Origin of the sequence: Kitasatospora griseola, from assembly GCF_044999035.1 — a bacterium.
GTDB classification, from domain to species: Bacteria; Actinomycetota; Actinomycetes; order Streptomycetales; family Streptomycetaceae; genus Kitasatospora; species Kitasatospora griseola.
Window position 1 is genome coordinate 1 of the sequence record NZ_CP173360.1, and the last position, 223,655, is coordinate 223,655.

Annotated in this window: 207 protein-coding genes and 10 pseudogenes (1 of these 217 running past the window's edge); 96 read left to right on the forward strand and 121 right to left on the reverse strand. The window is 73.3% G+C overall.

All coding sequences use genetic code 11. The features are described from left to right. Window positions 1-705, reverse strand: a pseudogene (locus ACI1MP_RS00005) (hypothetical protein); the annotation flags it as partial. A 493-nt stretch (window positions 706-1,198) separates the two neighbouring features. Next, window positions 1,199-2,251 (reverse strand): hypothetical protein, encoded by a 1,053-nt coding sequence (locus ACI1MP_RS00010; RefSeq protein WP_404867251.1) that lies wholly within the window; start codon window positions 2,249-2,251, stop codon window positions 1,199-1,201. A gap of 631 nt (window positions 2,252-2,882) precedes the next feature. On the opposite strand from ACI1MP_RS00010, the gene ACI1MP_RS00015 reads away from it, so the two are divergent. The 4 genes from ACI1MP_RS00015 (at window position 2,883) to ACI1MP_RS00030 (ending at window position 4,188) form a co-directional block, all read left to right on the forward strand. Next, window positions 2,883-3,023: a hypothetical protein gene (locus ACI1MP_RS00015; RefSeq protein ID WP_404867252.1), complete on the forward strand. Its 141-nt coding sequence runs from the start codon at window positions 2,883-2,885 to the stop codon at window positions 3,021-3,023. Between the two features lie 108 nt (window positions 3,024-3,131). Then, complete coding sequence (locus ACI1MP_RS00020) at window positions 3,132-3,413, forward strand: hypothetical protein (RefSeq protein WP_404867253.1); 282 nt, start codon at window positions 3,132-3,134, stop codon at window positions 3,411-3,413. Between the two features lie 24 nt (window positions 3,414-3,437). After that, window positions 3,438-3,743: a hypothetical protein gene (locus ACI1MP_RS00025; RefSeq protein WP_404867254.1), complete on the forward strand. Its 306-nt coding sequence runs from the start codon at window positions 3,438-3,440 to the stop codon at window positions 3,741-3,743. Window positions 3,744-3,831: 88 nt separating this feature from the next. Then, entirely contained in the window at window positions 3,832-4,188 is a 357-nt protein-coding gene (locus tag ACI1MP_RS00030) for a hypothetical protein (protein WP_404867255.1), read from the forward strand. 672 nt (window positions 4,189-4,860) lie between these two features. On the opposite strand, the gene ACI1MP_RS00035 is transcribed toward ACI1MP_RS00030, so the two are convergent. Further along, a complete protein-coding gene (locus ACI1MP_RS00035) occupies window positions 4,861-5,391 on the reverse strand; it encodes a hypothetical protein (RefSeq protein ID WP_404867256.1) in 531 nt (176 codons plus the stop codon). A gap of 79 nt (window positions 5,392-5,470) precedes the next feature. Here ACI1MP_RS00035 and ACI1MP_RS00040 point away from each other — a divergent pair, with 79 nt between their 5' ends. Both ACI1MP_RS00040 and ACI1MP_RS00045 read left to right on the forward strand, forming a co-directional pair. Then, window positions 5,471-5,791 (forward strand): hypothetical protein, encoded by a 321-nt coding sequence (locus ACI1MP_RS00040; RefSeq protein WP_404867257.1) that lies wholly within the window; start codon window positions 5,471-5,473, stop codon window positions 5,789-5,791. 68 nt (window positions 5,792-5,859) lie between these two features. Further along, entirely contained in the window at window positions 5,860-6,294 is a 435-nt protein-coding gene (locus ACI1MP_RS00045) for a hypothetical protein (RefSeq protein WP_404867258.1), read from the forward strand. A 70-nt stretch (window positions 6,295-6,364) separates the two neighbouring features. Here ACI1MP_RS00045 and ACI1MP_RS00050 read toward each other — a convergent pair whose 3' ends face one another. Together ACI1MP_RS00050 and ACI1MP_RS00055 are read right to left on the reverse strand one after the other, a co-directional pair. Beyond that, window positions 6,365-6,889, reverse strand: coding sequence for a hypothetical protein (locus ACI1MP_RS00050; RefSeq protein WP_404867259.1), 525 nt, complete (start codon window positions 6,887-6,889; stop codon window positions 6,365-6,367). 112 nt (window positions 6,890-7,001) lie between these two features. Beyond that, window positions 7,002-7,421, reverse strand: a complete 420-nt coding sequence (locus ACI1MP_RS00055) for a hypothetical protein (RefSeq protein ID WP_404867260.1) — start codon at window positions 7,419-7,421, stop codon at window positions 7,002-7,004. 204 nt (window positions 7,422-7,625) lie between these two features. On the opposite strand from ACI1MP_RS00055, the gene ACI1MP_RS00060 reads away from it, so the two are divergent. Further along, complete coding sequence (locus ACI1MP_RS00060; protein WP_404867261.1) at window positions 7,626-8,375, forward strand: hypothetical protein; 750 nt, start codon at window positions 7,626-7,628, stop codon at window positions 8,373-8,375. 121 nt (window positions 8,376-8,496) lie between these two features. Here the strand turns inward: ACI1MP_RS00060 and ACI1MP_RS00065 are convergent, their stop codons facing one another. From ACI1MP_RS00065 to ACI1MP_RS00085, 5 genes and pseudogenes are all read right to left on the reverse strand, one after another. Continuing rightward, the gene (locus ACI1MP_RS00065; RefSeq protein WP_404870740.1) at window positions 8,497-8,985 is read right to left on the reverse strand and encodes a hypothetical protein; all 489 of its coding nucleotides are present in this window, start codon (window positions 8,983-8,985) and stop codon (window positions 8,497-8,499) included. A 189-nt stretch (window positions 8,986-9,174) separates the two neighbouring features. Then, a pseudogene (locus ACI1MP_RS00070) lies at window positions 9,175-9,801 on the reverse strand (transposase); the annotation flags it as partial. A 129-nt stretch (window positions 9,802-9,930) separates the two neighbouring features. Then, window positions 9,931-11,298: a hypothetical protein gene (locus ACI1MP_RS00075; RefSeq protein WP_404867262.1), complete on the reverse strand. Its 1,368-nt coding sequence runs from the start codon at window positions 11,296-11,298 to the stop codon at window positions 9,931-9,933. Between the two features lie 78 nt (window positions 11,299-11,376). Continuing rightward, the gene (locus ACI1MP_RS00080) at window positions 11,377-11,976 is read right to left on the reverse strand and encodes a transposase (protein ID WP_404867263.1); all 600 of its coding nucleotides are present in this window, start codon (window positions 11,974-11,976) and stop codon (window positions 11,377-11,379) included. Continuing rightward, window positions 11,901-12,440, reverse strand: coding sequence for a winged helix-turn-helix domain-containing protein (locus tag ACI1MP_RS00085; protein ID WP_404867264.1), 540 nt, complete (start codon window positions 12,438-12,440; stop codon window positions 11,901-11,903). The genes ACI1MP_RS00080 and ACI1MP_RS00085 overlap by 76 nt, the downstream gene beginning before the upstream one ends. 160 nt (window positions 12,441-12,600) lie before the next feature. On the opposite strand from ACI1MP_RS00085, the gene ACI1MP_RS00090 reads away from it, so the two are divergent. Then, on the forward strand, window positions 12,601-13,140 hold the full coding sequence (locus ACI1MP_RS00090) for a winged helix-turn-helix domain-containing protein (protein ID WP_404867265.1): 540 nt from the start codon (window positions 12,601-12,603) through the stop codon (window positions 13,138-13,140). Beyond that, a complete protein-coding gene (locus ACI1MP_RS00095; protein WP_404867266.1) occupies window positions 13,137-13,664 on the forward strand; it encodes a transposase in 528 nt (175 codons plus the stop codon). The genes ACI1MP_RS00090 and ACI1MP_RS00095 overlap by 4 nt, the downstream gene beginning before the upstream one ends. Window positions 13,665-13,978: 314 nt before the next feature. On the opposite strand, the gene ACI1MP_RS00100 is transcribed toward ACI1MP_RS00095, so the two are convergent. Beyond that, window positions 13,979-15,244 carry a hypothetical protein gene (locus ACI1MP_RS00100; protein WP_404867267.1) on the reverse strand — a complete coding sequence of 422 codons (1,266 nt, stop codon included), beginning with the start codon at window positions 15,242-15,244 and terminating at the stop codon, window positions 13,979-13,981. A 191-nt stretch (window positions 15,245-15,435) separates the two neighbouring features. Between ACI1MP_RS00100 and ACI1MP_RS00105 the strand changes: the two genes are divergently transcribed. From ACI1MP_RS00105 to ACI1MP_RS00130, 6 genes are all read left to right on the forward strand, one after another. Then, window positions 15,436-16,023 carry a Tat pathway signal protein gene (locus ACI1MP_RS00105; protein WP_404867268.1) on the forward strand — a complete coding sequence of 196 codons (588 nt, stop codon included), beginning with the start codon at window positions 15,436-15,438 and terminating at the stop codon, window positions 16,021-16,023. A gap of 24 nt (window positions 16,024-16,047) precedes the next feature. Beyond that, window positions 16,048-16,245: a hypothetical protein gene (locus ACI1MP_RS00110; protein ID WP_404867269.1), complete on the forward strand. Its 198-nt coding sequence runs from the start codon at window positions 16,048-16,050 to the stop codon at window positions 16,243-16,245. Window positions 16,246-16,267: 22 nt separating this feature from the next. Next, entirely contained in the window at window positions 16,268-17,389 is a 1,122-nt protein-coding gene (locus ACI1MP_RS00115) for a CHAP domain-containing protein (RefSeq protein WP_404867270.1), read from the forward strand. Beyond that, on the forward strand, window positions 17,386-17,574 hold the full coding sequence (locus tag ACI1MP_RS00120; protein ID WP_404867271.1) for a hypothetical protein: 189 nt from the start codon (window positions 17,386-17,388) through the stop codon (window positions 17,572-17,574). The genes ACI1MP_RS00115 and ACI1MP_RS00120 overlap by 4 nt, the downstream gene beginning before the upstream one ends. A gap of 300 nt (window positions 17,575-17,874) precedes the next feature. Continuing rightward, window positions 17,875-18,462, forward strand: coding sequence for a GNAT family N-acetyltransferase (locus ACI1MP_RS00125; protein ID WP_404867272.1), 588 nt, complete (start codon window positions 17,875-17,877; stop codon window positions 18,460-18,462). A gap of 432 nt (window positions 18,463-18,894) precedes the next feature. Next, on the forward strand, window positions 18,895-19,539 hold the full coding sequence (locus ACI1MP_RS00130; RefSeq protein WP_404867273.1) for a dihydrofolate reductase family protein: 645 nt from the start codon (window positions 18,895-18,897) through the stop codon (window positions 19,537-19,539). A 19-nt stretch (window positions 19,540-19,558) separates the two neighbouring features. On the opposite strand, the pseudogene ACI1MP_RS00135 reads toward ACI1MP_RS00130, so the two are convergent. From ACI1MP_RS00135 to ACI1MP_RS00150, 4 genes and pseudogenes are all read right to left on the reverse strand, one after another. After that, window positions 19,559-19,675 (reverse strand): annotated as a pseudogene (locus ACI1MP_RS00135) (IS630 family transposase); the annotation flags it as partial. Between the two features lie 254 nt (window positions 19,676-19,929). Then, entirely contained in the window at window positions 19,930-20,160 is a 231-nt protein-coding gene (locus ACI1MP_RS00140) for a hypothetical protein (RefSeq protein WP_404870882.1), read from the reverse strand. Between the two features lie 241 nt (window positions 20,161-20,401). Beyond that, a pseudogene (locus tag ACI1MP_RS00145) lies at window positions 20,402-20,680 on the reverse strand (transposase); the annotation flags it as partial. Window positions 20,681-21,221: 541 nt separating this feature from the next. Beyond that, window positions 21,222-22,247, reverse strand: coding sequence for a helix-turn-helix transcriptional regulator (locus ACI1MP_RS00150; RefSeq protein ID WP_404867274.1), 1,026 nt, complete (start codon window positions 22,245-22,247; stop codon window positions 21,222-21,224). Window positions 22,248-22,339: 92 nt separating this feature from the next. On the opposite strand from ACI1MP_RS00150, the gene ACI1MP_RS00155 reads away from it, so the two are divergent. Next, window positions 22,340-22,738, forward strand: coding sequence for a VOC family protein (locus ACI1MP_RS00155; protein WP_380330362.1), 399 nt, complete (start codon window positions 22,340-22,342; stop codon window positions 22,736-22,738). 455 nt (window positions 22,739-23,193) lie between these two features. Here ACI1MP_RS00155 and pcaD read toward each other — a convergent pair whose 3' ends face one another. Then, a complete protein-coding gene (gene pcaD / locus ACI1MP_RS00160; RefSeq protein ID WP_380330365.1) occupies window positions 23,194-24,000 on the reverse strand; it encodes a 3-oxoadipate enol-lactonase in 807 nt (268 codons plus the stop codon). A 99-nt stretch (window positions 24,001-24,099) separates the two neighbouring features. Here pcaD and ACI1MP_RS00165 point away from each other — a divergent pair, with 99 nt between their 5' ends. Next, window positions 24,100-25,050, forward strand: a complete 951-nt coding sequence (locus tag ACI1MP_RS00165) for a LysR family transcriptional regulator (RefSeq protein ID WP_380330368.1) — start codon at window positions 24,100-24,102, stop codon at window positions 25,048-25,050. Between the two features lie 670 nt (window positions 25,051-25,720). Here the strand turns inward: ACI1MP_RS00165 and ACI1MP_RS00170 are convergent. From ACI1MP_RS00170 to gndA, 4 genes are all read right to left on the reverse strand, one after another. Then, complete coding sequence (locus tag ACI1MP_RS00170; RefSeq protein WP_404867275.1) at window positions 25,721-26,776, reverse strand: CU044_5270 family protein; 1,056 nt, start codon at window positions 26,774-26,776, stop codon at window positions 25,721-25,723. Beyond that, window positions 26,773-27,465 (reverse strand): RNA polymerase sigma factor, encoded by a 693-nt coding sequence (locus tag ACI1MP_RS00175; protein ID WP_404867276.1) that lies wholly within the window; start codon window positions 27,463-27,465, stop codon window positions 26,773-26,775. The genes ACI1MP_RS00170 and ACI1MP_RS00175 overlap by 4 nt, the downstream gene beginning before the upstream one ends. A 440-nt stretch (window positions 27,466-27,905) precedes the next feature. Continuing rightward, window positions 27,906-28,193: a DNA-binding protein gene (locus ACI1MP_RS00180; RefSeq protein ID WP_404867277.1), complete on the reverse strand. Its 288-nt coding sequence runs from the start codon at window positions 28,191-28,193 to the stop codon at window positions 27,906-27,908. A gap of 303 nt (window positions 28,194-28,496) precedes the next feature. Then, entirely contained in the window at window positions 28,497-29,948 is a 1,452-nt protein-coding gene (gene gndA / locus ACI1MP_RS00185) for an NADP-dependent phosphogluconate dehydrogenase (RefSeq protein ID WP_404867278.1), read from the reverse strand. Between the two features lie 429 nt (window positions 29,949-30,377). On the opposite strand from gndA, the gene ACI1MP_RS00190 reads away from it, so the two are divergent. From ACI1MP_RS00190 to ACI1MP_RS00205, 4 genes are all read left to right on the forward strand, one after another. Further along, entirely contained in the window at window positions 30,378-30,836 is a 459-nt protein-coding gene (locus ACI1MP_RS00190; protein WP_404870741.1) for a low temperature requirement protein A, read from the forward strand. Between the two features lie 262 nt (window positions 30,837-31,098). Beyond that, the gene (locus ACI1MP_RS00195; protein ID WP_380330383.1) at window positions 31,099-31,746 is read left to right on the forward strand and encodes a hypothetical protein; all 648 of its coding nucleotides are present in this window, start codon (window positions 31,099-31,101) and stop codon (window positions 31,744-31,746) included. Window positions 31,747-31,775: 29 nt separating this feature from the next. Then, the gene (locus ACI1MP_RS00200; RefSeq protein ID WP_404867279.1) at window positions 31,776-31,982 is read left to right on the forward strand and encodes a hypothetical protein; all 207 of its coding nucleotides are present in this window, start codon (window positions 31,776-31,778) and stop codon (window positions 31,980-31,982) included. A 66-nt stretch (window positions 31,983-32,048) separates the two neighbouring features. Next, window positions 32,049-32,393, forward strand: a complete 345-nt coding sequence (locus tag ACI1MP_RS00205) for a hypothetical protein (RefSeq protein WP_404867280.1) — start codon at window positions 32,049-32,051, stop codon at window positions 32,391-32,393. Window positions 32,394-32,534: 141 nt separating this feature from the next. Here ACI1MP_RS00205 and ACI1MP_RS00210 read toward each other — a convergent pair whose 3' ends face one another. Further along, window positions 32,535-32,951: a hypothetical protein gene (locus ACI1MP_RS00210; RefSeq protein ID WP_404867281.1), complete on the reverse strand. Its 417-nt coding sequence runs from the start codon at window positions 32,949-32,951 to the stop codon at window positions 32,535-32,537. 224 nt (window positions 32,952-33,175) lie between these two features. Here ACI1MP_RS00210 and ACI1MP_RS00215 point away from each other — a divergent pair, with 224 nt between their 5' ends. Both ACI1MP_RS00215 and ACI1MP_RS00220 read left to right on the forward strand, forming a co-directional pair. Beyond that, window positions 33,176-33,343, forward strand: a complete 168-nt coding sequence (locus tag ACI1MP_RS00215; protein WP_404867282.1) for a hypothetical protein — start codon at window positions 33,176-33,178, stop codon at window positions 33,341-33,343. Between the two features lie 118 nt (window positions 33,344-33,461). Then, complete coding sequence (locus ACI1MP_RS00220) at window positions 33,462-33,854, forward strand: hypothetical protein (RefSeq protein ID WP_404867283.1); 393 nt, start codon at window positions 33,462-33,464, stop codon at window positions 33,852-33,854. 535 nt (window positions 33,855-34,389) lie between these two features. Here the strand turns inward: ACI1MP_RS00220 and ACI1MP_RS00225 are convergent. From ACI1MP_RS00225 to ACI1MP_RS00235, 3 genes are all read right to left on the reverse strand, one after another. Further along, window positions 34,390-34,713 carry a hypothetical protein gene (locus ACI1MP_RS00225; protein WP_380330391.1) on the reverse strand — a complete coding sequence of 108 codons (324 nt, stop codon included), beginning with the start codon at window positions 34,711-34,713 and terminating at the stop codon, window positions 34,390-34,392. Between the two features lie 1,714 nt (window positions 34,714-36,427). Beyond that, on the reverse strand, window positions 36,428-38,017 hold the full coding sequence (locus ACI1MP_RS00230) for a sensor histidine kinase (protein ID WP_404867284.1): 1,590 nt from the start codon (window positions 38,015-38,017) through the stop codon (window positions 36,428-36,430). Beyond that, entirely contained in the window at window positions 38,007-38,702 is a 696-nt protein-coding gene (locus ACI1MP_RS00235; protein WP_404867285.1) for a response regulator transcription factor, read from the reverse strand. Before ACI1MP_RS00235 ends, ACI1MP_RS00230 begins: the two co-directional genes overlap by 11 nt. Window positions 38,703-38,995: 293 nt before the next feature. Here ACI1MP_RS00235 and ACI1MP_RS00240 point away from each other — a divergent pair, with 293 nt between their 5' ends. Continuing rightward, a complete protein-coding gene (locus ACI1MP_RS00240) occupies window positions 38,996-40,378 on the forward strand; it encodes a DUF2079 domain-containing protein (RefSeq protein WP_404867286.1) in 1,383 nt (460 codons plus the stop codon). A gap of 349 nt (window positions 40,379-40,727) precedes the next feature. Here the strand turns inward: ACI1MP_RS00240 and ACI1MP_RS00245 are convergent, their stop codons facing one another. Next, a complete protein-coding gene (locus tag ACI1MP_RS00245) occupies window positions 40,728-41,486 on the reverse strand; it encodes a MerR family transcriptional regulator (RefSeq protein ID WP_380330406.1) in 759 nt (252 codons plus the stop codon). A 548-nt stretch (window positions 41,487-42,034) separates the two neighbouring features. After that, entirely contained in the window at window positions 42,035-42,205 is a 171-nt protein-coding gene (locus ACI1MP_RS00250) for a DnaJ C-terminal domain-containing protein (protein WP_380331699.1), read from the reverse strand. Between the two features lie 358 nt (window positions 42,206-42,563). On the opposite strand from ACI1MP_RS00250, the gene ACI1MP_RS00255 reads away from it, so the two are divergent. Next, window positions 42,564-43,007, forward strand: a complete 444-nt coding sequence (locus tag ACI1MP_RS00255; protein WP_380330409.1) for a hypothetical protein — start codon at window positions 42,564-42,566, stop codon at window positions 43,005-43,007. A 375-nt stretch (window positions 43,008-43,382) separates the two neighbouring features. On the opposite strand, the pseudogene ACI1MP_RS00260 reads toward ACI1MP_RS00255, so the two are convergent. Both ACI1MP_RS00260 and ACI1MP_RS00265 read right to left on the reverse strand, forming a co-directional pair. After that, a pseudogene (locus tag ACI1MP_RS00260) lies at window positions 43,383-43,880 on the reverse strand (M4 family metallopeptidase); the annotation flags it as partial. A gap of 64 nt (window positions 43,881-43,944) precedes the next feature. Beyond that, a pseudogene (locus ACI1MP_RS00265) lies at window positions 43,945-44,448 on the reverse strand (hypothetical protein); the annotation flags it as partial. A 640-nt stretch (window positions 44,449-45,088) separates the two neighbouring features. Between ACI1MP_RS00265 and ACI1MP_RS00270 the strand changes: the two are divergent. After that, entirely contained in the window at window positions 45,089-45,613 is a 525-nt protein-coding gene (locus ACI1MP_RS00270) for a hypothetical protein (RefSeq protein WP_380330415.1), read from the forward strand. 228 nt (window positions 45,614-45,841) lie between these two features. Here ACI1MP_RS00270 and ACI1MP_RS00275 read toward each other — a convergent pair whose 3' ends face one another. Next, window positions 45,842-46,084: a DUF427 domain-containing protein gene (locus tag ACI1MP_RS00275; protein ID WP_404867287.1), complete on the reverse strand. Its 243-nt coding sequence runs from the start codon at window positions 46,082-46,084 to the stop codon at window positions 45,842-45,844. 791 nt (window positions 46,085-46,875) lie between these two features. Here ACI1MP_RS00275 and ACI1MP_RS00280 point away from each other — a divergent pair. Both ACI1MP_RS00280 and ACI1MP_RS00285 read left to right on the forward strand, forming a co-directional pair. Then, window positions 46,876-47,676, forward strand: a complete 801-nt coding sequence (locus tag ACI1MP_RS00280) for a hypothetical protein (protein WP_380330421.1) — start codon at window positions 46,876-46,878, stop codon at window positions 47,674-47,676. A gap of 98 nt (window positions 47,677-47,774) precedes the next feature. Then, the gene (locus ACI1MP_RS00285) at window positions 47,775-48,281 is read left to right on the forward strand and encodes a SigE family RNA polymerase sigma factor (RefSeq protein ID WP_380330424.1); all 507 of its coding nucleotides are present in this window, start codon (window positions 47,775-47,777) and stop codon (window positions 48,279-48,281) included. Window positions 48,282-48,332: 51 nt separating this feature from the next. Here ACI1MP_RS00285 and ACI1MP_RS00290 read toward each other — a convergent pair whose 3' ends face one another. Together ACI1MP_RS00290 and ACI1MP_RS00295 are read right to left on the reverse strand one after the other, a co-directional pair. Continuing rightward, window positions 48,333-48,731: a hypothetical protein gene (locus ACI1MP_RS00290; protein WP_380330427.1), complete on the reverse strand. Its 399-nt coding sequence runs from the start codon at window positions 48,729-48,731 to the stop codon at window positions 48,333-48,335. 142 nt (window positions 48,732-48,873) lie between these two features. Further along, window positions 48,874-49,030 (reverse strand): annotated as a pseudogene (locus tag ACI1MP_RS00295) (M20 family peptidase); the annotation flags it as partial. A gap of 67 nt (window positions 49,031-49,097) precedes the next feature. Here ACI1MP_RS00295 and ACI1MP_RS00300 point away from each other — a divergent pair. Together ACI1MP_RS00300 and ACI1MP_RS00305 are read left to right on the forward strand one after the other, a co-directional pair. After that, window positions 49,098-49,868 carry a polysaccharide deacetylase family protein gene (locus ACI1MP_RS00300; protein WP_380330430.1) on the forward strand — a complete coding sequence of 257 codons (771 nt, stop codon included), beginning with the start codon at window positions 49,098-49,100 and terminating at the stop codon, window positions 49,866-49,868. Window positions 49,869-50,563: 695 nt separating this feature from the next. Further along, window positions 50,564-53,137, forward strand: coding sequence for an RICIN domain-containing protein (locus ACI1MP_RS00305; protein ID WP_404867288.1), 2,574 nt, complete (start codon window positions 50,564-50,566; stop codon window positions 53,135-53,137). A gap of 83 nt (window positions 53,138-53,220) precedes the next feature. On the opposite strand, the gene ACI1MP_RS00310 is transcribed toward ACI1MP_RS00305, so the two are convergent. After that, window positions 53,221-54,060: a LysR family transcriptional regulator gene (locus ACI1MP_RS00310; RefSeq protein WP_404867289.1), complete on the reverse strand. Its 840-nt coding sequence runs from the start codon at window positions 54,058-54,060 to the stop codon at window positions 53,221-53,223. Window positions 54,061-54,156: 96 nt separating this feature from the next. Between ACI1MP_RS00310 and ACI1MP_RS00315 the strand changes: the two genes are divergently transcribed. Further along, window positions 54,157-54,690 (forward strand): cupin domain-containing protein, encoded by a 534-nt coding sequence (locus ACI1MP_RS00315; RefSeq protein WP_404867290.1) that lies wholly within the window; start codon window positions 54,157-54,159, stop codon window positions 54,688-54,690. Window positions 54,691-54,738: 48 nt separating this feature from the next. Beyond that, window positions 54,739-55,098, forward strand: coding sequence for a DoxX family protein (locus tag ACI1MP_RS00320; protein ID WP_404867291.1), 360 nt, complete (start codon window positions 54,739-54,741; stop codon window positions 55,096-55,098). A gap of 64 nt (window positions 55,099-55,162) precedes the next feature. On the opposite strand, the gene ACI1MP_RS00325 is transcribed toward ACI1MP_RS00320, so the two are convergent. The 3 genes from ACI1MP_RS00325 to ACI1MP_RS00335 all read right to left on the reverse strand — a co-directional run bounded on the left by ACI1MP_RS00325 (window position 55,163) and on the right by ACI1MP_RS00335 (window position 56,801). Next, window positions 55,163-55,690 (reverse strand): flavodoxin family protein, encoded by a 528-nt coding sequence (locus tag ACI1MP_RS00325; protein ID WP_404867292.1) that lies wholly within the window; start codon window positions 55,688-55,690, stop codon window positions 55,163-55,165. Between the two features lie 113 nt (window positions 55,691-55,803). Next, a complete protein-coding gene (locus tag ACI1MP_RS00330; RefSeq protein WP_404867293.1) occupies window positions 55,804-56,115 on the reverse strand; it encodes a hypothetical protein in 312 nt (103 codons plus the stop codon). Window positions 56,116-56,294: 179 nt separating this feature from the next. Next, window positions 56,295-56,801: a cupin domain-containing protein gene (locus ACI1MP_RS00335; RefSeq protein ID WP_404867294.1), complete on the reverse strand. Its 507-nt coding sequence runs from the start codon at window positions 56,799-56,801 to the stop codon at window positions 56,295-56,297. A gap of 175 nt (window positions 56,802-56,976) precedes the next feature. On the opposite strand from ACI1MP_RS00335, the gene ACI1MP_RS00340 reads away from it, so the two are divergent. Then, the gene (locus tag ACI1MP_RS00340; RefSeq protein WP_404867295.1) at window positions 56,977-57,960 is read left to right on the forward strand and encodes a phosphotransferase family protein; all 984 of its coding nucleotides are present in this window, start codon (window positions 56,977-56,979) and stop codon (window positions 57,958-57,960) included. A 118-nt stretch (window positions 57,961-58,078) separates the two neighbouring features. Next, window positions 58,079-58,975: a hypothetical protein gene (locus tag ACI1MP_RS00345; RefSeq protein WP_404867296.1), complete on the forward strand. Its 897-nt coding sequence runs from the start codon at window positions 58,079-58,081 to the stop codon at window positions 58,973-58,975. A gap of 31 nt (window positions 58,976-59,006) precedes the next feature. Here ACI1MP_RS00345 and ACI1MP_RS00350 read toward each other — a convergent pair whose 3' ends face one another. Next, window positions 59,007-59,612 carry an AAA family ATPase gene (locus ACI1MP_RS00350; protein WP_404867297.1) on the reverse strand — a complete coding sequence of 202 codons (606 nt, stop codon included), beginning with the start codon at window positions 59,610-59,612 and terminating at the stop codon, window positions 59,007-59,009. 365 nt (window positions 59,613-59,977) lie between these two features. Between ACI1MP_RS00350 and ACI1MP_RS00355 the strand changes: the two genes are divergently transcribed. Beyond that, window positions 59,978-61,255, forward strand: a complete 1,278-nt coding sequence (locus ACI1MP_RS00355) for an MFS transporter (RefSeq protein ID WP_404867298.1) — start codon at window positions 59,978-59,980, stop codon at window positions 61,253-61,255. A 159-nt stretch (window positions 61,256-61,414) separates the two neighbouring features. Here the strand turns inward: ACI1MP_RS00355 and ACI1MP_RS00360 are convergent, their stop codons facing one another. The 4 genes from ACI1MP_RS00360 to ACI1MP_RS00375 all read right to left on the reverse strand — a co-directional run bounded on the left by ACI1MP_RS00360 (window position 61,415) and on the right by ACI1MP_RS00375 (window position 68,116). After that, on the reverse strand, window positions 61,415-62,305 hold the full coding sequence (locus tag ACI1MP_RS00360) for an alpha/beta hydrolase (RefSeq protein ID WP_404867299.1): 891 nt from the start codon (window positions 62,303-62,305) through the stop codon (window positions 61,415-61,417). A gap of 99 nt (window positions 62,306-62,404) precedes the next feature. Further along, complete coding sequence (locus tag ACI1MP_RS00365) at window positions 62,405-62,536, reverse strand: hypothetical protein (RefSeq protein ID WP_404867300.1); 132 nt, start codon at window positions 62,534-62,536, stop codon at window positions 62,405-62,407. Between the two features lie 425 nt (window positions 62,537-62,961). After that, window positions 62,962-63,783: an arylamine N-acetyltransferase gene (locus ACI1MP_RS00370; protein WP_404870742.1), complete on the reverse strand. Its 822-nt coding sequence runs from the start codon at window positions 63,781-63,783 to the stop codon at window positions 62,962-62,964. 337 nt (window positions 63,784-64,120) lie between these two features. Further along, complete coding sequence (locus tag ACI1MP_RS00375) at window positions 64,121-68,116, reverse strand: lectin-like domain-containing protein (protein ID WP_404867301.1); 3,996 nt, start codon at window positions 68,114-68,116, stop codon at window positions 64,121-64,123. 720 nt (window positions 68,117-68,836) lie between these two features. Here ACI1MP_RS00375 and ACI1MP_RS00380 point away from each other — a divergent pair. After that, window positions 68,837-69,109: a hypothetical protein gene (locus ACI1MP_RS00380; RefSeq protein WP_380330475.1), complete on the forward strand. Its 273-nt coding sequence runs from the start codon at window positions 68,837-68,839 to the stop codon at window positions 69,107-69,109. 137 nt (window positions 69,110-69,246) lie between these two features. Here ACI1MP_RS00380 and ACI1MP_RS00385 read toward each other — a convergent pair whose 3' ends face one another. The 3 genes from ACI1MP_RS00385 to ACI1MP_RS00395 all read right to left on the reverse strand — a co-directional run bounded on the left by ACI1MP_RS00385 (window position 69,247) and on the right by ACI1MP_RS00395 (window position 71,591). Beyond that, window positions 69,247-69,576, reverse strand: a complete 330-nt coding sequence (locus tag ACI1MP_RS00385; RefSeq protein WP_380330478.1) for a DUF1330 domain-containing protein — start codon at window positions 69,574-69,576, stop codon at window positions 69,247-69,249. Window positions 69,577-69,823: 247 nt separating this feature from the next. Next, on the reverse strand, window positions 69,824-70,399 hold the full coding sequence (locus ACI1MP_RS00390) for a GNAT family N-acetyltransferase (protein WP_404867302.1): 576 nt from the start codon (window positions 70,397-70,399) through the stop codon (window positions 69,824-69,826). Window positions 70,400-70,622: 223 nt separating this feature from the next. Beyond that, the gene (locus tag ACI1MP_RS00395; RefSeq protein WP_404867303.1) at window positions 70,623-71,591 is read right to left on the reverse strand and encodes an MBL fold metallo-hydrolase; all 969 of its coding nucleotides are present in this window, start codon (window positions 71,589-71,591) and stop codon (window positions 70,623-70,625) included. A 241-nt stretch (window positions 71,592-71,832) separates the two neighbouring features. On the opposite strand from ACI1MP_RS00395, the gene ACI1MP_RS00400 reads away from it, so the two are divergent. Further along, entirely contained in the window at window positions 71,833-72,114 is a 282-nt protein-coding gene (locus ACI1MP_RS00400) for a hypothetical protein (RefSeq protein WP_404867304.1), read from the forward strand. Between the two features lie 172 nt (window positions 72,115-72,286). Continuing rightward, on the forward strand, window positions 72,287-74,743 hold the full coding sequence (locus ACI1MP_RS00405) for a hypothetical protein (protein WP_404867305.1): 2,457 nt from the start codon (window positions 72,287-72,289) through the stop codon (window positions 74,741-74,743). 91 nt (window positions 74,744-74,834) lie between these two features. Here the strand turns inward: ACI1MP_RS00405 and ACI1MP_RS00410 are convergent, their stop codons facing one another. Continuing rightward, window positions 74,835-75,524, reverse strand: a complete 690-nt coding sequence (locus tag ACI1MP_RS00410) for an SDR family oxidoreductase (RefSeq protein WP_404867306.1) — start codon at window positions 75,522-75,524, stop codon at window positions 74,835-74,837. 648 nt (window positions 75,525-76,172) lie between these two features. Between ACI1MP_RS00410 and lanKC the strand changes: the two genes are divergently transcribed. From lanKC to ACI1MP_RS00445, 7 genes are all read left to right on the forward strand, one after another. Further along, window positions 76,173-78,680, forward strand: coding sequence for a class III lanthionine synthetase LanKC (gene lanKC / locus ACI1MP_RS00415; RefSeq protein WP_404867307.1), 2,508 nt, complete (start codon window positions 76,173-76,175; stop codon window positions 78,678-78,680). 127 nt (window positions 78,681-78,807) lie between these two features. After that, entirely contained in the window at window positions 78,808-78,933 is a 126-nt protein-coding gene (locus ACI1MP_RS00420; protein ID WP_100584098.1) for a SapB/AmfS family lanthipeptide, read from the forward strand. Window positions 78,934-79,016: 83 nt separating this feature from the next. Next, window positions 79,017-80,729, forward strand: a complete 1,713-nt coding sequence (locus tag ACI1MP_RS00425; protein ID WP_404867308.1) for an ATP-binding cassette domain-containing protein — start codon at window positions 79,017-79,019, stop codon at window positions 80,727-80,729. Next, a complete protein-coding gene (locus tag ACI1MP_RS00430; protein ID WP_404867309.1) occupies window positions 80,726-81,079 on the forward strand; it encodes a hypothetical protein in 354 nt (117 codons plus the stop codon). Before ACI1MP_RS00425 ends, ACI1MP_RS00430 begins: the two co-directional genes overlap by 4 nt. Further along, complete coding sequence (locus ACI1MP_RS00435) at window positions 81,076-81,351, forward strand: hypothetical protein (protein WP_404867310.1); 276 nt, start codon at window positions 81,076-81,078, stop codon at window positions 81,349-81,351. The genes ACI1MP_RS00430 and ACI1MP_RS00435 overlap by 4 nt, the downstream gene beginning before the upstream one ends. Then, a complete protein-coding gene (locus tag ACI1MP_RS00440; protein ID WP_404867311.1) occupies window positions 81,348-83,126 on the forward strand; it encodes an ATP-binding cassette domain-containing protein in 1,779 nt (592 codons plus the stop codon). Before ACI1MP_RS00435 ends, ACI1MP_RS00440 begins: the two co-directional genes overlap by 4 nt. 77 nt (window positions 83,127-83,203) lie before the next feature. Continuing rightward, window positions 83,204-83,866, forward strand: coding sequence for a LuxR C-terminal-related transcriptional regulator (locus tag ACI1MP_RS00445; RefSeq protein ID WP_404867312.1), 663 nt, complete (start codon window positions 83,204-83,206; stop codon window positions 83,864-83,866). A gap of 7 nt (window positions 83,867-83,873) precedes the next feature. Here ACI1MP_RS00445 and ACI1MP_RS00450 read toward each other — a convergent pair whose 3' ends face one another. The 5 genes from ACI1MP_RS00450 to ACI1MP_RS00470 form a co-directional block, all read right to left on the reverse strand. Beyond that, window positions 83,874-84,116 (reverse strand): hypothetical protein, encoded by a 243-nt coding sequence (locus ACI1MP_RS00450; RefSeq protein WP_404867313.1) that lies wholly within the window; start codon window positions 84,114-84,116, stop codon window positions 83,874-83,876. A 219-nt stretch (window positions 84,117-84,335) separates the two neighbouring features. After that, entirely contained in the window at window positions 84,336-85,169 is an 834-nt protein-coding gene (locus ACI1MP_RS00455; RefSeq protein WP_404867314.1) for a nucleotidyltransferase domain-containing protein, read from the reverse strand. 61 nt (window positions 85,170-85,230) lie between these two features. Next, window positions 85,231-86,445 (reverse strand): sensor domain-containing protein, encoded by a 1,215-nt coding sequence (locus tag ACI1MP_RS00460; RefSeq protein WP_404867315.1) that lies wholly within the window; start codon window positions 86,443-86,445, stop codon window positions 85,231-85,233. A gap of 46 nt (window positions 86,446-86,491) precedes the next feature. Then, window positions 86,492-87,850 (reverse strand): FtsX-like permease family protein, encoded by a 1,359-nt coding sequence (locus ACI1MP_RS00465; RefSeq protein WP_404867316.1) that lies wholly within the window; start codon window positions 87,848-87,850, stop codon window positions 86,492-86,494. After that, a complete protein-coding gene (locus ACI1MP_RS00470; protein ID WP_404867317.1) occupies window positions 87,847-88,608 on the reverse strand; it encodes an ABC transporter ATP-binding protein in 762 nt (253 codons plus the stop codon). Before ACI1MP_RS00470 ends, ACI1MP_RS00465 begins: the two co-directional genes overlap by 4 nt. On the opposite strand from ACI1MP_RS00470, the gene ACI1MP_RS00475 reads away from it, so the two are divergent. After that, entirely contained in the window at window positions 88,595-88,996 is a 402-nt protein-coding gene (locus tag ACI1MP_RS00475) for a hypothetical protein (protein WP_404867318.1), read from the forward strand. The two genes, ACI1MP_RS00470 and ACI1MP_RS00475, sit on opposite strands and share 14 nt — an antisense overlap. A 117-nt stretch (window positions 88,997-89,113) precedes the next feature. Here the strand turns inward: ACI1MP_RS00475 and ACI1MP_RS00480 are convergent, their stop codons facing one another. The 3 genes from ACI1MP_RS00480 to ACI1MP_RS00490 all read right to left on the reverse strand — a co-directional run bounded on the left by ACI1MP_RS00480 (window position 89,114) and on the right by ACI1MP_RS00490 (window position 91,621). Continuing rightward, window positions 89,114-90,157, reverse strand: a complete 1,044-nt coding sequence (locus tag ACI1MP_RS00480) for a polysaccharide deacetylase family protein (RefSeq protein WP_404867319.1) — start codon at window positions 90,155-90,157, stop codon at window positions 89,114-89,116. A gap of 151 nt (window positions 90,158-90,308) precedes the next feature. After that, window positions 90,309-90,977, reverse strand: coding sequence for a peptidylprolyl isomerase (locus ACI1MP_RS00485; protein WP_404867320.1), 669 nt, complete (start codon window positions 90,975-90,977; stop codon window positions 90,309-90,311). A 140-nt stretch (window positions 90,978-91,117) separates the two neighbouring features. Continuing rightward, window positions 91,118-91,621, reverse strand: a complete 504-nt coding sequence (locus ACI1MP_RS00490; RefSeq protein WP_404867321.1) for a hypothetical protein — start codon at window positions 91,619-91,621, stop codon at window positions 91,118-91,120. A gap of 278 nt (window positions 91,622-91,899) precedes the next feature. Between ACI1MP_RS00490 and ACI1MP_RS00495 the strand changes: the two genes are divergently transcribed. After that, window positions 91,900-92,457, forward strand: coding sequence for an EF-hand domain-containing protein (locus tag ACI1MP_RS00495; protein WP_380330533.1), 558 nt, complete (start codon window positions 91,900-91,902; stop codon window positions 92,455-92,457). A 112-nt stretch (window positions 92,458-92,569) separates the two neighbouring features. Next, window positions 92,570-93,262: a hypothetical protein gene (locus tag ACI1MP_RS00500; protein WP_100584112.1), complete on the forward strand. Its 693-nt coding sequence runs from the start codon at window positions 92,570-92,572 to the stop codon at window positions 93,260-93,262. Between the two features lie 34 nt (window positions 93,263-93,296). Here the strand turns inward: ACI1MP_RS00500 and ACI1MP_RS00505 are convergent, their stop codons facing one another. Together ACI1MP_RS00505 and ACI1MP_RS00510 are read right to left on the reverse strand one after the other, a co-directional pair. Further along, entirely contained in the window at window positions 93,297-93,845 is a 549-nt protein-coding gene (locus ACI1MP_RS00505) for a GNAT family N-acetyltransferase (protein ID WP_404867322.1), read from the reverse strand. Between the two features lie 61 nt (window positions 93,846-93,906). After that, complete coding sequence (locus ACI1MP_RS00510) at window positions 93,907-94,251, reverse strand: hypothetical protein (protein ID WP_380330542.1); 345 nt, start codon at window positions 94,249-94,251, stop codon at window positions 93,907-93,909. 92 nt (window positions 94,252-94,343) lie between these two features. Between ACI1MP_RS00510 and ligA the strand changes: the two genes are divergently transcribed. Continuing rightward, window positions 94,344-96,380 carry an NAD-dependent DNA ligase LigA gene (ligA, locus tag ACI1MP_RS00515; RefSeq protein WP_404867323.1) on the forward strand — a complete coding sequence of 679 codons (2,037 nt, stop codon included), beginning with the start codon at window positions 94,344-94,346 and terminating at the stop codon, window positions 96,378-96,380. A 33-nt stretch (window positions 96,381-96,413) separates the two neighbouring features. Here the strand turns inward: ligA and ACI1MP_RS00520 are convergent, their stop codons facing one another. Then, window positions 96,414-97,184 (reverse strand): MFS transporter, encoded by a 771-nt coding sequence (locus ACI1MP_RS00520; RefSeq protein ID WP_404867324.1) that lies wholly within the window; start codon window positions 97,182-97,184, stop codon window positions 96,414-96,416. Here ACI1MP_RS00520 and ACI1MP_RS00525 point away from each other — a divergent pair. After that, window positions 97,117-97,698, forward strand: coding sequence for a TetR/AcrR family transcriptional regulator (locus ACI1MP_RS00525; RefSeq protein ID WP_404870743.1), 582 nt, complete (start codon window positions 97,117-97,119; stop codon window positions 97,696-97,698). The two genes, ACI1MP_RS00520 and ACI1MP_RS00525, sit on opposite strands and share 68 nt — an antisense overlap. Window positions 97,699-97,705: 7 nt before the next feature. On the opposite strand, the gene ACI1MP_RS00530 is transcribed toward ACI1MP_RS00525, so the two are convergent. Continuing rightward, entirely contained in the window at window positions 97,706-98,116 is a 411-nt protein-coding gene (locus ACI1MP_RS00530; RefSeq protein WP_404867325.1) for a hypothetical protein, read from the reverse strand. Between the two features lie 62 nt (window positions 98,117-98,178). On the opposite strand from ACI1MP_RS00530, the gene ACI1MP_RS00535 reads away from it, so the two are divergent. The 3 genes from ACI1MP_RS00535 (at window position 98,179) to ACI1MP_RS00545 (ending at window position 101,290) form a co-directional block, all read left to right on the forward strand. Continuing rightward, entirely contained in the window at window positions 98,179-98,772 is a 594-nt protein-coding gene (locus ACI1MP_RS00535; RefSeq protein ID WP_387999259.1) for a TetR/AcrR family transcriptional regulator, read from the forward strand. A 114-nt stretch (window positions 98,773-98,886) separates the two neighbouring features. Further along, the gene (locus ACI1MP_RS00540) at window positions 98,887-100,305 is read left to right on the forward strand and encodes an MFS transporter (protein ID WP_404867326.1); all 1,419 of its coding nucleotides are present in this window, start codon (window positions 98,887-98,889) and stop codon (window positions 100,303-100,305) included. Between the two features lie 367 nt (window positions 100,306-100,672). After that, window positions 100,673-101,290, forward strand: coding sequence for a TetR/AcrR family transcriptional regulator (locus ACI1MP_RS00545; protein ID WP_404867327.1), 618 nt, complete (start codon window positions 100,673-100,675; stop codon window positions 101,288-101,290). 7 nt (window positions 101,291-101,297) lie between these two features. Here the strand turns inward: ACI1MP_RS00545 and ACI1MP_RS00550 are convergent, their stop codons facing one another. From ACI1MP_RS00550 to ACI1MP_RS00560, 3 genes are all read right to left on the reverse strand, one after another. After that, entirely contained in the window at window positions 101,298-101,684 is a 387-nt protein-coding gene (locus ACI1MP_RS00550; RefSeq protein ID WP_100584123.1) for a hypothetical protein, read from the reverse strand. An 82-nt stretch (window positions 101,685-101,766) separates the two neighbouring features. Next, window positions 101,767-102,630, reverse strand: a complete 864-nt coding sequence (locus ACI1MP_RS00555; RefSeq protein ID WP_404867328.1) for an immunity 49 family protein — start codon at window positions 102,628-102,630, stop codon at window positions 101,767-101,769. Next, window positions 102,627-106,733 carry a toxin glutamine deamidase domain-containing protein gene (locus ACI1MP_RS00560; RefSeq protein WP_404867329.1) on the reverse strand — a complete coding sequence of 1,369 codons (4,107 nt, stop codon included), beginning with the start codon at window positions 106,731-106,733 and terminating at the stop codon, window positions 102,627-102,629. The genes ACI1MP_RS00555 and ACI1MP_RS00560 overlap by 4 nt, the downstream gene beginning before the upstream one ends. Window positions 106,734-107,027: 294 nt before the next feature. Between ACI1MP_RS00560 and ACI1MP_RS00565 the strand changes: the two genes are divergently transcribed. After that, the gene (locus tag ACI1MP_RS00565; RefSeq protein WP_404867330.1) at window positions 107,028-108,269 is read left to right on the forward strand and encodes an SUKH-4 family immunity protein; all 1,242 of its coding nucleotides are present in this window, start codon (window positions 107,028-107,030) and stop codon (window positions 108,267-108,269) included. A gap of 40 nt (window positions 108,270-108,309) precedes the next feature. Here ACI1MP_RS00565 and ACI1MP_RS00570 read toward each other — a convergent pair whose 3' ends face one another. After that, window positions 108,310-109,734 carry a helix-turn-helix domain-containing protein gene (locus tag ACI1MP_RS00570; RefSeq protein WP_404867331.1) on the reverse strand — a complete coding sequence of 475 codons (1,425 nt, stop codon included), beginning with the start codon at window positions 109,732-109,734 and terminating at the stop codon, window positions 108,310-108,312. Window positions 109,735-109,991: 257 nt separating this feature from the next. On the opposite strand from ACI1MP_RS00570, the gene ACI1MP_RS00575 reads away from it, so the two are divergent. Further along, entirely contained in the window at window positions 109,992-113,183 is a 3,192-nt protein-coding gene (locus ACI1MP_RS00575; RefSeq protein WP_404867332.1) for a M28 family peptidase, read from the forward strand. An 83-nt stretch (window positions 113,184-113,266) separates the two neighbouring features. Here ACI1MP_RS00575 and ACI1MP_RS00580 read toward each other — a convergent pair whose 3' ends face one another. Then, window positions 113,267-114,109 (reverse strand): hypothetical protein, encoded by an 843-nt coding sequence (locus ACI1MP_RS00580; RefSeq protein ID WP_404867333.1) that lies wholly within the window; start codon window positions 114,107-114,109, stop codon window positions 113,267-113,269. Between the two features lie 156 nt (window positions 114,110-114,265). Here ACI1MP_RS00580 and lepB point away from each other — a divergent pair, with 156 nt between their 5' ends. Continuing rightward, window positions 114,266-115,000, forward strand: coding sequence for a signal peptidase I (lepB, locus tag ACI1MP_RS00585; protein WP_404867334.1), 735 nt, complete (start codon window positions 114,266-114,268; stop codon window positions 114,998-115,000). 7 nt (window positions 115,001-115,007) lie between these two features. Here the strand turns inward: lepB and ACI1MP_RS00590 are convergent, their stop codons facing one another. Next, the gene (locus ACI1MP_RS00590; protein ID WP_404867335.1) at window positions 115,008-115,646 is read right to left on the reverse strand and encodes a nucleotidyltransferase domain-containing protein; all 639 of its coding nucleotides are present in this window, start codon (window positions 115,644-115,646) and stop codon (window positions 115,008-115,010) included. A 21-nt stretch (window positions 115,647-115,667) separates the two neighbouring features. After that, the gene (locus ACI1MP_RS00595; protein WP_380330585.1) at window positions 115,668-116,216 is read right to left on the reverse strand and encodes an NIPSNAP family protein; all 549 of its coding nucleotides are present in this window, start codon (window positions 116,214-116,216) and stop codon (window positions 115,668-115,670) included. A gap of 105 nt (window positions 116,217-116,321) precedes the next feature. Between ACI1MP_RS00595 and ACI1MP_RS00600 the strand changes: the two genes are divergently transcribed. Both ACI1MP_RS00600 and ACI1MP_RS00605 read left to right on the forward strand, forming a co-directional pair. Next, window positions 116,322-117,242, forward strand: a complete 921-nt coding sequence (locus ACI1MP_RS00600) for a helix-turn-helix transcriptional regulator (protein ID WP_404867336.1) — start codon at window positions 116,322-116,324, stop codon at window positions 117,240-117,242. A gap of 84 nt (window positions 117,243-117,326) precedes the next feature. After that, window positions 117,327-118,259 (forward strand): DUF389 domain-containing protein, encoded by a 933-nt coding sequence (locus tag ACI1MP_RS00605; RefSeq protein ID WP_404867337.1) that lies wholly within the window; start codon window positions 117,327-117,329, stop codon window positions 118,257-118,259. A gap of 10 nt (window positions 118,260-118,269) precedes the next feature. On the opposite strand, the gene ACI1MP_RS00610 is transcribed toward ACI1MP_RS00605, so the two are convergent. From ACI1MP_RS00610 to ACI1MP_RS00625, 4 genes are all read right to left on the reverse strand, one after another. After that, entirely contained in the window at window positions 118,270-119,862 is a 1,593-nt protein-coding gene (locus tag ACI1MP_RS00610; RefSeq protein ID WP_380330594.1) for an MFS transporter, read from the reverse strand. A gap of 61 nt (window positions 119,863-119,923) precedes the next feature. Continuing rightward, window positions 119,924-120,211: an SHOCT domain-containing protein gene (locus tag ACI1MP_RS00615; protein ID WP_043912117.1), complete on the reverse strand. Its 288-nt coding sequence runs from the start codon at window positions 120,209-120,211 to the stop codon at window positions 119,924-119,926. 71 nt (window positions 120,212-120,282) lie between these two features. After that, window positions 120,283-120,744, reverse strand: a complete 462-nt coding sequence (locus ACI1MP_RS00620) for a DUF6325 family protein (protein ID WP_404867338.1) — start codon at window positions 120,742-120,744, stop codon at window positions 120,283-120,285. 162 nt (window positions 120,745-120,906) lie between these two features. Next, on the reverse strand, window positions 120,907-121,563 hold the full coding sequence (locus ACI1MP_RS00625) for a hypothetical protein (RefSeq protein ID WP_380330603.1): 657 nt from the start codon (window positions 121,561-121,563) through the stop codon (window positions 120,907-120,909). 112 nt (window positions 121,564-121,675) lie between these two features. Here ACI1MP_RS00625 and ACI1MP_RS00630 point away from each other — a divergent pair, with 112 nt between their 5' ends. Together ACI1MP_RS00630 and ACI1MP_RS00635 are read left to right on the forward strand one after the other, a co-directional pair. Beyond that, window positions 121,676-122,170 (forward strand): hypothetical protein, encoded by a 495-nt coding sequence (locus ACI1MP_RS00630; RefSeq protein WP_380330606.1) that lies wholly within the window; start codon window positions 121,676-121,678, stop codon window positions 122,168-122,170. Between the two features lie 279 nt (window positions 122,171-122,449). After that, window positions 122,450-122,740: a hypothetical protein gene (locus ACI1MP_RS00635; RefSeq protein WP_404867339.1), complete on the forward strand. Its 291-nt coding sequence runs from the start codon at window positions 122,450-122,452 to the stop codon at window positions 122,738-122,740. 61 nt (window positions 122,741-122,801) lie between these two features. Here ACI1MP_RS00635 and ACI1MP_RS00640 read toward each other — a convergent pair whose 3' ends face one another. Together ACI1MP_RS00640 and ACI1MP_RS00645 are read right to left on the reverse strand one after the other, a co-directional pair. After that, window positions 122,802-123,857 carry a hypothetical protein gene (locus tag ACI1MP_RS00640; RefSeq protein WP_404867340.1) on the reverse strand — a complete coding sequence of 352 codons (1,056 nt, stop codon included), beginning with the start codon at window positions 123,855-123,857 and terminating at the stop codon, window positions 122,802-122,804. A gap of 101 nt (window positions 123,858-123,958) precedes the next feature. Then, a complete protein-coding gene (locus ACI1MP_RS00645; protein ID WP_404867341.1) occupies window positions 123,959-124,183 on the reverse strand; it encodes a hypothetical protein in 225 nt (74 codons plus the stop codon). 138 nt (window positions 124,184-124,321) lie between these two features. Here ACI1MP_RS00645 and ACI1MP_RS00650 point away from each other — a divergent pair, with 138 nt between their 5' ends. The 5 genes from ACI1MP_RS00650 to ACI1MP_RS00670 all read left to right on the forward strand — a co-directional run bounded on the left by ACI1MP_RS00650 (window position 124,322) and on the right by ACI1MP_RS00670 (window position 129,352). Beyond that, window positions 124,322-125,665 (forward strand): hypothetical protein, encoded by a 1,344-nt coding sequence (locus tag ACI1MP_RS00650; protein ID WP_404867342.1) that lies wholly within the window; start codon window positions 124,322-124,324, stop codon window positions 125,663-125,665. A 304-nt stretch (window positions 125,666-125,969) separates the two neighbouring features. Further along, window positions 125,970-126,509 carry a toxin-antitoxin system HicB family antitoxin gene (locus tag ACI1MP_RS00655; protein ID WP_380330623.1) on the forward strand — a complete coding sequence of 180 codons (540 nt, stop codon included), beginning with the start codon at window positions 125,970-125,972 and terminating at the stop codon, window positions 126,507-126,509. A 71-nt stretch (window positions 126,510-126,580) separates the two neighbouring features. Next, window positions 126,581-127,426 carry a DUF4097 family beta strand repeat-containing protein gene (locus ACI1MP_RS00660; protein ID WP_404867343.1) on the forward strand — a complete coding sequence of 282 codons (846 nt, stop codon included), beginning with the start codon at window positions 126,581-126,583 and terminating at the stop codon, window positions 127,424-127,426. A 73-nt stretch (window positions 127,427-127,499) separates the two neighbouring features. Further along, a complete protein-coding gene (locus ACI1MP_RS00665) occupies window positions 127,500-128,555 on the forward strand; it encodes an ATP-binding cassette domain-containing protein (RefSeq protein WP_404867344.1) in 1,056 nt (351 codons plus the stop codon). Next, complete coding sequence (locus ACI1MP_RS00670) at window positions 128,552-129,352, forward strand: ABC transporter permease (RefSeq protein WP_404867345.1); 801 nt, start codon at window positions 128,552-128,554, stop codon at window positions 129,350-129,352. The genes ACI1MP_RS00665 and ACI1MP_RS00670 overlap by 4 nt, the downstream gene beginning before the upstream one ends. Window positions 129,353-129,453: 101 nt before the next feature. Here ACI1MP_RS00670 and ACI1MP_RS00675 read toward each other — a convergent pair whose 3' ends face one another. Beyond that, window positions 129,454-131,112, reverse strand: a complete 1,659-nt coding sequence (locus ACI1MP_RS00675) for an alkaline phosphatase D family protein (protein WP_380330636.1) — start codon at window positions 131,110-131,112, stop codon at window positions 129,454-129,456. Window positions 131,113-131,250: 138 nt separating this feature from the next. Between ACI1MP_RS00675 and ACI1MP_RS00680 the strand changes: the two genes are divergently transcribed. Continuing rightward, window positions 131,251-131,622: a hypothetical protein gene (locus tag ACI1MP_RS00680; protein ID WP_380330639.1), complete on the forward strand. Its 372-nt coding sequence runs from the start codon at window positions 131,251-131,253 to the stop codon at window positions 131,620-131,622. Window positions 131,623-132,685: 1,063 nt separating this feature from the next. Here the strand turns inward: ACI1MP_RS00680 and ACI1MP_RS00685 are convergent. Both ACI1MP_RS00685 and ACI1MP_RS00690 read right to left on the reverse strand, forming a co-directional pair. Further along, the gene (locus tag ACI1MP_RS00685) at window positions 132,686-133,327 is read right to left on the reverse strand and encodes an HNH endonuclease family protein (RefSeq protein WP_380330642.1); all 642 of its coding nucleotides are present in this window, start codon (window positions 133,325-133,327) and stop codon (window positions 132,686-132,688) included. 211 nt (window positions 133,328-133,538) lie between these two features. Next, window positions 133,539-134,033, reverse strand: coding sequence for an Lrp/AsnC family transcriptional regulator (locus tag ACI1MP_RS00690; protein ID WP_043912098.1), 495 nt, complete (start codon window positions 134,031-134,033; stop codon window positions 133,539-133,541). Window positions 134,034-134,138: 105 nt separating this feature from the next. Here ACI1MP_RS00690 and ACI1MP_RS00695 point away from each other — a divergent pair, with 105 nt between their 5' ends. Both ACI1MP_RS00695 and ACI1MP_RS00700 read left to right on the forward strand, forming a co-directional pair. Beyond that, window positions 134,139-135,431: an APC family permease gene (locus ACI1MP_RS00695; protein WP_380330645.1), complete on the forward strand. Its 1,293-nt coding sequence runs from the start codon at window positions 134,139-134,141 to the stop codon at window positions 135,429-135,431. A gap of 347 nt (window positions 135,432-135,778) precedes the next feature. Then, window positions 135,779-136,717, forward strand: coding sequence for an oxidoreductase (locus ACI1MP_RS00700; protein ID WP_380330648.1), 939 nt, complete (start codon window positions 135,779-135,781; stop codon window positions 136,715-136,717). A gap of 384 nt (window positions 136,718-137,101) precedes the next feature. Here ACI1MP_RS00700 and ACI1MP_RS00705 read toward each other — a convergent pair whose 3' ends face one another. Continuing rightward, on the reverse strand, window positions 137,102-137,281 hold the full coding sequence (locus tag ACI1MP_RS00705; RefSeq protein WP_380330651.1) for a hypothetical protein: 180 nt from the start codon (window positions 137,279-137,281) through the stop codon (window positions 137,102-137,104). A 66-nt stretch (window positions 137,282-137,347) separates the two neighbouring features. Between ACI1MP_RS00705 and ACI1MP_RS00710 the strand changes: the two genes are divergently transcribed. Then, window positions 137,348-137,734 carry a hypothetical protein gene (locus ACI1MP_RS00710; RefSeq protein ID WP_043912094.1) on the forward strand — a complete coding sequence of 129 codons (387 nt, stop codon included), beginning with the start codon at window positions 137,348-137,350 and terminating at the stop codon, window positions 137,732-137,734. Window positions 137,735-137,829: 95 nt separating this feature from the next. Here ACI1MP_RS00710 and ACI1MP_RS00715 read toward each other — a convergent pair whose 3' ends face one another. After that, window positions 137,830-139,278 carry a glycoside hydrolase family 6 protein gene (locus tag ACI1MP_RS00715; RefSeq protein ID WP_404867346.1) on the reverse strand — a complete coding sequence of 483 codons (1,449 nt, stop codon included), beginning with the start codon at window positions 139,276-139,278 and terminating at the stop codon, window positions 137,830-137,832. Between the two features lie 338 nt (window positions 139,279-139,616). Here ACI1MP_RS00715 and ACI1MP_RS00720 point away from each other — a divergent pair, with 338 nt between their 5' ends. The 4 genes from ACI1MP_RS00720 (at window position 139,617) to ACI1MP_RS00735 (ending at window position 143,435) form a co-directional block, all read left to right on the forward strand. Further along, on the forward strand, window positions 139,617-140,231 hold the full coding sequence (locus ACI1MP_RS00720; protein ID WP_380330658.1) for a hypothetical protein: 615 nt from the start codon (window positions 139,617-139,619) through the stop codon (window positions 140,229-140,231). Window positions 140,232-140,326: 95 nt separating this feature from the next. Then, window positions 140,327-140,998 carry a formylglycine-generating enzyme family protein gene (locus tag ACI1MP_RS00725; protein WP_404867347.1) on the forward strand — a complete coding sequence of 224 codons (672 nt, stop codon included), beginning with the start codon at window positions 140,327-140,329 and terminating at the stop codon, window positions 140,996-140,998. A gap of 296 nt (window positions 140,999-141,294) precedes the next feature. Further along, window positions 141,295-142,002 carry a DUF6193 family natural product biosynthesis protein gene (locus tag ACI1MP_RS00730; protein ID WP_380330664.1) on the forward strand — a complete coding sequence of 236 codons (708 nt, stop codon included), beginning with the start codon at window positions 141,295-141,297 and terminating at the stop codon, window positions 142,000-142,002. 89 nt (window positions 142,003-142,091) lie between these two features. Continuing rightward, window positions 142,092-143,435, forward strand: a complete 1,344-nt coding sequence (locus tag ACI1MP_RS00735) for a DUF6348 family protein (RefSeq protein ID WP_404867348.1) — start codon at window positions 142,092-142,094, stop codon at window positions 143,433-143,435. On the opposite strand, the gene ACI1MP_RS00740 is transcribed toward ACI1MP_RS00735, so the two are convergent. The 10 genes from ACI1MP_RS00740 to ACI1MP_RS00785 form a co-directional block, all read right to left on the reverse strand. Then, window positions 143,425-143,802, reverse strand: a complete 378-nt coding sequence (locus ACI1MP_RS00740) for a ribosomal protein L7/L12 (protein WP_404867349.1) — start codon at window positions 143,800-143,802, stop codon at window positions 143,425-143,427. The genes ACI1MP_RS00735 and ACI1MP_RS00740 overlap by 11 nt on opposite strands. A gap of 85 nt (window positions 143,803-143,887) precedes the next feature. Then, the gene (locus ACI1MP_RS00745; protein ID WP_404867350.1) at window positions 143,888-145,180 is read right to left on the reverse strand and encodes an SUKH-4 family immunity protein; all 1,293 of its coding nucleotides are present in this window, start codon (window positions 145,178-145,180) and stop codon (window positions 143,888-143,890) included. Between the two features lie 58 nt (window positions 145,181-145,238). Further along, window positions 145,239-147,086, reverse strand: coding sequence for an ATP-binding protein (locus ACI1MP_RS00750; RefSeq protein WP_404867351.1), 1,848 nt, complete (start codon window positions 147,084-147,086; stop codon window positions 145,239-145,241). Between the two features lie 39 nt (window positions 147,087-147,125). Beyond that, window positions 147,126-149,246 carry an SUKH-4 family immunity protein gene (locus ACI1MP_RS00755; protein ID WP_404867352.1) on the reverse strand — a complete coding sequence of 707 codons (2,121 nt, stop codon included), beginning with the start codon at window positions 149,244-149,246 and terminating at the stop codon, window positions 147,126-147,128. Between the two features lie 57 nt (window positions 149,247-149,303). Then, on the reverse strand, window positions 149,304-154,709 hold the full coding sequence (locus tag ACI1MP_RS00760) for a toxin glutamine deamidase domain-containing protein (protein WP_404870744.1): 5,406 nt from the start codon (window positions 154,707-154,709) through the stop codon (window positions 149,304-149,306). Between the two features lie 134 nt (window positions 154,710-154,843). Next, window positions 154,844-155,227, reverse strand: a complete 384-nt coding sequence (locus ACI1MP_RS00765) for a hypothetical protein (RefSeq protein WP_043912085.1) — start codon at window positions 155,225-155,227, stop codon at window positions 154,844-154,846. Window positions 155,228-155,594: 367 nt separating this feature from the next. Next, window positions 155,595-156,281, reverse strand: a complete 687-nt coding sequence (locus ACI1MP_RS00770; RefSeq protein WP_404867353.1) for an ArsR/SmtB family transcription factor — start codon at window positions 156,279-156,281, stop codon at window positions 155,595-155,597. Window positions 156,282-156,460: 179 nt separating this feature from the next. After that, window positions 156,461-158,161 (reverse strand): hypothetical protein, encoded by a 1,701-nt coding sequence (locus ACI1MP_RS00775; protein WP_404867354.1) that lies wholly within the window; start codon window positions 158,159-158,161, stop codon window positions 156,461-156,463. Beyond that, window positions 158,158-158,880: an ABC transporter ATP-binding protein gene (locus tag ACI1MP_RS00780; protein WP_387999012.1), complete on the reverse strand. Its 723-nt coding sequence runs from the start codon at window positions 158,878-158,880 to the stop codon at window positions 158,158-158,160. The genes ACI1MP_RS00775 and ACI1MP_RS00780 overlap by 4 nt, the downstream gene beginning before the upstream one ends. Before the next feature lie 161 nt (window positions 158,881-159,041). After that, a complete protein-coding gene (locus ACI1MP_RS00785) occupies window positions 159,042-159,872 on the reverse strand; it encodes an NAD(P)H-binding protein (RefSeq protein ID WP_404867355.1) in 831 nt (276 codons plus the stop codon). A gap of 93 nt (window positions 159,873-159,965) precedes the next feature. Here ACI1MP_RS00785 and ACI1MP_RS00790 point away from each other — a divergent pair, with 93 nt between their 5' ends. Then, complete coding sequence (locus ACI1MP_RS00790; protein ID WP_404867356.1) at window positions 159,966-160,340, forward strand: helix-turn-helix domain-containing protein; 375 nt, start codon at window positions 159,966-159,968, stop codon at window positions 160,338-160,340. A gap of 8 nt (window positions 160,341-160,348) precedes the next feature. Here the strand turns inward: ACI1MP_RS00790 and ACI1MP_RS00795 are convergent, their stop codons facing one another. Together ACI1MP_RS00795 and ACI1MP_RS00800 are read right to left on the reverse strand one after the other, a co-directional pair. Next, window positions 160,349-160,897, reverse strand: coding sequence for a GNAT family N-acetyltransferase (locus ACI1MP_RS00795; protein WP_380330701.1), 549 nt, complete (start codon window positions 160,895-160,897; stop codon window positions 160,349-160,351). A 62-nt stretch (window positions 160,898-160,959) separates the two neighbouring features. Beyond that, window positions 160,960-162,120, reverse strand: coding sequence for an FAD-dependent monooxygenase (locus ACI1MP_RS00800; RefSeq protein WP_404867357.1), 1,161 nt, complete (start codon window positions 162,118-162,120; stop codon window positions 160,960-160,962). Window positions 162,121-162,280: 160 nt separating this feature from the next. Here ACI1MP_RS00800 and ACI1MP_RS00805 point away from each other — a divergent pair, with 160 nt between their 5' ends. Then, window positions 162,281-163,024 (forward strand): TetR/AcrR family transcriptional regulator, encoded by a 744-nt coding sequence (locus tag ACI1MP_RS00805; protein ID WP_404867358.1) that lies wholly within the window; start codon window positions 162,281-162,283, stop codon window positions 163,022-163,024. Between the two features lie 306 nt (window positions 163,025-163,330). Here the strand turns inward: ACI1MP_RS00805 and ACI1MP_RS00810 are convergent, their stop codons facing one another. From ACI1MP_RS00810 to ACI1MP_RS00820, 3 genes are read right to left on the reverse strand one after another with little or no spacing between them, the layout of a single operon-like run. Beyond that, complete coding sequence (locus ACI1MP_RS00810) at window positions 163,331-164,116, reverse strand: heme ABC transporter ATP-binding protein (protein ID WP_404867359.1); 786 nt, start codon at window positions 164,114-164,116, stop codon at window positions 163,331-163,333. Next, window positions 164,113-165,189 carry a FecCD family ABC transporter permease gene (locus tag ACI1MP_RS00815; RefSeq protein ID WP_404867360.1) on the reverse strand — a complete coding sequence of 359 codons (1,077 nt, stop codon included), beginning with the start codon at window positions 165,187-165,189 and terminating at the stop codon, window positions 164,113-164,115. The genes ACI1MP_RS00810 and ACI1MP_RS00815 overlap by 4 nt, the downstream gene beginning before the upstream one ends. After that, complete coding sequence (locus ACI1MP_RS00820) at window positions 165,186-166,229, reverse strand: hemin ABC transporter substrate-binding protein (protein WP_404867361.1); 1,044 nt, start codon at window positions 166,227-166,229, stop codon at window positions 165,186-165,188. The genes ACI1MP_RS00815 and ACI1MP_RS00820 overlap by 4 nt, the downstream gene beginning before the upstream one ends. Before the next feature lie 195 nt (window positions 166,230-166,424). Between ACI1MP_RS00820 and ACI1MP_RS00825 the strand changes: the two genes are divergently transcribed. Beyond that, complete coding sequence (locus tag ACI1MP_RS00825; protein WP_404867362.1) at window positions 166,425-167,867, forward strand: HtaA domain-containing protein; 1,443 nt, start codon at window positions 166,425-166,427, stop codon at window positions 167,865-167,867. Window positions 167,868-167,907: 40 nt separating this feature from the next. After that, complete coding sequence (locus tag ACI1MP_RS00830) at window positions 167,908-169,488, forward strand: HtaA domain-containing protein (protein ID WP_404867363.1); 1,581 nt, start codon at window positions 167,908-167,910, stop codon at window positions 169,486-169,488. A 443-nt stretch (window positions 169,489-169,931) separates the two neighbouring features. Here ACI1MP_RS00830 and ACI1MP_RS00835 read toward each other — a convergent pair. From ACI1MP_RS00835 to ACI1MP_RS00845, 3 genes and pseudogenes are all read right to left on the reverse strand, one after another. Continuing rightward, window positions 169,932-170,877 (reverse strand): annotated as a pseudogene (locus tag ACI1MP_RS00835) (IS701 family transposase); the annotation flags it as partial. Between the two features lie 224 nt (window positions 170,878-171,101). Continuing rightward, window positions 171,102-171,764, reverse strand: a complete 663-nt coding sequence (locus ACI1MP_RS00840; protein ID WP_404867364.1) for a hypothetical protein — start codon at window positions 171,762-171,764, stop codon at window positions 171,102-171,104. 14 nt (window positions 171,765-171,778) lie between these two features. Further along, the gene (locus tag ACI1MP_RS00845) at window positions 171,779-173,011 is read right to left on the reverse strand and encodes a 2-isopropylmalate synthase (RefSeq protein ID WP_404870745.1); all 1,233 of its coding nucleotides are present in this window, start codon (window positions 173,009-173,011) and stop codon (window positions 171,779-171,781) included. A 383-nt stretch (window positions 173,012-173,394) separates the two neighbouring features. Here ACI1MP_RS00845 and ACI1MP_RS00850 point away from each other — a divergent pair, with 383 nt between their 5' ends. Then, complete coding sequence (locus tag ACI1MP_RS00850; RefSeq protein ID WP_404867365.1) at window positions 173,395-174,261, forward strand: hypothetical protein; 867 nt, start codon at window positions 173,395-173,397, stop codon at window positions 174,259-174,261. Here ACI1MP_RS00850 and ACI1MP_RS00855 read toward each other — a convergent pair. From ACI1MP_RS00855 to ACI1MP_RS00870, 4 genes are all read right to left on the reverse strand, one after another. Continuing rightward, window positions 174,219-174,521, reverse strand: a complete 303-nt coding sequence (locus tag ACI1MP_RS00855; protein WP_404867366.1) for a DUF2267 domain-containing protein — start codon at window positions 174,519-174,521, stop codon at window positions 174,219-174,221. The two genes, ACI1MP_RS00850 and ACI1MP_RS00855, sit on opposite strands and share 43 nt — an antisense overlap. Window positions 174,522-174,585: 64 nt before the next feature. Then, window positions 174,586-174,990, reverse strand: a complete 405-nt coding sequence (locus ACI1MP_RS00860; RefSeq protein WP_380330731.1) for a DUF2267 domain-containing protein — start codon at window positions 174,988-174,990, stop codon at window positions 174,586-174,588. Window positions 174,991-175,035: 45 nt separating this feature from the next. Then, a complete protein-coding gene (locus tag ACI1MP_RS00865; protein ID WP_404867367.1) occupies window positions 175,036-175,329 on the reverse strand; it encodes an STAS domain-containing protein in 294 nt (97 codons plus the stop codon). A gap of 135 nt (window positions 175,330-175,464) precedes the next feature. Next, the gene (locus ACI1MP_RS00870; RefSeq protein ID WP_404867368.1) at window positions 175,465-175,899 is read right to left on the reverse strand and encodes an Hsp20/alpha crystallin family protein; all 435 of its coding nucleotides are present in this window, start codon (window positions 175,897-175,899) and stop codon (window positions 175,465-175,467) included. Between the two features lie 109 nt (window positions 175,900-176,008). Between ACI1MP_RS00870 and ACI1MP_RS00875 the strand changes: the two genes are divergently transcribed. After that, complete coding sequence (locus ACI1MP_RS00875) at window positions 176,009-176,695, forward strand: type III effector protein (protein ID WP_189272942.1); 687 nt, start codon at window positions 176,009-176,011, stop codon at window positions 176,693-176,695. Continuing rightward, a complete protein-coding gene (locus tag ACI1MP_RS00880; protein ID WP_189272943.1) occupies window positions 176,670-176,918 on the forward strand; it encodes a hypothetical protein in 249 nt (82 codons plus the stop codon). Before ACI1MP_RS00875 ends, ACI1MP_RS00880 begins: the two co-directional genes overlap by 26 nt. A 312-nt stretch (window positions 176,919-177,230) precedes the next feature. Here the strand turns inward: ACI1MP_RS00880 and ACI1MP_RS00885 are convergent, their stop codons facing one another. Then, window positions 177,231-178,211 (reverse strand): SDR family NAD(P)-dependent oxidoreductase, encoded by a 981-nt coding sequence (locus tag ACI1MP_RS00885; RefSeq protein ID WP_380330742.1) that lies wholly within the window; start codon window positions 178,209-178,211, stop codon window positions 177,231-177,233. Between the two features lie 279 nt (window positions 178,212-178,490). Here ACI1MP_RS00885 and ACI1MP_RS00890 point away from each other — a divergent pair. Beyond that, a pseudogene (locus tag ACI1MP_RS00890) lies at window positions 178,491-178,625 on the forward strand (IS5/IS1182 family transposase); the annotation flags it as partial. Between the two features lie 393 nt (window positions 178,626-179,018). Here ACI1MP_RS00890 and ACI1MP_RS00895 read toward each other — a convergent pair. Together ACI1MP_RS00895 and ACI1MP_RS00900 are read right to left on the reverse strand one after the other, a co-directional pair. After that, window positions 179,019-180,008 (reverse strand): intradiol ring-cleavage dioxygenase, encoded by a 990-nt coding sequence (locus ACI1MP_RS00895; protein ID WP_404867369.1) that lies wholly within the window; start codon window positions 180,006-180,008, stop codon window positions 179,019-179,021. Window positions 180,009-180,392: 384 nt separating this feature from the next. Then, window positions 180,393-182,540, reverse strand: a complete 2,148-nt coding sequence (locus ACI1MP_RS00900; RefSeq protein ID WP_404867370.1) for a M4 family metallopeptidase — start codon at window positions 182,538-182,540, stop codon at window positions 180,393-180,395. A 240-nt stretch (window positions 182,541-182,780) separates the two neighbouring features. On the opposite strand from ACI1MP_RS00900, the gene ACI1MP_RS00905 reads away from it, so the two are divergent. After that, a complete protein-coding gene (locus tag ACI1MP_RS00905; protein WP_404867371.1) occupies window positions 182,781-185,438 on the forward strand; it encodes a LuxR C-terminal-related transcriptional regulator in 2,658 nt (885 codons plus the stop codon). Window positions 185,439-185,788: 350 nt separating this feature from the next. On the opposite strand, the gene pcaB is transcribed toward ACI1MP_RS00905, so the two are convergent. Together pcaB and ACI1MP_RS00915 are read right to left on the reverse strand one after the other, a co-directional pair. After that, complete coding sequence (gene pcaB / locus ACI1MP_RS00910; protein ID WP_404867372.1) at window positions 185,789-187,201, reverse strand: 3-carboxy-cis,cis-muconate cycloisomerase; 1,413 nt, start codon at window positions 187,199-187,201, stop codon at window positions 185,789-185,791. Then, complete coding sequence (locus tag ACI1MP_RS00915; protein WP_404867373.1) at window positions 187,198-189,102, reverse strand: FAD/NAD(P)-binding protein; 1,905 nt, start codon at window positions 189,100-189,102, stop codon at window positions 187,198-187,200. Before ACI1MP_RS00915 ends, pcaB begins: the two co-directional genes overlap by 4 nt. Window positions 189,103-189,740: 638 nt before the next feature. On the opposite strand from ACI1MP_RS00915, the gene ACI1MP_RS00920 reads away from it, so the two are divergent. Beyond that, window positions 189,741-190,412 (forward strand): hypothetical protein, encoded by a 672-nt coding sequence (locus ACI1MP_RS00920; RefSeq protein ID WP_404867374.1) that lies wholly within the window; start codon window positions 189,741-189,743, stop codon window positions 190,410-190,412. Window positions 190,413-190,728: 316 nt separating this feature from the next. Here the strand turns inward: ACI1MP_RS00920 and hypE are convergent, their stop codons facing one another. The 16 genes from hypE to ACI1MP_RS01000 form a co-directional block, all read right to left on the reverse strand. Beyond that, window positions 190,729-191,823, reverse strand: coding sequence for a hydrogenase expression/formation protein HypE (gene hypE / locus ACI1MP_RS00925; RefSeq protein WP_404870746.1), 1,095 nt, complete (start codon window positions 191,821-191,823; stop codon window positions 190,729-190,731). 7 nt (window positions 191,824-191,830) lie between these two features. Further along, a complete protein-coding gene (gene hypD / locus ACI1MP_RS00930; RefSeq protein WP_404867375.1) occupies window positions 191,831-192,955 on the reverse strand; it encodes a hydrogenase formation protein HypD in 1,125 nt (374 codons plus the stop codon). Then, a complete protein-coding gene (locus ACI1MP_RS00935; RefSeq protein ID WP_100584183.1) occupies window positions 192,952-193,242 on the reverse strand; it encodes a HypC/HybG/HupF family hydrogenase formation chaperone in 291 nt (96 codons plus the stop codon). The genes hypD and ACI1MP_RS00935 overlap by 4 nt, the downstream gene beginning before the upstream one ends. Window positions 193,243-193,255: 13 nt before the next feature. Continuing rightward, a complete protein-coding gene (gene hypF / locus ACI1MP_RS00940) occupies window positions 193,256-195,550 on the reverse strand; it encodes a carbamoyltransferase HypF (RefSeq protein ID WP_404867376.1) in 2,295 nt (764 codons plus the stop codon). A 47-nt stretch (window positions 195,551-195,597) separates the two neighbouring features. After that, the gene (hypB, locus tag ACI1MP_RS00945; RefSeq protein ID WP_404867377.1) at window positions 195,598-196,362 is read right to left on the reverse strand and encodes a hydrogenase nickel incorporation protein HypB; all 765 of its coding nucleotides are present in this window, start codon (window positions 196,360-196,362) and stop codon (window positions 195,598-195,600) included. 6 nt (window positions 196,363-196,368) lie between these two features. Beyond that, a complete protein-coding gene (gene hypA, locus ACI1MP_RS00950; protein ID WP_380330771.1) occupies window positions 196,369-196,749 on the reverse strand; it encodes a hydrogenase maturation nickel metallochaperone HypA in 381 nt (126 codons plus the stop codon). A 119-nt stretch (window positions 196,750-196,868) separates the two neighbouring features. Next, window positions 196,869-196,973, reverse strand: a complete 105-nt coding sequence (locus ACI1MP_RS00955) for a DUF6893 family small protein (protein ID WP_380330774.1) — start codon at window positions 196,971-196,973, stop codon at window positions 196,869-196,871. After that, window positions 196,967-197,497 (reverse strand): hydrogenase maturation protease, encoded by a 531-nt coding sequence (locus tag ACI1MP_RS00960; RefSeq protein WP_404867378.1) that lies wholly within the window; start codon window positions 197,495-197,497, stop codon window positions 196,967-196,969. The genes ACI1MP_RS00955 and ACI1MP_RS00960 overlap by 7 nt, the downstream gene beginning before the upstream one ends. Then, the gene (locus ACI1MP_RS00965; protein ID WP_404867379.1) at window positions 197,494-198,855 is read right to left on the reverse strand and encodes a hypothetical protein; all 1,362 of its coding nucleotides are present in this window, start codon (window positions 198,853-198,855) and stop codon (window positions 197,494-197,496) included. The genes ACI1MP_RS00960 and ACI1MP_RS00965 overlap by 4 nt, the downstream gene beginning before the upstream one ends. After that, window positions 198,852-199,493, reverse strand: a complete 642-nt coding sequence (locus ACI1MP_RS00970) for a DUF6084 family protein (protein WP_100584189.1) — start codon at window positions 199,491-199,493, stop codon at window positions 198,852-198,854. Before ACI1MP_RS00970 ends, ACI1MP_RS00965 begins: the two co-directional genes overlap by 4 nt. Continuing rightward, window positions 199,490-200,137 (reverse strand): DUF5947 family protein, encoded by a 648-nt coding sequence (locus tag ACI1MP_RS00975; protein ID WP_380330784.1) that lies wholly within the window; start codon window positions 200,135-200,137, stop codon window positions 199,490-199,492. The genes ACI1MP_RS00970 and ACI1MP_RS00975 overlap by 4 nt, the downstream gene beginning before the upstream one ends. Further along, entirely contained in the window at window positions 200,134-200,601 is a 468-nt protein-coding gene (locus ACI1MP_RS00980) for a thioredoxin (protein ID WP_380330787.1), read from the reverse strand. The genes ACI1MP_RS00975 and ACI1MP_RS00980 overlap by 4 nt, the downstream gene beginning before the upstream one ends. Beyond that, a complete protein-coding gene (locus tag ACI1MP_RS00985; RefSeq protein ID WP_404867380.1) occupies window positions 200,598-202,379 on the reverse strand; it encodes a nickel-dependent hydrogenase large subunit in 1,782 nt (593 codons plus the stop codon). The genes ACI1MP_RS00980 and ACI1MP_RS00985 overlap by 4 nt, the downstream gene beginning before the upstream one ends. A gap of 79 nt (window positions 202,380-202,458) precedes the next feature. Beyond that, window positions 202,459-203,514 carry a hydrogenase expression protein HypE gene (locus tag ACI1MP_RS00990; RefSeq protein WP_189272957.1) on the reverse strand — a complete coding sequence of 352 codons (1,056 nt, stop codon included), beginning with the start codon at window positions 203,512-203,514 and terminating at the stop codon, window positions 202,459-202,461. 889 nt (window positions 203,515-204,403) lie between these two features. Beyond that, window positions 204,404-204,895, reverse strand: a complete 492-nt coding sequence (locus ACI1MP_RS00995) for a flavodoxin family protein (RefSeq protein ID WP_404867381.1) — start codon at window positions 204,893-204,895, stop codon at window positions 204,404-204,406. Between the two features lie 7 nt (window positions 204,896-204,902). After that, window positions 204,903-205,793, reverse strand: a complete 891-nt coding sequence (locus tag ACI1MP_RS01000; protein WP_404867382.1) for a universal stress protein — start codon at window positions 205,791-205,793, stop codon at window positions 204,903-204,905. An 840-nt stretch (window positions 205,794-206,633) separates the two neighbouring features. Between ACI1MP_RS01000 and ACI1MP_RS01005 the strand changes: the two genes are divergently transcribed. The 3 genes from ACI1MP_RS01005 to ACI1MP_RS01015 all read left to right on the forward strand — a co-directional run bounded on the left by ACI1MP_RS01005 (window position 206,634) and on the right by ACI1MP_RS01015 (window position 208,705). Further along, the gene (locus ACI1MP_RS01005) at window positions 206,634-207,326 is read left to right on the forward strand and encodes a response regulator (protein WP_404870747.1); all 693 of its coding nucleotides are present in this window, start codon (window positions 206,634-206,636) and stop codon (window positions 207,324-207,326) included. A gap of 114 nt (window positions 207,327-207,440) precedes the next feature. After that, window positions 207,441-207,731 carry an SHOCT domain-containing protein gene (locus ACI1MP_RS01010; RefSeq protein WP_404867383.1) on the forward strand — a complete coding sequence of 97 codons (291 nt, stop codon included), beginning with the start codon at window positions 207,441-207,443 and terminating at the stop codon, window positions 207,729-207,731. Then, window positions 207,728-208,705, forward strand: coding sequence for an Acg family FMN-binding oxidoreductase (locus tag ACI1MP_RS01015; RefSeq protein ID WP_404867384.1), 978 nt, complete (start codon window positions 207,728-207,730; stop codon window positions 208,703-208,705). The genes ACI1MP_RS01010 and ACI1MP_RS01015 overlap by 4 nt, the downstream gene beginning before the upstream one ends. Window positions 208,706-208,707: 2 nt before the next feature. On the opposite strand, the gene ACI1MP_RS01020 is transcribed toward ACI1MP_RS01015, so the two are convergent. Continuing rightward, on the reverse strand, window positions 208,708-210,426 hold the full coding sequence (locus ACI1MP_RS01020) for a GAF domain-containing protein (protein ID WP_404867385.1): 1,719 nt from the start codon (window positions 210,424-210,426) through the stop codon (window positions 208,708-208,710). A gap of 210 nt (window positions 210,427-210,636) precedes the next feature. On the opposite strand from ACI1MP_RS01020, the gene ACI1MP_RS01025 reads away from it, so the two are divergent. Together ACI1MP_RS01025 and ACI1MP_RS01030 are read left to right on the forward strand one after the other, a co-directional pair. Further along, window positions 210,637-211,320, forward strand: coding sequence for a pyridoxamine 5'-phosphate oxidase family protein (locus ACI1MP_RS01025; protein WP_404867386.1), 684 nt, complete (start codon window positions 210,637-210,639; stop codon window positions 211,318-211,320). 46 nt (window positions 211,321-211,366) lie between these two features. Next, window positions 211,367-214,129: a GNAT family N-acetyltransferase gene (locus tag ACI1MP_RS01030; RefSeq protein WP_404867387.1), complete on the forward strand. Its 2,763-nt coding sequence runs from the start codon at window positions 211,367-211,369 to the stop codon at window positions 214,127-214,129. Window positions 214,130-214,148: 19 nt separating this feature from the next. Here the strand turns inward: ACI1MP_RS01030 and ACI1MP_RS01035 are convergent, their stop codons facing one another. Then, window positions 214,149-214,367: a DUF1918 domain-containing protein gene (locus ACI1MP_RS01035; RefSeq protein ID WP_043907526.1), complete on the reverse strand. Its 219-nt coding sequence runs from the start codon at window positions 214,365-214,367 to the stop codon at window positions 214,149-214,151. Between the two features lie 193 nt (window positions 214,368-214,560). Here ACI1MP_RS01035 and ACI1MP_RS01040 point away from each other — a divergent pair, with 193 nt between their 5' ends. Then, entirely contained in the window at window positions 214,561-215,259 is a 699-nt protein-coding gene (locus ACI1MP_RS01040) for a CBS domain-containing protein (RefSeq protein WP_404867388.1), read from the forward strand. A 29-nt stretch (window positions 215,260-215,288) separates the two neighbouring features. On the opposite strand, the gene ppsA is transcribed toward ACI1MP_RS01040, so the two are convergent. Both ppsA and ACI1MP_RS01050 read right to left on the reverse strand, forming a co-directional pair. Continuing rightward, window positions 215,289-217,655 (reverse strand): phosphoenolpyruvate synthase, encoded by a 2,367-nt coding sequence (ppsA, locus tag ACI1MP_RS01045; RefSeq protein ID WP_404867389.1) that lies wholly within the window; start codon window positions 217,653-217,655, stop codon window positions 215,289-215,291. A gap of 198 nt (window positions 217,656-217,853) precedes the next feature. Next, window positions 217,854-218,408, reverse strand: coding sequence for a hypothetical protein (locus ACI1MP_RS01050; protein ID WP_404867390.1), 555 nt, complete (start codon window positions 218,406-218,408; stop codon window positions 217,854-217,856). 339 nt (window positions 218,409-218,747) lie between these two features. Here ACI1MP_RS01050 and ACI1MP_RS01055 point away from each other — a divergent pair, with 339 nt between their 5' ends. The 7 genes and pseudogenes from ACI1MP_RS01055 to ACI1MP_RS01085 form a co-directional block, all read left to right on the forward strand. Then, a complete protein-coding gene (locus ACI1MP_RS01055) occupies window positions 218,748-219,887 on the forward strand; it encodes a 4Fe-4S dicluster domain-containing protein (protein WP_404867391.1) in 1,140 nt (379 codons plus the stop codon). After that, a complete protein-coding gene (locus ACI1MP_RS01060; RefSeq protein ID WP_404867392.1) occupies window positions 219,884-220,693 on the forward strand; it encodes an FAD/NAD(P)-binding protein in 810 nt (269 codons plus the stop codon). Before ACI1MP_RS01055 ends, ACI1MP_RS01060 begins: the two co-directional genes overlap by 4 nt. Window positions 220,694-220,707: 14 nt before the next feature. Next, window positions 220,708-221,505 (forward strand): oxidoreductase, encoded by a 798-nt coding sequence (locus tag ACI1MP_RS01065; RefSeq protein ID WP_404867393.1) that lies wholly within the window; start codon window positions 220,708-220,710, stop codon window positions 221,503-221,505. Beyond that, entirely contained in the window at window positions 221,502-222,809 is a 1,308-nt protein-coding gene (locus tag ACI1MP_RS01070; RefSeq protein ID WP_404867394.1) for a Ni/Fe hydrogenase subunit alpha, read from the forward strand. Before ACI1MP_RS01065 ends, ACI1MP_RS01070 begins: the two co-directional genes overlap by 4 nt. After that, window positions 222,799-223,284, forward strand: coding sequence for a hydrogenase maturation protease (locus ACI1MP_RS01075; RefSeq protein ID WP_404867395.1), 486 nt, complete (start codon window positions 222,799-222,801; stop codon window positions 223,282-223,284). Before ACI1MP_RS01070 ends, ACI1MP_RS01075 begins: the two co-directional genes overlap by 11 nt. A 1-nt stretch (window position 223,285) precedes the next feature. After that, window positions 223,286-223,399: pseudogene (locus tag ACI1MP_RS01080) on the forward strand (acylphosphatase); the annotation flags it as partial. Window positions 223,400-223,631: 232 nt separating this feature from the next. Continuing rightward, window positions 223,632-223,655, forward strand: the start of a protein-coding gene (locus ACI1MP_RS01085) for a universal stress protein (RefSeq protein ID WP_404867396.1). 1,095 nt of this gene lie beyond the right edge of the window; the window shows 24 of its 1,119 coding nt (coding positions 1-24); its start codon is at window positions 223,632-223,634; the stop codon falls past the right edge of the window.

Genomic DNA, 223,655 nt, shown 5'->3' on the forward strand with positions numbered 1-223,655 from the left:
CGGGGTCTCGTTGTGGAGGTCGACCTCGACCAGGAGCAGCGGGACGCCGTGGGCGGGGGCGGTGAGAACGGCGTCGGCGAACTGGGTGCGGTCGCCGGGCAGGGGGAAGGGGGCTTCGGTGGTCCAGTCGGCGATGGTGCCGATCGGGTCGCCGGGGGTGGCGGGGCTGGTGAAGGCGACGATGGTGTCGTTGACGGTCATGGCGTGGGGGGCGCCGGTGGCGCGGCCGACCGAGCGGGCGCGGCCGCCGGCCTTGCGGGAGGAAGGCAGGGTGGACTTCGCGGCGTCCAGGCCGAGGTCGGTCAGTCCCCAGATCTTGGCTCCCGAGCCGGGCGGGCGGACAGGCTTGCGCTTCGGCTTCGGCTTCGGCTTCGGCGCGGAAGGCGCGGTGGCGGCGTCGTCCGGGTCCGGGTCGGTGGTGAGGCCGGAGGTGCTGCCGCGCTTCTCGGTGAGCTTGTTCTTCTCCAGGTCCCGCAGGCCCGAGGCGACCGTGTTCGGCTGCTCGTGGTCGGGCTGGGCCAGGAGCCAGACCTGCTTGACGGTGGCGACCTTCAGCACGCCGAGCACCCGCAGGATGCTGTGGCGCAGCGGGCCGGTGGAGCCGTTGGGGTAGGCCTTCGCTCGGACGAACGCGGTGCGCTCCTTCGGCGGCTTGGTCGTGGTCGTGGTGGTTGGGCTGGTGCCGTCCGGCTGGTCGTCGGTCATCGTGGCCGCTCCCCCGCTGGTGGTGATCTATCTGGCCTTCTCGATACCTCACGGCACCGACAACCCGCCCCGGCCGCCGCCCTCCCGCCCTCCCCCCACCCCGCCCGATCGCCAGAGCGGGCAGGCCACTCGGCCAAGAGAGAAGGGCCCCAGCGGCCCGGGAGCGCGCAAACCCCGCACGCTCCCAGACCGCCAACTACCAAAGACAAGGACACAGAGGGGTTGTCGAGGTTTCTCTCGGCCTCGAATTCGGGCACTGACCTGCGGAAACAGCCCCTCTGGGCCGTTAGGTGGTGGTCGGGGAGTTGGTCGGGGAACATGTCGGGGAGTTGGAGGGGGAACCGTAGGCGCTCCGGGGAAACTCACCGGGGCCTGTGAGGCCGTCTGCGGGGCGTTCCCGGCCTTCTCCGGCAAGCTACCCGATTCGAGTGCCGCGCACGCCTCCCGGCAGTGCTCCAGGGCGCTGCCGGACCCGTTGGAGGGCGGCAGCCGGTCAGGTGCGGGCCGGGGCGGCGTCGGCGTCGATCAGCCCTTGCTCCAGGGCTTGGCGCACGACCAAGGCGGCGGCGCTGTCGGAGTCGAGGAGCAGCGGCTGGGTGCGGTCGGCGGGGTTCGCGACGAAGCCGTCGTCGACCACGACCACCCAGCCGTCCCGGCCGCCGACGCCGTACTCGATCCAGGCGAGTGCGCGGCCGAGCCGGCGGACGTAGTAGACGCTGGGCGCGCGGGTCCAGCCGGCGAGGTCCCAGCCGTGCTGGTCCATCAGGCGGCTGGCGTCGCGGATCCGGTCGAACTTGCCCAGGTTCCGCAGGTACGGCTCCTGGGGCACCGCCAGCGGGCCCGCGGGCCGCTGGCGGAGCGTGGCGGGTGTGCCCGGCCGGGCCTGGGCGGTGCTGGCCAGCGAGGCTTGGACGGGCTGCTGCTCGTCGGCCTGGTCGTCGGGGTCGAGGACGTCGTCGTACTGGTCGAACTGCTCGTCCTGGTCGTCCGGATCGGCGTCGCCCCACCGGTCGATGCGCTCCATCATGCGGCGGCGGACGCGCTCGTCCTGGTCGGCGTCGGGCCAGCGGGCCTTGTCCCGGATCTCCTCGGCGGTCCGATAGAGGCGGGTGCTGTAGGAGGGCAGCAGGTCGGCCAGCGCCTTGAACGCGGCGGCCGGGTCGGCGCCGGCCTCGATGTCCAGCAGGTAGTTGGTGAGCTTGCGGCGCAGCGCGTCGGCGGTGCCCAGGAGGCGCTGGCCGTCCTCGCCCCAGCGCTCGCCGTCGGCGGCCCCGGTGCTGACCACCGGCGCGGCGGGCGCGGCGGGCTGCCCGGCGGCGGGCACCGGGGCGGGGGCGGGCGGCGGCACCGCGGCTTCCGCCGCTGCCTTCTTGGCCTTGGCCTTGGCGTGGTCGACCTTGCTGCGGCAGGCACGGGAGCAGTAGGTCCGCGGCCGGGTGCGGGACGGCGGGAGGGGCGTCTCGCAGCCGGTCCGGGCGCACTTCCGGGCCGCGGGCGCGCCGTCGGTCGGCTGGTCGGTCGAGGTGGGCTGCGGGGCGCTGTCCATGCCGGGGATGGTAGCTGCCCAGGTCAGCGGCCGTCCGGAGTTTCGCCCCACATACCTTGATGGGGCGTAACCCGAACCTTGGTGCCGGGGCGCGGGGGCGAATCCCGAGCCTTGGTGGGGCGAATCCCGGACCTTGGTGGCTGGGGCGCGGCGGGCAGAGTGCAGCGCCGACCGGGGTGTGTGCAGCATGTGAAGACGGCGGTCCGGGCGGGCATGCTGCACAGTGCAGCGGCGACCGGCGGCGCAGCCCTGCGCAGAGCGTTGCGCAGCACCAGGTCCGCTGCGCAACGCTCTGCGCAGGGCTGCGCAATCCGGCTCTGCGCATGCGCGGGGCGGGGATTGCGCATGCGCGGGGCAGGGTGGGCCGAGGTGCGACTGCGGAGCGGAACGGCGGCCGGTACGGGTGCGGAGTGCGGGCGGCGGACCGGGTGCTGCGCAAGGCCGGCTGACGACTGCGCATGCCATCGCAGTGCCCTGACCTGCGATGGCAAGGTTGGTGCGGGGCGAATCTCCAACCTTGGTGAGGCGTCTCGGCGATTCGCAGTGAAACTCACCGGGTGCGGAGGTGGGGCGATGCGCAGGAGTACGTTGCGCGCCCGTACACGCTGACCTGCGACGGGGAGTTCGGGCGGTGCGAAACTCGCCGGCGCTCGGGGCGGAACTCACCGGCCGCCCGTGCCCTTCCCTGCCTCCGTCGAGTTGGCCGGGCATGACGAACACGACCTTCCTGCCGACCGAGCAGGCCGCCGACGGCGAGGACCAGGAACAGTAGAAGCAGCACGCGCTGAACGTGTTGCTCGCCGAGGCGGCGGAGGCGGGCCGGCGGGGTGCCGGGTGAGTACGCAAGCTCGCCGGACGGCAGGCGGAGCACGGGCACCGGGTGGTGCTGGAGCGGGCCGCCGACGCGGTGGAGCGGGCGTGCGGCCCAGAGGCGGTACCGGGCGGCAGAGGGGTGCTGACGGGGGAGCTGGCGTACGACCTGGCGGCCGACGTCGTCACCGGCAGCTGCTGCGCCGAGGGCCTCCCGGTGCTGTCGGCCGGCGAGCGGGTCGCGCTGGCGGCGGCGATGCCGACGGCGGTGGGCGGTGACGGCACCCCGGAGCGTGAGGTGCCCGCGCTGGCCGCCGCAGTGGCCTCCGGCCGGGCCGCCCGTGATCTTTGACAGGCGACCCTGACGGATTGACAGGTGAGTTTGACCGCCCGTTCAGGCTCCGATGTCGAGGGGACGGATCGCCTGGTCGGTGAGCTCTCACAATTGGGCGCGCTGGCGTTCCTCTTCGGCGATCCGGGCGACAAGTACAGCGCTGTCGATGTGCGGTTCGACGGCGGCAAGCACCAGGCGCCGGAGCTCGGCGGGGTCGATCGCCTCGACCTCCCACTGAACGGGCCGGGCGGGGTCGAGGTGGTGCTGGTGGCCGAACGCGGGCCGGCGGGGATCGTCGGCCTGTTCGCTCCCGGGCGACAGCCGACGCTGAAAACCCGTTCGGAGTAACCGGCTTGAACGCCGCGTGACGGTGCGGCTCGCTGGATAGGTTGCCCAGGCAGCAGTAATCAACGTCTCAAAGCCCTTGGGAGAGACCATGCCTGACAACACGACAGCACAGCAGACCACCGAAAACAGCAAGGGCCCGGCGCCGATCACCGTGCCGCCGGGGGCGTTCGCCACCGCCGACCTGCCGCCGGAGGCACCCGCTGCGGCCGAGGCCCGCGATCGGCTGCTGAACGCCATCGGCCAGCAGGCGCAGTCCGTCGCCGGCCTGGACCCGGAGCAGGCGGCCAAGGTGCTCGGGGAACTCGCCCGCAGCTACGCGCTGGTGACGCGGACCCGGTTCTACCAGCCGGTCGACTTCCTGTGGCAGCCCACCCTGTTCCAGCCGGTCGGGGGCATGGATCAGGTACAGCAGGGATTCATTGCTGGAGCCGACCAGCTCGGGTGAGCCCCGGAGTGCTCAGGCAGCCGCTCGTACGAGCGTCGGACCGGTGCGTCTGCGGCCCCGACACCCGCACCGGTCCACGACGCTGCAGCCGGTCCAGCTCCGAGACCCGCTGACAGGCCCCTGATCACGGTTGCCCGGTCCGCCGGTGCCCACCCGGGCGGTGCGGGCGCGCAGTCGGCCCGGCGGTTGAGCTGGGCCATGAGCTCGCGGTTGGCGGCGAGGTCGTCGCCGCGTTCCTGAAGCTTCAGCTCCAGGTCGACCGCCTGCTGTTCGAGCCTGGTGATCCGAGCCTTGAGCTGCTCGGTGTCGTCCGGGCCGCCGATGCCCACCTCGCGCCAGACCTGCTCGCCGAACGCTTCGCTGAGGCGCTGTTCGAGGTGCTCACACCGGTACATGTACCCACCCGCCGGTCAGGATCGAGTGGCAGGAACCTGGCGGTGGTCAAGGTCGGGTGGCAAACGGTCAGGGCCGCCTGTCAAAGGTCAGCCGCAGCTAGACACAGGTGGAGACAGGTCGGGCCTGTAGACGCCCCCATCAGGCAGAACGGGGGGTCGATGACACAGACAAAACAGATGTTCCGGGGCAAATAGGACGTCCGGAAGACAGGTTGCTGATGATCTATCTCCACCTGTCTCCGCCCCTCGGTGATCTGTCTCCCGAAGGCGGAGGGGGTCAGGCGTGGCGGGCGGTGAGCTCGGCAAGGATCTGCGGCCAGGGCGCGGTACCCCGGCGGTGCAGGGCCTCGCGCTTGGCCGCGATGGGCAGCGCCATGAACACCGCGCGCTCCGCCTGCCCGGCCTCGGTGGTGTCGCGGTCGTAGAACCAGACCCGCTCGGCGATGGCCATCTCCCCTCGTTCGGCCCAGCCCTCGGCCGTATCCGGTCCGGTCGCCGGGCGGCGGGAGCGGGCCCGGCCGCCGCGGTCGGCGCCGGATCCAGTCGCGGCGGGGCGGTCGAGGTCGGCTTCGGCGAGCAGCAGCCGGCGCACTTCGGCGAGGGCGCCGTGGGTCGGGGCGAGCAGGGCCAGGGCGCGGGGGCCGCACTGCTGGAGCGTGGCGGTGAGGGTGGCGAGCACCTCCAGGACGGCGACGGCGTCGGCGGCCGGGAGCTCGTCGGCGTCGAGGACGGCGTTCAGCAGCTCGCCCGCCGCCGTGGCGGCCGCGGTGGTCGCCCGCTCGATCCGGGCACGCTGTCCGGTGCTCACCCCCGGTCAACGACCGCACCGCCGGCCGGGTCACCCGGGCGGGCAGTGACCTCGGCGGCCCGGGGTCGGTTGAACGAGGGTGAGCTCCTCCTCCCCCGCCCGGGTGCTCGGCACCGGGCTGGCCTCCCTGATCCCCACCGACGGCGCCGCGGACGTCGACCCGGTCGCCGCCGCGACCGGCCGGCGCGTGGTCGCGCGGCTGCTGCAGCTGGAGGCGGTCGAGGTGCCGGTGGCGGTGGTGAACGCGGCCGTGGAGCTGCTCGGTCTGCTGGCCGGCCATCCGGACCCGCAGGCCCGCGAGGCGGTCGACGCGGTGGTGGAGCGGCTGCGTGCCGCCGCCGGGAGCTCTGGGGCGGGTGTCCCGTCTCATCGAACTTTGACGAGTCTCACCGGAGTTTGACCGGGGTCTGCGGGGCTGGGCCGAAATACCCTGGAGCCCTGACCGGGCCGTCTGCGATCCTCGTGCGCGTGCCAGCTCGTAACCGCCGCCTGCCGCGGCACCTGTCGTGGCCGCTCACCTCGACGGACATCTCCTCCGCCCTCGGTGAGACGCCCTCCCAGGCCCTCCAGCTCAGCTTCTTCGACCACCGCTGGACGGACGGGACTCTCCTCAAGGCCGACTGGACGCCGCCGATCGGCTCGAACTACGGCGCCGGCCTCCCTCCCGACTGGTGGTCGAGTGTCTGGATCACCGTCGGCCCCGTCCCGGGCGGTGAGCGGGCCGCCGCCCGTCAGATCCTGCGCGAGCAGGCACTGCCCGAGCTCCGGAGCTGGGTGGAGAAGGCCCGGAACGGGTCCGAAGCATGGGCGCTGAGCAGGCACAGCATCGCCTGGCAGTACGCCGACCATCTCCTGTGCATCAGCCATGACGAGCAGCTGTACCAACCGGTCAAACTTCCCTGAGACTTGTCAAAGCTCGATGAGACGGGTCAGCTGTCCTTTGCCAGATGACCCTGACTCTGACTGACTGACGCTATTCGCTGGGCGGGAACACCCGAGTCACGGCAACGCCATCAATGAGGCTGGCAAGGCGCTCAAGGATGTTCTTGTTCAGCGCCTCCCTCGTACGCCGCATCTCGTCGAGCTTCGAGCGGGGACTCGTTGAGGTGCGGCCAGCAACCAGACGCTGAACCGCCAATGATGCGAGCTCAAAGGGCATATGGTGCGATCCGATCCACCATCCGTCTCGCATTGCCGCGTCGGTGGCGCTCTGGGCGGCTGCACGAAGCTCGGAGATGCGTTCGCGGACCGTTTCCTCGGTCTCATGCAGGGCCCGATACGAGGAGGCTGTCTGCTCCAGGTAGTCCTCCCAAGCCCGGTATGCGGAACGAATCGCGATGAGCCGCTCAAGTTCCCCGGTCTTTTGCTCACGCTGTCGTTCGTCGGCTTGTCGCCTCCGCTCAGCGTGGCCTGCCCGTGCTGGCCCCAAGTAACCCGCGGCAGCCGTGAGGGCAGCACCCCCCAAAGCACCAATCGTTCCCCAGATCGCACCGTCCATGGCTCCCCCTCCGGCCGTTGACCGCTGATGGACACCTGGCCCAGGCACCCAACGGCCAAACTTCGCTGAGATCCGCCAAAGGTCGCTGAGACGGGTCAGCCCGTGACCCGTCTCAGCGAAGATTGACGAGTCTCAGCGAACTTTGACTCCGCGCGGAGGCTGCTGCCTCCAGCAGGGACCAGCCGTCGATCTCCACCGCCAGTGGCTCCTGGGGCTGCCACCCGCGGGCGATCGCCGCGTCGAGCAGAGCCCGGACTGTGCCGGGTTCGTGCAGGTTGAGGGAGCTGCCCCGGACGTGGCCGACGTCCCCCGATCCCGTGGGGAAGCCGCCTGGGACATACCGGCCGGGGCCTTCGGCGAAGACGATGCGCAGCGGACCGCCGCTGCCGAGCGGCTGCGGGTGCAGGGTGAGGGTCTCGCGGCAGTCCGAGGACCGGCCATCCGGCAGGGGGCGGTGGTTGTGTCGACGGGTCCACAGGTACACGCGCCCGTCGGCAACCAGTTGGCGGGGCTTCTTCGGATGGCGGGGCACGGAGCTGAGAATGCGCAGCCTGCTTCCTGCCACTGGCAGCACCGGTCAAACTTCGATGAGACGCCGTCAAAGTTCGTTGAGACGGGTCAGCCCGCTTGCCGGGAGACAGACTTCCCAATGGCGCTTGTCAAGAAGCTGAGCTTCCTGTCTCGCCGAAGTCTGACTGTTCGGAACTCGTCTCACTTGGGTGCTTGAATTCGCTGCATGACGGACTGGTCCCAGCTCAGGCACGCGTACGGCACCGCCCAGGACATCCCCGCGCTCCTCGACGCCATGAGCCCGGACCCGGACAACTCCTGCTGGAACAGGCTTTGGTCGGCGCTGTGCCACCAAGGCGCGGTCTTCTCGGCCAGCTACGCGGCGCTCCCGGCCCTGGCCGACGCGGCCCGGCGCTGGTCGCCGGCAGAGCGGCGGCAGCCGCTCTACCTGGCCGGTGCCATCGTCGCCAGTACCGACCGGCCCGACGGCGGGGAGGACCCCTACGTGTCCTGCTCCGCGGAGATCGCCGCGATGCGGGAACTCACCGAGGAAGCCCTGCGGGATCCCGGGCTGGCCGAAGACCCACGCGACTACGTCTCGCTCCTGGGGACGCTGCTCAGCTTCGAGGGCGTCGAGGTCTGGGGCGAACAGATCGACGGCCTCAACGGTGAGGAGTACGAACTGCCCTGCCCCGCGTGCGAGACCGAGAACTCGATCGTCTTCGGCGAGCACGGCTACTTCTCGACCACCGACTACCTGTACATGGTTCAAACCACTGCCAAGCAGCTCCCCCTCCGACCGCGGGACCCATCAGCGCTCCAGGGCTTGGCCGGTCGACTGCACAAGCGCATTCTCGCCGACGGCCACCCCGACCTCGCGCACAAACTGACCTACGTCTTCGGCACGGCCCAATGCGCGGACTGCCGCACTCCCTTCGACATTGCGGAAGCCGTCGTCACCCGCTGGGGAGCCTGACAAACCGGGAGAACGGCGCCCAGTCAAACTTCACTGAGACTAGTCAAACTTCGATGAGACGGGTCACCTGGACACAGACATCTCAGGGTGCCAAGGGGGCAAGCGGAACCGGGGAGCAGGTCTACAGGCCGCCGGCGACGTGCCGGATCGCTACCACGCGGTCGGCCGCGGGATCGAACCCGAGAACCGGGTGCCCGTAGTCGCCTTCGGCCGTCATGACCACCTGCTTGCCCAGCCGACGACCGACCGCGGCCAGGAACCCGCACAGGATGTCCACCCCTGCCTGGTCCTGAAGTTCGCGGAGGTCAACGTCGAAGTCAATCTCGTCGGCAGACCACGGGCGGAAGACCGCCAGCACGTCCGGGGCCGGCCAGACCCGCAGATCGACCGTCACCGCATCAGCGGGCCGCGCCAGCACCTCCACCGCAGAAGGCAGCGGACCTGCGACGCCACCCTCCAGATACTCCCACGCCCATCCGCTCGACCGGACCAGGTCGAACACCGCCTGCCAGTCCTCGACCGTGGCCCCTTCCACGCACACGTCGGGCAGAGCACCCATCAGGTCAGGATCGAAGAAATTCCTGACGTCGTCCCACATCAGATCCGGCATCCCGCCATGCTGCCCGGCCAGCCCACCCGCACGCAGCCCGATTTCCTTGACGAACCCCATAGAGGCACCCCCGCGATCACGGCGGACCGCGCCCCAAGGCGGTCCGCGGCCCGGCCGGGTAGCCCCCGGTTCCGCCGACCCCAGGCCACCCCGTCCCTCCACGGCAGGCAGGGCTCCGGGCCGGGGCCGTCAGGCGGCGGCCGGGATCGCGGGCATGACAGCGGAGGCGAAGGCGTCGTGTTCGAAGGCCAGGCGGCCCTGGAGGCAGTGGTAGAGCTGTCCGAGGAGGCGGTTCAGGAGGTTGCGCTGGGCAGCGGCGTGCCAGTCCCCTTTCTCGCGTCGGCGGCGGTAGTGGGCGTCGGCGCCGGGCGAGGTGCGGAGCGCGGAGAAGGCCCAGAGGAAGCCGGCGTGTAGAAGCCGGTTGTTCTTGACCATGCGCCGACCAACGTAGCTCTTCTTGCCGGAGGCCCGGGTGATCGGGGCCGATCCGGCGTATGCCTTGAGGCCGCGTGCGTCGGCGAAGCGCGTCGGGTCGTCGCCGATCTCCGCAAGGAGTCGAGCGGCGAGCTGGACGCCGAGGCCGGGGAAGCTGAGGTAGATCCCGGCGTCCGGGTGCTCGCGGAAGGCTTCTTCGACGGCGTCGGCGAGGTCGTCGGCGGCCCGGCAGGCGGCGCCGAGCTGCCCCAGCAGGGCGAGGAGCTGTTGGCCGAGGGCGGCTTCGACGAGTCCGGGGTGGCGGGCCCGCTCGGCACGGAGGACGTCGCGCAGGCGTTCAGCCTCGGCGTCGATGCCGCGCGTGCGACCAGCAAGATGGAGACAGGTCGTGTCGCGCGATGCTCCTACCTGGGGAAACACCTGTGTCATGACACAGATGACACAGGTGGAGACAGATGGAGACAGGTAGCCGGCCCCGGCCGTGCCGCGGTGCGGCCGGGGCCGGGCGGGTCAGATCAGGCCCTGCCGCAGGGCCAGGACGAGCAGGTCGGCCGCGGGTTGCGCGTCGGTGGCGAGCAGGGGTTCGCGGTCGATGGCATCGAGGACGAGGCGGCCGTCGACCAGGGCGGCCCAGCCGGGCAGGTCGGGCAGTCCCTGCTGGACCCAGCCGATCCGCTGCCCGCCGCGGTGGAGGGCGACCAGGCCGGTCCGGCCGCGCCAGGCGTGGGCGGTCAGGGCGCCGAAGGACTGGCTCAGGTCCGGCTCGCCGAGGTCGGCGGGGAAGGGGACGGTGCGCTGCGCAGCGAGGGCGAGGCGCGGCTGGCCGTCGGCGGGGGCGTCGCGCTGCGGTTGCGGTGCAGCGCTCTGTGCGGGGGCGGGTGCGGCCGGTGCAGCGGCCTCTGAATCTCCGCGCGGGGGTATCGGGGCCGGGCCGCGGCCGTCCTGAATACCTCCGCGCGGAGGAGTGAGGTCGGCTCCGCCGGACGGGGCGGGCACCGGGCCGGGAAGGGGCTGCGGCCGGTCGGCGGGAGGCCGCGGAGGGGTGGGCGCACTATCTCCGCGCGGGCCTGTTCGACCATCGGAACCGCCCCCGCCGCCGTCACTACCTCCGCGAGAAGGAACAAGGGCCGCTTCGGCCGGGGCGGCGGGCGCCTGCTGCCGGGCGGGCATCCCCGCCGCCGGAGACCAGTCGCCGTCCCCGTACAGGGTCTCGTAGCAGATGGTGCGGCCCAGGCGCAGCATGCGGCCGCTCAGGGCGGTGAGGCCGGTCTCCAGCAGGCGCAGCGCCTCCACCCCGTTCGCATCGTCGCCGGTCCGGGCGGCGGCGGCGTCGATCCGCTCCAGGTAGCCGGCGGCGAGGCGCTGCACCCGGGCGGCCAGCTCCAGCAGCTCCCGGCGCTGGGCGCTGCCCCGCTCCGGGCCGTCCTGGGGCGCACCGTCATTACCTCCGCGAGGAGGAACAAGGGCGGCGGCCAGGGCGTCATGCCGGCGCTCGGCGGCGGTGCGCCGGTACGCCTTCGACTCGCAGGCCCGGTTGCACGACTTCTTCGGCCGGCCCCGGCCGGTGTGCGGGGGCAGCGGCTTGCCGCAGCCCCGGCAGGTACGCCCCGGGCTGTCCTCACTCCTCCGCGCGGAGGTATCCGTCTCCATGATCGGCATCGTAGGCGGGGCCGCCGACGCGGCCTCGGCCGGGCGGGCGACGGGCACCGGCCGCTGCACCGCCCAGGGATGGCGCTGCGCGAGGACGGCCAGGGCTCCGTCGGCCTCCGCCCGGCCGCCGTCCGCTGCGGCGGCGGCGAGCAGCTCCTCCACTACGGCCCGCTCCGTCGCGGTGGCGGCGGCCCACGGGTCGGCGGCGTCGGCGAGGGCGGCGCGCACCGGACCCACCGTGGATTCATCGTCGCGACCGTGCCGTGAGTACTGAACTTGAATTTGTGATGTCGGCCTGGAGGGTGGTCAGCCGTCCATGATCAGGCCGGTGGCGGCGAGGCATCCGTCGATAAGGTGCGGGCGGTACTGGATCTTCTTCATGCTGCGCTTGACGGTGCGGGCGAGTTGGTCGAGGTCGGCGGCGGCGAGGTTGGCGATGGTGCGCTTGACCAGCGACCAGATTCCCTCCTGCGGGTTGAGGTCCGGTGCGTACGACGGGAGTTGGAAGACGGTCAGCCAGTCCTTGCTCGCCCGGACGAACTCCTGCATCGGCGGCATCAGGTGGGCACGGAGGTTGTCCCACACGAGCACGATCGGGCCGCCGAGCTGGATGTGCGCGCGGATCAGCAGGTCCCGGTAGTCCTGCCAGGTCAGGCCCTTCTTCTCGCCCTTGCGACCCCGGTAGACGTGGAAACTGTAGAACATCCGGGACCGCTGACCGGGCTTGTAGCAGCTCAGCCCCGCCATGGAGACCCGGCCGGCTCCCCGGCTACGCACCCGCACGACGGGGGTGCAGCCGAGTCTGCCCCAGGTCCTGGCGCGCGGCGGCCTCATCGACTGCCCGGCTTCGTCCTCGAAGACGAGCCAGGCGTCGCGGGCCGCCGCGGTGCTTTTACCCGCGGCCACGTGTCCTTCTTCCACAACTCCACCGCCGCGTCGTCGCGTTCGATCGCCCGGCGGGCCGGCTGCTGCCAGGACCAGCCGTGCTGCTTCAGCAGGACCCAGGTGCCCTCCACGGTGTAGGAGACGTGGAACAGCCAGCCGATCAACGTCTTCACCCGTGCCAGCGTCCACCGCTGGTCAGCCCAGCCGTGAGCCAGCGGCCCACGCTCCAACTCCCGCTCCAACCGCGCGATCTGGGCATCGGACAGCTTCGGACGACCGGGCGAGCCCTTCGAAGCGACACCCGCCGAACCGCCCTCGCGCCACTGCCGGCGCCAGCGCTCCACCGACCGCACACTCACCCGCAGCGCGGCCGCGATCTCCCGACTCTTCTCACCACTCTCGAAGCGCGACACGGCCTGCTGCCGGATCCGCTCCCGTGCGGCCCTCTCCGCGTCGGTCAAACCGCCGCCCTGTGCATACCTCACAGCACACGACTACCGGGCTCGGCCCTCCACCGGCAGACGAACGCTACTGCTTCACCCGTCCGAGCGACATCACACATTCAACTTCAGTACTGAACTTGATTGGGTGATGTCGGAGCCGTTCGCCTGACAGTGGTGGGTGGGCTCCGGTAGCTCTGGGTTCGTGAGGTACGCGCAGGGCGGCGGGCTGACCGACGCCGAGAGGGCCGCGCGGGAGCGGATCCGGCTGCAGGCCGTGGAACGCTTCGAGGGCGGGCAGAAGAACCGGGAGATCGCTGTCGCGCTGCGGGTGAGCGAGCGGTCGGTCGAGCGGTGGCGCCGGTCCTGGCGCGAGCGGGGCGAGGCCGGCCTCCAGTCGAAGGGCTCACCAGGCCGCCCGAGACTCGGCCCGGACCAGATTGCCAGGCTGGAGAGGGAGTTGGAGCGTGGCCCGCTCGCCCACGGCTGGGCGGATCAGCGGTGGACGCTCGCGCGGATCAAGACGCTGATCGGCCGACTGTTCCACGTTTCCTACACGGTCGAGGGCACGTGGCAGTTACTCAAGCGGCACGGCTGGTCGTGGCAGCAGCCCGCCCGCCGGGCGATCGAGCGCGACGACGCGGCGGTCGAGGTGTGGAAGAAGGAGACCTGGCCGCGGGTAAAAGCTGTGCGGCGGCCCTCGGAGCCTGGATCGTCTTCGAGGACGAAGCAGGGCAGTCGATGACGCCGCCGCGCGCCAGGACATGGGGCCGGATCGGCCGGACCCCCGTCGTTCGAGTCCGGGGGCGGGGTTCCGGCCGGGTGTCGATGGCGGGCATGACCTGCTACAAACCCGGCGAACGGTCCCGGCTGATCTACCGCATTCGCGAGTACCGGGGCCGCAAGGACGAGCCGAAGGGCTTCGGCTGGCGCGACTTCCGGGACCTGATCGTCCGCGCCCGGATCCAGCTCGGCGGCCCGATCGTACTGGTCTGGGACAACGTCCGCCTCCACCTGACCAAGCCGCTGCGGGAGTTCATCGCCGCGAACTCCGACTGGCTCACCGTGTTCCAGCTGCCCACCTACGCGCCGGACCTCAACCCACAGGAGGGCATCTGGTCGCTGGTCAAACGCGACATCGGCAACCTCGCCGCCGCCGACCTCGGCCAGATCACCCGAGCCGTGAAGCACCGGCTCAAACAGATCCAGCACCACCCCGACCTCGTCGACGGCTGCCTCGTCGGCACCGGCCTGATCATGGACGGCTGACCGACATCACCCAATCAAGTTCAGTAGCGACGGAGAATTCCTGTGGAAACGAGTCCGAGCGGATGGGTGGTTCACGGGCGGGCGGGTGGTGTGGGCATATTTCCGTGCGGTGATTCAAATTGGAACGCGAGGAAATCCCGCATGGGAATGCACTTCACTTCCGCGCAGGGGTTTCGGGAGGGAATTGGTCCGGGCCGCCGGGGCCGTCCTGGTCGGGACCGTCCCGGCCCCGGAGGGCCGGTGGGAGGCGGGTGCGGCGGACCCCGGCGGGCTGGGCGGCGAGCGGGGGCCCGCCGGCCCGGCCCGGCGGGCGGTCAATAGTTGAGCGCGACCTGGAGGCCGTCGACCTTGGGGTTTTTGATGTTCGGGGCGGGGCTCCCGGCCGGGTAGGCCTGGATGCAGATGCTGTACTTCGTGCCGGGGGTCAGGCGCATGGCGATCCGGGCCTCCTTGCGGATCTGGGCCGGACCGGCGGTGAGGGCGGTCCAGGCGACGGCCTTGTCAGCCGGGTAGAGGGCGGTGGTGCCGGTGCCGTCCTTGAGCCACAGGTAGAGGTCGACGGGCGTGGACCGGTCCGCCTGGACATAGCCGACCATGTAGATGTCGTCGCCGGACCTGCGGTAGCAGACGTCCAGCACGGTGTGGGGCGTGAAGCCCAGCGCCGGTCCCCGGCACGTCTCGTCGAACCCGGCCTCGGACGGCCCGGTCGGCGGTGCGGCCTGCCCGGCGCCGCCGGGCGCCGACGACGCGGCCGGGCCGCCCGCGGAGGCCGGAGGGGTCTCGGCGGACTCGGCGTCCGGGGCGACGACGTACCAGACCGAGGCCACCGCCACGGCCACGGCCACGGCGACCGCCGCAGCGACGCCGAACCGTTTCCCGGACCGCCTGCCCGCCGGCCGCTGCTCCTGCCGCGGCCGGGAGGCCGTCGCGGCCGGGACGGGATCGAGCGGCGGGGCCGGCGCGGGAGCAGCCGGGAACCGTGCGTGAACCGGCTCCACCGGGCTGGGCACTGGCGAATGGCCTGCCGGTACGTCAGGAACGGGGCTCGCGGCGTCCGCTGCGGGAGCGGGCTCCGCCACGGACTCGGGGGACGGGGACGGCGACGGGGGCTGTGCATCGGTCGGTTCGGCCCGGGCAGTCTCCGCGGGCCCTTGGCGAGGAGCGGGAGCGAGGTCCGCGGCCGCCGGCCGGGCCGGGGCGGGCCGGGGGGCCGCGCCGCCGGACAGGACCTCCGCCGCCTTCTGCTTCCAGTCGGTGATCTTGATCAGCTCGCTGTAGGCGTGGCCGATGCGGTTGCCGAGCCGGAGGAACTGCTCCGCGTCCCGCCCGGTCAGCTGCAGCAGGGCGGCGATCGTCCGGGTCTGCTCGGCCGTGGGCAGCGCCCGGGTCGTCCGGAGGGCCCCGCGGCCCTTCATCCAGGCGTTGACCCTCGCGGGGCTTCCCCCCAGCTCGCGGACGAGCCACGCGGCGTTGCGATTCTTCGCCGTGAAGCCGGCCCTGACGCACTCCACCCAGTCGTCCATGTCCTGAGCGAGGGCCAGCACGGCGTCGGCGAAAGCCCTGCTGTCATCGGTTCCCACGGTGTTCGTGACCCCTCCTGATTTTCCACTGGAACGGTGAAAGCACTGGTCGCGGCGGTGGAAATTCCAGTGGAATTCTCCACCCTCCGAAGGCCCTTCACCGCCCTCCCCGCCTCTGACGAAGCTCGGCCTTGACGGTGCGACAGACGCACCGCAAGGCGGGGTTTCACCCCACGGAGGAGAAGGACACTATGATCCGATCTATCGCCTACAAGTACCGCACCGCGCTCGCTGCGCTGGCCGCAGTGCTGGGCGCTGCGGCCCCCGCCGTTCTGCCGGCGGAGGCCCACGCTGCGACCACCGGTCGGGCGTGTCTCTTCCTCGACAAGGACGGCGTCGACCTTGGATTCGCCAAGGCGGGGCACGTCGCATGGACCGTCAAGGACCCCATGCGGGCCGACCACTGGATCTGGGGTTCCTTCGACGGACCCAGGCTGACGGCACCGTTCTCGATGGGGGCCGGCATCGGTGGCGGCACCTGGAAGCAGATGCGAGCCAGCAAGGTCCTCTCCGCGACCAAATACGAGTACTCCAGGTGCCAGAACACGGCCACCGGTGACATCGCTGCCGCCCAGCGCATGTACAAGGCTCTGGCCCCCACCCCTTACGACGTGCTCGACAACAACTGCCTCACCGGTGCCGTCGACATCCTCCGGACGTACAGCCGCTCCTTCACGTACAGCAACCTGCCTCCGAGCAGTAACCAGGCGCCGACGTTCTACTTCACGACCGGACTGACGAAGTTCGGCCGAGGCTGGGAAGCGCCCAAGCCGTACTGAGCCGCCGCGGACCGCCGAAGGCCGATGGCCGTCAGACATCGAAGTCCCCGGCTCGGTGAACTCGACGTCCAGGCCGTCGGCACGGCGGCCGCGGTCGCGGGTAGCGCTCTTGGGGCCGACGGCCAGGATCTGCTGCTGCTCGACCGGGCGGTGCACCTGGGCCCGCACCCGCTGCTGGCCTTCCGACCTTCTCCTTCTCCTTCTCCCACCCGAACACCCTGACCGAGACAAGGAATCCATGACCATGAGCTTGACCAGCCACGATGCGGGCCCTGCCCGCCACGCCCGCAGGATCCTCCCCCTGCTCGCCGCAGCGCTGATGCTCACCGGCTTCGCCGCCTTCGGCCCCGCCCCCGCCGCGTCCGCCGCCACCAGGCCCGGCATCGTGGCCGTCGCGCAGGCGGAAGTCGGCGTCTCCGAGCCGTCCGGCTGCGACAAGTACAACATCGACTGCAGCAGCACTGCCTGGTGCGCCGCGTTCGCCGAGTGGGTGTGGAACAAGGCCGGCGTCTCCCCCGTTCCCACCACCCTGGTCGCCCGCGGGGTGGGCCAGTGGGGCGTGGACCACGGCCTGTTCAAGTACCGCTCCAACGGCGGCGGCAGCCCACAGCCCGGTGACATCGTCGTCTACGGCACGCCCGCCAACGTCTCGGGCGGCCACATGGGCATCGTCGAGTCGGTGAACTCCGACAGCACGATCACCACCATCGAGGGCAACTACAGCAACAAGGTGACCCGCCGCTCCCACATCGACCCCGCCACCGCCACCAACACCTCCAGCGGCCTGAACATCTCCGGCTACGTCACGCCCCCCAACGCCGGCAGCGGCACCGTCAGCGGCACCGCGTCCGTCTACGGGATCCTCGCGGACGGCCGCCTGACCTACTCCGCGATCGACGCCGCCACCGGCGACCGCATCAAGACCGTGGTGTCCACCACGCCGCTCGGCTTCACCCCGAAGGCGATGGCGACCCTCGACTTCAACACCCTGCTGGTCACCTCCACCAGCGGGCAGCTCTACCGCGTCGACATCGTCACCAACAACACCTCCCTCGGCTTCGAGACCCCCGTCGCCCTGGGCTCCGGCTGGACCCACGACCTGCTCGCCTACGACGGATCCACCTACCTGTACGGCATCGCCGGCGGCGTCCTGCACCGCTACACCCTCACCGCCACCAAGCCCACCGCCGCCGCGATCACCGCCAACACGGTCATCGGGTCCGGCTTCACCCTCAACACCCTGACGTCGACCGCGCCCGGCTGGATCGCCAGCACCACCAGCGACGGCGAACTCCTCAGCTACCGCATCCGCGGCGCCGACGACTGGACCCATACCAGCTGCGCGCCACCACCTGGGGCGCGATGACCCACCTGCTCTCCCCCGGCGGCGGAATCCTGTACGGCCACAACGGCGGCGCCCTGCACCGCTACCTCGACGCCGACCCGACCGACGGCAGCGGCACCGACCTCGACGGCTACGCCGACGACCCCGTCGACACCACCGGCTGGACCCAGGTCCTGCTCTCCGCCCAGCCCGACAGCATCCGCTGACCCACCCATGCACCCGGGGCCGCCACCAGAACGCCGGTGGCGGCCCCGCCGCCGTCACCCCACGCCTCGCCCGAATCAGTACCTGATGTCTTAACGTCCTGATGCCATTTACACAGGTCACGGCATCGAACAGTCATGGTCGAGAGTTGGAGGAGACCGGGGACCGTGTGGTGAGGAGGAGCCCGGGTGTCTCTGGCGGCCGTCCGCTGCCGATCAAGCGCAGGGGGCATCACCTGACGGCCGGCGGTCTCCTGTTACCGTCGGCCCGGCCGCGACGACGGGTTGCGAATGGAGACGGGCATGTCGGGCATCTTCCCCGAGACGGTGATGCAAACGAGCCGGCTGACGCTTCGTCCATTCACCAGCGGCGACATCGACGACACCCGGGCTGCTTGCTCGGACGAGCTCACCCAGCGGTGGCTCCCTCTGCCCCGGCCCTACACGCGTGAGGACGCGACGGCCTGGTGCACCGAGGTCGCACATGCCCTGCGCGAGTCCGGTGACGGCCTCCACTTCGCGATCGCCGACGCCTCCACAGACCGGTTGATGGGCACCGTCGGGCTGAAGAAGACCGACTGGCGGGCGCGCGTGAGCGAGGTCGGCTACTGGGTGGCGCCCTGGGCGAGGGGGCGCGGGATCGCCGCCGAGGCCACCCGGGTGCTGGGAGAGTGGCTGCTGACGGACCAGGCGTTCCAGCGCATGGAACTGCTGGCCGCCACCGAGAACACCGCTTCCCGGAAAGTCGCGCTCCGGGCCGGCCTGCACCGCGAAGGCGTCCTGCGCAACGCCGGCTTCGTACATGCCGGCCGAGTCGACCTCGTCCTGTTCTCCCTCGTACCGCAAGACCTCCAGAGCAGGTCCCCCGCACCGACCGGCCCCAGCTCCTGACGGACGCACAAACCGCAGGGGTCCACCTCGTAAGCAGGCGCACGCGAGAGGGACCAAGGGCATCCAGGCCCCGTGGCGGGCCGGGAAGCCGGGGAGTCGGCCAGGGTTCTGATCGGTCGTCAGCAGGCCGTACAGCGGCATGGGCAGGGGGCAGGCGGCCGGGGTGGGCTCAGGCGTCGGTTCGCCGGGTGGCGATTGTGACGGTTGGTTGGGCGGTGACGTCCGTTGCGACGCATGCGAGTGGTCGCGGTGGCCACCGCGGCCGCTTCGATGCTGTCCGCGTCCGCCATGGCGACACCGCCGGCGGGCCGCTTCCTGACGCGCCTTGGAAAAAAGTTGCCGGCCGATGTCGATCCGGCCACATCAGGTTCGACGCCATGATGTGCGGCGCCTCGCCCCACGATGACGCGACAGGACCTGACGAGGAAACACGTGGACCAACTGCTGAGAGTCATGAACTTCAACGTCGCGAGTGACGGAATCGGTGCCGGTGAGCACCAGAGTCTCGAGCGGCCGTTCGGCCATGACCGTCCCGAGAGGCTGTTCGCCTGGGCCGGAGCCACGGCGAGCTGGCCCATGCGCACGGATCCCGGGGGGAGCCGAGGCCTCGACGACTACTTCACGCGGGACTTCGCGCGCAACATCGGTGCCGAGATCATGGGCCGCAACAAGTTCGGGCCCCAGCGAGGGCCCTGGCAGGACCATGAGTGGCGCGGCTGGTGGGGTGACGAGCCGCCATTCCGCACTCCGGTGTTCGTCATGACTCACCACGAGCGTCCGCCGCTCACGCTCTCCGACACCACGTTCCACTTCGTCGGCGGCGACCCGGCCACGGTCCTCGAACGGGCACGGGAAGCCGCGCAGGGCAAGGACGTTCGACTCGGCGGCGGGGTCACCACCATCCGGCAGTTCCTTGATGCCGACCTGGTCGACACCATGCATGTGGCGGTCTCACCGGTAGAGCTCGGGTCCGGACTACGGCTCTGGGAGTCCCCCGATGAGCTGCTCGACCGGTTCCACCAGGAGGTCGTGCCCAGCCCGAGCGGCGTGACGCACCACCTGTTCTGGCGAAGGTGACGCAAGGGCCCACTCAAGTTCAGGCTGCGACTGCGAGAGGGCGTCCGCCCCACCGGATGCCCTTCTCGCTGCGGATGCGGGCCCGCTCCTTGCGCTGGGCCGCCAGGGCATCGAGGCGGCGGGCGTTGGTGTTACGCCGCGGGGGCCGAGGTGGGCATAGGCGGTCGGGCCGGGCCAGTCGCCGGCGTCGACGAGTTGGCGGCAGGTCGGGCAGGCGTAGAAGCGGTCGCCGGACTCCCGGTCGAAGTCGTCGAACCGCAGCACGACCTCGGCGGTGGAGAAGTAGACGATCGCCCCGGGGCGTGAGCAGAAGTCGCAGGCGGGCGGCGCCCGCGGGCCGGTGCCGTACGCGGGGCCGGGGGGTCGTCGCTGTCCGGCGCGCCCGGCGCGCTACGCGTCCCGGACCGCTCGGAGGTCATGGACGTGGGCGTGGTGGATGATGCGGGCGGCCAGTTCCGGGGTGGTGTGCAGGGCGGCGTGCTCGGTGACCGGGTCGCCGAGGAAGAACCCGTCGTGGACGGCGACCCAGCCGTCGCCGCCGGGCAGGCCGTGCTCGACCCGGTCGACCAGTACTTCGGCCGCCGGCCCGTGCCCTTGCGCGGCGGCAGCTCGCCCCCGCACACCGAACGCATGGGAGCACCGGACAGCATCGGCTCCGACACGCCGTTAACCCCTGCGGAGTGCCGCTGCCGTCGCAGATCGGGTGGTGCTTGCTGCCCGGCTTACCGCGGTCGACCGACGACGGGCCAACCCCGACACCCCCCCTTTTCGTGCGGACGTGGGACGCGTCCGCACGGGCGCGCGTCCAGTCGATCCGCCCGGCCGCATTCAGCTCGGCGAGCAGTATGCGGTGGACCTGGCCGAAGACACCGGCCTCCGTCCACCGGCACGGCCGGCGCCAGCAGGTCTGCCCGGATCCGAAGCCCGGCTCCGGCGGCAGCTGCTGCCAGGTGATGCCCGTGAAGAGCACGAACAGGATGCCCTGCGGACACAGCCGGTCATCCACCGGCCGAGGCCCCGGCGACCGCTCCGGCCAGGGTGGCAGCACTGGCTCGATCAGGGACCACAGCTCGTCGTCGACCGTCCACGGCGCACTCACACCGTCACCAATGGGCGAATCGTCACGCCGGACACGGCCCACCAGCCCACAACCGCAAGATCCTGTTACGAGCTCATGAGGCGGGCAATGGGCGAACCCGGGATCAGCCGATCCGAGGGACGACCGGCGGGATCGGCGGCTTGGCGGGGGGTGAGCGACTGGTCTTCGGTGCGCGTGATCCGGCCGGGTCGGAACGCGGGCAGTGAGCAGTTCGTCGGCCTGGCCGCCGGCCGTCCCGTACCGAACACTGCGGCAGCCGTCGGGCGGGCGTGGAGGAGGGGCCGGTGACGGTAGGCGATCTGCTCGGGCCGAGCGCCCGACCTTCCTCGGCGGCGGGCTCGTGCCGGGGCCGGCCGGCCGAGCAGCGATCTGGCGGGTACGGTGTCAGGCGCCGAGGCCGACGTGGGAGACGTACTGGTAGGCGCCGTAGTCGGAGTCGAGTTCGCTGATGACGTCGTCCCAGATCTCTGAATGTGGTCACTCGATCTGGTAGCGGGGTGCATGTCTCACTGATGGCGCGCGGGGTCCGCCGTGTGTCCGCGCGGCCGGCACCGGAGCCGGGGCCGTCTGTCGGCCGGCCGCTTCAGTGGGCTGCGTGGTGCTGCGCGGCGGGCGCGTGGTCGGGTTGGCGGGCGCGGGACGCGAGGCGGTCGGCGAGCGCGGTGACGAGGTCGCGCAGTTCGTCGGGGCGCTCGATGACGAAGGGCCGGTCGAGCAGGGCCAGTGTCCGCGCCACCCAGTCGAGTCGCTGGGCCCGGATCCCGACGCGCAGCCAGCGCTCGGCAGCCGGGTCCTGGCCGGCCGCGGGCTCGTGGTCCTCCAGGCTCGCGACGCCGGCGGGGAGGTGCGCGCGGATCTGCTCGGCTGTGCCGTGGATCCGCAGGGTCACCTCGTGCCGGTACGCGGCCGTGGCGAATCCCGACAGCACGCGCTGTGCCGGATCCGGACCGGCCGGTGCTTCGAACGAGCCGGGCAGGGTCCTCGCGGCCGCGATGCGGTCCAGGCGCAGGGTCCGGTCCTCGCCGATCCGGGCGTCCTGGCCGGTCACGTACCACCGGCCGGCGTGGGCGACGATCCCGTACGGGTGCAGCGTGCGTTCGCTGTGCCGTCCGTCGCGGTCGGTGTAGCGGACGGAGACGGGTCGGCGGTGGCGCACCGCGTCGGCGACGGTGAGGAGGATCCCGGCGTCCGGGTGGTCCGGCTCGCCGGGCCGGTCCGTGAAGGCGAGGGCTTCCAGCAGCATGTCGAGGCGGTGGGCGGTGCGCCGGGGAAGCACCCGCCGGATCTTCGCCGACGCCGTCTCGCTCGCCGTGCGCTCCGCCGCGGCGAGTCCCGCCCGACGGCCGGCGGCCAGGCCGAGCAGCACGGCCAGCGCCTCGTCGTCGCTGAGCATGAGCGGAGGAAGGCGGTAGCCGGGCGCCAGCCGGTACCCGCCGTAGCGGCCGCGCACCGATTCCACGGGCACGTCCAGGTCGATCAGCTGGTCCACGTACCGCCGTACGGTGCGGCCTTCGACGCCGAGGCGGTCGGCGAGCTCGGCCGTCGTGCGGGTGCCGCCCGACTGCAGCAGTTCCAGGAGCGTCAGCACGCGGCCGGCGGGTCGGGGCATGTCCGCAGCCTAACGCGAATACCGGACCGGTTCTGTCCACTATTTCTCCTAGCCTGCGACGTGCACGCCTCAGCACGGCCAAGGAGATTTCCATGAACTTCGTCTCGATCCGCGTCATCACCGGCGACGTCGCGCGACTCGTCGACTTCTACGAGCGGGCCACGGGGGTGCGGGCCGTGTGGGCCACCGAGGACTTCGCCGAGCTCACGACCGCGGGCGCGACTCTCGCGATCGCCGGCGCCCGCACCGTCGCGCTGTTCGCCCCGGGCTCCGCCCGCCCGGCGGACAACCACAGCGTGATCACCGAGTTCCTCGTCGACGACGTGGACCGTGTCCACCGGGACCTGACCGGTTTCGTCACCGATTTCGTCAACGGGCCCACCACGATGCCCTGGGGCAACCGGTCGCTGCTGCTGCGCGACCCGGACGGCAATCTCGTCAACTTCTTCACCCCTGTCACCCCGGAAGCCGTCGAGAAGTTCGCGCGCTGACGCCGCGCGCAGCCCTCACGCGGGAGCCCCGGGGATCCGGGGATCCGGGGCTCCGGGGATCCGGGGCTCCGGGGCTCCCGGTGGGCGCGACCGCCGGGTCCGGCAACGCCGCCGCGGGGCCCCGGCCGGGCCGGGCAGGACGGCCGGGCCGGCCGGACGGTGCGTCAGCTGCGCCGGCTCCTTCGGCCAGGAGGGGTGGCGAGGGGTGCGCCGGGCTTCGTCGCGGCGATCGCATCGGCGGGCCGCGAGTGAGGGCAGGGCCGGTCCGTGGCACGCGCCGGGCCGGGCCGGTCCGGGCGGATCTGCCGGCCGGGGCGGGGCCCACTCCGCGGCGGCTCCGTCCCGGCCGCCGACGGCGGCCCGACCGGTGCGGCGGCGTCCCCGTGCGGGCGGACCTGCATCTGCACGGGGGCCGTCGCCGGCGGCGCCGGCCGGAGGCGGCGTTGCAGGGGTCGTCAGGGCCGTTCGCGGAGGAAGGTCACCACGGCGTCCAGGAATTCCGCCGGCCGTTCGACGTTCGCCAGGTGCACCGTGGGCAGGACGGTGAACCGCGCGCCCGGGACGGTGGCGGCGAGCTCTTCTCCGTGGGCGGCGGAGGTGACGGTGTCGTGCTCGCCCGCGATGACCAGTGTCGGGCTGGCGATGAGCGCAGCTGTGCGGCGGAGATCGGAGTCGCGTACCGCGGCCCAGCTCCCGGCCACGCCCTCGCGCCGCGTGGCGAGCAGTGTGCGGCGGAAGCCCTCGACGGTCTCGTCGCCCTCTTCCAGCATGGCGGCCGGGAACCAGTTGCGGAGGAACATCTCCGCGGTGGCCCGCATGTCGGGGGCCTCCAGCAGTTCGGCGATGGGACGGTCCCACCGGCTCGCCGGGCCGAGGTGCGCGGCGGTGTTGGAGAGCACGAGGCGGTCGACGCGCTCCGGAACGTGGATCGCCAGCCACTGCGCCACGATTCCGCCGAGGGACAGGCCCAGCACGTGCACCCGCTGCAGGCCCAGTGCGTCCAGCAGTTCCACCGCGTCGCGCCCCAGCCGGTCCAGTGAGTACGGGCCGCTCGGGACGTCCGAGGCGCCGTGGCCGCGTGCGTCGTAGCGCAGCACCCGGAAGTGCTCGGTGAGGGCCGGCACCTGGCCGTCCCACATGTGGAGGTCGGTTCCGATGGAGTTCGAGAGCAGCAGCACCGGCTTGCTCTCGTCGCCGTCGAAGCGGTGGGCGAGGCGGACTCCGTCACCGGTGGTGACGGCGGTACGGGTCTGGGAGGTCATGTCGGCTCCAGTGGTCCAGCGGCTGTGTGCCCAGCCTAGGAACGCCACCCGCAGATTTCCATGACAAAGATCGACAGAGGACTGTAGGTTGCCTGGACAATGTCGAACTTCACGCTCCATGAGTTGCAGTGCTTCGACGCCGTCGTGAGCGAGGGCGGCTTCCAGGCCGCCGCCGAACGGCTGCACCGCTCGCATCCGTCGGTCTTCGCAGCAGTGGGCAAGCTGGAGCGCCAGTTGGGCCTGACCCTGCTGGATCGCTCGGGCTACCGGGTGCGGCTCACCGGGACGGGGCAGGCCTTTCACCGCAAGGTGCGCCTCCTGTTGCACGAGGGCGAGGAACTCCGCCTCTACGCCGCGCAGTTGGCGATGGGCGAAGAGGCCGAGCTACGCGTGGTGCTCGGGGACCTCTGCCCGCTGCCGCCGGTACTGGCACTGCTCGGCCGCTTCTTCGCGCAGCACCCGCAGACGCGACTGCACCTGCAGTTCGAAACGGTGACCGGCCCCTGGGAGCGGCTGCTGGAGAACGAGGCCGATCTCATCGTGCACCGCGTTCCCAGGAGCGACGTGCGGATGGAGTGGGTCGACCTCGGCCGCGTCGCGCTGGTGCCCGTGGTCGCGCCCGGTTTCCTGCCCTTCCCCCCGGACACCGACATCACGCCGCAGCGGATGCAGGCCCTCACCCAGTGCATCGTCCGGGATTCGGCGCGGCACCCGTCCGAGCAGGGCCACTTCCTGGTCGAGGGCGCGCCCCGGTGTTCCGTGCCGGACCACCTCATGAAGAAGGAGCTGATCCTGCACGGCATGGCATGGGGGCACCTGCCGCGATTCATGATCGAGCCGGAGTTGCGCGACGGAAGCCTGCTCCCCATCACCGGACGGCACTTCCCCGGCGTGGTCGAAGAACTCTCGGCAGCGCGCCTGCGCGACCGGCCGCACGGCCCGGTCGCCGATCAGCTGTGGGACTTCCTGGCCCGCCACGCACCGGTACTGCGGCCGGCGCTGGGCCGCATGCCCAGGACGAAAGCGGCGCCGGCACGTTCCTCGGGTTGAACCCGCGCCGCCGGCGACCATCGATGTCGTACCACCGGGACCGAGGCCCGTCGACACCTGCGACACGGCACCTGCGACACGGCGGGTCCGACCCGGGTGGTGACGGCAGGAGCCGCCGCCTCCCCCGGCCGGGATTCCCGCGGCAGGACCGGCGGCCGCCCGGACGGCAGCCCCGGGGCGGCGGGTCCGCGTGCCGCGGAGGCCGTGCCGACGTCTCCCGGTCGGTGGAGGTGCGTCGGCCGTGGACCTCCACCGACCGGTGGTGGGCGACGGCCAGTGGCGTCCTTCGCCGTCCGGGGTCCCCGCCGTGTTCCGACGTCATCGCCGTGTTCCGACGTCATCGCGGCGTTCCCGACTCGCCGGGCGATACCGCCGGAATCCGATCGACCGTCCCTGAGCCCGACGACCGCGGGCACGAAGGCCCGAGGCCGGCGGCTCGTCCGCCGGGCCCGGTGCCGGCGGTGCGTGCGGCGCCGTGCGCCGTCATGGGCCGGCGCGGCGGCCCGCCCGAGGGCGGGTGTCCGGGGGCCGTCCCACGACGTGCGTGCGGCCGGCCGGGCCCGGTCCGCCCCGACCGGCGGGGAAGGCCCGCCGTGTCTGCCGGCCTTGGCCGCACCGGATCGCCGACCGGCACCGGCCGGGGCTGCGGCCCCGGCCGGCGCGAGGGGAGTCAGGCATTGGCCCGGCCGGCCCCGGGGTGCTGCTTGTCGGCGTCGACGACCGCGCGGGTGACGATGGCCGTGCGTTCCACGACGGTACCGGGCTTGACGCCGTTGACCTCCCGGACCTGCACCCCGCGGCTGCCGAGGTACTGGCGGCTCTCCCGGTCGAAGATCCACTCCGACCGCTCGCCGGTCTGCGGGTCCAGGCGCGCCAGCGCGATCCCGTCGCGGTCGGAGGCGTCCTGCGCGTGCTCGACCACCACGACGCCCGGGATCCTTCCGGCCGCCTCGTAGAGCGCGCCGGCGAGGCCGGAGGGCACGAGCTGCTCGCGGATGATGGAGCCGATCTCGTTGAACGCCTGCTGGTCGCGGTCCCGGGTGCCGCCCGCCGTCGAGTAGGCGAACTTCAGCAGCGCGTCGGGGTCGGCGGGCTGGGCCGCGAGCCACGTGTAGGTCTGCTGCTTCAGGGGATCGCCGCTGCCCAGCGCGATGCCGCCCTTGGCCTGGTAGCCCGGCTCGTCCAGCCAGCCCCTGGTGCCGTCGGGGGACCTCCACACCTCGCGGTCGTGCAGCGGCTGGACCCAGGTGGCGGACTCCCCCGTGTCCCCGTTGAAGCTGGAGGCCATGAAGGAGACCCGGCTCTTGATGTAGATGTACTGGCCCGGTCCCGGCCGGGGCGTGGTGCTCGCCGTCGCGGCGGCGGCGAGCTCGCGCACCGTCGAGGTGACCTTGACGGCGCTCCCCTCCTCGATCTGCACCACGGGCGCCTTGACCAGCCGCGGGGCCGCCACCGTCGCGGTGTCGGGCGAGGCGCCCGGCGAGACGACCACGGCGAGGGCCGCGGCCGCGGCGACCGGCGCCGCGATCAGGGCGGCACGGCGCAGCGGGCGCCGCACCGGGGCGGGGGCGGGGGTGGGGTCGGACCGGTGGATCTCGTTCATCAGGTGCTCCTCGAGCAGGCGCCGGCGGTCGGCCGCCAGGCGGGGGTCGGCCGGCGCGGGCGGGAGGCGGGCCAGTTCCGCGTGGTCGAGCGGTTCGTTGCGCCGCCGCGGGTTGCGGATCATCGGTGCGTCTCCTTGTGCGGCCGGGCCGCGGTGTCGCGGCTGCCCTGTGTTTGTCCGGGGGGCGGGTGGGGTTCCGTGTTCTTCTTCGCGGCGCGCAGTTCCTCGTCCGCGAGTCTGCGCAGTCGGGTGCGTACGCGGGACAGGCGCGAGCGCACGGTGCCGACGGGCACGCCGAGGGTGGCTGCCGCTTCGGCGTAGCCGAGCCCGGACCAGACGCACAGCGCGAAGACTTCGCGTTCCGGGCGCCGCAGGCGCGCCAGGGCCTTGCGGGCGGCCGCGAGCTCCTCGGAGCCGGCCATGCGGCCGACGAGTTCGTCCGCGAAGTCGGGGACCGCGTCGGCGGCAGGCAGGCGGGACATGGCCGCGCCGTGGCGGCGGGCGGGACATGGCCGCGCCGTGGCGGCGGGCGGGACATGGCCGCGCCGTGGCGGCGAGCTCGCGCGGGTCGTGTTGCGCAGCACGTTCACGGCGATGCCCATCAGCCAGGGGCGCGGGCTGTCGCCCTCGTCGCGGAGCTTCCCGCGCAGGCGCCAGGCTTCCAGGAGGGTCAGCGAGACGACGTCCTCGGCCAGGGCCCAGTTCCCGGTCACGCGCACGGCGTGGCGGTACACCAGGGAGGAGTGGTCCCGGAACAGGTCGCGGAACGCTCCGGGGTTCCCGGCGCGCAGCCGGGAGTGCGGATGGTTCACGCCTTGCCTCGTCCGAGCAGGAACACCGGTTCCCGTGACTCAGATCACCGGTCGAAACCGGTGGGGGTGGGTGCGGGGCTCGACCCGAGGGCCCGGATCCCGCAGGCCGCCACTGCGCCACTGCGTCACGCGGGGGGCACTCGCCGACGGGGCCGGCGAGGTCCGGCTCGCGGGTCGGCGGACCGGCGTCGCGACCGGCCGGTGCGGCAGCCGGGGACGGTTCCTCCGCCGCCGGTCGAGCGGTTCCTCCGCCGCCGGGCAGGGCCGCCTGACGCACGGTCAGAACTGTCTGGTGCACGGCCAGGGCTGTCTGGCACATGGTCAGGGCCGTCTGTCGGGGACGGGCGGCCGGTGACCTCCGACGGGAGGTCCTGGGCGTGCGGCAGACGGGTTCGGCCGCCCGGCCGCCCCCGGAGACGTGTGCCGGTCGAGAGGGGGCGTCAGAACGAAAGAGCGGTGTCCTTGAGCAGGCGCAGGACTCTGCGCCGGCGGGGAGCGGTGGCGCGCCAGCGCTTCTCCGCTTCCACGCTGACGCGATTGACGGCCAGTTTCTTGTCGGCGGTACGGACCATGTCAATCCGGTGGGTGTTGTGCGTCAGCGCGTTGAGACGGAACTCCCCGACCCCCAGGCAGGAGGCCGCGTCCTCCCGGGTCATCCACTCGCCGCCCTCCGGGAGAGCACGGTAGGCGAAGGGTATCTGCGGGAGGCCGTCCATCCAGGTCTTCACGCAGGCATTGTCCTCGACGGCCCACGGGGTTCGCACCGAAGCCCGCACAGAAGGCGGGAGTGGCGCGGTCCGCGCTGCGGCCGTTGACCACGACGTCGGCCCCGGCGGCCGCCAAGGGCCCGGGCCGCCGCCGCGCCGATTCCCACCGTCGATCCGGTGACCGGCGCGGGTCCGTCCGGCGCGCTCCGTCCGGTGAGGTCCGTCCGGTGAGGTCGATCCGCATCCCAGGGCGCCTGTCCTCGGCGGGTGGTGACGGCCCGCCGGCGGCGGGGCGGGCCGTTTCCGGCCGGCCGTCGTGTCCGGCTACGCGGCCCCGGTGTCGGTGCGGACCTCGGGCCGGCCCGGCTCCGCCCAGCGCGTGTGATAGCTGCCGTCGCGGTCGGTGCGGTGGTAGGTGTGGGCGCCGAAGAAGTCGCGCTGGCCCTGGATCAGCGCGGCGGGCAGGCGCTCGCTGCGCAGGGTGTCGTAGTGGGCGAGCGCGGCGGAGAACGCGGGCACCGGGACGCCGCGGAGGGTGGCGGTGGCGACGACCGAGCGCCAGGACGGCAGGGCGTCGGCGATCTCGGCAGCGAACCGCTCCTCGGCGAGGAGGCTGACCAGGCCGGGCTCGGCGGCGTGGGCGGCGCGGATGCGGTCGAGGAACGCGGCGCGGATGATGCAGCCGCCGCGCCAGATCTTCGCCACCGCCCCCAGGTCGATGTCCCAGCCGTACTCGGCAGCCGCGTCGCGGATCATGGTCCAGCCCTGGTCGTAGGCGATGACCTTGGACGCGTAGAGGGCCTTCTCGATGTCGAGGACGCCGTGTCCGAGCTCGTGCGGCACCACGTCCGCGCTCCGCGCGGCGAGCGGCCGGTAGGCGTCGCGCAGTCCGGTCCGGGCGGAGGCGACCCGGGCGAAGGTGGCCTGGGCGATGGCGGTGACCGGGGAGCCGAGGTCGAGGGCGCTCTGCACGGTCCAGCGTCCGGTGCCCTTCTGCTCGGCGGCGTCCCGGACGATGTCGACGAAGGGCCTGCCGGTGGCGGCGTCGGTGTGGGCGAGCACCTCGGCGGTGATCCCGATCAGGTAGGACTCCAGGCGGCCCCCGTTCCAGCGCCGGAAGATCCCGGCGATCTCGGCCGGACTGTGGCCGCCGACCTCCCGCAGCAGGTGGTAGGCCTCGGAGATGAGCTGCATGTCGGCGTACTCGATGCCGTTGTGCACCATCTTCACGAAATGGCCGGCCCCGTCGGTGCCGATGTGGGTGCAGCACGGCTCACCGTCCACGTGGGCGCTGATCCTCTCCAGCATCGGCCCGAGGACCCGGTAGGACTCGGCGGAGCCGCCCGGCATGATCGACGGCCCGTTCAGCGCGCCCTCCTCCCCGCCCGAGACGCCGCTGCCGACGAAGTGGATGCCGCGCTCGCGCAGGGCCCGCTCGCGGCGGCGGGTGTCGGCGAAGTGGGCGTTGCCGCCGTCGACGATCATGTCGCCGGGCTCCAGCAGCGCGGCGAACTCCTCGATCACCTCATCCGTGGCCGCGCCGGCCTTCACCATCACCAGCAGCCTGCGGGGCCGCTCCAGCGCCGCCACGAACTCCTGCGGCGTCCCCGCCGGGACGAACGCGCCCTCGTGGCCGAACTCCTCGACCAACGCCTTCGTCCGCGCCGGGGTGCGGTTGTGCACCGCGACCGTGTAGCCGTTGCGGGCGAGGTTCCGGGCCAGGTTGCGGCCCATCACCGCCAGCCCCGTCACGCCGATCTGTGCGGATGCCTCCATGACGGCTGCTTCCTCTCTCGGGATTGCGACGCCCGGACCCGACGCTTCCGCGGTCCCGCCGCACGCGCCCGGAGCTCCCTGCGAGCGTTCCGGGCGGCCGGAACCAGGGTGTGCCACCCGGGGCGGGCGCGCGCGGGGAACTGGCCCGCCCGAACGACTCCGCACCGGAGCGCGGACACTGCAGTGCAGCGGTGGGATGCGGTGCAGTGCGGACGCTGCGGTGCGATGCGGTGCGGCGGTGGGGTGCAGTGCGGTGCGAGCGGGTTCACGTCGGCGGCGGCCCCGCCGCAGCGGCTCCCGGCGGGGACCGCGCACAGCAAGGACCGTGATTGCACCCCACCCGATGCCGTCGGACCGTGAAGCCATGCCGAGCCGCCCCCGCGTCCCGGGAGCGCGGGACGACACGCCCCGCGAGCCGTTCAAGCCGTCCTGCGCCGCAGTGTCTCCCCGCCGGAGCTCTTCTTCGACCTCGTCTTCGTCTTCGCCGTCGGCCGGCTCGCCGAGCACCTGCTCGCGAAGCTCTCCCGGCGCGGGGCGGCCGAGACGGCCGTGACGCTCGTGGCCGTGCTCAGCCGCTGGGCCCTCACCAGCTTCGACGCCACGTTCCTGAACGTGGGACTCCCCCGGACACGATGGCTGGTACTGACGGTGACGGGCCCGGGGCTGTACACCGACGCCCGGATCCCCCACGCGTTCGCCGACCGGCCCTGGGCCTTCGCCGTCCCGCCGGCCACCGTCCCGCTCCTGACCGACGTCACGGCCGCCGCGACCGCACTGACGGCCGTCCTGCGCCGCCACTACCGCCGGGTGACCGCGCGAACCGCCGTCTCCGGGCCGCGGCCGGCCTGGTGGGCCGCCGCCGCGACCCTCGACATGCTCGGCGCGTAGCTCGCCCACCCGCTGCCGGGAAGCCTCCTCGCCCCCCGGATACCCGCCTTCGACGCCGAGCACAGGACGGAGCGGACCCGGCTGTTCGTCACCCTGCAACTGGGCGAGACCGTCCTTACCCTCGGCGCGACGATCTCCGCCGCCCCGATCGACGTCCCCACCGTGTGCCGAACCAACCGATCGGTCACGGTCCGGACACACGGCCCACACCACTCCCCCACCACCGCTACGGTCCAGCAGACAACCAGCCACCCTCCGAGGGATGTTGAACGTGCGCCGAACCACCACCGCAGCAGTGCTCCTCGCGGCCGCCGCCCTGGCCGCCTGCAACCCCACGCCCACCACCACTGCAGGAAGCTCCTCGGTCCCGCCCACCGCAGCGCCCCCGCCCGCGGCGCAGACCGGCGCGCCGACATCCGCGGCCGGCGCGAAGACCGCCGAGTTGCCGAACTTCGTCGGCATGGGCCTGCAAGCCGCCCAGGACAAGGCCCAATCCGCCGGGTTCTACGCCCTCAAGTCCCACGACGCCCTCGGCCGTTCGCGCTCCCAGATCCTCGACCGCGACTGGAAGGTGTGCGGGCAGAACCCGGCGGCCGGGCGACTGCCGACGAGCACGACCGTCGACATGGCGGCGGTGAAGCTCGACGAGCAGTGCCCCGCTGCGGACCAGGGCGCAGCGACGCCGCAAGCAGGGTCGTCGATGCCTGACGTGAAGGGAAAGTCGGTGGCTGCGGTGCGGGACATGCTGCCGAGGAACGTCTCGCTGTCGTCGAAGGACGCGCTGCAGTCCCGGATGGTGGTGGTGGAGTCGAACTGGCAGGTGTGCGTACAGGACCCGGCGGCGGGTGCGGCGTTGAACGGGCAGCCGGTGATGTTGAAGGTCGTCAAGTTCGGCGAGGCCTGCCCGTAGGCCTCCCATCGAATCCGAAGGCCCTGTCGGTGAGTGACCTCACCTGGCACGTCGTCACCGACCTGTGTCTCACCGCAGCCGTCGCGCCGGACTCGAACAACGCGTCCTCGTCGCTGAAGGATCCGAACAACGTGCGTGTCACCGTCGCGGACGCAATGGTGCACATCGCGCCCGAGCCGGCTGCGGGTGCTTCGGGGACCGAAGTGACGGTGGTGCCGAGGTCGACGGTGGGGTAGGTCCGGTATCGGGTGGCGTCGGTGTCGGACGAGGGTTTGCTCTTCCGATCACGGGTGTGCCCCGCCGTGAGAAGCGCGACGGGACGCAATCGTTGCAGCGCCTCACAGGCCCGCGGCTACCAGGTCGGCACCGACGCGGACGGGAACGCCATCGCGTTCCCCGGCACAGTCGCCCACACCATCCCGGCCCGCTGGCTGCGCCCCCAGGACGAGCGCCTGGAACTCCACCCCGACACCGGCCACTTCCACCGCGCGCTGGTGTGCCGGAACGCCGACGGCATGACGCCGACCGAGATCGACCAAGCAGCGGCCAAGGCGCTGGAACAGCTCCACCATGTCCGGGGCCTGGCCCTGGAGGACCCGACCTTCGACCGGTCGGTCCTCACCGCCGAGGCGGACCACCGGGAATAGCAGCGGATCGCCGAACGGGTCCGCGCAGCCCGCCTGGCCGCCTACGACCCCAGGACCGACCCGGACGCGGTGGAACACCCACCACTGATCCGCTTCCACCGGGCCTGACCGGCGCCGACCGGTCATCTGCTCCGAGGGCGGTCAGTCCGCAGTGCATCCCCAGTAGCCGATCTCGACTGCATCCCCATCGCGGTACAGCACTGTGCACCGGCCCTCCCCCGGTCCGAGCGGGTCGAGCAGCCGGCGCAGCGCCGTGTTCCACTGCTCGCGGGTCGGACGGCCGTCGGGGGCCCAGGCGCGGACCTCCTCCTCGGCCAGGGGGCGCATCACGAAAGGGCAGTCGTCCTCGGTGGCGGCCAGCTCGTAGAAGTCGAGCACCGTACCGGTGCCCCCGGTCGCGATGTACTCCTGCCACGCCTCGTCCCGCCACAACTCGACGATGCCGCGGCCCGGAAAACCGCGGTCGTCCCTCGCCAGTTCCTGGCTCTGGGCCTGCCGGAACGCCGCTTCGAAATCCTCCCGGTACGGCCCGGTCATCGTCCACTCGTCGCTACCCACCACAGGCCCCCTCGACCGCTGTCTTTCGGCTTCGCCGCAGGCTAGCCACCACCACCGACAGGACCGGCCGTGACCCGTGTCGAACCAGTACGGGCCGGTCGAACTTCGCCGAGACGGATCGTCGGCCGACTCGTCTCGGCGGAGTCTGACTGCCTCTTCTGTCCGGCAGGTGGTTTCGTGGCGAACTCCGGCGCGTGTTCCGGGCGTTGTTCTACTCTGCGGCCATGGACATCGAGCTGACCGACGATGAGCATCTGCGGGCACTGGCCGCGTTGGAGGCCGTTGTCAAGAACAATGACGATGCCCCGGAAATCCTGGCGGCGGTGCCGGCGAGCGCCCGCTGCCGGCGCTGCTGGCCGCCTACGGGCAGCACATGCTCCACCGCATCCTGATCGCTGCGTTCGGCATCAACGCCACCACGGGCCACCACCGACGCGCCGGCGCCCGGTTCCTGCCGCTCGGCCGGGCGCAGCGCACGCATCCCTTGGACCGCACCACCAGGAGGAACCGATGTCCTCTCCGCGACCGCTCACCCCCGAGGAGAGGCTCGCCGACGCGAAGAAGCTGTTGGGCCTCCCGCGTGTCGTCGTGATCTGCGGCTCCACCCGCTTCATGACCGAGATGGCCGAGGCCGATCTGCGGGAGACCGTGGCCGGGAGGATTGTCGTCAAACCGGGCTGCGACCTGAAATCGCCGCACGGAGGACTCCGGTCCGACCCTGCCGGGGCCGAGGCGCTCAAGGCTCGACTCGACGACCTGCACCGGGCGAAGATCCGGCTCGCCGACGAAGTGCTCGTGGTCGGCGACTACATCGGAGACAGCACCCGGGCCGAGATCGCCTACGCCCGGTCACTGGGCAGACCCGTACGGTTCACGTGCCCCGAAGTCGACCCCGACGCCTGACCGGCCGCTGCCGCCTCGACGGCCACGGCCGGAAGCCTGTCTCGCGGTGGCTCCGGCCGTCGCCTGCCCCACACCCTCCGCGGGCATCCCTCGGAATCGATCGTCCGGCTCATGGCTGCGACCTGCCCGAGGCAGTGATGTGCAGACGGTATTGCGAATGATGCGAAAGGCGCTCACCGCAGGCACCTGACCAGAGGCCCCTTCGGCGGTCGGGCGCACGCCCACCCGTACGGGTTCCCGGCCGCGGCCTGCGACCGAACCCGGATCTGTCGGTCACCCGGCCGCCCCCGGCACCAGGTGAAGGCGGGTCTGCGCACCGGCCACCGATTGATGTCGCCCGTTGGCAGTCGAGAGTGAGACCCGCTCCTCCGGGTGCGCAGTGACGGATCCGGACTGCTGGCGCGGCCGGGCGGCGGGACGTCGTGGAACGCGGCGGCGTCCGCGCCCTGTCGCTCGCGGACGCCGCCGCGTTTCAGGCCGGGCTCCGGTGTTCGGTCCGCGCGCCAGGGGCTGCGGCCGTCGAAGGGCCCGCGCGTCAGCGGTTCTCGATCCAGAAGTCGACAAGGGTCGCGCCGTAGTCGGCGCAGTTCCAGCCGAAGGCCCAGTACCCCTGTCCGACCCAGCCGCCGTAGTAGATCCTGTTGTTGGAGCACTGCGTCACCGCCCGGGACTGGCCGTAGTCAACCAGCACGTTCGCGCTCCACTTGTAGCTGTCCCAGCTGTACGTCGGGTAGTTGCCGACGTGGGCGGAAGCCGGTCCTGCGGACAGTGCGAGGCTCGCGGCGATCGCGGTCGCCCCGATGGCGAGGGCGCGAAGGCCCGTGATGCCCGTGGTGGTCCCCCGTGTGAGCAGAGGCATCGAGTTCCCCTCCCGTTGCGCGGGGCGAGCCGCCCCGCTGTCCGACGCAAACGCTACGAGCGCCCGGACCGGTGTGGCTACGAAGGAGAGGAAAGTGCACGGACCGGTTCCGGACAGCTTGCGGACCCGGCGGGGCCCGCTGACGGGACACGTGCCCCGCGCGGGAGGCCTCCGGCCGTGGACCGCGCGGCCGCGGCGGCGCTCGCGGCCGACGGCCCTCGGTCGGCGCCCTCGGCCGAGGCGCAGCCGCTCGACCCGGGCGCGGGCCAGGTCGAGGACCAGCCGGCTGTCGCAGGCTCTTGCCGTGACGGTCCTGCATCCCCGGGGCCGTCGAGCATCCTCGCGGGGGTGTTCGCCGCGAACATGTCGTCGATGCAGCCGCGCAGCCCGAAACCGGTGGAGTCGGTCCGGGTCAGCCGGGGCACCGGCCGGAACAGGTCGTCGCACCGGCGGGTGCCGGGTTCGGCAAGGAGGACGCGGAGCTCGCCGGGGGGGCGGGGCCGGCGACCGGGCACAGCCGGGCCGGCGCCGATGCGGGCCTCGGGCGGCCGTCCGGGATCCGACCGGAGGTCCCGGGCCCACTCGGGGGCGCGGTCGTCCCGGTGTTCGCGGGCGAGTCGGGCGACCGCCAGGGCCGGACTCGTCCGGACTGCCGCATCGTCTTCCGTTGTCGGCCTGGGCTGCAGGGCCGAGAAGACGCGTGAGAGCTCGCCGGTCGCCGCCGCCAGGACGCGGGCGGTCGCGGAGCGGACCTCGGAGTCGGGGTCGGCGAGGAGCGGGAGCAGGAGGTGCGGGTCGTCCGTGACGGCCCGGCGGGCGGCCTGGATCGTCCGGTCCACCGGGCACATCGTGCCGCCCTCGACCACCGGCAGCTCCTCGGCGACCCGGAGCAGGCCCTCCCGCGATCCGTCCCCCGTGTGCCGGCACCGGCCGACCTCGGCGACCGGGCGAAGGGTCCGGGCACGGAGTTCGGGGCGCCCGGCCGTCGCGATCCGGAGCAGGAACGGCACTGCCAGTGCCCCCACCGCGATCGTGCCGCCCCGGTGGTGAGGATTCGTCCGGAGCTGCCGCAAGGCCCCGTCCGCGGGTTCGGCGCTTCCGGGGCCGGGTGTCGCGAGGAGGCCGGGGACGTCCTCGCCCGGGCCCCAGGAGTGCCCGAACCCCTGCCAGGGGACGTCGTCGTGCCTGAACCCGTCCGTGACCTCCCGCGGGATCGCGCCCGCGGCCGCCCGCACGTCGCAGCCCGCACCGGCCCACCGCTCCGGCCAGCCAGCCGGCCCAACCGTCGTCGTCCATGGCTCGGCCTTCCGGTCCACCGGCAGCACCGGGCCCGGGAAGGCCGACGACCGGCGGTCAACAGGCGGACCGCTTCTGCCGCACGCCGGTGGCGGCGTACCGCGGCGGCGTCATGTCCCGTAGGCGTCCGCAGCACTCAAAACCGCCGACGCCGGAGTTGCGGGGCACTCGCCGCCGGCGGCACCTCCACCGACGGCAGAGGCGGCGGGACCGGGCCGCCGGACCGGAGCGGGCGCAGCCGGGGTGAAGGCGGCCGGGACCGCGGTGAAGGCGGGCGGGGTCGGGGTGGACGCGGGCGGGGCCGGGGTGGACGCGGGCGGGGTCGGGGTGGACGCGGCCGGGGTTCCGGATGGGGTGTGCGGGCCGGGGCCGGGGCGGCGGCCCGGCCGGCTTCCGTGCAGTCGGGGGCCGTTCGCGGTCAGGAGCTGTTCGCGGTCGGCAGTCGGACCACCAGCCGCGCGCCGGGCAGGCGACCGGGCGGCTCGGCGGCGGCCGTGCCGCCGAGGCTGTGGGCGATGGTGCGCACCAGGGCCAGGCCGAGGCCCGCGCCGCCGGTGTGCCGGTCGCGGGCGTCGTCCAGGCGGACGAACCGTTCGAAGACCCGTTCCCGGTCGGCGGCGGGGATGCCCGGGCCGTCGTCCTCGACGGTCAGCCGCGCCCAGCCGTCCGCGACGGCGAGCGTGACGGCGACCCGGCCGTCCGCGTGCCGGGCGGCGTTGTCCAGCAGGTTGCGCACCAGGCGGGCCGGCAGCATCTCACGGCCCGTCAGCATCGCCTCGTCGAGCTCGCTCTCGTACGTCAACTGCCGTCCGCCGTACTGCCGTTCGGCGAGCTGTTCGGCGATCAGGTCGTGCAGGTCGACAGTGTCGACGGCACCGGCACCGGCACCGGCGCCGGCGCCGGCGGTGTCGCCGGGGCGGTCGGTGTCGCGTTCGGCGCGGGCCAGCAGCAGCAGGTCGTCGGCGAGGTCCTGGAGCCGCTCGGCGTCGGTGAGCGCGCCGCGGACCACCGTCGGCCAGTCGGCGGCCGCCGGGTGCGCGAGCGGCACCTCCAGCGAACTGCGCAGCGCGGCGAGCGGGCTGCGCAGCTCGTGCGAGGCGTCGGCGACCAGGCGGCGCTGCTCGTCGAGGGCGTGCTGGAGCCGGTCCAGGGTGTCGTTGGTGGTGCGGGCCAGCCGGTGGATGCCGTCCCGGGCGCGGGGGACGGGGACGCGCTCGTGGAACGCGCCGCCGCGCACCGCGTCCATCTGGCGGCGGATCGACTCGACCGGGCGCAGTGCGAGGCCGGTGGCGAGCCAGGCGATCAGCGCGACGAACAGCGACGTGGCGGGGGCCACGTCGTACGCGAGCACGCGGGTGAGGGTGGCGGCGGTCTCGTCGCCGGTGAGCGGGTCGATCAGCACGTAGAGGAGGAGCTGCTGGTCGGGCAGGTTCGCGGGGTCGGCGCGGGGGCCGTTCGGGGGGAGCTGGGCGAGGCGGGCGGCGGACACCGGTTCGGTGAGCTTGCGCAGGAAGCGGTAGGTGCGGGGCCCCGCGGTGGGCAGCCGGTAGTGGGGCGCGCGGCCGTTCGGGTAGCGGACGGTGACGAGGTCGGTGCCGAGCATGTGCGGCGAGTCGGTGCCGTACTGGTCCGGGGACAGGGTCGGCAGGCCGAGCGCGGGGTCGGTGTCGCGGGGGTCCTCCAGGTTGGCGGAGCGCAGCCACCGCCCGTCCTGGGCGAGCACCGCGTACGAGTAATTCTGGAACTCGCCGCCGCCGGCGCCGGCCCGGACCCTCGCCTCGAGGTCCGCGATCGCCGCCCAGCCCTGTTCGAGGGCGGCGTGCTCGAGGCGGACCCGCACGATGTGGCCGACCAGCGGCGTGGCGACGGCGAATGCCAGCGCGGAGGCGATCAGTGCGGCCCCCGCGGCCCGGGCCCGGACGCCGAGCGCGGGCCACCGGCGCGGGACGGGGGCAGGCTGCCGGCCCGCGCCGGGGGCGGGCTGCCGGCGCGGGCGGTCAGCTGGCATCGGCGGGCGGCGGCGTGTGGGGGGTGAGCCGGTAGCCGATGCCGCGGACGGTGTCGATCCGGGCGTGCGCGCCGGCCCGGTGGAGTTTGCGGCGCAGCGCGGCGATGTACACCTCGACGATGTTCAGGTCGCCGCGGAACGCCGAGTCCCAGACGGCGTCCAGGATGTCGGTCTTCGGCACGGCCTGGTCGGGGCGGCGCAGCAGGCTCTCCAGGACGCCGAACTCCTTTGCGGTGAGCCGCAGTTCACCGTCGGCGACGGTGCAGCGGCGGGCCGCCGGGTCGATCCGCAGGTCGGCGACGGCCAGCGCGGCGGGCCGGCCCGCCGCGCCGCGGCGCAGCAGGGCGCGCAGCCGGGCGGTGAGCACCACGAAGGAGAACGGTTTGGCGAGGAAGTCGTCTGCCCCGCAGTCGAGGGCCTCGGCCTCGTCGTACTCGCCGTTCTTCGCGGTCAGCATCAGGATCGGCACAGGGTTCTCCTCGGCCCGCAGCCGGCGGCAGATCCGGAAGCCGTTCAGGCCGGGCAGCATCACGTCGAGCACCACCAGGTCGTACCTGGCGGAACGGGCCAGCTCCAGGCCTGTCGGGCCGTCGGCGGCCACGTCCACCGCGTAGCCCTCGGCCCGCAGGCCCTGGCTGAGCGACCGGGCCAGCCTTTCCTCGTCCTCGACCATGAGTAGGCGCACCGGGCCAGCGTAGGTCAATTCCGCGGCGCGAAAAGGACCGCTGACCGATGTGCCGGTTTTCTCCGGGCTGAAGAAATCCTCAGGTTCTTTCAGAATCGGCTCAGCGGGGCTTTCCTAGCGTCGGTCGGGTGCGAATACCTTTCCGGATCCGTCCCTGTGTGCCGCCGGCGTTCGCGGCGGCTCGACTGTCTACCTTTGCGGTGGTTCGGCTGCGGGCGTTCGCGGCAGCTCGGCTGCCGACGTTCAAGGCGGCTCGACTGCCGGCCTTTGCGATGGTTCGACCGCCAGCGTTCGTGACGGCTCGGCTGCCGGCCTTTGCGGTGGTGTGGCTGCCGGCGTTCGTGGTGGCGCTGTTCCAGTCGGCGCTGTCGCTGCCGAGGCACTGGCGGATGCAGACCAGCGGCTTCGACCTCGGGATCTTCGAGGAGGCGGTGCGCGGCTACGCGTACCTCGAACCGCCCGTGGTGACGCTGAAGGGCGCCGGGTTCGTGCAGCTGGGCGACCATTTCAGCCCTGCGCTGGCCGTGCTGGCCCCGTTCTACCGGCTCTGGCCGGGCCCCGAGACGCTGCTGGCGGCGCAGTCGCTGCTGTTCGCGCTGTCGACGGTGCCCGTCACCGCGCTGGCCGTACGGTGGCTGGGGCGGACCCGGGGCATGGCGGCCGGGCTGGCGTACGGGCTGTCCTGGGGCCTGTGGCAGGCCTCGCTGTTCGACTTCCACGAGATCGCGCTGGCCGTCCCGCTGGTGGCGTGCGCGACGGCCGCGCTGGCCCGCGGGCGGTGGCGGGCCGCGGTGTGGTGGGCACTGCCGCTGCTGCTGGTGAAGGAGGACATGGGCCTGCTGCTGGCCGGCGTCGGCGGCCACGTCCTGCTGGCCGGGCACCGGCGGGGACTCGGCGCCGCGGCCCTCGCCGCAGCCGCGCTCGGCACCCTGCTCACCGTCCTGGTGCTGATCCCCGCGGCGAACCCGACGGGCGGCTACGCGTACGGCGCGACGGCCGCCCTCGGGGGCGGCGACCCGGTGACCCGGCTGCTGCTCTCCGCCGCCAAGTGGTGGACGCTCGCCGCGCTCTTCGCCCCGGTCCTGCTGCTGGCGCTGCGCTCGCCGCTCGCCCTGCTGACCGTCCTGCCGCTGGCGGCGCGCTTCTGGTCGACCAACCCCGCGTACTGGAGCACCGGCTGGCACTACAGCGCGGTGCTGATGCCCGTCGTCTTCGTCGCCGCGCTCGACGGCCTGCGCCGCCTGCCCGGGCGCGGGGCGCTGCGCCTCGCGCCCGCCGCGATGCTCGTCGTCGCGGTGCTGGCCGCCCCGCGACCGGACCTGTCCGGTCCAGGCCCCGACGCGCTGACGGCCCGTCGGGTCCTCGCCGCCGTCCCCGACGGCGCGAGGGTCGCCGCCGCGAACCGGCTCGCCCCGCACCTCACGTCCCGCTGCACCGTCTCCCTCTTCCCCTACCTCACCTTCCCCGACGGCGCCGGCTCCACCGGCCTGTCCCCCGACGACCGCGACCCCCTCTTCCGCCCCACCGCCGAATGGGCCGCCACCCTCGACACCCCCGACGACTTCCCCGCCCCCGCCGACGACCTCACCGCCCAGCAATCCCTCCCCACCGCCGGCTACCACCCCGTCGCCCACGGCGCAGGCATCACCATCTGGCACTGGGAACCCGAACATTGACCACACGAAGAGCCGAGGCCGCGGGCGGGCGCGGGTGCGCACTGCGCAGTGCGCGGTGCGCAGTGGGTGCTGGGCGGTGCGCGGTGAGCGGTGCCCAGTGGGCGGTAGGCAGTGGGCAAGTGCCTGTTCGGGCATGACCCTCCACCCGGCCGCCAGAGCCCTCCAACAGCTCCTGACGACCTGGAACGGCACATGCCCGACCCGCCACCACCCGATACCCAGGCCAAGACCATCCCCGACCCAACAAAGCACTACTAGGCAGTGCCCCGGCGATCACGGGCGGAGCCGGACGACGAGTGCGGCCGCGGTCACGGTGCCGATGGGAAGTGGAGGCCCGGCCCGGGCCGGGTCAGGCCAGGCGGGTGGTGGCGTAGTACTCGATCGCGGTGTGCTGGTACTCGGCCAGGCCGGGAGTGACGGCCTCGTAGGCGGCGCGCCAGGACGGGTTCTGGACGCAGCCGAGGCCCATGGCGCGGAACTCGTCGGGCGTGACGGGGTGCAGTTCGGCGAGCGAGCGGTACTGGGCGTCGATCTCGCCCTGGACGGAGTCGGCGGAGGCCGGGATACCGGCCGCCAGCAGCTCCGCGAGGCGGATCATCCCGGCCGTCCGCTCGCGCTGGCCCGCCCCGAGCTCGGCGGCGTCCATCGTTGCGCTGCGGCGGTCGGTCGCCTCGGCGAGCTCGGGGAAGTTCCGGAGGCCGTCCTCGTACTGGTCGGGCTGGACGCCCTCGAAGAGGTTCTCCGGGCGGTTGATGGTCATGGGCTGGCCGTCCTTTCGGGATCGTTCCAGGTCGGCGAGGGTGCGGGCGACGGTGGCGGCCAGGGTGTCCAGCCGGTCCCGTTCGGCAAGGAGACGGCGGTGGTGGCCGCGCAGGGCCTCCACCTCGTCCACCTGCTCGGAGAGGATCCGGCCGATCTCCGGGAGGCCGACGCCGAGAGCACGCAGCACCAGGATCTGTTGCAGCGTCAGGAGCTGCGTCTCCCCGTAGTGCCGGTGCCCGTTGGCGGCGATCCGGGCCGGCGGCAGCAGGCCGATCTCGTCGTAGTGCCGCAGCGTCCGGGCGGTCACGCCCGACAGCCGGGCCACCTCCGCGATCGACAGGTCCATCGTCCTCGTTCCGTGCCCTCGTCTCGCCGGGCCGGTCGTTCCGGCCCTGCTCACGACCGTAGAAGCTGCCGCAGCGTCAACCACAAGCCCGGCCAGCCGTCCACACCAGGGTCGCAGCAGGCATTCGCCCCGCGCCCACACGCCCACACGCCCACACGCCCACCACCAACGAGTACCGGGTGCGCATCGCTCCAGACCTGGGCCTCGACGGCCGAGCCGATCTCAAATGTCACAGCCCGAGCACTCGATCAAGCTCCAGGAGCCCTCGCACCCCGCTCGCCTGTTGAAAACGAATTAGGCGGCAGCGCATGTCCAGCCCGCGCAGGGCTGGTGGAGTGCGGGGAGGAGCCCCCGCAGAACGGCGGGTCCAGCATCGCCGGGCGCCGGCCACGGGTGCGGGGGGCGGAGCACGCCGCGCTCACCCGTCCGGTCGGCTGTCAACCGCGACGTCGTTGTGGTTGCCGTCCCGTCCCGGCGAGGGGAACAGGGCATCCAGGTCACCGACGACGTGGCGAGATCGAGGGGCTGAGGGCCAGTTGGCCGGATGGTCAGAGCTCGATGCGCACCGTGACGTAGAGGCCGCCGGGCGGGTCTCCGCTGCAGCCCCGGCCGCCCGCGCCGGGCAGCCGCAAGCGCCGTCCTTCGCGGACGCCGGCAGGGATACGGACGTTGTGCTCGTTTCGCCGCGTCTCGACGCCGCCGGTGTCGGGGAAGGCCAGGCCGGTGCCCGCATCGACCTCCCGGCACCGGCGGCGGCCGCCCCGGCGTCGGCTGTCGCCGCCGCCAGCGCCCGCTCCGGCTGCGGAACGGGTCCGGGACGGTCACGTACCCCGCACCCATCAGCACCGAACCCTGCTTTCCCGGTAGGGGGTTCGGCGCCCCGGCGGGCCGGGCCAAGGGCTTGTGCGATCACCGACAGGCCATTTCGGTCATTCGGTGGCCGATACCCGCGGAAGACCGCCTTCTTCCCGGATGCCGCACCCCGGGGTGCGAGGGACTGCCATGCTGACGTCAGCGGAGTGTGACATTTCACATTCCGCCGCCGTCCTATCCCTGCCCCCGAGGAGAGACACACCCATGAAGACCACCGTCATCGCCGTCGCCACCGCCGCGGCCCTGACCACCCTGGCCACCGTCCAGGGAGCCGCCGCCGCGCCGACCGGACCTGCCGGTCCGGTCGGCGCAGTCGTGACCTGCGGCACCCCTGGCGCACCTGGCCCGCTGCTGACCCGGGCCTGCGTCGAGGTGACCGGCAACCAGGTCCGCTTCTACGGGGTGGCCACGCCCGGCGACCCGTCCTGGCAGCCCCGGCCCCTCGGCTTCACCGTCTCCGGCACGGTCGTCGGCAGCGCCCCCCTCGCCCCCGTCCACCCGGCCATCATCGTCCAGGCCGGCTCGAACCAGGTCGGCAGCGTCTTCTCCAGCGCCCCGTGCGGCGCCACCGTCAGCACCACCTTCTCGGTGGCCCAGCCCGGCTGGCCCACCTCGACCGCCACCGTCTCCACCGTGGTGGCCTGCTGACGCCGGACTCCCGCAGGTGTGCCCCGGCCTCCGGGGCACACCCCGCCACCGCCCCTCCGCGGGGGTCTTCCAGCGGCAGCAGGTCCACCGGTACCCGCATCCCGCCAGGGCGAACCGGCCGATGTCGCGCAGCCCGAGCACGGGAGCCGGCCGCCGCAGCAGCGCCCTGACCCGACGGATCCCGACCGGGCGGCCGAGCAACGCACGGCCCGGTCGTAGCCGGGTCCGAGCCGGCGGCGGGCGGTCATGCCCCCAGTCCGACCGTCGGTCAGCAGCCCGACGACCACGCACTCGGGCTCCGGCCCGCAGTGTCTGCGATGGGCGGCGAGGCCATCGGTAGGTCCTGCCAGACGATCTGTTGGTGGGGGGAAGGGATCAGCGCACGCCGACGGCCTTCCAGGCGTTGTTGACGGCGTCCAGTTCCTTCCCGGTGCCGTAGAGGTCTTCGGCGACGGTCGCGGTCAGTTCGGCGAAGTCGGCGAAGGAGGCATCGGCGGCGAGCTTGCCGCCGGTGGCGGCGTCGTACCAGATCCGGCCGGCCTTCTCCCGGGCGTTGCCGCCGGTGGCGGTGGCCGCGAGGTGGAAGGCGCGGTTGGGGATACCCGAGTTGATGTGCACTCCGCCGTTGTCCAGGTGGAGCGGCAGCTCGATGTAGTCGTCCATGTGTGCCTTCTGGCGGTCCTTGCCGCTGAGCTGGGGGTCGTCGTAGGCGGTGCCGGGTGCGGCCGGCGAGCGCAGCGCCTTGGCCTTGAGGTTCGGGGCGAGCATCCCGGCGCCGAGGAGCCAGTCGGCCTGTTCGGCGCTCTGGCCGAGCGAGTACTGCTTGACGAGGGAGGCGAAGACGTCGCAGATGGACTCGGAGAGCGCCCCGGACTGGTTGAAGTAACCCGAGCTGCGGGTTCTGGACCTGCCTGCTCACGCCCGCCGCGACGACGTCGAGGAGGTCGCGCGGGCGCGGTTGGAAGATCTTGCCGTCACCGTCGCCGAGAACCAGCCGCCCCTTCTCCCGGAACACGTTCATGAAGTTCTCGCGGTAGTGGACGGTCGCCCGCAGCGAGCCGCCCTGGCCGTCCAGGGAGTTGCGACCGTACGCGGTGCGGAAGAAGTCGAAGGTGGTGCCGAGCGCGTCGTAGGCGCAGTTGACCAGCTCGTCCGTACTCGGGTCGTCTCCCTCGGAGCGCCCCAGACTTCCCGGGAGGCTGTCCTTGTTCCCGGCGTTGTAGATCTCACGGCGGGGCACGGGGGTGTCTTCTGCATCCATACGGTCCAGTGCGGGCACCGAATATCCCGATTGTCGGGCTTTCAGCAGTTTTGAACCGTGTCCTGAGTGTTCGTGATAGACGCCAGCAGTTGATTGCCCGAATCGAGCAGCACATCCGCGGCCCTGCCGTCGGCCCTGGTCGTGAGGCGAGCATGTGAGCAGCGGGGCGGTGGTCACCATGGCGACGCCGCCCGAGCACGCCGCGCAGGTCGTGGCCGGCCCGCCGGTGTCTGTCAGGTGCCGTCGGGAACGGGTCGAGGCGGCAGCGCGTGGACCCGTCCAGGGGGCTGGGCGAGGGCTTTCCACTACGAGCACTCGACGATCCGGCCGCTCCCGACCGGGCGGGCGACGCGACCGATGCGTCGACCCCGCAGGGCGTTCGCACACTTCGGCGGGGTGCACGAGAGACGCCCGAACTGGTCCGACAACCAGGGACGTTCACGTTCGCGTGGGTGGGGAGTTGAAGCCGTACGCCGACACAGGCGCAAGGCACCGCGGGGGACGTCACGGACCGGAGGAACATCGCACCGACGAGCCCACTCACGCGACACGCCCTCGACCACGGCCCCGTCCTCGTCCTCGTCCACGTGGAAGGCATCCTCGCCGTCGACCGCCACGACGCGACACCGGCCGATCCGGCGGTACAGGCGACGGCGACCGAGTCAGATCGCTCGCCCTACGCCCCCCCGGGGGCCGGCATCCGGGCATTCTCGATGCCGCACCCGCGCACGGCACGGCGCCCCAACTCCCGTTTATCACGCATGTATCCGCGCATGCCACGGTGTCCCCGGCCTCGACCCCACCCGCGGACGGAGTACACGTGACCACGGCAGTGCCTTCCGACAACCAGGCAACCCTGGACTACCAGATCTCCTTCACCACCGGACCCGACCTCAAGGGACAACTCAAGCGTCTGTCCGGCACCACCATGGACGACAGTTCCTACTACCACGGACAGCCCGAACCCAAAGGCAGCACCTTCGCCGGCCAGTACCGGCACGCCAACGACCCGGAGAAGCAGACCGTCAACCTCCTCGCCAACGCCATCTTCGAACGGCTCGGCTGCGACGAAGACCAGTACCTGACCGAAATCCTGGCCCAGGTCACCGGAGGCACCATCACACTCCACTCCGACAAAGGCCCCTGCCACTCCTGCCGGGCCCTCCTCAGGCAGTTCCTCCAGAACTATCCGATGATCACCTCCTTCGTCGTGACCTACCGCAAGACAGACGGACGAGGCCGCCCGATCCGAGCCCTCGAACCCGCCGGAGGCAACCTCTACGGCTCCTACGGCTACGAGGACGCCACAGAAGTCAACGGCCTCTGGTGCAAAGTCCTGCGCTGACCCCGCCACGCCCCCACCGGCAGGACCACACGGGCCCTCGCCCACGGCCGAATGAGGACTCGACCACCACGGCACCACGCCCCCGGCCCCTCCCCCCGGCCCGCCACAGCCCCCGCAGCGCTGTGGCCCCGCCGGGCGGGCATGCCGGAGCAGCAGCACGTCCCCCCGGCCCATCGCACCCGGGCGCCCGGAGGCGCCGAGCCATCGGCCGCCCGGTCCGCAGCGCCGCTATTCGGATGCGACGACGTCCACCCCGCGCCAGAACGCGACCCGGTCACGCACCTGCTCGGCCTCCGGCTTCGGCTCCGGACAGAACCAAGCCGCATCCCGGTTCTCCACACCGCACGCACCACTCCGCGCGCCGCCTTCCCCACACCACGAACCACCGACACCGCCGCACACCACCGGGACAACCCACCCGCCAGCACACCCACCGGCAGGCCATCCCGCGCAGCCTCCAACGCCGACCACCCCGCCTCACACCCCCCCACGCACCGGGCAGGACGTCGGACACCGGGCAGGCGGTGCGCGGACGTGATCGCCACCCCCCGAACCCACAGCCGACACCTGCCCGGCCCCGCGAGCGCACCACGCAAGAGGACCGCACGCCCCGACCCGGATCACCGACGGCCGGACGATGTCGGGCGCGTCGACAAGGGGGCGCCGCCCCGTGGGCGGAGGTCCGGTGCCGCACCTGCCAGAGAGCGCCGAGAGCCTCCCGGACCTCAGGCACTGTCAGATCCTCGTCGAACAACCGCACCAGAACCCGCGGCAGCTTCACTCCGCGCCCGCACGCGGTCTACAGCCGCCGGCCACTTCGTCCCGCGCAACACCCCCACACGCCGGGCAGTCAGTGCGTGGGTCGATGCCCACCACCGTCCGAACCCACGCCCCACGACCACCGACACACGACGCCCGCCCGACCCCGGAAGCACCACGGCAGCGGACCTCGCGCCCCGACCCGGATCACCGACGGCCGGGCGCTGTCGGACACGTCGGTGACGGGCGCCGCCCCGCCGACCGTGCGAGAGCCCGCCCGGGGCGCATCGGTGAGAGGCGGTCGAAGCCGGGACGCCGGGCGCCCAGGGTGCGCCGACGGCCGGGCCGGGGCGTCGTCACCGACAGCGATGAGGTCACGGTCGGATAACAGCGGCTTCTTCCTGTGACCCGGCACGCCCCTGCACCCGTGTAGAGGTCAGAGCCGCGTTCGAGCGGGTCCGCATGGCCGGCGTGCGCAGAGAACGACAGAAGGAGAGTCAGGGATGAAGGACTTCCGCTTGGACCTGAGCGACGAACTGTCCGCACTGACACCGCCGCCCATGGGCGACATCGTGGCGGAAGCCACCAGGAAGGGCCGCCGCGCGCGCCGGGCACGGACCATCGGACAGGTCAGCGGGTCGGCACTGGCCCTGGCGGCCGCCGTCGTCCTGGCCGCCGGCCACCTGCCCGGCACCGCCGGCGGCACCACCGCCGTCGGCCCGGCGGCCGGCGGCACACCCGCCCTCGCCGCCCCCGCCGGCGCGACCCCGTCGCCCACGGCGTCCGGCGCCCTGGTCCGGGTGAGCGGCGCGGCCGTCCTCGCGACGGTCCTCGACGCACTCCCCGCCGGTCTGCAGACCAGCGGATACGCCGCCAACGGCGCGACCGACGCACACGGCAAGTACGCCGCCGACGTCCCCGTCGCCCAGGTCAACGTCCAAACCCCTCAGGGCCTCGGCATGATGCGGGTCTTCGTCGGCACCGCGTCCCCCGACGCCAAGTGCTCCACCGACGACGGCTGCCACCGCGACAAGTACGGACAGCAGGTCCGCACCACTCACGTGAACGACAACTGCATCCAGAACACCGTGATCACCGTCCGCCACGCCGACAGCACCGCCGTCACCGTGCAGATGGCCACCTGCCTGGCCTGGAACGGCACGGCCAACCTGCCCGGAGTCCTCCCCCTCACCGAGGAGGCCGCCGCCGAACTCGCCGCCAACCCCGCCTTCCACACCATGATGACCCCTGCCCAGGGCGCCGCGGCCGCCGCGCGCTTCCCCGCACTCCCCCCGATCGACTGACCCTGTTCGACTGATCCCACCCCATCGCGGCCCCGGGACCCCCGGGGCCGCACACCCCACCCGGCACCCACCCCACACACCACCAGGGGGCACCACCCGTGCGCAAAGAAGCAGAATTCACCGCGTTCGCGCAGGCCGCAGCCCCCAGGCTCCGCCAGATCGCCTACCTGATGTGCCGCGACTGGCACCTCGCGCAAGACCTCACCCAGACCACCCTCACCAAGCTGTACCTCGCCTGGCCCCGCATCACCCGCCGCGACCACGACCCGTTCGCCTACGCACGCAAGACCCTCCTCAACACCCTCCTCGACCACAAACGCCTACGCAGCACCACCGAGGTGACGACCGACCACATCCCCGACCACACCCCCGACACCCCCCACCACACCACCACCACCGACACCCGACTCACCCTCATCGACGCCCTCGCCCAACTCACCCCCAGAGACCGCGCCATCGTCCTCCTCCGCTACTGGGAGGACCACACCATCGAAGCCACCGCCGACATACTCGGCGTCACCAACTCCGTCGTCAAAACCCAAAGCATGCGCGCCCTCGCCACCCTCCGAACCCACCTCCACCACATCGATCAACCCGCCCACTGACACCAACCCACCCCACGAGAACCGCCCCCACCAGGGCTCTCCCGCGGCGGCTCAACCGAGGAAGGGAAACGTCGGCATGGTCCAGCACGCGGCCTCCTCGGGATCCCCGGGCCGCAACGGCGCCGGGGACCCCATCCCGGTCACGTACAACCACACCAACACCACAGCCACGACGAACATCACCGGCAGCAGGTACCACCGGCTGCGTGGCAGACGGGACAGCACCGCGCCGCACACCAGCAGTACGGCGAACATGACGACCCAGGCGGAACGGGTCGCCGCCGCCAGTGTCGGATCCGGTTCGTGATCCTGGGTCAGGCACCAGTGCCACGCCTCGTCCACCCAGGCATTGCCGCAGACGACACCCGCCGTCGCGAGGACCAACGCCGCCAGAACCCACACCGAAACCCAACCACAGCCACGAGCCCGACGGCCCTCCACCGACCCCACGCCGCCTCCTCAAAATGATGATCGTCCCGCGTCACGCGACGCACCCCACCCGCCCGCAGTTCCCGAACCCCCGACCCCAGGCACGTGGACGCGCGCTGCTCCTCGACGAGCAGAAGCGTCAGGACGGTCTCGCCGACGACGTCTCGTCGGTGCCGCGCAGCCCCTCGTAGGGCACCCCGAAGCCGGCCGTCGCCGGAATCCCGTGGCCGGCAAGCAGGTTCCCGATATTGGAGGGGCCGGCGACCTTCGCGCGCACCTGCAGGGCCCTGGGCTGCAGCAGCGCTGAACAGAGCGGCGGCAGCACCCCGAGCACCGGCCCGTAGTCGTCGATGTCGGCCCTGTAAACGTGAATGTAGGGTTCGCCCCATGAGGCTGGCGAAGAGGGGACCGAGGTTCTACGTCCTGCTGTGCGTGGCGGTGTTGGCCGTCGCGGCGCTGGTCACGGTGGTGGTCATCCGCAGTTTCGCCATGGTCACGGTCGATCCGGGGCAGGCCCGGAAGCGGGCGAAGGCGGGGCCGGCGGCGGGGCGGGTGGACTGCTCCCAGCGCAAGTGCATCGCGTTGACGTTCGACGGCAGTCCGGGCGAGCCGACCGAGCGGGTGATGGACCTGCTGGCGCAGCACCGGGCCCCGGCGACGTTCTTCCTGGAGGGGCGGAACATCCACGCGTACCCCGACGTGGTGCGGCGCATCGCTCGGGAGGGGCACGAGATCGGCGACCACACCTGGAACCACCCCCGGCTGACCGAGGTGCCCGACGCGGAGGTGCGGGAGGAACTCGTCCGGACCGCGGACGCCATCGCGGAGGTCACCGGGCAGCGGCCCACCCTGATGCGTCCGCCGGAGGGCCGCACCGATGACCGGGTCTCGAGGATTTCACGGGAACTCGGCATGGCCCAGGTGCTGTGGACGGTGACCGCGCAGGACTACGCGACCGAGGACACCGCGCTGATCACCAAGCGGGTCCTGGACGGCGCCGCGCGCGACGGCATCGTCCTGCTGCACCCGCTGCACAAGGGCACCGTTCCCGCGCTGCCCGCCATCCTCGACGCGCTCGCCGGCCGGGGCTACACCTTCGTCACTGTCGGGCAGCTCCTCGCCCCGGGCACCCCGGAGCCGGGCACCATATACAAATGACGGCCCGCCAGGTGGACGGAGGCTGTCCGCCAGGCGGCCGTCACGGCCGCGTCGGCCTGGACGGCGGCGATCGCCACGTCGGGTCGAGCCGCACCGGGATCCCGGGCCGGAGCTGATCCAGCAGACGTCGACCCGGCCGAGCGGGACGACGGCGCGCCCCCGCAGCGGCGGGACACGGCCCCGCGAGTCGGTACTTGCAGCCGCGGAGCCGGCCACGTCGGGTAGCAGGTCGCCTGCGAGCAGGCGCAGCAGGGTGGTGGTCCTGCCGGCGCCGTTGTCGCCGGCGGTGCTGGCGCGTTCGCGCACGGGTGGCTTGTCCTCGGGTGCACGACGATCCACGGGCAGCGAAGGCGAAGGCGGCGTCCGCGCCCGGACTCGGCGAGGTAAAGGAAAGCCATGTCGTCGCCGTAGCAGGGCGACTCGCCCCGTCCGGTCCGCCGGTGACGCGAAGGTGCTGGTCGTACGCGGCGGCGGAGGGCGGGTGCGAGTGTGCCCGGAAGGTCCGGCAGGTGTGCCCGAAAGGTCCGGCAGGTGTGCCCGAAAGGTCCGGGAAATGTGCCCGCAGGGTGATGACTGGGAGGGGGTGGAGGTGGATACAAATGGAGGGAAAGTGGAGATCGTCGATCTTGGGGGTTCAGGTGGGGCAGTCGGGGTCACTGCGGCGCGGACGCAGCCGCGGGCGTGGTCGAGTGCGGGTGGCGGGGTGTCTGCTGGCGCTCGCGGGGGTGCTGGGGGGCGTGGCCGGGCCGGGTGGGGTTGCAGGGGCGGTGGAGGGGCCGCCGGGCAAGTACGGGCCGTTGCAGCTGCAGAACGTGCGCAGCGGGCTGTCCGTCGCCGTCGAGAACGGTGACATGGCGGTGGGCAAGGCGATCCGGCAGGAGCCCTACGAACGCGACAGCGAGCAGGAGTGGTGGTTGGAGCCCGGCGGGGAGGGCTACCGCATCAAGAGCAACGTCAACGGCGCGTACTGCCTGGGGCGCAGCGCCGACGGCGTTTCGACGGAGCTGCTGGGGTGTGAAGGAGAGCGCACGGACTGGGTGTTCGACGAGGTCGGCGCGGAGATGTACCGGGTGAAGGTCCCCGGCCAGAACGCCTATCTCGCCTCCCCCGGCACCGATCACAAGGCGCGCCTGGTGGTCGGCGGGAGCGCGGACGACAGCACGGCCTGGTACTTCACCTCGACGAGCCTGGTGAAGGCCGCGCCGCCCGCCGATCCGCGGCTCGATCAGGCGACGTTCCTCACCACGCACAACGCGTGGAACAACTACGAGGACATGTTCCTGTTCGCCACCAATCAGAGCCGCTCGATCAACCGTCAACTCTCCGAGGGCGTCCGCGGGTTGATGCTCGACGTCACCACGGTCGACAACGAGGTGGTGCTCTGTCACGGGGGCAACTGCCTGACCGGCAGCACCGGGCCCGACGACCCCACCGGTCCGCTGCCGTGGAAGTTCCGGGACTTGATGACCCGGGTCGTCGGCTTCCTGAACGAGCCCGTCGCCGTGGGGACGGAGCCGGTCGTCACGGTCTTCCTGGAGGACTACGTCTCCGACCGTGCGCTGCTCGACCACGCCATCGACCAGGTCGCCGGCCTGCGCGAGCTGATCTTCGACCCGGAGCAGCAGGGCGTGCGGGCGAACGGCTGGCCCACGCTCAGTGCGATGCGCGCCGCGAACAAGCGGCTGCTGCTGTTCTCCGACAAGGACGTGACTCCGGCCGGCGGGGTCGCGTACGGGCGGACGTGGACGGTGGAGAACTACTGGAGCATCGGCGACCTGGGCAACAAGTGGGAGTGCTACTCCCGTTGGGGCGAGCGGCCGTTGACGACGACGGCGTCGCCCGGCGCCAACTTCGTGCCGCTGTTCGTGATGAACCAGTTCCGCAACGTGCCGACGATCCTGACCGCCGCGATCGACAACGGCGGCAAGCTGTTGGAGCGGGCCAGGGACTACTGCGGGCCCGCGGCGCGCAAGACGCCCAACTATGTCGCCGTCGACTTCTACGAGCTGCCGCTGGGCGGCTCCACCCACCGCGCCGTGGAGGAGATCAACAGCTACCGGTACGTCCCGGGCCCGCCGGCGCCCCGTGAGCCCGCGCCCGCGGTGCCGGTCGGGTGGCAGGTGATCGGCACGACCGCGACGAACAAGGCGTACTCGTTCCTGCGCAGCCGGATGAACGAGTACCCCGCCCCCGTCTCGCACGGCCTGCCGCGCAGCTACCGGGGCGGCTACTTCTCCCCCGGCACGCAGTTCGGCGAGAACGGCTTCGAGTCGAGCTTCGTCTACGACGACGCCCTGATGGCGATCGCCCTGGTCAAGAGCGGGTACGCGCCGGACATCGGCCGCGCCCGCACGCTGGGCGACGCGCTGCTGGAGGCGCAGGACCGGGACCCGTTGGCCGACGGCCGCCTGCGCTCCTCGTACCTGCCCAACCCGTTCATCACCGCGAGCGGCACCCCGTACATCGGCGGGTTCTCCACCTACACCGGCAACATGGCGTGGGTGGGCATGGCCTGGTCGCAGCTGTACCGGGCGACCGGCGACCAGCGGTACCTGGACGGTGCGCTGCGGGCCGCGAACTGGATCCAGGCGAACACTGCGGACGACCGCGGGGCCGGCGGCTACACGGGCGGCTACCTGTGGAACGACTCCGGCGCGTTGATCCGGCAGCTGACGTGGAAGGCCACCGAGCACAACATCGACGTCGGCGCGTTCTTCGCGATGCTCGCGCAGCTCACCGGGAACGCCGACTGGTCGGAGCGGTCGGGGCGCGCCTTCGACTTCGTGGCCAGCATGCAGGCCGACGACGGTCGGCTGTGGACGGGCACCACGGAGGACGGGGTGCACCGCGCCGACGAGGTGGTGCCCGCCGACATCCAGGCGTGGAGCTACCTCGCCACCCTGAGCCCCGACCACTCCCGGGCGCTGGACTGGGCCCTGGCCAACCACACCGCCCAGGACGGCCCCTACCAGGGCATGGCGTTCAGCAGCGCGGACCGCACCAAGGTGTGGTTCGAAGGCACCGCCCAGGTGCTGACCGCCCTCAACCTGCGCGGCCGTGCCTCGGACGCGCCGACCGTCGCCACCTTCGTCGACAGCCTGGAGCGGGCGCAGCGCGAGGCGCCCAACCATGACGGCTACGGCCTGGTCGCCGCGTCCCGCGACGGCCTGGACACCGGGATGGGCGACCTGTACTACGCGTCGCTGCACACGGGGGCCACGGCCTGGTTCCTGCTGGCGGCCCGCAACGCGAACCCGTTCCGGCTCTGACCCTGCGCGGTGCGCACTGCGGTCTGCGGCCCGCTTCCCGTCGTACGTGGCACGGCGGGGGCGGGCCGCAGGTGTTGGGGTGGTCAGCGGCGGCGGTAGGCGGCGATCGCGGTGTCGACGAGGGACCGGATCAGCGGGTTGCTGTCGCCCTCGTTCCACGCCGCCACCACCCGGCTGGGCGGCAGGTCGACCAGCGGGACCGCGGTCAGCTCGGGCGGCAGCCGGTGCCCGAGCGGGACCAGGCCCACCGTGGCGTTCCACAGGACGCTCTGCAGGCACTCGTGGACGGCGCGCACGACCGGGCCTTCGCGCGGCTCGCCGCCGCCCCAGTAGGACTGCCAGGCGGGATCGGTGCCTTCGGGGAACCGGAACCAGCGGCGGCCGCCCAGCTCGGCGAGCCGCAACCCGCCCCGGCGGGCGAGGGGATCGTCGGTGCGCAGGAGCACGCCGACCGGGTCGGTGCGCAGCGTACGCACCGTCAGGGCGGTCTCGTCGAAGGGCGCGCGGGTCAGCGCGACGTCGACCAGGCCGGCGCGCAGGCCGCACGTCGGATCGGCGAGGTCGGTGTCACGGACGCGGATGTCGAGACCGGGATGGCTCCGGCGGAAGGCGACCGCCAGCGCGGCCGCGGCCGGGTCCGCGCCGTCGTCCAGAATCCCCACGGTGAGCCTCGCGGCCCCCGCCGCCGCGTCCACCCGCGCCCGGACGCGGTCGGCGCGCCCGAGCAGTGCCCGGGCTTCGTCGAGGAGTACCGCACCGGCCGGGGTGAGGGCGACGCCGGCCGGTGAGCGGATCAGCAGCGGCGCGCCGACCTCCCCCTCCAACTGCCTGATCGCCCAGCTCAGCGGCGGCTGGCTGATGTGCAGTCGGGTGGCGGCCCGGCCGAAGTGGAGTTCCTCGGCGACCGCCACAAAGTACCGCAAGGTCCGTAGCTCCACGCTGCCACGATATCCGCGGGGTATCGGCCCGACGGAACAGGTCTTGGACAGCCGCGGGCTCCCGGCGGTGGACTCGTGGACATGACCGACGAAACGAAGAACCGCGAACCGCAGCCCGACCGTCCCGCCGTATCGGTGGTGCGCCCCGGCGACGGCGAGACCATCGCCCTGGGGACCACGCGCATGCGCATCCTGGAGGACGGCAGCCACACCGAACACCGCCTCGCCATCGCCGAATCCGTCCTGGCCCCCCACACCCAAGGACCGCCGCAACACCGCCACGCCCGACACGACGAGGGCTTCTACGTCCTGTCCGGCACTGCGCGGTTCACCGTCGGGGCCGAGAGCCACGACGCCACCGCGGGCACCCTGGTGATGGTCCCGCCCGGCACCCCGCACACCTTCGCCAACACGACCGACCAACCGGCCGTCCTCCTCAGCACGTTCACACCCGACCTGTACGTGCAGTACTTCCGCGACCTGCAGCAGACGCTCGCCGACGGACGGCCGCTGACACCGCAGGTCAACGCCGACGCGATGAGCCGGTACGCGACCGAGCCGGCCGCCGAAGGAGAGTGGCCGGCCGCGAACGGCAGCCGTGCGGAGGGGCCGTGAGCGGACGTCATGAAAGGGAGTTGTGCTGGCGGGTTGTGAAGGGAAGTCATGAACATTGCCTACGGGGTCGTTGCGGGGTTGCTCGCGGCCTTCTACGTCTGTGCCGGCACGTTGAAGGCGGTCCGCAGCCGTGATCGGCTCCGGCCGATGATGGCCTGGGTCGACCGGGTGCCACTGCCGGCCCTGCGGGCGCTGGGCGTGGTCGAGGTGCTCGGCGCGGCCGGCCTGGTCCTTCCCCCGTCGACCGGCATCGCCCCCGCGCTGGCGCCGGCCGCGGCCGTCGGGTTCGCGCTCCTGCAGGGCGGTGCGATCGCCGTCCACCTGACAGGCGGGGACCGCCGGATCGCGCTCAACGCCGTGCTCCTCGTGGCCGCGGGCGTGACCGCCGGGTTGGCCTTCGGGCTGTGAGGCCGGGCCCGGACGGCACTGACGCACCGTCGGCGGTCGGGAAGGACGGGTGGGTGGCGACGGGTCAGGAGGCCCAGGGAAAGCGCGCCGGGGGCGGGGACCGGGTGAAGAAGGTCTTGGCGCGCAGGACGGCGTCCTCGTCGGCGAGGACCTGGCCGGGGCGGGTGCCGTGGCCCAGCAGGACGCCGCCGAAACCCATGCCCATGTAGGCCGCGGTGTGGTGGAGGGTCAGGACCAGCGGCTCGGCCGCCCCCTCCTCGGCGTGCGCCATGGCGGTGACGCCCCAGAGGGTGCGGCCGGCCATCTTCGCCCGGAAGCCGGGGTCCGGGGTGCGCAGCCACTTGCTCCAGTGGTCGAGGTAGCGCTTGGTGTGGGCGGAGGCGGAGTACCAGTACAGCGGGGAGGCGATCACGATGTCGGTCGCCGCGACCGTCGCCTCGCGCAGCAGCTCCTCGTCGCTCTCCCCCACCGCCCCGGCATCGCCCGTGCCATGGCGCTCGTCACGGAAGTCGGGCAGCCGGAGAGCGGCGAGGTTCAACCAGCGCTGCTCCGTACCGGCCGGAAGCCGATCCGCGGCCGCCCGGGCGAGCAACTCGGTGCCGGTGTCCGCCTGCCCGACTCGTCGTCAAATCACCTGCCGAGGACGGTCGTTGGCCAACGGATTTCGGAAGACCGACGCGACGGGGCAAGCAGTCCGGTCGCCGGTCAGTCGCTGTCGCGCTTCTCGATGACCAGGATGCGGGCCTCCGGGGCGGGGTGGGCCACGTGTTCGTCGCCCCGCTCGACGCAGCACACCCGGCCCGGGGTGAGGCGTTCGACCCGTTCGACGTCGCCTACGCGGTAGTGCATGTCGACGGCGCCGTCGAGGACGACGAACACCTCCGGCCCGTCGTTGACGTGCCACCGGTAGGGCTGGTCCGTCCAGTGCAGCCGGACGGTCGCGTCGTCCAGCTCGGCCAGGTCGAGCGCGCCCCACGGGCGTTCGGCGGTGAAGGAGGCGGAGTCGAGGAAGCGCACAGGGAATCTCTCCGTTCGGGAGCCGCACGGCCGGCTCTGCTGTGCATTCTGCGCGGGGAGACCGGCCGGCGGAGCCGGCGGAAATGCCCAATTGCATCGACATCCTGCCAATCGGCCCGCGCCCACAGGCCGCCACCGAACCCGCCCGCACCCCGACCGGCGACGCGGTCCGCGACCGCTCAGGCAGAGGCCTCCAGGGCAGCGCGCCAGACGGGGCTGTCCACGTAGTGGTTGTCGAAGCGTTCCGCGGACTCGGCGATCTCCTTCGGATCGGCCTCGCCGCGCATGACCCGGCCGAGCAGCCGCAGGTAGTCGAACCGTCCCAGGCCCGGGGTGAAGACGAACAGGACGTCGGCCTCCACGCCCGGCGCGGCCGCGAAGGCGTGCGGGGTGTGCGGCGGCACCGCCAGGAAGTCGCCCGCGTTCAGAACGGTGACCTGATCGTCCACCAGCACCCGCAGCGAACCGCCGAGCACGAAGAACAGCTCCGTCGCTTTCGTGTGGAAGTGCGCCGGCGCCCCCGGCGCACCGGCGGCGAAACTGGAGCGGTAGCTGGTGAACCCGCCGAGCGCGGCATCCGACTCGCCGAGCAGCGTCATCACGCTGCTCGGATCGGCGCAGGTCTCGGCGTCGGCACGGCGGGTCAGCATCGCGGGCATGGTCACGGGCAGGTTCTCGTTCGTCATGACCATGAGCCTAGAGCCCCAAATGGCCCCTCTGACAAGTCAATTCCGGCCTGGAACCCAGGGTCGATTCTGCCGCCGGAACACCGGGAACCCACGGGGACGAGTGCCTGTGCCCGTGCGGGTGGATCACCGGGCCCGGAGGACGCGTCGTCCGTGGCTCCGATAGCCTTCCGTCGTGACCGAAGGCGGGGGCGGAGAGCAGCTCGACGGCGATCCCGAGGTGCTGGGCCGGGGCGCCACGCGGGCGTGGGTGGAGCGTCAACTCCCCGATGGGGAACGGATAGCGGGCGACGAGCGGCTGCGCGGTGGTTGGACCTCGGATATGCGCAGGCTCCGCGTCGAAGGGCCTGGTGGCCGACGGGACCTGGTGCTGCGGTCCTTCGTGAAGCCCTTCTTCGTCCAGCACGCGGACGGTCTGCTGTCCCGCGAAGCCGCGATCCTGCGTCTGCTCGGGGCCACGGACGTGCCTGCGGCCACGCTCCTGGACGTGGACGCGACCGCGACGTACTGCGACCACCCGTCCCTGCTGATGTCACTGCTGTCCGGGGCCGTCCGCCTGGACGACCGGGACGCCGAACGCCGGGCCGATCTGCTGGCCGGGCAGTTGGTGCGCATCCATCGGGTCGAGGTCCCGCGCGACGCGAGGCCGCGGGCCTGGCAGGCCTGGACGTCGCCGGAGCGGGTGACGCTCCCTCAGGACACGCTGCGGCCCGAGCTCTGGCAGCGCGCCGTCGACGTCATCCGGCAGGACCCGCCCGCTCACGACTCCTGCTTCCTGCACCGGGACTTCCATCCGGGCAACGTCCTCTTCGACGGTCAGGGCGACGACCTCCGCATCAGCGGTGTGGTCGACTGGGTGGAGACCTCGTGGGGACCGGCCGACCTCGATGTGGCCCACTGCTCGACGGCCCTGGCCCTGCTCCACGGCGTCTCCCTCGGGATGGCCTTCGCGGACCGCTACCTCGCCGCAGGCGGGAACCTCGCCGCGCAGCGCGCGGCGCACCTGTACTGGCGGGTCGTCGACGCCCTGGCCTTCGCGCCGGACGCGGAGAAGGTCGCCGTCCCCTGGCGCGAGCTCGGCCGCACGGACCTGAGCCCCGCCCTTCTGGGCAGCAGACTCGAGGAGTACCTCCACGCTCTGTTCGAGCGCTACGCGTAGGTCGCTGATGCCTGAGTGCCCGGACGTGCGATCCGTCCGCAGCACAGTCCTCCAGGTCCGGCAGCTCGCTGAAGAGGGCAGCCGACCGGCGTGACCAGGCACCGGCGTCGGGGCCGTGATGGCCTCGCCCCGTAGAGTGGCCGCTCGCCCACCGGGAGAGGACTGCGTCGTGCGCGAGCGTTCCGGCATTCTGTTCGTCACCGATCTCGCATATCCGGCGCAGGGACGCCGGTACTGCGACGAGGACATCTTCCTGTCCTCGCGCCTGCGCGAGGACTTCGATCTGGCCCTGTGCCATCCGCGGGACGCGGTCGCGTTGATGGACCGCTTCGATGCGGTCGTCGTGCGCAACAGCGGGCCGGTGCTGTACTACCGGGAGGCGTTCGAGGAGTTCCGCCGGCAGGCCGGTGCGCGCGCCACCCGCGTCTACAACCCGTTGACGGGCCGCGGCGACATGGCCGGCAAGGGCTACCTGGTGGAGCTGACCCGGGCCGGATTCCCGGTCATACCGACCGTCGACCGGCCGGCCGACGCCCACCTGCTGCCGCGCGCCGAGCGGTACGTGGTGAAGCCGGCCGCCGGCGCCGACTCGATCGGACTCTCCGTCGTGGACCGCGCGGAGCTGGCCGACCTGGAGCGAGCGGGCACGCAGGAGCTGCTCGTCCAGCCGCTGGTCGACTTCCGCTACGAGGTGTCGTTCTATTTCGTCGACGACGCCTTCCAGTACGCCCTCCATGCACCGGATCCGGCCCGCCGCTGGGAGTTGACGCCCTACCCGGCAACGCAGGCCGACCTGGCCTTCGCCCGCCGGTTCATCGACTGGAACACCCTCGACCACGGCATCCAGCGGGTGGACGCCTGCCGCACCACCGACGGGGAACTGCTGCTCGTGGAGCTGGAGGACCTCAACCCGTACCTGTCGCTGGACGTCGTCCCCCAGGAGCAGCGGGACGCGTTCGTGGTCGCGATGGCGGACTCGATCCGCCGCCTGCTGCAGGCCGGGAAGGACGCCTGACGGCCCGGCCACGAAGCGGGGGCCGTCACGGTCAGGTCAGAGCGGCGGCCAGGCGCTGCGGGAGGGTGTCGTAGGGGTGGCAGTCGACCACGGGCAGGCGGTGGACGCGGGCCTGGTCGGCGAGCCAGTGGGAGTAGCGGGCGCTGACCTGGGCCCGAGCGGGCTGGGGGCCCAGATCGGGCTCGCGGTGGGCGTAGTTGGCGCCGATGCGCGCGGGGTCGCCCTCGTGGAGGAAGACCGTGTGCAGGCGGCGGCGGTGGGCGGCGGCCTCGGCCGCGGCCCGTGCGGCGGCGCGAGGGGTGAGGTAGTCGCCCTCCACGATGGCGGGCACGTCCACGCTCAAACGGTTGCGCACCACACCGAGCAGGGCCTCGTCCAGGGTGTGTGCGGTGGCGATCTGCAGATCCAGAACACGGTCGGGGCCCAGCTCCGCCTCCGGGTCCCGGTAGGCCGCGAAATGGTGCAGCGCGGGATGGGTCGCCGGCGTCGTGGCCGCCTGGAGCGCGGCCACCACGTCGTCGAATTCGACGGTGAACGCACCATGGGCGGCAGCCAGGCCGGCAGCGGCGCGGCTCTTGCCGACGCCCGAGGCGCCGCCGATCAACAGAACGTCCCAGGAGCGAAGGTCGGTGCGCATACCGCCACGGTAGAGGCCCCGGGAACCCGGCTGAGAGGCGGGTCCGACCATGCCTCCGCCACCGCCACCGCCATCGCCACCGCTATCGCCCGGCCCGGGCCGGCCCGGACGGTGGAAGCAGCTCGACAGCGGATCAGGCCCGTTGTTGACGGATCGCCGGATGCGGGAGCAGCGAGCATGCTCTCCTGAGATGATCTTGAAGCCTTGATTCGCAGACCGGTGTCGCCGTGAGCGGATCAATGGAGGCGACTCCGGCTGAGTCCCTCGCCGGGGTTCGCCGAGGCGTTCGACGCGCGGCTCGCTCCCGGGCACCGCGCCGCGCCGTCCGTCCCCGCCCAGCCGTGATCGACGTTCAGGAGTAGCACGTGAGTCGGACCAGCACGCTGTCCCCCGATGAGTGCCAGGAGGACACCGCCCCGGACCGTCGGCCCTGGCTGGTGCGCCGAGGGTTACTCCTAGAGTCCGGACCCCAGCGCAGACTGGCCCTCGGAGGCTTCATCAACCAGCTCGGCACCGCGGCCTTCCTGGCCACGGCGCCGCTGTACGCCCTGCGGGTGATCGGCCTGCCGATCGAGCAGGTCGGCCTGGGTCTCGGGGTCGCCGGAGTGGTCGGTCTGCTCGCCGGCCCGCCCGTCGGGCACCTCGCCGACCGCCGCGGCCCGCACGGCGTCTTCCTGGTCACCCTGCTGATCCAGGCCGTGGCCATGGTGTCGCTGCTGTTCGCCCACTCGTTCGTGGCGTTCATGGTGGCGGTGGCGGTGACCGACCTGGCCGGTGCCTCGGGGGGCGCGGCGCGCGGGCCGATGATCCGCCGGTTCGGCGGTGACGAGGTGCCGAGGTTCCGCTCCTACCTGCGCTCGGCCGCCTTCCTGGCCAGTACCTTCGGCGCGCTGGCCGCCGGTGTGGTGATCCAGCTCGACTCCGGCTCCGCCTACCGCGCGCTCGTCCTGGCCAACGCCCTGACCTTCGTCGGCTGCGCGGCCGTCATGCTCCGGCTGCCCGGGCTGGAGCCGTTGCCGGCCTCGACCGGGTCGGACCGGTGGCTCGCGCTGAAGGACAAGCCGTACCTGGCGTTCGTCGTGCTGGACGGCATCCTGTGGATCCAGGGCGAGGTGGTGACCTACGCCCTGCCGCTGTGGGTGGTCCTGCACACCCATGCACCTCGCTGGTTCGCCGGCATCGCGCTCGCCGTCAACACCGTGATGGTGGTCGTCCTTCAGATCCGGACCAGCCGCGGGATCAAGGGCGGCCAGGTCGCCGGCCGGGCCACCCGGCGTGCCGGGCTGGCGTTCCTGGTCGGCATGGCGGTCATCGCGATGGCCTCGGACCTGCCGGGCTGGGCCGCCGCAGCGATCATGACGGCCGGAGTCGCCGTCCACACCGTGGGTTCGCTGTGGCACGCGGCCGGGTCGATGGAGTTGCGGTTCCGGCTGGCCCCCGCCCATGCGCAGGGCCAGTACTCCGGCGTGTTCGGCATCGGCATGGGCCTCTGCTACACCGTCGCTCCGGGCCTGCTCGGCCTGCTCTGCCTGAGCTGGGGCGTCCCCGGCTGGCTGGTGATGGGCGGCGTCTTCGTCGCGGCCGGTCTGGCCATGCCGGTCGTGGTCCGGTGGGCCGGACAGTCCCGGGAGCTCGGCGTCTGAGCGGGCGGACCGAGGCCCGGGCCGGTCCGGGACGGTCCGGGCTCCGTTCGAGCGGACCCCGAGCTGCACCGGAGGCCCTGTCCTCACGGCTTCTCGGGCTGGCCGGGCCCAGGACGACCCCCGTCAGCGGGCGTCGCCGGTGAGGAAGTCGAGGAGGATCTACCGGCTGGTCCGGGAGGTCAGGCTGCCGTACGCGTCGTCGAAAGCGTGCTCGGCGAAGGGCAGTTGCCTGACCTCGGTGGGGACGCCCTGCTTCTTGAGCGCGTCGCCGAAGGCGGTGACGGTCTCGGGGCGGGCGCTGCGGTTGCGGTCTCCGACGACGAGGAGGGTGCGGGGCAGGCCGGGTCGGACGTCGGAGGTCGGGGAGACCTCGCGGTAGCGGTCGGGGTACTGCTGCGGGGTGCCGCCGGTGAACATCTCTGCGGCCTCGCGGGTGCCGGCGATGTCCTCCTCCCACATGCGGGTGACGTCCGTGCCGGAGTAGAAGCCGATCACGGAAGCGGGGGGCCGGGGGGTGCCGCCGCCGGGGGCGGTGAGGGTGCCGGCCTGGAGGCGGTAGGCGGTGTTCATCGCCAGGGTGCCGCCCGCCGACATGCCGCCGAGCGAGATCCGCGCGGGGTCGACGCCGTACTTGTCGGCGTTCTTCTGCACCCACTCCATGGCGGCGACGAGGTCCTGCGGGGCCTTGTCCCAGGTGGGACGGTCCGGGCGGGCCAGCCGGTAGTCGACGGCGAAGACGGCCACCCCGTGGTCGGCGAGCCAGCGGCCGGTGCCGCGCAGATCGCTCTTGTCGAAGGTGTGGAAGCCCCCGGCATGGGCGAGCACGACCGCCGGGGCCTTGCCGCCCGACGCCCGCGCCGGCAGGTAGGCGTCCACCTGCAGCGCCTCGCCCTCGGGACTCGCGTACGTCTCGGTCGCGTCGGGCTTCACCGCCGGGTAGGCGAGCCCGGTGAGCACCTCCCCCACGGACACCTGGACGCCCGCTGCCTGCGCGGCCCGGAACTGGACGGCGCCGATCGCCGGCGCGCCCACCGCGCACAGCGCCGTCACGACCGTGACCGCCCGCCCCCACCGCACCAGCCCGAAACGCCACGCCGACGCGGCGAGGGCGGCCGCGACCAGCGCCAGCAGCGCGATGTGGAAGGGGTACTACGCGCCCAGGACCGGCCCGATCACACCCGTCTTGGGAATGGCCGGGAAGTATGCGCCGAGGACGATCGCGGCGGCGAGGAAGGTGAGGAACGAGGCCAGGGCCGCGCAGACGCCCCGCAGGACCCGCACCGGCAGACCCGTACGGCAGGGCCTGCGGATGCGGAGTCCGTGGCTGCGGAACTCGTGGGTGTGGTCATGTCTGCACTCCTGCGAGGTGCGGGGGCGGCGCGATGCCGCCCGCGGAACGTGTCGGGACGCGCACGGTCCTCGACCCCCCACTCGCAGAAGAACAGGTGCCGAACACCGGTTGTCGGACGTCGCCGGGCGCAGCCGAGTGCTGGCGGACCAGGACCCGGCAGCTGCCGTCTGCTCCCCCGGCCGTCACTGCAGCTGCGAACCTACGACGCAGACCTGCCGGTCGGCCTCACCCTGCAGAGCTGTCCTCCCGTCTGGCTCTCAGGTATGAGTCCACACCGCGCAGGAGGCGCTCACGCTCCGGGCGATGCGGCGCGCGCCCCGACCGTCAGCGTGCCGCCCCGTCCGCGCGGGCTGGTTCAGGCCACGTCGGCCGGCAGACGGAGGGCGGCCGGTGGGGTGATGCCGAAGTCGGACTCCAGCAGGCGGAGCAGCTCGTCGGAGTCTTCGATCTCCTCGTGGTGGACGGCTCCGTCGGGTCCGGTCCGGGTGACAGTCTTCGTGTCGAGCAGCAGGTGGTGCCCCGTGGCGAAGGTCCGCTGGACGAAGAGTCGGTGGAAGGGCGAGCGCGGGTGGGTGGCCGTGAACCAGTTGCCCAGCTTGAGGTCCGGGACCGGCACCCGGTCGAGGGTGAAGGCGGTCTGGTCCTCCCACCCGCCGCCCCGGAAGGCCTGCATCACCCACACCGGCGCCCAGCCCTCCGGCTCCTCCACCACCAGGCGGTGGCGGCGCCCGCCGGCCTCGTTCACCTGGCCCGGGACCATCGGCAGCGGTTCCAGCAGTGCGCCGAGGCCGCCGAAGCCGACGTCCGCGAGGTACCGGCCCGGGACGCCCGGTATCTCGACGGCCAGCACCATGTGCGTCCGGGGACGCTCCTCCCCCGGCCGCGCGCCGTACCGCACCCGGCCCGAAAGGCGGGTCACCTGGAAGCCCAACTGCTCCAGGACAGCGCCGAACAGGCTGTTGTGCTCGAAGCAGTAACCGCCCCGCGACGACTCGACCAGCTTGGCCTGGAGATCGTCGAGGTCCAACGACGGCACTCCGCCCGCGACGACGTCCAGATTCTCGAACGGGATGCCTATGACGTGCGCGCGGTGCAGGGAGCGGAAGGTTTCGAGCGTCGGCGCCCGACCACCGTCCCATCCAATGCGCGCGAAGTACTTCTCAAGGTCGACAACCACAAGGACCACTGCCTTTCCACGGAAACATCTGCACCAGAAACCCGCCCCACGACAGCGGAGGCACTCCCCCGCCCACCGGCCCCGCCCCGAGCAGCGGGCGACGAAGCCCGACGACAGGACCGGGTGCCGGCGAAACCACCCACCACACCCCCCACTTGACACCGAGAAACAGCACACGACGGGCCGCAGACCGACACCGACAAGCCGAGGCAACAACCAGCGCCCGCACACACATTCCCCAGGCCGGACCACCCGCACGAGAACGGCAGGGGACCGCCCCCGAAGCCCGAAGGCCCCGGGGGCGGTCCGCACTGAACGAGCAGCGAATCCGCGGGCGTTACCCCACGAACCGGTCCGCGTTCGCGCGGCGCCGTGCCCGGTACAGCAGCACTCCGCCCAGCGTCAGCAGCCCGCCACCGGCCAGGCCCACCGCGGCGAGACCCGCGGGCGAACCCGTGTCCGGCAGGTGACCGCCCCCACCGCCGTGCTTCGGCGGCTCCGTCGGACGAGGAACCTTCACGCAGCCCTCGCCCTTCTCCTTCTCCGGGCACTCCGAGACGGTCACGCACAGCGACACCGGCCGGCTCTCCACCAGCTGGCCCTGCGGGTCACGGGCCGAAGCCTTCGCCGTGTTGATCACGTGACCGGCCTTCGCGTCCTCCGCCGTGACGACGTACGTGCCGCGGCAGGTCGTGCTCCCGCCCGGGTTCAACGTCCTCGCGTCGCAGGTGACCTGCGCGACCCGGTCATCGGCGACAGCGACGTCCGTCAGCACCGTCGTCCCGGTGTTCGTCACCGTGTACGTGTACGTCACGGTGTCGCCCACACGCGCGGAGCCCGACACATCGGCCTGCTTGACGATCGACAGCGACGACGCACCCGACGTGGTCTCCACCGTCGCCTCGCCCGGCGGGCTCTCCACCGGATCGCCTTCCGGGTCCACACCGCTCGCGCGGGCCTTGTTGGTCACGTGCCCGGCCTCGACGTCGTCCTCGGTGATCACGTACGAGCCGTGGCACACCGTGCGGGCGCCCGGGTTCAGGGTCGTCGCGTCGCAGGTCACCGACGTCACGTGGTCGTCCGAGACCGCGATGCCGTGGACGGCGACGGTGCCGGTGTTGGTGACGGTGTACGTGTACTGCACCGTGTCACCCACCCGGAACGGGCCCGCGGCGTCGGCCTTCTTCACGATGGACAGCTTGGCCTCGCCCACCACCGGGATGTCCGCCTCGCCCGGCGGGCTCTCCACCGCACGACCCTCGGGGTCCTTGCCCGACGCATGAGCCTTGTTCAGCACGTGGCCCGCCGCCACGTCCGCGGCAGTGATCACGTAGGAGCCGTGGCACAGCGTGCTCTGACCCGGGTTCAGCGTCGTCGCGTCGCAGGTCACACCGGCCACGTGGTCGTCCGTGACGGCGATGTCGTGGACGGCGACGGTGCCGGTGTTCTTGACGGTGTACGTGTAGTGGACCGTGTCACCGACGTGGAACGGGCCGGCGCTGTCCGCGGTCTTCTCGATCGACAGCACCGCCTCGCCCACGACGGTGACCGTGGCGTCGTCGGGCGGGCTCTGCACCGGCCGCCCCTCGGGGTCGGTGCCGTTCGCGTGCGCCGTGTTGGTCACGTGACCCACTGCCGCGTCCGCCGCCGTGATGACGTAGGAGCCGTGGCAGAGGGTGCTCGCACCCGGGTTCAGCGTCGTCGCGTCACACGTCACACCGGCCACGTGGTCGTCCGTGACCGTGATGCCGTGGATCACCCTGGTACCGGTGTTGGTGACGGTGTACGTGTAGTGCACGGTGTCGCCCACGTGGAACGGGCCGGCGCTGTCCGCGGTCTTCTCGATCGACAGCACCGCCTCGCCCACGACGGTGACCGTGGCGTCGTCGGGCGGGCTCGCCACCGGCTCGCCGTCCGGGCCGGTGCCGTTCGCGTGCGCGGTGTTCGTCACGTGACCGGCCTGCACGTCCGCCGCCGTAATGACGTAGGAGCCGTGGCAGAGCGTGCTCGCACCCGGGTTCAGCGTCGTCGCGTCACACGTCACACCGGCCACGTGGTCGTCCGCGACCGTGACGTTGTGGATGGCCGGCGTGCCCGTGTTGGTGACGGTGTACGTGTAGTGGACGGTCTCGCCCAGCCGGAACGGACCCGCGGAGTCCGCCGTCTTCTCGATGCCGAGCCGCGCCTCGCCCGCCACGGGCAGCCTCACCTCGGCCGGCGGACTCAGAACCGTGTCCCCGTCCGGGTTCGTGGCGGCTGCCTCGGCCCTGTTGGTGAGGTGCCCGAGCGCCAGGTCGGCGGCGGTCACCACGTACGTGGCGTGGCAGGTGGTGCTCGCGCCGAGGTTCAGGGTCGTCGCGTTGCAGGTGACCGGCGTCGCGTGGTCGTCCGTGACCAGGAGCTGGTCGAGCACCGTCTGCCCGGTGTTGGTCACCGTGTACGTGTAGTTGACGGTCTGGCCGACGTGGACGGGGCCTGCCGTGTCCGCCGCCTTGGCGAGGGACAGGGACGACGGGCCGACGACCTCGACGGTGGCCTGCGTCTCCGGGGAGGTGACCGGCTGGTCGTCGGCGATGCCGTGCGCGACCGCGTGGTTGGTGACCTGGCCCGCGTCCGCGTCGGCGGCGGTGATCACGTAGGTGCCGTGGCACTGTGTGCGGTCCCCGGGGGATCCTCGGGGGGCGAGGGTCGAGGAGTCGCAGGTGATGCCGGTGACCTTGTCGTCCGTGACGGAGACGTTGTTCAGCTGCGTGCCGCCGGTGTTGCTCACGGTGTACGTGTAGTGGACGGTGTCGCCCACGTGGAACGGGCCGGGCTCGTCCACGTGCTTGAGGACGTCGATGCTCGGCGGGGCCACCAGCGGGACGTCCTCGGACGCGGGCGGTGAGGTCACCGGGTCGTCGTCGGCCGTACCGGTGGCCTGGGCCGTGTTGGCGACGTGGCCCGCGGCCACGTCCGCCGCGGTGACGGTGTAGGTCGAGGTGCAGGTGACCGTCCCACCGGGTTGCAGCACGCTCACCGGGCAGCTGACCGGGCCCACCTTCGGGTCGTTGACCGCGAGGTTGTCGATCGGGACGTTGCCGGAGTTGGTGACGACGAAGTCGTACGGGATCTTGCTGCCGACCGTCAGGTTCGCGGGCAGGGGCTGGTGGGCCTGCTTGACCAGGTTGAGTTCGGGCAGCGGCTCGTCGGTGTTGATCACCACGTTGCGGATCAGGTGCACGTCGGTGAACAGGCCCGTCGAACCGGCGAAGCCGAACTTGTAGGTCGAGGGGACGGGTTGGGGCGCCGGGGTCTGGAGGACCTGGTGCGGGCCGGTGCCGTCGTTGAAGTCGACGGTGACGGTCAGCACCGGGGTCGGGGCCGGGGTCAGGTGGACGTTGACCCGGCGGCGGGACGGCTCCAGCAGCGCCTGGGCCTGGGCCGGCGTCACGTCGGGCGGGAGGAAGGTCAGCGGGCCCTGCAGTTGGCCCGGAAGCGTCGACGGCCAGGGGCCGGTGGTCGAGAAGTTGCTGGTCGTCGCGGTGAGGAAGCAGTAGCCGTCCTCGTCGTGGCCGGGGCCGCGGACGGTGACCATGTTGGGGCCGGGAGCCGGGACGTGGAAGGCCGTTCCGGCGGGGGAACGGGTGGTGCAGCCGTTGCCGCGGTGCTCCCAGTCGCCGAAGTAGTTGCCGAGGACGTCGAGGCCGACGCCGAGGTAGCCCCGGTCGACGCCGGGCAGGATGGCCAGGTTGGGGTCGTCGTCGGGCAGCTTCTGCGCGTAGCCGAGGCTGCCGCCGAACGCCCCCGGGTGTGCGAGCGAGACATCACCGTTGACCAGGAAGAACGAAATGCCGTCGGCCGGGGTGGCGGGCGTGGTGCTGCCGTACTGCCACTGGTCGAAGGTCACGTCCAGGCCGTTGCCGGCCGGCAGCGCCTGGTCGAACAGCACCGCGCCGTTCTGGTCGTTGGCGGCGTCGGTGATCCGGAGGTAGCCGAACGGCGCGCTGTCCAGCGGCGGCACCGGACCGATCTCCGGGATCGGACAGCCCGTCAGCGGGTGCCCGTCCGGCGGGAGGGGCGTCGTGACGGGTCCGCCGGTGAGACAGGCCGAGCCCACGGCGACGAATCTCGGGTCCGCGGTCGCACCGGTGAAGTCCTCCTGGAGCAGCGGGGAACCGGTGGCCAGGACACGCTCCGGCGCGGCGGCAGCACGGCGCGGGGCGGGGCCGACGGCCTGGGCGCCGAGGGTGGCGGCCAGACCCGTACCGACCAGACCGAGGGTGGCTGCGGCGCTGATGAAGCGGGCCGTGCGGGATCTGAGCCGCCCCGGTCCGCGGAAATGTCTCGTCATGCCCTTGACTATGTGCAGCCACTACCAAGAGTTATCAGTTTGTACTATCTGTGGTCCTAGGGAATCCCTCGGATGCGCCAGCCCGGGATGCCGACCGGGCATCAGTCCCGCCGGGATCATGAGGTCCTGATGGGGAAATCAGGAGTGTCGCCACCGACCCTCGCTCGCCGCATCGCGACCTCGGGGACGTGGCGGGCCGACGGCGGCCGCAGCATCGGCCGACCATGTGTTCGACGGGGCGGCCACCTGCGCGGCGCCGACCGGCCCAGCGGACCGGCCGTCGCTCCACCCACCACCGCACCGAGTCGCGGTGCCCGCGAGCGACGCCGCGCGACCGGAGCCGCCCGGCCGGACCTGCCAGGACGAGGCGCGGCGACCGACAGATCCGAACTCTCACCCACCGTACATCAAGGCACTTCTGACGCTCCGTCAGACTCGCTCGCCGCCAACGCGCGTGCAGCCGAACCGGACCCACCGCCCGATCGACCCGGCAGGCGACGCCGGCAGCCGGGGTCCACCTCCGCTGCACCGCTGGAGCAGCCACCCAAGGGTGAACATACGATCTGATCCTTCTCCGGCGGGACAAGGGTTCATGACGCTTCGTCAGCTCCAGACGGACGCACAGCCCCGTTGCAGGCTTCCGGCTCCCATGTCGTCCTGGAGTCGTCGGGGTCACCACAGGCCCCGCCGCAAAACCGAACTACTCGGAGGAGAATTTCCATGCGTGCTGTCAAGCGTGTCCTGGCCGTCACTGCCCTCGCCGCCCCCCTCGTGATCGGCTGCGCCGGACTCGCCTCCGCTCACGAAGGCTTCCACGAGGGCCCCGAGGCCCACTTCGCCCAGGCCCAGTTCATCGCGAACGAGGAGGGCGCCGGCGAGGCGGCCGTCGCCTCCGTCGTCTCCCCGCACGGCGTCGACCACATCGCCGGCTGGGTGTTCGCGGGCGACGAGGGTGTCTCCGGCTCGTTCACCGACTCCGGCGCAAGCTTCTGAGCGCTCTGACCTCGGCTGAGGGGCCCAGGTCCAAGGGCTGACTCCGAACCGGGCGCCCGGCGGGTATTCCACCCGCCGGGCGCCTTCGCGTTCCGGCGGACCCGACGAGCACCGCGCTCGACGCCGCCGGGAGGCGGTCAGTGCTCGGCGAGGGAGCGCTCGGCCCGGTAGCCGGCGGGGACGCCCTCGACGAGGATCGCGTCGGCCGTCATGTGACGGGTGCGCAGGTGCAGGATGTCCTGATAGGCGGGCGAGTCGTACCAGGCGCGGGCCTGCCGGTAGTCGGGGAACTCGATCAGGATCAGCCCCATCTTTCCCCAACTCCCCTCCACCGTCTCGAACTTGCCACGATGGACCAGGAAGCGGCCGCCGAACGCATCGAGGGTGGCGTCGATCCGCCGGAGGTATTCGACGGTGTCGGCGCAGGGCTCGACGGCGTGGACCTGGGCCAGGGCGTAGGCGGGCATCGTGGCGCTCCCAGAGGATCGGGGTCGGGCTGACGTCCACGACGCTACGCAGCTGCCGAACGGAGGGAATCGGTCACGAATAGGTAGGCCGCTTGGGTGGAGCACCCCAGGTGCACGACCGCATGCAGCGCCGGATCGCAGACGTCCCGCCCGGTTCCGCCCGGTTCCGCACCTCTGCCCGCCCGACGGCCGGGCCGACGCGACGTCGATCGCGTCGGCCGCCGGGGGCCGGTTCGTGGCGGTGGGGTCAGGCCTTCCACTCCCGGGCGAGCATCGCGTAGACGCACTCGCTGCCCCAGCGGTCGCCGTCGAGGTCGCTCTCGATCAGGTGGGCCTCCAGGCGCATGCCGAGGCGCTCGCAGACCCGGGCGGAGGCGGTGTTGAGGGCGTCGAGCCGAGCGAAGACGCGGTGAACTCCCAGGGATTCGAAGGCGGTTGCGGCGAGGGCGCGGGCGGCTTCGGTGGCGTAGCCCTGACCGGCGTACTCCGGGTTGAAGACCCAGCCGATCTCGGCCTGACGGGCGCGGGCGTTGGTGAGGATGACGACGACCTCGCCGAGGACGCCGGGCTGATCGGCACGGCAGACGGCCCACAGGAGGCTGTCCCCGTCGGCGCTCCAGCCGGCGTGGGCGCGGGCGCGGATGGACTCCTCGCAGCCCTCGCGGGTGAGCGCCGGGCGGTAGAGGTAGCGGACGACCTCGGGCAGCGCCTGGTAGGCGTACCGGTCGTCGGTGTCGTCCACGGTGAACGGGCGCAGGATCAGCCGCTCGGTGGCGATGTCGGCCGGGATGGTCGCCGGGGCGTGGAGTGCGGCATCGGTCATGGGTCCCCCTGGTGGTGTCGTCGGGCGGTGGGTGGTTCCACCGTGGCTTCTGCACACCATAGTTGACGTCGGGACAGGGGCGTCGGGCCTGTCGACGGACCTCGGCGCCGGCCCCGTCCCGTCGAGTCGCGACGGTTCAGCAGGGCCGGGGCGAAGGAGGTCACGGCCCCACCCGGAGCGGTGGCTCCCCGCCGCGCCGGGTGGGTGCGGCGGGGAGGGCCGGTCAGGCCCGCAGGTGGAGCGGGGTCAGGTGCTCGGGGCGGATCAGGCGGGTCTCGGGGGACAGTTCACGGGTCCGGGCGATCAGGCCGTCCAGGTCCATGGCGGTGTCCTGGACGGCGGGGTCGGTGAGCGGGCTCTCGAAGGTGTCCCAGTGCACGGGGATCACCGTGCGAGGGTTGTCGAGGGCCTTGAGGATCCGCGGCACGTAGCGGTGGACGCTGTGGGCGGTGCTCTCCGTCGAGATCATGGCGATGTCGGGCTTCAGCCCGGCGTAGTGCTGCTCGACGAAGTCGCCGGCGCCGGTCAGCAGCGCGGACGGGCCGTCGCCGAGGCGGACCTGGAAGGCGAGGGTGTCGCCCTCCGGGAGGTCGCCGATGGTGCGCGGCGCGGTGGCGGTCGGACCGGTGAGCGTGCCGGGCACCCAGTACTGGTGCTTGGCGTTGCGACTGTGCAGGCTGGCCGCCACCTGGACGGTGAACCCGTCGAAGGCGAGGTACTCGCCGCCCTTCACCACGATCAGCTGGTCCGGGTCGACCCCCATCGCCCGGAGCAGGAAGCAGGTGGTGGCCGTTCCGACCACCTGCACGCCCCGGCTCTTTGCGATGTACGGGACGTCGTTGAAGTGGTCCCAGTGGCAGTGGCTGACCAGCACCAGGTCCGGGGTGCCGATGTGGCGGTCGATCAGCTGGGGGGCCACGGTCAGCCGCGTCTTCGGGTTGAAGCCGTCGGTCGGGAACCGCGTGATGTACGGGTCGAACAGCACGGTCTTCCCGTTGCCCTCGATCCGCCAACCGGTGGTGCCGAGCCAGGTGTAGACCGTCTCGCCGCCTCCGCCCGGCGCCGGCCCGGGCTCGGTCGCGGCCGCCGTCCCGGCCCCGGCGGCGACACCCGCACCGGCCATCGGCAGCAGGGCCGCGCCCGCGACCGCCGTACGGAGCAGACCTCGTCGTCCTAACGTGTTGTCGTTCATGCGTGGACGGACGATCCCACCGGTCCGGCCGGTTCCGCGGTCCTGACGGAACATCAGCTTTCCCATGGGCCACGGCTCTGCCCGGGAAAGGCATGTTCTTGCGGAGCTTCTCCCGAACGGGCCGGGACTGGAGGACCGCATCGGAAGGGAGGGGGTCCGTGCCGCGGGGTCGACCGGTGGTGGAAGGATCCGGCTGCTCGGTGAAGTGCCGTGGCGTTTTCGGGGCAGGGAGTGTGCGGGCATGGCGATGTTCCGCTGGGTGTGCACGGCGCTGATCTGGGCGATGTCCGTGCCGCACCTGGTCCGGGTCCTGATGCTGGGCCGCAGGCCGCCGCTCCGCCCCGAGCGCCCGACCTCCCTCGGGCGGTGGACCGTCGGCGCGCTGCTGACGCCGATCGGCTGCACGGTGGGCCTGTTCAGCCAGGCCGGGGGCGCTCCGCTGTGGGCGATCGGCACTGCGATCACGCTGGTCGGCCTCCTGCTGACCGGCTTGGCCTTCCGGAAGCCCCGGGCCCGCGCCTGACGGGGCGTCGGGCGTCTGCGTCGGGCGTCGACGGCGGGCGTCTGCGGCGGGGCCGGACCCCGGGCGGGAGGCGGGGTCGACGGTGACAAGTGACGGGCCGCTGCCGCGATGCCCGGGGCGATGGCAAGGTGTACCTCGACACCGAACAGAAGTCGCGACGGGGGAGGACTGTATGGGTGCGGACTGGACCAGCGAGCTGATCGTCCCAGCCGAGCAGGGCGCAGCGCCGACGGCGGAGGAGCACCCGCCGACGGTCGCACCGCCCGGGTACCGGCCGTTTCCGCGGATGACGCGGGAGCAGTGCGCGGAGGCGGTGCGGCGCGGGGGCTGGTTGTTCAAGGCCGACGAGGGCCACGACCCGGACGGGTCGGTGCCGGTGGAGGCGGTGGAGGGGGCCTGGCAGGTCGACGCCCACGGTCGTCCGCTGCGGTTCCGGCCCAACCCGCGCTACGGCGCCCCGCTGCCGGAGCAGCCGGTCGGGGACGGCGCGGCGCCGCTGCCGCCGCTGCACGCCGGGCGGCGCCCGGCCGGGCGGGCGCTGCTGGGGTGGTTGGAGGATCCGCACGCGCCCCGGCTGTGCCGGATCGCCGGGTCGAGCGGCAGTGGCCGCAGCCACCTGCTGCACTGGCTGGCCGCCGCGTGCCCGGCGGACAGTCCGCACCCGCGTCGGCGAACCGATGTGCTGCTGTCCGCCGCCGAGTTGACGGTGGACGCCTTCGTGTGGCGGCTCGCCGCGCTGCTGGGCGTGTCGGCGGCCGACCCGGAGGAGTTGGTCGCGGCGCTGGTCGACGGGGTGCCGCGCGTCCTGGTGGTGACCGATCTCGACCGGGCGGGCGCCCGCCGGCTGTCGGACGCCGCGCAGCGCATCGCCGCGGAGGTGCTGCGGCCGCTGCTGCGGGTGCCGTGGCTGCGACTGGTGGTGGAGTGCGCCTCCGACACTCCGGCCGTGGCGGCACTCGACGTGCCCGCCGCCGTGCTCGACCTGGACCAGCCGCAGTGGACCGACCTGGACGCCTTCACCCGGTGGGCGACCGCCCTGGCGGAGCGTCAACTCCCGGCGGAGGTCTATCCGTCGCCCGCGCTGGCGCTGTTGGCCGCCCGCACCGGGGACGGGGTGCTGCTGGACCCGGCGGCCACGCCCGCGCGGAAGGCGGAGACGCTCGCCGAGACCTGGTGGGAGTCGCTGCCCGAACTCGTCCGGGCCCCCGTGGCGGTGCTGGCCTCGGTCCGGGGCGGTCTCGACACCGACCTGTGGGGCGAACTGCCCGGCAGCCTCGGCCCGTTCGCGGTGCACGAGGCGGTCGACCTGCTGCTGCCGGCCGATCCGGACGGGCGGTACCGGGTCTGGCCGGACGCCTTCGCCGAGCGGCTCGCCCGGTCGGGCCTCGACCACCTGTCGATCCGGCAGAACCTCCTCCCTGAGCAGCCCGGCCCGCAGGACGCCGCCCGGCTCGACCTGGTGCTGCGGCACGCCGTCCGGACTTCGGCCCCGGTGGACGACCTGCTGGCCGACCCGGCCGTCCTGGTGCACGCCGATCCGTCGGCGGTCGGCCTCGCCCTGGAGCACGTGGCCGCCGTCCGGGTCGCGGACGCCGGGCAGCGGGCGGAACTCGCGCAGGCGGAGGCCCGCCGGGAGGCGCTCGCGGACGGCAAGGAGTTCGACGAGGAGCGGGCACGCCAGTTCTCGGACGCCGACCGCACGGCGGCCGAGCGCACGCCCGTGCACCGGGCGTGGCGGCTGGCCGGGCCGCGGGTCACCGCCACCGACGACCCCGCCGAGCGGGCGTCCGCTCTGCACCGCTGGACGGTCGGGCCGGACGGCGACCTCGCGGAACGATTCGCCGAGCTCGCCGGGCACGACTGGCGGGCCCGCTGGGCGTTCGTCGGCGAGAGCGACCCGGTGAGCCTGCTCGCCCGGCACGAGGACCGTCTCGCGGTCGCCGTCGGCTGGGACGTCGTGGTGCTCGACCCGGCCACCGGCCGGTCCGCCGGCGAATCGTCTGCGCAGTTGACGGACCGTTCCACGGTGGCGCTGGCCGTCGGCCACGAGGGCGGCGCCTGGGCGCTGCGGCGCAGCGGCGCCGTCGAGGAGCTCCGTCCGTCCTCCGACGCCGTGCGGCGGCTGCTGGCCGCCATGGACGACGCGGCGACGGCGATCGCGGCGCGCGGTGGCGAGCAGCGGGCGGTGGCGACGGGCGACGCGGCGGGCCGCGTCCACCTGCTGGACGACCGGGACGGCACGGACCCGGTGCACAGCGACGGCCCGCTCCACGCCTCACCGGTGACGGCGGTCGACCTCGCCCACCACGGCGGCCACCACCTGCTGATCAGCGGCGGCACGGACGGCGCCGTCCAGGCCTGGATGCCCGGCCGGGGCCCGCTCTCGCCGCCCGTGCCGGCCCGGGACGTCCCGGTCACCGCGGTCGCCGTCGCCACCACGCCGGGCGGCCTGGTCTGCGCGGCCGCGTGGACGGACGGCCTGGTCCGCGTCGTCCTGGCCGGCGCCGAGCGGGTCACCCACGACCTGCACCTCGGCGCCCCGGCCGTCGGCCTGGCCCTCACCGACGAGGGCCGCCTCTGCGTCGCCACTGCCACCGGCGTCCTGGGCGTCGACCTCACCACCGCGTAACGGCGCCACCCGCACCCCGGCCGACCGCCGAACGCCGGCCGGGGTGCACCGCCAACGCCGAGCCACCCCCGCCTCCTCCGTCCCGGCTCCCTCAGCTGCCCGGGCGCAGCGTCAGGTCGCTGACCGTTCCGTCGTGGGGGTGGTCGAGGACGGTGGCGAGGGCGGCGGCAACGGATTGGGGGGTGAGGCAGGCGGCGGGGTCGTAGGCCATGCGGAAGCGGGCGTGGAGGCGGCGTTGCATGGGGGTGTCGACTTCGCCGGGGTAGACGGTGGTTACTCGGACGCGGTGGGGGTGTTCTTCGGCACGCAGGGACTCGGCGAGCGCTTTGAGGGCGAATTTGGACGCCGCGAAGGCGCCGAGGCCGGGTGGGGCGTGCAGGCCGGCGCCGGAGTTCATGAAGACGACGTGGCCCTGGGCGGTGCGGAGGGCGGGGAGCAGGAGCCGGGTGAGCTCGGCGGGGGCGAGCAGGTTGACGGTGAGGGTGCGGCGCCACAGCTCGTGATCGCTGTCGCCGACCGGCCCCCAGTCGGCCGTGCCGGCGATGTGCAGCAGGGAGTCGAGCCGGGGCGGGGCGGCGGGTCCGCCGAGTACGTGGGCGAGGCCGGCGGGGTGGGCGAGGTCGGCGACGACGGTGCGGCTGGTGGGGAATCGCTCGCGCAGCCGGGCGGCGGTGGGTCTGTCGCGGGCGAGCAGCCAGAGCCGGTCGCCGCGGGCGGCGAGCAGCTCGGCGGTGGCGGCGCCGATGCCGGAGCCGGCGCCGGTGAGGAAGTGCGTTGCCATGCCGGGGTGCTACCCGGGTGGGGTGGCCCGGAAGACCGACAACCGGCCATCCGCGGCCCGGCCGGGGCGTGTCGTCCCAGGTGGGGCGCGCGGTAACGGCCGCACGCCGGGGGCGTGTTGGAGGGGGCGACTGCCGGGACGGTGGGCGCGTGCGGCGGCAGAGATACGCCTCGCACGCCCTTGGCGCGCCGGTCGGGTACCGGCCAGTGGGTGCCGGATCGGGGCCCGGCCGGCGGGCTCGTGCGCTCCGACGTTGTGCCGAGGTGCGACCCGGGCGCGGCCGTACCGGCGCGTGCGACGGCGGGGCGGTGACGCGGTCCGCTTCCGGGTGTCTGCGCTGGCGGGACGCCCGGGAGGGGCGGGCGCGGGCCTGCGGACTCGGCTGCGCCCGGCACGGGAAAGCGCAGGTAAAGGGAGGGTCGGGGACCGGAGGGAGGGCCTCCGGCATGCGCCTGCGGAATCCGGCCAACCCTTTCCGAAGCTCTTTCGACGGTCGCGCCGTCCCTTGCAGACTCTCGGTGGCGGTCAGCCGATCGCACAATCGGCTCGACCGACGATCCCCCTGCTGCCGTGCTGTGCCGGCTTCACGCCGTCCGGCATCCGGGGGTCTCCCCCTCCCCCTGCGACGCGCCATGGAGAGCTCTTCCGATGGACATGCGCTACGAGGCGTACTCCTACGCCGATCCGGTCTTCTACGACTCCCCGGTCCAATGGGCGGCCCGCGACGAGTTCCCGGCGGCCACCGAAGCCGCGCCGAGCGGCTGGGTGCGCAGCCTGCGTGAGGTGTGGGTGGGCTACCAGCCGGCCACGCCGCCGCTGCCGGAGCAGGGGTGGAAGATCCACGTCTCGGCCTGCCTGGACAACGCGCCGTGGATCCTGGACGTGGTGCGGGCGCACTGCTTCGAGCACGGGGTGGCGTTCAAGTTCCTGCGCAGCCCGGCGCTGGTGCAGACGCAGAACGCCAAGTACGCCTCGCGCGGCTCCAGCGGGAAGTTCATGACGCTGTACCCGGCCGACGAGGCGCAGTTGGAGCGATGTCTCACCGAGCTGGACGACGCCCTGGCGGGGGCGCCCGGCCCGTACGTCCTGAGCGATCTGCGCTGGCGGCGCGGTCCGCTGTACCTGCGCTACGGGGCGTTCACGGAGCAGTGGTGCCGCAACGAGGAGGGCGAGTTGGTGCTGGCGCTGCGCGAGCCGTCGGGCGTGCTGCGTCCCGATGTGCGGCGGGCGGCGTTCGACCTGCCGTCCTGGGCGCCGGTGCCGGCGGTGCTGGCGGAGGCGGTGGCGGGTGCGGGCCGCAGCAGTGTCGACGACTTCCCGTTTGCGGTGGAGCGGGCGCTGCACTTCTCCAACGGCGGCGGCATCTACCTGGCGCGGCGGGCCGGCAGCGACGAGCAGGTCGTGCTCAAGGAGGGCCGCCCGTTCGCGGGTCTCGACCAGCGCGGCGAGGACGCCGTGCAGCGGCTGGTCCGCGAGCAGCGGATCCTGGAGCGACTGGCGGGTCTGGACGCGGTGCCCGCGGTGCTGGGCGATCTGACGGCGTGGGAGCACCGCTTCCTGGTGCAGGAGTACGTGGCGGGCGAGGGGCTGCACCACTGGTTCGGCCGCCGCTTTCCGCTGGTGCACCCGGAGGCGGACGAGGCGGCGGTCGCCGCGTACCGCGAGGAGGCGACGGCGGTGCTGGACGCGGTGGAGCGGGCGCTGCACGCCATCCACGGCCGCGGCATCGTCTTCGGTGACCTCCATCCGCGCAATCTGATCGTCCGCGACGACGGCTCGGTGGTCTTCATCGACTTCGAACTCGCCTCTCCTGTCGACGAGTTCGTCCGCCCCGCGCTGGGCGCGGCCGGGTTCGCCGCACCGGCCGGGCTGACCGGCTTCGAGGTGGACGAGCACGCGCTGCGGGCGCTGCGGCTGTGGGCGTTCCTGCCGCTGCTGCCGCTGACCGTGCTGCACCCGGCGAAGGGCGCGGCGCTGGCCCGCTCGGCCCGCAAGCGCTTCGAGCTGCCGGACGGGTACCTGCCCGAGGCCGATGCGCCCGGGGGGGAGCAACTCGCCGCTGTGGAGGGCCTGTTCGGCGAGGGACAAGGCGGCTGGCCCCGGCTGCGGGACGGGCTGGTGGCGGCGATCGCCGCGAGCGCCACGCCCGAGCGCGCCGACCGGCTGTTCCCGGGCGACCCCGCCCAGTTCACCCACGACGGCCTCGGCCTGTCGTACGGCGCGGCCGGCGTCCTGTGGGCGCTGCACACGGTGGGCGCGGACGTCGATCCGCGGCACGTGCGGTGGCTGCTCGACGCGGTGGAGCGGCAGCCGTGCCGGCCGGGCCTGTTCGTCGGCGCGCACGGCACCGCCTGGGTGCTGGACCGCCTGGGTCATCGCGACAGTGCGCTCGACCTGCTGCGTCGCCTCGACAAGGACGAGGCGCCCGGCGCGGGCGCCGACCTGTCCGCGGGTCTGGCGGGCATCGGTCTGGCCCAGCTGCACTTCGCCCGCACCAGCTGCGACCGCGGCCTGCTGGCCGCGGCCGCCGCCAGCGCCGACCGGGCCGTCGCCGCGCTCCGCCTGGGCGAGCCCGCGCCGGCCACGGCCCGGCCCGGCCTGCTGCACGGCGCGAGCGGCACCGCCCTGCTGCTGGTCCGCCTGTTCGAGGAGTGCGACAACCCCGTCCTGCTGGACCTCGCCCGGGCCGCCCTCGACCAGGACCTCGCCCGCTGTGTCACGGCCGAGGACGGCACCCTGCAGGTGGACGACGGCAGCCGGGTGCTGCCCTACCTGGAGTCCGGCAGCGCGGGCATCGCCGCCGTCGCGCACGCCCTGCTGCGGCACCGCCCCGATCCCGCGCTCGCCGAGCAGGTGGCGCTGATCCGGGCCGCCGCCGAACCGGAGTTCATCGTGCAGCCGGGCCTGTTCAACGGCCGCGCCGGGCTGATCGCCCTGCTCGGCCTGGACACCGGGCCGGACGACGACCTGATCGACCGCCATGTCCGCCGCCTGGCCTGGCACGTGCTGCCCCGGAACGGCCGACCGGCCTTCCCGGGCGAGCAGTTGCTGCGCCTGTCGATGGACCTGGCGACCGGCACCGCCGGCGTGCTGACGGCCCTGGCCTCGGTGTACGACGGCAGCCCGCCGATGCCGTTCTGGCCGGCCGAGAGCTGAACCACCCCGGACGCGGGTCCTGACGCCCGCTCCCCCGCCCCGTCGCGGCCGGGTCATGCCGCCCCACGATTTTCCGGCGACCGCCGGAGAAACCGCAGCACCACCTGTGTCCCGTTAGGAGACTGTCATGGCGATCCTCGACCTGCAGGCGCTGGAGACCCCCGAGGAGACCACCGAGTACCGCTCGGTGCTCAGCTCCCTGAGTGTCGTCAACTGCACCAACAGCACCGTCAGCACCCTGCTCTGTCTCTGAGCAACCCCGGCCGGCCGTGCGCCTCGCGCACGGCCGGCTCCGCATGTCCGGCGCCCTTTCGGCCACGCACACCGGGAGCCCCCGTGCCCACCGCCTCGCCCGCCCCCGTCCCCGTGCTGCGGTCCGTGCTGGCGCTGAAGCGGCGGTGGACCGTCGCACTGGCGCTGTCCGTCGCCGCCGGCACCGTCTGCACCCTGCTGCTGCCCCGCGCGCTCGCCGGGGCGATCGACCGGATCCTGGCCGGCGCGGGCCCGGCGTCCGCAACTCCGCTGCTGGTCCTGGTCGTTGTGGCCGCGGTCGCCGAGGCCACTTCGCAGTACGCCGCGCCCGGCGGCGCGGCCGCGGTGGGCGGCGCGCTGCGTTCGGCGGTGATCCGGCGGGTCGGCGCGGACACGGTGCCGTCGGGCGCGGCCGGTGGCCCGACGGCCGGCGACATCGCGGCCCGGCTGACCGGCAGTGCCCCGCAGGCCGCGCTGGCCGGCGCGGCCGTGGTGCACACCGTCGCCCAACTGGTCACCGCGGCGGGCGCGGTGACGGGCCTGTTCCTGCTCTCGCCCGGCCCTGCCGTCGCGTTCCTGCTCGCCGCGCCGGCCGGCTGGCTGCTGATCCGCCGTCAGGTGCGCCGCACCGCCGGGCATGGCGAGTCCTACCAGGCCGCGCAGTCCGAGATCGCCTCCCGGCTGGTGGAGGCGCTGCGCGGCAGTGCGTCGATCGCCGCCGCCGGCGCCCGTTCCACCGAGCTCACCCGGGTGCTGCGCCCACTGCCCGAGCTCGCCCGGCACGGCCACGCGCTGTGGCGCAGCCAGCGTGAAACCGCCTGGAAGGTCGGCCTGTTGGCCCCCGCCACCCAGGTCGCCGTGCTGGCCGTGGCCGGCGCGGACCTCGCCGCCGGGCGCCTGACCCCCGGAGGTCTGGCCGCGGCGATGGCCTACGCCACGGTCGGCCTGGGCGGTTTCGGCGCAGCCCAGAGCCTGCTGGACCTGGCCCGGGCGCGGTCCGCCGCCGTCCGGCTGGCCGAGCTCGAAGCGGTCCCGCTTCCAGCCCCGGGCACCACCGAACTTCCGCCCGGCGAGGGCAGGTTGGAGTTCCGGCGGGTGGTGGTCCGGACCGGCTCCGGCCTCCTGCTCGACCACCTGGACCTGACCGTCCCGGCCGGCGCCTGGGTCGCGGTGGTCGGCGCGGACGACGCCGCGACCTCCGCCGTCGCCGCCCTGGCCGCCGGTCTGCTCCGCCCCGGACGGGGCGCGGTGCGACTCGACGACGCCGACCTCGCCGCCGTCCGCCCGGAGCAGCTGCGGGCGGCCGTCGCTGTGGCGTTCGCCGATCCGGTGCTGTACGGCGGGACGATCGCGGAGGCCCTGGCGCTCGGCCAACTCGACGCCCCCGAGCTGCAGTTGGTTGCCGCGACGCGTGCCGTCGGGGCGGACGCGTTCCTGCGCCGGCTCCCCGCCGGCTACCGCACCCCGCCGTCCGACGCCCCGCTGTCCGGCGGCGAACGCCAGCGCGTCGGCCTGGCCCGCGCCCTGGGCCGGGACGCCCGCCTGCTGGTCCTCGACCACGCCACCGGCAGCCTCGACACGGCCGCCGAATCCACCGTCCTCACGGCACTCCGCACCCACGCCGCCCACCGCACCCGCCTGTGCGCCACCCGCAGCGCCGCCCTCGCCGCACACGCCGACCTGGTCGCCTGGCTCGACCACGGCCGCCTCCGCGCCCTCGCCCCGCACCAGACCCTGTGGACCTCCCCCGCCTACCGCACCCTCTTCACCACCGACCCCACCGGGCCCACACCATGACCTCACCCGACCGAACCCACCCACCCGACACCTCGCGACCCGACGGCGAACGCCAACACGTCGGCCTCGCCCGCACCCAGGGCCGAAACACCCACCTGCCGGTCCTCGACCACACCGCCAGCAGCCTCGACGCGACCGCCGAATCCACCGTCCTCACGGCACTCCGCACCCACGCCGCCCACCGCACCCGCCTGTGCGCCACCCGCAGCGCCGCCCTCGCCGCACACGCCGACCTGGTCGCCTGGCTCGACCACGGCCGCCTCCGCGCCCTCGCCCCGCACCAGACCCTGTGGACCTCCCCCGCCTACCGCACCCTCTTCACCACCGACCCCACCGGGCCCACACCATGACCTCACCCGACCGAACCCACCCACCCGACACCTCGCGACCCGACGGCGAACGCCAACACGTCGGCCTCGCCCGCACCCAGGGCCGAAACACCCGCCAGCTGCTCCTCGACCACACCACCAGCAGCCTCGACGCGACCGCCGAACACACCGCCCTCGCCGCACTCCGCAGCCGCCTCCGCATCCTCGCCCCGCACCGGACCCCGCGGCCCTCCCCTGCCCACCGCGCCCTCCTCACCACCGACCCCACCGACCCCACGGGGCCCACACCATGACCTCACCCGACCGAACCCACCCACTCGCCGCACCCCGCCCGCCGCATCCTCCGACACCGCGTCAGTCCGACGCCCCGCCTCCGTCGCGGCCGTCCGGCGCGCCCCCGTCCCGTCCGGGTCTCGCGCTGCTGCGTGTCGCGCTGGCCGGCAGTCTGCCGGAGCTCTGGAAGCTCGCCGGCTGGACGGTGCTGTCCGCCGCGCCCGCGGCGCTCTCGGGGAAGGCCCTCGCGCTGGCCGTCGACCGGGGGTTCCTCGCCCGCCAACCGGGCACCGGCTGGGGCTGGTTGGCGTTGTTCGCCGCCGCCGCGGCCGTCTCCGCGTGGGGGACCCGCAACGCCTACCGTCCGCTCGCCCGGATCGTCGAGCCGGCCCGGGACCGCCTGCTGCGGGCGACGGCCGACGGTGCGCTCCGGCAGACGGCCGCCACCCGTCCCGATCCGGACACGGCGGCCGTCGCGGTCGCCCGGATCACCCGTCAGGTCGAGGCGGTGCGCGACAGCCTGGCCGGGCAGTTGCTGCTGGTGTCCCATCTCGCCCTGACCCTGGTCGCCGTCGTGGCCGGCACCGCCACGCTCGCGCCCGGCGCACTCGTCCCGATCTGCGCGCCCCTGTTGCTCTCGATCGCCGCCTTCGCCGCCCTCACGCCCCGGATGGCCCGCCGCCAGCGCGAGCTCTTCACCACCGAGGAGGAACTCACCGCCTCCGCCCTGCGCACCATGACGGCGCTGCGCGACCTGACCGCCTGCGGGGCGGAGCAGCAGGCGGTCGACCGGGTGCTGTCCGACGTCGCAGCGAACGAGGCTGCCGGCCGGGCGCTGGCCCGACTGGCAGCCACCCGGCACCTGTTGGTCGCGCTGGGTGCCCGTGGCCCGCTCGCGGTCCTGGCCCTGACCGCCCCGACGCTGCTCCACCACGGCCTGAGCCCGGGTGCGCTGCTCGGCGCCCTCGCCTACCTGCTGGGCACCCTGGAGCCGGCCCTGCGGCTGCTGGTCCAGGGCCTCGGGCCGTCCTGGCTGCGACTGACCGTCGCCGCCGAACGGCTCGCCACCACCGCCGCGTCCGAGGAGGAGAAGCCCGCCGTCGCACCCCCGTCCCCCGTCCGACGGAGGCCCCGCCCGCCGGCCCTCGAACTGCGCGGCGTCGACTTCGCGTGGGGGCGCGACGCCCAACCGGTGCTGCGCGACCTCCGGTTGACGCTCCGGGACGGCGAGCACCTCGCCGTCGTCGGGCCGTCGGGTACCGGCAAGTCGACGCTCGGCGCGCTCGCCGCGGGGCTGCTCCACCCGGACCGCGGCCACGTCCTGCTGTCCGGGCTGCCCGCCGCGCAGCTCTCCCCCACCGCGCTCGCCGCCCTTCGGATGCTGCTCCCGCAGGAGCCGTACCTGTTCACCGGCACCCTCGCCGAGAACCTCCGCTGGCCGGACCCGTCCCTGTCGACCGCCCGCCTCCGCCAGGCCCTGCACGACCTCGGCGCCGCCGCCCTGACGGACCGTCACGGCGGCCTCGACGGCGCGGTCGGTCCTGCCGCCCTCTCCCCCGGCGAACGCCAACTCGTCGCCCTGGTCCGCGCCTACCTCAGCCCGGCCCCGCTCACCATCCTCGACGAGGCGACCAGCCACCTCGACGCCACCGCCGAACTCCGCATCGACCAGGCCTTCCGCACCCGCCCGGGCGCCCTCCTCACCATCACCCACCGCCCCTCCCAGGCTGCCCGTGCCGACCGGGTCCTCCACCTCGACACCACCGCCTGGTCGCTCACCCGTCGCCCGCGCTGACCTCGACCGGGCGCCGACCGGCTGACGGACGAGCAGCTCCGAGCAGGAAGCGGTCGGCCGTACCCCACAATGATCGAATGACGGATGATCGACTGCGGGTGGTACTGGCCGAGGACTCGGCGGTGCTGCGGGACGGCCTGACGGAGCTGCTGACGGTACGCGGTCTGGAGGTGGCGGCGGCCGTCGCCACCGGCGAGGAACTGCTCGCGGCGGTCGCGGAGCACCGCCCGCAGGTGGCGGTGGTGGACGTCCGGATGCCGCCCACCCACACCGACGAGGGGGTGCGGGCGGCGCTGCGGATCCGGCGGTCCTGGCCGGAGGTCGGCGTGCTGGTGTTCTCCCAGCACCTGGAGACCGGCTGGGTGACCCGCCTGCTCGCGGACGGCGCGGCCGGCCTCGGCTACCTGCTGAAGGAACGGGTGGCCCGCACCTCGGAGTTCGTCGACGCCCTGCACCGGGTCGCGGCGGGCGGCACGGCGCTCGACCCCGAGGTCGTCACCCACCTGATGCGCGCCCGCCGCCGCAGCGCGGTCGACGAACTGACGCCCCGTGAGCGCGAGGTGCTGGCCCTGATGGCCGAGGGCCGCTCCAACCGCGCAATCGCCGAACGGCTCTCGGTGACCGAGCGGGCGGTGGAGAAGCACGTCGCCGCGGTCTTCACCAAGTTCGACCTGCACGCCTCCCCGGCCGACAACCGCCGGGTCCTGGCCGTACTGGCCTACCTCGCCGAGATGTCCTGACAGGCCGTCATTTCACCTTCTCTGTCCGCGACTTGGCGGCATTGCGAATGCGCTTGGCGCGTCCGCCCTCGACCAGTGCCGCGAGGGCGGCGCCGGCCGCCGAGGTCTCGGCGGCGTGGAGCTGGCACCAGTTGGTCGCCGCGAGCAGCTCGTCGACCTCCCACGGCTCGCCCACCGCCGCCGCTCGCAGCAGGGTCCACTCGCGCAGCCGCCGGGCGATGAAGTCGTTCGCCGCCACGACCTCGGCCATCTCCGCACGTCAGGCGGGATACCCGGGGTCCGTGAACAGCTCGACGGCCCGCCGGTCGAGATACCCGCGGACCGCACTGCCGGCCACCGCCCCATCGGGATCGGTCAACACCCGCGCGACCAGCCCGGCCCCGTCCTCCGGCGCCACGTCGGCGGTACGCCCGCCGGTAGCGCGCGTACCGCACGTGCTCGTCCGGATCCCAGTCCGGATCGGACTCCGTCACTCCGGTCTGCTGCTCGTGCACTCCCACCGTTCCTCGGAGACTTCCTCGATGACGCCGTGAAGGTACTGCAAGGCGAGCTTCTCCGCGTGGTGACGGCGTTCGACGGTCGTTCCGCCGACCTCCGCGGACCACCGGCGGTAGAGCTCGGCGGCGGCGAGGATCGCCTGTCCGGCCTCCCGGCGGTCGTAGCCGCACAGGGTGGCCCGGAGGGCGTGCGCCGCTTCGGGGGCGACGGTCTCCAGGCGGCGTACACCGCGCGGGTCCGCACCCGCGCGGTGGGCGGCCAGCGGGCTGAGGACGGTGTCGCGCAGGTGGGAGAGGAAGCCGATGGTCTCGAACAGTTCTCCGCGGCCGAGCTTCGTCGCCCCGTAGTGCACCCAGACCCAGAACCGGTCCTCGATCCACTGGAGGTCGAACTCCGAGGCAGCCAACGGCCGTTCGGCGAGGGCTTCGACCAGCTGGCCGTCCCGGTCCCAGAGGATCTCCGGGTCCGCAGTCCGCTCGGCGAAGTCGGAGGCCCGGACGAACTTGAAGTCCACGTGCAGCAGCGGCGGCCCGACGAGCGTGACGATCAGCCGAGGTTCGCCGACGTGTTCCCCGGTGAAGCCGGCCACCAGCGAGGTCCAGGAGCCGATCAGCGCCAGCCGTTCCCGCATGACCGCGTCGTACGCCGTGTCGTCGACGGCCAGCACCAGGTCCACGTCCGAGTACTCGTCGCAGTCTCCTGCCGCGATCGATCCGGTGAGCGCCACGCCGGCGAACCGCCCGTCCTGCCGCATGCGCGGGAGGGCCTCGTCGAGGAAGTTGCCGTGCAAGGTGGGAATGTCCATCCGCTTTCCTTCCGACCGGAGCAAAGCAGACCAACGTAACACCGAACTTCCTTACCGACCCTCACAGTCGACAGGGCAGTTCCGCCGTGACGACGGTCGGGCCGCCCGGCGGGCTGCTGATCCGCAGCGTTCCGTCGACGGCGGCGAGGCGTTCGGCGAGGCCGTGCAGGCCGTGGCCGGGGGCCGCGCTCGCGCCGCCGCGGCCGTCGTCGTGGACGGTGAGGCGGATCCGGGCGGCGCCGGTGGTGACGGTGAGTCGGGCGGCGCTCGCGGCGCTGTGCTTGCTGATGTTGGTGAGCAGCTCGGCGGCGCAGTACCAGAGGGCCTGTTCGACCGCCTCGTCCGGCCGCTCGGGCAGGTCGACGCCGAGGGTGACCGGTACGGCGCAGCCCGCGGCGAGGGCGGGCAGGGCTTCGGCGAGACCGCCGTCCAGGCCGGTGGGGCGCAGGCCCTGGGTGAGGGTGCGCAGTTCGGCGATGGTGTCGTCGGTCTGGGTGCGGGCGCGGCCGAGGAGGGTGCGCAGTCGGGGGTCGGTGTGGTCGGTAAGGGTGTCGTCGGCGAGCGAGAGGGTGATGGCGAGGGCGACCAGTCGGGCCTGGGTGCCGTCGTGGAGGTCGCGTTCGAGGCGGCGCAGCCGCTCGGCGCCGGTGGTGAGCAGCGTGTGCCGAGCAGCCTCCAGGTCTTCGACGCGCTGCTGGGTGCGGGCCGGTCCGAGCAGGTGGCGGGCCAGGTACCGGTTGGCGTCGGCCGCCAGGCGGAGCAGCGGCGGGGTGAGGGCGAGCAGGACGAGCCCGAGCAGCGGTGCGGCGACGTCCAGCAGGGTCGCGGGGTGCGGGCCGTCCTCCAACAGGCGCAGCCACAGCGGGAATCCGAGCAGCCAGCCGCAGCCCAGCGGCAGCAGGACGACGGCGAGGCCGAGCACGCCGAGCGGCAGGCGCAGCAGCAGGTAGCCGAGGGTGCGCCAGGCGACGGTGTCGGCGAGCGCGGCCCCGATCCGGGCGACAGCGCCGTCCGGCCGGGCGGCCGGGCCCGGCGCGGGGACGTTCTCGCCGAGCATGCGCCCCGTCAACCACCGCTGTGGTGCGCCCAGTTGGCGGGCCCCGGCCAGCGCGAGCGCGGTGACCGGCAGCCCGACGACCGTCAGTGAGAGCAGCACTCCGGCGTACAGCGCGGCCAGCGCGTACGCCCCGCCGAGCACCGCCGCCGGCAGCCCGACCACCAGGAACCCCACCTCCCCGGGCCGCACCGCCCACCACCGCCGTACCCGCTCGCTCATCGCCGACCTCCGTCTCCCGTCCCGACGACGATCATGCTCCCCCGGCTCACTCCTGCGCACCGCCCATCACGGCCGCCGGGGCCTGCCGCATCGCCACGGTCGCGGCCGCCAGCACCGTGGGAACGGTGAGCAGCGCAGCCGCGGCCGCGATCCACAGACAGGTCGCAACGGGGACGGTCGGCACCGGGCTCCCGGTGGCGGCCAGGCTGAACGCGACGGTGGTGGCGGCGGTGACGGCGCCACCGAGGAGCAGGCCGAGCGCAGCTGTCAGAACGGCCTCCAGGGCGACAACCCGCAGTACGTCCGGGCGAGTTGCACCGAGCAGCCGCAGCAGGGCGAACTCGCGGCGACGTTCGCCGGTCAGTGCGGCGAGGGTGGTGACGGTGGCGATCGCGCCGAACGAGCCGAGCAGGCCGAGCTCGGCCTGGCGCAGCCAGCTGTCGGTGGCGGAGGTGGCCCCGCCGGGCGGTCCGGCGACGGCGTGCAGAGCGGTGCCGGTCATGACGGCCATGGTGGCGGACAGGCCGCCGAGCAGGGCGATCGGCACGACGGCGGAGGCCGCCCGGCGGGCGTGTCCGCGCAGATTCACCTCGGCCTGCCATCCGGCGACGGGCAGCAGGGCACGCACGACCCGACCGAGCGGGACGGTCACCAGCGGGACGAGCAGCGGTCCGGCCAGCGCGACGCCGACGAGCAGGACGAGGGCACTGAGCAGGGTGGCCTGCGCGGCCTTGTCGACCTCGGCGGGCGGACGCGTCGCGGCGAGACGCACCAGCAACGCCCCGCCGGTGAACGCGGTGCCCGCGGCGAGCAGGCGAACGACGCCGGGCCTCCGGTCGGGGCCGGAGCCGTCGGTGAGAGCGGCGGCCGGGGTGGGCGCGGTGACCTGGCGGGCAGCCAGGGTGGCGGCGGCGGTGGCCACCAGCAGCGTCACCGCGACGGCGACCGCCGCGGCAGGCAGGACTCCGCCGATCCGGGCGTCGGGGGCGGCCATCGCCCGGTGCTGCAGCGCGGCGAGGAGGACCCGCGCGGCGGCGGCGCCGAGCAGTGCGCCGGGGACGGCGACGAGCACCACCGTCAACGCGGCCTGTCGCCGCACCAGTCGGCGGATCTGCCGGGGCGTGGCGGCGACGGTGCGCAGCAGCGCGAGGTCCCGGTACTGGTGCCGCAGGGCGAACCCGAGCGTGTTCAGCGCGACGAAGAACGCCACCAGCACAGTGATCTCCCCGAACGCCCCGACAATCACCCCCACTCCGGGCCCCCGCACCTCGCCCCGCCCACCACCGGCCCCCAACAGCGCCCCGAGCGCGGTGACCGTGGCCACCGCAAGCAGCAACGCCACCGCAAGCCCGGCGAACCCACCGGGCCGCCGCCGCAGTTGCCCCCACGCGAGCACCCCGATCACCGCTTCCCTCCCTCCGCCCCCGCGAGCGCGTCGGCGACCTGACGAGCCGTCGGGTGGTGGAGTTCCGTGACGAGTCGGCCGTCGGTGAGGAGCAGGACGCGGTCGGCGTGGGCGGCGGCGGTGGGGTCGTGGGTGACCATGACGCAGGTGGCGCCGTCGCGGTCGACGGTCTCGCGGAGGAGGTGGAGGATCCGGGCGCCGGTGGTGCGGTCGAGGGCGCCGGTGGGTTCGTCGGCGAAGAGGATGCGGGGGCGGGAGACCAGGGCGCGGGCGATGGCGACGCGCTGTTGCTGGCCGCCGGAGAGTTGGGCGGGGCGGTGGCGTTCGCGGCCGGCCAGGCCGACCCGGGCGAGGGCCTGGTGGACGGTGGCGCGGGGCGGACGGTGGCCGGCCATTCGGCCGGGGAGTTCGACGTTCTGGGCGGCGGTCAGGCCGGGCATCAGGTTGAACGCCTGGAAGACGAAGCCGACCTGTTCGCGGCGCAGGCGGGCGAGTCGGCGTTCGGGCAGGGCGTCGATCGGGGTGGGGCCCCACCAGATCCGGCCGCGGTCGGGCCGGTCCAGGCCGGCCAGGCACTGCAGCAGAGTGGTTTTGCCGGAGCCGGACGGGCCCATCACGGCGGTGAACGTCCCGCGCCGGAACTCCACCGTCACTCCGCGCAGCACGGGGATGTCGCTGCCAGCGCGCCGGTAGCCGCGGTGCAGTTCCTCGCCCCGGGCGGCGATCTCCGTCTCGGTACTCGTGGTGAAACTGGTCATGTCTTCATCGTGCGCGGCGCCCACCTGCCGTTTCGCCCGTGCCAGCACCCGTCTTCGGGGTTCGGAAAACCGCACCCCCGCCGTCGGAGGCACGGGCGTCCGCCCGTCGGAGGTACGGGCGCCCGCCCGTCGGGGCGAGTCGGCTGCCACGCCCGAGGCCCGTGCCACCAGCCAGCAGTGCGTCACGGCGGCCGTCCAGTCGGGCGTTCCGGCGGAGCTCGCGAAGCAGGCGTGCTCGCTCGCCGCGGCAGGTGACATCGACGAGTGCGTCGACCTGCTGGGCGGCTTAATGCCTGCGCCGCTCGCGCACATGGCCTGTTCGATGGCGACCGGGCTCGGCGGCCAGCCCGACCAGCAGGGGGCCGGGCGTGTTCTGACCGGGAGCTGACCCGGCTGCTCCGCCCCGCGACCTCGACGTGGGGCGGAGCTCTGTGCGCCGGAAGCACTCCCGATCGCCCGGGGGCGTGCCCGGCAGCACGGACGCCGGCGTGCGCCCGACCCGCCGTCAGGCCGCCGGCAGCCCGTCCATCCGGGCGAAGGTGCAGCCGCGGTCGAGCAGGCCCTCGATCACGCCCGGCAGGGCGTCCACGGTCTGCGAGCGGTCGCCGCCGCCGTCGTGCAGCAGGATCACCGAGCCGGGGCGGGTCTGTTCCAGGACGGCCCGGGTGATGGCTTCGGCGCCGGGCCGCGCCCAGTCGGTCGGTTCGACGTCCCACAGCACCACGGTGGTGTCGCCCTCGGTGAGCCGGCGCAGCACGTCGGGCGTGCGGGAGCCGTACGGGGGCCGGAACATCCGCGGGCCGTCCTCGCCGACGGCTCGGGCGATCGCCTCGTCGGTGCGCTCCAGCTGGGCGAGCACCTCGCCCCTGCCGAGGTCGGGCAGGTAGGGGTGGGACCAGGAGTGGTTGGCGATCTGGTGGCCGGCGGCGGCCATCCGTTCGAGTTCGGCGCGGTGCGCGAGGACGTGCAGGCCGACGCAGAAGAAGGTGGCGGGGACGGCGTACCGGTCGAGGACGTCCAGGATCCGGCCGGTGCAGGGCGGGTTGGGGCCGTCGTCGAAGGTGAGGGCGACCACCGGGCGTTCGCGGTGGCCGGAGACCAGGCAGCGACCGGCGCGGCGCATCCGCTCCAGGGCGGGGACGCTGGCGTCGATCTCGGCGGCCGTCTGCGCGGCGCGGTCGCCGAACGTGCCGGTCTCGACGGTCAGCCGGACCACCGCGTCCGGGTCGCGGAGTGCGGCGGCGGCGAGGTCCTCGGCCGGGACGGAGCCGAACGCGGGACGCGGCGGCAGCACCCACGGGTCGGCCCGGTACAGGGTCAGGCCGGCGTTGATCAGGCCGCCGTCCAGTATGCCGTTGGTGGAGTCGATCACGGTCGGCAGGCACTCGCCGGTGGCGGCGAACTCCCGTTGCAGGCCGAGCAGATGGTCGGTGAGTGCGCGGATCCGCCCGGTCGCGAACCGGGCGGGCGGGGCGGCGGCGCGGCCGTTCTCGTCGAGCACGGCGACCTCGAAGCCGGAGCCGGTCCAGGCGATTCCCGAACAGCGCATCATGGCCCCCTCGCCGCCGGTCGCGGCCGGGCGGCCGCGAGAACCGTCGGGAGCTTCCCGGAGCTGCTGACGACGCGTCAACCCCTGTGCGGGGAAACGGTGACGTGGCGAGGCGGCCCGCCGCGCACGGCGACGGGCCGCGCCGGCCGGCTCAGCGGCCGGAGATGCTGACCTTGCGGAAGTTCACCGGCAGGTTCGGGAAGCCGTCGCCGGGCGCGTTCTGGTCGTCCTCGCCACCGGCGGCGATCTTCTGCAGCACGTCGAGTCCGCCGGTGATCTGGCCGAACGGGGTGTAGTTGGGCCGCAGCTTGGTGTCCTTCCAGACGATGAAGAACTGGCTGCCGTTGGTGTCCGGGCCCGCGTTGGCCATCGCGACGGTGCCGGCCGGGTAGGTCGCCCCTTCGAGGTTCTCGTCGGGGAAGGAGTAGCCCGGGCCGCCGCTGCCGGTGCCGGTCGGGTCGCCGCACTGCAGGACGTACAGGCGCTGGGTGGTGAGGCGGTGGCAGTGGCTGCGGTCGTAGTAGCCGCGCTCGGCGAGGAACCGGAACGAGAAGGTGGTGCACGGGGCCTTGTCGGTCAGCGCCTTGAAGGTGATCGCCCCCTGGGTGGTGCGCAGGGTGGCGCTGTACGGCTTGGCCGCCTTCTTCGCGTCGAACACCGGGATGCCCTTGAAGTTGTCCGCCGGCACCGCGGGCGAGTACACGCACCCGGCGCCGGCGGTGGCTGCGGCGGCCGCCGGTTCGGCGGCCACCGCGGTGGTGGACAGCGCGAGCGGCAGGGTGGACAGGGCGGTGAGCAGCGCCCAGGACTTGCGCTTCATCTGGCGGCCTCCCCAACGGAGTTGATCATCCATCGGAATTGATCAGGGACCTGCCATATCTGCCCACTCCGGCCCCACCCACACCCGGGACCGCGCCTGTCGCACCCTTGCCGTTGCCTGCCGTTCCCTTGCGGGAGCGGTCAGAGCCCCCAGGCGGAGAACTCGGCGGTGGCGTTGTTGCCGCCGCCGCCGGCCGGCTGCGGGACGTAGAACTTCACGTCGGTGCCGTTGGAGTCGTAGCTGTTGGAGCCCACGTACGGGTTGTTCCAGTGGACCTGGATGCTCCGGCTGTTCAGGACCGGGTTGGCGCAGTTCTCGGCGAAGAACCGGGCGTAGCCCTCGGTGCCGGTGGCGAAGCCGTTCGACTCGGAGGCCCAGCTGCCCTGCTGCCCGTTGTAGATGTGCACCGGCGGGTCGAAGGTCCAGATGCCGTGCGAGAGCCACCAGTTCTCGCGGGTGAGGGTGCAGCCGGTCCAGTTGTTCAGCTTGACGGCAGTGCTGCGGGCGGCAGTCGTGACGGCCGGCGCGGCGGACGCCTTCGCGGTCTCGGTGGTGGTGGTGGCGGCCGAGGCCGTGCCGGTCAGCGCGAGCGCGAGCGCGGCGGCGGCCGTGACGGCGCCGGCGATGCGGACGTAGGTCCCCATGATTGTTCTCTCCCCCCTGGAGACGGCCGCCGGTCTCTCCGTCGGCCGTGTCACCACTGTGCGGCCTGGCAGTAAACCTGCAATGAACGAGCAATGACAGCGGCATTCATCGATCCGCCCCACCGCCCGGGCCCGCCTCGAAAGGGTGCCCGCGCGCGGCCCCGCCCGCACGCCCCCGGAGCGCGGTAGGCCCGGGGCCGCACCGCGGTGCGCCGGCGCAGGAACCGGCCGACGGGAAAAGGATCACGGCAGTGCACCCCCGAGAGAGGCGGATTCCCTTGGCCGGCGAGTTCCGGCGCAGCAAGCTCACCGGCATGTTCCTGGCGTTCGACACCGACCGGAACGGCCACCTGGACCAGGCCGACTTCCAGGACCTCACCGCCCGCTGGCACCGGTTGCCCCGGGTGGCCGGCGATCCGGAACTGGCGGGCCGGGTCTCGGAGGTGATGCTCGGCTGGTGGGACCACCTGTCCGCAGCCGCCGACCGCGACGGCGACGGCGACGGCGACGGCGACGGCAAAGTCGGCCTGGACGAGGTCCTCGCCACGGTGGACCGGCTGCCCGCGATGCTCGACTACGTCAACGCCACCTCCGACGCGGTCTTCGACGCGGTCGACGAGAACGGCGACGGCCGGATCTCCCGCGCCGAGCACCGTCGGCTGGTCGACACCTGGCACGGGCAGGAGGTCGACACCGCCGACGTCTTCGAGCTGCTCGACCGGGACGGCGACGGCTACCTCGGCCGTTCCGAATTCGCCCTGCTGTGGGCCCAGTTCTGGATCAGCGACAATCCGGCCGACCCGGGCAACCTGCTCTGCGGCCCGCTCCCCGGGTGACCGCGCCGACCCGTCCGCGAACTGTCCCGGGACTCTGTTGAACTCTGCATGTCCATGGATACCCTCTCCGCGGGGCGGCGCGGACCGCCCGCGCCGCGGAGGAGGGGTCGGGGTGGACACGCTCACCACTGAGGTCACATCGGAACTGGATCCTGCGCTGGCGGACCGGGTGACGGAGGCCCTGCTGCTGGCCGGCCTGCCGGTCGCGCACGGCGGCCACGGGCCCGGCGTCCACCTGCGGCCGGACGGCGCGGCGATCGTGCTGCGCTGGCTGGCCTCGCCCCGGCTGGAGGACGCGGCGACGGCGGGCGACGGACAGCGCCCGGCGGCGACGGCCCGTCAACTGGTCGCCGACGCGGTCGAGAACGCGCTCGCCGAACTGCTGCCCGCCCTCGGCCTCGACGCGGACCGCACCACCGTGCGCGGCGCCGCCGACCGCCCGGCCGTCGCACCGCCGGACGCGGATGCCCCGCCGCCGGTGGCCCCGGGCGTCCGGGCGGACATCGTCACGGCCGTCCGCCGCAGCGCGACCCTGGCGGGCCTGCCCGTGGCGGCCCGCCCGGGCGGCGCGGGCATCGTCCTGCACGCCGGCGACCCGGCCGGCCTGGCCGCCCTCGACTGGAACCCGTCCCCCCGTCTCCCCCGTCGGGACGGCGAACAGCCCGACACCCGCACCGCCGTCCAGAACGCCATGCGCCACGCCCTCGGCATCGCCCTCCGTGCCGCGGGCCTCGACCTCGCCTGGCACCGCCCCGCGGGCCGCCCGGCCCAACTCCGTGCCCACGGCCCGGCCGACCGCCCCTGACGGACCGCCACCCCCTGGGGAGCGGGCAGTACCCTCAGCGGGCGCGTCGAGCGTGCAGGTGGCCCTCGTTGGGGAAGGCCGGCGGCCGGGCGGGAAGGACCGCTTCGAGGGCGAAGCCGCAGCGATCGGCCACCCGGCACGACGCGTGGTTGCCCACGGCGTGGAAGAGCTCCAGCCGCGCCAACGGCACGGCGGAACCCTCGGCCAGGGCCCACCCGACGACGGCCTCCAGCGCGCGCGAGGCCAACCCCCGCCCGCGACCCCGGGCCGCCGTCCAGTAGCCCACTTCCGCGACGCCCTCGGCCCTGACCTTCACGTTCACGTGGCCGACCGGCGGGCCGAAGCCCGCGCCTCCCTCCTCCTGAACGGCGAAGCCGAACGCCGTCCCGGCGGCCCAGCTCCGGCGCCGGCCGTCGATCCAGCGCCGGGCATCGGCCTCGTCGTCGATCACGGTCAGCAGCCAGCGGCGCATCGTCGGGTCCCGGTGCGCCGCCACCAGGGCGTCGACGTCGTCGACCTGCCAGGGGCGCAGCCGCAGGGCGGGCAGGCCCGCGGTCGGTTGCACCGACAGCAGGACGCCCACCCGGTGCTCCGATCGACTCCTCCGGTCAACTTCCCGACCGATGCCATCTGTTGACGGAACGTCAGTCACGGCTCACCCGGACCCCGCCGACCAGCCCCCAGGCCGCGACATGCACGGTCGGGCCGCCGGCGACGGTCGGGCCGTCGTCGCTGACGCCGCCGAGGCGGATGCCGGTGACCTTGACCCGGACGTCGGGGCGGACCCGGAGGTGGACGCCGCCGACCAGGCTGAGCTTGGTGATGCGCAGTTCGGCGCCGTCGGGGATGTCGACGTCGGTGAGGTCGATGTCGGCGCCGCCGACCAAGGAGGCGGTCAGGGTGCGGGTGTGGATCTCCGCGCCTTCGAGGCGGGTGCCGCCGATCAGGCTGATGTGCACGTCAGTTGTGTCGTTCCCCGGGTTTGTCATGGCCGTCACCCTAGGGAATGTCGGGTGATCTTGGAAGTGGTGCACGACGGGCACCAGGCCCGAATGTCAGTGCGACACGAGACCATACGTGCATGAACGACACCGCTCTGCTCTCCCCCGGCGCCTACGCCGATGCCGTCGCCACCGCCGTCGCGGCCGCGGCCGCCTACTACGGCGACGGGTCCACCCCGTTGGGCGACGACGAGTACGACGCCCTGCTGCGGGCGATCGCCGGCTACGAGGAGGAGCACCCGGACGAGGTGCTGCCGCAGTCGCCGAGCGGCAAGGTGGCGGGTGGCGCGGTGCAGGGCGATGTGCCGCACAGCGTGCCGATGCTGTCGTTGGACAACGTCTTCTCGGTGGAGGAACTCGCCGACTGGGCGGCATCCTTGGAGCGCCGGCTGGGCCGTCCGGTGGCGGCCTGGTGCGTGGAGCCGAAGCTGGACGGGCTGGCCGTCGCGGCCCGCTACCGGGCGGGTCGGATGCACCGGCTGATCACCCGCGGCGACGGCCTGACGGGCGAGGAGATCAGCCACGCGGCGGGCGACGTGCTGGGCCTGCCGGCCGTCCTGGCCGAGCCGGTGGACGTCGAGCTGCGCGGCGAAGTGCTGTTCACCCGTGAGCAGTTCGACCGCGCCAACGAGGTCCGCACCGCGCACGGCGCGCTCCCGTTCGCCAACCCGCGCAACGGCGCGGCGGGCACGCTGCGCGCCAAGGACCGCCCGTACCGGGTGGAGCTGACGTTCTTCGCGTACGGCGCCGTCGGCTTCGGCGAGGAGGAGCTGGCGCACAGCGCGCTGCTGGCCCGCCTGGCCGAGCTGGGGGCGAACACCGCAGCGACCACGGACGCGGCGCCGGTGCGCTGTGTGACGGTCGATCAGGTGCAGGAGCGGGTGGCGCAGATCGAGGCGATGCGGGCGGCGCTGCCGTTCGGCATCGACGGTGTGGTGATCAAGGCGGACGAGGCGGCGGACCAGCGCGAGGCGGGCAACGGTTCGCGGGCGCCGCGCTGGGCGGTGGCCCGCAAGCTGGCCGCCGAGCACAAGGTGACCACCCTGCTGGGCGTCGAGTGGAACGTGGGCCGCACCGGAATCATCGCGCCCCGGGCGGTGCTGGAGCCGGTGGTGATCGACGGCGTGACGGTGACGTACGCGACGTTGCACAACCCGGCCGACATCGAGCGGCGCGGTCTGATGCTGGGCGACCGGGTGTTCGTGCACCGCGCGGGGGACGTCATTCCGCGGGTGGAGGCGCCGTTGGTGGAGCAGCGCACCGGCGCGGAGCGGCCGATCGTCTTCCCGGCGGCGTGCCCGCGCTGCGGGGAGGCGATCGACACGAGCGAGCAGCGCTGGCGGTGCAGCCGGGGCCGCAACTGCCAGGCGGTGGCGTCGATCATCTACGCGGCGGGCCGCGACCAGTTGGACATCGAGGGTCTCGGCTCGACCCGCGCGGTGCAGCTGGTGGAGGCGGGCCTGGTGGCGGATCTGGCGGACGTGTTCACGCTGACGCGGGAGCAGTTGCTGGCGCTGGAGCGGATGGGCGACACCTCCACGGACAATCTGCTGGCGGCGATCGACGCGGCCCGCAGCCAGCCGCTGCACCGGGCGTTCTGCGCGCTCGGCATCCGCGGCACCGGCCGCAGCATGTCGCGCCGGATCGCCGCGCACTTCGGCTCGATGGCGGCGATCCGCGCGGCGGACGCCGAGACGCTGGCGGCGGTGGACGGCATCGGCCCGGAGAAGGCCCGCCTGCTGGTGACCGAACTCGCCGAGCTGGCCGACCTGTTGGACCGGCTGGCCGCGCAGGGCGTGGGCACCGCCGTCACCGAGCCGCAGGCCCCGCCGGCCGCCGACGAGCCCGCCGGGGCGGGCGGCCCGCTGGCAGGTCAGGCGGTGGTGGTGACGGGCAGCATGACGGGTCCGCTGGCGGAGCTGTCCCGCAACGAGATGAACGAGCTGATCGAGCGGGCCGGCGGCAAGTCCTCGTCCTCGGTGTCCAAGCGCACCACGCTGCTGGTGGCGGGCGAGAAGGCCGGCTCGAAGCGTGCGAAGGCCGAGGAGCTGGGCATCCGGATCGTCTCCCCGGACGAGTTCGCCGCCCTGGTCGCGGAGCACCTGCCGCAGACCTGATCAACGGCGTGCCGATCAGCGCGATCGCGCCGGTCACGGGGTGCGGTCCAGGGTGCAGCGGCGTTGGAACCACAGGGCGACGGCCATCAGCGCGGCGGGCAGGGCGGTGAAGCCGAGCAGCAGCGCGTCCAGGGCGGTGCCGCTCTGCGCGGCGGTGTGGCCGCCGGTGCTGGAGACGAAGCCGCCGAGGGCGAGGACGGCGGAGTACAGGTAGGGGCCGACGGCGGTGCCGGTGGCTTCGGTGGCGGTCCACACGCCGGTGTAGGCGCCGGCTTTGACGGAGCCCGCGCCGTTGACGGCGTCGGACAGCATCGAGAACGCGAACAGCTGCAGGCCGGAGAAGGCTATGCCCATGGCCATCACGACGACGGCGGTGAGCGCGGTGCCGGCGCCACCGCCGAGCCGGGCGCCGGGCAGCAGGGCGAGCGAGCCGGCGGCGAACACGGCCTGCGAGAGCAGCAGTCCGCGCTGTTTGCCGATCCGCCGCGACCAGGCGCTCCAGCCGGGGCCGGCGAACATCGCGGGGGCCAGGAACAGCCCCATGAACAGCGCCGTCAGCTTGGCGTTGTGGAACAGGTACTGGGTGACGTAGGGCAGCGCGGCCAGGAACAGGTGGGTGGTGGTGCCGGTGAACAGGTACGACAGCACCAGGGCGCGGAAGTCGCGGTCCCGGCCGGCGATCCGCAGGTCGGCGAGGGCGGAGTGGCGCGAGCGCATCCTGGCGACCGCCACCCGCCTGTTCGCCGAGCGCGGGTACGACGCCACCAGCACCCGCGCGATCGGCGACGCGGTCGGGCTGAACATCGCCACCGTGTCCTACCACGTGGGCGCCAAGCCGGAGTTGTACCGCGAGGTGATGCGCCGCGCGCACCTGGCCCAGCGCGAGGTGGTGACCGCGGCCGTCCGCCGGCTGCACGCCTGCGGGCCGTCGCCGGAGGAGACCCGGGCGGCGCTGCTCGCCTTCGTGGACGCCTACCTGTCGTTCTGCCTGGGCCACCCCGAGGTGCCGGCCCTGTGGATGCGCCGCTGGCTGGCCGAGGGCGCCGATCTGGCCGACATCGAGACCGAGTTCGCGGGCCCGCTGGTCGCCGAGGTCGCCGCCGCCGTCCGCGAGGTGCTCGACCGGGCCGGCCTGGGTTCGGGCGTGGACGTCGAGATGCTGGTCTTCACCATCGTCTGGACGTCCCACTCCTTCGGCCAGGCCGGCGTCATCGACCCGGCCGGCCGCCGCCTGGGCCCGCTCGACCTGCCGGTCCTCGACCGCTTCCGCCGTCACCTGCACACGGTCGTCAACGGCGTCCTGGACCAGCAGCCCTGACGGTCCGTCAGCTCTTCCGGGCCGGGTTCTCCGGGGCCGGACCCTCCGGGGCCCGGCTCTCGGGGCCCCGGCTCAGCACCGCCGCGAACACCAGCGGTGCGAGCACCTGGTAGCCGATCCACACCTCCCCGCCCGCGCTGCTGCCGCCGCGCGCCAGCAGCAGGCCGACGGCGGCGGTCAGCACCCATCCGGTGTCGTAACCGATCATCAGCCGGGTGAACGTGCGCGCCGGCCGCCGCCGCACGAACCGGATCTCGGCCTCGCCGCAGATCAACAGGGCCACCCCGCAGCAGATCATCAGCCATGGCGCGACGCCGAGTTGGCGGCCGACCTGCACCGCCCCGAGTCCGAACACCGCTGCCAGCAGCACCTTGAAGGCACCGTCCGCCACGATTCCCGCCGTCATGTTCCTCGCCATGCGAGCACCCCTCCCCGAGTGGTTTCTCGTAACCAGATTACGAGCATAATCAGCTTATGCGAATGACGAGGGCCGAGGCCAAGGAACGCAACCGCCGGGCACTGCTGGACGCCGCCCTCCAGCTGGTCTCCCGGGACGGCTACCGGGCGAAGCTGGACGAGATCGCCCGGCTCGCCGGAGTGACCACCGGAGCGGTGTACTCGCTGTTCGGCAGCAAGAACGGCCTGGTGGTGGCCGTGGTCGCCGACCATCTGGGCCCGCACTACGCGGAGCTCGAACAGGCCCTGCCGCCCGAACTCGACCTGCCGGCAGCGGTCGACGCCTTCGCCCGCCACTACCGTCGCGGCTGCGACGCCCCCGACGCGATGGCCGCGCTCTCGCTCCAGGTGACCCTGCTGGACATGGCGGTGCACGACGCCGACCTGCGCACCCGGCTGGCCGATTCGATCCGCGCCCAGGAGGCGCAGCTGGTCGAGCTGTTCACCGGACGTCGGCACGGCGACCGCACCGTGACGGCGAATCAGGCGCAGCGCCTGGTCAGCGCACTGCGGGCGCTGTTCGTCGGCCTCACCCAGGGCGTGGTGCTCGGCCTCGCCGACACCGCCGACGAGCAGTTCTTCGCGGACGCCGCCCGGGCACTGACCCAACTCGCCTGACCCGTCCGGGATTTCCCCACCGGTCCGACCAACCTGAACACCACTGTTCAACTTACCCGGTTCTCTGATATCCCTTAACCCGTACACCACTGTTCGAGTTACTGGGGGTCCTCCATGCACGGCGTCTCGCACCACCCACCGTCCACCCACCCGCCGACCGCCGCACACCCGCGCCGCCGACTGCTGCTCGGGGTGCTATGCCTGGCCCAGTTCATGCTGATCGTGGACATCACGGTGATCAACGTCGCGCTGCCCGCCATCGGCGCCCACCTGCACCTCGGCCGCTCCGCGCTCACCTGGGCGGTCACCGCGTACACGCTCTGCTTCGGCGGGCTGATGCTGCTGGGCGGGCGGCTCGCCGACGCGTTCGGGGCGCGCCGGATGCTGACGGTCGGCCTGCTCCTGTTCACCGCCGCCTCGTTGACGGCCGGACTCGCCGACGGTCCCGCCCCGCTGCTGGCCGGGCGGGCCGCGCAAGGGGTGGGGGCGGCGCTGGTCTCGCCGGCCGCGCTGGCCGCACTGACCCGGGCGTTCGACGGCCCCGAGCGCACCAGGGCGCTCGGCGTGTGGGCGATGCTCGGCGGGATCGGCTTCGCGGCGGGCGCGATGCTCGGCGGACTGCTCACCGCCGGACCGGGCTGGCACTGGGTGTTCTTCGTCAACCTGCCGGTCGGCCTCGCCGTCCTCGCCGCCCTGCCCGCACTCCTCCCGCCCGCCCCGGCCGCCGGCGACCGGCGGATCGACCTGCCCGGGGCGCTGCTGGTCACCGCCGCCACCGGCGCGCTGATCCTCGGCCTGGTCAACGCCGGTGACCACGACTGGAGTTCGGCCTCCGTGCTGCTGCCGTCCCTCGGTTCGGCGGTGCTCTACGGCCTGTTCGTCCTGCTGGAGCGCCGGACGGCCGCCCCGCTGCTGGACGTCCGCCTCCTGGCCCGCCGCCCGGTCGCCGCCGGGTCCCTGCTGATGCTGGTCGCCACCGCGCTGCTGCTCGGCCTGGTCTTCCTCGGCTCGCTCTACCTGCAGGAGGTCCGCCACCTGTCCGCGCTCGCCACCGGCGCGCTGGTCCTGCCGATGGCGGCGGGCACCGCCGTCGCCGCACACCTGACGGGCCATCTGCTGGCCCACGCGGGCGTCCGGACCGTCGCCGCGGGCGGCCTGCTGCTGGCCGCGGCCGGGAGCGGGCTGCTCGCGGTCACGGACGGGCCGCTCTGGACCGTCGCCGGGCTGACGCTCGCCGCGTTCGGCGTCGTCCCGGTGCTGGTCTGCGCGACCACCACCGCGCTCGGATTCGTCCCGCACGAGGAGGCGGGCGTCGCCTCCGGCGTGGTCAACACCTTCCACGAGGTCGGCGGCGCGATCGGCATCGCGGCCGCCTCCACCGCCGCCGCCCCGGGCATCGTCGCCCACACCTCCGCCGGTTTCCCCGCCGCCCACCTGACCCTCGCCGCCGCCGCCCTCCTCGCGGCCGCCCTCACCCCGGCCCTCGTCCCCCCGGGCCGAGCGGAGCGACCGGCGGGGATGCACGCGCACTGAGACACCCGCTCCCGCGCGGGTGCGGCGGACGGGCAGCGGGCCGGGTGCAGTGGGGCGGCCTGCTCTTCGAGGGGGCGGAAGGGTCGGTCGACGTCGCACGCCCCCAAGCCCCGTGGCACCCTTCGACTCTCCCGCCCGAAGCCGGTCGGACCGACGAACCGCTCGCGCACCGCGCGCGGCGGGACGGGCTCGCGCCGGATCACCGAGCCGGGCTCCGCCCGCTTCCACCCGGGCCCGATCGCACCGACGCACAACTCCCCCGACTCCCGCGCCATCCGGCCGGTCGGCCGCCCCCGTACTCCGCGCAGCGCGCCGGCCTCCCCCACGCCCCCGCAGGATCCGGAAGAGACGGGCCTAGACTCCCCTCATGGACTCCGATCAGCGCCGCTCCGCCACGCCCACCCGGCGGGGCGGCTCCGGGCAGCCGCGGCGGGCCGATGCCGAGCGCAACATCGCCGCGATCCTGGCCGCCGCCGCCGGCTGCTTCGCCCGTGACCCGCAGGCCAGCATGGCCGAGATCGCCGCCGCGGCGGGCGTCGGCCGGGTCACCCTGTACGCGCACTTCCCGTCGCGGGAGGCGCTGCTCGGCGAGTTGATGGACCGTGCGCTGCGCGAGGTCACGGCCACGGTCGCGGCCCGGAAACTGGCGGCCTCACCGGCCGATGAGGCCCTGCGCACCCTGCTGCGCTCGTCCTGGCACCTGCTCGACCGCAACCTGCGGATGCTGCACGCCGCACGCCGCGCCCTGCCCGCGGAGACCGTCGAGGACCGGCACGCCGACATCCTTGCCACCGTCGAGCAGTTGATCACCCGCGGGCAGGACGAGGGCGTCTTCCGTACCGACCTGCCCGCCCACTGGCTGGTCACCAGCGTCTACACGCTGATCCTCGCCGCGGGCGACCAGGTCGAGTCCGGCCGTTTCACCTCGGCCGAGGCGCTGGCCGCCCTCGAAGCGACCGTCGCCTCGGCCGTACGAGCGGACTGACGGAACGTCAGTTCCGGTCGCGCGGGCGCTCCCACTCCTCGGGCTCGTCCGGCCCGTACTCGGCCTCGGACTGCTCGCGCAGCTTCACCGCCCGCTTCTCGGACGCGGCGCGCTCCTCCGGCGACATGTTCTCCGCCGCGGTCCGCATCTCCCCGAGCCGCGCCCCGATCGCCGAGAGGTACCGGTCGGACTCCACCACGTCCCGCATCCCGATCCGCCCGCTCAGCACCTCCCGGGCCATCTGCTGGAGCTCCGGCCCGACGCCGTCCGTCTTCGCGATCGTCCGCAGCGCCCGGTGCAACTCCGCGGCCTGCGCCGGGTTGTCGGCGACGTCGAGCAGTTCCTCGTCCGAGATCTCCGGACCGTCCAGCTCGCGATCGTCTGCTGCGCCCATGGCTTTTTCCCCTCGGAATCGGTGATCAAGAGATCATAGTCCCCGCCCCGAGGACGCGTCATGTGCCGCGCCCCCGGACCGGTCAGGCCTCGAACTCGCCGACCCAGCTGCCCAGCAGGACGTGCTTCGGCAGGTAGTCCGACTCGATCTCCACGTTCAGGCCGGCGTCCCGGGCCAGGCAGGCGATGCCCATCAGCGGCAACGAGACCAGCGAGTCGGCGCCGTCGGCGCGCTCCTCGTCCGCCGTGAAGTACTCCCGGTGCAGCTCCAGCGCCCGCTGCATCGCCTCCGCGAACTTCTCCTCGTCGCGCTGCACCAGCCGGTAGAACGCCGCGATCGGCGGATACAGCACCTTCAGCAGGATCTCCCGATCCGCAACCGTCGCCACCTCCGGGTCCGTCCCGTCGATCGCCGCGAGCAGGTGCTCCATCAGATCCGCATCGGCCCGCCAGTACGCCTGCACCGCAGCGATCCACGCGTAGACGAACTCGTCGAACACCGCACCGTAGGCGCGCAGTTGATCCACCGTCACGGTGCACAGCTCGTCCATCCGACGCTTGTCCCGGCAGGCCGCGGCCAACCAGAACGCCGTGAGCCAGTTGCCTGCGTGGGTGTCACCGCACGGGCCCGAGGCCGGAATCGACCTGACCTTCCCCTCGAATCCGATCCGGCACTGCGTCGAGCCGTCTGCCTGCAACGCCGCGAACATCGCCGAGCTCGCCTGCATCGCCGCCACCCACGCGTGCCAGCTTTCGAGCTGCTGCGCGGTCGGGTCGGCCAGCGAGCGGTTCTTCAGCAGCGCGTCGGCCATGGTCAGCACGCCTTCGAGGCGGAACATGGTCAGCGGCTCCGCCTCCATCCCCTCGCCGAGAATCCTGGTGGCCGTCTCCAACCAGGCGTCCAGGTTCTGCTGATCGGCCTCGTGCCGGACCACTGCGACCCTCATTGCAGGCTCCCCTCCTGAGCGGAAACGTCAATGTTGAAATGCTTCATGCGATAGCCATCATACTGACCGCCGTCGACGCGGGCCTGCACCATGACGTAGTCGACCTTTCCGTCCTCCATCGCGGCCCTGAGCCGTGTCATCAGCTCCAATTCGACGATGTCCTTCTTCCCTCTTTTCGCCATCTCCCCGAGAATTGCCTTGAAATAGTCCGGATGACCCTGCATCACCTGTCGTCCGTCCAGCGCACGCCGGTCGCCGAGGCTCGCCGTCGGGGCCTTCGCCTCGACCACCACGAAGCTCCCGTCCGGGCGTTCCCAGATCTGGTCGAAGCGGTTGTTGCCGTCCTTCCGGTCGTCCACCCGGGTCGCGTCGGGGAAGTTCTCCGGGACGGCGTGGAACTCGGCCACCTGGTCGCCCAGTTCCTCGCCGGCCTTGCCCATTTTGTGGTGCGGGTCCTTGTGCGCCTCTTTCAGGCGCTCGTATTCCTTCTTGGCGTCGTCGTCGTTCTTGTCCGCCTCGTGTGCGTCCTTCGCCTCCTTGAGTTTCTCCTCCGCCACGCGGTCCGCGGCGAGGGCGGCCTCGCGCTTGGTGATCGCGTCCTCGATCTTCTGGGCACGCTCACGGTCGGCGGGGACGGCGGCTTCGCGCAGCACCTCCCGATCGTGGTGGTAGTCCTCGGCGGCCGGCGGCGGGGCGTCCTGGGCGGCCACCCAGCGGTCGTGGTTGTCGGGGTCGGCGGCCCAGTCGGGGTTCTGGCGGAGCTGCGGGATCTCGTTCCCGTTCTCGTCCTTCATGCCGATGAACTTGCGCGAACCGACCACGTTGTAGTGCTTCTTGAACCACTCGGGGTCGTTGTTGGCGTTCGCCACCTGGGCGCGGACGCGCTGCCGTTCCGCGTCGTCGTTGTAGCGGCCGTCCGGCGGCGGGTCGGTGGACGTGTCGTCGGCGCCGGCCGGCCGTTCCGGGGCGCGGCGTTCGTCCTCGTGGATCCGTGACGGATCGGTCTCGGGGCTCGCGGCGGGCGCGGCCGGACGGCGGTTCGGGTCGAGCGGGACGGCGAAGACGCCGTTGGAACCGTCGTGCAGGGGCTGGTCGCTGCGGCGGCCGGTCTGCGCGTCGATGTAGGTGATCCGGCCCTGGTGGTTGACGGCGTTCCAGGCGTGGGAGCGCCCGTCCCGGTCGGTGGTGATGATCACCGCCTGCGCGCCGTGACCGTTCTTGCGCAGGACGTCCTCGAGCCGGCGGTACGCGTCCGGGCCGTCGCCGAAGTCGGAGAAACGGGCGCCGAGAGCGTTCTCGATCCGGTCCCGGCCACCGCGCTCGCCCAGCGGCGAGGGGTTGCCGTCGCCGTCGTGGTCGGGTGTGCGGGCGGCCGCGGGGGTCGGGTGCCCGGAGTACGTGTCGACGGTGGCGAGGGCGACGTCCACGCAGTTGTTGGTACGCCCCGGCCCGTTCGGGTCATGACCGTTGATCGCACCGGGCCAGTCGCCGTCGTGCGGGTCGGGATGCCGCTGCGGAGTCCCGTCGGGATGCTGCGGGACGGCATCCCGCACCCGCTCGTGGTCCCGCGCATCGGGCTCGAGCAGACCACCGGGACCCCCGAGCGGCCGATCCGCAGCAACGGGCCGGTACGGCGGCTGATCGCCGACCGGTCCTCGCTCCGGTGCATTCTCGTGCTCCGGGCGGGAGTTGACGCCGGACGAGTCCCCCTTCGACCGATCGGCCACCGGATCCTTCGGGGCGTTCCCCTCGGAACGTGCGAGATCCGCCGGCCGGTGCGAGTCCGCCCGCGACGGATCCGAACCGGCGGCGGGACCGGGACGGGACGGGGACCCGTGCTCGGGGCGTGCCGAATCGGTCGGTCGGTGCGAGTCCGCCCGCGACGAACCCGGACCGGAGCCGACGTCCGGCCGGGACAGATCCGCTGGCCGCCGAACATCCGCCCGCGACGAACTTTCACCCGAGGCGGCATCCGGGCGAACCGGAGACCGGTCCTCGGGGCGTGCCGTATCCGTCGGTCGGTGCGAATCCGGCCGCGACGAACCCGGACCGGAAGCCACGTCCGGCCGGGACGGGGATCGGTGCACCGAGAAGGCCGCGCGCGGGTCGGGACGTGTGCCGGTGCCGCGGTCGGCGGCCGGGCGCGGGGGGACGGGCGCGCCGGAGGGAGTCTCTGGGGCGGTGCGGCGCTGTGCCGGAACGCCGGGCGCCGGACTTTCACCGGGTGGCCTGCCCGCGGCCGGTGTGCCGGTGTGGGTCACTCCGACGGGCCCGGTGACGCCGCCGGTGGGGGCCGGGTGTTCGGCGGTCGGCGGGGCAGTCGCGGTGCGATGTTCGCTGGCGGAGGGCGGAGTCACGGTCGCGGTCGCGCCGAGCCCTGCGGTGTTGAGGTGGGGAGCGGGCGCCGCCGGATCGGCGAACGCGCTGCGCGGATCGACCCGGGCCGGCTCGGTCGCCGCCGCAGGCACCCCGGCTCGACCGTCCTCCGACGGCACGACATCCGGACGCGAAGGGGCCGGAGCACTGCCTGCCCGGTCGGTGCCGACAACCGAAGCCGACGACACGTCAGAAACCGCGCCACGACCCTGCCCGACCTCCGAACCACCCGGGCCCGCGGCCACATCGCGCGACGACGCCACAGGCTCGCCCACCGGATGCGCGGCAGTCTCAGTACGGCCCGGAGCCGACTGCCCTTGAGCAGGGACACCCTCCGCACCACCACGCAAAGGCGCCTGACCGGGTATCTCCTCGGCCCGTGCCGCCCGAGTGCCGGACCGGTCCGCCGTTGACGATCCGTCAGTGATGGTGTCGTGCGCGGGCGCAGTCGGGCGGGCGTCCGTCGGGTTCGGCTGTGCGCTCGGTGTGGTCGCGGTGGTCGCGGTGCTCGCATCGGCCCGCGCCGGGGCATCCCCGCCGGAGTGCGAACCGGGTGCCGGGGTCCCGGCCACGGGAGTGCTCGGCCCGTCCGCAGCCCGAACACCCGACGGCCGGTCAACGCCCGCACCATCGCCGGCCGGGACTCCGTTCGTGTTCGGCGCGGCCTGCTGACCGCCGTCGGCTCCGGCGTGACCCGAGCCCTCCGCACTCGTCCGCGACGGACCGGCGTCGTGTGCCGACGGCTGGTGGTCGGTGCCGACGCGGGTGCCGAACGGGTCGAGCGCCGGACCGCTCTCCGCTCGCGGCGGACGCGGCGCCGCCGTCGACCGGCCCCCACCGTCCACCCCGTGGTCCGACCCACCGCCGGACGAACTGATCGTCGGACCGCTGCCACCCGCACCGTGCTGCGAGGGCCCGCCGCTCGACGAACTCCCGCCCGACGACGCCGAACCGCTGCCGCCGGAACCCGATCCCGAGCCCGAGCCCGAGCCCGTCCCGGAGGACCCCTCTCCCCCGCCCCCGGAGCGGTCGCTTCCACCACCGTCCGAGGACGACGACCCGTCCGAGCCGTGCCCGCCCGACGACGACGAATCCCCGCGTCCGGCGGCATGGTCGATGCCACTGCGCGCATGCCCACCGGCACGCGAGCCCGCTCCGTCCCGCAAGGCCTCCTTGAAGGTCTCGCCGGAGTTCTTCACCGCGTCGGTGAAGTCCTCGGCGCCGCGCTTCGCCGTCCGCCCCAGGTCATAACCACTCTGCGCACCGAAGTTCTGATTCACCGTCTGCGCGATCAGATCACTGATCATCCCCTGAATCGCCGACACCGCCGGCTCCTTCAAGGTCTCCATGATCGCTTCCATCAACGCCTGCCGAAGCTCCTTCAACAGACGCCGCACGATCATCCTCGTCGCCGCCGTCGCCCCCGCCGCACCCAACTCCGACAGACCCAACGTGAACGGCGCAGCAGCCTGAGCAGCGATCAACTCCACCGCCAACGCCACCAACTGCGCGATCACCGCCACCTTGCACGCGACCACGATCACCGCCGCAGCCTCGAACGCCCCGGCGATCAACCGCGCCGCCATCGCCGCATCCGCCAGATACCCGTCCGAACCCCCACCCGAGAACTTCCCCCAGGTCGCCCGGAACGCATCCACGCTGTCACCCGAGTTGCTCGACAGCACACCGTTCGCCGCACTCACACCCCGGTAGTGCAACTCGTCCACCTGGTCCGCGAAGTCCCGCCAGACCCGCGCCGACTCCCGCAACTTGTCCTCGTCCGCGGTCGGCCAGTCGAAGCCCAGCATCTCCAGGACCCACTCGACACTGTCCGGCAACATCAGCGACATGACGTCGTCCCCCCTGTGGTGCTTCAGCCCTGCCCCGAGTGGTTGGTCAACTCATTCGCACCCAATCCGAGTTGACCATGGGATCATAGTCTTCTCCCAAAGGGCTCGTAATATCGTCCCCCGGACTCCCTGGCCCGTCTGCCCGTACCGCCGCCTGTCGAGGAGCTATTCGTGATCACCGAGGAGCACGCCCTCCGTACCGCCGACGCCTGGTTGAACACCGCCGGCGCGAGCCGACGGGAGGTCAGGCACCGTGAGTTCGACCTCGGTTGGGTGGTGTGGGCGGCCCCGGCCGCGCCGGAGCGTGATCCGGTGACCGGGGAGCGGCGGCCGCCGGCGGATCTCGGCGAGGGGTGCGGGGTGGTGGACCGGGCCACCGGGAAGTTGTCGGCGTGGTCGTCCGTGCCGGTGGACGAGGTGATCGAGGCGTACCGCGAGCGTCTGCGGCCGGTGGTCGGGCCGGGGAACCGGTTGGTCGCCACGTACCTGGACGGGGCGGGCCAGGAGGGGCGGGTGGAGCTGGTGTCGGCGCCGGGGCTGGCACCGGTGGAGTTGCGGCTGCCGGCCGAGTTGTCCCGCCTGGGCGTGCCGGCCGGGGCGGTGCGCAGTGTGCACACCGCGCTGCGTCCGGCGACCCTGCCGGGCGGCTACCCGGCGGTGGTGTTGGAGCGCGAGTTCCCGGACGCGGTGCACTCCTGCGACCACCCGTACGGCATCTCGGCTGCCGAACGCGCCGAGGGCGTCGCGGCGTTGACGGCATCGCTGCGGCCGCAGCCGCGGCCCAACCGGCGGCCGGCGCCGGGGCCGGACGCGGTCGTCCCTGCGGAGCCGGTCCGCGATGTCGCGCTCGGGCGTCGACTGCCGGGCGTGCTGGGCGAGGTGCTCCGGTTCGACGCCGACGATCCGCTGCGGGCCGGTCTGCCGTCGGACACCTGCGCCACGCTGACCTGGGCGGGGCTGCCGGTGGAGGTGCCGCTGCTGTTCACGGCGGACCGGACGGATCCGCCACCGGCCGGTGGGCTGTTCGCGGATCTGCGGACCGCGCTCACGGCCGCCGGCTCGACACTGGACCCGCAGGTGCTGGAGGTGCTCGCGGGCTGGAACCGGATCGGTTCGGACGGGCTGTGCGTGATCGCGGTGCAGCGCGAGGGCCAGGAGGCGGGTTCGGTCTGGGCGGTGCACCCGCGCACGGGCAGCGGACGCTTCGTCAACTCCTCGCTCTCCGGGTATCTGCGGTCCCTGCTGCTGGTCGCCGAGGCCCGCGCGGCGATGGTCGGCCTGGACCCGATCGCGGCGGGGACGGCGGTGGCCGGGCTCCAGGAGGCGCTGGTGGCGGTCGACCCGGCGGTGTTCCGCGCCGAGTCCGCCTGGTGGTCGGTGCTGGTCGAGCAACTGTGGCACGGCCTGCTCTGAGCCCGCTGACCGCTGACCGGCCGCCCGCCCCTCTCCTCCGTCAGATCGCGGCGTCGAGCCGGGCCGCGGTCTCCGCGACGGCGTGGCCCCAGCGGGGGGCGCCGGCGGTCAGGCGGGCGCGCAGGCCGCGCAGTTCGTGGCGGACCAGGGCAGGGAGGGCGGCGGGCGGGGTGTCGAGGAGGGGGGTGAGGGTGGCGACGGCGGTGTGCGGGTCGTCCTGGCAGAGGTGGCAGTCGGCGATGCGGGCAGTCAGCATGGCGCGGGCGGCGGGGAGTTCGCCGGTGCCGAGCAGGTCGAGCGCGGTGTGCGCGGCGACGAGGGCGCGGCGGGCGAGGCGGGGGTCGTTGCTCGCGACCGCGAGGTCGCGCAGGGCGGCGGCGGACCCGGATTCGATCCGCATCCGCAGGGCGGCCGGGGTGAGCCAGGGGACCAGGTAGGAGGCGTCCTCGGGCTGGTCGAGGTGGAGCCGGGCCCGGCCGAGGTGGCGGACGGTGGCCCGGACGTCGCCGGCCAGGGCGGTGGCCCGGGCCTCGCCGATCTGGGAGAGCGCGCCGGACCAGTGGTGTCCCGGTGCGGCATGACGGATCTCCCGGGCGTAGGCGCGGGACGAGTACGGGTCATCGTCGAGCAGGCCGAGCACGGCCATGTCGCTGAGCGCGGCGACCTGGGTGGCGGGGTCGCCGGCCAGCACGGCCCAGCCGACGGCGCGGTCGAAGCAGGCCATCGCGGTGGCGGGGCGTCCGCCGTGCAGGCGCAGGCTGCCTGCGGCGTGGGCGTGTTCGGCGGCGAGACGGGCGAGCACGCGGCGGTGCCGGGTGGGGGCGTCGGCGAGCCGGGCGATCACGGCGCGCAGCGTGGCCTCGATCACCGCGCCGGGGCCCCGTTCGCCCATCGCCCGTTCCGCGCTGTGGAGTTGGGCGCCGAGGACGGCGGCGAGGGCGTGCACGGTGTCGGTGTCGAGCGGCGCGGCGGGGTTGTCGCAGAACGCCGCGTGCAGCGCCAGCGCCGTTTCGGGGGGCGGGAGTTGGCAACCGGCGGCACCGTGCAGCGGGCACTGCAGGTCGTGGTGGGGCAGCCTGGTCGGGCAGTGGTCGGCGGCGACGGGCCCCGTCGCACTGTCGCCGGGCGGCAGCGGGGGGCGCAGCAGGTGGGCGGGCACGACGGGGCGGTCCGCCTCGGCGGTCTCGGCGCGTCCGTAGCAGCGGGTCAGTTCGCCGCTGGTGGAGAGGAGTTCGTCGAGCCGGCGGACGAGTCGGGGGGTGGCACGGCGGGCGCCGTGTTCGAGGCGGCTGACGGCGGTGTGGTCGTAGCCGACGGCGGCGCCGAGTTGGGCCTGGGTCCAGCCGGCGTGGCGTCGCCAGTGGCGCAGGAGTGCGCCGAACTCCTGCCAGCCGCCGCTGCCCGTGGCGATGTCGAGGCCACTGCTGCTGTCCGGCGTCGCGACCGGGTCGATTGCGCCCAGCATTCGCCGCTACCTCCCCGAAGGCTCCGCTGCGCCCGCCCGTGCGGGGGGCGGTATCGAGACCGTACCAACCGACCCTGGCTGCGTACATGGCGTGGTCTGTACCAATTGTTTGCCAACTTGGTTCGAGGTCGGGGTATTTGACGGAACTTGCCAGCTCTTGACGGGCCCTGTCCGCCCCGTTGACCGGGGCATGGCGACGGTGTGAGGGTTCCGGGCACCCCCACACCCCGTGGTACCCCACACCATTGGAGCTCTGAATGAAACGCAGATTGCTGACCGCCGGCACCACCCTGGCCGTGCTGGGCGGCATGCTGGGTGGTTTCGCCGGGCAGGCGTCCGCCGCCCCGACCCCCGCCCCGCTTGCGCCGACGCCACTGGCCGCGGCGGTCTCGGCCGCGGATCTGGCCGCGTCGGCCGGTCTGGACGCGCTGGCCAAGGGTCCTGACGAGGCGTACGAACGGCAGTCCGTCACCCCCTTCCTCGGCGGCCTGTACTCGGTGTCGTACGAGCGCACCTACAAGGGCCTGCCGGTGGTCGGCGGCGACGCGGTGGTGCTCGCCGACGGCCAGGGCAAGGTCCGGGCGGTGCAGAACGCGGCGTCCGGCCCGGTCGGTGTGCCGACGAAGGCCAAGGTGAGCGCGGCGGCCGCCGAGCAGGCGGCGCGGGCGAGGCTGGCGAAGGTCGACTCCGCGGAGGCCCCGCGCCTGGTGGTCCGGGTCAAGGACGGCACCTCGCGCCTGGCCTGGGAGTCGGTGCTGTCGGGTTCGAACGAGAACCGGCCCAGCCACCTGCACGTGTTCGTCGACGCGATCACCGGCGAGGTCGCCGACAGCTACGACGACGTGAAGGCCGGCACCATCAACAGCAAGTGGAACGGCCCCGCGGGCCTGACCATCTCCACCACCGGATCGGGCAGCTCGTTCTCGCTGCGCGACCCGAACCGTCCGGGCCTGCAGTGTTCGGACTACTCGACCGGTTCGGTGTTCACCAAGTCCTCCGACTCCTGGGGCACGGGCGCCGCGACCTCGAAGGAGACCGGCTGCGCCGACGCGATGTTCGCGGCGCAGAAGGAATGGGACATGCTCCGCGACTGGCTGGGTCGCAACGGCCACAACGGCAACGGCGGCAGCTGGCCGGTGAAGGTCGGTCTGAACGACGTCAACGCGTACTGGGACGGCTCGACCATCTCGATCGGCCACAGCCAGGCCAACGAGTGGATCGCCGCGATCGACGTGGTGGGCCACGAGTTCGGCCACGGCCTCGACCAGTACACGCCGGGCGGCGCGTCCAGCAACGAGGCGGGCCTGGGCGAGGCGACCGGCGACATCATGGGTGCGCTGACCGAGGCGTACGCCAACGAGCCGGCCCCGTACGACTCCCCGGACTACACCGTCGGCGAGATGATCAACCTGGTCGGGCAGGGCCCGATCCGGGTGATGTACAACCCCTCGCAGATATCCGGCAACCCGAACTGCTACTCGGCGTCCATCCCGAACACCGAGGAGCACGCGGCGGCCGGCCCGCTGAACCACTGGTTCTACCTGCTGGCGGAGGGTTCGAACCCGGGCGGCGGCAAGCCGTCCAGCCCGACCTGCAACTCCTCCGGCGTGACCGGCATCGGCATCCGGGACGCGGGCCGGGTCTTCTACGGCGGCATGCTGCTGAAGACCAGCGGCATGACGTACAAGAAGTACCGCACCGCGACCCTGACGGCGGCCAAGAACCTCGACTCCACCTGCAACTTCTTCAACCGCACCAAGGCCGCCTGGGACGCCGTCAGCGTGCCGGCCCAGCCCGGCGACCCGACCTGCGTGGGCAACCCGACCAGTGACTACTCGCTGGCGCTGAGCCCGGCCGCGGGCACCGTGCAGGCGGGCAGCTCGACCACCGCGACGGTCTCCACCGCGATCGTCACCGCCCCGGCGGCGACCGTCTCGCTGTCCGTCAGCGGCGCGCCGAGCGGCACCACCGCCACCGTCTCCCCGTCCTCCGTGCAGTCCGGCGGCTCGGCGACGCTGAGCATCAGCGTCGGCGCGAACACCCCGGCGGGCACCTACCCGCTGACCGTCACCGGCTCCGGTCCGGCCACCCACACCGCGCAGTACCAGCTGACGGTGAACGGCGGCGGCAACCCCGGCGGCTCGGCCCCGGACATCGACGTGGCCAAGGTCCAGGCGCACCTGAGCCAGCTGTACACCGTCGCGCAGCAGAACGGCGGCAACCGCCGGGCGGGCAGCGCGGGCTACACGCAGTCGCTGGCGTACGTCAAGGGCAAGCTGCAGGCGGCGGGCTACACCGTCACCGAGCAGACCTGCACCTCGTGCAGCTACACCTCCAACAACCTGATCGCGGACTGGCCGGGCGGCCCGTCGGACCAGGTCACCATGTTCGGCGCGCACCTGGACTCGGTCTCGGCCGGCCCGGGCATCAACGACAACGGCTCCGGTTCCGCGGTGCTGCTGGAGAACGCGCTCGTCCTGGCGCAGCAGAACCCGACCATGACCAAGCACGTCCGGTTCGCCTGGTGGGCCGGTGAGGAGCAGGGCCTGCAGGGTTCGCAGTACTACGTGGGCCAGCTGTCCTCGACCCAGCGCTCGGCGATCAAGGGCTACTACAACTTCGACATGGTCGGCTCGACCAACGCCGGCTACTTCATCAACAACGTCAACTCGGCCACCGCAGCCCCGCTGAAGGCGTACTGGGACTCCCTCAACCTCCAGCCGGAGGAGAACGTCGAGGGCCAGGGCCGTTCCGACGACTACTCGTTCCAGCAGGGCGGCATCCCGACCTCGGGCTACGCGGCGGGCGCGGACGCCGTCAAGACGTCCGGTCAGGCCGCCAAGTGGGGCGGCATGGCGGGCCGTTCGTACGACTCCTGCTACCACCAGTCCTGCGACACCACCTCGAACGTCGACGCGACGGTGCTGAACCGCAACGCCGACGGCGTGGCGTACGCGATCTGGAAGACCTCGGTCGGCGGGACCACGCCGATGAACGACTTCAGCGTCTCGGTCAACCCGGCCACCGGCACCGTCCAGGCCGGCTCGTCCGCGACGGCGACGCTCTCCACCGCCACCACCTCGGGTGCGGCGCAGAGCGTGGCGCTGACCGCGAGCGGCGCGCCGTCGGGCGCCACCGTCTCGTTCAGCCCGTCCACCGTCTCCAGCGGCGGCAGCTCGGCCCTGACGGTCGCCACCTCGGCCTCCACCCCGGCCGGCACCTACACCATCACCCTGACCGGCACCGGCGCCTCCGCCACCCACGCCACCACCTTCACCCTCGTGGTGAACGGCGGCGGCAACGGCGGCGGCACCTGGGCCGCCGGGGTCAACTACAACGTGGGTGACGTGGTCACCTACAACGGCGTCAGCTACCGCTGCGTGCAGGCCCACCTGTCGCAGAGCACCTGGACGCCGGACGTGGTCCCCGCCCTCTGGCAGCGCGTCTGACCTCGGGGCACAGCGGCATCTGGCGGGTGGCGTCGCAGCCGGTTGGGGGACGGGCCGCGGCACCACCCGCCTCCGGCGTTCCGTCAGGCGGGCAGTCGCACCACGGCGACACCGGCCTGGGACTCGCCGAACCCCCAGCCCATGACGAGCGAGCAGCCGACCGCGTCCACGACGTCGCTCCACGGCCAGTGCTCGGAGCCGCTGCAGAACCCGCCCTCACTGCGCGCGTCGGCCTCGGAGCGGCACAGCGGCCGCAGGTGGTCGCGGAGCCCCGGGTGGGAGAGCGCGCCCAGCCGCTTCTCCCAGGGCTCGGCGGCGGCACGGTCGGTGCGCAGGTCGTGCCCGGTCACCAGGTGTCCGGGGCCACGCCCGGTGAAGGTGGCGGCCCGCATCGCCCCGTCCAGGGTGCCGTCGGTGGCGACCCGCAGCACGACGGTCAGCCAGTAGTTCAGCTTCCGGCAGCTCTCGTCGGTCAGGTCGACGCCGTGCCGGCGCAGCAGCGGCCCCAGCTCCGCGCCCCGCACCACCGCCGCGTCCGAGGCGTCCACGGCGGCGACGGCGCGCAGGTCGGCGACGAAGGCCTCGTCGAACGGCCGGGGGCCCTTGTGCCCGTCCTCGCCCCACGCGCCCGTCGCGGCCAGCAGGTCGGGGTCGAAGCGGAACAGCGACGCGCTCAGGTCGAACTGCCAGTTCCACGGCGAGAACGGGTGCGGGCCGTCCGGGTCCGGCAGGTACCGGGGCTCCGCAGCCGCCAGGGCGTCGGCGCCGGCCCAGGAGTTGGGGAACAGGAACTCGTCGAGGCTCTCCGAGGCGTAGTACGCCCCGTAGCGGGCGGCCGGGTCTGCCGCCGCGCCGTCGCCGAGCAGTGTCGCGAAGGCCTCGGCCAGCGCGGCGTCCCAGCCGCCGAGGTCCGTTTCGGTCGTCACGGGTGAACCTTTCTTGCCTGTCGTACCAGGGGAGTTGAGGCACGGTACCGGCTGCGGGTGACAGCCGTTTACGTTCCCCCGACGGGCCGGGTTCGTACGATGGCGCCCGGCCGGACCCGCCAGGGGCCGGCCGGCCTCCGGGGGAAGGGTCGTCCGTTGTCGCACCGCTCCGTGCTGCTCACCGCCACCTCCGCCCGGCTGCGGGCGCTGACCACGACCGACCGGCCCGCGGGCCGACGTTCGGCGCTGCGCGGGCTGGTGGTGCCGGCCGCGGTGGCGCTGGTGCTGGCGTTCGTGCTGAAGACCTTCGTGTTCCAGGTCTTCGTCATCCCGTCCGGCTCGATGATGGGCACCCTGCAGAAGGGCGACCGGGTCGCCGTCGACAAGTTCAGCCCCTGGCTCGGGGACACTCCGCAGCGGGGCGAGGTGGTGGTCTTCCGCGACCCGGGCGGCTGGCTCCCTCCGGAGCCGGGCGCCGGGGGCGTCCTCGGCGGCGTCCGCAGCGCGCTGAGCTGGGTCGGGCTGGCGCCGTCCGCCGACGAGAGGGACCTGATCAAGCGGGTCGTCGCGGTCGGCGGCGACACCGTGGACTGCCGCGCCGGCCGGCCCCTGACCGTCAACGGCACGGCCCTGGACGAGCCGTACGTCTACCCCGGCGCGACGCCCTGCGACGACTACCCCGTCGGCACCGTCACCGTCCCGCCCGGCCACCTGTGGGTGATGGGCGACCACCGCAACGACTCCGCCGACTCCCGCTTCCAGCAACTCCACAACCCGGGCGGCGGCTTCGTCCCCACCGACCACGTCGTCGGCCGCGCCCGCGTCCTGGTCTGGCCGCTCCCCCGCTGGGCCTCGCTGCCCGTCCCCGAGACCTTCCGGCACGTCGGCTGACGGCCGTTCAGCCGGCCGCCCGCTCCAGCCAGGGGTGGCCCGGGTGCACGCGGGCGAGCCATCCGACGAGGGCCCGGCGGCGGTCGGGCGGCAGGTGCGGCAGGACGCGGTCGAAGTCGGCCCGGTCCTTGGGGCGGGTCGCCTTCGCCTTGAACAGCAGCACCAGTTCGGGCCGCAGGTACGGGATGCCGGCGGCGGTCCGCTCGACGACCTCCGCGTAGGGCAGGCGCAGCGACCGGTCACGTCGGCAGATCCACGTCGTGCCGTCGTGCGGCTCGCGGAAGACGTCGAACCGCCACCGGCCGCTCGCCGGTTCGCGCGCCCAGGTCTGGTGGGTGGCGGCGAGCGCCGCGGGCCCGGCGGCGGGCCACACCGTGCCGGAGCCGACCGCGTCGAACTCCAACTCCGGGAAGCGGCCTCGCACTTCCTCGAACGCGGCCGCAGGCACCGCGATCTCCAGATCCCCGTGCGGTCGGCCCTCCCGCCCGAGGAACAGGTCCAGCGCCCACCCCGCCGCCACGCACCACGGCACTTCCAGCCCCGCCAACCGCGACGCGACCTGCCCGGGCCGCCACGGCTCCGCCCAGCCTTCGGCGATCTCCCCGTCATCGGGCCGGGCGCCGCCCGGCGGTTCGGTGTCCGTCATCCCTCGACCCTGGACCCTCTGCTACGACACCGGTGCCAGCCGCAGGCGGTGGAGGGGCGTCCACGGCGGCGGTTCGGCCGGGCCGAACCAGACGCGGACGTCGAGGCCGGTGCGGACGGGCAGCTGCGGGTAGTCGTTGACGGCGTGTTCGGTGCGGTGCAGGGCGTGTTCGGGTGTCAGGTGCCGGCCGGCGTAGGCGTCGAACTCGGCGGCGGACGGCGGCCGGCAGATCGTCACGCCCACCTCGCGGAGGCCGGGCGCGGGGGTGTAGCCGGGGCCGCGCAGCAGCAGGACGTCGTCGCTGTCGATCATCGTGGCGTTGGCCGCGTCGCGGTGCGCCCGCCACACCGGGCCGGTGTAGAACGCCTCCAGGGCGCGCCGACGCTGCGTCATGTCGGGGAAGGCGCGGATCCAGACGAAGCGGTCGGGATCGTCCAGGTCGCGGAAGCGGCCGCCGAGTGCGATGCCGACGGCCTGCTGGCCGGTGACGAACTCCCGCTCGAACAGGTCGATCAGGGTGTCCCGGGCGCCGGGGTGCAGGGTGTACTGGCGGAGTTCGACGATGTTCACGCGGCTGCCGCTCCGGTCCGGATGGGGGTCGTGGTGCTCATGCGTGGCAGGTTAGGGCCGCTCCCCTGACATCTGCTGTCAGTGGAGAGCGGGACACTTCCGCGCATGCGTGCGAGCCGACTGGTCACCCTCCTGTTGCTGCTCCAGGGCCGGGGGAGGTTGACGGCCCGTCAGCTGGCGCAGGAGCTGGAGGTCTCCGTCCGGACGGTCTACCGGGACGTCGAGGCGCTGGCCGCCGCCGGCATCCCGCTGTACGGCGAGGCCGGGCACGCGGGCGGCTACCGCCTGGTGGACGGCTACCGGACCCGCCTCACCGGGCTGACGGCCGACGAGGCGCAGGCCGCGTTCCTCGCCGCGCTGCCGGGCGCCGCCGCCGAACTCGGCCTCGGCGAGGCCCTCGCCACCGCCCGGCTCAAGCTGCGCGCGGCCCTCCCCGCTCAGGCGCGTGCGCACGCCGACCGGATCCAGGAGTGCTTCCTGCTCGACGCGCCCGGCTGGTACGGAGACGCCGACCCCACCCCGCACCTGACGGCGGTGGCCGGTGCGGTGTGGGCGCGGCGCGCGGTGCTGATGCGCTACCGCCGTTGGCGCGCCCCGGAGGAGATCACCCGGCGGGTCGAGCCGTACGGGCTGGTCCTGAAGGCCGGCCGCTGGTACCTGGTGGCGGACGGGCCGCGCACCTACCGGGTCGACCAGATCCTCGAACTCACCTGCCTCGAAAAGGAGTTCACCGTCCCGGCGGACTTCTCCCTGGCCGCCTGCTGGGCCGCCCGATTGGCCGACTTCCGGGCCCGCCTGCACACCGGCCACGCCCTGGTCCGCCTCACCCCGGAGGGCGCCCGCCGCCTCGGCGTCGCACCGGCCGACGACGGCTGGACGCAGGCCCGGGTCCCGATCGAGTCCGTCGACCACGCGCACGGCGAGTTCCTCCGGCTGGGCGCCGACATCGAGGTCCTCGAACCGCTCGCCCTTCGCGCCCGTCTCGCCGCCACCGCCCGCACCCTGGCGGCCCGCTACGCGCAGTGAGCCGCCCCGGCCCTGCTCCCGGCCGGGGCCCGGGGCCGACAGGGCCTAGGGTTTGGCGGACAGTACGACCGCCCGGAGGACTCCTTGCTTCAGCTTCGACTCATCGTTCCCGCCGACCTGCGTGCGCAGGTGCTCGACCGGCTGGACGCCTGCGTCGGCGTCGCCCACGTCGCGGTGCTGCCCGGCGGCGCGGTCCGGCCGGCCGGCGATCTGGTGCTGTGCGACGTGGCGCGCGAGTCTGTCGACGAACTGCTCGGTGAGCTGAGGGCGTTGGGCCTGGCCGAGCGCGGGGCGATCACCATGGACGAGGCCGGGCTGACCATCTCGCGGGCGGCCGAGGAGGCGGAGCAGCAGGCCCCGGGCGAGGGCGCGGACGCGCTGGTGTGGGAGGAGGTGTCGGGGATCGTCCACGAGGAGTCCACGCTGAGCTGGGTCTTCCTCGCCCTGCTGACGGTCGCCACCATGCTGGCCGCCTGCGGCGCCGTCCTGGACAGCGCGATCCTGGTGGTCGGCGCGATGGCCGTGGGCCCGGAGTTCGGTCCGCTGGCCGGGCTGTGCGTCGCCGTCGTGCAGCGCCGGGCCCGCCCCGCGCTCCGCTCGCTGCTGGCCCTGGTGGTCGGGTTCACCGTGGCGATGGTCCTCACCGTGGGGTTCGCGTTGCTGATGGACGCCCTCGGGCTGTTCAGCGACGCCGAGTTCGCCGCGGCCCGCCCCAACACCTCGTTCATCTGGCAGCCGGACGCCATGTCCTTCGTGGTGGCCTTCCTCGCCGGTGTCGCGGGCCTGTTGTCGCTGACCTCGGCCAAGGCGTCGGCGCTGGTCGGGGTGGCGATCTCGGTCACCACCGTGCCGGCCGCGGCCAACGCCGCCGTGGCGGTCGCCTACGGCGAGTACGCGCAGGGCTGGGGCTCCGCCGTGCAACTCGCCCTCAACCTGTCGGGGATCGTCCTGGCCGGGGTGCTGACCCTGCTCGTCCAGCAGGGCGCCTGGCGACTCGCGGCCCGCAGGCCGCGCTGAGGCGGGGCCGTCAGTCCGGTGGCCGGAGCGCCTCGCGGGTGGCGGGGAGGTGCCGGGTGAACAGCAGCGCGCCGGCGGTGATCACCGTGCAGGCGAGGACGGCGGACTTCAGGCCCTGGATCTGCGCGTCCCGGTAGTGGCCGACGATCGCCTCGGCCTCCTGCGGCGGCACGTCGGGCCGGGCGGCCAGGGCGGTGGCGACCTGGTCGGCGGGTACGAACGACACTCCCGCCGCGACGTGCGTCACGGTCTCCTGCGCGACGGCCGCGCTCACCCGCGGGTCGCTCTCGATCCGGGTGGTGACGGACGCCGCGAGGGCTCCGACCAGGAGCGCGCCGATCAGCGCCGTGCCCAGCGAGGAGCCGAGGTTCTGCGCGGTGTACTGGAGGCCGCCGGCCTCGCTGCGCTCCGCCGTCCGGACGCTGGACTGCACCGTGTTGCCCAGCTGGGAGGCGAGCATGCCCAGGCCGATGCCGAGCAGGGCCATCGCGCCCGCGAACGAGCCGCCCTTCAGCTCCGGCCCGATGGCGGTGATCAGCCACAGTGTGGCGGCGAGCAGCACCAGCAGGCCCAGCCGGACGATCGTCCGGGTCGAGGCGAACCGCAGCAGCAGCGAGCCGCACATCGAGGTGGCGAGCATCGCCACGGAGACCGGCAGCAGCCGCAGCCCGGTCTGGAAGGCGTCCAGTCCCTGCACCACCTGGAGGTAGAGCGGGATGACGAAGAACAGTCCGAGCAGCACGGTGTTCTGGTTGAACAGCGTCACCAGCCCCGCGCGCAGCGGCCGGTTGCCGAACAGGTCCAGCGAGACCAGCGGTGTCCCGCCGCTGCGCTCCCGGTGCCGTTCATGGACGCAGAACGCGTACAGCAGCGCGGCGCCGAGCCCGATGGCGAACAGCGTCGGCGCGAAGCCGAGGACGGTGAACGGCGGGTTGCGCGGCTGGACCCAGCCCCAGGTGCCGCTCTGCAGGACGGCCAGCACCACCAGGGCCAGGCCGGCGGCGGACAGCGCGGCTCCGAGCACGTCCAGCCCGGACCGCTCGGTGGGTGCGGGCTGCGGCGGGATCCAGCGCATCACCGCGAGGATCGCGACGACCAGGACCACCTCGCCTGCGAACACCAGCCGCCAGGTCAGGTACGTGGTGACCCAGCCGCCGAGCAGCGGCCCGACGGCGATGCCCGCGCCGGCCAGGCCGCCGACCACGCCGTAGGCGATCGCCCGCTCGCGCCCCTGGTAGGAGCCGGCCACCAGGGCGGCCAGCGCCGGCAGCACCAGCGCCGCGCCCAGTCCTTCGATCACCGACCAGCCGAGCGCGAGCACGCCGACGGTCGGGGCGAGCGCGGTCAGGCCGGAGCCGATCCCGTACACGAACAGGCCGATCACGAAGACCCGTCGGCGGCCGATCATGTCGCCGATCCTGCCGCCGGTCAGCATGAAGGCCGCCATCACCAGGGTGTAGAGGGTGATGACGGCCTGGATGGTGGTCACGTCGGTGTGGAAGTCCGCGACCAGCTGGCTGATCGACACGTTCATCACCGAGGCGTCCAGCACCATCAGGAACTGCGCCGTCCCGAGGACGACCAGCGGCTTCCACCTGTTCACTGCGCCTCCCGGGCTGCCCGGCTCATCCGTTCCCCGGTGGCGGACCGGCGGCCGTCCGGCGTCAGCCGCCGAGGATCCGCGCCTTCTGCGCGGCGAACTCCTGCTCGGTGAGCACGCCCTTGTCCTTGAGCGCGGCGAGCTGCTGGAGTTGTTCGAGCTTCTCCTCCATGCTCGGGGCGCCCGTCTGCGCCGGCGCCTGCGGCGGCGGGGCGGGTTCCGCGTAGACGACCTGCTGGGCGTCCTGCTGGGCCCACCGGCCGGCCTGCCGACGGGAGACCCGGTTGGAGACGGCGGTGGCGGTTCCGGCGACGACCGCGGTACGGGCGACGCCGCGGAGCAGTCCGGGCATGGTTGTCCCACCTTTCCTGTTCGATCACGTGCGCTTCGACCGCTCCCCGGCGGGCCGGGCGAGCGGCCCGGTCAGCTCGTGGTCCCGAGCTCGTCGATCGCGTCGAGCACCTCGACGAGGTCCTGCAGCGGGACGCGGCCGCCGGCGAGCATCCGGGCGTCGGCCCGGCGCAGCGCGGCGGCCAGCGGGGCGGCCCACCGGTTCTCGTAGAGCAGGACGACCGCGGAGTCGCCGGGGTCGAGCAGCGCGCCGGCCTCGGCGAGGTCGGCGTCGCCGAGCAGGCCGGAGGAGACGCCCTCGAACACGGCGAGGTCCAGCTGCCCGTCCCCGTCGAGGTCGCCGATCTCGACGCCCGCGATCGTGCCGTCGGCGCCCTTCCGGACGAACGTCAGGTCGAGGATCCGGATGATGCCCCGGTCGACCAGGTCGACCAGCAGGGGCATTCCCTCACCGGTCAGTCGGCTGCCCGGGAACGAGATCACCAGGTAGTCGATCGGGCCCAGTTCTTCCAGGCCTTGGGGTTGGTTGCTCACGGCGGCTCCCGGGGGGCGGCGGCCGGCTACGCATGCCGACCGGTGTCGGGCCGGAGGCACTCGCCGCCGACCGGCCCACCGTCCACGCTAGCCCCGACCGCGGGCTCCCGCCCCTCCCCCGCCACCGGCGTCGTCACTGTCCGTGAAGACCCGGCACGCCCGCTACGCAGGTCGAGCCGGGTCGGGTCGGTGCGGGCGCAGCAGGACTTCGCTGCCGATCGGGGTGAAGCCGCAGGCGAGGAAGGCACGCAGGGAGCGGGCGTTGCCGGGCGAGACGGCGGCGAACACCGGTTCGCCGTCCGGGACGAGGGTGAGCGCGTCGGCGATCAGCGAGCGCCCGCGGCCCGGCCCGGGGTCGTCCGGCCGGTGCAGCTCGATGCTCAACTCCCGCCGTCCGGCCAGACCTTGAGCGAGCGTCACCAGCCCGCGCCCGTCCCCGTACACGCCCACGTCCGTGCGCACCTCCCGGGCGTGCTGCACCCGCGGGTGGCCGTCCGCGCCGTCCAGCGGCCCCAGTTGGGCGGGGCCGCCCCGGCCGCGGGCGACCAGCGTCGCGTCGATGCAGCCGATCCAGCCGCCGGGCCCCGCCAGGTACCGCAGGAAGTCGGGCCCCATCGACTCCCCGAACCCGTCCGGCCCCTGCGCCTTCACCTCGGCCGCCGACCGCGCCGTGGCCACCACCGCGTGCCCGGTGAACGCCACCGACCCCTCCAGTCCGCCCCCGAGTGGCGGAACCACCGTCACCCCGCCGTCCACCGGCGGAAACCTGCCCTCGGCCGCGTCCAGGAAGTACCCCAGCAGCGGATGCGCCTCGCCCATCCTTCAACCACCACCCGTCAGTTGTGGATCACCGCCCCCGAACCTACGCCTCGCGGCGGCCCCTTTCCCACTCGCCCGGGTGACGGCCCGTCCGGCTCGATACGGTCGACACATGCACGAACAGCTCGACCCGGCCGCCGACACCGGACTGACCGTCTTCCGGTGCGCCGCCTGCGACGCCGCCCTGACCGGGGCGCTGCGGCAGTTGCCCGCCGTCCCCCCGCCGCCGTTCCATGCCTGGTGGGAGGCCGAGACATCGGGACCGTCGCCGGCGACGGTGCCGGCGGGCTGCTTCGCGGTCGAGACCGGGCCGTGCGGCCCGCTCTCGGCGACCGGTACGGGGGGCATGCCTCGCGAACGCGTGCCCGACGCCAACGGGCAGCCGCTGATCCCGCGAGGCCCGCAGGGCAGCATCGTCCTCAATCCCGACGACGCCTTCGGTCTGGAAGTGCGCCACGCCTCGGCGGCCTGCTGCGGGGCGACGCCGAACGGCGGAATGAACCAACTGTGCGCCTGCGGCACCCTGGTGGCCACGCTCTGCTCGGACTGCTGCCTGCCGTACGAACTGCACCTGGCGGCCGACCGGGTCCGCGCGGTCCGGGTCTGACCTCCGGCCGCAACGGGGACGCGCAGCCCCGGGCTCCGCACCCGCTCGCGGCGCGCACGGTGGCGCAGTTCGGGCGGGTGCGCGCCGGGACGCGGTAGTACGTACCACCCGATCGGCCGAGCCGCAGCACTCTCGCATCGATCGGGGCCGCGTCGGGCCGCCATCATCGTGCCGGTACCCGAACCACCGTGACTGCCGCCGCCATTGGCCGACCCAGGCGAGCGCTCGCGCGGTACGGGCTGCCCCTCCCGCAGTGCCGTTCGAAAGGTCCCACGCCCCATGAAGCTCCACCGCCTGACCCGCCTGACCCGCCTGACCCGCCTGACCCGCCTGACCCGCCTGACCCGCCGGATCGAGTCGTTCGCCGCCGCGCTCGTCCTCGCCGCCGGTGCCTTCACGGGCGCCTCCCCGGCGCACGCGGCCAACTCCTGCGAGGACGCGGTGCGTTGCCTCTCGCAGCCCTACGCCGGGACCGGACAGGTCGTCTCGAAGGAGATCTCCGCGGCCGGTCCGTCCAGTGGCCCGGCAGCCCGGGGGACTCGAACCGGATCCTTCACGCGCCTGGGTTGACGAACCTTCGGCCGGCCTCGCGGTCGTTGTCCGAAAGAACATCCGACCGTCACTCGCCCCGTCAGCACCACCAGAACTCATCGCCGACCCGGTGGGCGGCCTGCACGGCCGGACGGCGGACGGCGGGGTGACGGGCCAGCAGGTCGCTGATCAGCCATGAGTCGAACCACACTGCGCCGCGCCGGCGTGGTGAGGGCGGATCGTCGCGGTCGATCTCGGCGCGCAGCCGGCCCGGGACGCGGACGGCGGAGCGGGTGCGGGGGAAGGCGAGGCACCGCCAGACCTCGACGTCGAGCGGGACGCCGGTGACACCGGGCGGGGTGGGCCAGGGGCGGCCGGTCTGCGGATGCCGCGGGACGAGGGCCAACGCGGGGTACCGGGCCGCCGGCGGGCGGCCGGGGCCGTACAGCGCGCAGTGCTTCGGGAGCCCCTCGGCACCGATCACGTAGTGGCTCAGGGCTCGGCCGAACAGGGCGGCGGCCTCCTCGTCGTCGAACACGACGGGCGCGCCGTCGGCGGCGACTATCAGGTCGACGACGGTCACGCAGATCTCCTGCCTGCACCGGTGGTTCCAGCGGCCGTCCGCATCGACCGGGGGAACGGCGAAACGCTCGTGGACCACGTCCGTCCACTCCACGACGGGCGGCTCGGGGCCGGCGGGGACCGCGCGGACCGCATCGGGATCCAGCCAGACGGCCTGCCAGAACGAGCAGTCGTCCTCGCGTGCGCCGACGGGGCGCCCGCAACGGGCGCAGGCCACGTTGGGACCGCCATGGGCGGTGAGGCCGCAGCAGGCGCCGTCGGCGCGATCGAGTATCAGCGCGGTGCCGATGTCGTCGCCGGGCGCCAGCAGGATCCGCCCGGCCGTGCCGTCGGACACCCAGTGGTGAACGGGGGCGTAATAGCCGCGCGCCTCCGCCTCGTCGTCGGTCAACTCGTCCCACGGCCGCCAGGGCGGGCCGAACGGATCCGGGTCGACCGCGTAGTTCCCGAGGTCCAACAGGGCCGGCAACTGCACACCGTTGCCGATCTGGTGATGGGCGTACGGCGGAAACCGGACCCGGCTGACCGGCCGGGTGAGTGCGCTCGCACAGTGCGCGCACGCGAAGAGCTCCAATGGGCACCCTCCTTCGACGACGCGCACAAGATCGCACGCCAACCGGTTCGACCGCAAAGGATTTTCGGCGGCACCTCGACCCGGGAGCCCTGCAAGAACGTTCAGTCCAGCTCGCGGCGCAACGCCTCGTCGACCTGCCTGCGCTCATAGCCGAACCGAACGATGTCGAACGCGGCCGGCCGCGGCCGCTGCCCGGGCGGCAACGCGAGATGCGCGTCCACCTGCTGCCGGTCGTATCCGCGCCGCACCACATCGAACCCGGACTCCCCGACGGGCTCGGCGGCGGCCCGACGCTGCCACCAACGGGTGCGGCGTTCCTCGGTCATGACTGCGATCCTCCCCCGTCGGCGGTTGCTTGCCGCGATGCTACCTGCCGGTCCGATCGATGCCATGACGCACCATCAGCACCACGCCGGGGTCGCCGGACCGGTGCGGTGTCGGTGACCGGCACTACGGTGCGGGCCGTGGACGCCAATGATCTTGAGCACCGGGCCCGGACGGTCTCCCGCTGCATCCCGCCGGAACTGGTCTCCCGCCTGCTGGCACACGGTCATGCCACCGTGGTGGCGGACCGGGCGGGGCGCGGCGAGTGGCTCTGCGCGCAGGCCTGGGCCCGGCTGCTCGCCGAACGGGGCTGCCTGGCCGAGGCGATCGAGGTCCTCGCCCCGTACGCCGCGACGGGCCGGTGGACGGCGGTCGTGGCGCTGGCCGAACTGTTGGAGGACCGGGGACGGATCGACGCGGCGATCGAGACCGTCCGGGCCCGCACGGCCCTCGGACACCCGAACGCACTGGAGTACTACGCCCGTCTGCTGGCCCGCCACGGCCGAGCCGCAGAGGCGTTCGACCTGCTGCTGCCGCACGTCGGCAAGTCGTCCATCGCCGACGCCCTGGTCGACGTCGCCCACGTCGCCGACCGCGACGAGGAAGCCGCCGAACTGCTCACCGCCCGGGTCGACGCCCACCGGTGCTCGGACTTCCCGTGGTGCTGCAACGGTTTCGACACCGACACCGCGCTCGGCCTGCTCGCCACGATCCGCGAGCGGCAGGGCCGCGTGGACGAAGCGATCGCCCTGCTCGCGCGTCGGCGTTTCGCCTCGTCCAACGGCCACGACCAGTCGGCCGAGCTGTTGGCCCGGCACGACCGCGTCGACGAGCTGCGCGCCTACGCGGCGGGTGACGGACGGGACGCCGCCGCGGAACGGCTGGTGCAGCTACTGGAGGAGCGCGGGGACGTCCACGGCGCGATCGCGGTGTACCGACAGCACAGCGGGCGGGCGCACTCGGCATTCGGACTCGCCCGACTCCTGGCCCGCCACGGCCGGGGCGAGGAGGCGATCGACACACTCCGCGCCCGGGCCGACGCCCACCCCGGGGACGACTGGGCTCTCCACACCCTCGCCGACCAGTACCTCGCCCAGGGCCGCCCCGCCGACGGCCTGGCCCACCTCGACGACCTCGCCACGCTGCGCAACGGCGAGGAGGCGTGGGACCTGTACCGGCTCCGGCTGCCACTGCTCGCCGCCCACCTCGGAGTCGACGCGGCCATCGCGCAGGCCCGCTCCCACCCCGAAGGCGCCACCTCGTACGCGGCCTCCGATCTCGCACAACTCCTCGCCACGGCCGGCCGCACCGAGGAGGCCATCGCCGCCCTCCGCGTGCACGAGGGCGAAAACCTCGACACCCTGGCCGAGCAACTCGTCGTCCTGGGCCGCGTCGAGGAGGCTCTGGCGCTCCATCGGCACACCGAACCCCCGCCGCCACTCGTACCGACAATCCGCCTGTGGGCCGACGAGCCGCCGAGGTGACGACCTGGCCCGACAGCCGGACGGGGCCGTCGGCGCACGAACGCCACATCATGCGGGCGGCGGAGCTGTAACCGCAGAACCGGAGCCCGCACCACAGGTGTCCGCATCCGTCGACGGCGGCACCATCTGGCACCGCATGGCACCACATGGCGCCGTGTGGCACCGCATGGCACCGCCTCGAACCGCAGCCCCGCCCGCCGTTCGGAGAGCCATCTCCGCAGGTCATCCCGCACCTCGCGTCAAGCCACCAACCACTGCCACCAAAGGAGTTGATGTGGCATCAGATTGGTGCCACGATGGGGCCATGGACCTCACCCCGTATGTCGACAACCTCCGGCGCGAGTTGGCCGTGGCCGCCGAGGCCGGAGGGGCCGATGCCCGGGCGTTGGCCGATCGGTTGACGGCGCCGTTGGAGTCGGCGGTGCGGCTGGCCATGCTCAATGTGCTGTCGGATGCGATGGCCGAGGTCACGCGCGAGCTCGCCCCGGGGTCGGTCGATGTACGACTGCGGGGCCTGGACCCGGACTTCGTGGTCACTGCGCCGCTCGCCGAGAGCGCCCCGGCCGGGCCCGCCGGTCTCCCGTCGACCTCCCTCCCGCCGGCCCCCCTGCCACCGGCCGATCCGTCCGGCGTCGAGGACGACGGGGGGACGGCCCGGATCAATCTGCGGCTGCCGGCCCAGTTGAAGGCGCGGGCCGAGGCGGCGGCTGCCCGTGAGGGGCTGTCGGTCAATGCCTGGCTGGTGCGGGCGGTGGTGTCCGCCGTCGAGGACGGGGGCCGGGCGCGGGGGCCGGTGGAGCGCTCGCAGGCGTTCGGCCAGAGCTTCACGGGCTGGGTCCGCTGAGCCCCGCACCCCCCCACGATCAAGCCCCGAAGTCCCCGACTCCTCTGACGACCCGTGAGGACGGTATCGCCATGCCTTCTTTCGACACTCCCGAGCCGATCTCGCTGAACGCCCAGGTGTCCGCGGGCTCGGTGCACGTCATCGCGACCGACCGCGCCGACACCGTGGTGGTGGCCCGGCCGCGCGACCCCGATCGCGAGGCGGACGTGCGGGCCGCCGAGCAGACCGAGATCGGCTTCGCGGGCGGCGTGCTGACCGTCCGCACGCCCAGGCAGCGCCATCTGCTGGGGCGGACCGGCACGGTGGACGTCGCGGTCGAGCTTCCGGCCGGCTCGCGGCTGGAGGCCGGCGGCGCGTGGACGCAGGTGCTGGGCGAGGGCCGGCTGGGCGAAGTGCAGGTGAAGACCGCGTCCGGTGACGTCCGGCTGGACAGCACCGGGCCGCTGCGAGTGACCGCGGCACACGGGTCGATCGCCGTCGACCGGGTGCACGGCCTGGCGGAGATCACCACCAGTTCGGGCAGCGTCCGGGTGGGGCTGCTGGACGGCCCGGCGGTGGTGAAGAACTCGTACGGCAGCACCACCGTCGCGCTCGCCGCCGACGACCTGCAGGTGAGTGGCGCCAACGGCGACATCACCGTCGAACGGGCCGCGGCCTCGCTGCACGCCAGTACGGCCCGCGGCACCCTGCTGGTGGGGGAAGTCGCACGCGGCATCGTGCAGTTGGAGACCGGCTTCGGCGCGATCGAGGTCGGCGTCCGGGCCGGCACGGCGGCCTGGCTGGAGGTCGGCGCACAGCGCGGCCAGGTCCGCAACTCGCTCTCCGCCGCGGACGCCCCGGAGCAGCACGAGGAGACCGTCGAGATCCGGGCCCGCACCCGCTACGGCAACATCGACATTCGTCGCGCCCGCGACTGACGCTCATTCGGTTTCTGTTTCACGCACACCCCTTCACGCCACTCAACCGGGAGGGCACATGCCTCCATTTGTCATGCCCACACCCAGACGCGGGAGGACGCCGGGCACCCCCGCCGTCACCGCGATCGGCCTGCGCAAGTCGTACGGCGACCGGACCGTCCTCGACAGCATCGACCTCACCATCCCCGCCGGGACGGTGTTCGCGCTGCTCGGACCGAACGGCGCGGGCAAGACCACCACCGTGGAGATCCTCTCCACCCTGGTGGGCGCCGACGGCGGCCAGGCGCAGATCGCCGGCCACGACCTGCTGACCGACCCCGACGGGGTGCGGTCGGCGATCGGGGTCACCGGGCAGTTCGCCGCCCTGGACGACCTGCTCACGGCCGAGGAGAACCTCCTCCTGATGGCCGACCTGCTGCGCCTGCCGCGCCCCCAAGGGCGCGCTCGGGTAAGGGAGTTACTGGAGCGGTTCGACATCGCGGAGGCGGCCGGCCGGCGTGCCGCGACCTTCTCCGGCGGGATGCGCCGCCGGCTCGACCTGGCCATGACGCTGGTCGGCGACCCGCAGGTGATCTTCCTGGACGAACCGACCACGGGTCTCGACCCGCGCAGCCGCCGCACCATGTGGGACACCGTGCGCGGCCTGGTCGCGGGCGGCACCACGGTCTTCCTGACCACCCAGTACCTGGAGGAGGCCGACCAACTCGCCGACCGGATCGCCGTCCTGGACGGCGGCCGGATCGTCGCCGAGGGCACCGCCGACGAGCTGAAGGCGCGCATCCCCGGCAGCCACGTCCGCCTGCGCCTCGCCGACCCGGCCGGGTTCGCACGCGCCTGCGCCGCCTTCCCCGGCGCGAGCCGGGACGAGGAGAACCTCACCCTGCGCATCGCCGGCGACGCAGGTCTGGCCGCCCTGCGCAGCGTGATCGACCGACTGGACGCGGCCGGCGTCCCCGCCGCCGACTTCTCCGTGCACACCCCGGACCTCGACGACGTCTTCTTCGCCCTGACCGGTACCGGCACCGGCACCGACGCTGACACCAGCGCCGGCGCTAACACCGGCACCGGCACCGGCACCGGCACCCCGCACGGCTCCCGCCGACCTGCCGCCGAGGAGACCCCGCGATGAGCAGCACCCTCGCCCTGGCCGCGCACGACTCGATGACCATGCTGCGCCGCAACCTCAAGCACGCGGCCCGCTACCCGGCGCTGACGCTCAGTCAGGCGATGACGCCGATCCTGATGCTGCTGCTGTTCGTCTTCGCCTTCGGCGACTCGATCGGTGCGAGCCTCGGCTCCGGCCCCGGCGGCGGGCGCGACGCGTACCTGGCCTACCTGACGCCCGGCATCCTGGTGATGGGTGTGGCGGGCGGTTCGATGTCCACCTCGGTGGCGATCTGCTCCGACATGACCGGCGGCATCATCAACCGCTTCCGCACGATGAACATCGTCCGGTCCTCGTTCATGACCGGCCATGTGATCGGCAGTGTCGTCCAGACCCTGGTCGGGCTGGTGCTGGTGGTCGCGGTGGCCCTGGCGGTCGGCTTCCGGCCGCACGCGGGCGCGGCGGCGTGGTTGGCGGCGTTCGGGCTGCTGCTCGCGATCGCGGTGGCCGTGACCTGGCTGTCGGTGGCGCTCGGGCTGATCTCGAAGACCGTGGAGTCGGCCAGCAACAAGCCGTTGCTCATTCAGTTCCTGCCGTTCCTGGGTTCCGCGTTCGTGCCGGCCGGCTCGATGGCGCCGGGGCTGCGCCTGTTCGCCGAGTACCAGCCGTTCACCCCGATGATCGAGACCCTGCGCGGCCTGCTGTCCGGGACGCCGGTCGGCTCCGGCGGCTGGGTGTCGCTGGCCTGGTGCGCGGGGATCGGCACAGTCGGCTACGTCTGGTCGCGCCGACTGTTCAACCGCACCACCACCCGCCGCTGAGCGTCCGTCGGCAAACCCCGGCCCGGGCCGGACGCAATCCGTCGGCAACACGGCCGGGGCCCGGAAAGTGATCCGCCGGCCCCGGCCGTGCCGCGCGCCGGTCAGTTCACCGGGGCGTTGACGCGCTCGATCTGCTGGGTGCCGCTGCGGGTGCGGTACGAGCGGGCCCACTTGGTGGTGGCGTCGGGCTTGGTGCGGTCGGAGAGGACGTAGTAGTCCATCTGCGCCCGTTCGGCGGTGAGGTCGAGGACGCCGTAGCCGTGCGAGTCCAGGTCGGTCCACTTGACGTGCCGGTTGGCTGACTGGATCGCGGCGACGGCCACCAGGGAGAGCGTGTGCGGGGCGACCTTGAGGATGTCGTCGATGTTGTCGGAGCTGACGGAGGTGACGACGAACTCGGTGGCGGCGCTGCCGGACGCCGGGTAGGTGGCGGCCTCGAAGGGCACGTCGCAGGCCCAGGCGGAGTGGATGTCGCCGGTGAGGAACACCGTGTTGGTGATGCGGTGGTCCTTCAGGTGGCCGAGCAGTTCGCGCCGGTCGTGGGTGTAGCCGTCCCACTGGTCGGTGTTGACGGCCAGTCCCTCTCCGGGCAGGCCGAGCAGTTGGGCGAGCGGGCGCAGCAGGTAGTCCGGCAGTGACAGGAAGGCGACCGGCGAGATCATCACCTCGTTGCCGACCAGCCGCCAGGTGGTGTCGGAGGCGGCCAACCCGGCCTTCAGCCAGTCGAGTTGGGCCCGGCCGGTGATGCTGCGATCGGCGGAGTCGACATCGCCGTCGCCGATGCCGGCCTGCTGCGAGCGGAACGAGCGCAGGTCGAGCAGGTGCAGGTCGGCGAGCTTGCCGTAGCGCAGCCGCCGGTAGGTGGTGCCGGCGATGGACGGGCGGACCGGCATCCACTCGAAGTAGGCCTGCTTGGCGGCGGCGACCCGGGCGCTCCAGTCGCCCTCGGCACCGGGGGTGTGGTTCTCGGCGCCGCCCGACCAGGCGTCGTTGGCGAACTCGTGGTCGTCCCAGATGGCGATGGTGGGGACGGCGGCGTGCAGCGCCTGCAGGTCCTGGTCGGTCTTGTAACGGCCGTGCCGGGTGCGGTAGTCGGCGAGCGTGGTGATCTCGTTGGCAGGGGCGTGCGGGCGCACCACGGTGCCGCGGGTGCCGTATGCGCCGGAGGCGTACTCGTAGATGTAGTCGCCGAGGAACAGGAAGGCGTCCAGGTCGCCCCGGGCGGCCAGGTGGCGGTAGGCGGAAAAGTGGCCGGCCTCCCAGTTGGCGCAGGACGCGACGCCCAGGCGCAGTCGGTCGACGGCGGCGTCGGTGGCGGGGGCGGTGCGGGTGCGGCCGACGGGCGAGACGGCGTCGCCGGCCAGGAAGCGGTACCAGTAGGCGGTGTCGGGGCGCAGGCCGCGGACGTCGGCCTTGACGGTGTGGTCGGTGGCGGCGGTGGTGGTGACGGTGCCGCTCGCGACGACGGTGGTGAAGGCGCGGTCGGTGGCGAGCTGCCACTGGACGGCGGTGTCGGGCCCGAGTCCGGAGCCGGGCACGGCGGTGGCGCCGGGGGTGACCCGGGTCCACAGCAGGATGCCGTCGGGCAGCGGGTCGCCCGAGGCGACGCCGTGCAGGAACTGGGCCCCGCCGGCGGCGGCTGCGCTGCCGGCGGTGGCGGCGAGCGGCAGGGCGAGGGCGCCGGCGGTGAGGGCGGCCGCCTGGATGACCTGGCGGCGCGCGGGGCGGGCGGTGGGCGCGGTGGCGGTGGGTTCGGTCACATCAGACGAGATTTACTCACCGGTAATGGCTTGTCCAGAGCCCGGGTTGACTATTCGTCAAGCTTTCACCACGATATCGCCAAGACGATCAGGTCGCCTGCGAACCATCCAGGCGCCGTGCGCTTGGGGGCAGGGCCGATGGCCTGGAACGACGACGACATCTGGGCCGGGCCGGAGCCCGCCGCGGCTCCTGGGCACTCCCGCCCCGGCTGCTGGTGGCTGCTCGCCTGCCTTCCGCTCGCATGGTGGGCCGGTTGGGAGCTCGTCCTGCTCGCCCTCCGCTACCCGTCCCCCTGCATCCCGACCGACCAGCACACCCAGGGCGACGGATTCCTGTTCCTCTTCCGCCTGTTGATCACCGTCCCCACCTTCGCCCTGACGGTCCTCGCCGGCCGGCTGGCGGCGAGCCACGGCCGCTCCCGCTGGCGCTTCCTGCTCTGGGCGCTGATCGTCGTGATGGCCCACAAGCTCCTCCGGATCTGGCTCCAGGACCCGGCGGCCTTCTGCTGACGCCCCGGCCCGAGGCCGTACTGCGGCACCGTCAACTCGGCACGCTCCTTCGTTCGGGTGAGGTCCGCGCGCACCGCACCAGCAGGGCAGCGCACCGGCACGACGGCGAGCCCTCCGGAGGCTCCCCTAATCACCTGGTGATCACATCCTGTGACGAAGCGATCGACCGGTTGCGGGCGATCCCCGGGCTCTCGATCTGCCCCCGCCCCTGCTCGTGCTACCGCTGCTGCGCACCGGCTGCCTGTCCACCGTGCTCAGGGTAGAGTCCCCGGACGCCGGTTGGGCGGACGAGTTCGACGCCGAGTTCCACGCCTTGGAGGCGGCCACCGGCCTGCACGACCACACCGCCACGGGAATCGGGGTCGACCAGGTGCTGCGCGAGCTCGCCCGGACCGGCGGGCGGCCGCGGCTGCGGCGGGAGTTGGCGTCTCGTACCAGGCGCTGCAGCCGCCCTGGCGCACGCCCCTCGCAGAGCTCGGCGCGCCCAAATCCTAGGCGCGGCAGGGCGGTCGGCCGGGTCGATGCGCGCCGGCCCGGCCGATGGGGTCCCGCGGTACGGGTTGACGGGCGCCTCGACCGGGGCCGGGGTGTGCAGCGCGGCGAGGAACTCGCCGAGCACGGTCGCGTCCGCGCCCGGGTCGGCGAGCTCCGAGAGCGCCGCGACCCGGCCGGGAGGAACGGCACGACGCTCCACGGCCACGGACACCCCCCGTCGGCCGCCCGATCCGCACCGGCGCCGACACCGGCAGGGGCAGCCGGCCGACCGACTCCGGCAACCGGCGCTGCTCGTGCGCGACGAGCCCGGCGGCCACGGCACGTCGCGGCAGCCGGACGAAATGTTCCTCGCCGATTGGGCGCACCAGGCTGTCCCACTCGTTGGCCGGCACCTCGATCGGCAGGTCCGCCAGAACCGGGGTGCTGCGCGCCGAGCAGCCGACGCACCGGCCCGACCGGGACGGCGACCCCCGCGCCGGGCCTTCGACGACCCGTCACAACGGAGACTCCACGGTCGGCCGGGGGCCTCGGCAGGCAGCGCCGACTCCCCGGCCCCGCCCACGGTTGGTCAGCAGCCCGCCAGGACGTTGGTCAGGGCCGCCTTCTCGGCAGCGTCGACGGAGAGGCTGTAGTAGTACTTCACCTGCACCCAGGCGCGGACATAGGTGCAGCGGTAGCCGGTGACGGGCGGCAGCCACTCGGCCGGGTCCTTGTCGCCCTTGGAGCGGTTGGTGCTGGCGCTGACGGCGAGCAGCTGGGGCCGGGTGACGTCGTTGGCGAAGGCCTGGCGCTGGGCGGTGGTCCAGGCGGAGGCACCGGAGTCCCAGGCCTCGGCGAGCGGGACTATGTGGTCTATGTCCAGCCCGGAGGCGGAGGTGAGGGTGACGCCGTCGTACGCGGAGACCCAGCTGCCGGAGGTGGCGGCGCAGCTCGCGTCGGTGACGACGTTGGAGCCGTCGCGCTTGAGGACGGTCTCCCGGGTGTTGCAGGTGCCCGAGATGGTGATCCAGGTGGGGAAGAGGTCGCGGCTGTAGCCGGTGCGGTCCTCGGCCTTGACGGTGAGTTGGGCCAGGTAGCCGCGGGCGGTGGCGGCGGAGACCGGAGTGGGCAGCGCGGCTTCGGCGGTGCCGGTGCTCGCCGTGACGGCTCCGGCGGCGAGGGCCGCGGTGGCGGCAAGGGTGGCGAAGCGGCGGAGGAAACGATTCGTCACGACGGGAAGCTCCTGGACTGGGCGGCGGGGCAGGGAATTTGGACCCGGCACAGCGTGGCAGCCCAGGGGTCTATGCGGGTAGACAATCCGTCGTGAAGATTGCATTGCCGTCCGGTGACCATCCCGGCCCGCAATGTGAAGGTTCATCATCAAGCGGGCGGCGACCGCCCGGCCCGCGCCCTGCTCAGCGACCGCCCGGCCCGCGCCCCGTTCAGCGACCGCGTGCGGCCGGCCAGCGGTCGAGCGGGAGCGGGCCCCGGGAGCGGATGGTGCGGATCGCGAAGGTGGAGCGGGCGTCCCGGACCGGACCGATCGCCAGGATCTCGTCCAGCAGCACCAGTTCGTAGGTCGCGAGGTCCGGCACCGCGATCTCCACCAGGAAGTCGGCCTCGCCGGAGACCACATGACAGGCCACCACTGCGGGGATCTCGGTCAGCCGCTGCTCGATCTGCCGCGAGGTCTCCCGGGAGTGCTGCTCGACCCGCAGCGAGACGAACACCGTCAGGCCCAACCCGACGCGCTCCCGGTCGAGTTCGGCCCGGTACCCGGCGATCACCCCGTCCGCCTCCAACGCCTTGGTGCGGCGCAGCGCGGAGGACGGCGAGAGCCGGACGGCCTCGGCGAGATCGACGTTGGCGGTGCGGCCGTGCCGCTGCAGGTGCTCCAGGATGGCACGGTCGATGCGGTCGTACTGCTGGCTCGGCATGCCGTGCACCCTAGCGGCCGGCGGGCGATCGAATCTGCCGTTTCACGCGCCCCGCACGGCGAAATTCGCCATCGCGTGCCGCACGTTCGGGGCCACAATCGGCACATGCCCGAGAAGATCACCGCAGGCCGTCCCCCGCTGTCCACCGCCGGGGCGTCCGCACTGTACATCGGGGCCCTGCTGGGCCCCAGCCTGCTGCTGCTCCCGGGGCTGGCCGCCCGCGCCGCCGGACCCGCATCCCTGTTGGTGTGGCTGGCCCTGCTGGTGCTGTCGGGGCTGATAGCCGTCGTGTTCTGCGCGCTGGGCACCCGCGTCGGCTCGGCCGGCGGCGTCGCCGGCTACACCGCCGCCGGCCTCGGCGAACGGGCCGGACGGGCCGCCGCCTGGTGCTTCCTGGCGGGCGTGGTGGCGGGCGCTCCGGTGGTCTGCCTGATCGGCGGCAGCTACGCGGCGGCGGCGATCGGCGCGGGCCAGTCGACCGCGGTGCCGGCGGCCCTGGTGCTGCTGGGCCTGGTCCTGACGGTCCGACTGGTGGGCGTGCGCACCGGCGTGAAACTCCAAATGGTGCTGGTGGCCGTCCTGGTGGCCCTGGTGCTGTTCGCCATGCTCGGCTCCGCGCCGTCCTCCCGCGCCGCCAACTGGACGCCGTTCCTCCCGCACGGCTGGGCCGGCGTGGCGCGCGCCGCACCGCCGCTGATGTTCGCCTTCGTCGGCTGGGAGGCCGCCGCCTCGCTCACCACCCGCCTGCGCGACCCTCGCCGGCAGCTGCGCCTGGTGGTGCTGATCGCCTTCGTCGTGACGTCGCTGCTCTGCCTCGGCCTCGCTGCCGCCACCGTCGCCGTCCTCGGCCCGGATGCGGGCGGCGCCGTCCCGCTCGCGGACCTTATGCGCGCCGCGATCGGCGACAGCGGCCGCATCCTCGCCGTCGGCGCGGCCCTCGTCCTCACCCTCGCCGCCACCAACACCTACCTGACCGGTGCCGCCGAACTGACCGACGCCCTGCTTCCGCCCACCCCCACCCCCGGCCGCCGCGGCTCGTACGCGGTGGTGGCCACCACCGCACTGACCGGCGGCCCGCTGATCGCCCTCGTCGGGTCGGGCGTCCTGACGACGGATCAGCTGGTGGCGGTGCCGACCGCGCTCTTCCTCTCCGTCTACCTGGCCTGCACGGCCGCCGCGATCCGGATCCTCGACGGACTCCCCCGCCTGGCCGCCCTGGTCTGCTGCCCCGCCGTCCTCGCCCTGGTCCTCGGCACCGGCTGGCCGGTCCTCGCCGTCGCCGCCGTCGCCCTGACCGCGGCGGTCCTTCCCGGTAGGCGCTCGGGCTCTGCCGCTCCGGACGATGCCCTCGAACTCCGGGACGAGACCGCAGCCCTGACCGCCCACGAAGGCCACTGAGTCGACGGGACGACCACGCGCGCACACCGCACGGCCGTCCCGTCAGTGCCGCACCCCCGCTTTCGCGGAGCACGACGAGACCGCCAAACTCCTCTGAGGGACAGCCGCTTTGGCCTCCCGCGAAGGTCGCCGGGCCGACGGGACGGCCGTGCACACGCAACGCGCGGCCATCCCGCCGCTCCGTCTCCCCCGCCTGCTAGAATCCTGACCATCACCTGAGCCTTCTCGGTGCGGATCCCGATCCGCCGAGGAGGCTTTTTTCATGCCCGGGACCGGCCCGCACCGAGCACTCCGAACGCGCCGGCGCCCACCCCACCACTACCCGATTGCCAAGGGAGACCCCTGCCATGAACTCACCGACGAACACCGCACCTGCACCTGCTGCCGCCGCCGGCACCTGGCGTCTCGGCGACCGGACCGTCAACCGCCTCGGGTTCGGTGCGATGCGGCTGACGGGCACCGCGCCGTTCCACGGCGGGGCGCCGCGTGACCGCGACCGGTCGATCGGGGTGCTCCGGCGGGCGGTCGAGCTCGGGGTGAACCAGGTCGACACCGCTGCGTACTACTTCTCGGCGACCCGTTCCGCCAACGAGTTGATCAACCAGGCGTTGGCGCCCTACCCGGAGGAGCTGGTCATCAGCACCAAGGTCGGGCCGGGCCGGGACCCCTCGGGTGCCTGGTGGTGGGCCACGCCGGCGCAGCTTCGCGGCCAGGTCGAGGAGAACCTCCGTCAACTCGGCCGCGACCACTTGGACGTGGTGAACCTGCGGGTGCCGCCGAGCCGCCGGACCGGTTCGATCGGCGAGCACTTCGGCGCTCTGGCCGAACTGCGCGAGGCCGGGCTGATCCGCCATCTCGGCGTCTCCAACGTCACCGCCGAGCAGCTGTCCGAGGCCCGGAGCGTCGCGCCGGTCGTCTGCGTGCAGAACCCCTTCGGTCTCGGCGCGTCCGACGAGGACCGGGCGCTGCTGCGGCTCTGCGGTGAACTAGGCGTCGCCTTCGTCCCGTTCTTCACGATCGCCGGGGCCGGACGCGAGTCCGGTCCGACCGCCGAGGACCACGACGCGGTGCACGCCGTCGCCCGTGCGCACGGCGCCTCCGTCGCCCAGGTCCGCCTCGCCTGGACCTTGCAGCAGGGGCCGCATGTGCTGGTGATCCCGGGGACCGGCGATCCGGAGCACCTCGCGGAGAACGTGGCCGCGGGCGCGCTGCGGCTCTCGGCCGAGGAACTGGCCCGCCTCGACGCCCTCCGACCTGCCAACTCCGACGGGACCGGCTCGAACTGACGCATCGTCATCGATCGGGCATTCCGGCCGGGGCGGCGGAACGGTTGACGGCTTTCACCGCCCCGTGGGGTTTGATCGGGGAGCGGTGTCGGCGGGGCGGCGGCAGCCGGAGGATCGGGCAATGGACCCTGCCCCAGGCGTGTTCCCACCGCCGTTCCCGCACTTGCCGTCGCTGCCGCCGCCACCACACGTGCACCCGTACCCGCCGCCCTGGCACTGCCCGCACCCGAGCCCCACGCCCAGCCCCAGCCCCAGCTCGTCACCCACCCCGAGCCCGGCCGCCACTCCCACGCCCGCCCCCACTCCCTCGTCGCATCCCGCCCCGACGAAGCCGACCCCGACGCCGACGACGGCCGCCCCCGCACCGCACCCCACGACGTCCCGTCAGTCGCCGCTCGCCGCCCCCAGGACGACCGCGCCCGCCGCGGTCCCGCCCTCGCCGGCGGTCCGGTCGCACCCCACCCCCACCCCCTCGACGGCGGTCGCCGCGCCACCGCCACCGGCCGGGCCGTCCGCCCCGGCGGCGATCGAGCCGTCGGTGTGGGCGACCGTGCTGGTCCTCACCGTTCTGCTGCCGGCGGCGCTCGCCGCGCTGGCCGGGCAGCATCTCGCGTTCTCCAGGAGGAGCCGATGAATCCCTCTCCGCTGCTCGGCGCACTGGCCTCGATGACGCTGGCCGTCGGCGCGCTCGCGATGGCGCACCGGGTCCGTCCGCGGACGCCGGAGGGCGAGCCGCCGCCGGACCCGCATCCCGCGCTGGGCGCGATCGGCTCGGGACTGCTGTCCGGGTTCACCCTGTTGACGGGGTTCCTGATCGCCACCGGCTGGGCCGCGCACAGCACGGGCATCGTCCCGCCGGACGGCCTCTACCTGGCGGACCTGGCAGCGGGCGGCGCGGTGCTGCTGTATCCGTCGCTCGCCGGGCTGCCGTTCACGCCGCGCTATGTGACGGCGGTGTGCCTGTTCGGGTTGCTGGTCGGGTATGTGATGGTGACGGCCGTTCAACTCCGCCCGTAGGCCCGGGCCCCGCCGACCCGGGGCCGGGACGGCCGGGACGGCGGGGACGGCGGGGACGGCGAGGACGGCGGGGCGGGACGGCAGGGCGGGCGGGTTCAGGAGAGGGTGCAGGCGGTTCCGTTCAGGGTGAAGGCACTCGGGGCGGTGTTGCTGCTGCCGTAGGTCGCCTGCAGCCCGAACGCGGTGGACGCACCGGCCGCCAGGGTGCCGTTGTAGCCCAGGTCGGTGGCGGTGACGGCGGCCCCGCTCTGTACGACGGTGGCGTTCCAGGCGCTGGTGACCTTCTGGTCGCCCGGGAACGTCCAACCGAGCTTCCAGCCGGAGATGGTGGCGTTACCGGTGTTCTTCACCGTGATGTCCGCGGTGAAGCCCGCGCTCCAGGAGTTCACCCGGTACGCGACCGAGCACGACGCCCCACCGCTCGGCGGCTGACTCGTCGGAGGCTGCGAGGTCGGCGGCTGGCTGGACGCCGGCGGGGTGCTCGGCGGGCTGGTCGGGTCGGCCGCGTTCACCGCCAGTTGGTAGGCGATGTCGGGGACGAAGGTGCCGGCGGCGGCCGCGCAGCCGTCCGCCTCGCCCGGGGGCTTGATCCACAGGAAGGCATCGATCGCGCTGTCCCCGGTGTTCGCCGTCGGGTAGTTGCCGACGGCGCGCCCGGACGGGTCGCACCAGGTGCTGCCGGCCGGGCCGTTGCCGTTGCGGCTGGTGTCGATGACGGCGTGCAGGTTGCCGGGGTTGCCGAGCGCGGAGAGCACGTTGTGGGCGAAGGCGGTCTCGCCCGCCGTGGTGTTGAAGTTCGAGACGTTGCTGAAGAAGCCGTCCGCGTTCAGCACGCCGGCGCTGCGCAGCCGGTTGGCCTGCTCGCTCGCGGAGTTCCAGGTGGAGTGACCGCCGTCCAGGTACACCTTGGCGGCGGGGCTGGCGGCGTGGATGGTGGTGACGGCGCGCGCCAGCGAGGCGAAGCGGTCGCTCTGCTGCTGGGCGTCGAGGCAGGTGGTGAGCGCGATCGAGTCCGGTTCGAGGACCACGATGGAGCGTGAACTGCCGAGCCCGGCCGCGAACTTGCCGACCCAGGCGTCGTACGAGGCGAGGTCCGGCGCCCCGCCGGCGGATGCGCCGCCGCAGTCCCGGTTGGGGACGGCGTAGGCGACCAGCACCGGGGTCCGCCCGGCCTGTTCGGCGGCGGCCGTCACCGCACGGACGTCGGAAGTGACGGTGGTGGGGCGGTAGTTGCTGAACCAGACGGCCTGCGGCTGGCTGGCGATCCGCTTGGAGATCACCGGGGTGCGGGAGTCGCCGGGGTTGGCAGCCACCCACTTGACGACCTGGGACGCCGGGTCCCGGTAGAACTGGGTGCCCGCGGGCAGGCTGCCCTGCACGGCGGCATCGGCGCCGCCCTGCACGCTGGCCACCAGCCCGAGGGCGGTCGCCGTGGCGGCCAGCGCGAGCACGGCGGCTCGGCCGGAGGGGCGGCCGGGCCTGGCGGCCGGTTCGGCTGCGGTCGGTGGGACGGTGCTGCGCCGGTGGCGCTCGGGGGTGTGCACGGTGTCCTCCGGGGGTGCTCTCGGGTGGGAGAGGGGTGTCCGCCTGCCGGGTGCGGCGGGCTGACCGGGGCCTTTGCGGGGACCGAGGCGTGGGAGCGCTCCCGCAGCGGTTCGGCCGATGGTAGCCGCCGAAGGCCTCCGGCGGCAGACTCCGCGCGCCACCAACTCCCTGCGCACCGCGCCGCACTGACGCCCCGTCCCCCACTCCGACCTGTGCTCTTCACGAGCGTTCCGGGCCTCCGCGCTCCGGTCCGCCCGCCTGTAACTTTCGGGCCGCTGTCCGAGCGGGCGCGTACGGTGGTCCCGTCACCTGCGGCGACCCGGGGAGGGGCGAGACGATGCGCACTGTGGGGCGGGCGGTCGGCAATGCGGCCCTGGCGGCGCTGGTCTGGGCCGCCGTGGTTCTCGCCGGACGCGAACTGGCCGCCTTCTCCTACCGGTTCGGCGCCCAGGTCGCGACGCCGGCCGTGGTGATCGCCGGTCTGTTGATTCTCCTGGCCGTCTGGCCGGCGTCCCGGAAGGACCCGACGGGCTGGATGATCGTGGTCGCCTCCCTCGCCGTCGTCCTGCTGGTCGCCCACACCTACCTGCTCGACATCCGCGCCCTGCGGCACCACGGCATCGAGCAGCACGCCCGAATAGCCAAGGTCACCACGGAGTTCGACGCCAACAACAACTCCTACCCCCGTCTCACCCTGGAAGCCCTGGACGGCCCCCCGATCACCGCCACCGTCGACGGCAACCTCGGCTCCTCCTACCGCGTCGGCGCCACCGTCACCGTCACCACCGACCCGGCGGGCCACGTGGCCCCGGCGCTCGGCACCCTCCCGAGCGCCTCCCGGGAACGCTGGACCTCCCGCGTCGACACCTCGGCTGCCGCCCTGATGGTCGTCCCCCTCACCGGCTGGGCGATCGGCCGCACCCGCAAACGCCGCTCCCCCAGGCGCAGTTGACGTCCGGCAGCGCAGTGTCTCCGGCGGGCATGACGAAACGTCGGGTCGCAGTCTGCCGCATCCGGTCCGGGAGACTCCGGTAGCGTCCTCGATTCATGGATACGAGCGCAGAGCCCGAGATGATCGATGTCCCCGCCGGGCAGGTCGTCCTGTCGGATCGGCGGACGCAGCGCAGCTGGGCGGTCGAGCTTGCGTGCTACCGGCTCGCGGCGGCCCCGGTCACCCGGGCGCTGTACGGCCGGATCACCGGTCAGCGTCCGAGCGCCGCCCACGGGGACCGGACACCCGTCGAGAGTGCGTCCTGGTGGGACGCCGTCCGATTCTGCAACGCGCTGTCCGAGCGCGACGGCTTCTCGCCCGCCTACCGCGTTCAGGCCGACGGCGAGCCCGTCGAGTGGGATGCCTCCGCGGACGGGTACCGGTTGCCGACAGAGGCCGAGTGGGAGTACGCCTGCCGCGCCGGTACCACGGGACCGCGGTACGGCCCCCTTGAGGAGATCGCCTGGTATCGAGGCAACTCGAACGACCGGATCCACGAGGTGCGCCGCAAGCAGCCCAATCCGTGGGGCTTCCACGACATGCTCGGCAACGTGTGGGAGTGGTGCTGGGACCTCTACGACGCCGAGGTCTACGGCAGCTACCGGGTCCTGCGTGGCGGCGGCTGGTTCGACGAGCACTGGAGCTGCCGAGCCTCCGTGCGTCGCCGCAGCCACCCGACCTTCCGTGTCGACGACGTGGGATTCCGCGTCGCCCGCACAGTGCGCTGACCGCACGGCGACGCCGCTGCGGGACGCGGCAGCCGTACCCGCGTCCCGCGCGCCGGTGGAGAACCGGCTCCGAAGTCCTCTGGAAGGACGTCCGAGGCCGACCACCTATGCTGCGTGGCATGAGGATCGGGATCGGGCCCACTCCCGCCGGGCGACGGGCGGACAGTGCAGCGAGCGACGTGACGCGAGGCATGCGGGCCCGGGCCGCGAGCGCCGTCGGGCCGCTTCGGAAGGGATCCCGGGTCGGTTACCGCAGTTGACGCCCCGTCCGACCCGCCTGCCTCCTACACTGCGGTGTGACCAACGCATCCGACGATCCCGGAGCCGCCGAGCGGGAGGCCGCCGCTGCCGCCTTCGGTGCGCGCCTCGACCAGGTCGCGGCCGAACTCGGGCTGCGGCTGCCCGCACCGGAGCAACTCGGCCGCTCGTGGGCCGAGTTCCGGGACGTCGACACCGACGACCGGGCCTGGATCCGCACCTGGGTACCCGACGCGGGTCCCGCCGTCTCCGTGCGGCGCGCCGGGGTGACGCTCGCCAACGGCCACGCTCCGGACCTCGCGGAGGCGGTTCGCGCGGCGGCCGCCTGGCTGGCGGGAGCCGACCTCGCCGGCGTCCGGGACGTCGCGCCGTTCCTGGTCGTCCATGACTGGGCGTTCGCGCACGAGCGTGCCCCGCTCGACGAAGTGGAACTGATCTGGCGTCAGGATCTGGGCCGCTTCGACACCCGGGCGCTGCACCGCTACCCCCTCGGCTACCGGGCGATGTTCGAGGCCGCCTTCGCCGAGCCCCGGCTGCGCCGACTGACGCCCGTGACCAGCCACTACAGGCTGTGGTTCTCCGCCGTCCCGCGCTTCCCGTTCCAACCGGTCGGCGGGGCCATCGACCCGTTGTCGGACGGAGGCTTCCTGGTCCGGAGCAGCCGGTCGAGCCACGAGACCGTCGAGGTCGCCACCGCCGAACAGGCCGTCGCACTGGTGGCGGAGGGCCTGCCGGCGGAGTTCTGACAGCTCGTCCGAACCGGCCCTCGCAGCAGCCGCGCCGGCACTCCGGGCCCGGGCGCTGATCGGTCGGCCGGGCTCAGTACCATCCACGGATGTCCTGGATACCGCGGATGAAGCGCAAGGCGGAGCCCCCGGCGAACCGGCTGGCCGACCTGGAGTTCCTCGACCTGGTGAAGGCCGGGCTCGAAGAGTTGGTGCCCGGCGTGACGGAGGGCGCCCAGCTCAAGGGGAACTCGATGATCAGCCCGCAGGGTTGGGCCGTGGCCGTGACCCCGCCGCACCACGGGGGCGGCCACCACTACGACCTCGTCGCGCTGCCGGACGTCGGTCTCCAACCGGACGTGCCGTGCTTCATGGACTGCGTGGTGTCGATGTCCGCCGATCCACAGGACGCGGCGAACACCTGGGTGCAGACCGCAGGCGCCTGCCTGCTCGAACTCCTCGACCGCCGCGGGCACTTCGCCGACCACGCGGGCCCCGAGGGCGAGCACGGCGTACCCGGCTGGCACCTGATCACCTCGGGCGCGGTCGGTCTCGGGCACGACGCCGAGGAAAACCGGCGGCTTCAGAGTGCGCTGCAGGACGCGAACGTGCTGCACCGGATCGCGGACTCGTTCACCGCCGACCTGGAATCGCCCTTCTTCAACGGCGTCAAGGTCTTCTACGGCGGCACCCCCGGCGCCATGCAGGCCGAGGTCCGCGTCAACGGGGAGCGCCACGAGGCCGCATCGGCGGCGATGACGGCGCTCGGACTGCCCGAGCCGACGGCGTTCACGACGGTTCGGTTCTACGCGCTGCTGCTTCCGGTGCCTGCGGGCGAGCGCGAGCCGAGCTTCCCGACGGCCCGGCTCGATCTCGCTCCTGCTTCCGCATCCGTATCCGCGTCCGGGCAGAGCGACGCGCACAGCCACGGCACCGACTGCAACTGCGACTGCGGGCGCCGCCTCGACCCGGAGCACCCCGCCTTCGCGCTCGCCCTGCCGCACCCGGTCGCCGAACTCTCGGAGGAGGAGCGCCGGCGCCGCGTGACGACGAACACCGGCCCGATCATCGTCGCGGAGGGCCTCGGCAACTTCCTCAAGGTCCGCCTCCCGGTCCGCCTGGACGACGGACGCACCGTGGTCCACTTCGTCTGGGTCTCCCTCCCGGCAGCCGTGATCGAGGACTTCGTACAGCGCGTCCACCGCGACGACCTGGCCGGCCACCGCTTCGAGGGCCTGCTGTGCAACGCCGTCGGCCCCTGGGGCGAGGACGTCCTGCACGCCCCCGTCGTCCTCGGCGGCCAGCGGATCAACGACGACGGCTCGGTCCTGCTCAGCGAGGTGCTGGAGTCCAGCGACCCCCTGCTCGGCAAGATCCTGAGCGAGACCTGGCCCACGGCGTTCGTCCTGGGCGACCGCTTCCCCCGCGAGTCGTCGGGCGACGTCAGCGGGTGAAGTAGACGGGCCCACAGGCGCGGCAGAACTCACAATCGCAGCTGGTCAGGGAGTTCGCCCGACAGTGGGCGGTGGGCCAGTGGCGGGATGCGCACGGACCGGGGTCGAGCAGTGTCCCGTCGCGTGGCACCGCCCTGTCGCACCAGGTGCAGCGGACAGTTGCGGGCACGCCGACCTCCTGGAGTCGCCGGGCCGCGGCGACGGCCTCGGCGAACGGGCCCTTCTCCAGCACCGTCGCCGGGGCGCTGTCCAGCAGGAGCTTGCTGTGCCACAAGCTCAGCCCGGTCACCGACACGACCGCGCACAGGACTTCGCGCCCCCTGGCCTCGGACTCGGCCACCTGCACGATGAACTCCGGATCCTCCACGGGCGCATCTCCTTGAGCGACAGGACAGATCTGCCGGCCGCGCCGTCCCCGGCGGTGGAGGGCGGCGCCGGGGACTGACGGGGTGTCAGAGCAGGCCGTCCCAGAGCTGTTCGACGATGACGGCCCACCAGTTCTCCGGGTCGCTGAAGACGGTGGGGTCGAGGGCGGCCAGGTCGTGCTGGAAGGCGTCGACGGCGAGGCCGGCGGCCCGGGGGTCGAGGCCGTGCAGGGCGGGGTGGCGGGTGGCGAGTAGGGAGAGGGAGCGCAGGTAGGCGGGGAGGTCGGTGTTGAGGTAGCGGCCGGTGCCGGTGTCGGGGTCGACGGCCCAGATCCGGCCGGTGCCCGCTCCGCTGCCGGTGCCGCCGTCGCCGCACTGGACGGCGATCAGCGCGTGGCCGTCGTCGCCGAGCAGCAGGTAGTCGGCGAGCAGGGCGCGGGTCCGGTCGGGGACGCGGGCGCCGCGGCCGGTCGCGGTCAGGTGGTCGACGACGGTGGGCAGGCCGGGCAGGTGGTGGAAGAACGCGGGGACGTCGGCGGGCAGTCCGGCCTCGGCGAGGGTGGCCGCGGTGGCGGCGGGCAGCGCGGCGGGGGCGGGGCCCTGGTGGCGGTGGATCCGGTCGGCGCCGAACTGCGCGTCGAGCCGGGCGCCGAGGTCGTGGTCGCTCTCGGGGGCCGCCGCGGGCACGGCGCGCGGGAACGGGATCCGGTTGGGCCTGGGCGGGACGGGGCGGCCGGCCCGGCGGAAGGTGTCCTCGGTGGCGTCGGTGAGCGCGCGGACGGCGGCGGCCCGGCGGTCGTAGCGCGGGCCGTAGGCGTGGCCGTAGTCGAAGGTGGCGGTGGGGAGTTCGGCGAGCAGCACGGACGCGCAGTAGCCGCCGGGCAGTTCGCAGGGCCGCAGGTCGGTGTAGACGGACAGCACGTCCTCGGGGCGGACGCCCTGCTGCTGGAGGGTGCGCCAGGCACGGACCTCGGGGTGGCCGGCGCCGGGGGCGGAGAGCTGGAACAGGCTCTGCTGTTCGCCGGCGGCGTCCCGGTAGGTGAGGACCACGGAGGCGCCGGGGCCGACCACCGGCGGGCGGGACGGGTCGTGGCTGCCCGCGCCGAGCTTGTCGCGGTAGAGCTGGACGACCTCGTCGACGGGCACCGAGGGCCAGTGGGTGAGTTCGCCGGTCTCCCGGTCGACGACGGCGCAGGCGGTGCCGATCTCGGCGGGGGCCCGGCGTTCGCCGACGGGCCGGTCGGGTTCGGCGTCGGGGATCGGCCACAGCACCCAGCCGAGGTCGAACTCGTGCACGCCGATCCGGTGCCACTGGTCCTCGGGCCGGGCGCCGTTGATCCACTGGTGGGCCGCCTCGATGGCCTGCTCACGGGTCGTCACGCGGTCGTTCTCCTTCGGAGCCGGTTGGTCGGTGTTCACATTAATGGACGGTCGACGGTCACGGTCCGACCGGATGCGCCGCCACCTCGGCGGAGAGCACCGCAGGTCGCAGCACGGAGACGCCGTGCGCGTCGGCGATCAGCAGCAGCCCGTCGGGGGTGAGGTCGGCGCCGGCCAGCGGTGCGGCGGACAGGAACGCGGCGCTCGGCCCGGTGACGGCGCCGTCGGCGTCGCGCTGCCAGAGCCGGACGTAGTCGCTGCCGATGCTGAGCGCGAGGGCGCCGGCGGCGCGCTGCTCGCCGTCGGGGCGGGCGAGTTGTCCGGGGTCGGTGTGGTCGGCCTCGCCGGTGCGGGCGTCGTAGGCCGTCAACTCCGGTTCCCGGCCCGGGTGGTGGGCGACCAGCAGGTGGCTGCCGTCGGGGCGGACGGCGGCGGTGACGGCGTCGACGCCGGTGAGCGGTCGGGCCCACAGGGTGTGCCACGGCACGTCCAGGCCGGTGGTGTCGAGGCTCGGCAGGCCGTCCTGGCAGGCGGCGTGGTCGAGCAGGGCGGCGCGCAGTTCGACGTCGAGTTCCTGGCGGGTGAACAGCGGGGCGAGGCGCAGCCAGGTCCGGCCGAGCGGCGGCAGGTCGGCGGTCGGGTCGGCGGCGAGCCGGTCGACGGCGGCGCGCAGCCGGTGCTGTTCGGCGTGCAGCAGGAAGCCGGGGTCGGTGAGGAGTTGGTCGAGCAGGCCGCCGTGCAGGGCGTGTCCGGCGAGTTGTTCGCGGACGTAGGGGGCGGCGGCGGCCCACCGCCGGGGGTGGCCGCCGGGGACGGTCGCGAGCAGCGCGGTGGCGATCCGGCGGTGGACTTCGCGGGCGGTGCGGCCGAGGCGTTCGCGGATCTCGTCGGCGACGGCGGGGTGCACGATGCGCGCGCCGGGCGTCCCGGCGGCGGTGCTGGCGAGGTCGAAGAACGGCAGCAGCAGGTCGCGGCCGGCGGCGAGGGCGGGGCCGAGGTCCTTGCCGGCGACGGCGGAGGCGACGGGGCCCCACAGGTCGAACGGCAGGGGTTCGCCGGGGCCGGCCAGGGCGAGCGGGGCGAGCAGTCGGCGCAGCGTCAGTTCGTCGTTGCCGCAGCGTTCGGCGTGCAGGTCGAGGGCGTCGCCGGCGCTGCGGGGCAGCGGCAGCGGGCCGGCGGGGTGGGCCTGGACGGACCAGCCGGCCAGCCGGACCACCAGCGGGCTGTCGGCGACGGCGGCGAGCTGGCGGGCCACGGTGAGGTCGGGGACGGCGAGTTCGGCCTGCCGCAGCAGGGCGTCGGGGTCGCGCCACGGGTCCTGGTCGAGGTCGAGGATCCGCAGCTGGCCGGCGGGGACGTCCTTGGCGAGCCGGTCGGCCTCGGTGCGGGGCAGGTCGGCGAGCAGGCGGACGCCGGGGTTGAGGGCGAGCGGCAGCAGCACCTCGGTGGTGATCCTGGCGGCCTCGTCGGTGCCGGTCAGCAGGCCGGCCCGGTCGATGTCGGCGACGACCACGGTCTGCGGCTGCTGGGGGGTGCCGAGCCCGGCGAGCACGGCGGGCAGGTGTTCGGACCGGTCGGTGCCGGGGGCGAAGGTGTCGGCGAGCAGCCAGCGCAGTTGGACGGCCGTCAGGCCGGTGGCGTCGAGGACGGGGGGTGCGGGCAGGTCGGCGGGCGGGACGGTGGCCGGGTCGAGGGTGGTGGTGTCGATGCGGGCGCGGTGGGCGGGGTCGCTGAGCATCAGGAACGCGGTGAGCAGCCGGGTTCGGCCGCTGCCGCTGTCGCCGGTGATCAGCACCGTGCGCGGCGCGTCGGCCGTGCCGGCCCGCCAGGCCGCCAGGGTGCGCAGCGCTGCCGCCCGGCCGCCGAGGTACGGATGGGGCTGGTGGGCGGCGGTCGTGTCGGTCACGTCGATCTCTCCGGTCGGGGGGCGGGGCGTCGGGGAGGGTCAGGCCCAGGTGTCGGGTTCGAGGACGTGCTGCCAGCTGTCGGTGGCGGCGGCGTCGGGGTCGATTCCGGCGAGGCGGGTGCGGAGTTCGGAGAGCAGGTCGTTGCTGTCCGCCTCGCGGGGCCAGTAGGCCGTCAGGTACTGGGCCTGGACGGCGATCATGGTGAGGAAGCGTTCCAGCGTGGTGCCGATCAGCGGCTCGCGGGGGCGAGCGGTGTCGGGCCAGTGTGCGGGCATCATGCGCAGCACCCGGCCGTCGCTGCCGTCCAGCACCAGGTCGGCGCCGAGCCAGCCGCCGAGCAGGTGGTACGGGCCGGTGCCGAGCTGTTCGACGCCGTCCGGCCAGGTGCGGGCGGGGAGCTGCGCTCCGGGGGTGAGCCAGTAGCCGGTGGGGCTGTCGACGGCGGGCAGGCCGACGGTGGCGAGCAGTTCGCGGGTCGGGCCGTGGGTGATGCCGTCGGGGACGGGGTCGATCGGGTGCAACCCCTCGGCGCCGAAGGCCTGTTCGAGCAGCTGCTGAAGGTCGGGGGTCGCTGCGGGGTCGTACGGGCGGGGCAGTTGGCGGCCGAACGAGCCGACCAGCGGGACCAGGCGGTGTGCGGGCGCGTCGCGCAGCAGCTCGACGTCCGGTCGGACGGCGTAGGCGCCGCGCACGCCGGCCAGCACCAGCAGGTCGCCGACCGCGCCGGCGGTCTCCGCGTCCGGGTGGTGGAACAGTCCGAGCGGCGCGCCGTCGGGGCCGTCCAGGACGGTGGCGTAGCCGATGCCCGGACGGACCGTCAGGGTGGCGCTGCCGGGCCCGAGTTCGCTGTCCGCCGGGCCGATCAGCTCGCCGGTCGCCGCGTCCCGGACCCAGCCGTTCTCCTCCTCGTCCTCGGTGACCACGACGGGCGCGCCGCGGAGTTCGGCGGCGTACACCCGGTCGATCTCCTCGGTGTGCCAGGGCCCGGTGCGGGGGGTGAACGCGCCGATGGGGCTCCACCGGGACCACACGGTGCGGAACGTCAACGGCTCGGGGCAGGCCGCGGCGAGCGCCTCGGCGCGGTCGAACCGGCCGCGGGTGTGGGCGTCGTGGGCGAGCCAGGCGACCCACTCGCCGTGCGGCGCGCCGGCCAGGCCGTAGCCGACGAGGTGGCGCAGCGCGGCGGCAGGAGTGCCGTACCGGAAGGCGCCGTCGGCGTACGCGGTGCGCAGCGCCTCGGTCAGGGCGTCCTGCGGGATGTGTGCCAGGGCCCGCGGATCGTCGAGCAGGTCGTCGAAGCGTCCGGACGCGGCGGCGTGGCCGGGCAGCGAACGGGCGGCCCACGGGGCAGTCAGGTCGGCGGCCGACAGGTGCTCGGTCATCCGGACGTGGAACGCGGCGGCCTCGACCGGCGCGTACTGCAACTCCTCGACCAGGGCGTGGCGGTCGAACCCGACCGTGCCGTCCGCCTCCCGCACCAGCGGCTCGGCGGCGAGGGCCAGCAGATCGGCCTCGGTCACCGGCACGTCGGCGGCCCGGCACAGTTCGGCCCACGCGGCCACCGGCACCCGGCGCAGCTGGGCGTTGGCCAGCGCCCGCAGAGCGGCCAGGCTCTGCGGCGGGACGGCGGCGGTCAGCGCCGTCAGCTCGTCGTGGCCCGTGCCGCCGGACAGCCGGAGCACCTCCAGCCAGTACGCGGTGGGCTCGGCGTCGAGCGGCGCGGGGGGCTCGGGCTGTTCGACGACCAGTTGCAGCCTGCCCTCCTGGGCGGCCGTGGTGAGCGCGCCGACCACGGCCCGCAGTCGCACGGCCTCGCCGCCGCAGGCCAGCGAGCCCGCCTGCTGGGTGTTGGCGAGCAGCACGGTGCGGGCCGTCCGATCGCGGCGCAGCGCCCGTTCCAGGTCGTCCAGGGTGCCGAAGCCGCGACGCCGCAACGCGCCGGTGCGGTCGGACAGTTCCTGCACCACGGAGTCGGCGCTGCGCCCGGCGGCGTCGATCGCGATCGCCGCCGGGAACGCCTCGGCGATCCCCGCGAGCACCGCGCTCTTCCCGCTGCCGGCCGGGCCGGTCACGTGGAGCCGGCCCCGGCTGCCGCTCTGCAGTCGTTCGGTGGCAGTGGCGATCGCCGCCGCCACCGCCGTCTCGTCGCGCCCGGTCATCCGGCCACTCCCTTGCTCACTGGCTCATGTTCGCTCGTCGCTGCGGTGACGAGGCACTCAGGAGGATTGGCGCTTCTTCTCCATCTCCATCCAGGCCCGGCCCACCTCTGCCACATGGTCGCCGAAGTCCCGGTCCATCTTCTGCTTGGCCGTCAGCTGGCCGGCAGGAAGGGTGGCGCCGGCATTCGGATCCGTGCGGTACCCGGTCGCATAGTAGACCGGCACCCCGGTCTGATCGCGTGACAGGTAGCCGGAGCAGTCCGCGTGACCTTTGCCGATGCCGCACGGCTCGCGCTCCGTGTAGAGGCTGAGCACCTCCGGCTGGTCCTTCTGGTCCCGGGTCGCCTTCAGGTGGTCCATCCAGCCGCCGAGGTGCGTCTCGGAGTGCAGCGGCGTGATCCCGGCCCGCGGGGTGCTGGGCGGCACCGAGCTGTCCACCACGAAGCTGACCTGCTTCGTCTTCGGGTCGTACACCTCGATCACCGCGTAGTTGCGCCCGGTGAGGTCCGGCCGGTGCCCGGCCTGGGCGACCGCGCCCTGGATGCTGCGCTTCCCGAACGCCTCCTTGATCTCCTTCCGGACGTCCTGGTAGTCCTGCGACTGCTTCAGCCCCGCCTCGCCCTTGGACGTCGAGTGGTCGACGCCGCCGCGACTCGCCTGGTCCGCCTCGCCCGGAGCGGTGCCCGGCACCCGCGGGTCGGCGTTGTACGGGTACGACATCGCCTCGGGGCTGGCGCCCACGCCGTGGTTCTTGTGGAACTCGTCGCTCATCCGGCCCATCGCCGCGACCGCCGCGCCCTGCTCGCCCGGGCTCATCTCCTTGAACCCGGGCAGCGCGTCCTCCAGGTCCTTCCGGTTGAACGTCTTCGGGTTCCCCGCCTTGCTGTTGTCCAGCACGCTGCCGAGGTCGCCGCTGGTCGCCCAGTCGTTCAGCCGGTCGTAGACGTGATCCATGTCGAGCTGCCGGACGTCGTTGCTCTGCCGCAGCGCCTGCTGGGCGTCGTCCGGCTTGACGCCGTAGATCTCGTCCTTCGTCCCCTCCTTCGGACCGAGGTGCTCCTCCGTGCGGTCCGCCTCGTGGATCGGGTGGTCGGGGTCGTTCGCGCGGCGCTCGTCGACGACCTGCTTGTCGGTCTTGGGCGCGTTGTCGTGCGAGCTGTCGTGCGAGCCGTCGTGCGACGGGCCTGCCGCTGCGTTCCCGTCCCCGTCGTGCTTCGCCTTCTTCTTGGCCGCGCCGCCCTCTGGGTCGTCCTCGGCCTTGTTCTTGCCCGCCGGATCCTCGGGCCGCCGGTCGGCCCTGCTGTGATCGCCGGTGCCGATCTCGGATCCGCCGTGCTCGTTCGCGCCGTGCTCGTTCGTCGGCCGGCGGTCCGGGTCCAGGGTGATCGCGAACACGCCGTGGTCACCGTCGTGCAGCGGCTTGTCGCTGCGCTGGCCGGTCTGGTTGTCCAGGTAGGTGATCCTGCCGTTGTGGTTCACGACGTTCCACGCGTGGGCCCGCCCGTCGGCGTCCTGCGTGATGATCACCGCCTGCGAGCCGTGCCCGTCCTGGCGCAACCGGTCCTCGATCCGACGGAACGCCGGATCCCCGTTGCCCATGTCCCGGAACGGCGCCCCGAGCTGACTCTCCGCCCGGTCCCGACCGCCCCGCTCGCCCTCCGGCCCGCCGTCACGGCGCGGCGCGGCCGCCGTCGGATTCCCGCTGTACGTGTCCGCCGTCGACAGCGCCACGTCGAGGCAGTTGTTGTCCCGCCCCGGCGCCCGGTGCCCGTCCCCGTTGACGGCCCCCGGCCAGTCCCCGTTCGGATCCGGATGCCGCTGCGGCGTCCCGTCCGGATTCCGCGGCACCCGGCTCTCCAGATCCACCTGATGCTGCGGATCCGGCCGCTCCAGCCCACCGGGGGTGTCGTACGGCCGGCTGCCGGCGAGACCGTCCGGCCGCGAGGAGTGGCCGTCGGGCGTGCCGTCGGGGTGTGACGGGGCGTCGGGGTGCGAACTGTCCGCGTCCGGACGGTGGTCGGCGTCCGGGCGGTGGTCGGCCTCGGGACGGTGGTCGGCGTCTGGGCGATGGTCCGCGTCGGGACGTGCGGTGTCCGGCCGGTCGGCGTCGGGACGGCCCGCGTCGGGGTGGCCGCCGTCAGGACGCGCCACGTCGGGGCGGCTGCCGTCGGGATGAGTTGAGTCCGGCCGACTGCCATCCGGCCGCGCCGCGTCGGGACGTGCAGAATCGGGACGACCGCCGTCCGGCCGGCCTGTGTCCGGCCTCGTCGTATCGGGACGTGTGTTGTCCGGACGAGCCGCATCAGGACGCGCAGCATCGGGACGGCTCGCGTCAGGACGCCCCGCGTCAGAACGGCCACCGTCCGGGCGAGTTGAATCCGGCCGGTTGCCGTCAGGGCGAGCCGTGTCGGGACGAGCGCGATCGGAAGGACTTGCATCAGTGCGCCCGGCATCCGGCCGCGTGCCATCGGGCCGACCCGTGTCAGGGCGAGCCGTGTCGGGACGCGCGTGGTCGGGACGCACCGGCCCCAGCCGACCCCCGTCCTGACGGCCCGCATCCGGGCGTCCACCATCGGGACGTGCCACGTCAGGACGGCCACCATCCGGGCGAGCTGAATCCGGCCGACCACCGTCCGACCGCGTGCCATCAGGGCGCGCCGAATCGGGACGGGCGCCGTCGGGACGACCCGCATCAGAGCGCCCGGCATCCGGCCGACCCGAATCAGGGCGAGCCGCATCGGGGCGCACCGGCCCCAGCCGGCCCCCGTCCTGACGGCCCGCATCCGGGCGTCCGCCGTCGGGGCGGCTCGCGGCGGGGCGGGCTGTGTCCGGGCCCGAGTGTTGGCCGAAGGCCGCTCGCGGGTCGGGGCGGTCGGCAGCCGGGCGCGGCGTGAACGTGGAGTTGACGCTGGGCTGTTGGCCCTGGCGGGTGGGCCCCTGGCCCTGGCCCGGTACCGTCGGGGTGACGCTCGGCCCGGACGTCGGTCGACTCGCGCCCGAGCCGGACGGGGTACCGCCGGTCGGCATCGCACCACCGCCCATCGGCGCACCGCCGCCCGCAACACCGGCCCCGCCCACGGGGCCGGTCCCGTCGGGGCCGGTCGTCGGAATGGCGCCGGTGCCCGGCCGCTGGTCGGAACCGGCGTGCGGCGGCGGTGCCGTGGCAGTGGCACCGAGACCGGCCACGTCCAGACGCGGCGGCACCTGGCTGGTGTGCGTGGAGTCCGAGTCGCCGTTCCGCTGGTCGCCGCCCCGGAACGGGGGCGTACCTCCGGCGGTGACAGGAGCCCCGACCGGCGGCCGCGTGTCGGCACCGCCGGAACCCTCGTGCTGCGACCCCGGCGCTCCGCCCGACGGCCCGGGCTCGTTCGCCGCGATCCCAGCATGCTGCGGCCCGGGAACGTCGTGCGGGCGACCCGGATCGGCCCCGTGCGACGGACCCGACGGCGAGTCACCTCCACGCACCGGATCGGGCCCGAAGCTGTCGCCGACGCCCGGCTGGTGCACGGTGAAGCCCGGCCTGCTGGTGGAGTCGTTGAAGTCGGTGGCGGCGGGGCTCAGGTACGGGGTGCTCATCCGGTCGGTGACGACCTTGACACCGTTGGAGTCCTTGACCACGTCGCCGTTCAGCGCATGCTCGTCGTACGACAGCTGGTACTTGTGCTCGGGCCCACGCGACGGACCGTCCTGCCCACCCTGACGCCCGCCATCGGCACCGGTCTGCGACGCACCGTCGTGCGACGACGGTGTCCCCGCACCCTCGTGCCCGGCCGGACGACCCGAATCAGCATCCGGCCGATGCGACGAACCATCATGCCCCACCGGCCGCCCAGCATCCGGCTCCGCTCGATGCGGCGCACCATCCGTCCCCGTCTGCGACGAACCATCGCGCGCGGACCCGTGATTCTCGGGCCCACGCCCCGCACCCTCGTGCCCGGCCGGACGACCACCATCGGGCTCCGACCGATGCGGCGCACCATCCGTCCCCGTCTGCGACGAACCATCGCGCGCGGACCCGTGATTCTCGGGCCCACGCCCCGCACCCTCGTGCCCGGCCGGACGACCACCGTCAGGCTCCGACCGATGCGGCGCACCATCATGCCCAGCGGGCCGCCCGCCATCGGCCCCGGTCGGCCCCGCCCCGTCCGTACCCGTCCGCGACGCACCGTCATGCGACGACGGCGACGGCGACGATGTCCCCGCACCCACCCCCGCACCCGAATGCCCGCCCTGGCTCGGCGAGTTCACACCGTCTGCACCCGTCCGGGACGCACCGTCGTGCGACGTGGCGGACGCGCCCGCGGTCGCGTCGTGGGCCGGGGGCTGGTGGTCGGCGCCGACCCGGGTGCCGAACGGGTCGAGCGTCGGTCCGCTGTCGGCTCGCGGTGGACGGGGCGGCGCGCTCTGCTGGTTCCCCCCGTTCGACCCGTGCTCCTGGGACCCACCGGCGTGCGAGTCCCCCGAGCCGGACGAACTGAGCGAAGGACCGCCGCCGCTCGCACCGTGCTGCGAAGGCCCACCGTTCGACGAACTCCCGCCCCCTGAGGACGAGTTCGTGTGCCCGCCCGGCGGCACCGACCCGCCACCGCCGGCACTGCCGCCGGACCCCGACGAGTCCCCTCCCCCGCCCGTCGCGGACCGCTCGCTCCCGGAGTGTTCGCTCCCGGACCGCTCGTTCCCCGAGCCCGCCCCCTCGTGCCCACCCGACGACGAGTCCCCGTGCCCGGCAGCATGGTCGATACCGCTCCGCACATGCCCACCGGCACGCGAACCCAGGCCGTCACGGAACGACTCGGTGAACGTCTGACCCGAGTTCTTGACGGACTCCGTGAAGTCCTCGGCGCCGCGCTTCGCCGTCCGCCCCAGGTCGTAACCACTCTGCGCACCGAAGTTCTGATTCACCGTCTGCGCGATCAGATCACTGATCATCCCCTGAATCGCCGACACCGCCGGCTCCTTCAAGGTCTCCATGATCGCTTCCATCAACGCCTGCCGAAGCTCCTTCAACAGACGCCGCACGATCATCCTCGTCGCCGCCGTCGCCCCCGCCGCACCCAACTCCGACAGACCCAACGTGAACGGCGCAGCAGCCTGAGCAGCGATCAACTCCACCGCCAACGCCACCAACTGCGCGATCACCGCCACCTTGCACGCGACCACGATCACCGCCGCAGCCTCGAACGCCCCGGCGATCAACCGCGCCGCCATCGCCGCATCCGCCAGATACCCGTCCGAACCCCCACCCGAGAACTTCCCCCAGGTCGCCCGGAACGCATCCACGCTGTCACCCGAGTTGCTCGACAGCACACCGTTCGCCGCACTCACACCCCGGTAGTGCAACTCGTCCACCTGGTCCGCGAAGTCCCGCCAGACCCGCGCCGACTCCCGCAACTTGTCCTCGTCCGCGGTCGGCCAGTCGAAGCCCAGCATCTCCAGGACCCACTCGACACTGTCCGGCAACATCAGCGACACTTCGCCAAAACCCCCTGCGCCTCACGAGAACGAACGACACGAGCCAACGGAACGAAACGGACGGACAGGCGGGCAGTCGGACGCGACTTCGGCGCCGCACGCCGTACCCGCGAAAGGGGGGTTGGTCAGTAGCCCCGCGGCCGGTACAGCGCCCGGATCTGGCCGCCGACTTCGCCCTCGCGGGCTTCCAGGGTGTGGATATCGCCCTCGGTGCGGCTCTCGTTCGCCTCGTGGCTGTCGGCCATGCTCTGCAGCTTGTCGCCGATCTCGCCGATCCGGGTGCCGAGGGAGTCCATCGACTCCTTCATGCCGTCGCGCAGGCCCTCGTAGACGATGCCGAACTTCTCGCCGAGGTCGTCGTCGCCCCAGGGGGGTGTGTCGCCCTGTTCGAGGGATTCGAGTCGGCCGGAGAGGGACTGGAGGGCGGAGAGGAAGTCCTGCCCGACGGCGGACATGTTCCTGCCTTCGGTCCGGAGGCTCTCCGAATCGACCACGATCTGCTGCGACATGCCCGCCCCCGACTCGCACTGCTGGGGCCGCTCGCACTGTCGGCCCCGTGAGCTCAGGACCCCCGGGTCGGTGCCGACGGCGGCGGGCCCAATTTTCGTCCCTGCATCATAGGACCGGAATCATTGCCAAGCCATGCCTGCTACCGACCGTGCAAAAGCTTGTCACCACTCCTCCACCGCACGCTCGGTGGCCCACACCTGCCTCGATCGCACGATCGAACCCGGTCCGCCTTGATCGGTCCCGCAGTTCCGCCGCCCGAAGCACCCCACCGCCCGCACCGCCCCGATCCGCGAAGACCCACCATCCATCCATGAGATCTTCGCGCATTCGCCACCAGGAGCCTGCGGGACCGCACCTGACGGTGCCTCAGGCCGCCGCCGCGCCCGCGCCCGCGTCCACCGGGAGCTCGGCGAGCCGCCACTCCAGCATTCCGTCGTCCAGCCGGATCGCCCGGCGCCCGCGCGCGGTGAGCAGGCGGACGGCGTCGTAGGCGAGGGCGCAGTACGCGCCGCGGCAGTATACGACGACTTCCGCGTCCTCGGGGAGTTCGCCGATCCGCTCGGCGAGTTCCTCGACCGGGATGGAGAGCGCGCCGGGGATGTGCCCGGCGGCGTACTCCTCCGCGGGGCGGACGTCGAGGGCGACGGCGTGGCCGGCGGCGATCCGGGTGAGCAGGTCCTCGCGGCGGACGGCGTCCTGCTCGTCGGGGGCCTCGGGCCCGAGGTAGGCGGTGCGGGCGGGGGCGACGGCGGCCTGGTGGCGTTCGGCGACCCGGCGCAGCAGGTCGAGGAGTTGGGCGACGTCCTCACCGGCCAGCCGGTAGTGGATGCGGACTCCGTCGCGGCGGGTGGCGACCAGGCCGGTCTGCTTCAGCGTCTGGAGGTGCGCCGAGGCGGTGGTGAGGTTGAGTCCGGCGGCCTTGGCGAGCGCGTCGACGGTGCGCTCGCCCTGGGCCAGCAGGTCGAGCAGTTCGAGCCGCTTGCCGCTGGAGAGGGCTTTGCCGGTGGCGGCGAACGCCTCGTAGAGCTCGGTCTTCGCGGCCCGGTCCGCCATGACTGCGGCCCCTTTCTCGAAAATTCTATGGAATAAGGGTACTCCGCCGCAGGCCGACCCGGCCCCTCCGCCGCAGGCCGGCCCGGCCCGGCCCCTCCCAACAGTGGTGCCCGCACCCCGTCGCGGGGTGCGGGCACGTCGACCTGCACGGCAGCGGCCGCCGTCCGGCCTTGCGGGAGCTACAGCTGACCCACCGCGCCGGGCCTGGCCTGCGCGGGGAGCCTGCCCGCCCTGCCCTGTGCCCACTGGAGCAGGACGAGGGCCACCGTCAGGGCGATCGCCGAGGACTGGGGCAGCGAGCCCGCCGAGCCGCTGCGCAGGGCCGCCGAGAACGGCAGGGCCAGCACGGGGACGGCCACAGCCGGGCCGGCGGCGTACCAGGCGACGAAGAACGCCAGGCCGGTGCCGCCGGCCGGCTGGGGGCGGTACAGCAGGTCCCGGCGGGCCGCGCCGCGGCAGGCGTTCACCAGGCCGGCCGCGACCAGCGGCGGGACGGCGATCAGGGCCAGCCAGGCGGCCGGGCCGCCGCCGAGCGCGAGCACCGCGGCCGTTCCGGCCGCCGCGAGGACGAGGCCGAGGACCGTGGGCACCACCGCGTGCCGCAGCATCAGGCTCGCGAACGGGTACGGGGACCAGGACGCGCGGCGCACGTCGTCGGTCTCGATCCGGGCGGGCTCCAGCAGCTGGGCGACGGCCAGGTAGCCGAACGCCAGCGCGACGACCGTCACGGCCCAGGACACCACGCCGCCGGTGTCGTGCGCGAGGACGGCGCAGAGCACGGCGGGCACGGTCAGCAGGACGGCACGGCCGAGTCGGGCGGGTGTGCGGAGCAGCGAGAGCGCGTCCCGCCAGTACAGGATCAGCCAACGCTGCCGGGGCGCGGGCAGCCGGACCCGGACCTGGCGGCCGTTGCCGGACGCGCCGGCCACGGTCAGCTTCGCGGCGCGCAGTTCGACCGTCCGCAGCGCGGCCAGCACGCCGGCCGCCGTCCGGGCGCGCTCCCGGAGCAGGGGCAGCGCCAGGGTGCCCGCGGCCCGGTCGGCGAGCACCAGGGAGGCGACGGTGGAGACGACCAGCAGCGCGGCGGCGGCCGCGCCGCCGGGGACGGCGGCGGGCGTCGGGGCCAGCGCGGCGAGTCCGGCCCAGCCCCACGGGCCCGACCACAGTTCCACCTTCTCCAGCCAGCGGACGGGGTGGCCGGCGACGGCCAGCGCGCACTGCGTCGCGAGCGCCAGGACCAGCAGGGTCGCGTACGGGGTCAGTCGGCGCGCCCAGCGGGCGGCCAGCGGGCTGCTCTGCACCAGCAGCCCGGCGCAGACGCCCAGCAGGGGCAGGCAGAGGCCGCCGAGCAGGCACCAGCCGAGGGCGGCGGGCAGGCCGACGCGCACGGTCAGGCCGAGCGCGACCATCCCGCCGACGGCGATCACCAGCCCGGGGAAGGCGGCCAGTCCGCAGGAGAGCCAGAACCACGGCCGCAGCACGGGGCGCGGGCGGACGGGGTGGGCGAGCAGCCAGTCGGTGGTGGCCCGGGGCGGTACGACGGGTCCGCGCCACAGTCCGTCGCGGACGGCCAGCAGCACGGTGGCGAGCCCGACGGCGGCGATGCCACTGGGCATGGCGGCGAGCAGGTCGGGGCCGTGTCCGGTGTAGTCGGCGCCCAGTGACGCGTGGAGGAACAGGCCGAAGCTGGGGATGCCGCCCCAGATCACCAGGATCAGCACGGTGCAGTAGAGCGCGAACGCGATCTGCTTGAACCGGTTGCGCCGGTGCGGTGCGCGCAGGGCGCGCAGCACCGCGAGTGCCTCGTCGGTCCAGTCGTCGTCCTCGGTCCACTCCGCGGCGGTCGCTTCCTCGGCCTCGACCACGGTCTGCCGGCTCACCGGGCGTCCGCCGGTGCGTCGAGGACGGCGTCGGGGGCGCCCTGGCGGACGACGCGTCCCTCTTCCAGGACGACGACCCGGTCGGCGACCTCCCGGGCGAGGTCGGTGTGGTGGGTGACCAGCAGCACCGCGACCCCGTCGGCGAGCTCCGCCGTCAGGAGTTCGGCGAGCCGGCGGCGCGCCTCCGGGTCGAGGCGCTGCTCGGGCTCGTCGAGCAGCAGCAGGTCACGGGGCCGGACGAGCGCGCAGGCCAGCAGCAGGGCCTGCATCTGTCCGGAGGAGAGGGCGGACGGCAGCGCGTCGGCCCGTTCGGTGAGCGACCGGTTCTCCAGGACCTGCGCGACCCAGTCGGCGGCGTCGGCGACGCCGTGCGCGACGGCGACCAGCAGCAGGTGCTCGCGCACGGTCAGGTCGGGGTAGCAGGCGACGGTGTCGCCGACGACCGCGACCCGGGCGCGTATCCGGGGGTCGTTCTCGTTCATCGCCAGGCCGTCGAAGCGCACGGTTCCGGTGGTCGGCAGGTCGCGGCCGGCGGCGACGCGCAGCAGGGTCGACTTTCCGGATCCGTTGTGCCCGAGCAGTGCCACGCACTCGCCGGCGGCCAGTTCGAGGTCGACGGGGTGGAGCACTTCCCGGTCGCCGTACGAGCGGCTCACCCCGGTCAGTTGCAGCAGCGCTCGGGGTGCGCCGGCTCGGGGTGCGGCGGAGTTCTTGGCCATGTGGACGGCGCCTCTCGACGAATTGGTCGACCAAGTATCGCCCGCTGTCGTCGTACCGCGTCCCGACCCTCCCTGCCGGGCCGAGCGACGACGGGCGCGGTGCGGATTCGCTCCCCCGACGGGGCGGGCGCGCCGGATCGCCCGCCCCCGGGGCCGCCGTCTCACACCGCCAACGCCTCGTGCAGCGTGGAGGACTTGAGGCCGAAGGTGTCGCGGATGTCGCTGTCGTCCACCTGGAACGGGCGGTCGGACATGTAGGTCGTCTCGATGAACTCCCGCCACAGCGGCTCGCTCAGCGACAGCAGGGTCATGTCCCGTTCGGTGAGCGACTCCAGCCGCGGTTCGGGTGCGCCGTGCAGTTCGGCGAGGGCCTCGGCGGCCTCCCGCACGGTGGCCGCGATGACGGGCGCGTTCCAGGCCCGGCCCCAGGTCCGTTCGTCGCGGCTGACGGCGACCAGGGCGGAGGCGACGTCCCCGACGAAGGAGAACGCGTGCACCGCGTCGGGGTTGCCGTGGACGAGGGCCAGCTCGCCCTCCCGGACCCGGGGGGCGACGAGCAGGGTGAACGCGGAGACCGCGCCCCGGCCCAGGTACTGGCCGGCCCGGACTTCGGTGACCCGCAGCCGCCCGTCCCGGTGGGCCTGCTCGGCCTGCCGCCACAGTTCGGCCCGGACCTTGCCCTTGCGGGTGTGCGGGAGCAGCGGGGTGCGCTCGCTGACCGGGCCGGTGCTCTGCCGGTAGGCGTAGAGGTTGCCGAGCATCACGTAGTCGGCGCCGGCCCGCTCGGTCGCGGCGAGGATCGACGCGAACAGCGGCGGCATGGTCTCCGGCCAGGTGTGGTACGCGGTCATGGCGGCGTTGAAGACGGTGTCCGCGCCGGCCAGTGCCTCGGCGAGTTCCTCGGTGCGGCCCGCGTCCAGGGCGACCCGCTCGATGCCCGGGCGGTCGGGGCCGCTGCCGCTGCGGGTGACGAGGCGGACCTGTGCCTGCACCTGATCGACTCCGACTTCGGGGCCGCGGCGGCCAACGCGGCGGCCCGGGCCGCGGTCGTCACGCCGGTCCGCCGGGGCCGGCAGGCGCAGTTCGTGCAGACCCCACTGCCGGCCCGGACCGGCTCTCCGTTGGATCCGGCCCGCAGCTGGGCGCTGCAGCACCTGGACCGGCCGATCTCGCTGCCCGAGCTGGCCGACCGGGCGAAGGTCAGCGTGCGGACGCTGACCCGCCGCTTCACCGCCGAGACCGGGGTGACGCCGTTCCAGTGGCTGCTCCAGCAGCGGCTGCTCAGGGCGCGCGAGCTGCTGGAGACCACCACGCTGACCGTCGACCAGGTGGCCGACCGCAGCGGCCTCGGCTCCGGCGAGTCCCTCCGCCAGCATCTGAACCGCCACCTCGGCATGACCCCGGCCGCTTACCGCAGCGCTTTCGCCCACCGTTCGGCAACGACGGTGCAGCGGGCATGAGTTGAGACTCAGACGCGCTGGTCGAGGACCAGCTCGTACTCCACGGACGACTCGTCACCGGGGACGGGGACGGACTGGCCGCTGCGGATGAAACCGACCTTCCGGTAGAAGGCCTCCGCGCGCTGGTTGTCCTGGTGCACGTACAGGCGGACGCGGGAGATCCGGGGCTCGTCGAGCCCGTAGGCGAAGGCGATCGCCGCGTCGAACAGGGCGCGGGCCAGACCGCTGCCGCGCTGCTCCTCGCGGACGAACACGCCGACCAGGTGGGCCTGGTCGGTGTCGGCCTGCCCGCCGAAGACGCCCCGGCCGGCCCGCTCGACCAGCACCGTCACCGATCCGTCCAGGCCGCCGTCGGCCCGCTCGGCGACGAACTGCCGGGCGAGCAGTTCGCCGCCGCCTGCTGCGCGGTCCCGCCAGAACTCGTCCGGCCTGACGGCCTCGACCTCGTATGTGTCCAGGAAGGCGATGCTCGCGGCCGGATCGCGCAGCGCGTGCAGCCGAAGTTCCTTGACGCCCTGCCAGTCCTCGGCAGTGGTGGCTCGTATCACGTGGTTCATGCGCAAGATCTTCGACGAGCCCGGAGACCGCGAGCAACCGCATTACCGCACCGCCGGAGGGCTCACACGGGCTCCGGCAGCTCCATCGTGGCGACGTCCTGGCCGAGTCGGAGCATCCGGTCGAGGATCCAGCCCTTACTGAGAAGGGCGTTGCGGGCCCGCAGGCCGGCGGCGGTGCGCGGGGCGAGGAACGGGCCGGTGCGGTCGCCGCCGCGCTGGCAGCGTTCGGCGTAGGGGCGGACGGTCCGTTCGTAGCGGGCGAACGCGGTCCGGTGGTCACCGTCGGCGCGGGCGAGTTCGGTGGCGAGGACGTACGCGGCGACCAGCGCGGTGCCGGTGCCCATGCCGCCGATGGTGGCGCCGCAGGCGGCGTCGCCGAGCAGCGCGATCCGGCCGTTCGACCAGCTCGGCACGTCGGCGCGGCTGATCGAGTCGAGGTAGAGGTCGTCGGCGTCGCGCAGGGTCTCCAGCAGGTGCGGGACAGGGCGGCCGAGGTCGGCGAAACGTTGCTGCAGCAGGGACTTGAGGGCGTCGGTGTCGTGCCGGTCGTGGTCGAGGTGCGGCGAGGCGAACAGCAGGAAGGCGCCGGCCCGCTCCGGGTCGCGCGGGTCCGCGCCGGCGGCGGCGAGCCGGCCGGGGGTGTTGATGCCGGTGCTGCCGGCGGGCAGGCCGAGCCGGTTGGGGAGCTGCCAGGTGGCGGCGTAGTAGCCGAGGTGGCGGACGTAGTCCTGTTCGGGTCCGAAGGCGAGGGCGCGGATCCGGGAGTGCAGTCCGTCCGCGCCGATCACCAGGTCGAACCGGCGTTCCGGGCCGTACCGGAAGGCGACCCGGACGCCGCGGTCGTCCTGCCGGAGCGCGGTGACGGTGTTGCCGAACAGGTACTCGGTGGTGGATTCGCTGTGCCGGTACAGGAGTTGGGCGAGTTCGCCGCGCGGGATCTCGATCTCGCCGCCGGCGAAGTCGGCGGGCAGCCGGAGCCGGACGCGGCCGTGCCGGTCGGTGAAGGTCATCGGGCTGCCGCCGGTGTCGAGCGTGCGGAGCTCGTCCAGCAGGCCCATCCGCCGAAGGACCGTCAGGTGGGTCGGCCCGCGGAAGTCGACGGCCTGGCCGCCAGGCCGCAGCGCGGGCGCGAGTTCGACCACGGTGGGCCGGTGGCCGTACCGGCCGAGCCAGTGGGCGAGCGCCGGTCCGCCGATGCCGGCGCCGGAGATCAGGATCTGCACGGTGTTTCCCCCTCGGAATTCGCAAGCAACGGAACTCGACGGGCCCTCCCCGGGCCCGGAGCAGAAAGTGTGTCTCGCGGACACTGTTTTCTGCTGTGTACGGTAGACGCAGTTTTGGGCCGGGCGCAAGGCAGTCCCGGTGCGACACCGGGGAGGGCCCGTGAAGGAGCAGCCGGACCAGACGGAGCAGCACGAGGCGGCCGTGCGGCTGCTGTGGGGTCCGCCGGCGCGGCCGACCCGGGGGCCGAAGCCGGCCCTCAGCCTGGAGTCGATCGCCCGGGCCGGGATCGGGATCGCGGACGCCGAGGGTCTGGCGGCGGTGTCCATGCAGCGGGTGGCGGGGGTGCTGGCCTACACCAAGATGTCGCTGTACCGGTACGTGCCGGGCAAGGCCGAGCTGATCGCCCTGATGGTCGAGCACACGGTCGGCGAGCCCCCGCCGCCGAGCGACGCCCCGTGGCGGAGCCAACTCACCGACTGGGCGCACCGGATGGCGGAGCTGTTCGCCGCGCACCCGTGGGTGCTGGACGCGCTGTCCGGCCCGCGGCTCACCGGCCCGCGCGAACTGGCCTGGCTGGAGCGGGTGGTGGCGGCGCTGGACGGCCACGGGCTGAGCGGCGCGGAGCGGATGGACGCGGCCGTGCTGCTGGTCGGCCATGTCCGGGCGATCGCCGCCCAGCAGCGGACGTCCCGGGAGGGTTCGCCGGAGGCCGAGTTGCTGCGCGCCCTCGGCGGGCTGGTCGCGGCCCATGCGGAGCGCTTTCCGGCGCTGGCCTCCGCGATGGCCGAGCCGGGCGAGGGCCGTGACGACGCCTTCGACTTCGGCGTCGAGCGGATCCTCGACGGTCTGGCCGCCCTGATCGACCGCCGGGCCCTCGACGACCGGCCGAGCTCGGACATCTGACGATCACACGAGTACTGGTCGCGCCTCAGGGGTTCGGGCGGCGCGGCCCGGCGCGGTGGCGGCCGCGCCGCGCGGGCGAGCGGGTGGCGCTGACGGCGCCGGCCAGGACGAGCGGGGTGAGCAGCAGAACCATGGTCAGGTGCATGCGGTGCCTCCGGGTGGTCCGGTTCCTGCTGGTGCCGTTCCCGTGACGGGCCCGGCCATATGGGCCGCCGACGCGGGATCACCCGCCCGGACCGCGTCGTGATCCGGATCTCCCCCGGTCGGCCGTCGCCCAGTAGTGGATCTTCCCGGGCCGACGATCCGTCAATCTGCTTCGCGGGGGCGCTCGGGCAGCACGATGGGCGCTCCCCCGCGCGGGTGCGCCAGCACCTCCACGGGGTGCCGGTAGACCTTGCTGAGCAGTGCGGCGTCCAGGATGTCGCCGGTCGGGCCGACGGCGACGGTGCGGCCGGCGTCCAGCAGGGCGATCCGGTCGGCGTGTGCGGCGGCGAGCGTGAGGTCGTGCAGCACGACGATCACGCCCCGGCCTGCTTCCGCGCGCTCCCGGGCGATCCGCAGCACGAGTTCCTGGTGCCGCAGGTCGAGGGCGGCGGTGGGTTCGTCGAGCAGCAGCAGCGGGGTGTCCTGGGCGAGGATCCGGGCCAGCGCGACCCGGGCCCGCTCGCCGCCGGAGAGCGCGGTGAACGGGCGGGCGGCCAGGTGGACGCAGTCGGTGGCGGCCATCGCACCGGCCACCGCCGGTTCGTCGTCGGCCGCGGCCGGCGTGCCCGTCCAGGGCGCGCGGCCCATCCGGACCACCTCCCCGGCCGCGAACGGGAACGACACCTCGTGGTGCTGCGGCAACAGCGCCCGCAGGCGGGCGAGTTCGGCGGGCCGGTGGGCGCCGAGCGGACGGCCGTCCAGCCGCACCTCGCCACCGGTCGGCCGCCGGTCGCCGGCCAGCACCGACAGCAGCGTGGACTTGCCCGCGCCGTTCGGGCCGAGCAGCGCGAGGATCTCGCCCCGGCGCACCGTCAGGTGGACGTCCGTCAGCAGCGGTCGGCCGCCGAGCGTGCAGCCGACCCCCTCGGCGACGAGCAGTTCGGTCATGCCCAGCCTCCCTGGCGGCGTCGGGTGCGGCGCAGCAGCCAGAAGAAGAACGGGCTGCCGATGAGTGCGGTGAGGACGCCGAGCGGGAGTTCGGCGGGTGCGGCGAGAGTGCGGGCGGCGAGGTCGCCGGCGACCAGCACGAGGGCGCCGCCCACGGCGGAGGCGGGCAGCAGGAACCGATGGCCCGGCCCGGCGAGCATCCGCAGCAGGTGCGGGACGACCAGGCCGACGAACCCGATGATGCCGCTGACGGCCACGGCGGCCGCGGTGAGCAGCGCGACCACGGTGATCAGCACGATCCGCATCCGTTCGACGTCCACGCCGAGGTGGCGGGCGGGGCGCTCGCCGAGCGCCAGCAGGTCGAGGCGGCGGGCGTAGCGGGGGGCGACGGCGAGACCGAGGGCGGCGAACGGCAGGACGGCGAGCACCTTGCTCCAGCTCGCCTGGGAGAGCGAGCCGAGCTGCCAGAACGTCACCTGGCTGATCGCGGCGGTGTCGGCGGTGAACAGCAGCAGGCCGATCAACGCGCCGCAGAACGCGTTCACGGCGACGCCGGTGAGCAGCAGGGTGACCACCTCGGTGCGGCCGCCGCTGCGCGACATGGCGTAGACGACGCCGACGGTGAGCAGTCCGGCGGCGAACGCGGCGGCGGTGACGGTCCAGCTGCCGAGGGCGTCCAGGCCGAGCACGATGCAGGCGACGGCGCCGACCGCGCCGCCGGAGGAGACGCCGATCACGGCGGGTTCGGCCAGCGGGTTGCCGAACACGCCCTGCATCAGCGCCCCGGCGCAGCCGAGCGCCGCGCCGACCAGCAGGGCGAGCACCACCCGGGGCAGCCGGACGTTCCACAGCACCGACTCGGGGACCCGGTCCAGCGGGTGGCCGCCGAGCTGGGCGCGGTGGGCGAGCGAGGCGAGGATGTCGCCGAGCGGGATCCGGTACGCGCCGGTGCCGGCGGCGAGCAGCGCGCAGGCCAGCAGGGCGACCGAGAGGGCGGCCAGCAGCAGCGGCCGTCGGTCGCGAACCGCCTTGGCCGGTGCGGTGGTCGGCGCTTCTTCGAGAGTCGTGGTCACTTGGCGTCCCGGTGCAGCTGGGTGGCGATCTCGTGCAGCACCTGCGGGGTGCGCGGCCCGTAGGACAGCAGCCGTCCGTCGTCCACGGCGATGATCCGGCGGTCGAGTCCGGCGGGGGTCTGGGCGACGCCGGGGAGGGCGAGCAGCCCGTCGACGCCGCCGACCGACTCCAGGCCCTTGCTCATCACCAGGATCGCGTCGGGCGCGGCCTTGACCAGGGCTTCGCTGGTGAGCGGGGTGAAGTCGCCGCTCAGCTTCGCGGCGGCGCCGGCGTCCTCGCCGCCGGCGGACTCGATCAGCGAGGGCGCACCGGAGTCCGGGCCGCCCAGCAGGAACACCGAGGCGCTGCCGCGCAGGTAGAGGAACGCCACCTTGGGCCGGGCCCCGGCGGCGGGCGGAAGCTGCGCCTGCACCTCGGAGATCTGCTGCGCCGTACGGGACTTGAGCTCCTCACCGGCTTCGGGGACGCCGAGTGCGGCGGCGACCCGGTCGATCCGGGCGCCGACGTCGTCGAGCTTCTTCGCGTCGTCCAGCACGATCAGCGGGACGCCGGCGGCCCGGATCTGCTCGACCGCCTCGGCCGGGCCGGTGCTGCGGTCGGCGAGCACGACGGTCGGGCGCAGCGAGAGCACGCCCTCGGCGGAGACTTCGTGCGCCTGGGTGATCACCGGCAGCTGCGCGGCCTGTTCGAACGTGGTGGACACGTCCCGGGCCACCGCGTGGCGGCCGAGCCCGAGGCTGAAGACCAGTTCGGAGAGGCTGCCGTTCAGCGGGATGATCCGCTCGACGCTGTCGACCGTCACCTGCCGGCCGTCGGCGGACGGCACGGTGACGGGCAGTCGGGGCGTCGGCGTGCCCGGCAGCGGGTCGATCCGGTCCGGGCTCGCGGCACCGGCCGCCGCCGGGGCGGCGGCGGGCTCGCCGGTGGCGCAGGCGCTCGCGCCGAGCAGCAGCGCGAGGACACCGAGGGCGGTTCCGGCACGGGCGCGCAGGCGACTGCGGGGAGTGCGGGGGCTGCGGGGGCTGCGTGGACGGCTCAACCTCGGGCCTTTCTGAGTGCGTTGACGTCCCGTCGAGGCCGACCCGGAGGGGGTCGTGAGCGGAACGCTTGACTCATATATTAGGTTAGCCTTACCTGACTCCGACAGGGGGGGTTGCCCCCACGGGATACTCCCGCACCCCCTCCGGCCTGCCCTCGTACCGCCCCCGACCCTCTCCCCGAGGAGTGATTCGCCATGCCCGTCTCCGGACGGCCCCCCGCTCCCGCCCGCCGCCCGGCCGGCCCGCTCCGCGCCGCCCGCGCGGTGCCGGCGGCCCTGCTGCTGATGCTGTTCCTCCTCCCCGGGCGGGCCGCCGCAGCCGACCCGGCGGTCTCCGGCGGACGGCTGGACTGGGCGATCAAGGCGAGCTTCCTCAACTACGTCACCGGCCCGGTGGCGAACGGCAAATGGGCCCTGAGCGGCGGCGCGTCCACGGTCGGCGGCTCGGTGTTCCGCTTCCACTCCGCCACCGGCAGCTACGACCCGACGACGGGCCGGCTGTCCGCGGCCTTCCAGGGCGGCGTCCGCTTCACCGGCCACCAGGAGAACGGCGGCAACGCGCTGGACCTGAGCATCTCCCGACTCACCGTCAGGGCGGACGCCGACGGCGGCGCCGCACTGTACGCCGACGTCAGCTCCAAGTCCCGCCAGACCGGGCAGACTTCGGCCGCCGCCCAGGCCCGACTGGCCGACCTCTCGCTCAAGGGCGTCTCGCTGAAGGGCGCGTCCGGCACCGTCACGCTCAGCCAGGTGCCCGCCACACTGACCTCCGCCGGAGCGACCGCTTTCGGCGGCTTCTACCCCGCCGGGACGGCGCTCGACCCGCTGACCTTCTCCGTCACCCTCAAGTCCGCCCCGACGCCCACGCCCTCCGCCACTCCGTCGGCTGCTCCATCCACCGACCCGGGCGTCGCCGCCCCCGCCGCCTTCACCAACGGCGCGCTCGACTGGGGCGTCCGCCGGACCTTCCGCGACTACGTCACCGGCTCGATCGCCCAAGGGAGTTGGCAGCCGACCGACGGTGCGGCCGACGGCGGGGCGTTCTTCCGCTGGACGCCCGGCCGCGGCACCTGGGACGCGGCCACCGGCACCCTGGAGGCCTCGTTCACCGGCGCCGTCCGCTTCACCGGCCTGCGCCAGGGCGACACCCTCGGCCTCGACCTGACCTTCGCCAACCCGCGCCTGTCCGTGACGGGCGGTCAGGGCCGCCTGCTCGCCGACGTGAACGGCCGCACGCCCGACGGCTCCACCCGCACCTCCCCCGCCACCGAGCTCGCCACCTTCCCCGCGAGCGCGCTCAGGACCGAGAACGGCCTGCTCACCGCCACCGACCTCCCGCTGACCCTGACCGGCTCCGGCGCCCAGGCGTTCGGCTCGCTCTACCCCGCCGGCACCGAGCTCGACCCGCTGACCTTCGCCGTCGCCCTCGACCCGGCGGCCGCCCTCCCCCCGCTCCCCGACCTCGGCAGCCCCGCCCCCACGCCGGAGCCCCACCAGGTCGCCGCGGCCCCCGCCGCGACCGCTTCGACCGGCGGCGGCCCGTCCGCCACCACGGTCACCGTCCTCGTCCTCGCCGTCCTCACGGCCGCCGCCACCGCCGCCACGCTCGCCGTCCGGCACCGCCGACGCCGCCCCTGACCACCTGCCTCCCACCCCATCACCCTGGAGCCCATCACCCATGTCCCGCACCACCACGGCCCACCGCAACCGCACCCGCCTGGCCGCCCTCGCCGCCCTCACCACCGGCCTCGGCCTGACCGCCTTCGGCCTCCCGAGCCACGCCTTCGGCGCCGGCGCCCCCACCTCCGTCACCTACGACACGGGCTCGCTCGACTGGGGCGTCAAGGCGAGCTTCCGCAACTACGTCACCGGCCCGGCCGGCGGCGGCAGCGTCGAACTGACCGGCGGCGCGACCCTCAACACGGACGGCTCGTACCACTTCAACCTGGCGTCCGCCGGCTACGACCTGACGACCCATTCGCTGAACGCGGCCTTCAACGGCGGGGTGCGCTTCCTCGCCCACGGCGGCGCGCTCGACGTGGCCCTCAGCGACCTCCGGATCACCACCAGCGGCACCACCGGCACCCTCACCGCCGACACCGCCTCCAAGGAGACCGTCGGCGCCCCCGCCCCGACGCTCCGTCAGGACGTCCCGCTGGCCACCTTCACCGTCGCCCGCGACACCACCACCGGCACCGCCACCCCGGCCAAGCTCACCGCCGAGGGCGCCAAGGCCTTCGCCGGCTTCTACCAGGCCGGCGCCGAGCTGGACCCGCTGTCCATCGTCCTGAAGCAGTCCCCCACGTCCCCCTCGCCGACCCCGACCCCGACTCCCACCCAGACCCCCACCACCGGGCCTTCGACCGAACCCACCACCGAACCCACCACCGAACCCTCCCCCACTCCGACCACTGAACCGTCCGCCACTCCCACCACCAACCCGTCGTCCTCCCCGTCCACCTCCCCGTCGTCCTCGCCGTCCACCCCGGCGACCAAGGAGCTGGCGGTCGTGGACGGCCGTCTGGAGTGGGGCGTCAAGGAGGGCTTCCGCAGCTACGTGACCGGGCCGATCGCGGCGGGCCGGGTGCAGTTCGACGGCGGCGCGAGCGACTACCGCTTCGGGTCGGCCACCGGCAGCTACCGCACCGACAACCACGCGCTGACGGCCGACTTCGCGGGCTCGGTCCGCTTCCTCGGCCACCAGTCCGCCGACGGCCACTACGAGTTGGACACCCGGCTGTCCCGCCTGGGCCTCCGGGTGGACGCCTCGGGCGCCTACCTGGTCGCCGACGTGGCCGCCGCCACCCGGGGCGGCGCACCGGTCTCCCTCAGCGGGGTGCGCCTCGCCGAGCTGGATCTCTCCAAGGCCGACTTCAAGCCCGTCGACGGTGTGGTGACGCTCCGCCAGGTGCCGGCCAAGCTCACCGCCGACGGCGTCCCGGCGTTCGGCACCTACCGGGCGGGCGAGGCACTCGACGCCCTCACGGTCACCCTCTCCTTCGACCGCGGCGCCACTCTCCCCGACCCGACCACGGCCCCGACCACGGCCCCGACCTCGGGCACCTCGACGGGCGGATCCACCGGTACGTCCACCGGTGGCGGCGGTGGCGCCACCCTCACCACCACCGGCACCCCGGGCGGCGAACTCGCCTTCACCGGCGGCGGCAGCGGCTCGGTCCCGCTGCTCGCCACCGCCGCCGGCCTGGTCCTGCTGGGCGGCGCCACCACCGTTCTGGTCCGCCGCCGCAGCACCGACTGACCGACCCGCCGACGGGCCCAGGCGGAATTCAACTCCCGCCCGGGCCCGTCCCGTTGGGCCTGCTGCAGAACGACCACACAGTCACCGAACACGTCGAACTCGTTGCCGCCCTTCTCGGAAGCCCGGTCCAGCAGCTCTCGCGAGAGGGGCAGACCCGCCGACGGGATCTCCAGCGAACCGGGCTTCTTCGCGTGGACCGGCACGCTCGGGCGCCGTCCGCCAGTTCACCGGATCGAGCGGGGCCGTCCAGTACTGCAACGGTGCTTATGGTGACGGGGCTTCAGTTCTGGGCTGGGGCCTCGTCGTCTGTGGTGGCTGGTGCGGGCCTGGTGTTGGCGTCGGCGGCGCCAGTGGGCCCAGTGCAGGACATGCGCGGTGCTGCGGCGGACGGGCCTGGTGAGATGTTGTGATCAGGCGGCGGATCTCGGGGACGGTCAGCGATATCAGGTCTGATGTTCGACCTGGTCCAGCCCCCTTTCAAACTGCCCGGCCCGCAGGACGGCGAGGTAGGCGTGGGCGGCCATGGCCAGTGTGATGTGCCGGTACCACCCTGGTGGCGTCGGATTTGGTAGTCGTCCAGGCCGCACTGGCCCTTGGCGGTCTGGAAACACTCCTCTATGGCCCGGCGGGCGCCCGCGACGGCGATCAGCTCGTTGAGGGTGGCCTCGGCGGGCGCGTAGGCGATGTAGTAGGCGATCTTCGTGGGATCGGTGATGTTGCGGCGGGTCAGGACCCAGTGCCTTCGGTCCGGGCGGTGCCAAGGCCGGACCTCCACCCGCGCCCAGTCGTAGATCCGCGGGCCGTGGGCGTCCTCGCCGCACGAACGACGCTTCCGCTTCTGCCTCGGCAGGCCGGCGATCAGGTCGTGCAGCGGGTGGTCCAGGGCCTGCCGGGTGACGACGGTGTCATGCCGGGTGACGGCCACCACACGGAAGACGTCGGCCTCTTCGAGCTCGCTCCGCCGGCCCTTGCTGTAGCCGTACCCGGCGTCCGCGGTCACCCATCGGAACGGGATCCCGTCGTCGATCGCGCGGCGGACCATCGCCCTCGCGAACTGAACCTTCGTGGCGAACTCGACCTCGTCGCCGATCCCCGCGGCCCGGCAACGCTCACGGTCGTCCGTCCAGGACTTCGGCAGGCAGAGGGCCCGGTCGCTCAAGGTCCGGCCCCGCTCGCCGGAGTGGGCGAGGAAGACTCCGACCTGGCTGGGGGCACCCCCTCCGGGGGATTCTCGGTCCGGCCGGCGGTCCCGGAGTACTGCCGCTGGACGCCGGCCGACCGAACGCCCTTCTTCAGGAACCCGGTGTCGTCCACGATCAGCACGCCGCCCGGATCCGCCAGGTACTCGACCCCGTATTCGCGCACGTCATCGAGCACCCCGTCCGCGTCTACTCCAGAGCCGCAGGCGTGTTCGTCGCGGGGACCGTGATGCTGTTGACCGGCTCTGCCCCGCACGAGCTGCCGGACCAGGACAGCACGTTGCCAAAGACGCTCGCGGAGACAATCTCCACCCCGGCGCCCGCCACTTCCGCTGCGGACGCAGCGGCTCCCACCACCGCCACCAGGGCCAACGCGCCTGCCGGGCGCGGACGGCTGTCAACACACGTCCGTGCTCAGCTGTCTGTCGTCTTGCGGAGACGTTCCAGGTAGCGGTTCGGGTCACTGCCGTGGGCCTGGTCCTGGGCTCCGGAGCGGATGTGGGCCAGGTCTCCGTCGGGGGTGATGCGCAGCATGGTGGTGGCGGCGTGGGGGGTGTCGGTGTGGCGCAGGGTGTCGGCGTCGGTGACGGGGGTGCCGGGGCCGAACATGGCGGCTGCCTGGGGAGCGGTGGCGGCCGGGGGTTGTCCGGTGCGGTTGGCGCTGCTGACGTACAGGCGTGGGAAGCGGTCGAGCAGCGGGGTGAGGGGTTGCCAGCGGGCGCCGAAGAGGAGGAGGTGTCCGTCGCGCAGGGCGGGGGTGGTCCAGGCCGGTGGCGGGGAGTCGGTGCGTACGGGCACGAGGAGGGTGACCATCTGGTCGCGCAGCAGGACGGACGCGGTGTGCAGGGTGGTCGGTGTCAGGTCCAGGTGGGTGGTGAGGTCGGTCCAGGTGGTGTCCTGGTGGACCCACAGGGCGACTTCCTGGCCGGTGGGGCGGCCTTTGGCGTTGTTGACGGCTTGGGGGTTGGTGGCGGTGACGACGTAGGTGAGGGGGCTGGGGTTGGGCAGGACGGCGGCCCGTCCGGCGGTCAGGGCATGGGCGGCGGCGCTGGTGTCGAGCGGGGCGGTGGCCGGCATGGGGGCGGGTCCGTTCAGGATCGGGGTGTGGTGGCGGTGAGGCCGTCGAGGTAGGCGGCGAAGTCGGCGTCGGCGATGACGGCGTGGTTCTGGCGGTAGGCGCGGTCCTTGACCCAGGCCAGGGCGGTGCTGGTCTGGGCCGGGTCGAGTCGGTGGCCGAGTCGCTCGGCGACCGCGCACAGCACGCGCCGGCTGGCGAGATGGGTGAGGACCACGTTCGGAGCCAGTCCGAGGTGCTGCTGGGGGTCGTAGGGCTGGAAGGTCTGCGGGTGGGTGAAGGGGGTTCCGGTGGAGATGGTGGCGACGCCGGTGCCCACGACGGGGGTGGTGACGGTGAGCGGGACTCCGGTCTCGGCGGACACCATCCGCGCGATCGTCGGAAGCCGGGTCAGGTCCGGCTGCGTCCACCACGGTTCGCAGCCGGGCCCCAGGACCTGTTCGGCCTTGGCCCGGTCGTGGGCGAGCAGGAAGAGCAGCTGCTCGGTGGCAACCATGCCGCTGCGCTCGGCCATGCCCAGCCACGAGCACGCCGCCACTCGTACCCCGCTCTCCAAGGCGGCCAGGGTGTTGGCCAGGCCCAGACCCAGGTCGTTGTGCAGGTGCGAGACCAGGACCGCCTCCGGCCCCGCGCCGGCTGCGACCCGCTGGAACAGGGCCCGGGTCCGGCTGGGCAGCAGGTCGCCGACCGTGTCGGCCAGCACGATCGTCCCCGCGCCCTGGGCCGTCATCGCCCCGGCATACTCGGCCACCAGGGCGCGGTCCGCGCGGGGCGCGTCCACCAGGCACACGTCCACCGCCACACCGTCCGCCAGATCCACCGCTTCCTTCACCACGTCCAGACCCTGGCGCAGGGCCTGACGGGCGTCGCTGTGCACCAGGGCCCGGGCGGTCGCCTCGGAAGCGGCCACGATCACCATGACCCGCGCGTGCACCGCGCCCCGCACCGCACCGAGTGCCAGCCGTACATCGGCCACCGTGCCTCGGCAGATCGCGGACGGACTGACCGAACCCTGGGCCTCCAGGGCGACTTGGCGCGTCGCTTCGAACTCCTGCCCGCACACGGAGGGGAAGCCGGCCGCGAACACCACGTGCCGGGGCCCGTCCGTCCCGAACACCGCCCCCTGCTCCCGTGCCAGCCGGACCCGGAAGTCGGCGCTCATCAGGGTCTTGGCCTGCGCACCGTCCCGCGCCGACTCCTCGAAGAACACGATCCGCCCGGCCCCGGCCGACTCCCGCACCACGTCCACTGACGACAACGCCCCAACCCCTGTCCTGGCACGGCACTCGCGCACCGCGATGTGTCGAGACCGACTCGAACGGATCGTAGACCCCATCCAGGCCGCCGACGTCGACACGGCAGCCCCAGCCCCAGCCCCGGTGCACGTGGGTCCCGCCGCCGCGGGCTTCTTACGGGCAACCTCCCGATCTGTCAAGGGTGATGGCGATCTGACGCATCGTCATGGAAAGATCCGTTGCGAGCCTGCCGCACCCCTGGGCCGGCACCACGATCACGACCAGGGCGGTTCGTCTCGCCCTTCATCACTTTCCGGGATGTCCGGCCAAGGCCGGGCTTCCTACGGCCTGCAATGGTGTCGGGCCTCGATCTCCGCTGCGAAGAGAGGAGTACCTGGTGGCCAGTTCGCCCCGGAGCACGATCGGCCGATCGGCCCCCCTCTCCGATCCGGAAGGCGTCGGGGCCGCGGTCGAGGTCCTTGCTGCGGGCGGCGTGGCGGCCCACGGGTTCGCGAACATGTACGCCCTCACCGCGCGCCCGGACGGCACAACTGTCGGCCGGGTGAACCTCATGAAGGGCCGGCCGGCCGACCAGGTGGGCAGCATCACGACCACGCCCTCCCGGATCCCGTCGGTCTTCGACTGGTCCGGGCTCCCCTCCGGACTGACGTGCCGTCAGGTTCTCGACCTCGTCGACGCCCTCTACGTGCTCGGGCCGTTCGGCTTCCGTGGTCCGGCGGCGGCCCAGGTCCCCGACCACCTCACCCACACCGACGCAGGGGTCCGCACGACCCAGGTCATCGCTCCCGGATACGCCTGCCCCTCCAACGCCTTCCTCGCCAAGGCGCTCGCCGCCACCGGGGAGGACTTCCTCTACGTCACCTCCGCCAACCGCTCCCGGAAACTGACCGGCGCCCCGGAGGAGCCGGCGCACTGGCGCGCCGATGCGCTCAAGGCCGAGTTCGACGGCGAAGCGGGCATCACCTTCCTGGAACATGCGGACGAGGACGCCGCGCGGCGCGGCTACCCGTGCCATGCCCCGATGTCCACCACGGTCCTGGCGTTCCACAAGACCGACGGAAGGGACGACGACGGCCGCGTGCGGCTGGTCGTCGAACGGCACGGCTCACTGCCCGTCGAACTCCTCGCTCCTGCCGTGGCTGCCCTCGGCTACGGCCTCAGCCTGTCGCCGGGCGCGGTCCGCAGGCTGTCGCAGCGGTCCTACAGCGATGACCTGCGCATCGGCGGCGGACACCCCGGATGAGCCGACACCGAGGCACTTCGCCCCGTGCCGCTGGTTGCGGTGAGCACGGGGCTGCCGTCCGCCGGGGCCGTCCGGTCGCATTCTCGGCAACTGGCCTGCGCCAGGCGGGAGGGGACTGCGGCGAGAGCGCAGCGTTCGTCGCCGGTGAGCTGGGAGCCCAGGAGGGCCAGGACGGCGGTGAGGACGCGTTCGGCTTCCTCATCGGTGGGGTAGCGGCCGAGGTTGCGGACCTGCTGGAGGAGGTGGCGGTAGCGGGTCATGACCGTGGGGCCTTCCAGGGGCTGGCCGCTGGGCGGGCCGGCGGCGTGTGAAGGGTGGTCAGGGTCAGGGTCGCGTCCCTGCGGCGGGGCGGCCGAACAGCAGGTCGTAGCCGGGTGGCAGCTGGAGCAGGATGCGCCCGGTGAGGTCGTCGCCGGCGGCGTCGGCCACCGTGGACAGGACGGCGCCGATGTCCCACGGGGCCGTGGCTTCGGTGGCGCCCTCGATCCAGGCCGCGGTCGCGCGCACGAAACGCTCGGCGTTGAGTGGCTCGGCGGCTTGCAAGGGGTTGAGCAGGATCAGGGCCATGGTCTCCGGCAGGCGGGCGGCCAGTTCCGCGCGCGCGTCGCCGACCAGGTGGGCGCCGAGCAGGGCCAGGACGACCCGGGCGGCCCGCTCGGCATCCTGCTGGGTGTCGTACTCACCGCGCTCCCGGACCTCTTCCAGGAACGCCTCCCATCGAAGAGTCACCGCGGTTCTCCCTCCGTTCCAAGGTCCGGCGCGACCGTGCCCCGGTCAGGGCTCGACGGCCAAGCGCCGCTGCAGACCGGTGAGTTCGAGCAGCCGGACGACGCAGCCGCTGGTTCCGCGCAGGACCAGGCGCCTGCCGCTGCGGTCGGCCTGGTTGCGGGCCCGGACGACGGCGCCCAGGCCCGCGCAGTCCATGAACGTCACCTCCGACAGATCGAGCACCACCTCCCGGTGCGCGTCGAGCGCGGCGGCCAGGGCGCGGCGCAGCGCGGGGGCGGTGTCGAGGTCGATCTCGCCGTTCACCCGCACGATGAAGGGTTGGTTGCGCTGGCCGTTCATGGCGTTGCCGCGTCGCTGTGGGCAGGCCGGTCCGGGCGGAAACGGCCGGCCGTTGGGAGTCGGGGGTGTTCCGGCCGCCCTTTCGATCGAGGGGGGAGAGATCAGGGGCGGCCGGAACGGCATCGGGGAAAGAGTTCAGGCCTGGATCTGCTTGCGGTCGCCGCTGTGGCTGATCGCGACCTTGCGGGGCTTGGCCTTCTCCGCGACCGGGATCTTCAGAGTCAGCACACCGGCGTCGTAGTCGGCGGTGATCCCGGCGGGGTCGAGGGTGTCGGAGAGCATGACCTGGCGGGAGAACACTCCGAGCGGACGCTCGGACAGCTCCCACTTCACGTCCTCACCCTCGTGACGCGGGCGACGCTCGGCCTTGACGGTCACCATGTTCCGCTCGACGTCGATGTCGATCGCCTCCGGGTCCACCCTCGGCAGGTCGAAGCAGATCACGTACTCGTCGCCGGCCCGGTAGGCGTCCAGCGGCATCGGCGCCGGACGCGACCAGGTCCCGGTACTGCCCAGGAACTGCTGGGTCAGACGGTCCAGCTCGCGGAACGGGTCAGTGCGCAACAGCATCGCGAAACACCTCCACTGATCGAATGGGTGCCAGTGCGCTTCACCTGACACCTTTGTAGCGCGTCATCCATCCGATGACAAGTTTGGATGTCGCCTATAGAGTGACTGCATGAGTCAGAAGCCCCGCAGGCCCGCCGCCGGTCCTCCCCAGCCGGTCGAGCCCGCCTCGTTCCTGGCGGCCGCGGCGGCGCTGGCCGCCATCGACGACGCCGTCCGCACCGCCCAGAACCCCGCGTCCCGGCCGCCGACCGCCCCTGACGGGCAGGAAGGCCCCGAGCAGGCCCTGGCCGCCCTGATGCTGCTGCGCGAGCTGCGCACCCAGCTCGCCGGCTGGGAGGCCGGCCTGGTGGAGAGCGCCCGGGAGGCCGGCGCCACCTGGGCCGACCTCGCCCGGCCCATGGGGGTCGCCAGCCGCCAGGCCGCCGAGAACCGCTACCTGCGTCTCAAGCCCGCCGGCGGCAAGCCACAGGCCGCCACCGGCGCGGAACGCGTCAAAGCGGTCCGCGACCGGCGGGCCGCCGACCGGACGGTCACCGCCTGGGCCCGCGACAACGCCGCCGAACTGCGGGTCCTCGCCGCCAGGATCACCATGACCGCACTCGCCCCCGGCGCCCGCCCCGCCCAGGCCGCCCTGACCGCCGCCCTCGGCGCCACCGACCCCGCCGACCTCATAGCGCCCCTCGCCGCCATCCGCCCCCACCTCGGCACCGGCCAGGACGACCTCGCCACCCGCCTCGACACTCTGACCCACCACACCACCCAGCTCCGCGATGACAGCGACCGACGCCGCGCCTGACCCTGACCCCGCCGCCGAAAGGCGCTGGCAGGACCTACTGGACCGGATCCACGACCTCGAAGCACGAGTGGCCGCCACCACGAGCACCGTCACCGCCGCCCTCGACCACCACCTCGCCCGGCTCGACGCCCTGCGCCGCCGGCTCGCCCACCCCGACTGGCCGCTGCCTGCCCCCGACCCGGGCAGCCCCCGGACCACACCGGCGGACAACCGGCCGGCCTGACCGGGCCGGAAGCCACCGCAGACGTCCGACCCGGCACCCGTGCCCCACCGGCTCGCCGGGGGGACGGTCGGTGCTGGTGGTCTCCCGGCGGCGTACCGGCTCCAGGCGGCCCCGATGTCCGTCACAGCCTGTCGGATCCGGGGCGGGACGCGGTCGTCGCCCGTCGCGCGCACGTTCAAGGACATCGCCGGCCTGTTCCACCGCAACGACATCACTGCCGTGACGGTCGTCGACGACCGGGACCCCGGTCGGCATCGCGTTCGAGAGGCAGCCGCTCGCACATTCGCTTGGCGAGGCATCGCACGGCCGGACTCAGCCGTCGGCCGCTGCCCCGTCGAGCCGGGTCGGCGGGGTGGGCAGCAGGTCGATGCCGGTCAGGTCGCAGCTGGCCGCCCACAGGCGGGCCGCGGTCGTGGGGTCGGTCAGGTGGTTCCAGAGAGGTTCGCTCCTGGGCGTTCCGCGCAGCCCGAACTGGCGCGGGCTCCACATCTGGCCGCCGCGCACGCTCGGGTCGAGCACGGCCCGTACGGCGGGCCACGCGGCGGCTTCCTTGCCCTGGACGACAAGGCCGAGCGGCAGGTGGCGCAGCCGCTCGCCGGTGGAGCGGGCATGGAGCGGCGGGCGCGCGGGGGTGAGGGCGTCGAGTGCCCCGCCGGGGTGAACGAGCACGCTCGTCGTCGTGCTGCCGGCGGCGCGCAGGCGGCGGTCGAGTTCGACGGCGAAGAGCATCTGGGCCAGCTTGGAGCGTGCGTAGGCGCGCTTGGGCCGGTAGTCGTTGGTGCTCTGCAGGTCGTCGGGGTCCAGGGATTCGGACTTGGCGGCGAAGCTGCCGGTCGTGACGATCCGGCTCCCCGGGGCCGCCGCCAGCAGGGGGGTCAGGTGGTGAGTCAGGGCGAAGTGGCCCAGGTGGTTGGTGGCGAACATCAGCTCGTGGCCGGCCCTGGTCTCGCGACGTGGTGGGTGGTCGAGCGCCACACCCGCGTTGTGGACGACCGCGTCCAGGCGGTCCAGCCCGAGCGCGTCGACGGCGGCCTCCAGTGAAGCGGGATCGGCCAGGTCCATCGGCACGTACCGCACCTTGGCGCCGGGCACGCGCGAGCCGATGGAGGCGATCGCGGCTTCGGCCTTCGCCGCGTCGCGGCTGCCGAGAACGACCGTGGCCCCGGTGCCCGCGAGCTGCTCGGCGACGAAGTACCCGATGCCCGCGTTGCCGCCGGTGACCAGGACGCTCCTGCCCTCGACACGGGGCAGCCGATGAACATCCCACTTCGGGGCCTTGGATACGGACGGCATGACGGACTCCCGGTGCTCGAAGTGATCTCGGGGCGAGCCGGACCACGCCTTCCCAGTCGATCAAGCCCGCCGACCCTCACGCTCCCGCAGGCCGCTCACATCCCACCGGCAGGCCACTGTCACCGCCGACAGTCGACCGACACCACCCGGTCCCGGAACCACGGCCCGGTTGGCAGCTGCGCCGATGGCGGGCGAAGCCGTGAGGCGTGGTCGTTGACCCGGGAGGGGCGCGTGATGGTCGCTGCGGCGAGGGCTGGAGCGTGTCTCCTTGATGGGTTGAGCTGGGACGAGCCCCCCGACCATGCACTGGGACGCTCACGAGGTGGCCTGGGCACGAAAGTCCACCTGGCCGGCGACTCCAACGCCCGTCCTCCCGCAGCTCTCCTGACGGCTGGTCAGGCTGGAGATGCGCCCGCGTCCACTGCGGTGATCGCCGCCATCCGTGTACCGCGCGGCCGGACCGGGCGGCCGCGGACCCGGCCGGACGTGGTGCTCGCCGCGATCCTCATCCGGGCCCGGCGATGAACGGCGGTCGGTGATCGGCTACCCCACGCGCGTCCGCGGGCCGAGGGCCGGTGCCGACGTGCTCCACGACGCTGCACGCGGCCGGACCGCAGGTCTGCGGTGTGCCGGCTCTGGCAGTTCCGTGGCGACCGGCCGGGCTGTTGCCGGCGGTGCCGGCCGGCCTGGGGTTGCCGAGGGACGGGTTCGTCACGGCCCGCGGGGCCGATCGCGAGCGGCGGCGGCCCGGGCACTGTGGGGTGTCCGGGCCGCCGTGCCTGTCGCGCGACGACGTGGTGGTCGCGGTCAGGAGGCGGAGGGCGAGGGGGACGCGGTGGGGACGGGGTCGGGGCCGCCGGGGGCTCCTGCGCCGTCGTTGGTGGCGTCGGGGTCGACCGCCATCGTGATGCAGCCGATGACGCCGCGCTCGATGTGGTGGGTGTCGTAAAGGAGTTGGAGCAGGCCGCCCTGGGCGCCGGTTCCCGGGTAGAGGAAGTCCTGGTCGAGGGTCGTGCGCGTCATGGTGTTCGCCGAGTAGGGCGCGCTGTCGGCGGCGGCCTTCACCGAGTCCTCGGAGAGGTAGAACTGCCCGGTGTGGCAGGTGCCTCCGCCGGTGTAGCCGTCGGAGGTCCGGGAGCCGCCGGTGTGCACCTTGGTGTGGATGTGGACGGCCCGGCCCGCGTACCAGCCGGGGAAGACGGTCCGGAAGACGACGAAGCCTTCGTGGTCGGTCATCTGGATGCCGCGCAGCCAGGTGAGATCGTCGGTCGGGGTCGCGTGGCCGCCGCCTGCGCCGCCGGGTCCGCCGGGGGGCGGGGTCGGCGCGTCGGTGGGCGGCGGGCCGGAGGGCATGGGGCCGGGGGCCGTACCGCCGCCGCCGTTGCCGTTCCGGGTGTAGCCGGAGTAGACGCCGGAGGCGTCGCAGTGCCAGATCTCGACGGCCGAGTTGCGGACGGGCTTGCAGGTGGTGCTGTCGACGGCGCGCAGGACGAGCAGGAGCGGGATGCCGGTGCGGTCCTCGACGACGTTGCCTCGGAAGAGCTCGTAGTCGATGTAGTAGGGGCCTTCGATCTGCTCCGTGGTCAGCGACATGCAGGTACTGGACGCGGAGGCGGCTGCCTTCACCGAGTCGAGGGTGCTGCTGTTGGCGGCGTTGCGGCCGGCGGCGGTTCCCGCTCCGCCCAGGACCACTGTGCCGGCGGCGCCGCTGAGGATCAGCACGCGGCGGCGGGAGAGGAGGCGGGAGACGAGGGCGTTGTCGGGTTCGTCGTACTGCGGAGCATCGGTTGTACGCATGACGCCTGCCTTTCCGTCCGTTCGTTTCGTGTGAGTCGCCCCGCAGGGGAGCGCCGGGCTCCAGTCGGTGCAGGTCCGGTGGGACTTGCCGGAGCACGCGCAGCGGCCGGGTGTCGGCTGCTGGTGCGTGGTGGAGCCCGGCGCTGGTGCGCAACCGGGTTCCGGCGGCGGGTTCGGGGGGTGGGTCCGGGACCGGAGGTCCGGCAGGGAGGTGCGGGTCTGCGGACCCGGACCCGTGGGGCGGGCTGTGGTGGTCCCTGCGGCCGACCCGCCCCAGTCAGGTCGGCCGCAGGCTGCCGCGTTCGTTGCTACCCCGCGGGAGCGCGGCAGTCCCGTGGCCGGCGCCGCCCACAGCGGGGCCGGCCACAGGAGGGTGAGGGTCGGTCAGCCGATGGCGACGTCGTCGACGAGGAAGATGGTCGTCAGGTAGGGGTCCTCGGCGCCGGCGAACTCGAGCTTCACGCTCTGGCCCTTGTAGGCGGACAGGTCGACGGTCTTCTGAACGTACCCGGAGCCGGCGTTGGCGTTGGAGTAGGTGGCCAGCGTGGTGCCGTTGACGTTGACCTTGAGAGTGTCGTAGGCGACACTGCCGGACTCCTGGGTGCTGACCTTGAGCCAGAAGGAGAGCTTGGGGCTGCCGGTGGCGGGGACGGCGATGTTCGACTGGGAGAGGGACTCGGTGGCGGTGGTGCCGTAGCCCATCATCGCGGCGTACCAGGCGCCGCCGTGCGCGCTCTGCACGGTGGAGCTGGTGATGTCGTCGGCGCTCTGGGTCCAGCCGGCGGTGCCCTGTTCGAAGCCGCCGTTGGTCAGGGCGTTGCCGGGGTTGGGGTTGCCGGTGGGAGAGGAGGTGGGGGTCGGGGTGGGGGTCGGGGTGCCGGGGTCGGGCAGGGCGGTGCCGACGCTGACGGCGGCCCACGCCTTGGAGACCAGGTACCGCTCCTGGGAGTTGGTGCCGTACAGGTCGGCGGCGGCGTTCAGGGTGGCGGTGCGCGCCGAGGCGTAGTTGGTGGTGGAGGTCATGTAGGTGGTCAGCGCGCGGTACCAGACGGCGGCGGCCTTGTCGCGGCCTATGCCACTGAAGGTGTCGTTGTTGCAGGTGGTGCCGTTGTGCGCGCGTCCGCCGATGGTCTTGGCGCCGGTGCCCTCGGCCGCCAGGTAGAAGAAGTGGTTGCCGATGCCGGAGGAGTAGTGGACGTCCACCGATGAGGCGCCGGAGGTCCAGCAGCCGAGGCTGTTGCCGTCGGAGGCGGGGTTGTCCATCCGGCGCAGGGAGCCGGCGGACATGTTGAGCTTCTCGCCGATGTAGTAGTCGCCGGGGTCGCCGGCGTTGTTGGCGTAGAACTCGACCATGGTGCCGAAGATGTCGCTGGTGGCCTCGTTGAGGCCGCCGGACTCGCCGGAGTAGGTGAGGTTGGCGGTGGCGGCGGTGACGCCGTGGCTCATCTCGTGGCCGGCGACGTCGAGGGCGGTGACGGGGGTGTTGCCGTTCTGCGAGGAGCCGTCGCCGAAGGACATGCAGAAGCAGGAGTCGTCGTAGAAGGCGTTCAGCAGGCCGCTGTCGACGTGGACGTAGGCGGGGGCGCCGCGGCCGTCGTTGCGGATCCCGGAGCGGTTGAAGGTGTCCTTGTAGAAGTCCCAGGTCTTCGCGAGGCCGTAGGAGGCGTCGACGGCGGCGCTCTCGCGGCTGGAGGTGGAGCCGTTGCCCCAGGTGTTGGTGGTCTTGGAGAAGACGCGGGCGTTCTGCTTCGGGTTGGACTGCGGGCTGTTGTAGGAGTCGTAGACGATGGTGCCGCCGTGCGAGGCGTCGGTGAGGGTGTAGCCGCTGCCGGACTGGGTGGTCTCGATGGAGACCTGGCCGGCGGTGACGCCGTTGCCGGTGCCGGTGACGCCCTGGTGCAGCTCGTACTGGTCCAGCGGGGTGCCGCTGGCGGCGTCGACGATCACCGCCTCCTTCGAGGCGGGGCCGGTCTCGCCGTCGCCGGTGACGGTGGAGCGGTAGGCCAGGACGGGGATCTTGCCGACCGCGTACACCACCAGGGTGCTGCCGTCCGCGGTGTCGGTCCTGGCGTTCTTGACGTGCTTGGCGTGCTTGACGGCTGCGGCCGAGGCGTCGGAGGCGCTGAGCTTCGGCGTGGTGCCCGCGACCTTGATCGCGCCCTGGTGGGCCTGGTCGGAGCCGGTGGCCTTGCCGTTCTTGCCGTAGTGGACGACCAGGTCGCCGCCGATGACGGGCAGGCCGCGGTAGGTGCGGTCGTAGCGCACGTGCCGGGCGCCGTCGGTGTCCAGGAGCACGTCCTTGGCGACCAGCCGCTCGTCCGCGCCGAAGCCGAGCGACTTCGCCACGGCGGCGGCCTCCCGGTCGGCGGTGCGCAGCGCCTCGGCGCGGGCGTCGGCGCTCACCGCCCGGAACCCCGCGCCGGGCCGGGCGGAGGAGCTGTCGGCGGCCGCGGTGGACTGGGTGGCCACCACGGTCACGGTGCCCAGGGCGAGGGCAGCCGCAACCGCGGCCGCCAGGGTGTTACGGGACATCACATTCCTCCCGCCGAGCTGGGATCGAGGGGGAAGAGGGCAGCAGGACGTCGTCTGAGGGGCGGGGGCGTCCGGCGGCCGGGGAGCAGCTCGGCTGTGGCGACGAGGCTAGGGAAGGCTGAGGGCGGCCGAAATCAGGGGAACCCCTTGCCCTGGACCGCGGGGGCATCACGGCCGCACGATGGCCCGATGCAAGACTCCGCAACATGGTTCACTGGGCTTCAGGAAACGTATGGCGCCGTGCTGCCGGTGCTGCCGGACGAGGCGCGCGGCATCCGCCGGGCCGTGCTGTTCGGGCCGCCCGGCATCGGCAAGACCACCGCCGCCGGCGCGCTGGCGCGCCGGCGGGGCCTGCCCGTGCTGCGGCTGGCCCCGGGCCCGCAGGACGCCCCGATCCCCTACACCGGGCTGCTCGAACTCGCCCTGGCCCTGCAGCCGCTGCCGACCGCTCGGGAGTTCGCGGCGGCCCTGGACGAGGCCGCGGGCGTCGATCACGCCGGGTCCTCCCTGCGGCTGCGCCGACTGACCGCCACCGTGTTGCAGGAGGCGCCGCCCATGACCCTGGTGGTGGACAACACCCAGTGGCTGGACGAGGCCAGCGCCCCTGTGCTGGGCTGGGCCCTGCGGCAGGCCCCGGAGCTACCCGTGATCGTCACCGAGCGCACCTGGCGGCCGGAGGCCGGCGGCCACTGGAGCGGCGAGGATGCGTACCCGGTGCGTGTCCCGCCCCTGACGCCCGGTCAGGTCGCCTCCCTCCTCTCCCCCCACCGGCCCGATCCGCGCACGGTCGCCCGGCTCCACTCCCGCAGCGGCGGCAACCCGGCTCTGGCCCTGGCACTCGCCGAGGCCGGCGAGTGCCAGGGCCAGGACGATCCGCCTCTGCCCCCGGCGGCCCGCCGACTGCTCGGAGAATGGCTCGCGACCGTGTCGGACGACGTGCGGGAACTGCTGACGCTCGCCGCGCTCGACGACCGCCCCGAGCGCGAGCTGCTGGTGCGCCTCGCCGGTCCGGCCGCCGATCACCTCCTGGCCCAGGCCGAGGCGGCTGCGCTGATCGACCCGGGACACGGCGACGGGCGGCTGCGCTTCACCGCCTCCGCGATCGGCGCGGAACTCACCGCCCGGCTCACCGACACCGCACGTCGCCTCCTGCACGCCCACCTGGCGCAGGCGAGCTACGACCCCGCCCGCCGCGACCGCCACACCACTTTGGCCGCCGACACCGCCGACCCCCGCACCGCCCGGCACACCGCGCGCGCCGCCGCCCGCGCCGCCGGCCACGCCCGACTGCGCGGCGAACACCCGCTGGCCGCCGAACTCTCCCTTCTCGCCGCCCAACGCACCCCGCACGAGGACACCGGCCTGCTCACCGACCGGGCCCTGACCGCGGTGCGAGACGCCTCGCACTGCGGCGACCTCCCCCGCGCCCGGGCCGCCACCCGCCTCATCCTCGAACACGACACCAGCCCCGCCCAACGCGTCGGCGCCCTGCTGGCCCTGCTCGACGCCAGCGGCCAGCACCTGCACAGCGCGGACGAACTGTTCGCCGCCGCGATCCACGAAACAGCCGGCCGACCGGACCTGACCGCACAAATCCTGCTCCGCCAAGCCCTCTGGGCCAACGTCAACGAAGGATCCCCCGAACAGGCCGCCATCCTGGCCTCCCACGCCGCCGATCTCGCCCACGCAGCCGACGACACCACCACCGCCGCCCTGGCCCTGGCCATGCAGGCCCGCATCCAGCGCATCCTCGGCCACCCCGGAGCCGAAGCCACACTGGAGCGCGCCCTGTCCTTGCCACGCACCGCACCGGTCCCCGTCAACGCCACCCCCGAACACCTCGCCGCTCGTCACGCGCTCTTCGACGACCACCCCGACCGGGCCCGCGCCGCCCTGCTGCCCCTGCTCGTCCAGGCCCAGCGGACCGGGGACACCGAGGCCACCGTGGACCTCCTGCGCAGCCTCGCCGAGGCCGAACTGCGCACCGGACGCTGCGCCAAGGCCCTCGACTACGCCCGCCGGGCCCAGGCCCTGTCCGACAACGCCGGCCTGTCCCCCGGCCCGGCCTGCTACACCTCCGCCCTCGTCGAGGGAACCGCCTTCCGCACCGACACCGCCCTCGCCCACGCCCGCCGCGGCATCGACGCCTCCCGGCACGAGGACTACAAGGTCTTCCTCTCACGCAACCTCCACGCCCTCGGACACCTCCTGCTCGCCGCCGACCGCCCGAAGGAAGCCCTGGAACCGCTGGAAGAAGTCCGCGCCCTGGAGGAGCAGCAGCAGGTCCGCGACCCGTCCATCCTGCGCTGGCACGCCGACCTGGCCGAGGCCCTCCTCGCCGTCGGCCGCCCGGCCGAGGCCGAAGACCTGCTCACCGACACCCACCGCACCGCCACCGACCTCGGCCGGACCTCCGTCCTGCCCGCCCTCGACCGCGCGCGGGCCCTGCTGGACGCCGCCCGCGGCGACTACGACACCGCCGCCCAACGCCTCACCACCACCGCCGACCGCCTCCGCGACCTCCCCCTCGAACGCGGCCGCACCCTCCTGGCCCTCAGCCACACCGAACGCCGCGCCCGCCGCCGCGCCAGCGCCCGCACGGCCGCGCAGAAGGCCGCCGACCTGTTCACCGCCTACGGAGCCCACCCCTGGGCCGACGCCGCCACCCACGCCCTCCACCGCCTGAGACCCAGCTCCACGGACGCCGGCGCCCGCCTCACCGGCGCCGAAGAACGCTGCGCCCGCCTCGCCGCCGCCGGCGCCAGCAACCGCGACATCGCCGCCACTCTGACCGTCAGCGTCAAAACCGTCGAAGCCACCCTCACCCGCGTCTACCGCAAACTCAACGTCCACTCACGCGTCCAACTCGCCCACGCCATCACCCCGGCACTCGAATAGGCGGCCGACACCGCATCAGTGATCGCTGGACGCGGCAGGCGCGGGCCGGTGCGTTCGACGAGGTGAAGGCGCTCCGCGTCCATGGCCTCGTCCTCTCGCGGGAGCGCGGGCACCGACCTGCGCATCCACTGCTCGGAGGGCCTCCCCTGACGGAACACGGGGCCGAAAGCAGCGGTGAGGAGCACGGCGAGCGGACGGGGCGACAGCCGTCCCGTCGGCACCGGCGGGACGGTCCTGGAGGCTGGGCAGTGGCCCGCCGGTGGTGGAGCCACGGGGGCCTGAACGGCCGGGTGCACGGTGTGGCGCGATGCCGAGGGGCCCGCACCGGCCACACAGCGAGCCCACCGGGGTCAGAGCCGCAGGGCCCGGTCGACCAGTGGCTCCGCGACTCCGAGGTAGTCCTCGGGGCGGCACAGCGCTGCCAGTGCCTCCGGAGTGAACACGTCCTTCAGTTCGGGAAGTTCGGCGAGTACCTCGGCGAGTTCCCGGCCCGTGGCTGCGGCGGTCGCCGCGGCCCGGGAGGACAGGGATCGGGCGGCCGCCCGGCCGAGCATGGGGGCGAGGACGGCGGAGACGCGTTCGGAGACGATCTGACTGCCGGTCAGCGCCAGATTGGCCGCCATCCGTTCGGGCCGTACCTGCAGACCCTCGGCGAGTTCCACCGCGGTGTGCGCGGCGCCGCCGGTCAGCCGGAGTGCCTCTCGCAGCAACTGCCACTCGGCGTGCCAGACGCCGCCGGAGCGTTCGTCCTCGGTGATCAGGCACTGCGTCAGACCGGTGGCGATGGCCGGGACCTGGAGTGCGGCACTGCGGATCAGGGTGGAGTGCACCGGGTTCTGCTTGTGCGGCATGGCGGAGGAGGCTCCACGGCCGGCCACCGGCCGCTCTCCGACCTCGCCGATCTCGGTCCGCGTCAGGACCTGCACGTCGACCGCCATCTTCCCGAGTGCCCCGGCCGTGAACGCGAGCGCGGCGGCCAGGTCGGCGATGGGGGTCCGCAGCGCGTGCCAGGGCAGGACCGGCCGGGCCAGCCCGGTCTCGGCGGCGAAGGCGTCGACCAGGCGGTCGAGGTAGCTGGCCGGGTCGTCGTCGGTGGCGGGGTCGGCGGCGCGGGCGTTCTCCAGGTATCCGGCCAGTGTGCCGGCCGCGCCGCCCAACGAGACCGGCAGGCCGGTCCGCTCGACCAGCGCCAGCCGGTGGTCGGCGTCCAGCACCAACTGCCGCCATCCGGCGGCTTTCAGGCCGAAGGTGGTCGGCACGGCCTGGAGGGCGAGGGTGCGCCCCGCCATCGGGGTGGACCGGTGGGCCTCGGCCAGCGCGGCGAGCGCTTCGGCCACCCGGTCCAGGTCCGCCCGGATGATCCGCAGGGCGCGGGCCGCGACCAGCATCGCCCCGGTGTCCAGGATGTCCTGGCTGGTCGAGCCGGAGTGGACGTACTCCGCCGCCTCGGGGTACCGGGCCGCCACCGACTCGGTCAGGGCCCGGACCAGGCCGACCACGGGGTTGGCGGTCTCCCGGGAGGCCAGTGCGAGCGCCCGTACGTCGAAGTTCTCGACCCGGGCGAGGGCGGTGATCGCCTCGGCCGCCGATCCCGGTACCACTCCGAGTCCGGCCTGTGTCCGCGCCAGCGCCGCTTCGGCGTCCAGCATCGCCTGGAGCCAGGCCCGGTCGCCGACCGCGCCTTCGATCGGGGTGCCGGCCCGGACCGGCGAGAGCAGACCGGTGTCCGCCTCCGCGTCGGGTGGCACGGTTTCGGGTGTCATGCGTCGGCTCCTGTCCTGACTGCTTCCCGCCGCTCCGCGGGCGAGAGCGAAAGTATGGCGCGTGCGATCGCGTCCGAGTCGCCCAGGGTCACGGAGTCCACCCCGGGACGGATGCCGGCCGCCGTGACCCAGTGCACGCCCTCGGTGGGAACCCCGTAGGCGAACCGGCGCGGGTGCGCCCTCCCTTCGGCGTCGACCACCCGGTACGGGCGGGCGGTCACGTGCAGTCCCCCGGTCTCGTGGCCGCCGACGTCCGGCGTCCGGTAGGGGGCGATCCGGCCGCTGTCCAGCAGGTGCCGTAGCAGCGGGTCGGCGGTCCGGCGCAGGTCGGTTTCGGGGAGCCTGGCCTCGATCAGCACCGTGGCCAGGACCGGCGGCCCCGGCACCCGGCCGGAACGGGCGAGGAAGGCCCGGCGGTCGGCGTCGACGCTCACCGTGGTTCCGGGACCGGTGAGTTCGAGTACGCCCGCCTCGATCAGCGCGATCATCTGCTCGATCCGGGCGGCCGGCGGGCCGATCGACAGGAAGGCGTTGAGCGGGGTGTACCAGCGCTCCAGGTCCTCGCGGTGCGAGTCGCCGACCAGGCCGCCGTGGTCCACCGCGAGCCGGATCTCGTTGCGCAGGTCGCGCAGGACGTCCAACGCGGCCTTCAGCGGGCCCCGGACGTTACCGGACCGGGCCTCCCGCAGGTCCCGTGACAGGTACTCCAGCAGCCAGGACCGGAACTCCGCCCGGTCGCCGAACTCCCGGCCCGCGCACGGTTGGGCCAGGCGCTCCCAGTCCCAGTGGTCCGCCCGGTCGATGCCGTACGCGTGCAGGACTTCGGCCCGCTGCTCCGGCCGTTCGGCAGCCAGGTAGAGCTCGGTGAACGGCTCCCGGTCGGCCGGGCGGTCGCGGACGTCCAGCAGCGCGCCGTAGTACACGCTCTCGACCTCACGGGCGATCAGCGGCCACAGGTCGCGACGGAAGTCGAGCGGGGTACCCGGCCGGCGAAGGGCGCCGACGAACTCGGCCGAGAGCAGTCTCGGGACGTACCGCCCGTAGGCGCCCTTCTGGTTCTCGCCACGCGCCTGGTACGGCACACCGCGCCGTGAACTCGCGTACAGCGCAGGCTCCTTGCCGGAGGCGCGGTAGACCAGTCGACCGCCCTCGTGGGTGAAGGTGCCGCCGCGGCCCTCGGTCAGTAGCGCCAGGTGGTCGAAGAAGTTCAGCCCGAGACCGCGCACCAGAACGTGTTCTCCCGGCCGGATGGCACTCAGGTCGGCGTCGGCCGGATTGCCCGGTGACAGATAGCGGAGCCCCAATGCCGCTGCCGTGTCGGCGAGTTGCTGTTCCTCCCGGCCCAGTACGGCCGGTCCGTGCCCCGTGGCCAGCACCACGGCGTCCAGTGCGTCGACCGTGCTGCCGTCCGCCAGCCGGACCTGCTGAGACACCTCTCCGGTGAGGGCGACGGCCCGGGAGCGGTGCACCCGGACCGTGACATGCCGCGGCGCCCGCTCGACCAGGCGCTGGAACACGGCCCGCAGGTACGCACCGTAGAAAGCGCGGGTGGGGTAGGAGTCGGGGCCCAGCGCGGCTGCCTCGGCAAGCACGTCGGCCTCGGCCCCGTACGGCGAACGGGCCCACTCGTACAGGCTCGGCCCGGGCTCCACCGGGCCGTCGATCCGTACGCTGTCGTCGGTGAACACGCTGACCTGGGACGCCACGGTGTTCATCAACAGGTGCCGCGACTGGTCGGTGCGCCAGACCCCGCCCGCCCCGGGCGGGTCGGGGTCGATCAGGTGCACGGTCAGGGGACGCGGGGAGGGATTGGCCCGCTCGTTGGCACAGAGCCGTTCCAGTACGGACAGACCGCGGGGGCCCGCGCCTATCAGGGCGACTCGCATGCGGGTCTCCGTCATGACCGGCGTCACCGTGCCCGGCCCGGCCGAACGGCGCCGCCCACTCCGAGGCCGGTGCGGTGGGCGCCCCTGGCCCGGGCCCGCGTCCCGCTCGGACGCTGTCGGCGGGTGACCGGGCAGACCTCGTCCTGCGGGAGCTTCCACCCGGTGACGAGCGTCCCGTCGGCGGGGCCGATGCGATGCGATCCGAGAAGCACCGACCGGCTCGGCCGGACGTCCGGCTCCGTCGGAGCCGTGCGGACGTTCCCCACGAAGCTCCCTCCTGTCCTTGTGTATCTGCTGCGGAGACCTTGCAAGGTCTGGGTGGAGAGAGAGCACTTCCGGCCGTGTCCGCCTGGATGATCGGTATCCTTCCCGGCGATCGGCGACGGAGTCAACGGTCTCGTGAACTTCCTGACCCGAAAGGGCATTTGACCTGCCCGGACGATACTGAGGTCGTTTGCAGGCGACCGGTGGAAGCGGCGACGCGGCGGGCGCTGTACCGCCGTACCCACGAGAGACGGCCGAGGCACGGAGGAACTGCGGATCGAGGTGCCGCAGGCCGGGCCGGTGACGGCTTCCCCGGCGAAGGCCTTTCGGACGCTGCCGCCGGCGTACTCGGCGACCTGGTCCAACAGGGCGACGCCGGCAGCGTTGTCGTGCGCGTTCGCAGCCGGGACGAGGACGGCGATGACCGGGCCCAGCACGTCGACGGCCAGGGCCCGCTTGCGGCCCGGCACCCGTTTCGCCGGCTCCCGGCCCGTCGTGGAAGCGGGCACCCGGCGACCACGTGGACACTCTGCGCGCCCGGGACCACCGGGGCCGGGCCCTCGCCCCGTCGGCGTGACGCCGTCAACGCCTTCGCCAACCGCGTCCTGCGCATGCTGCGCGTGGAGCCCAAGGACGAGGTCGCGTCCGTCTTCACCGAGGAGGAACTCGCCCGCATGGTCAAGGACTCCTCCGACGCGGAACTGCTCAGCGACCGCGACACCGAACTCCTCCAGGTCGCCCTCGAACTGGGCGGCCGCCCCGTCTCGGGGGTCGTCACCCCCGGCACCGAAGTGGTCTTCGCCGAACCCGGCGCCACGCCCGCCCAACTCCATCGGCGCGCCGTCCCACGGCCGCACCTTCAACGACCTGATGCCGGAACTCGTCACCCGCCTCTGAACGCCCCGCGCGTCCGACCGGAACCCACCGAACGCCGGCCCCGACCGCCCGGGGCCGGCGCTCCGACCGACCATGCCCCGATCAGGCGAACGGCTTTTCGTAGTCGGTCGCGGCCGACGGCGAGCAGGCCTTCGCGGCCGACGGCGAACGCGCCCAAAGCCTGACGCCCCGTCATGGCGGAGGCGAACGCGCGCGCGGCGAGCAAGGAGACCCGGGTGGGGTGCTCACCCGTGCGGTCTCCTCACTCGGCCGCCCCAGGTCTCCTCCCGAGCGCGATTCGTTGATGGCCCGTCACATGGAGCGGGTGGGCAGAGGGCCGCTCCGTGCCGGCTCGCACCCGGCGAAGCCCGGCCGCACCGTAGGTACCCGCACCGGCGCAGATGCCGGCCCACGGCAGGCTCTCCCCCGGGCGCCGGTGCCAGCGTGCCGGTGCCCGTCCGCACACCGTCCTCGTTCCGACGGGCAGGCGATGCTGCGCGATCAGCAGATTCTCGGTAGCTGCTCGCCGATGGGCAGGTCCATCACCCGGGTGGCGCCGAACGCGGTTCGAGCGACGACCATGCCGGGGTGGTCGGGGACGCATTCGCCGATCACTGCCGCGCCGGCGCCGAGCGGGTGCGCGCGCATCGCGTCGAGCACGGCGTCGGCGGTCCGGCGGGGCACGAAGGCGACCAGCTTGCCTTCGTTGGCGACGTACAGCGGGTCGAGGCCCAGTACCGCACAGGCGTTCGCCACCTGCGGCGGAATCGGCACCGACCGCTCGTTGACCACGACACCGACCCCGGCGGCCGTCGCGATCTCGTTGAGAGCGGCGGCGAGACCGCCGCGGGTGGGGTCGCGCAGGACGTGCAGGTCGGGGGTGACGGCGAGCATCGCCTCGACCAGGCCGCCGAGCGAGGCGCAGTCGCTCTCGATCTCGACTCCGAACTCCAGGCCCTCGCGCACGCTCATGATGGCCACGCCGTGCAGGCCGATCTCCCCGCTGACGATCACCACGTCACCGGGCGCGGCCCGCTGCGGCCTGATGTCCACGCCGGCCGGGACCAGCCCGATGCCGGCCGTGTTGAGGTAGATGCCGTCGCCGTGACCGGCCTCGACCACCTTGGTGTCGCCGGTGGCGATCTCCACGCCGGCCGCCCGCGCGGCAGCGCCGACGGCCCGCGCCACCCGGTCGACGGTGGCCATCTCCACTCCCTCCTCGAGGATGAAGCCGCAGGACAGGTAGGCGGGCCGCGCACCGCTCATCGCGAGGTCGTTGACCGTGCCGTTGACGGCGAGGTCCCCGATGCTGCCGCCGGGGAAGAACAGCGGCCGCACCACGTAGGAGTCGGTGGAGAAGGCGAGCCGCGCGCCGCCGAGTTCCAGTACGGCGGAGTCGCCGAGGCCGGCGAGGGCAGGGCCGCCGAACGCGGGGGCGAACAAGTTGGCCACCAGCTCGGCGGACATCGCCCCGCCGCCGCCGTGCCCCATCACCACCCGGGGGTGGTCGCGCAGTGGCAGCGGGCAGGACCACCCGGAGAAGTCGGGCGCCGAGGGCGGCCCGTCGGGCTCGGTCGCCGGCCGCGCGGTGAGGATCTCGATGTCAGCCAACGAAGGTCGCCTCCTGGGGAGCGACCGGCGCGCCCAGTCGCCGGTAGAGGTAGTAGGCCGCGCACGCCCCTTCGCTGGACACCATGGTGGCGCCGAGCGGGGTGCGCGGGGTGCAGAGCGTGCCGAAGGCCTCGCACTCGTTCGGCTTGAGCTGCCCTTGCAGCACCTCGCCGGCCCGGCACTGCGACGGCTCGCAGGTGGTGATCCCGGAGACGTCGAAGCGGTGCTCGGCGTCGTGGTCGCGGTAGCGCGGGGAGAGCCGCCAGCCGCTCTGCGGGATCACTCCGATGCCGCGCCAGGCCCGGTCGGTCACCTCGAAGACGTCTTCCAGCATGGCCCGGGCCGCCGGGTTGCCCTCGGGGCGGACGGCCCGCGGGTAGGCGTTGTCGACTCGGTGCTCGCCGCGCTCCAACTGCCGTACGGTGCGCCGGATCCCTTCCAGGATGTCGAGCGGTTCGAAGCCGGTGACCACGATCGGCACCCGGTGGCGCTCGGCCAGCGCCGGGTACTCGTCGATGCCCATCACGCTGCACACGTGCCCGGCGGCCAGGAAGCCCTGCACCCGGCAGTCGGGCGAGGTCATGATGGCCTCGATGGCCGGAGGCACCCGGACGTGCGAGACCAGCATGCTGAAGTTGCGCACGCCCTGCTTCCGGGCCTGGTGGACGGCCATGGCGTTGGGCGGGGCCGTGGTCTCGAAGCCGATGCCGAAGAAGACCACCTCGCGGTCCGGGTTCTCCCGGGCGATCCGCAGCGCGTCGAGCGGCGAGTAGACCACCCGGACGTCGCCGCCCTCGCCGCGGACCCGGAACAGGTCGCGGTCGGTGCCGGGCACCCGCAGCATGTCGCCGAAGGAGCAGAAGATCACCTCGGGCCGGGCTGCGATGGCCAACGCCCGGTCGATCACCTCCAGCGGCGTGACGCACACCGGACACCCCGGCCCATGGATCAACTCCACCCCCTCCGGCAGCAGTTGGTCGATGCCGTGCCGGATGATGGTGTGCGTCTGCCCGCCGCAGACCTCCATCAGCGCCCACGGCCGGGTGACCGCAGCGCGGATGTCGGCCAGCAGCCCGCCCGCCAACTCCGGGTTCTGGAACTCCTCCAGGTACCTCACTGCCGCTCCTCCGTCGCGCCCGTTCCTGCCGCCGCCTCCCACGGATCGCCGAACTCCTCCTGCAGCAGGCCGAGTTCCGCGAAGAGGTCGAGGGTCTTCCGAGCCGACTCCTCGTCCAGCCGCTGCAACGCGAAACCGACGTGCACGATGGCGTACTCACCGACCCCGAGGTCGGGCAGGTACTCCAGGCACACGTCCTTGACCACCCCGCCGAAGTCGACGACCGCCATCCGCGTCCCGTCCCGTTCCGAGATCTCCATCACCCTGCCGGGCACCGCCAGGCACATCCCTTCTCTCCTCTCAACCCGCGCCCGGGCCGCCGGCCCGGGCGGCCACCATCAGCTGGCCGAGCGCCAGCCCGCCGTCGTTGGGGGGCACCCGGCGGTGCCGCAGCACGGTGAAGCCGTCGGCGCGCAGCCCGTGCGCGCAGGCCGACGAGAGCAGCGCGTTGGCGAACACGCCACCGGTCAGGGCGACCGTGTCCGTGCCCTGCTCAGCGCGGGCGGCCCGGCACTGGGCGCGCACCAGCTCGGCCACCGCGGCGTGGAACCGGGCGGCGACCAGGCCGCCGGACGCCCCCAGGGCGAGGTCTGCGACCACCGCGGCCAGTACCGGCTCGGGCTCGCCGAGCAGCACGCTGCCGTCGCGCCGGAGTCCGAAGGCGTACCCCTCGGCGGGCCCGTGGGCCAGCGCTGCGGCCTCGAGTTCAATGGCCGCCTGCGCCTCGTACTCGGCCAGCTGACAGACACCGGCCAGCGCGGACACCGCGTCGAACAGCCGCCCCATGCTGGAGGTCGGCACGCAGTTCAACGACCGGTCCAACTGGGTTTCGAGTAACGCCAGTTCGTCGCGCGGGCAGGCACGGACCGGTGCCAGGTCGGCCGACCACGGAATGCCCGCCGCCCACAGGTGGGCGAGCGCCATCCGGTACGGCCGGGCCACCGCGGCGTCGCCGCCGGGCAGCGGCACGTACGCCAGGTGTCCGAGCCGCCGGAAGCCGTCGTAGTCGGCGAGCAGCACCTCGCCGCCCCAGACGGCGCCGTCCTCGCCGTACCCGGTGCCGTCGAACGCAACCCCGATGACGGGCCGGCTGCCGTCCAGCCCGTGTTCGGCCATGACGGAGGCGATGTGCGCGTGGTGGTGCTGTACCGGCCGCACTCGTGCGTCGCCGAAGGACCGCCGGGCGTGCCGGGCCGACCGGTAGTTGGGGTGCCGGTCCACCGCCAACACCTCGGGCTGGACCCCGGTGACGGCCTCCAGGTGTGCCGTCGCGCGGTCGAAGGCCTCCAGGGTGGCGAGGTCGTCCATGTCCCCGATGTGGCCGGACAGCCAGGCGTAGCCGTCGCGCGCCAGCGCGAAGGTGTTCTTGAGGTCCCCTCCGACGGCCAGCACCGGCCGGACCGGCACGGGAAGCGGCAGCGGCAGCGGCACGTGGCCGCGGGAGCGCCGGACCGGCAGGTGCTCCCCGTCGACCACCCGCACCACCGAGTCCTCGCACGGGACGTGGATGGTCCGGTCGTGCGTCAGCCAGCCGTCGACCAGCGGAGCCAGCCGGTCGAAGGCGTCCTGGTCGTCGGTGACGATCGGCTCGCCGGAGAGGTTGGCGCTGGTCATCACGAGCAGCCCCGGCACGGGCGGCGCGAGCAGCAGGTGGTGCAGCGGGGTGTACGGCAGCATCACGCCGAGGTCGGGGCTGCGGGGCGCAACGGCCTCCAGCGCCGCCACCGATCCCGGCGCCGAGACTTTCGGGCCCACGCGGCGGAGCAGCACGATCGGCCGGGCCGCACCGGCGAGCAGTTCCTCCTCCACCGGCCCCACCTGCACCAGCCCGGCCAGCTCGGCGAGGTCCCTGGCCATCAACGCGAACGGCTTGGAGCCGCGCCGCTTGCGCCGGCGCAGCCGGGCGACGCTCGGCACGTTCCGCGCGTCGCACGCCAGGTGGTACCCGCCGATGCCCTTGACGGCCAGGATCGCGCCGCCCCGGAGTATCCGGCGGGCCCCGTCGAGGGCGTCCTCGCGGCGGATCGTCCGGTCACCCGGTACGACGAGGGAGAGTTCGGGCCCGCAGGCGTGGCAGCAGATCGGCTGGGCGTGGAAGCGCCGGTCGGCGGGGTCGGTGTACTCCCGTGCGCAGTCCGGACACATCGGGAAGTCCGCCATGGTGGTGTTGGCGCGGTCGTACGGCAGACCGGTGACGATGGTGTGGCGCGGCCCGCAGTTGGTGCAGCTGATGAACGGGTGCCGGTAGCGGCGGTCGTGGGGGTCGGCCAGTTCGCCGAGGCAGTCCGCACAGGTGGCGGTGTCCGGCGGGACCAGGGAGCGCCGCAGGCCGTCGCCGCGGGACGGGGTGATGGCGAAGCCGGTCGCGCCGGTCGGCGGCAACGGCACATGCTCGACGGCGTCGACGCGTGCCAGCGGCGGCGCGTCGCCGGCGACGCGCCGGCAGAACGACTCCAGCGCCTCGGTCCGCCCTTCGATCTCGGCGAGCACCCCTTCGCCGGTGTTGGTGACGGTCCCGGCAAGGCCGAGTTCGGCGGCCAGCGAGAAGACGAACGGCCGGAACCCGACGCCTTGGACGACCCCGCGGACAGCCACCCGCCGCCGTTCCAACCCGGCTGCCGACGAAGCTTCCTGACCGACCTTCACAGGTGCTCCGCGGCAGCACCGTCGTGCGAGTGTGCATCCCCGCGGGAGTGCAGGTGCCCGGGCCCGTTCGCCGACGCTCCCGCCATCACCGGCCGGTGCACCTCCGCACCGTCCAGCACGGCGCACGCCCGGTCCAGCAGCTCGCCCACGCCCTGCCCGGTCCGGGCCGAGGTGAACACCACCTCCACCCCCGGGTTGACCCGGGCGACGTTGGCCAGGAACGCCGTCTCGTCGAACTCCGCCGCCGCAGCGAGGTCGGCTTTCGTCACCAGCACCAGGTTGGCCAGCCCGAACGCGGTGGGGTACTTGAGCGGCTTGTCCTCGCCCTCGGTCACCGAGGCGAGCGCCACCCGCAGCGTTTCACCGAGGTCGTACGAGGCCGGGCAGACCAGGTTGCCGACGTTCTCCACGAACAGCAGCCGGATGCCGGCGGGCAGCCAGCCGGCCAACTGCCCGGTGAGCATCTCGGACTCGAGGTGGCACAGCCCGTCGGTGAGCACCTGCTTCACCGGCACGCCCGAACGGGCCAGCCGCAGTGCGTCGTTCTCCGTTGCGAGGTCGGCGGTGAGGGCGGCGACGGCAATCCCGCGGTCGCGGGCCAGGCAGAGTTCGGCCTCGAGCAGCGCGGTCTTCCCGCTGCCGGGGCTGGAGAGCAGGTTCACCGCGACCGTGCCCTGGGCGGCGAGCCGGGCGCGCAGGGCGCGGGCACCGTCGTCGTTCCGGGCCAGGACCGCCTGCCGGAGTTCCACCGTACGACACATGGGAGTTCAGCCTTCCTGTCGGGCTCCGGCGCCCGCCGGGCGCTCGGCCCGTTCGACGCCGATGATCTGCAGCTCGCGGCCGGCCAGCAGTTCGACGCCGGCGCCGGCGCAGTTCGGGCAGCCGAGGTCGGGCGGCATACCGACGGACCATTCGGTTTCGCACCCGAGGCACCTCGCGCGGGCCGGCACCGTCTCGGTCTCCAGGACCGCGCCTTCCAGCAGCGTTCCGGCGCAGGCCAGTTCGAAGCAGAACTCGAGAGCCGAGGGCACCACGCCGGCCAGTTCGCCGACCTGCAGCCGCACCAGGACGACGGCCTCCGTCCCGTGCTCGCGCGCCGCGGCGTCCACCTGTTCGACGACTGCCGCCGCGATCGACATCTCGTGCATGGGCCCCGTTCCCGCTACTGGGAGGCAACAAGGCTCGATTGAAGGGCGCGGCGGCGGCTGCGGCTCGGAGCCGCGCCGCCGCCGCGCCGGGGGCTACGCCGTTCGCAGCAATCCGCGGCTCACATCCGGCTGATCCTGACGTACCGCTTCACGTCGTCCAGGTTCTGCCAGATGACCGCCGCCACGGCCGTCACGACGGCCGCGCAGAGCAGCTTCTTCACCATGCCGTTGTCTCCCTCTCCACTTGCGGGTCCGCCTGCGCGCCCGTCGGCTCCTCCGCGCCGACGATCCGCAGAACCACCCGGACCGCCTCCTCGACGGCGGCGGCAACCGGTGTGCTCAGGCCGATTCCCTCGTCCAGCGATTCCGGCTCGCAGCCCACCACGAGCACCCGCTCGGGCAGAGTGCCTCCGGTGCCTGCGGCCAGCGTGCCGAGCAGCGCGAGCACTGCGTCGGGTCCCATCCGGTGCCCGTCCAGGACGGGCACCTCGACCGGGCCGGCGTCCGGTTCGATCAGGTAGACAGTGCCCGGCCCGCCGCCTCGCGCGGTGGCGTCGACCAGCACCAGCAGCCGGTAGCCGTTCAGGGCCTGGTATGCGAGGTGGACGCCGCGCACGCCCACGTCGAGCAGTTCGACGTCGTCCGGCAGCGGGTGCTCCCCCAGCCGCCGGACGGTCTCCACCCCGAACCCGTCGTCGCCGAGGAGGATGTTGCCGACCCCGGCGACCAGCACGCGGCCCGTGCTCATGGCTCCTCCAACAGGGCGATCTCGTCGGGCTGGAAGTAGCGGAAGCGGCCCTGGGCCCGCCACAGGTCCGCGCCGGGGTCGTCCTCCACCGTCACGGCGAGGTGGACCGAGCCGTCCACGTCGTGCAGCACGGCCTCGACGAGGGCGGTCCGCCCGTCCAGGAACAGGTCCTGCGCGTCGGTGCGCCGCCGCCCGGGCCTGAGCACGACCCGGCTGCCCGCACCGACCTGCCGGCCGTTGACGACGACCCGGTCGTGTTCCGGGTCGACCTCGGGGTCGTCGCCCGGATCCCACCACGGCCGGCCGGGCGCGTTCCCGGTGATCGCGCGCAGGCCTCGGACGGCGCCGTGCAGGCGTTCCAGCACCTCCGGCGGCATCGAGTCGGCGAGGTCGATCACTGCGCCGGCCCGCTCGTCGGTACCGCGGGCCTCGCGCTTCTCACGGTCGGTCAGGGCGGCGGTCCGCAGTGCGAGAATCTCGTCGATCTCGGTCGCGTCGTAGAGCGCGCCGGGGCTCTCGGGGGCGATGCTCGGGTGGTCCTCCAGGATGATCGGCGAGGAGAGCAGCACCCGGCAGCGTCCGGGCGGCCCGGCGAGGACCGGCCAGGTGTGCTCGTTGCGGCACTGCGCGACCGCCTCCCTGGCCCACTCGGGCGGGTCGGTGACCGACAGGAAGGAGCCCCGGTCGAGCCCGAGCAGCAGGTGCGCCGAGACGAGCGAGTGCGGCAGCGCCGCCTCCCGCCCGCCTGCCGGCGCCACCGTCCGGACGGTGGTGTTCTCCACCACGACGGTCAGCCGCTGGACCGCGTACGGCCCCGGGACCGCGCGGGCCGTCAGCCTCAGCACGCCCTCGACCGACTCCCGTCGCCGGACCAGCCGTCCGATCGGCACGTCTTCCGCATAGAGGGTTTCGATGTCCTCGCCGGCCAGGAGGTGGAACGGGTGCACTGCCCCCTCGGCCGGCTCCGGGACCGGGAGCAGTAGCTCGATGCGCTCCTCGACGCCTTCGTCCCACGGCACCAGCACCCGGTCGGCGAGCTCCAACTCCTCGACCGGCTCGAACCCGCCGCCGGGCAGGGCGCGTTCGACGGTGCGGCGCTGAGCCCGCAGGAAGCGCAGTTCCACGGCCAGTCGGTCGCCGGGGCGCGGCTCCATCAGGCACTCGGTGCGCTGGTGGGAGTGCTCGCCGCTGTCCTCGCCCCAGCCGGGCGGGACGAGCACGCCGAACTGCCAGCGGAGCCGGTTCTTGGCGGCCGAGGCGCGGTAGGGGTACAGCACGTACCCCTCGAAGAGCACGGCGTCGGCGATCTGCCGGGCCTGCGCGAATCTGCGGTCGAACTCCTCGGTCAAGGCGGTCACCGGGCGGCGTCCTCGAACTCGGTGGCGGTGAGAAGTTCCCGCACGGTGGCCTCCCAGGAGGGCAGGGCGCGGCTGGAACGGTAGGCGAGCAGCGCGTCCATCACGTCCTCGGGCAGCCGCAGCCAGCCGCAGCCGGGGAAGTGCCGGTCGATCGCCTCCCGCCACACCGCGACGGGCATCCGCACCGGAGCCTCCCGGTCCCACGGGACCGGGGTGACCTGGAACCCGCGGGGCCCGGCGAACGCGGTGCCCGAGAACAGGAGCAGCAACGGGACCTCCCCGCCGTCCAGCGCCCTGAGGTAGCGGGCGGACGCGACGTCCATGTCGTAGGTGCACGGCACGGGCAGGTCCACCTCGGTCTCGCCGGTGAACCCGGGGACCATCAGCGGCACCTGGGCGAGCTGGACCGGGTTGAGCGTCGTGCCCCAGCGGGAGCGCTCGCCGAACAGGTCGGCGAGCCGCTCGCCCTCCGCCTCGCCGTAGCCGCGGCGGGCGGGTTCGATGCGAAGCTGGCAGCGGAGCGCGAGGGCGTGCACCCGGGCGGCGGGCGCAGTGATCCGCAGCCGAAAGACGAGCGTGGGCCCGGCGGCGTGCGGATCGGTCGTCACGCCGGTACAGGCGAAGCCGAGTTCGGTCATCGGGAGACCTCCGCCGCCAGCGGCCTGGCGCGCTCGTCGAGCCGGGCGAAGAAGGCGTCGAGTTCGGCCCGGGCCTCGGCGCCGCCGTCGAACCCCCGCCAGCAGCGCCGCAGCCGGCCGACCAGTTCGTAGCAGGTGTCGATGGGCACCAGGTGGCACTGGACGCCGTCGTCGGTGTGCCGCAGCAGCAGCGCCTCGACGTCCGGCTCCAGGACGGCGGCGAGCCGGCTGCCGTCGAGGGCGGTCTGCCAGGCGGCCTCGTCCGGCTCGCTCTCGGTGGCACCGGCCGGGCCGGGGTAGAACACCACCAGTCGGTCCTGCCTGGCGTTGCGAAAGAGGAAGGCGGTCCCGACCGGGATGCCGAGCGCCGCCCAGGCGTCCTCGCCGATCCGGTGGTCCGGGTCGATCAGGTGGCGGTCGGGGACACCGCGGTAGCGGCCGCCGGCCGCGCCCGGCTGCTGGAAAAGCAGCCCGCACGCGGTGCAGGCGCAGGTCAGGGCCTGTTCCTCGGTGTCCACCAGGTGCCGGTGCTGCTGCGGAACGCGCTGGCCGCAGAAGGTGCAGCGCTCGGGCTGCGGAGGGGCCGGTTCGCGCAGCCGGCGCAGCAAGGCGGTGCCGAGCCTGTCGAGTCGACGGATGCTCACCGTGCCTCCGCCGGGCTGGGCGGGCGGGCGGAGATCTGCAGCAACTGCGGGGCCTGTTCCAGCTCCAGCGCCGTCACCTCGGGTGCGTGGCAGGCGAGAACGGTCTCGATGTCCTGCTCGGAGCAGCCGCAGCCTCCTCGGGTGCGGCGGAGCCGGGCGGTGCCCGTGGCGGGTTCGTAGCCGGACAGTTCGACCGGCTCGGCGAGGGTGGCGAGCGCCCGGCGGATACGGGCGGTGGCGTCCTCGGGGTGCAGGTCGTGCAGGACGAGGAGTCCGGCCACCACCGGGTCGTCCAGCAGCCGGTCCAGCGCGGGCGGCGGCACCGCCCGGACCAGTCGGGTGAGACCGTCGCCGTACATCTCCATCAGCTCGCGCACCAAGTGCTCGCCGGTCTCCTGCGCGCCGTGCGCGGCGAGCCGGTCCAGCGCTTCCTGGACCCGTTGCCCGGTCTGCTCCGCCGTCATGCGAGCCCGCTCAGGCCGGTGGGCACGTGCATCTGCTGCACGGTCTTCCCGCCGCCCACGTACATGTGGACGCCGCAGGGCAGGCAGGGGTCGAAGCTGCGGACGGCCCGCATGATGTCGATGCCCTTGAAGTCGTCCGGGGAGTTCTCCTCGAAGATCGGCGTGTTCTGCACCGCGTCCTCGTACGGGCCGGGCGTGCCGTAGCTGTCGCGGACGCTGGCGTTCCACGGGGTCGGCGGGTACGGGTGGTAGTTGGCGATCTTGCCGTCCCGGATCACCATGTGGTGCGAGAGCACACCGCGGACCGCCTCGGTGAAGCCGCAGCCGATCGACTCGTCCGGTACTTCGAAGCGCTCCCAGGTCTGGCTGCGGCCTGCGCGGACCTCCTCCAGCGCCTTCTCGGCGAAGTGCAGGGCCGCGGCGGCAGCGTAGGCCTGGAAGTAGGTGCGGGCGCGGTTGCGCTCGATGGCGTTGCTCCACTGCGGGATCTTCCACTCGAAGGTGGTCTCCGGCTTGGTCATCGAGCGCGGCAGGTTGATCACCACGCTGTGGCCGGTGGCCTTGACGTAGCCGATGTCGACCAGCCCGGACAGCGCGGTGGACCACAGCCGGGCGATCGGGCCGCCGCCGGTGTCGAGCGCCAGGTGATCCTTGCCGTCGAACCAGCGTGGGGACATCACCCAGCTGTACTTGTCGTCGAAGTTGCGCTTCCGCGGCTGCGGGACGGTGTGCTGGTTCCACGGGTGGCGCGGGTCGACCGGGTTGCCGAGCGGGTCGTGGGTGACGAACAGTTCCTTGCCCTGCCAGTCCTCGTAGTAGGAGCTGCCGAGCAGGATCCGGATGCCGAGGTTGATCTCGGTGAGGTCGTTGGTGACCAGTTTGCCGTCGACCACGACGCCGGGGGTGACGAACATCCGCCGGCCCCAGTCGGTCATGTTGCGGTAGGTGAAGTCGCAGTGGTCGGGGTCGTTGAGGCTGCCCCAGCAGCCGAGCAGGACGCGCCGCCGACCGACCTCCTCGTACCCGGGCAACGCCTGGTAGAAGAAGTCGAAGAGGTCGTCGTGGAGCGGCACGACCTTCTTCATGAACTCGACGTAGCGCATCAGCCGGGTCAGGTAGTCGGTGAACAGCTGGACGGTGGCCACCGTGCCGACACCGCCCGGGTAGAGCGTGGAGGGGTGCACGTGGCGCCCTTCCATCAGGCAGAACATCTCCCGGGTGTAGCGGCTGACCTGCAGCGCCTCGCGGTAGAACTCGCCCTCGATCGGGTTGAGCGAGCGCATGATGTCGGCGATGGTCTTGTAGCCGTGCTCGCCGGCGTGCGGCGCTTCCGTGCGCTCGGCCAACTCCAGCACGCCGGGGTTGGTCTCGCGGACCATCTTCTCGCAGTAGTCGACCCCGACCAGGTTCTCCTGAAAGATGTTGTGGTCGAACATGTACTCGGCGGCCTCGCCGAGGTTGATGATCCACTCACCGAGGTGCGGGGGCTTCACGCCGTACGCCATGTTCTGGGTGTAGACCGAACAGGTGGCGTGGTTGTCGCCGCAGATGCCACAGATCCGGCTGGTGATGAAGTGCGCGTCGCGCGGGTCCTTGCCGCGCATGAAGACGCTGTAGCCGCGGAAGACCGATGAGGTGCTGTAGCACTCCGCCACCCGCTTCTGCTTGAAGTCGATCTTCGTGTGGATGCCCAGGCTGCCCACGATCCGGGTGATCGGGTCCCAGGACATCTCCACCAGGCCGCTGCCGTCCCCGGCCGCCTTGGTCATCGGTGCCATCGTGTCTGTCGTGCCCTTCTGAAGGGGTGGGAGGAGCGACGGGCGGGCCGCCACGCGGGGTGCGCAGCGGCCCGCCGGATCACCACGGGGCGCGGTAGCCGGTCGTGAGCTTGCGACCGGTGCGGCGCCACTTGGGTTCCTTGTCGACGGTCTTGAGAGTGATCGCACGCAGCCGCCGGATGACCGAGCCGTACGCGGAACTGGCCGCCGTGGAGACGGTCGAGCCGGGAGGCGGGTCCATGAATGGCATGAACTTGTCCGGAAATCCGGGCATCGTGCAGGCGATGCAGATGCCGCCGACGTTCGGGCATCCGCCGACCCCGTTGATCCAACCGCGCTTGGGGACGTTGCACTTCACGACCGGGCCCCAGCAGCCGAGCCGCACCAGGCACTCCGGCGTGCCGTAGTCGGTGGCGAACTGCCCCTGTTCGTAGTAGCCGCCGCGGTCGCAGCCCTCGTGCACGGTGGCGCCGAACAGCCAGGCGGGGCGCAGCTTGTCGTCCAGCGGGATCATCGGCGCCGAGCCGGCCAGCTGGTAGAGCAGGTACGTCAGGGTCTCGGCGAAGTTGTCGGGCTGGATCGGGCAGCCGGGCACGCAGACGATCGGCAGCCCCGCCTTGGACTTCCAGTCCCACCCGAGGTAGTCCGGCACACCCATCGCACCGGTCGGATTGCCCTCCATGGCGTGGATGCCGCCGTACGTGGCACAGGTGCCGATCGCGACGACGCCGGTGGCCTTCGGGGCGAGCCGGTCCAGCCACTCACTGGTGGTGATCGGCTGACCGGTCGCCGGGTCGTCGCCGAAGCCGCACCAGTAGCCCTCCTTCTTGATCTCCTCGTTGGGGATGGATCCCTCGACCACCAGGACGAACGGGTCGAGTTCGCCGCGGTCCGCCTTGAAGAACCACTCGACGAAGTTGTCGGCGCCCTGCACCGGTCCGCACTCGAAGTCGATGAGCGGCCAGTGGACGGCGACCTTCGGCAGGCCCGGCAGGGCCCCCGTGACGATCTCCTCGATGCTCGGCTGCATGGCGGCCGTCAGGGAGACCGAGTCGCCGTCGCAGCTGAGCCCCGCGTTGATCCAGAGAATGTGCACCACGTCGGTGTCGGTGGCACTCGTTGTTGCAGCACCCATGAGGATGCCTCCTCGGAGCCGGGAGAGCCGGACACAATGGCTCAGAACCGTCTTAACAGCGGATGGCCCGGCCCGCCGGTCCACATGGCCGTACGGGACATCCGATGGGCCGCAGACCAGGTCCGCCGTTCGGCTCAACACACCGCCGCTCGGGGGGCGAAGAACTGGCGGCGCATCACCGCCGGTTCCTCGGCCAATATCGGCGGCACCGCCACAACCCGCCAGGCCAACACGCCCAGACCTCATTCGCACAGAAGGCCGCAAGGGCGTTCGGTGCAGTGTCGCGGAGCGAGCGGGACGGAAGTGCGATGAGCGACACGGCGAGCGCCGGGTAAGCAAGTCCACCGAGACCGGGCCTCCGGGAGCGGACTTGGACGGCTTGGCCCACTTCCGGCTACAGCCGGGACGAGGGCCCGGAGAACGCCCCCGGACATGGGCGGAGAAGCCGGCGAGGTCACGGCATATGGCGGGCAGCCCGTCACGATGGCGATGACGGAAGGTACGACGGCCCACGCCGAGCGGCCACGGCATCGGGCTGGGACTGGAGCCCGACGACGGCTGGGCCTGGGACGCCAGCTCCGACCATCGTGACCGATGCCGCCTCGCGGCGGCACGGCGTGGTCGAGCAGGTGCTCAACAGCTGGGGCCCCGTACCGGAACTTCGGGCACCCGGGGGTCGAGCTCGACTGGAGTTGCTTCAAGTACGTGGTCTGCAACGGCGCGACCGTCCGCTTGACCAAACACACACCCTCCGAGTCACGACCGCCATCCATCGCCGAGCCGGCCTCCGGGCCACGACCCACCCAGCGACCGACTCGAGGACTTGGCTTCACCGGCCCCAACAGCGAGCCCGGCGTCCTGAACCCCGAATCCGAGCGCCGGCGCGCCGTCAAGCGAGCTCGGCACCCCAAGCCTTCGCCCGGTTCAGCTCGCCGTCGCGCAGTGGTCCGTTGATCTCTTCCACGAGGAAGCCGACGGGGTCGGACGTGAGGTCGTAGTGGTGGCGGGTGAGGCGCGCGGCGATGCCGTCGGCCGCCGCCCCGGCGTGCTTCGTCTCGACCCGGGTGTCGAACGCGGCGGCGCGGACGCCCGCACCGTCGTCCGGCAGGGAGCGGAACCAGGCGCGCAGGCCCGGGCTCTCCTCCGGTGCGCCCGCCTTCGCGGCCAGGGTGCGACTGAGGCCGGTGGACATGCCCCGCATGTGCGTCGGGCCGCCGACCACCAGCAGGTCCGCGTCCCCGACGACCCCGGTCCCGGCCTCGGCGACCGGTAGGCACCGCACGTCGGCGTCCGGCTTGGTCGTCCGAATGCCGTCGGCGATCGCCTTGGCGACCTGCCCGGTGTTGCCGTACATGCTCTCGTAGACGATCACGGCAAGCATCGTTCGTTCACCTCTCTCTGGTCAGCGGGTCGTCGGCGCCACGCCCGACGGGAACGGTGACGACGGGGCAGAGTGCCTGGCGGATCAGGCCGTGCGGGACGGATCCGAGCCGCAGTCCGGTGAGTCCGCCGTGGCCGTGCCGTCCGACCACGACGGCCAGCGCATGGGCGGACACCCGGACGAGTTCGTCGACGGGACGGCCGCCGATGACCTCGTGGGTGAGGTCGAGGTCGGGTTCGTCAGCGGCGCAGCCCGCGGTGCTCTCGAAAAGGCGCCGCCGGATCTCCGGTTCGCTCTCAAGCGGCTCGAACGGCCGCACGGGTGTCCGTCGCACCCAAACAGCACGCAGGGCCGCTCCCCGGCGGGCGGCCAGGTCGGTGGCGAAGCGCACCGCAGCCCCGCAGTCGGGGGACCCGTCGACCCCGACGACGACGTAGGGCGGCCGGAGGGTGGTGTGCTCGGGTTCCCGTACGACGGCGACCGGGCAGTGCGCCTGGGCGCTGACCGGAACGGTCACGGAGTAGCGGCTCAGCTTCTCCTCCAGGCGGCCCAGGCGGCGCGAACCGAGTACGACGAGGGCGGCCCGCGTGGACTCGGCGCAGAGCAGCGGGGCCGGGCTCCCCTCACGGAGGACGGGCTGCACCTGGAGCCGGGGGTGGCGTTCCAGGGCGATGCTGTTGGCCTTCTCCAGCACGACGGATCCGGCGTCGCGAAGCGACTGGAGGTAGTTGCGGCCGTTGCCGTGCAGGTCGCGAGGCTCATCGGGGACGGCCAGCAGCAGCCGGAGTGGGAGCCCGCGCCGCGCGGCCTCGGCGGCGGCCCAGCCGACAACCATGGGGCTGACCTGCCGGGCGTCGACGCCGAGCACGATCGGGCGGGGTTCGGTGGGCGATGCCATGGTTCCTCCACCGCTGCGGCGGCCGTTGTCCAGTGACGACCGGGTCGACTTCCACGCTAGGCGGACCTGGCGGGGCGGGCGAGGGCCGACCGGCCCCGGCCGGAAGGGGCGTCGGACCCGACTCCGTCGGAGCGTGAAGGAGTGGCTCTCGTCTGGTACCACCGGTACAGCCGCACCGCGGAAACGCACCGTGCCGGGTACGTGCCGGTCCGGGGCGGGGCCGCTGAGCGCGACACGGCAGCCGCGGGTCGAGCCACCGGGAGTCCTTCCAGTGCTGGCGAACCGGCAAGGCCGTCGTCGAAGACATCGACGTCGACATGGTCACCCGCCCCGCGGCCACCCACAGCCGCCTCCTCCACAGCCGGCCACGCCACTGAGCTGCATGGCAACCGGGCGGGGCTCGTGCCAGACTGACAGCACGGGGGAGTTTCGTTATGTGATCGTCCTGGGGAGAAAAGCCATGCCCGAGCGAAATCGCACCAGGGCTGTCTCGGACCGGGAACGGCAGGAAACACTGGAGTACTGGACCGACAGGCGCTCGCGAAAAGCAAAGCCGGCCGAACCCTCGACTGCCCCCGCCGAAACTGTGCAGCGGCTCCGCCGAAACCAGGGCGAGGGGCAGGGATCCACGGGTGCGGATGCCTCCTCGGGGGGAGGGAGCCGAGGAAATATCGGCCAAGCCCTAGAAAAGGTCGATCCGAACATTCACCCGCTCTGGAATTGCGGGAAGTTCTCCTTTACGCAGGCGACCCCGTCAGGGGGACGCAGGACCATCAAGGGAGCGCCGCCATCATCCGGGAATCTGCTTTCAGCGGCGCGCGGATGAGTCGGGAAGCCGACATGGACCGGGCCCCGTCTGCCGGGGCGGGACATCCGGTGACGGTGTTCCTGCTCGACGACCACGAAGTGGTCCGGCGCGGAGTGAAGGACCTGCTGGACGCCGAGCCCGACCTGCGGGTGGTCGGCGAGGCGGGCACCTGCGCGCAGGCGCTGGCTCGCGTCCCGGCGCTCCGACCGCACGTCGCGCTGCTGGACGTGCGGCTGCCGGACGGCGACGGCGTGACGGTCTGCCGGGAGCTGCGGGACCAGTTGCCGGAGCTGGCCTGCCTGATGCTGACCTCCTTCGAGGACGACGACGCCCTGCTGGATGCGATCATGGCGGGTGCCGCCGGCTATGTGCTCAAGCAGGTCAAGGGTGCGGACCTGGTGGCGGCGGTTCGCACGGTGGCCTCCGGCCAGTCGATGCTCGACCCGGCCACCACCCGCAAGCTGATGGAGAGCCTGCGCCACCATGAGGAGAGCGGCGCCGAGGCGGCCCTTGCCCGACTCACCCCGCGCGAGCGGGAGGTCCTGGCGCTGATCGGTGAAGGGAAGACCAACCGCGAGATCGGGCACGACCTGTACCTGTCGGAGAAGACGGTGAAGAACCACATCTCCCGGCTGCTCGCCAAGCTCGGCGTCGAGCGTCGGCTCCAAGCGGCCGTACTGGCCGCGCACGCCGAGGAGGAGCACCGGTCCCAGCATCGAGGATGAGCCCGGTCGGCCGGGCAAAGGGGACCACCTGGCCCAAGCAACATGCCGCTCCCCGGTCGCATCGTGGACGGTGAAGGGTGCCGGCCCGGCGCCCACCGGCCCGGGGAGGCCGTGATGATGTACTGGAACGGATACGGAATGGGCAACTGGGGCGTCGGCTTGATGGCGCTGACGGTCCTGCTGTTCCTGGGCCTGACGGCCGTGGCGATGGTCGTGCTGGTCCGACACCTCGGCGGCTCCGCCGGCCCGCGGCCGCCGCACCGGCAGTCGGAGCCCCGGCCCGAGCCCGAGCAGTTGCTCGCCGAGCGCCTCGCCCGCGGCGAGATCGCCCCGGACGGGTATCGGCGCACACTGGAGGCGCTGCGCCCGGTCCGGACCCGGAGCGAGCGGGGGTGGACGCCGTGACCGTCCCCGTCCTCGACGCCCCCGCGTTGGAGAAGCTGATCTCTGCGGCGGTCGCCGCGCCGTCCGTCCACAACACCCAGCCCTGGCGTTTCCACCTGGTGCCGGAGACGTCGGTGCTGGAGGTGTGGGCCGTCCCCGAGCGGGCCTTGTCCGCGATCGACCCGGAGGGCCGGGCGCTGCACGTCTCGGTGGGCGCGGCCGTACTCAACCTGCGCACCGCGGCCCGGCACCTCGGGTGGTCCCCCGAGGTGCGGCTGCTGCCGGACCCGGCCGAACCCGACCTGCTCGCGGGCGTGCAGCTGGACTCCGCCGCCGTCTGCCACGCCCCGGCCGTCGAGGCGCTGTACGACGCGATCTGGCGGCGGCACTCGATCCGTTCCCCGTTCACCGGGCCGCCGGTGCCTGCGGACGTCCTCGCCGAGCTCGTCGACGCCGCCCACGCGGAGGACGCGGAGCTGGAGCTGCCCGACGACGCCGAGACCGCGCGCCTGCTGCACCTCACCGCCGAGGCAGAGCGGCGCGGTGCCACCGACCCCGCCCAGCGGGTCGAGAGCCGCAACTGGGTGCGGCAGCCGGGCGCCTCGCTCTACGGCATCCCGACCTCGGCCCTGGGCCCGCAGGACGCGGCGGGCCGACTGCCGATGCGGGACTTCAGTGCACTTGCGCCGGAACGGCACCTCGCCCCGGTGCCGTTCGAGGAACGTCCGCGGATCGCCGTCCTGCTGACCCACGGTGACCACCCGGTGGACTGGCTGCACGCGGGCCTGGCCCTGGAGCACGTGCTGCTCGCTGCCACCGTCCACCGGGTGCGGGCCTCGCTGCTGCACCAGGCGATGGAGTGGCGGTTTCTCCGCTGGGAGGCCCGGGAAGTCCGGCACGGGCCGGCGTTCGCGCAGATGCTGATCCGGCTCGGCTACGGCCCGGAGGGCGCGCCGACCCCGCGGCGGCCGGCCGCCGACGTGATCGACAGCTGAGGTCAGCCGTCCGGCAGCGGTACCCGCCAGACCAGTTCGGTGCCGCCGGAGGGGCGGGCCCGGGCGTGGAACTCGCCGCCCAGCGCGGCGGCCCGCTCGGCCAGGTTCGCCAGCCCGCTGCGCCGCCCGCCCTCGGGCAGGCCCACGCCGTCGTCGGACACGCTGACCGTGAGGCGCCCCTCGCCGCTCTCCACCACCACGTCGACGGCGCTCGCCCTGGCGTGCTTGGCGGCATTGGACAGCGCCTCTTGAAGGACGGCGGTGGCCTCGGCGGCGACCGCCCCGGGCACGCCGACATCGAGCAGCCCGGTCATCCGCAGGGCCGGGGCGAAGCCCAGCGGGCCGGTGGCCCGTTCGACGGCCGCCACCACGGCGGCGCGCAGGCCGTGGGCGGCCGGTCCGGCGTCACGTACGCGCAGGCCGAAGATGGTGGCCCGAATGGTCCTGGCGGTCTCGTCGAGTTCGTCGATGGCCCGCAACACCCGTTCCTCGGCCTCGGGGTGCTCGATGAAGCGGGTGGCGCCCTGCAGGGTCATGCCGACCGCGAACAGTCGCTGGATCGCCAGGTCGTGCAGGTCGCGGGCGATCCGGTCGCGTTCCTGGAGCAACGCGACCTGCTCGGAGTCGCGGCGGCGTTCGGCCAGCTCCATGGCGACTGCGGCCTGCCCGGCGAACCCCGTCAAGGGCGTCGACTCGTCCGGTTCGAAGAGCGCCGACCCGGTCGTCCTGGCCAGCATCAGCACGCCGCGCACGCCCAGTTCGGCGGTGCCGATCGGCACCGCGACCGCCGGGCCCAGTCCCTCCCAGCGGGGCGGGCCGACAGTGATCCGCGGATCGTTGCGGACGTCGCTGCTGGTCACCAGCGTGCCGGAGCGAGCGGCCGCACCCATGAACGTGCCTGTCAGCGGGAGCATCAGCCCGCGGTGTTCACGCGCTCCCCGGCCGACGGCAATTCGCACCTCCAGTTCTTCGCCGTCGGGCAACAGCAGGGCGACCGCCGCGAGGTCGGCGCGGGCGATCTCGCCGGCGCGTGTCACCAACAGGTCGAGCACCTCCTGCTCGGCGCTGCCCGACAGCAGGCTGCTGGTGACCGCGGCGCCTGCGGCCAGCCACTGCTCGCGGAGCCGGGCCCGGGCGTACAGCCGGGCGTTCTCGATGGCCACACCGGCCGCGACGGCGAGGGTCTCCAGCACCGCCTCGTCCTCGGCGTCGAACTCGTCCGCGCCGCGCTTCTCGGTCAGGTAGAGGTTGCCGAACACCTTGCCGCGGATGCGGATCGGCACACCCAGGAAGCTGTGCATCGACGGGTGGTTCGGCGGGAAGCCGTAGGACGCGGGGTGGTCGGCGATCCGGGCGAGCCGAAGCGGCTCCGGGTGGCGGATGAGTTCGCCGAGGATGCCGTGGCCGGAGGGCAGCGGGCCGATCCGCCGGGCCTGTTCCTCGGTGATGCCGACCGGGACGAACTGCGACAACCGTTGGTCCTCGCCGATCACGCCGAGCGCCCCGTACTCGGCGTCGACCAGGTTCGCGGCGGCCTCGACGATGTGCCGCAGCACCTGGGTCAGATCGAGGTCGCGCCCGACCGCGAGGACGGCCTCCAGCAGGTTGTGCACCCGGTCGCGGGTTCCGCGCGCAGCGTCCAGCCGGCCCTGCAGCTCGTCCAGCAGGTCATCCAGCCTGAGCTGCGGCACCGGCGTCGGGCTCTCTTCTGCGCTGCCCACCGTGATCCTCCGGGCTCGGTGACGGCGTTTCCAGCGTAGGTGCGACGGCCCGGGAGAGCGCGTGGTGCGGCCGGTCCGGTAGGGCCGGTCGGCCCCTGCGCCCGACCCTGGCAGGCCCATGGCCTGGGCGGTCGGGGCGCGGAGGCTGGAAGGTGGAAGTACTTTCGAGTTCGCCCTGTTCCGGACCTGAATGCCAGGAGGTGGAATCCCATGGACGTCCAGCCCCCGGCCGACCCGTCGGCCGCCGAAGCGGTCGCCCGCCGGATCGCCGTCCGCCAGAGCCTGCTCGGCATCGACACGGACACGCTGGCAATGCTCACGGGCATGTCACGCCGCTACCTGGAGTTCCTGACCACGGCCGGCCCGTCCTTCGACCCGAACGGCTTCCTGCGGATCGCCGCCGCGCTCGGCCTGACCTACCAGGAGCTGCTGGCCGGCCGACCCGACCGGCCCCCCGGGCAGGGATCGCCCGCGCTCCGGCCGGTGCTGGTGCGGCTCAGCAGGGAGGAGTGCTGGGACGACCTCGGCGCGCGGGGCGTCGGTCGCATCGCCCTGCCCGGCGACCACGGACCTGCCGTCTTCCCCGTCAACTACGCCGTCGACCGCCACACCGTCGTCTACCGCACCCACGACCACGGCGCCACCGACCCGCCGCCCGGCACCGACGTCTCCTTCGAGGTCGACCGCATCGACGACCGCCGCAGCACCGGCTGGAGCGTCCTGATCACCGGCCGGGCCGAACACATCGACGACCCACCCACCCTCCAACGACTCCTCCGCGACCTCGCCGTCCAACCCTGGGCCGGCGGCCCGCGCGACCGCTGGATCCGCATCCGCCCCGCAACGGTGTCCGGACGCCGGATCACCAGCATGCCCGCCGAGGCCGAGGACTGAGCCGCGCCCCGCACCCGCGGGCCCCACCGGCCGAAGGAGCGCCGCCATGACCGAACAGCCAGCGAGCACCGTCCCTTCCCCGGCACCGCGCGGACGGGCGGACCGGGCATCCGGCGAGGAGGCGCTGCTCACCGACGGCAGCACCGTGCGGATACGCCCCCTCACCCCGGCCGACCGTCCGCAGGTGCTCGCGCTGCACGCGGACCGCATGTCGGATGCCAGCCGGCGGCTGCGCTTCCTCGGCAGCAGCCGCCGCGCGCCGGAGCTGACGGCCGACCGGCTGTGCGGGCCGCCCCGCCCCGAGCTGTACGCGCTCGGCGCGTGGACGGCGGGCGTGCTCGTCGGGGAGGCCGACTTCGAGACTGCCGCCGAACAACCCGACACCGCGGAACTGGCCGTCGCGGTGGCCGACGCCTGGCACCACCGCGGCGTCGGCAGCCTGCTGCTGGAGTACCTGGTGCACGCCGCCCGGGAGCGCGGCGTCGCCGCCTTCGAGGCGGACGCCCTGGCAGGCAACAGCGCTGTACACCGTCTGTTCTCCGACCTCGGGCTGCCGGTGCACCGCCGCTACCGGGAGGGCGAGGTCCGGGTCCAGGTCCCGCTGGCCGGCGCGGACACGGATGAGCACTACCTGCGGGCGGTGGAGGAACGCGGCCGCACCGCCGATCTCGCCAGCCTCGCCGCCCTGCTGCGGCCGCACTCGGTCGCCGTCCTGGGTGCTTCCCGGCGGTCGGGGTCGGTCGGGCAGAGCGTGCTGCGCAAGATCCGCGACGGCGGGTTCCGCGGCGAGGTGTGGGCGGTCAACCCGCACGCCGAGCGGGTCGCCGACATGCCCTCCTACCCTTCGCTCGAAGCGCTGCCCCGGATACCGGAGCTGGCGGTGCTCGCCGTTCCGGCCGCCGCCGTCCCCGCCGCGGCCGAGGAGTGCGGCCGGGCCGGCGTACACGGCCTGGTGGTACTGACCTCCGGCCTGGACGCCGATCAGGCGCGGCAGTTGCTGCACAGCTGCCGGGCGCACTCGATGCGACTCGTCGGCCCGAACAGCCTGGGCATCGCCCAGACCGACCCCGCGGTGCGGCTGGACGCCGAGTTCGGCGGTGCCTTCCCGCAGCCCGGCACGGCGGGGGTCGCCGTGCAGTCCGGCGGCGTCGGCATCGCGCTGCTGGAACAACTGGCCTGGCTGGGCATCGGCGTGTCGACGTTCGTCTCGCTCGGCGACAAGTACGACGTCAGCGCCAACGACCTGTTGCAGTGGTGGGAGAGCGACGACCGCACGAACCTGGCCCTGCTGCACCTCGAATCCTTCGGCAACCCGCGGGCGTTCGCCCGCACCGCCCGCCGGGTCACCCGCCGCTTCCCGGTCCTGACCGTCGACGCCGGACGCTCCTCGGCCGGCCGCCGCGGGGCCGCCGCACACACCGCCGCCGCTGCCGTCCCGGCCGTCACCCGGGCCGCGCTGTTCGACCAGGCCGGCATCACCGCCACCCGTTCCGTCGCCGAGCTGGTGGAGACTGCGGCACTGCTGCACGCCCAACCGCTGCCCGCGGAGCGCGGCGCAATCGCCGTGGTCTCCAACGCCGCGGGGATCGGCATCCTCACCGCCGACGCCTGCGTCGAGGCCGGGCTGCACCTGCCCGGCCTGCCGGACAGGCTCGCCGACCGGCTGCGCCGCGCGCTGCCGGGCGGCGCGGGCACCGGCAACCCGGTCGACATCACCCCCGCCGCCGGGCCCGACGAACTGCTCCACTGCCTCGACCTGCTGGAACACAGCGGCACCATGGACGCTCTGGTGGTGTGCCTGGTACCCACCGCACTGACCGCCGACCCGGACCGGGATCCGTTGCGTGCACTCCTGGACGGCCCGGGACGGCGCCGCCTTCCGGTCGCCGCCGTGCGGATCGACCAGCAGGCGCCGGTCGGCTTCCTGACAGCCCGGGACGGCACCCTGATCCCCGCCTACGCCGATTCCCGCTCGGTTGCTTCCGCCCTGACCGCCGCCCACGCGCGAGCCCGCATGCTGGCCCGTCCCGCGTCCGCCGAGGCCGAGCTGCCGGACTGCGACCCCGCGGCCGCGCAACGGCTGGTGGACGGATTCCTCGCCGAGCGGCCGAACGGCGGCCTGCTCGACCCGGCACGCACCGCCGACCTGCTGGAGTGCTACCGCCTGCCACTGACCACGACGGTCTGGGCCCCCAACGAGCACACGGCCGTCCTCGCCGCCCGGTCGCTGCGCCTGCTCGGCCACAGCGGCCGGGCGGTGCTGAGCGCCCACCGGGCCGGACAGCCGGCCCGGGAATCGTCGAGGGCCGTCCGTTCCGACGCCGAAACGCGCGACGCCTTCCGGGAGTCGACCGCGTCCTCGGGCGGACGGACGACCGGCGTGCTGGTCCGCCCGGCGGCCGCGCCCGGTGTCGACCTGCGCATCGACGTCCGCCAGGACGAGGTGTTCGGCCCGCTGGTGCTGCTCGGCCTCGACGGACCGACCGGCGAACTGCTGGACGACCGGGCCGCCCGTCTCGCGCCGCTGACCGAGGCCGACCCCGCCGCGATGGTCGCCGAACTGCACGCCGAACCGTTGTTCCCGAGCCGTCGCCCGGCCGACCTGGCCGAACTGCACCGAGTACTGGTCGGAGTGTCACGGATGGCCACCGACCTGCCGCAGCTCACCGAGGCCCGGCTCGGCCCCGTCGTCGTCCGGTCCGACGGCGTGCTCTGCACCGACGCGCTGATCCGCGTCGAGCCGCGGCTGCCGTTCGACCCGTACCTGCGCCGGCTGCGCCGTCGACCGCTCACCGAAGCATCGGGGTGAACCGCCCGCCTGCCCGGCATCAGCCCGGAGAGCGCTCCTGGGTCCCGGGCCGGGTGTAGTGGTGGATCCGGGCGTCCGGGCCGGGGAAGTACTCCGACACCCGTCCGGTGTCGGACCAGCGCACGTCGTACGGCGGGCTGCCGTCGGCGTGGTGCAGGGCGACGACCTCGCCGTCGCGGCGGGCCGCACCGGGGCGGGTGCCCTCGACGATGAGGCGGTCTCCGACCGAGGCTCTCATGGCGCTCTCCTCTCCTTCGGGGACACGTCTGTCCACGACGGTCTCCCGGAGTCCTTTCCAGCATCCACCGGTCGCCGGGCGTCCGCGTGGGCCGCCGGGACCAGCTGCGGGGACCGGTCGGCCCTGTCCCGGCGCGGGCGGTCGGGCCGATGGTGGAGGTAGAGCGGAACCTAGCGGCGGAGGAGTGAGGACCATGCAGCACCGCAGTGTCGCCGAGCTGATGACCCGTGAGGTGGTGACGGCCCGACCGGACACCTCGTTCAAGGAGGTCGCCGCGCTGTTCCACCGCAACGACATCACCGCTGTTCCGGTGGTCGACGACCAGGACCGGCCGGTCGGCATGGTCTCCGAGGCGGACCTGCTCCGCAAGGAGGCCGTCCTGCCGGACCCGGAGGACCGCCACCCGGGCCGTTGGCTTCGGCCGCCCGACCAGGCCCGTGCCGAGGCGGAGACCGCCGGTGGGCTGATGACCAGCCCCGTGGTGACCGCGCGGGCGTCCTGGTACGTCGGCGAGGCCGCCCGCCAGATGGACCGCCACCGGGTCAAGCGCCTGCCGGTGGTGGACGAGGCGGGCCGCCTCATCGGCATCGTCAGCCGGGCCGACCTGCTGCAGGTCTTCCTGCGGCACGACGGCGCGATCCACGAGGAGATCGTCCACGACGTCCTCGGCCGTACCCTGTGGCTGGCCCCGGACACCGTGGGCGTCACCGTGCAGGACGGCGTGGTCACCCTCACCGGCCGTCTCCCCCGCCGCAGCCTGATCCCGCTCGCCGAGCGCCTGTGCCGCGCGGTCGACGGCGTGGTGGCCGTCCACCAGTCCCTGGACTGGACCGAGGACGACACCCGGACCGCGTTCGAGCATCCCCACGCCTACCGGGCGGGCGACAGCTGAACATTCGGACGCCACGGGGCGGCAGTGCGTCACCTGCCGCCCTCCGCGTCGGCGACGCACTGTTTGACGGCGGCGAAGCTGTCCGGTGCGACGGAGACCGAGTCGATGCCGCAGTGCACCAGGAAGCGGGTGAACTGCGGGTCGCTGCTCGGTCGTTGACCGCACAGGCCGACCGGTCGGCCCGCCGCGTGGGCGGCGGTGACCAGGTGCTCGATGGAGCGGGTGACGGCGGGGTCGGTCTCGTCGAAGAGGTGGGAGAGCAGGTCGGAGTCCCGGTCCACGCCGAGGGTGAGCTGGGTGAGGTCGTTGCTGCCGACGGAGAAGCCGTCGAAGCGTTCGGCGAACTCCTCGACGAGCACGATGTTGGAGGGGATCTCGGCCATCACGTACACCTTCAGGCCGTTGCGGCCGCGCTCCAGCCCGTTGGCGGCCATTTCGGCGAGCACCCGGTCGGCCTCCTCCGGGGTGCGGCAGAACGGGATCATCACCACGAGGTTGGTCAGGCCGATCTCGTCGCGGACGCGGCGCAGCGCCCGGCACTCCAGGGCGAAGCCTTCGCGGTAGCGGTCGTCGTAGTAGCGGCTCGCGCCGCGCCAGCCGATCATCGGGTTGGCCTCGACGGGTTCGAAGGGGCGGCCGCCGAGCAGGCGGGCGTACTCGTTGGTCTTGAAGTCGCTGGTGCGGACGATCACCGGGTCGGGCCGGCGGGAGGCGACGAGCGGGGCGATTCCCTGGGCGAGCCGGTCGACGAAGTACTCGGTGCGGTCGGGCCTGCCGTCGGTCAGGGCGTCGACGGCCCGCCGGTCCTCGGGGGACAGGCGCTCCGGGTGGACCAGCGCCATCGGGTGGACCCGCACCTGGTGGGCGACCACGAACTCCGTCCGGGCCAGGCCGACGCCGTCGGCGGGCAGCTGCCACCAGCGGAACGCGGCGGCCGGGTCGGCGAGGTTCAGCATGACGCGGGTGCGGGTCTTCGGCAGCGTGCCGAGGTCGGTCTGCGTCTCCTCCCAGTCGACCCGGCCTGCGTAGACGTGGCCCTGCTCGCCTTCGGCGCAGGAGACGGTGACCTCCTGGCCGTTCTCCAGGACCCGGGTGGCCCGCCCGGTGCCGATCACTGCGGGGACGCCGAGCTCACGGCTGACGATCGCGGCGTGCGACGTGCGGCCGCCGTGGTCGGTGACGATCGCCGAGGCGCGTTTCATCAGCGGTTCCCAGTCGGGGTCGGTGATCGTGGTGACCAGGACGGCCCCTTCGGGGAAGCGAGCGATCTCGCCGGGCGCCGACAGCGCGCAGACCGGGCCGTGCCCGATCGCCTGGCCGACGGCGAGACCGTCCACCAGCCGTTCGCCGGTTCCGGTCATCCGGTAGTGGCGCAGCACCGAGCCGGCCCGCCGGGACTGCACGGTCTCCGGCCGCGCCTGGACCAGGAACAGCTGGCCGGTCCGCCCGTCCTTGGCCCACTCCAGGTCCATCGGGCAGCCGTAGTGGCGTTCGACCGCGACGGCCCACCGGCCGAGCGTGGCGAGGTCGCTGTCGTCGAGGACCCGGGCGGCGCGTTCCTCGGCGGTGGTGTCGACGGTCCGGGTGGAACCCTGCTCGTCGTAGACGGCCTTGCGGCGCTTGGCGCCGACGGTGGCCCGTAGCAGCGGCGTCCGCTCCGCGCCGTCGTCGAGCAGCGGCTTGTACAGCAGGTACTCGTCGGGGTCGACCTGCCCGCCGACGACGGTCTCGCCCAGCCCCCAGGCGGCGCTGACCAGCACCACGTCCGGGTAGCCGGTCTCGGTGTCGAGGGTGAACGCGACGCCGGCGCTGCCGAGGTCGGAGCGCACCATCAGCTGCACGCCGACGGAGAGGGCGACCGCGAGCTGGTCGAAGCCCAGCCGCTGCCGGTAGTCGATCGCCCGGTCGGTGAACAGCGAGGCGTAGCAGCGCCGGCAGGCGTCCAGCAGGGCGGGGACGCCCCGCACGTTCAGGAAGGTCTCCTGCTGCCCGGCGAAGCTGGCCTCGGGCAGGTCCTCGGCGGTTGCGCTGGAGCGCACCGCGACGTCCGGGTCGGCCCGGCCGGTGGATTGCGCCAACTGCCGGTAGGCGTCGGCGAGTTCCGCTTCGAGTTGCGGCAGCAGCGGGGTGGCCAGCAGCGCTGCTCGGACGGCCGCGCCCACCTCCGGCAGCGTACCGTCCTCTCCCAACCGACCGAGTTGCTCCTCGACCCGCTGCCGCAGGCCGGCGGTGTCGAGGAATTCACGGAAGGCGTCCGCGGTGGTGGCGAATCCGCCGGGAACCCGGACCCCGGCGGTCGTGAGCCGGTTGGTGAGTTCGCCGAGCGAGGCGTTCTTGCCGCCGACCAGGGGTACGTCGGCGCGGCCCAGCTCGGTGAAGGGGATGATCCGTCGCATGTCGAGCTCCCCGGTCAGTAGGGCATCGGGCGGCCGGACGGGGTCCGCAGGTCCAGTGGGGGACGCGGCTCCGGGCGGGTCGGGCGTTTGCGGATCCGAATGCGGTCCATGGCTCTGCCACCTCCTGGGTGGGCGTCTTTCCCACGGTCTCTCGCCGCGGGGGTCGTTTCCAGGCCGGGCGGCCCGGGCCGCGGCGGGTCAGCTGGGCCGGCTGCGGGTCCAGCGGGGTTCGACCTGTTGCCACTCCGCGTCCCAGCGGGCGTAGCGGCTGCGGTCCAGGACGTACGTCGTGCCCCTCCAGGTCAGTGCGCAGGCCAGCGGCACGGCGGCGGCGGTGATCAGGGCGGCGGTCCAGGCCGCTGCGGTGGCCTGGCTGGCGGCGGCCGGTGCGTGGACGACGTTGCCGTGGGCGTCCAGCCAGATCTGCACCGGTGCGCCGGCGTCCTGGCCGGAGTCCACGGTGGCGGTGGCCCGGTGCGCGGCGCCGTCGGCGGTCCACGTCACGGCGGCCGGCACGGTGCCGAGGTCCGGCGCGGCCGGGACGTCCTCGGCGAGCCGCGCCGTCACCGGGTGCCGGTCGGCGGCCTGGGCCCGGTCGGCCCGGGCCTGCGCAGTGTGGACGGCCAGTCCGACGGCGAGCGCCGCCGGGAGCCCGGCGATCGCGAGGACCAGCAGGATCCGGGCCAGCCACCACTGGACGCGGTCGCTGCCCCGCCTGAGCGGGTTGTTCCGTTGCCCCGGGTGCGCACGCATGACGTCCGCCTCCTCACCGGTCGGCCGTGGCCCCGTCTCAAGCTTCCCGGGGACGGTCGTGGCCCGACGTGGTCCGAACGGCCCTTTCGGTCCGGAAACCGGACCGGGTCGTCGGGCCGGCCCGCCCGCGAGGGGCGCGCGGGTGCGCGGAGGCGGCGTCACCGCCGGGACGCCTTGGAACAGCGGCCCGCGCCGGGGCGCCCGCACCCGGGCCCGACCGGCCGGGGCGCGTCGCTCTCGCCCGGCCGCCGGCGGGCGGGGCCCGTGCGGGGGTGGCCACCGGCACCGAGAGTGGAACCGAGGAACCCACCGTCGACGCCCACCGCGGAGATCAGCCCGATGAACGCACCCGCACCGCTCGCCGAGATCGACGAGTCCGGCCTCGCCGCGCTCTTCGACGCCCTGGTCCGCCGCGGCCGGACCGTGGTGGGCCCCACCGTGAAGGATGATGCGATCGTGCTGGCCGAACTCGGCTCGGCGGCCGAGCTGCCGCACGGCTGGGGCGTCGAGACCGAACCCGGCGGTTACCGCCTGCGGCCGCGCGCCGACCGGGCGGCGTTCGCCCACTCGGCCGGGCCCCAGTCCTGGAAGACCTTCCTGCACCCGCCCCGGGCCCGCCTCTGGCAGGCCGACCGGGCCTCCGACGGCACCGTCACCGTCCGCGAGGACGAGGCCCCGGTGCCGCGGTACGCCTTCCTCGGCGTCCGGCCGTGCGACCTGCGCGCCATCGCCGTCCAGGACCGCGTACTGACCGCGGGCGCGTACCGGGACCCGGTGTACGGCCGGCGCCGCGACGGCGCCTTCCTGATCGTGGTCGAGTGCACCGAGCCGGGCGGGGTGTGCTTCTGCACCTCCATGGGCACCGGCCCCGGCCTGCCCGAGGGTTCGGCCTTCGACCTCGCCCTCACCGAGACCGCCGGACCCGAGGGGCTGAGCTACCTGATCCGCGCGGGCAGCCCGGAGGGGTCGGAGCTGCTGGCCGAGCTGCCGACCCGGCCCACCGACGGCGTACGCGCCCGCGCGGCCGTCGCCGGAGCCGCCGGGCGGATGGGCCGCGAGGTCGACGCCACCGACCTGCGCGCGCTGATGGCCGGCACGATGACCGCCGAACGCTGGAACCAGGTCGCCGACCGCTGCCTGACCTGCGGCAACTGCACGATGGTCTGCCCCACCTGCTTCTGCACCACCACCGAGGAGACCACCGACCTCACCGGCGACCACGCCGAGCGCTGGCGCCGCTGGGACTCCTGCTTCGACCTGGACTTCTCCCACCTGCACGGCACCGGCCCCGTCCGCAGCTCCGCCCGCAGCCGCTACCGCCAGTGGCTGACCCACAAACTCGGCACCTGGTACGACCAGTTCGGGTCCTCCGGCTGCGTGGGCTGCGGCCGCTGCATCGCCTGGTGCCCGGTCGGCATCGACATCACCGAGGAGGTCACGGCGCTGCGCGCCGAGTCCGGCTCGGTGGGCACTCCGTGACGGCCGCCACGACCCCGGTGGCCTACCGGATCGCCGACCGCCGGCAGGAGACCGCCGACACCGTCACACTCACCCTGGTGCCGACCGCACACACCTTGGCGCCGTTCCGGCCGGGGCAGTTCGCGATGCTGTACGCCTTCGGGGTGGGCGAGGTTCCGGTCTCGGTCAGCGGCATCTCCGGCGACCGGCTGCACCACACCGTCCGCGCGGTCGGCAAGGTCAGCGAGGCCCTGTGCCGGGCCGAACCGGGCGGCTGGATCGGGGTCCGCGGCCCGTACGGGACGGCCTGGCCGTCCCCGCCCGCAGAGAGTGACGTGCTGGTCGTGGCCGGCGGCATCGGCCTCGCGCCGCTGCGCCCGGTGATCGACGAGGCCCTGGCCCGGCCCGCCGGGTCGGGCCGGCTCTCGGTGCTGGCCGGCTACCGCGAGCCCGCCGACCAGCTCTTCCCGGCCGACCTGCCGGTCTGGCGGCGCCGCGCGCAGGTGCTGGTCACCGTCGACCGCCCCGGGCCCGGCTGGCCGGGCCCGGTCGGCCTGGTCACCGAGCTGCTGGACACCGCCGGCTTCCGCACCGACCGCTGCACCGCGTTCCTGTGCGGACCGGAGCCGATGATGCGCGCCACCGCGGGCGAACTGCTGCGACGCGGCGTTCCCGCCGGACGGATCGCGGTCTCACTGGAGCGGAACATGCGCTGCGGCACCGGCTGGTGCGGCCACTGCCAGCTCGGACCGCTGCTGCTCTGCCGGGACGGCCCGGTGGTCGGCTGGGCCCGGGCCGGCGAGCCGCTGTCGGTCTCCGAACGATGAGGTGGTGAAGGACCGTGACCGCACCCCGGCTGGCCGTCTGGAAGTTCTCCTCCTGCGACGGCTGCCAGCTCACCCTGCTCGACCTGGAGGACGAACTCGTCTCCCTCTCGGGCGAGTTGGAGATCGGCTTCTTCCTGGAGGCGACCAGCGACACGCTGCCCCCGCCGTACGACCTGTCGCTGGTCGAGGGCTCGGTCGCGGCGGGCGCCGATCTGGAGCGGATCCGGTGGATTCGCGAGCAGTCCCGCCGCCTGGTGACCATCGGCGCCTGCGCCACGGCGGGCGGTGTGCAGGCGCTGCGCAACCTGACGAGCCTGTCCGCGTACCAGTCCGTGGTGTACGCCCGCCCCGACTACCTCGACAGCCTGGACGACTCCACGCCGATCTCCGCGCACGTCCCGGTGGACTTCGAGCTGCGCGGCTGCCCGATCGACAAGCGGCAGCTGCTGGAGGTCATCACCGCCTTCCTCGCCGACCGCAAGCCCGACGTCCCCACCCACAGCGTCTGCTTCGAGTGCAAGCTGCGCGGTGCCACCTGCGTCACCGTCGCCCACGGCACACCGTGCCTGGGGCCGGTCACCCACGCCGGCTGCGGCGCGCTCTGCCCCGCGTACGGGCGCGGCTGCTACGGCTGCTTCGGTCCGGTGCCCACGACACCCGGCGGGGGCGGGCCGAACACCAGGGCGATGCTGCCGCTGCTGCGGCGCGACGGCCTGTCGAAGGCGGACATCGCCCGCCTCTACCGCACGTTCAACGCCGAGGCGCCGGAGTTCGCCGAGGCCGCCCGCCAGGCCGAGGAGGACACCCGGTGAGCCACCGCACGGAGCGTCTGCTCACCGTCGGCGCACTCGCCCGGGTCGAGGGCGAGGGGGCGCTGCGCATCCGGGTCCACGACGGCGAGGTGACCGACGTCCAGCTGGACATCTACGAACCGCCCCGCTACTTCGAGGCCCTGCTGCGCGGACGCCGCCACACCGAGCCGCCCGACCTGACCGCCCGGATCTGCGGGATCTGCCCGGTCGCCTACCAGATGACCGCCTGCCAGGCGGTCGAGGACGCCTGCGGGGTCCGGGTGGACGGCCCGCTCGCCGAGCTGCGGCGGCTGCTGTACTGCGGCGAGTGGATCGAGAGCCACACCCTGCACATCTACCTGCTGCACGCCCCGGACTTCCTGCGCCTTCCGGACGCTCTCGCGCTGGCGCGCACCGATCCGGGGCTGCTGGCGCGCGGGCTGCGGCTGAAGAAGGCCGGCAACGAGATCGTCGAAACCCTCGGCGGCCGGGCGATCCACCCGGTCAACATCCGCGTCGGCGGCTTCCACCGGCTCCCCGATCGGGCCGAACTCGACCGGCTGGCAAGGCTGTTGGAGCAGGCCAGGACCGACGCCGAGGACACCCTCGGCTGGGTGGCGGGGTTCGACTTCCCCGATCTCACGGTCCGGCACGAACTGCTGGCCCTGAGCGGTGCGGACGGCTACGCCATCGACTCCGGCACCCCGACCGGCACCCGCACCGGACCGTTCCCGGTCCCGGAGTTCACCGACCGGGTCCGCGAGCACCAGGTGCCGCACTCCACCGCCCTGCACGCCACCCTCTCCGGCCTCCCCCACCTCACCGGACCGATCGCCCGCTGGCACCTGAACGCCGCACGGCTGCCGGACGACATCCGCGCCCTGGCCGCGCGGGCCGGGCTCGAACCGCAGTGCGCCAACCCGTTCCGCACCATCCTGATCCGGGCCGTCGAAGTGCTGTGGGCGGTCGCCGAGGCGCAGCGGATCATCGAACAGTACCGACGGCCGCCCGCACCGGCGGTCCCGGTTCCGGCCCGCTCCGGAACCGGCCACGCGGCGACCGAGGCCCCGCGCGGACTGCTCTACCACCAGTACGAGCTGGACCGCGACGGCCTGGTCCGACGCGCCGTCATCGTCCCGCCCACCGCCCAGAACCAGGGCGCGATCGAAGCGGACCTGCGGGCCTTCGTGCAGCCCCGGCTGCACTTGGACGACGAGGAGCTGACCCGCCGGTGCGAACAGGCGATCCGCAACTACGACCCCTGCATCTCGTGCGCCGCGCACTTCCTCACCCTCAGCGTGGAAGGACGCGGCGATGGCAGCTGACCGGGTCGTGCTGATCGGTGTCGGCAACGAGTACCGCCACGACGACGGGGCGGCGGCGGCCGTGCTCGCCGAACTGACCGCCCGTGGTGTCGGAGCGGACCGGGTGGCGCTCTGCGACGGCGAGCCCACCCGGCTGATCGACCTCTGGGACGGCGCCGCGCTGGCCGTGGTGGTCGACGCCGTGCACGCCCACCCGGGCGAGCCGGGCCGGATCCACCGGATCAGCGCCCGTCCGGACGCCACCGAGCCCGAGCACCCGGGCTGCGGGTCCCACGGGCTGGGCCTGGGCGAGGCCGTCGCACTGGCCCGCGTCCTGGGCCGGCTTCCCGGCGAACTGGTGGTGATCGCGGTCGAGGGCGGCGACTTCACGATCGGCCAGGGCCTCGGCCCGGAGGTGGCCCGCGCCGTACCGCGGGCCGCCGAACTGGTGCGCGAAGTCCTGGCCGAACACCGGATCCGGCACGGGAGGAGCTGAGATGGCCGTCGAACTGCGACTGATCGAGGTCTACGGGACGGTCCAGGGCGTGGGCTTCCGCCCGTTCGCCCGCCGGCTGGCCTGCTCACTCGGGCTGACCGGCTGGGTGCGCAACGAGGACGGCCATGTGGTGCCGTCGTCGCGGGACCGGCCGGTGCGCTCGCCGAGTACGCCGCAGGACTCGAACACGACGCACCGCCACTGGCCAGGGTCACCCCCGTCCGAAGCCGCCCGGCTCCACCCGGCGAACAGGCCGACGGCAGCGGCCCGGCCGATCGGCGGGCGCGGAGCGAAACGAGCCCGCCTTCAGAACGGTGGGCGGACCGGACGGGAAGGAGGCCTGCGACGTGCCACACGGACTGCTGCGCGTC

What these genes read in the sequence shown, in the direction of transcription:
- ACI1MP_RS00395 (WP_404867303.1), bottom strand. Translation starts at nt 71,591, where the DNA reads ATGAACGACAACACGTTAGGACGACGAGGTCTGCTCCGTACGGCGGTC.
- ACI1MP_RS00770 (WP_404867353.1), bottom strand. Translation starts at nt 156,281, where the DNA reads ATGGCGGACCGGGCCGCGAAGACCGAGCTCTACGAGGCGTTCGCCGCC.
- ACI1MP_RS00540 (WP_404867326.1), top strand. Translation starts at nt 98,887, where the DNA reads ATGCACGGCGTCTCGCACCACCCACCGTCCACCCACCCGCCGACCGCC.
- lanKC (WP_404867307.1), top strand. Translation starts at nt 76,173, where the DNA reads ATGGACATGCGCTACGAGGCGTACTCCTACGCCGATCCGGTCTTCTAC.
- ACI1MP_RS00630 (WP_380330606.1), top strand. Translation starts at nt 121,676, where the DNA reads ATGCACGAACAGCTCGACCCGGCCGCCGACACCGGACTGACCGTCTTC.
- ACI1MP_RS00545 (WP_404867327.1), top strand. Translation starts at nt 100,673, where the DNA reads ATGGACTCCGATCAGCGCCGCTCCGCCACGCCCACCCGGCGGGGCGGC.
- ACI1MP_RS00165 (WP_380330368.1), top strand. Translation starts at nt 24,100, where the DNA reads ATGTCGAACTTCACGCTCCATGAGTTGCAGTGCTTCGACGCCGTCGTG.
- ACI1MP_RS00150 (WP_404867274.1), bottom strand. Translation starts at nt 22,247, where the DNA reads ATGCCCCGACCCGCCGGCCGCGTGCTGACGCTCCTGGAACTGCTGCAG.
- ACI1MP_RS00655 (WP_380330623.1), top strand. Translation starts at nt 125,970, where the DNA reads ATGGACCTCACCCCGTATGTCGACAACCTCCGGCGCGAGTTGGCCGTG.
- ACI1MP_RS00935 (WP_100584183.1), bottom strand. Translation starts at nt 193,242, where the DNA reads ATGTGCCTGGCGGTGCCCGGCAGGGTGATGGAGATCTCGGAACGGGAC.
- ppsA (WP_404867389.1), bottom strand. Translation starts at nt 217,655, where the DNA reads ATGCGACGGATCATCCCCTTCACCGAGCTGGGCCGCGCCGACGTACCC.
- hypA (WP_380330771.1), bottom strand. Translation starts at nt 196,749, where the DNA reads ATGCACGAGATGTCGATCGCGGCGGCAGTCGTCGAACAGGTGGACGCC.
- ACI1MP_RS00215 (WP_404867282.1), top strand. Translation starts at nt 33,176, where the DNA reads ATGGACATCGAGCTGACCGACGATGAGCATCTGCGGGCACTGGCCGCG.
- ACI1MP_RS01055 (WP_404867391.1), top strand. Translation starts at nt 218,748, where the DNA reads ATGAACGCACCCGCACCGCTCGCCGAGATCGACGAGTCCGGCCTCGCC.
- ACI1MP_RS01005 (WP_404870747.1), top strand. Translation starts at nt 206,634, where the DNA reads ATGGACCGGGCCCCGTCTGCCGGGGCGGGACATCCGGTGACGGTGTTC.
- ACI1MP_RS00665 (WP_404867344.1), top strand. Translation starts at nt 127,500, where the DNA reads ATGCCCACACCCAGACGCGGGAGGACGCCGGGCACCCCCGCCGTCACC.
- ACI1MP_RS00885 (WP_380330742.1), bottom strand. Translation starts at nt 178,211, where the DNA reads ATGCCGTCCGTATCCAAGGCCCCGAAGTGGGATGTTCATCGGCTGCCC.
- ACI1MP_RS00300 (WP_380330430.1), top strand. Translation starts at nt 49,098, where the DNA reads ATGAGGCTGGCGAAGAGGGGACCGAGGTTCTACGTCCTGCTGTGCGTG.
- ACI1MP_RS00600 (WP_404867336.1), top strand. Translation starts at nt 116,322, where the DNA reads ATGCGTGCGAGCCGACTGGTCACCCTCCTGTTGCTGCTCCAGGGCCGG.
- ACI1MP_RS00110 (WP_404867269.1), top strand. Translation starts at nt 16,048, where the DNA reads ATGGCCGTCAGACATCGAAGTCCCCGGCTCGGTGAACTCGACGTCCAG.
- ACI1MP_RS00690 (WP_043912098.1), bottom strand. Translation starts at nt 134,033, where the DNA reads ATGCCGAGCCAGCAGTACGACCGCATCGACCGTGCCATCCTGGAGCAC.
- ACI1MP_RS00470 (WP_404867317.1), bottom strand. Translation starts at nt 88,608, where the DNA reads ATGACCAGTTTCACCACGAGTACCGAGACGGAGATCGCCGCCCGGGGC.
- ACI1MP_RS00220 (WP_404867283.1), top strand. Translation starts at nt 33,462, where the DNA reads ATGTCCTCTCCGCGACCGCTCACCCCCGAGGAGAGGCTCGCCGACGCG.
- ACI1MP_RS00865 (WP_404867367.1), bottom strand. Translation starts at nt 175,329, where the DNA reads ATGAACGGCCAGCGCAACCAACCCTTCATCGTGCGGGTGAACGGCGAG.
- ACI1MP_RS00010 (WP_404867251.1), bottom strand. Translation starts at nt 2,251, where the DNA reads ATGGACAGCGCCCCGCAGCCCACCTCGACCGACCAGCCGACCGACGGC.
- ACI1MP_RS00590 (WP_404867335.1), bottom strand. Translation starts at nt 115,646, where the DNA reads ATGACGGACACCGAACCGCCGGGCGGCGCCCGGCCCGATGACGGGGAG.
- ACI1MP_RS01040 (WP_404867388.1), top strand. Translation starts at nt 214,561, where the DNA reads ATGCAGCACCGCAGTGTCGCCGAGCTGATGACCCGTGAGGTGGTGACG.
- ACI1MP_RS00985 (WP_404867380.1), bottom strand. Translation starts at nt 202,379, where the DNA reads ATGGCACCGATGACCAAGGCGGCCGGGGACGGCAGCGGCCTGGTGGAG.
- ACI1MP_RS00870 (WP_404867368.1), bottom strand. Translation starts at nt 175,899, where the DNA reads ATGCTGTTGCGCACTGACCCGTTCCGCGAGCTGGACCGTCTGACCCAG.
- ACI1MP_RS00990 (WP_189272957.1), bottom strand. Translation starts at nt 203,514, where the DNA reads ATGGGTGCTGCAACAACGAGTGCCACCGACACCGACGTGGTGCACATT.
- ACI1MP_RS00645 (WP_404867341.1), bottom strand. Translation starts at nt 124,183, where the DNA reads ATGACCGAGGAACGCCGCACCCGTTGGTGGCAGCGTCGGGCCGCCGCC.
- ACI1MP_RS00400 (WP_404867304.1), top strand. Translation starts at nt 71,833, where the DNA reads ATGGCGATGTTCCGCTGGGTGTGCACGGCGCTGATCTGGGCGATGTCC.
- ACI1MP_RS00700 (WP_380330648.1), top strand. Translation starts at nt 135,779, where the DNA reads ATGAACTCACCGACGAACACCGCACCTGCACCTGCTGCCGCCGCCGGC.
- ACI1MP_RS00440 (WP_404867311.1), top strand. Translation starts at nt 81,348, where the DNA reads ATGACCTCACCCGACCGAACCCACCCACTCGCCGCACCCCGCCCGCCG.
- ACI1MP_RS00410 (WP_404867306.1), bottom strand. Translation starts at nt 75,524, where the DNA reads ATGGCAACGCACTTCCTCACCGGCGCCGGCTCCGGCATCGGCGCCGCC.
- ACI1MP_RS00320 (WP_404867291.1), top strand. Translation starts at nt 54,739, where the DNA reads ATGAACATTGCCTACGGGGTCGTTGCGGGGTTGCTCGCGGCCTTCTAC.
- ACI1MP_RS01025 (WP_404867386.1), top strand. Translation starts at nt 210,637, where the DNA reads ATGGACGTCCAGCCCCCGGCCGACCCGTCGGCCGCCGAAGCGGTCGCC.
- ACI1MP_RS00345 (WP_404867296.1), top strand. Translation starts at nt 58,079, where the DNA reads ATGGCCTCGCCCCGTAGAGTGGCCGCTCGCCCACCGGGAGAGGACTGC.
- ACI1MP_RS00765 (WP_043912085.1), bottom strand. Translation starts at nt 155,227, where the DNA reads ATGTCGCAGCAGATCGTGGTCGATTCGGAGAGCCTCCGGACCGAAGGC.
- ACI1MP_RS00955 (WP_380330774.1), bottom strand. Translation starts at nt 196,973, where the DNA reads ATGGTGAAGAAGCTGCTCTGCGCGGCCGTCGTGACGGCCGTGGCGGCG.
- ACI1MP_RS00810 (WP_404867359.1), bottom strand. Translation starts at nt 164,116, where the DNA reads ATGACCGAACTGCTCGTCGCCGAGGGGGTCGGCTGCACGCTCGGCGGC.
- ACI1MP_RS00570 (WP_404867331.1), bottom strand. Translation starts at nt 109,734, where the DNA reads ATGCTGGGCGCAATCGACCCGGTCGCGACGCCGGACAGCAGCAGTGGC.
- ACI1MP_RS00855 (WP_404867366.1), bottom strand. Translation starts at nt 174,521, where the DNA reads ATGACCCGCTACCGCCACCTCCTCCAGCAGGTCCGCAACCTCGGCCGC.
- ACI1MP_RS00125 (WP_404867272.1), top strand. Translation starts at nt 17,875, where the DNA reads ATGTCGGGCATCTTCCCCGAGACGGTGATGCAAACGAGCCGGCTGACG.
- hypB (WP_404867377.1), bottom strand. Translation starts at nt 196,362, where the DNA reads ATGTGTCGTACGGTGGAACTCCGGCAGGCGGTCCTGGCCCGGAACGAC.
- ACI1MP_RS00535 (WP_387999259.1), top strand. Translation starts at nt 98,179, where the DNA reads ATGACGAGGGCCGAGGCCAAGGAACGCAACCGCCGGGCACTGCTGGAC.
- ACI1MP_RS00245 (WP_380330406.1), bottom strand. Translation starts at nt 41,486, where the DNA reads ATGGACCTGTCGATCGCGGAGGTGGCCCGGCTGTCGGGCGTGACCGCC.
- ACI1MP_RS00120 (WP_404867271.1), top strand. Translation starts at nt 17,386, where the DNA reads ATGACCCACCTGCTCTCCCCCGGCGGCGGAATCCTGTACGGCCACAAC.
- ACI1MP_RS00670 (WP_404867345.1), top strand. Translation starts at nt 128,552, where the DNA reads ATGAGCAGCACCCTCGCCCTGGCCGCGCACGACTCGATGACCATGCTG.
- ACI1MP_RS00335 (WP_404867294.1), bottom strand. Translation starts at nt 56,801, where the DNA reads ATGACGAACGAGAACCTGCCCGTGACCATGCCCGCGATGCTGACCCGC.
- ACI1MP_RS00780 (WP_387999012.1), bottom strand. Translation starts at nt 158,880, where the DNA reads ATGGCCAAGAACTCCGCCGCACCCCGAGCCGGCGCACCCCGAGCGCTG.
- ACI1MP_RS00530 (WP_404867325.1), bottom strand. Translation starts at nt 98,116, where the DNA reads ATGGCGAGGAACATGACGGCGGGAATCGTGGCGGACGGTGCCTTCAAG.
- ACI1MP_RS00735 (WP_404867348.1), top strand. Translation starts at nt 142,092, where the DNA reads ATGTCCTGGATACCGCGGATGAAGCGCAAGGCGGAGCCCCCGGCGAAC.
- ACI1MP_RS00430 (WP_404867309.1), top strand. Translation starts at nt 80,726, where the DNA reads ATGACCTCACCCGACCGAACCCACCCACCCGACACCTCGCGACCCGAC.
- ACI1MP_RS00350 (WP_404867297.1), bottom strand. Translation starts at nt 59,612, where the DNA reads ATGCGCACCGACCTTCGCTCCTGGGACGTTCTGTTGATCGGCGGCGCC.
- ACI1MP_RS00095 (WP_404867266.1), top strand. Translation starts at nt 13,137, where the DNA reads ATGACGCCGCCGCGCGCCAGGACATGGGGCCGGATCGGCCGGACCCCC.
- ligA (WP_404867323.1), top strand. Translation starts at nt 94,344, where the DNA reads ATGAACGACACCGCTCTGCTCTCCCCCGGCGCCTACGCCGATGCCGTC.
- ACI1MP_RS00280 (WP_380330421.1), top strand. Translation starts at nt 46,876, where the DNA reads ATGAAGGACTTCCGCTTGGACCTGAGCGACGAACTGTCCGCACTGACA.
- ACI1MP_RS00980 (WP_380330787.1), bottom strand. Translation starts at nt 200,601, where the DNA reads ATGACGGCGGAGCAGACCGGGCAACGGGTCCAGGAAGCGCTGGACCGG.
- ACI1MP_RS01050 (WP_404867390.1), bottom strand. Translation starts at nt 218,408, where the DNA reads ATGCGTGCGCACCCGGGGCAACGGAACAACCCGCTCAGGCGGGGCAGC.
- ACI1MP_RS00455 (WP_404867314.1), bottom strand. Translation starts at nt 85,169, where the DNA reads ATGGACATTCCCACCTTGCACGGCAACTTCCTCGACGAGGCCCTCCCG.
- ACI1MP_RS00900 (WP_404867370.1), bottom strand. Translation starts at nt 182,540, where the DNA reads ATGTCCCGTAACACCCTGGCGGCCGCGGTTGCGGCTGCCCTCGCCCTG.
- ACI1MP_RS00895 (WP_404867369.1), bottom strand. Translation starts at nt 180,008, where the DNA reads ATGCGTACAACCGATGCTCCGCAGTACGACGAACCCGACAACGCCCTC.
- ACI1MP_RS00510 (WP_380330542.1), bottom strand. Translation starts at nt 94,251, where the DNA reads ATGACAAACCCGGGGAACGACACAACTGACGTGCACATCAGCCTGATC.
- ACI1MP_RS00460 (WP_404867315.1), bottom strand. Translation starts at nt 86,445, where the DNA reads ATGAGCGAGCGGGTACGGCGGTGGTGGGCGGTGCGGCCCGGGGAGGTG.
- ACI1MP_RS00380 (WP_380330475.1), top strand. Translation starts at nt 68,837, where the DNA reads ATGCGTGCTGTCAAGCGTGTCCTGGCCGTCACTGCCCTCGCCGCCCCC.
- ACI1MP_RS00420 (WP_100584098.1), top strand. Translation starts at nt 78,808, where the DNA reads ATGGCGATCCTCGACCTGCAGGCGCTGGAGACCCCCGAGGAGACCACC.
- pcaB (WP_404867372.1), bottom strand. Translation starts at nt 187,201, where the DNA reads ATGACACCCGAAACCGTGCCACCCGACGCGGAGGCGGACACCGGTCTG.
- ACI1MP_RS00115 (WP_404867270.1), top strand. Translation starts at nt 16,268, where the DNA reads ATGAGCTTGACCAGCCACGATGCGGGCCCTGCCCGCCACGCCCGCAGG.
- ACI1MP_RS00635 (WP_404867339.1), top strand. Translation starts at nt 122,450, where the DNA reads ATGAAGCTCCACCGCCTGACCCGCCTGACCCGCCTGACCCGCCTGACC.
- pcaD (WP_380330365.1), bottom strand. Translation starts at nt 24,000, where the DNA reads ATGACCTCCCAGACCCGTACCGCCGTCACCACCGGTGACGGAGTCCGC.
- ACI1MP_RS00575 (WP_404867332.1), top strand. Translation starts at nt 109,992, where the DNA reads ATGAAACGCAGATTGCTGACCGCCGGCACCACCCTGGCCGTGCTGGGC.
- ACI1MP_RS00830 (WP_404867363.1), top strand. Translation starts at nt 167,908, where the DNA reads ATGTCCCGCACCACCACGGCCCACCGCAACCGCACCCGCCTGGCCGCC.
- ACI1MP_RS00710 (WP_043912094.1), top strand. Translation starts at nt 137,348, where the DNA reads ATGAATCCCTCTCCGCTGCTCGGCGCACTGGCCTCGATGACGCTGGCC.
- ACI1MP_RS00520 (WP_404867324.1), bottom strand. Translation starts at nt 97,184, where the DNA reads ATGTTCAGCCCGACCGCGTCGCCGATCGCGCGGGTGCTGGTGGCGTCG.
- ACI1MP_RS00880 (WP_189272943.1), top strand. Translation starts at nt 176,670, where the DNA reads ATGACAGCGACCGACGCCGCGCCTGACCCTGACCCCGCCGCCGAAAGG.
- ACI1MP_RS01010 (WP_404867383.1), top strand. Translation starts at nt 207,441, where the DNA reads ATGATGTACTGGAACGGATACGGAATGGGCAACTGGGGCGTCGGCTTG.
- ACI1MP_RS01030 (WP_404867387.1), top strand. Translation starts at nt 211,367, where the DNA reads ATGACCGAACAGCCAGCGAGCACCGTCCCTTCCCCGGCACCGCGCGGA.
- ACI1MP_RS00435 (WP_404867310.1), top strand. Translation starts at nt 81,076, where the DNA reads ATGACCTCACCCGACCGAACCCACCCACCCGACACCTCGCGACCCGAC.
- ACI1MP_RS00875 (WP_189272942.1), top strand. Translation starts at nt 176,009, where the DNA reads ATGAGTCAGAAGCCCCGCAGGCCCGCCGCCGGTCCTCCCCAGCCGGTC.
- ACI1MP_RS00660 (WP_404867343.1), top strand. Translation starts at nt 126,581, where the DNA reads ATGCCTTCTTTCGACACTCCCGAGCCGATCTCGCTGAACGCCCAGGTG.
- ACI1MP_RS00230 (WP_404867284.1), bottom strand. Translation starts at nt 38,017, where the DNA reads ATGCCAGCTGACCGCCCGCGCCGGCAGCCCGCCCCCGGCGCGGGCCGG.
- gndA (WP_404867278.1), bottom strand. Translation starts at nt 29,948, where the DNA reads ATGGAGGCATCCGCACAGATCGGCGTGACGGGGCTGGCGGTGATGGGC.
- ACI1MP_RS01000 (WP_404867382.1), bottom strand. Translation starts at nt 205,793, where the DNA reads ATGGCATCGCCCACCGAACCCCGCCCGATCGTGCTCGGCGTCGACGCC.
- ACI1MP_RS00840 (WP_404867364.1), bottom strand. Translation starts at nt 171,764, where the DNA reads ATGCCGGCCACCGCCCCGCTCGACACCAGCGCCGCCGCCCATGCCCTG.
- ACI1MP_RS00825 (WP_404867362.1), top strand. Translation starts at nt 166,425, where the DNA reads ATGCCCGTCTCCGGACGGCCCCCCGCTCCCGCCCGCCGCCCGGCCGGC.
- ACI1MP_RS00960 (WP_404867378.1), bottom strand. Translation starts at nt 197,497, where the DNA reads ATGAGCACGGGCCGCGTGCTGGTCGCCGGGGTCGGCAACATCCTCCTC.
- ACI1MP_RS00050 (WP_404867259.1), bottom strand. Translation starts at nt 6,889, where the DNA reads ATGGACGGTGCGATCTGGGGAACGATTGGTGCTTTGGGGGGTGCTGCC.
- ACI1MP_RS01075 (WP_404867395.1), top strand. Translation starts at nt 222,799, where the DNA reads ATGGCAGCTGACCGGGTCGTGCTGATCGGTGTCGGCAACGAGTACCGC.
- ACI1MP_RS00995 (WP_404867381.1), bottom strand. Translation starts at nt 204,895, where the DNA reads ATGCTTGCCGTGATCGTCTACGAGAGCATGTACGGCAACACCGGGCAG.
- ACI1MP_RS00170 (WP_404867275.1), bottom strand. Translation starts at nt 26,776, where the DNA reads ATGATCCGCAACCCGCGGCGGCGCAACGAACCGCTCGACCACGCGGAA.
- ACI1MP_RS01035 (WP_043907526.1), bottom strand. Translation starts at nt 214,367, where the DNA reads ATGAGAGCCTCGGTCGGAGACCGCCTCATCGTCGAGGGCACCCGCCCC.
- ACI1MP_RS00555 (WP_404867328.1), bottom strand. Translation starts at nt 102,630, where the DNA reads ATGAGGGTCGCAGTGGTCCGGCACGAGGCCGATCAGCAGAACCTGGAC.
- ACI1MP_RS00445 (WP_404867312.1), top strand. Translation starts at nt 83,204, where the DNA reads ATGACGGATGATCGACTGCGGGTGGTACTGGCCGAGGACTCGGCGGTG.
- ACI1MP_RS00065 (WP_404870740.1), bottom strand. Translation starts at nt 8,985, where the DNA reads ATGCCGGATCTGATGTGGGACGACGTCAGGAATTTCTTCGATCCTGAC.
- ACI1MP_RS00755 (WP_404867352.1), bottom strand. Translation starts at nt 149,246, where the DNA reads ATGACCGGGCGCGACGAGACGGCGGTGGCGGCGGCGATCGCCACTGCC.
- ACI1MP_RS00450 (WP_404867313.1), bottom strand. Translation starts at nt 84,116, where the DNA reads ATGGCCGAGGTCGTGGCGGCGAACGACTTCATCGCCCGGCGGCTGCGC.
- ACI1MP_RS00725 (WP_404867347.1), top strand. Translation starts at nt 140,327, where the DNA reads ATGGATACGAGCGCAGAGCCCGAGATGATCGATGTCCCCGCCGGGCAG.
- ACI1MP_RS00490 (WP_404867321.1), bottom strand. Translation starts at nt 91,621, where the DNA reads ATGGGGACCTACGTCCGCATCGCCGGCGCCGTCACGGCCGCCGCCGCG.
- ACI1MP_RS00615 (WP_043912117.1), bottom strand. Translation starts at nt 120,211, where the DNA reads ATGCCCGGACTGCTCCGCGGCGTCGCCCGTACCGCGGTCGTCGCCGGA.
- ACI1MP_RS00970 (WP_100584189.1), bottom strand. Translation starts at nt 199,493, where the DNA reads ATGACCGAACTCGGCTTCGCCTGTACCGGCGTGACGACCGATCCGCAC.
- ACI1MP_RS00625 (WP_380330603.1), bottom strand. Translation starts at nt 121,563, where the DNA reads ATGGGCGAGGCGCATCCGCTGCTGGGGTACTTCCTGGACGCGGCCGAG.
- ACI1MP_RS00680 (WP_380330639.1), top strand. Translation starts at nt 131,251, where the DNA reads ATGGCCTGGAACGACGACGACATCTGGGCCGGGCCGGAGCCCGCCGCG.
- ACI1MP_RS00155 (WP_380330362.1), top strand. Translation starts at nt 22,340, where the DNA reads ATGAACTTCGTCTCGATCCGCGTCATCACCGGCGACGTCGCGCGACTC.
- ACI1MP_RS00550 (WP_100584123.1), bottom strand. Translation starts at nt 101,684, where the DNA reads ATGGGCGCAGCAGACGATCGCGAGCTGGACGGTCCGGAGATCTCGGAC.
- ACI1MP_RS00915 (WP_404867373.1), bottom strand. Translation starts at nt 189,102, where the DNA reads ATGACGGAGACCCGCATGCGAGTCGCCCTGATAGGCGCGGGCCCCCGC.
- ACI1MP_RS00405 (WP_404867305.1), top strand. Translation starts at nt 72,287, where the DNA reads ATGGGTGCGGACTGGACCAGCGAGCTGATCGTCCCAGCCGAGCAGGGC.
- ACI1MP_RS00695 (WP_380330645.1), top strand. Translation starts at nt 134,139, where the DNA reads ATGCCCGAGAAGATCACCGCAGGCCGTCCCCCGCTGTCCACCGCCGGG.
- ACI1MP_RS00760 (WP_404870744.1), bottom strand. Translation starts at nt 154,709, where the DNA reads ATGTTGCCGGACAGTGTCGAGTGGGTCCTGGAGATGCTGGGCTTCGAC.
- ACI1MP_RS00390 (WP_404867302.1), bottom strand. Translation starts at nt 70,399, where the DNA reads ATGACCGATGCCGCACTCCACGCCCCGGCGACCATCCCGGCCGACATC.
- ACI1MP_RS00195 (WP_380330383.1), top strand. Translation starts at nt 31,099, where the DNA reads ATGTTGAACGTGCGCCGAACCACCACCGCAGCAGTGCTCCTCGCGGCC.
- ACI1MP_RS00480 (WP_404867319.1), bottom strand. Translation starts at nt 90,157, where the DNA reads ATGCGCTGTTCGGGAATCGCCTGGACCGGCTCCGGCTTCGAGGTCGCC.
- ACI1MP_RS00060 (WP_404867261.1), top strand. Translation starts at nt 7,626, where the DNA reads ATGACGGACTGGTCCCAGCTCAGGCACGCGTACGGCACCGCCCAGGAC.
- ACI1MP_RS00375 (WP_404867301.1), bottom strand. Translation starts at nt 68,116, where the DNA reads ATGACGAGACATTTCCGCGGACCGGGGCGGCTCAGATCCCGCACGGCC.
- ACI1MP_RS00385 (WP_380330478.1), bottom strand. Translation starts at nt 69,576, where the DNA reads ATGCCCGCCTACGCCCTGGCCCAGGTCCACGCCGTCGAGCCCTGCGCC.
- ACI1MP_RS00030 (WP_404867255.1), top strand. Translation starts at nt 3,832, where the DNA reads ATGCCTGACAACACGACAGCACAGCAGACCACCGAAAACAGCAAGGGC.
- ACI1MP_RS00485 (WP_404867320.1), bottom strand. Translation starts at nt 90,977, where the DNA reads ATGAAGCGCAAGTCCTGGGCGCTGCTCACCGCCCTGTCCACCCTGCCG.
- ACI1MP_RS00720 (WP_380330658.1), top strand. Translation starts at nt 139,617, where the DNA reads ATGCGCACTGTGGGGCGGGCGGTCGGCAATGCGGCCCTGGCGGCGCTG.
- ACI1MP_RS00255 (WP_380330409.1), top strand. Translation starts at nt 42,564, where the DNA reads ATGAAGACCACCGTCATCGCCGTCGCCACCGCCGCGGCCCTGACCACC.
- ACI1MP_RS00795 (WP_380330701.1), bottom strand. Translation starts at nt 160,897, where the DNA reads ATGAACCACGTGATACGAGCCACCACTGCCGAGGACTGGCAGGGCGTC.
- ACI1MP_RS00315 (WP_404867290.1), top strand. Translation starts at nt 54,157, where the DNA reads ATGACCGACGAAACGAAGAACCGCGAACCGCAGCCCGACCGTCCCGCC.
- ACI1MP_RS00225 (WP_380330391.1), bottom strand. Translation starts at nt 34,713, where the DNA reads ATGCCTCTGCTCACACGGGGGACCACCACGGGCATCACGGGCCTTCGC.
- ACI1MP_RS00105 (WP_404867268.1), top strand. Translation starts at nt 15,436, where the DNA reads ATGATCCGATCTATCGCCTACAAGTACCGCACCGCGCTCGCTGCGCTG.